The sequence below is a fragment of the Pauljensenia sp. OF14-1SRA genome, from assembly GCF_027694595.1.
Taxonomy (GTDB): domain Bacteria; phylum Actinomycetota; class Actinomycetes; order Actinomycetales; family Actinomycetaceae; genus Pauljensenia; species Pauljensenia turicensis_B.
In genome coordinates this window covers 1-230,686 of record NZ_JAQEVQ010000002.1, presented here as the reverse complement: position 1 = coordinate 230,686, position 230,686 = coordinate 1, and the positions used below count along the sequence as shown (strand labels likewise).

Annotated in this window: 188 protein-coding genes, 4 tRNA genes, 3 pseudogenes and 1 riboswitch (1 of these 196 cut by a window edge); of the genes and pseudogenes, 135 read left to right on the top strand and 60 right to left on the bottom strand. The window is 58.0% G+C overall.

All coding sequences use genetic code 11. From position 1 onward, the window contains the following. On the top strand, positions 1-1,015 hold the 3' portion of the coding sequence (locus tag PG731_RS02410) for a carbohydrate kinase family protein (RefSeq protein WP_270771896.1). 101 nt of this gene lie to the left of the window's left edge; the window shows 1,015 of its 1,116 coding nt (coding positions 102-1,116); its start codon lies beyond the left edge, outside the window; it ends in the stop codon at positions 1,013-1,015. 233 nt (positions 1,016-1,248) lie between these two features. Next, positions 1,249-3,432, top strand: a complete 2,184-nt coding sequence (gene betT / locus PG731_RS02405; RefSeq protein ID WP_270771895.1) for a choline BCCT transporter BetT — start codon at positions 1,249-1,251, stop codon at positions 3,430-3,432. Positions 3,433-3,527: 95 nt separating this feature from the next. Here the strand turns inward: betT and PG731_RS02400 are convergent, their stop codons facing one another. From PG731_RS02400 to PG731_RS02385, 4 genes are all read right to left on the bottom strand, one after another. After that, positions 3,528-5,069 carry an amino acid permease gene (locus PG731_RS02400; RefSeq protein ID WP_442952639.1) on the bottom strand — a complete coding sequence of 514 codons (1,542 nt, stop codon included), beginning with the start codon at positions 5,067-5,069 and terminating at the stop codon, positions 3,528-3,530. Then, entirely contained in the window at positions 5,066-5,896 is an 831-nt protein-coding gene (locus PG731_RS02395; protein ID WP_438271472.1) for a trimeric intracellular cation channel family protein, read from the bottom strand. The genes PG731_RS02400 and PG731_RS02395 overlap by 4 nt, the downstream gene beginning before the upstream one ends. A gap of 141 nt (positions 5,897-6,037) precedes the next feature. After that, positions 6,038-7,174 (bottom strand): VIT1/CCC1 transporter family protein, encoded by a 1,137-nt coding sequence (locus PG731_RS02390; RefSeq protein WP_270771893.1) that lies wholly within the window; start codon positions 7,172-7,174, stop codon positions 6,038-6,040. Positions 7,175-7,232: 58 nt separating this feature from the next. Then, the gene (locus PG731_RS02385; RefSeq protein ID WP_270771892.1) at positions 7,233-7,547 is read right to left on the bottom strand and encodes a YtxH domain-containing protein; all 315 of its coding nucleotides are present in this window, start codon (positions 7,545-7,547) and stop codon (positions 7,233-7,235) included. Positions 7,548-7,714: 167 nt separating this feature from the next. Here PG731_RS02385 and PG731_RS02380 point away from each other — a divergent pair, with 167 nt between their 5' ends. Continuing rightward, complete coding sequence (locus PG731_RS02380) at positions 7,715-8,488, top strand: alpha/beta hydrolase (RefSeq protein ID WP_270771891.1); 774 nt, start codon at positions 7,715-7,717, stop codon at positions 8,486-8,488. 213 nt (positions 8,489-8,701) lie between these two features. On the opposite strand, the gene PG731_RS02375 is transcribed toward PG731_RS02380, so the two are convergent. Further along, complete coding sequence (locus PG731_RS02375) at positions 8,702-9,724, bottom strand: PfkB family carbohydrate kinase (RefSeq protein ID WP_270771890.1); 1,023 nt, start codon at positions 9,722-9,724, stop codon at positions 8,702-8,704. A 39-nt stretch (positions 9,725-9,763) separates the two neighbouring features. Between PG731_RS02375 and PG731_RS02370 the strand changes: the two genes are divergently transcribed. The 6 genes from PG731_RS02370 to PG731_RS02345 all read left to right on the top strand — a co-directional run bounded on the left by PG731_RS02370 (position 9,764) and on the right by PG731_RS02345 (position 18,977). Further along, the gene (locus PG731_RS02370) at positions 9,764-10,144 is read left to right on the top strand and encodes a hypothetical protein (protein ID WP_270771889.1); all 381 of its coding nucleotides are present in this window, start codon (positions 9,764-9,766) and stop codon (positions 10,142-10,144) included. A 9-nt stretch (positions 10,145-10,153) separates the two neighbouring features. Beyond that, positions 10,154-15,403, top strand: coding sequence for a DUF3418 domain-containing protein (locus PG731_RS02365; RefSeq protein ID WP_442952638.1), 5,250 nt, complete (start codon positions 10,154-10,156; stop codon positions 15,401-15,403). A 1-nt stretch (position 15,404) separates the two neighbouring features. Beyond that, positions 15,405-15,911, top strand: a complete 507-nt coding sequence (locus tag PG731_RS02360) for a SprT-like domain-containing protein (RefSeq protein ID WP_270771888.1) — start codon at positions 15,405-15,407, stop codon at positions 15,909-15,911. 242 nt (positions 15,912-16,153) lie between these two features. After that, complete coding sequence (locus PG731_RS02355; protein WP_270771887.1) at positions 16,154-16,711, top strand: phosphoribosyltransferase; 558 nt, start codon at positions 16,154-16,156, stop codon at positions 16,709-16,711. Between the two features lie 83 nt (positions 16,712-16,794). Beyond that, positions 16,795-17,526: an AAA family ATPase gene (locus PG731_RS02350; RefSeq protein ID WP_270771886.1), complete on the top strand. Its 732-nt coding sequence runs from the start codon at positions 16,795-16,797 to the stop codon at positions 17,524-17,526. Positions 17,527-17,594: 68 nt separating this feature from the next. Continuing rightward, positions 17,595-18,977, top strand: a complete 1,383-nt coding sequence (locus tag PG731_RS02345; RefSeq protein WP_270771885.1) for an MFS transporter — start codon at positions 17,595-17,597, stop codon at positions 18,975-18,977. A gap of 8 nt (positions 18,978-18,985) precedes the next feature. Here PG731_RS02345 and PG731_RS02340 read toward each other — a convergent pair whose 3' ends face one another. Continuing rightward, a complete protein-coding gene (locus tag PG731_RS02340; protein ID WP_270771924.1) occupies positions 18,986-19,474 on the bottom strand; it encodes a low molecular weight protein-tyrosine-phosphatase in 489 nt (162 codons plus the stop codon). Positions 19,475-19,517: 43 nt separating this feature from the next. Further along, positions 19,518-20,270 carry a 5'-methylthioadenosine/S-adenosylhomocysteine nucleosidase gene (gene mtnN, locus PG731_RS02335; protein WP_270771884.1) on the bottom strand — a complete coding sequence of 251 codons (753 nt, stop codon included), beginning with the start codon at positions 20,268-20,270 and terminating at the stop codon, positions 19,518-19,520. Positions 20,271-20,323: 53 nt separating this feature from the next. Between mtnN and PG731_RS02330 the strand changes: the two genes are divergently transcribed. The 22 genes and pseudogenes from PG731_RS02330 to pknB all read left to right on the top strand — a co-directional run bounded on the left by PG731_RS02330 (position 20,324) and on the right by pknB (position 53,926). Further along, positions 20,324-22,102 carry an L-serine ammonia-lyase, iron-sulfur-dependent, subunit alpha gene (locus PG731_RS02330; protein WP_270771883.1) on the top strand — a complete coding sequence of 593 codons (1,779 nt, stop codon included), beginning with the start codon at positions 20,324-20,326 and terminating at the stop codon, positions 22,100-22,102. 556 nt (positions 22,103-22,658) lie between these two features. Continuing rightward, entirely contained in the window at positions 22,659-22,922 is a 264-nt protein-coding gene (gene nrdH, locus PG731_RS02325) for a glutaredoxin-like protein NrdH (RefSeq protein WP_270771882.1), read from the top strand. A gap of 189 nt (positions 22,923-23,111) precedes the next feature. Next, positions 23,112-23,528, top strand: a complete 417-nt coding sequence (gene nrdI / locus PG731_RS02320) for a class Ib ribonucleoside-diphosphate reductase assembly flavoprotein NrdI (protein ID WP_270771881.1) — start codon at positions 23,112-23,114, stop codon at positions 23,526-23,528. Then, positions 23,498-25,654 carry a class 1b ribonucleoside-diphosphate reductase subunit alpha gene (nrdE, locus tag PG731_RS02315; RefSeq protein WP_195224580.1) on the top strand — a complete coding sequence of 719 codons (2,157 nt, stop codon included), beginning with the start codon at positions 23,498-23,500 and terminating at the stop codon, positions 25,652-25,654. The genes nrdI and nrdE overlap by 31 nt, the downstream gene beginning before the upstream one ends. A 264-nt stretch (positions 25,655-25,918) precedes the next feature. After that, positions 25,919-26,758 carry a hypothetical protein gene (locus tag PG731_RS02310; protein WP_270771880.1) on the top strand — a complete coding sequence of 280 codons (840 nt, stop codon included), beginning with the start codon at positions 25,919-25,921 and terminating at the stop codon, positions 26,756-26,758. 266 nt (positions 26,759-27,024) lie between these two features. Beyond that, the gene (gene putP, locus PG731_RS02305) at positions 27,025-28,521 is read left to right on the top strand and encodes a sodium/proline symporter PutP (protein WP_270771879.1); all 1,497 of its coding nucleotides are present in this window, start codon (positions 27,025-27,027) and stop codon (positions 28,519-28,521) included. A 200-nt stretch (positions 28,522-28,721) separates the two neighbouring features. After that, positions 28,722-32,273, top strand: coding sequence for a bifunctional proline dehydrogenase/L-glutamate gamma-semialdehyde dehydrogenase (locus tag PG731_RS02300; RefSeq protein WP_270771878.1), 3,552 nt, complete (start codon positions 28,722-28,724; stop codon positions 32,271-32,273). A 155-nt stretch (positions 32,274-32,428) separates the two neighbouring features. Continuing rightward, positions 32,429-34,192 carry an ABC-ATPase domain-containing protein gene (locus PG731_RS02295; RefSeq protein WP_270771877.1) on the top strand — a complete coding sequence of 588 codons (1,764 nt, stop codon included), beginning with the start codon at positions 32,429-32,431 and terminating at the stop codon, positions 34,190-34,192. A 109-nt stretch (positions 34,193-34,301) separates the two neighbouring features. Beyond that, a complete protein-coding gene (locus PG731_RS02290; RefSeq protein WP_270771876.1) occupies positions 34,302-35,063 on the top strand; it encodes an ABC transporter ATP-binding protein in 762 nt (253 codons plus the stop codon). Further along, a complete protein-coding gene (locus PG731_RS02285; protein WP_270771875.1) occupies positions 35,060-37,615 on the top strand; it encodes an ABC transporter permease in 2,556 nt (851 codons plus the stop codon). The genes PG731_RS02290 and PG731_RS02285 overlap by 4 nt, the downstream gene beginning before the upstream one ends. Positions 37,616-37,718: 103 nt before the next feature. Next, positions 37,719-38,050: pseudogene (locus PG731_RS02280) on the top strand (transposase); the annotation flags it as partial. 567 nt (positions 38,051-38,617) lie between these two features. Further along, positions 38,618-40,996 carry a S9 family peptidase gene (locus tag PG731_RS02275; RefSeq protein ID WP_270771874.1) on the top strand — a complete coding sequence of 793 codons (2,379 nt, stop codon included), beginning with the start codon at positions 38,618-38,620 and terminating at the stop codon, positions 40,994-40,996. Next, positions 40,993-41,937 carry a ribonuclease H family protein gene (locus PG731_RS02270; RefSeq protein WP_270771873.1) on the top strand — a complete coding sequence of 315 codons (945 nt, stop codon included), beginning with the start codon at positions 40,993-40,995 and terminating at the stop codon, positions 41,935-41,937. The genes PG731_RS02275 and PG731_RS02270 overlap by 4 nt, the downstream gene beginning before the upstream one ends. A 182-nt stretch (positions 41,938-42,119) precedes the next feature. Then, positions 42,120-43,478 carry an alpha/beta fold hydrolase gene (locus tag PG731_RS02265; protein ID WP_270771872.1) on the top strand — a complete coding sequence of 453 codons (1,359 nt, stop codon included), beginning with the start codon at positions 42,120-42,122 and terminating at the stop codon, positions 43,476-43,478. A 220-nt stretch (positions 43,479-43,698) separates the two neighbouring features. Further along, complete coding sequence (nrdF, locus tag PG731_RS02260) at positions 43,699-44,661, top strand: class 1b ribonucleoside-diphosphate reductase subunit beta (RefSeq protein WP_270771871.1); 963 nt, start codon at positions 43,699-43,701, stop codon at positions 44,659-44,661. Positions 44,662-44,926: 265 nt separating this feature from the next. Next, the gene (locus PG731_RS02255; RefSeq protein ID WP_270771870.1) at positions 44,927-45,631 is read left to right on the top strand and encodes an FhaA domain-containing protein; all 705 of its coding nucleotides are present in this window, start codon (positions 44,927-44,929) and stop codon (positions 45,629-45,631) included. Beyond that, positions 45,628-46,122 (top strand): FHA domain-containing protein FhaB/FipA, encoded by a 495-nt coding sequence (locus PG731_RS02250; RefSeq protein ID WP_101628437.1) that lies wholly within the window; start codon positions 45,628-45,630, stop codon positions 46,120-46,122. The genes PG731_RS02255 and PG731_RS02250 overlap by 4 nt, the downstream gene beginning before the upstream one ends. Further along, positions 46,122-47,444 (top strand): PP2C family protein-serine/threonine phosphatase, encoded by a 1,323-nt coding sequence (locus PG731_RS02245; RefSeq protein WP_270771869.1) that lies wholly within the window; start codon positions 46,122-46,124, stop codon positions 47,442-47,444. Before PG731_RS02250 ends, PG731_RS02245 begins: the two co-directional genes overlap by 1 nt. Beyond that, positions 47,444-48,835 (top strand): FtsW/RodA/SpoVE family cell cycle protein, encoded by a 1,392-nt coding sequence (locus PG731_RS02240; RefSeq protein WP_270771868.1) that lies wholly within the window; start codon positions 47,444-47,446, stop codon positions 48,833-48,835. Before PG731_RS02245 ends, PG731_RS02240 begins: the two co-directional genes overlap by 1 nt. After that, complete coding sequence (locus PG731_RS02235) at positions 48,832-50,286, top strand: peptidoglycan D,D-transpeptidase FtsI family protein (RefSeq protein WP_270771867.1); 1,455 nt, start codon at positions 48,832-48,834, stop codon at positions 50,284-50,286. Before PG731_RS02240 ends, PG731_RS02235 begins: the two co-directional genes overlap by 4 nt. Then, positions 50,283-51,947: a serine/threonine-protein kinase gene (locus PG731_RS02230; RefSeq protein ID WP_270771866.1), complete on the top strand. Its 1,665-nt coding sequence runs from the start codon at positions 50,283-50,285 to the stop codon at positions 51,945-51,947. The genes PG731_RS02235 and PG731_RS02230 overlap by 4 nt, the downstream gene beginning before the upstream one ends. Then, positions 51,920-53,926, top strand: coding sequence for a Stk1 family PASTA domain-containing Ser/Thr kinase (pknB, locus tag PG731_RS02225; RefSeq protein WP_270771865.1), 2,007 nt, complete (start codon positions 51,920-51,922; stop codon positions 53,924-53,926). Before PG731_RS02230 ends, pknB begins: the two co-directional genes overlap by 28 nt. Positions 53,927-54,309: 383 nt before the next feature. On the opposite strand, the gene PG731_RS02220 is transcribed toward pknB, so the two are convergent. Genes PG731_RS02220 through PG731_RS02210 form a run of 3 tightly spaced genes read right to left on the bottom strand, consistent with a single transcriptional unit; the run spans position 54,310 to position 56,169 of the window. Beyond that, positions 54,310-54,462 (bottom strand): hypothetical protein, encoded by a 153-nt coding sequence (locus PG731_RS02220; protein WP_006680642.1) that lies wholly within the window; start codon positions 54,460-54,462, stop codon positions 54,310-54,312. A 48-nt stretch (positions 54,463-54,510) separates the two neighbouring features. Beyond that, entirely contained in the window at positions 54,511-55,260 is a 750-nt protein-coding gene (locus PG731_RS02215) for a class E sortase (protein WP_101628431.1), read from the bottom strand. Positions 55,261-55,278: 18 nt separating this feature from the next. Next, positions 55,279-56,169, bottom strand: coding sequence for a DUF881 domain-containing protein (locus PG731_RS02210; protein ID WP_270771864.1), 891 nt, complete (start codon positions 56,167-56,169; stop codon positions 55,279-55,281). Between the two features lie 129 nt (positions 56,170-56,298). On the opposite strand from PG731_RS02210, the gene PG731_RS02205 reads away from it, so the two are divergent. Beyond that, positions 56,299-56,562 carry a cell division protein CrgA gene (locus PG731_RS02205; protein ID WP_270771863.1) on the top strand — a complete coding sequence of 88 codons (264 nt, stop codon included), beginning with the start codon at positions 56,299-56,301 and terminating at the stop codon, positions 56,560-56,562. A 148-nt stretch (positions 56,563-56,710) separates the two neighbouring features. Here PG731_RS02205 and PG731_RS02200 read toward each other — a convergent pair whose 3' ends face one another. Both PG731_RS02200 and PG731_RS02195 read right to left on the bottom strand, forming a co-directional pair. Next, positions 56,711-57,565 (bottom strand): rhomboid family intramembrane serine protease, encoded by an 855-nt coding sequence (locus tag PG731_RS02200; protein WP_270771862.1) that lies wholly within the window; start codon positions 57,563-57,565, stop codon positions 56,711-56,713. Positions 57,566-57,818: 253 nt separating this feature from the next. Beyond that, entirely contained in the window at positions 57,819-58,340 is a 522-nt protein-coding gene (locus PG731_RS02195; RefSeq protein WP_270771860.1) for a peptidylprolyl isomerase, read from the bottom strand. A 142-nt stretch (positions 58,341-58,482) separates the two neighbouring features. On the opposite strand from PG731_RS02195, the gene PG731_RS02190 reads away from it, so the two are divergent. Then, a complete protein-coding gene (locus tag PG731_RS02190; protein ID WP_270771859.1) occupies positions 58,483-59,112 on the top strand; it encodes a hypothetical protein in 630 nt (209 codons plus the stop codon). Positions 59,113-59,636: 524 nt separating this feature from the next. On the opposite strand, the gene PG731_RS02185 is transcribed toward PG731_RS02190, so the two are convergent. After that, positions 59,637-60,503, bottom strand: coding sequence for a Cof-type HAD-IIB family hydrolase (locus PG731_RS02185; RefSeq protein ID WP_101628455.1), 867 nt, complete (start codon positions 60,501-60,503; stop codon positions 59,637-59,639). Between the two features lie 158 nt (positions 60,504-60,661). Here PG731_RS02185 and PG731_RS02180 point away from each other — a divergent pair, with 158 nt between their 5' ends. The 6 genes from PG731_RS02180 to PG731_RS02155 all read left to right on the top strand — a co-directional run bounded on the left by PG731_RS02180 (position 60,662) and on the right by PG731_RS02155 (position 66,939). After that, on the top strand, positions 60,662-62,398 hold the full coding sequence (locus PG731_RS02180) for an NAD(P)-dependent oxidoreductase (protein ID WP_270771857.1): 1,737 nt from the start codon (positions 60,662-60,664) through the stop codon (positions 62,396-62,398). Next, positions 62,391-63,692 (top strand): amidohydrolase family protein, encoded by a 1,302-nt coding sequence (locus tag PG731_RS02175; protein ID WP_270771856.1) that lies wholly within the window; start codon positions 62,391-62,393, stop codon positions 63,690-63,692. Before PG731_RS02180 ends, PG731_RS02175 begins: the two co-directional genes overlap by 8 nt. Continuing rightward, positions 63,689-64,222, top strand: a complete 534-nt coding sequence (locus tag PG731_RS02170; protein WP_270771855.1) for a cupin domain-containing protein — start codon at positions 63,689-63,691, stop codon at positions 64,220-64,222. The genes PG731_RS02175 and PG731_RS02170 overlap by 4 nt, the downstream gene beginning before the upstream one ends. A gap of 122 nt (positions 64,223-64,344) precedes the next feature. Continuing rightward, the gene (locus PG731_RS02165; RefSeq protein ID WP_270771854.1) at positions 64,345-65,214 is read left to right on the top strand and encodes an ABC transporter substrate-binding protein; all 870 of its coding nucleotides are present in this window, start codon (positions 64,345-64,347) and stop codon (positions 65,212-65,214) included. Positions 65,215-65,317: 103 nt separating this feature from the next. Then, complete coding sequence (locus PG731_RS02160) at positions 65,318-66,166, top strand: amino acid ABC transporter permease (RefSeq protein ID WP_040318460.1); 849 nt, start codon at positions 65,318-65,320, stop codon at positions 66,164-66,166. Beyond that, the gene (locus PG731_RS02155; protein WP_270771852.1) at positions 66,166-66,939 is read left to right on the top strand and encodes an amino acid ABC transporter ATP-binding protein; all 774 of its coding nucleotides are present in this window, start codon (positions 66,166-66,168) and stop codon (positions 66,937-66,939) included. The genes PG731_RS02160 and PG731_RS02155 overlap by 1 nt, the downstream gene beginning before the upstream one ends. 107 nt (positions 66,940-67,046) lie before the next feature. Here the strand turns inward: PG731_RS02155 and PG731_RS02150 are convergent, their stop codons facing one another. Together PG731_RS02150 and PG731_RS02145 are read right to left on the bottom strand one after the other, a co-directional pair. Beyond that, positions 67,047-67,703 carry a hypothetical protein gene (locus PG731_RS02150; RefSeq protein WP_270771851.1) on the bottom strand — a complete coding sequence of 219 codons (657 nt, stop codon included), beginning with the start codon at positions 67,701-67,703 and terminating at the stop codon, positions 67,047-67,049. A gap of 169 nt (positions 67,704-67,872) precedes the next feature. Continuing rightward, a complete protein-coding gene (locus PG731_RS02145) occupies positions 67,873-68,655 on the bottom strand; it encodes an NADPH-dependent oxidoreductase (RefSeq protein ID WP_270771849.1) in 783 nt (260 codons plus the stop codon). Between the two features lie 231 nt (positions 68,656-68,886). Between PG731_RS02145 and PG731_RS02140 the strand changes: the two genes are divergently transcribed. After that, positions 68,887-69,300, top strand: a complete 414-nt coding sequence (locus PG731_RS02140; RefSeq protein ID WP_270771848.1) for a hypothetical protein — start codon at positions 68,887-68,889, stop codon at positions 69,298-69,300. Positions 69,301-69,524: 224 nt separating this feature from the next. Here the strand turns inward: PG731_RS02140 and PG731_RS02135 are convergent, their stop codons facing one another. From PG731_RS02135 to PG731_RS02125, 3 genes are read right to left on the bottom strand one after another with little or no spacing between them, the layout of a single operon-like run. Then, entirely contained in the window at positions 69,525-69,995 is a 471-nt protein-coding gene (locus PG731_RS02135) for a response regulator (protein WP_270771846.1), read from the bottom strand. After that, positions 69,992-72,178: a sensor histidine kinase gene (locus tag PG731_RS02130; protein ID WP_270771845.1), complete on the bottom strand. Its 2,187-nt coding sequence runs from the start codon at positions 72,176-72,178 to the stop codon at positions 69,992-69,994. Before PG731_RS02130 ends, PG731_RS02135 begins: the two co-directional genes overlap by 4 nt. 1 nt (position 72,179) lies before the next feature. Further along, the gene (locus PG731_RS02125) at positions 72,180-73,586 is read right to left on the bottom strand and encodes an SLC13 family permease (protein ID WP_270771923.1); all 1,407 of its coding nucleotides are present in this window, start codon (positions 73,584-73,586) and stop codon (positions 72,180-72,182) included. Positions 73,587-73,835: 249 nt separating this feature from the next. Between PG731_RS02125 and PG731_RS02120 the strand changes: the two genes are divergently transcribed. From PG731_RS02120 to PG731_RS02105, 4 genes are all read left to right on the top strand, one after another. Continuing rightward, positions 73,836-75,932 carry an ABC transporter ATP-binding protein gene (locus PG731_RS02120; protein WP_270771844.1) on the top strand — a complete coding sequence of 699 codons (2,097 nt, stop codon included), beginning with the start codon at positions 73,836-73,838 and terminating at the stop codon, positions 75,930-75,932. After that, positions 75,929-76,705 carry an energy-coupling factor transporter transmembrane component T family protein gene (locus PG731_RS02115; protein ID WP_270771843.1) on the top strand — a complete coding sequence of 259 codons (777 nt, stop codon included), beginning with the start codon at positions 75,929-75,931 and terminating at the stop codon, positions 76,703-76,705. The genes PG731_RS02120 and PG731_RS02115 overlap by 4 nt, the downstream gene beginning before the upstream one ends. A gap of 96 nt (positions 76,706-76,801) precedes the next feature. Then, positions 76,802-76,888 (top strand) — tRNA-Leu (locus PG731_RS02110). 546 nt (positions 76,889-77,434) lie between these two features. Then, positions 77,435-77,662: a hypothetical protein gene (locus PG731_RS02105; protein ID WP_101628414.1), complete on the top strand. Its 228-nt coding sequence runs from the start codon at positions 77,435-77,437 to the stop codon at positions 77,660-77,662. Between the two features lie 304 nt (positions 77,663-77,966). Here PG731_RS02105 and dnaB read toward each other — a convergent pair whose 3' ends face one another. Continuing rightward, positions 77,967-79,301, bottom strand: a complete 1,335-nt coding sequence (gene dnaB / locus PG731_RS02100) for a replicative DNA helicase (protein ID WP_270771841.1) — start codon at positions 79,299-79,301, stop codon at positions 77,967-77,969. A gap of 282 nt (positions 79,302-79,583) precedes the next feature. Here dnaB and PG731_RS02095 point away from each other — a divergent pair, with 282 nt between their 5' ends. The 5 genes from PG731_RS02095 to rplI all read left to right on the top strand — a co-directional run bounded on the left by PG731_RS02095 (position 79,584) and on the right by rplI (position 82,953). Next, positions 79,584-81,056, top strand: coding sequence for an MATE family efflux transporter (locus PG731_RS02095; RefSeq protein ID WP_270771839.1), 1,473 nt, complete (start codon positions 79,584-79,586; stop codon positions 81,054-81,056). Between the two features lie 225 nt (positions 81,057-81,281). Next, a complete protein-coding gene (rpsF, locus tag PG731_RS02090) occupies positions 81,282-81,572 on the top strand; it encodes a 30S ribosomal protein S6 (protein WP_101628122.1) in 291 nt (96 codons plus the stop codon). 39 nt (positions 81,573-81,611) lie between these two features. Beyond that, complete coding sequence (locus PG731_RS02085) at positions 81,612-82,148, top strand: single-stranded DNA-binding protein (RefSeq protein WP_101628121.1); 537 nt, start codon at positions 81,612-81,614, stop codon at positions 82,146-82,148. Between the two features lie 83 nt (positions 82,149-82,231). After that, the gene (gene rpsR / locus PG731_RS02080; RefSeq protein WP_006680614.1) at positions 82,232-82,474 is read left to right on the top strand and encodes a 30S ribosomal protein S18; all 243 of its coding nucleotides are present in this window, start codon (positions 82,232-82,234) and stop codon (positions 82,472-82,474) included. 20 nt (positions 82,475-82,494) lie between these two features. Continuing rightward, positions 82,495-82,953, top strand: coding sequence for a 50S ribosomal protein L9 (gene rplI / locus PG731_RS02075; protein WP_270771836.1), 459 nt, complete (start codon positions 82,495-82,497; stop codon positions 82,951-82,953). A 159-nt stretch (positions 82,954-83,112) separates the two neighbouring features. Here the strand turns inward: rplI and PG731_RS02070 are convergent, their stop codons facing one another. Further along, positions 83,113-85,497 carry a transglycosylase domain-containing protein gene (locus tag PG731_RS02070; protein WP_270771835.1) on the bottom strand — a complete coding sequence of 795 codons (2,385 nt, stop codon included), beginning with the start codon at positions 85,495-85,497 and terminating at the stop codon, positions 83,113-83,115. Positions 85,498-85,742: 245 nt separating this feature from the next. Then, complete coding sequence (locus tag PG731_RS02065; protein ID WP_270771921.1) at positions 85,743-87,299, bottom strand: CCA tRNA nucleotidyltransferase; 1,557 nt, start codon at positions 87,297-87,299, stop codon at positions 85,743-85,745. Positions 87,300-87,522: 223 nt separating this feature from the next. Here PG731_RS02065 and PG731_RS02060 point away from each other — a divergent pair, with 223 nt between their 5' ends. The 8 genes from PG731_RS02060 to PG731_RS02025 all read left to right on the top strand — a co-directional run bounded on the left by PG731_RS02060 (position 87,523) and on the right by PG731_RS02025 (position 97,294). Beyond that, complete coding sequence (locus PG731_RS02060) at positions 87,523-88,047, top strand: NUDIX hydrolase (protein ID WP_207760311.1); 525 nt, start codon at positions 87,523-87,525, stop codon at positions 88,045-88,047. Continuing rightward, positions 88,048-90,300, top strand: coding sequence for a DUF6049 family protein (locus PG731_RS02055; RefSeq protein WP_270771833.1), 2,253 nt, complete (start codon positions 88,048-88,050; stop codon positions 90,298-90,300). It begins immediately after the preceding gene. Beyond that, positions 90,297-92,051, top strand: a complete 1,755-nt coding sequence (gene murJ, locus PG731_RS02050; protein ID WP_442952637.1) for a murein biosynthesis integral membrane protein MurJ — start codon at positions 90,297-90,299, stop codon at positions 92,049-92,051. Before PG731_RS02055 ends, murJ begins: the two co-directional genes overlap by 4 nt. Positions 92,052-92,081: 30 nt before the next feature. Beyond that, positions 92,082-93,629, top strand: coding sequence for a hypothetical protein (locus tag PG731_RS02045; RefSeq protein WP_270771832.1), 1,548 nt, complete (start codon positions 92,082-92,084; stop codon positions 93,627-93,629). Between the two features lie 86 nt (positions 93,630-93,715). Next, positions 93,716-94,756 (top strand): thioredoxin-disulfide reductase, encoded by a 1,041-nt coding sequence (gene trxB, locus PG731_RS02040; RefSeq protein ID WP_270771920.1) that lies wholly within the window; start codon positions 93,716-93,718, stop codon positions 94,754-94,756. Between the two features lie 101 nt (positions 94,757-94,857). Then, positions 94,858-95,943: a YeiH family protein gene (locus PG731_RS02035; RefSeq protein ID WP_270771831.1), complete on the top strand. Its 1,086-nt coding sequence runs from the start codon at positions 94,858-94,860 to the stop codon at positions 95,941-95,943. 158 nt (positions 95,944-96,101) lie between these two features. Continuing rightward, a complete protein-coding gene (locus PG731_RS02030; protein ID WP_270771830.1) occupies positions 96,102-96,533 on the top strand; it encodes a YchJ family protein in 432 nt (143 codons plus the stop codon). Further along, positions 96,530-97,294, top strand: a complete 765-nt coding sequence (locus tag PG731_RS02025) for a phosphatase PAP2 family protein (RefSeq protein WP_270771829.1) — start codon at positions 96,530-96,532, stop codon at positions 97,292-97,294. The genes PG731_RS02030 and PG731_RS02025 overlap by 4 nt, the downstream gene beginning before the upstream one ends. Before the next feature lie 181 nt (positions 97,295-97,475). On the opposite strand, the gene PG731_RS02020 is transcribed toward PG731_RS02025, so the two are convergent. The 10 genes from PG731_RS02020 to dnaA form a co-directional block, all read right to left on the bottom strand. Further along, positions 97,476-97,548: transfer RNA gene (locus PG731_RS02020), tRNA-Ala, on the bottom strand. Between the two features lie 7 nt (positions 97,549-97,555). Further along, the gene (locus tag PG731_RS02015) at positions 97,556-97,693 is read right to left on the bottom strand and encodes a DLW-39 family protein (protein ID WP_006680601.1); all 138 of its coding nucleotides are present in this window, start codon (positions 97,691-97,693) and stop codon (positions 97,556-97,558) included. A gap of 32 nt (positions 97,694-97,725) precedes the next feature. Continuing rightward, positions 97,726-97,799 (bottom strand) — tRNA-Ile (locus PG731_RS02010). 88 nt (positions 97,800-97,887) lie between these two features. Then, positions 97,888-98,283, bottom strand: a complete 396-nt coding sequence (locus tag PG731_RS02005; RefSeq protein ID WP_195224631.1) for a DUF3566 domain-containing protein — start codon at positions 98,281-98,283, stop codon at positions 97,888-97,890. Further along, a complete protein-coding gene (gyrA, locus tag PG731_RS02000; protein ID WP_270771827.1) occupies positions 98,280-100,913 on the bottom strand; it encodes a DNA gyrase subunit A in 2,634 nt (877 codons plus the stop codon). Before gyrA ends, PG731_RS02005 begins: the two co-directional genes overlap by 4 nt. A 57-nt stretch (positions 100,914-100,970) precedes the next feature. Beyond that, complete coding sequence (gene gyrB, locus PG731_RS01995) at positions 100,971-102,998, bottom strand: DNA topoisomerase (ATP-hydrolyzing) subunit B (RefSeq protein WP_270771826.1); 2,028 nt, start codon at positions 102,996-102,998, stop codon at positions 100,971-100,973. A 249-nt stretch (positions 102,999-103,247) separates the two neighbouring features. Further along, positions 103,248-103,922: a DUF721 domain-containing protein gene (locus tag PG731_RS01990; RefSeq protein ID WP_270771824.1), complete on the bottom strand. Its 675-nt coding sequence runs from the start codon at positions 103,920-103,922 to the stop codon at positions 103,248-103,250. Further along, positions 103,919-105,106, bottom strand: a complete 1,188-nt coding sequence (gene recF, locus PG731_RS01985; protein WP_270771823.1) for a DNA replication/repair protein RecF — start codon at positions 105,104-105,106, stop codon at positions 103,919-103,921. The genes PG731_RS01990 and recF overlap by 4 nt, the downstream gene beginning before the upstream one ends. Positions 105,107-105,111: 5 nt before the next feature. After that, entirely contained in the window at positions 105,112-106,248 is a 1,137-nt protein-coding gene (gene dnaN / locus PG731_RS01980; RefSeq protein WP_270771821.1) for a DNA polymerase III subunit beta, read from the bottom strand. A gap of 574 nt (positions 106,249-106,822) precedes the next feature. Beyond that, positions 106,823-108,388: a chromosomal replication initiator protein DnaA gene (gene dnaA, locus PG731_RS01975; RefSeq protein WP_442952640.1), complete on the bottom strand. Its 1,566-nt coding sequence runs from the start codon at positions 108,386-108,388 to the stop codon at positions 106,823-106,825. A 509-nt stretch (positions 108,389-108,897) separates the two neighbouring features. On the opposite strand from dnaA, the gene rpmH reads away from it, so the two are divergent. From rpmH to PG731_RS01930, 9 genes are all read left to right on the top strand, one after another. After that, positions 108,898-109,038: a 50S ribosomal protein L34 gene (rpmH, locus tag PG731_RS01970; RefSeq protein WP_101628105.1), complete on the top strand. Its 141-nt coding sequence runs from the start codon at positions 108,898-108,900 to the stop codon at positions 109,036-109,038. A gap of 31 nt (positions 109,039-109,069) precedes the next feature. Beyond that, on the top strand, positions 109,070-109,402 hold the full coding sequence (gene rnpA, locus PG731_RS01965) for a ribonuclease P protein component (protein WP_243381215.1): 333 nt from the start codon (positions 109,070-109,072) through the stop codon (positions 109,400-109,402). Beyond that, positions 109,399-109,812: a membrane protein insertion efficiency factor YidD gene (yidD, locus tag PG731_RS01960; protein ID WP_101628103.1), complete on the top strand. Its 414-nt coding sequence runs from the start codon at positions 109,399-109,401 to the stop codon at positions 109,810-109,812. Before rnpA ends, yidD begins: the two co-directional genes overlap by 4 nt. 10 nt (positions 109,813-109,822) lie before the next feature. Next, a complete protein-coding gene (gene yidC / locus PG731_RS01955; protein WP_270771816.1) occupies positions 109,823-111,160 on the top strand; it encodes a membrane protein insertase YidC in 1,338 nt (445 codons plus the stop codon). A 102-nt stretch (positions 111,161-111,262) separates the two neighbouring features. Further along, positions 111,263-111,787 carry a Jag family protein gene (locus PG731_RS01950; RefSeq protein WP_270771815.1) on the top strand — a complete coding sequence of 175 codons (525 nt, stop codon included), beginning with the start codon at positions 111,263-111,265 and terminating at the stop codon, positions 111,785-111,787. Then, the gene (gene rsmG / locus PG731_RS01945; RefSeq protein WP_270771813.1) at positions 111,784-112,482 is read left to right on the top strand and encodes a 16S rRNA (guanine(527)-N(7))-methyltransferase RsmG; all 699 of its coding nucleotides are present in this window, start codon (positions 111,784-111,786) and stop codon (positions 112,480-112,482) included. Before PG731_RS01950 ends, rsmG begins: the two co-directional genes overlap by 4 nt. Positions 112,483-112,662: 180 nt before the next feature. Further along, positions 112,663-113,550, top strand: a complete 888-nt coding sequence (locus tag PG731_RS01940; protein WP_270771812.1) for a ParA family protein — start codon at positions 112,663-112,665, stop codon at positions 113,548-113,550. A gap of 352 nt (positions 113,551-113,902) precedes the next feature. Beyond that, entirely contained in the window at positions 113,903-115,270 is a 1,368-nt protein-coding gene (locus PG731_RS01935) for a ParB/RepB/Spo0J family partition protein (RefSeq protein WP_270771811.1), read from the top strand. A gap of 248 nt (positions 115,271-115,518) precedes the next feature. Further along, the gene (locus PG731_RS01930; RefSeq protein ID WP_270771809.1) at positions 115,519-116,148 is read left to right on the top strand and encodes an HAD family hydrolase; all 630 of its coding nucleotides are present in this window, start codon (positions 115,519-115,521) and stop codon (positions 116,146-116,148) included. 179 nt (positions 116,149-116,327) lie between these two features. Here the strand turns inward: PG731_RS01930 and PG731_RS01925 are convergent, their stop codons facing one another. Together PG731_RS01925 and PG731_RS01920 are read right to left on the bottom strand one after the other, a co-directional pair. Then, the gene (locus tag PG731_RS01925; RefSeq protein WP_270771808.1) at positions 116,328-117,338 is read right to left on the bottom strand and encodes a D-alanine--D-alanine ligase family protein; all 1,011 of its coding nucleotides are present in this window, start codon (positions 117,336-117,338) and stop codon (positions 116,328-116,330) included. Between the two features lie 72 nt (positions 117,339-117,410). Then, positions 117,411-118,745, bottom strand: coding sequence for an aminotransferase-like domain-containing protein (locus PG731_RS01920; protein WP_270771807.1), 1,335 nt, complete (start codon positions 118,743-118,745; stop codon positions 117,411-117,413). 190 nt (positions 118,746-118,935) lie between these two features. Between PG731_RS01920 and PG731_RS01915 the strand changes: the two genes are divergently transcribed. From PG731_RS01915 to PG731_RS01885, 7 genes are all read left to right on the top strand, one after another. Further along, entirely contained in the window at positions 118,936-119,064 is a 129-nt protein-coding gene (locus PG731_RS01915; protein ID WP_270771805.1) for a hypothetical protein, read from the top strand. A gap of 139 nt (positions 119,065-119,203) precedes the next feature. Continuing rightward, the gene (rbsK, locus tag PG731_RS01910; RefSeq protein WP_270771803.1) at positions 119,204-120,157 is read left to right on the top strand and encodes a ribokinase; all 954 of its coding nucleotides are present in this window, start codon (positions 119,204-119,206) and stop codon (positions 120,155-120,157) included. 221 nt (positions 120,158-120,378) lie between these two features. Beyond that, positions 120,379-121,422, top strand: a complete 1,044-nt coding sequence (locus PG731_RS01905) for an autoinducer 2 ABC transporter substrate-binding protein (RefSeq protein ID WP_270771801.1) — start codon at positions 120,379-120,381, stop codon at positions 121,420-121,422. Positions 121,423-121,535: 113 nt separating this feature from the next. Continuing rightward, positions 121,536-123,044, top strand: a complete 1,509-nt coding sequence (locus tag PG731_RS01900) for a sugar ABC transporter ATP-binding protein (protein ID WP_270771799.1) — start codon at positions 121,536-121,538, stop codon at positions 123,042-123,044. Positions 123,045-123,049: 5 nt separating this feature from the next. Further along, positions 123,050-124,060 (top strand): ABC transporter permease, encoded by a 1,011-nt coding sequence (locus PG731_RS01895; RefSeq protein ID WP_101628129.1) that lies wholly within the window; start codon positions 123,050-123,052, stop codon positions 124,058-124,060. Between the two features lie 14 nt (positions 124,061-124,074). After that, on the top strand, positions 124,075-125,118 hold the full coding sequence (locus PG731_RS01890; RefSeq protein WP_270771797.1) for an ABC transporter permease: 1,044 nt from the start codon (positions 124,075-124,077) through the stop codon (positions 125,116-125,118). Further along, positions 125,118-125,681: an RpiB/LacA/LacB family sugar-phosphate isomerase gene (locus tag PG731_RS01885; protein ID WP_270771795.1), complete on the top strand. Its 564-nt coding sequence runs from the start codon at positions 125,118-125,120 to the stop codon at positions 125,679-125,681. Before PG731_RS01890 ends, PG731_RS01885 begins: the two co-directional genes overlap by 1 nt. A gap of 236 nt (positions 125,682-125,917) precedes the next feature. On the opposite strand, the gene PG731_RS01880 is transcribed toward PG731_RS01885, so the two are convergent. Both PG731_RS01880 and PG731_RS01875 read right to left on the bottom strand, forming a co-directional pair. Beyond that, positions 125,918-126,940 (bottom strand): LacI family DNA-binding transcriptional regulator, encoded by a 1,023-nt coding sequence (locus PG731_RS01880; RefSeq protein WP_270771793.1) that lies wholly within the window; start codon positions 126,938-126,940, stop codon positions 125,918-125,920. Between the two features lie 77 nt (positions 126,941-127,017). After that, complete coding sequence (locus tag PG731_RS01875) at positions 127,018-128,262, bottom strand: ROK family transcriptional regulator (protein WP_270771791.1); 1,245 nt, start codon at positions 128,260-128,262, stop codon at positions 127,018-127,020. 88 nt (positions 128,263-128,350) lie between these two features. Here PG731_RS01875 and xylA point away from each other — a divergent pair, with 88 nt between their 5' ends. The 3 genes from xylA to PG731_RS01860 all read left to right on the top strand — a co-directional run bounded on the left by xylA (position 128,351) and on the right by PG731_RS01860 (position 132,304). Next, positions 128,351-129,703 carry a xylose isomerase gene (gene xylA, locus PG731_RS01870; protein ID WP_270771788.1) on the top strand — a complete coding sequence of 451 codons (1,353 nt, stop codon included), beginning with the start codon at positions 128,351-128,353 and terminating at the stop codon, positions 129,701-129,703. 122 nt (positions 129,704-129,825) lie between these two features. Then, entirely contained in the window at positions 129,826-131,187 is a 1,362-nt protein-coding gene (locus tag PG731_RS01865; protein ID WP_270771786.1) for a xylulokinase, read from the top strand. A 16-nt stretch (positions 131,188-131,203) separates the two neighbouring features. Next, positions 131,204-132,304, top strand: coding sequence for an MFS transporter (locus tag PG731_RS01860; RefSeq protein WP_270771785.1), 1,101 nt, complete (start codon positions 131,204-131,206; stop codon positions 132,302-132,304). A gap of 7 nt (positions 132,305-132,311) precedes the next feature. Here PG731_RS01860 and PG731_RS01855 read toward each other — a convergent pair whose 3' ends face one another. Then, entirely contained in the window at positions 132,312-133,178 is an 867-nt protein-coding gene (locus PG731_RS01855) for a hypothetical protein (RefSeq protein WP_270771783.1), read from the bottom strand. Positions 133,179-133,182: 4 nt separating this feature from the next. Between PG731_RS01855 and PG731_RS01850 the strand changes: the two genes are divergently transcribed. The 3 genes from PG731_RS01850 to mmsB all read left to right on the top strand — a co-directional run bounded on the left by PG731_RS01850 (position 133,183) and on the right by mmsB (position 136,758). Continuing rightward, on the top strand, positions 133,183-134,160 hold the full coding sequence (locus PG731_RS01850; RefSeq protein WP_270771781.1) for a substrate-binding domain-containing protein: 978 nt from the start codon (positions 133,183-133,185) through the stop codon (positions 134,158-134,160). Between the two features lie 86 nt (positions 134,161-134,246). Then, positions 134,247-135,530 carry a sugar ABC transporter ATP-binding protein gene (locus PG731_RS01845; RefSeq protein ID WP_270771780.1) on the top strand — a complete coding sequence of 428 codons (1,284 nt, stop codon included), beginning with the start codon at positions 134,247-134,249 and terminating at the stop codon, positions 135,528-135,530. Positions 135,531-135,543: 13 nt separating this feature from the next. Further along, positions 135,544-136,758: a multiple monosaccharide ABC transporter permease gene (gene mmsB / locus PG731_RS01840; protein ID WP_270771779.1), complete on the top strand. Its 1,215-nt coding sequence runs from the start codon at positions 135,544-135,546 to the stop codon at positions 136,756-136,758. Here the strand turns inward: mmsB and PG731_RS01835 are convergent. Together PG731_RS01835 and PG731_RS01830 are read right to left on the bottom strand one after the other, a co-directional pair. Then, positions 136,755-137,751 (bottom strand): annotated as a pseudogene (locus PG731_RS01835) (IS481 family transposase). The gene mmsB and the pseudogene PG731_RS01835 sit on opposite strands and share 4 nt — an antisense overlap. A 449-nt stretch (positions 137,752-138,200) precedes the next feature. Then, positions 138,201-139,220 carry a sugar-binding transcriptional regulator gene (locus PG731_RS01830; RefSeq protein WP_270771778.1) on the bottom strand — a complete coding sequence of 340 codons (1,020 nt, stop codon included), beginning with the start codon at positions 139,218-139,220 and terminating at the stop codon, positions 138,201-138,203. A 104-nt stretch (positions 139,221-139,324) separates the two neighbouring features. On the opposite strand from PG731_RS01830, the gene PG731_RS01825 reads away from it, so the two are divergent. The 9 genes and pseudogenes from PG731_RS01825 to PG731_RS01785 all read left to right on the top strand — a co-directional run bounded on the left by PG731_RS01825 (position 139,325) and on the right by PG731_RS01785 (position 148,671). Beyond that, positions 139,325-140,974, top strand: coding sequence for a ribulokinase (locus tag PG731_RS01825; RefSeq protein ID WP_270771776.1), 1,650 nt, complete (start codon positions 139,325-139,327; stop codon positions 140,972-140,974). Between the two features lie 36 nt (positions 140,975-141,010). Beyond that, complete coding sequence (locus PG731_RS01820; RefSeq protein WP_006680568.1) at positions 141,011-142,060, top strand: substrate-binding domain-containing protein; 1,050 nt, start codon at positions 141,011-141,013, stop codon at positions 142,058-142,060. A 67-nt stretch (positions 142,061-142,127) separates the two neighbouring features. Then, positions 142,128-143,621: a sugar ABC transporter ATP-binding protein gene (locus PG731_RS01815; protein ID WP_006680567.1), complete on the top strand. Its 1,494-nt coding sequence runs from the start codon at positions 142,128-142,130 to the stop codon at positions 143,619-143,621. Then, on the top strand, positions 143,618-144,628 hold the full coding sequence (locus PG731_RS01810) for an ABC transporter permease (RefSeq protein WP_270771773.1): 1,011 nt from the start codon (positions 143,618-143,620) through the stop codon (positions 144,626-144,628). The genes PG731_RS01815 and PG731_RS01810 overlap by 4 nt, the downstream gene beginning before the upstream one ends. Further along, positions 144,628-145,671 (top strand): ABC transporter permease, encoded by a 1,044-nt coding sequence (locus tag PG731_RS01805; RefSeq protein WP_179370076.1) that lies wholly within the window; start codon positions 144,628-144,630, stop codon positions 145,669-145,671. The genes PG731_RS01810 and PG731_RS01805 overlap by 1 nt, the downstream gene beginning before the upstream one ends. A gap of 116 nt (positions 145,672-145,787) precedes the next feature. After that, positions 145,788-146,411, top strand: coding sequence for a KpsF/GutQ family sugar-phosphate isomerase (locus PG731_RS01800; RefSeq protein ID WP_179370075.1), 624 nt, complete (start codon positions 145,788-145,790; stop codon positions 146,409-146,411). Positions 146,412-146,633: 222 nt separating this feature from the next. Continuing rightward, entirely contained in the window at positions 146,634-147,005 is a 372-nt protein-coding gene (locus PG731_RS01795; RefSeq protein ID WP_350224311.1) for a transposase, read from the top strand. Positions 147,006-147,099: 94 nt separating this feature from the next. Next, positions 147,100-147,264 (top strand): annotated as a pseudogene (locus tag PG731_RS01790) (DDE-type integrase/transposase/recombinase); the annotation flags it as partial. Between the two features lie 147 nt (positions 147,265-147,411). Further along, positions 147,412-148,671: an ATP-binding protein gene (locus tag PG731_RS01785; protein WP_270771767.1), complete on the top strand. Its 1,260-nt coding sequence runs from the start codon at positions 147,412-147,414 to the stop codon at positions 148,669-148,671. Positions 148,672-148,727: 56 nt separating this feature from the next. Here PG731_RS01785 and PG731_RS01780 read toward each other — a convergent pair whose 3' ends face one another. Next, a complete protein-coding gene (locus PG731_RS01780; RefSeq protein WP_270771765.1) occupies positions 148,728-149,333 on the bottom strand; it encodes a hypothetical protein in 606 nt (201 codons plus the stop codon). Between the two features lie 144 nt (positions 149,334-149,477). Further along, positions 149,478-149,705: a hypothetical protein gene (locus PG731_RS01775; protein ID WP_270771763.1), complete on the bottom strand. Its 228-nt coding sequence runs from the start codon at positions 149,703-149,705 to the stop codon at positions 149,478-149,480. A 113-nt stretch (positions 149,706-149,818) separates the two neighbouring features. Here PG731_RS01775 and PG731_RS01770 point away from each other — a divergent pair, with 113 nt between their 5' ends. From PG731_RS01770 to PG731_RS01745, 6 genes are all read left to right on the top strand, one after another. Further along, on the top strand, positions 149,819-150,526 hold the full coding sequence (locus PG731_RS01770) for a glycerate kinase (protein WP_270771762.1): 708 nt from the start codon (positions 149,819-149,821) through the stop codon (positions 150,524-150,526). Between the two features lie 517 nt (positions 150,527-151,043). Further along, positions 151,044-153,383: an alpha-xylosidase gene (gene yicI / locus PG731_RS01765; RefSeq protein ID WP_270771760.1), complete on the top strand. Its 2,340-nt coding sequence runs from the start codon at positions 151,044-151,046 to the stop codon at positions 153,381-153,383. A gap of 51 nt (positions 153,384-153,434) precedes the next feature. Then, the gene (locus tag PG731_RS01760) at positions 153,435-154,694 is read left to right on the top strand and encodes an ABC transporter substrate-binding protein (protein ID WP_270771759.1); all 1,260 of its coding nucleotides are present in this window, start codon (positions 153,435-153,437) and stop codon (positions 154,692-154,694) included. 4 nt (positions 154,695-154,698) lie between these two features. After that, a complete protein-coding gene (locus PG731_RS01755; RefSeq protein WP_270771758.1) occupies positions 154,699-155,649 on the top strand; it encodes a carbohydrate ABC transporter permease in 951 nt (316 codons plus the stop codon). Next, a complete protein-coding gene (locus PG731_RS01750) occupies positions 155,646-156,491 on the top strand; it encodes a carbohydrate ABC transporter permease (protein ID WP_270771757.1) in 846 nt (281 codons plus the stop codon). The genes PG731_RS01755 and PG731_RS01750 overlap by 4 nt, the downstream gene beginning before the upstream one ends. Before the next feature lie 197 nt (positions 156,492-156,688). Further along, entirely contained in the window at positions 156,689-157,705 is a 1,017-nt protein-coding gene (locus PG731_RS01745; protein WP_270771756.1) for an acetylxylan esterase, read from the top strand. Positions 157,706-157,760: 55 nt separating this feature from the next. Here the strand turns inward: PG731_RS01745 and PG731_RS01740 are convergent, their stop codons facing one another. After that, on the bottom strand, positions 157,761-158,735 hold the full coding sequence (locus PG731_RS01740; RefSeq protein WP_270771755.1) for a hypothetical protein: 975 nt from the start codon (positions 158,733-158,735) through the stop codon (positions 157,761-157,763). Between the two features lie 161 nt (positions 158,736-158,896). Between PG731_RS01740 and PG731_RS01735 the strand changes: the two genes are divergently transcribed. The 3 genes from PG731_RS01735 (at position 158,897) to PG731_RS01725 (ending at position 161,014) form a co-directional block, all read left to right on the top strand. Then, positions 158,897-160,003, top strand: a complete 1,107-nt coding sequence (locus PG731_RS01735) for a glycerate kinase (RefSeq protein WP_270771753.1) — start codon at positions 158,897-158,899, stop codon at positions 160,001-160,003. A 358-nt stretch (positions 160,004-160,361) separates the two neighbouring features. Next, positions 160,362-160,679: a type II toxin-antitoxin system prevent-host-death family antitoxin gene (locus PG731_RS01730; protein ID WP_270771752.1), complete on the top strand. Its 318-nt coding sequence runs from the start codon at positions 160,362-160,364 to the stop codon at positions 160,677-160,679. Then, positions 160,676-161,014 carry a hypothetical protein gene (locus PG731_RS01725; RefSeq protein ID WP_270771751.1) on the top strand — a complete coding sequence of 113 codons (339 nt, stop codon included), beginning with the start codon at positions 160,676-160,678 and terminating at the stop codon, positions 161,012-161,014. Before PG731_RS01730 ends, PG731_RS01725 begins: the two co-directional genes overlap by 4 nt. Positions 161,015-161,124: 110 nt before the next feature. Here PG731_RS01725 and PG731_RS01720 read toward each other — a convergent pair whose 3' ends face one another. The 5 genes from PG731_RS01720 to PG731_RS01700 form a co-directional block, all read right to left on the bottom strand. After that, positions 161,125-162,735, bottom strand: a complete 1,611-nt coding sequence (locus PG731_RS01720) for an MFS transporter (RefSeq protein WP_270771749.1) — start codon at positions 162,733-162,735, stop codon at positions 161,125-161,127. A gap of 173 nt (positions 162,736-162,908) precedes the next feature. Then, positions 162,909-164,534, bottom strand: coding sequence for an NAD(P)-binding protein (locus PG731_RS01715; RefSeq protein WP_270771747.1), 1,626 nt, complete (start codon positions 164,532-164,534; stop codon positions 162,909-162,911). Positions 164,535-164,550: 16 nt separating this feature from the next. Continuing rightward, a complete protein-coding gene (locus PG731_RS01710; RefSeq protein WP_270771745.1) occupies positions 164,551-165,672 on the bottom strand; it encodes a thiamine pyrophosphate-dependent enzyme in 1,122 nt (373 codons plus the stop codon). Between the two features lie 12 nt (positions 165,673-165,684). Further along, positions 165,685-166,944: a pyruvate ferredoxin oxidoreductase gene (gene porA / locus PG731_RS01705; RefSeq protein ID WP_270771744.1), complete on the bottom strand. Its 1,260-nt coding sequence runs from the start codon at positions 166,942-166,944 to the stop codon at positions 165,685-165,687. Continuing rightward, complete coding sequence (locus PG731_RS01700) at positions 166,937-167,527, bottom strand: 2-oxoacid:acceptor oxidoreductase family protein (RefSeq protein ID WP_270771742.1); 591 nt, start codon at positions 167,525-167,527, stop codon at positions 166,937-166,939. Before PG731_RS01700 ends, porA begins: the two co-directional genes overlap by 8 nt. Positions 167,528-167,913: 386 nt before the next feature. Here PG731_RS01700 and PG731_RS01695 point away from each other — a divergent pair, with 386 nt between their 5' ends. From PG731_RS01695 to PG731_RS01660, 8 genes are all read left to right on the top strand, one after another. Then, positions 167,914-168,378: a RidA family protein gene (locus tag PG731_RS01695; RefSeq protein ID WP_103632898.1), complete on the top strand. Its 465-nt coding sequence runs from the start codon at positions 167,914-167,916 to the stop codon at positions 168,376-168,378. 70 nt (positions 168,379-168,448) lie between these two features. After that, entirely contained in the window at positions 168,449-169,021 is a 573-nt protein-coding gene (locus tag PG731_RS01690; protein ID WP_442952636.1) for a DUF2249 domain-containing protein, read from the top strand. Between the two features lie 100 nt (positions 169,022-169,121). After that, entirely contained in the window at positions 169,122-169,595 is a 474-nt protein-coding gene (locus tag PG731_RS01685) for a toxin (protein ID WP_270771740.1), read from the top strand. A gap of 344 nt (positions 169,596-169,939) precedes the next feature. Then, positions 169,940-171,388 (top strand): amino acid permease, encoded by a 1,449-nt coding sequence (locus tag PG731_RS01680; protein WP_270771916.1) that lies wholly within the window; start codon positions 169,940-169,942, stop codon positions 171,386-171,388. Between the two features lie 125 nt (positions 171,389-171,513). Next, positions 171,514-171,626, top strand: a riboswitch (TPP riboswitch). Positions 171,627-171,658: 32 nt separating this feature from the next. Beyond that, a complete protein-coding gene (locus tag PG731_RS01675) occupies positions 171,659-172,264 on the top strand; it encodes an ECF transporter S component (RefSeq protein WP_101628070.1) in 606 nt (201 codons plus the stop codon). Positions 172,265-172,359: 95 nt separating this feature from the next. After that, the gene (locus PG731_RS01670) at positions 172,360-174,795 is read left to right on the top strand and encodes an ATP-binding cassette domain-containing protein (RefSeq protein WP_270771737.1); all 2,436 of its coding nucleotides are present in this window, start codon (positions 172,360-172,362) and stop codon (positions 174,793-174,795) included. Next, positions 174,795-175,409 (top strand): AAA family ATPase, encoded by a 615-nt coding sequence (locus PG731_RS01665; RefSeq protein ID WP_270771735.1) that lies wholly within the window; start codon positions 174,795-174,797, stop codon positions 175,407-175,409. The genes PG731_RS01670 and PG731_RS01665 overlap by 1 nt, the downstream gene beginning before the upstream one ends. Positions 175,410-175,492: 83 nt before the next feature. After that, positions 175,493-176,281 (top strand): class I SAM-dependent methyltransferase, encoded by a 789-nt coding sequence (locus tag PG731_RS01660; protein ID WP_270771734.1) that lies wholly within the window; start codon positions 175,493-175,495, stop codon positions 176,279-176,281. Between the two features lie 81 nt (positions 176,282-176,362). Here PG731_RS01660 and PG731_RS01655 read toward each other — a convergent pair whose 3' ends face one another. Together PG731_RS01655 and PG731_RS01650 are read right to left on the bottom strand one after the other, a co-directional pair. Further along, positions 176,363-177,448: a Gfo/Idh/MocA family protein gene (locus PG731_RS01655; RefSeq protein WP_270771733.1), complete on the bottom strand. Its 1,086-nt coding sequence runs from the start codon at positions 177,446-177,448 to the stop codon at positions 176,363-176,365. A 67-nt stretch (positions 177,449-177,515) separates the two neighbouring features. Further along, entirely contained in the window at positions 177,516-180,209 is a 2,694-nt protein-coding gene (locus PG731_RS01650) for a lysylphosphatidylglycerol synthase domain-containing protein (protein ID WP_270771732.1), read from the bottom strand. A gap of 175 nt (positions 180,210-180,384) precedes the next feature. Here PG731_RS01650 and PG731_RS01645 point away from each other — a divergent pair, with 175 nt between their 5' ends. From PG731_RS01645 to pheA, 3 genes are read left to right on the top strand one after another with little or no spacing between them, the layout of a single operon-like run. Next, positions 180,385-181,068, top strand: coding sequence for a DedA family protein (locus PG731_RS01645; protein ID WP_270771915.1), 684 nt, complete (start codon positions 180,385-180,387; stop codon positions 181,066-181,068). A gap of 3 nt (positions 181,069-181,071) precedes the next feature. After that, complete coding sequence (locus tag PG731_RS01640) at positions 181,072-183,408, top strand: DUF6541 family protein (protein WP_270771730.1); 2,337 nt, start codon at positions 181,072-181,074, stop codon at positions 183,406-183,408. Positions 183,409-183,420: 12 nt separating this feature from the next. Continuing rightward, positions 183,421-184,398 carry a prephenate dehydratase gene (pheA, locus tag PG731_RS01635; RefSeq protein ID WP_270771728.1) on the top strand — a complete coding sequence of 326 codons (978 nt, stop codon included), beginning with the start codon at positions 183,421-183,423 and terminating at the stop codon, positions 184,396-184,398. Between the two features lie 17 nt (positions 184,399-184,415). Here pheA and PG731_RS01630 read toward each other — a convergent pair whose 3' ends face one another. Continuing rightward, positions 184,416-185,756: a diacylglycerol/lipid kinase family protein gene (locus PG731_RS01630; RefSeq protein WP_270771726.1), complete on the bottom strand. Its 1,341-nt coding sequence runs from the start codon at positions 185,754-185,756 to the stop codon at positions 184,416-184,418. 185 nt (positions 185,757-185,941) lie between these two features. On the opposite strand from PG731_RS01630, the gene serS reads away from it, so the two are divergent. The 4 genes from serS (at position 185,942) to PG731_RS01610 (ending at position 190,896) form a co-directional block, all read left to right on the top strand. Beyond that, positions 185,942-187,216, top strand: a complete 1,275-nt coding sequence (gene serS, locus PG731_RS01625; protein ID WP_270771725.1) for a serine--tRNA ligase — start codon at positions 185,942-185,944, stop codon at positions 187,214-187,216. A 6-nt stretch (positions 187,217-187,222) separates the two neighbouring features. Continuing rightward, entirely contained in the window at positions 187,223-188,170 is a 948-nt protein-coding gene (locus PG731_RS01620; RefSeq protein WP_270771723.1) for an HAD hydrolase family protein, read from the top strand. Positions 188,171-188,246: 76 nt separating this feature from the next. Further along, positions 188,247-189,839, top strand: coding sequence for a xylulokinase (locus PG731_RS01615; RefSeq protein WP_270771721.1), 1,593 nt, complete (start codon positions 188,247-188,249; stop codon positions 189,837-189,839). Positions 189,840-190,014: 175 nt separating this feature from the next. Continuing rightward, the gene (locus PG731_RS01610) at positions 190,015-190,896 is read left to right on the top strand and encodes a DUF5926 family protein (RefSeq protein ID WP_270771717.1); all 882 of its coding nucleotides are present in this window, start codon (positions 190,015-190,017) and stop codon (positions 190,894-190,896) included. Positions 190,897-190,989: 93 nt separating this feature from the next. On the opposite strand, the gene PG731_RS01605 is transcribed toward PG731_RS01610, so the two are convergent. The 4 genes from PG731_RS01605 to PG731_RS01590 form a co-directional block, all read right to left on the bottom strand. Continuing rightward, on the bottom strand, positions 190,990-191,823 hold the full coding sequence (locus PG731_RS01605) for a glycosyltransferase (protein WP_270771715.1): 834 nt from the start codon (positions 191,821-191,823) through the stop codon (positions 190,990-190,992). 58 nt (positions 191,824-191,881) lie between these two features. Beyond that, positions 191,882-194,434 carry a heavy metal translocating P-type ATPase gene (locus PG731_RS01600; protein WP_270771714.1) on the bottom strand — a complete coding sequence of 851 codons (2,553 nt, stop codon included), beginning with the start codon at positions 194,432-194,434 and terminating at the stop codon, positions 191,882-191,884. A 204-nt stretch (positions 194,435-194,638) separates the two neighbouring features. Beyond that, the gene (locus PG731_RS01595; protein WP_195224678.1) at positions 194,639-194,884 is read right to left on the bottom strand and encodes a heavy-metal-associated domain-containing protein; all 246 of its coding nucleotides are present in this window, start codon (positions 194,882-194,884) and stop codon (positions 194,639-194,641) included. Between the two features lie 45 nt (positions 194,885-194,929). Further along, positions 194,930-195,214 (bottom strand): metal-sensitive transcriptional regulator, encoded by a 285-nt coding sequence (locus tag PG731_RS01590; protein ID WP_006680528.1) that lies wholly within the window; start codon positions 195,212-195,214, stop codon positions 194,930-194,932. 189 nt (positions 195,215-195,403) lie between these two features. On the opposite strand from PG731_RS01590, the gene PG731_RS01585 reads away from it, so the two are divergent. The 4 genes from PG731_RS01585 to PG731_RS01570 all read left to right on the top strand — a co-directional run bounded on the left by PG731_RS01585 (position 195,404) and on the right by PG731_RS01570 (position 199,981). Further along, positions 195,404-196,900: an alpha/beta hydrolase gene (locus PG731_RS01585; protein WP_270771712.1), complete on the top strand. Its 1,497-nt coding sequence runs from the start codon at positions 195,404-195,406 to the stop codon at positions 196,898-196,900. A 43-nt stretch (positions 196,901-196,943) separates the two neighbouring features. Further along, entirely contained in the window at positions 196,944-197,582 is a 639-nt protein-coding gene (locus PG731_RS01580) for a hypothetical protein (RefSeq protein ID WP_040318343.1), read from the top strand. An 82-nt stretch (positions 197,583-197,664) separates the two neighbouring features. Continuing rightward, on the top strand, positions 197,665-199,386 hold the full coding sequence (locus PG731_RS01575) for a glycoside hydrolase family 13 protein (RefSeq protein ID WP_270771711.1): 1,722 nt from the start codon (positions 197,665-197,667) through the stop codon (positions 199,384-199,386). Further along, on the top strand, positions 199,379-199,981 hold the full coding sequence (locus tag PG731_RS01570) for a 3'-5' exonuclease (RefSeq protein ID WP_270771709.1): 603 nt from the start codon (positions 199,379-199,381) through the stop codon (positions 199,979-199,981). Before PG731_RS01575 ends, PG731_RS01570 begins: the two co-directional genes overlap by 8 nt. A 25-nt stretch (positions 199,982-200,006) precedes the next feature. On the opposite strand, the gene PG731_RS01565 is transcribed toward PG731_RS01570, so the two are convergent. Then, on the bottom strand, positions 200,007-200,585 hold the full coding sequence (locus PG731_RS01565; protein ID WP_270771707.1) for a hypothetical protein: 579 nt from the start codon (positions 200,583-200,585) through the stop codon (positions 200,007-200,009). Positions 200,586-200,861: 276 nt separating this feature from the next. Here PG731_RS01565 and PG731_RS01560 point away from each other — a divergent pair, with 276 nt between their 5' ends. Then, positions 200,862-201,746: a DMT family transporter gene (locus tag PG731_RS01560; protein ID WP_270771706.1), complete on the top strand. Its 885-nt coding sequence runs from the start codon at positions 200,862-200,864 to the stop codon at positions 201,744-201,746. A gap of 158 nt (positions 201,747-201,904) precedes the next feature. Then, entirely contained in the window at positions 201,905-202,123 is a 219-nt protein-coding gene (locus PG731_RS01555) for a hypothetical protein (protein ID WP_219585522.1), read from the top strand. 240 nt (positions 202,124-202,363) lie between these two features. On the opposite strand, the gene purB is transcribed toward PG731_RS01555, so the two are convergent. Then, positions 202,364-203,833, bottom strand: a complete 1,470-nt coding sequence (purB, locus tag PG731_RS01550) for an adenylosuccinate lyase (RefSeq protein WP_270771703.1) — start codon at positions 203,831-203,833, stop codon at positions 202,364-202,366. A gap of 213 nt (positions 203,834-204,046) precedes the next feature. Here purB and PG731_RS01545 point away from each other — a divergent pair, with 213 nt between their 5' ends. Further along, entirely contained in the window at positions 204,047-206,137 is a 2,091-nt protein-coding gene (locus PG731_RS01545; protein ID WP_270771702.1) for an acyltransferase family protein, read from the top strand. A 53-nt stretch (positions 206,138-206,190) separates the two neighbouring features. Here the strand turns inward: PG731_RS01545 and PG731_RS01540 are convergent, their stop codons facing one another. Next, positions 206,191-206,961 carry a fructosamine kinase family protein gene (locus PG731_RS01540; RefSeq protein ID WP_270771701.1) on the bottom strand — a complete coding sequence of 257 codons (771 nt, stop codon included), beginning with the start codon at positions 206,959-206,961 and terminating at the stop codon, positions 206,191-206,193. Positions 206,962-207,101: 140 nt separating this feature from the next. Between PG731_RS01540 and PG731_RS01535 the strand changes: the two genes are divergently transcribed. From PG731_RS01535 to PG731_RS01525, 3 genes are read left to right on the top strand one after another with little or no spacing between them, the layout of a single operon-like run. Then, positions 207,102-207,446, top strand: a complete 345-nt coding sequence (locus tag PG731_RS01535; protein ID WP_270771699.1) for a hypothetical protein — start codon at positions 207,102-207,104, stop codon at positions 207,444-207,446. Between the two features lies 1 nt (position 207,447). Further along, the gene (locus PG731_RS01530) at positions 207,448-209,112 is read left to right on the top strand and encodes a hypothetical protein (protein ID WP_270771698.1); all 1,665 of its coding nucleotides are present in this window, start codon (positions 207,448-207,450) and stop codon (positions 209,110-209,112) included. Then, on the top strand, positions 209,081-209,566 hold the full coding sequence (locus PG731_RS01525) for a hydroxyethylthiazole kinase (protein WP_270771697.1): 486 nt from the start codon (positions 209,081-209,083) through the stop codon (positions 209,564-209,566). Before PG731_RS01530 ends, PG731_RS01525 begins: the two co-directional genes overlap by 32 nt. A gap of 113 nt (positions 209,567-209,679) precedes the next feature. On the opposite strand, the gene PG731_RS01520 is transcribed toward PG731_RS01525, so the two are convergent. Then, positions 209,680-210,063 carry a phage holin family protein gene (locus PG731_RS01520; RefSeq protein ID WP_270771696.1) on the bottom strand — a complete coding sequence of 128 codons (384 nt, stop codon included), beginning with the start codon at positions 210,061-210,063 and terminating at the stop codon, positions 209,680-209,682. Between the two features lie 239 nt (positions 210,064-210,302). On the opposite strand from PG731_RS01520, the gene PG731_RS01515 reads away from it, so the two are divergent. The 5 genes from PG731_RS01515 (at position 210,303) to PG731_RS01495 (ending at position 216,068) form a co-directional block, all read left to right on the top strand. Then, positions 210,303-211,379, top strand: coding sequence for a histidinol-phosphate transaminase (locus PG731_RS01515; RefSeq protein WP_270771694.1), 1,077 nt, complete (start codon positions 210,303-210,305; stop codon positions 211,377-211,379). A gap of 131 nt (positions 211,380-211,510) precedes the next feature. Then, positions 211,511-211,720: a hypothetical protein gene (locus PG731_RS01510; protein ID WP_270771693.1), complete on the top strand. Its 210-nt coding sequence runs from the start codon at positions 211,511-211,513 to the stop codon at positions 211,718-211,720. 85 nt (positions 211,721-211,805) lie between these two features. Further along, positions 211,806-212,213: a hypothetical protein gene (locus PG731_RS01505; protein ID WP_270771692.1), complete on the top strand. Its 408-nt coding sequence runs from the start codon at positions 211,806-211,808 to the stop codon at positions 212,211-212,213. Positions 212,214-212,282: 69 nt separating this feature from the next. After that, on the top strand, positions 212,283-213,776 hold the full coding sequence (locus tag PG731_RS01500) for a glycoside hydrolase family 32 protein (protein ID WP_270771690.1): 1,494 nt from the start codon (positions 212,283-212,285) through the stop codon (positions 213,774-213,776). A gap of 285 nt (positions 213,777-214,061) precedes the next feature. After that, complete coding sequence (locus tag PG731_RS01495) at positions 214,062-216,068, top strand: sucrose-specific PTS transporter subunit IIBC (RefSeq protein ID WP_270771688.1); 2,007 nt, start codon at positions 214,062-214,064, stop codon at positions 216,066-216,068. Positions 216,069-216,203: 135 nt separating this feature from the next. Here the strand turns inward: PG731_RS01495 and PG731_RS01490 are convergent, their stop codons facing one another. Continuing rightward, entirely contained in the window at positions 216,204-217,241 is a 1,038-nt protein-coding gene (locus PG731_RS01490; protein ID WP_270771687.1) for a LacI family DNA-binding transcriptional regulator, read from the bottom strand. 415 nt (positions 217,242-217,656) lie between these two features. Between PG731_RS01490 and PG731_RS01485 the strand changes: the two genes are divergently transcribed. Next, the gene (locus tag PG731_RS01485) at positions 217,657-217,923 is read left to right on the top strand and encodes an HPr family phosphocarrier protein (RefSeq protein ID WP_101628038.1); all 267 of its coding nucleotides are present in this window, start codon (positions 217,657-217,659) and stop codon (positions 217,921-217,923) included. Positions 217,924-217,925: 2 nt separating this feature from the next. Further along, positions 217,926-219,611: a phosphoenolpyruvate--protein phosphotransferase gene (gene ptsP / locus PG731_RS01480; RefSeq protein ID WP_270771686.1), complete on the top strand. Its 1,686-nt coding sequence runs from the start codon at positions 217,926-217,928 to the stop codon at positions 219,609-219,611. 81 nt (positions 219,612-219,692) lie between these two features. Here the strand turns inward: ptsP and PG731_RS01475 are convergent, their stop codons facing one another. Beyond that, complete coding sequence (locus PG731_RS01475) at positions 219,693-220,316, bottom strand: superoxide dismutase (protein ID WP_101628036.1); 624 nt, start codon at positions 220,314-220,316, stop codon at positions 219,693-219,695. A 266-nt stretch (positions 220,317-220,582) separates the two neighbouring features. Further along, the gene (locus PG731_RS01470) at positions 220,583-221,527 is read right to left on the bottom strand and encodes a DUF808 domain-containing protein (protein WP_270771685.1); all 945 of its coding nucleotides are present in this window, start codon (positions 221,525-221,527) and stop codon (positions 220,583-220,585) included. Positions 221,528-221,774: 247 nt separating this feature from the next. On the opposite strand from PG731_RS01470, the gene PG731_RS01465 reads away from it, so the two are divergent. From PG731_RS01465 to PG731_RS01440, 6 genes are all read left to right on the top strand, one after another. Further along, positions 221,775-223,478, top strand: a complete 1,704-nt coding sequence (locus PG731_RS01465; RefSeq protein ID WP_270771683.1) for a DUF7059 domain-containing protein — start codon at positions 221,775-221,777, stop codon at positions 223,476-223,478. A gap of 114 nt (positions 223,479-223,592) precedes the next feature. After that, positions 223,593-226,322: a type I DNA topoisomerase gene (gene topA, locus PG731_RS01460; protein ID WP_270771682.1), complete on the top strand. Its 2,730-nt coding sequence runs from the start codon at positions 223,593-223,595 to the stop codon at positions 226,320-226,322. Positions 226,323-226,455: 133 nt separating this feature from the next. Next, positions 226,456-227,307 (top strand): dTMP kinase, encoded by an 852-nt coding sequence (tmk, locus tag PG731_RS01455; RefSeq protein WP_270771914.1) that lies wholly within the window; start codon positions 226,456-226,458, stop codon positions 227,305-227,307. Then, entirely contained in the window at positions 227,307-228,578 is a 1,272-nt protein-coding gene (locus PG731_RS01450) for a DNA polymerase III subunit delta' (RefSeq protein ID WP_270771681.1), read from the top strand. Before tmk ends, PG731_RS01450 begins: the two co-directional genes overlap by 1 nt. Positions 228,579-228,626: 48 nt before the next feature. Further along, entirely contained in the window at positions 228,627-230,273 is a 1,647-nt protein-coding gene (locus tag PG731_RS01445; RefSeq protein ID WP_270771679.1) for an alpha/beta hydrolase, read from the top strand. 180 nt (positions 230,274-230,453) lie between these two features. Beyond that, positions 230,454-230,526 (top strand) — tRNA-Thr (locus tag PG731_RS01440). The last annotated feature ends 160 nt before the right edge of the window (positions 230,527-230,686 follow it).

Genomic DNA, 230,686 nt, shown 5'->3' with positions numbered 1-230,686 from the left:
AGAACAGATCGCGCCGGCATCTTCCTTCTCCCCCGGTGGCTCAGCGAATCGCGCCGTTGCGCTTGCTCGCCTTGGTCTGAACACTCAATTCTTGTGCTCGATTGGTATCGACGAGGCCGGGGCCATTGTTCGTTCGATGCTCACAACAAGCCGAGTTGATTTGAGCCATGCGCTTCGAGTGCCTCATCAGGCGATCACGGTTTCTCTTGGTTTTGACGGGGATCGCGCGCTCACAACATCTGGAGATCTGACGGTTCCATCGCTTTCGACCCTTCGCCAAGCTCCTCACGCGCTTGTGGCAGAGCTCCATGTGCTTGGAGCTAACAGTGAGACCGTGGAAAAGTGGCGGTCGAATCCGGTTCCCCCAGTCACCATGCTTGAAGCTCCGCCCGCAGCGCCGATTCCGCCAACGTGGGTTCTCTCGGAGTGCCGTTGGGATTCAACTGGTCAGTGGAAGAGCTCCGACCTTGATGCTTTGGATAACGTTGATGTCTTCACGTTGAACGAGCGCGAAGCAATGAATTACACGCATAAAGAAAATGCGCGTCAGGCGGCTCGCCAATTGGCATGGCATGTTCCGGGTGTCATCGTGACGCAGGGAGCGCAGGGTGCAACAGCCATTATTGAAGGCGAAGAGTTCTCGCTTCCAGCGGCCCCGGCGAAGACGATTGATACGACGTCGGCGGGACACGCGTTCTCCGCGGCTCTTGTGTGGGCGCGAATGCAGGGACTTTCCCCCGAGGCGGCCGTGTCGATGGCTCTGCTTGCATCTGCTCGATCAACGGAAACAATGGGGTCCTTCACGGATGCACCGACGTTGGATGGTTTGAAGAAGTGGACCGAATCCTGCGATGTGCCAGACGGATACGATCTTGCATTCATGGATTTTGACGACGTCACGCTTGAAGAAGAAACCACTCAGCGACCTGACCCCGCAGAACCTGACACGGATCTTCGTGACGATTCTGGTTTCGAGTTGGCAAAGGGAATCGCGGATATTCTCGCTCAGGAATGATGAATGGCCAAGGTTTTCCCCGTATCACCCCATCGCAACTAAAAGTGTGGGTCATTTAACCTGAACAGGTTCTGATGCCCATGATCTAGCGGGAGAACTGCGCATATAAATGGGGGATTTCACCCAAAAAAAGTTGCAGGCATAGGGAATCGTTGGAACGCTGAAGAAAAGCGCGCGCCTTTTTACGTGCATTTCACGGGCGTGCGTGTCCCATCGTCGACCGAAAGCACCCTATGAGTTCGCCTGACATATCAGCGAAGACAGAATCATCCTCATGTGACCCAACGCCAATAGTGACGCTTGAAACCTCAGATCTGACCGGAGACGTTCAGGGAGTGAAGCCTTCGCTGAATGTCACAGTATTTGGCATTTCAGCCGTGGTTATTCTTGCTGTTTCTTTGGCGTCGGTTTTTGCCCCCGACACGGTGCAGTCGCTTTTTGACGCGACGGTGACGTGGACCAGTAAGTGGTTCGGCTGGTTCTACATTCTTTTGATCACGGCTGCGATCATTTTTGTCATCGTTCTTGCCCTCACCCGTTTCGGCAACATCAAGTTGGGTCCGAATAACTCGACGCCGGACTTTTCAACGTTCTCGTGGGCAGCGATGCTGTTCGCCGCGGGTATCGGCACGGGGATCATGTTCTACGCGATCGCCGAACCGGTTGGACAGTACATTGCTCCCCCAACAGGCGAAGGTGAAACGATTGAAGCTGCTCGCCAAGCTGTGACGTGGACCCTGTTCCACTACGGCATTTCCGGTTGGGCACTCTATGGTCTTGTTGGCATTGCGCTTGGCTACTTCGCGTACCGCAAGCACGATCGCCTGACCGTTCGATCCACTCTCCGCCCATTTCTGGGAGATAAGATCGACGGTATTTTCGGTGACATCATCGATATGTTCGCCCTTGTTGGTGGCGTATTCGGCATCGCAGCCAGCCTTGGTATTGGTGTTGTCCAGCTGAACGTTGGCCTGACGATCATCTTCGGGATCCCACAGGGCCTTGTTGCGCAGATCGGCCTCGTTTCCCTTTCTGTCATCATGGCGACAGTCTCCGCTGTCAGCGGAGTCGACAAGGGCGTTCGAATGCTCTCGTCGATCAATGTCTTCCTGGCGATGTTCCTTGCCCTCTGGGTGTTGATAACCGGAAACACGACGTTCCTTCTGGATGCGCTGGTCGCGAACGTGGGTGACTTTGTCACGCAGTTCCCCGTCCTCACTTTGGAGACATTCCCCTACCAGCGCCCCGATGAGTGGATGAACGCGTGGACCCTGTTCTTCTGGGCATGGTGGATCACGTGGGCCGCATTCGTTGGCATGTTCTTGGCCCGCATTTCGCGCGGTCGCACGATCCGTCAGTTCGTTATCGGCACGCTGATCCTGCCCTTCACCTACGTTCTGGTGTGGGTGTCTATCTTCGGCAACAGCGCCATCGACCTGATTCGTTCGGGTAACGTAGCGTTCACGAAGATCGCGTACGCCACCCCCGAAGGTGGTCTCTACGCCTTGTTGGACGCGCTCCCACTTGGCAAAATCCTGATTGCGATTGCTCTGTTCGTCGGCGTTCTTTTCTATGTGACCAGCTCCGACTCCGGCGCACTGGTCATGGCGAACCTGTCGATGCGAAACCTGCCTGACCGGCAGGATGGCGTCGCCTGGCTTCGAGTCTTCTGGGCAACGTTGACCGGCGCTCTGACGATCACCATGCTTTTGGCGGGTGGTATTTCAATCCTTCAGCAAGCAACGATCGTTATGGCTTTGCCGTTTTCCTTCGTTCTTATCCTGATCGCAGCCGCCCTCTGGAAGGCGTTGCGTTCGGAAGCCTCGAAGGCAACTGCGCGCACCCGCGCCATCACATCCGGCCTGATTTCGATGAGTGGCACGGCAGCCGGTCGCGTCCGACTGTCATGGCAGGACCGCTTGAGTCGCACGTTCGATGCCGTCAGCCCGACGCGCGCCAAGCGAGCACTCGACAACCGTGTTGTGCCTGCCCTTGAAGCGGTTGGCATGCGCCTGCAGGAAGAAGGGCTTGTTTCTGAAATCCTGATCGAAGGCTCCGAAGCTCACGATCCCGACGACGATCGTCGCTTCCTCGGTCGAGCTTCTCTTGTTGTGAGTGCGACGCCTGAGGTCATGGAACAGCTGATTGCGCGCCTGCTTGATGTCCCGATTTCGGGAGCAACGATCGACGCTGAGTCCTTTAGATACGTGGTGCGCATGATTGTCATGCCGGTTCCTACGTTTGGTGCCACGCTCTCGGATGAGGATGACACGACTGTCCGTCTTGAAGTTCGCCCGCACGGTGGCGGTCAGGGCTACGACATCATGAACTGGACGGCAGATCAGGTGGCTCACGACGTGCTCGACCATTTCGAGCGTTGGGTCGAATATCTGGGTGCCACGTCCACCGTCGAGTAAGCGGATTGTTGCGAGGTACGAGGCCCCCTCGACAGATTGAGGCTCCACCACTTTTCAGTGGAGGAGCCTCAATCTCTATGACCAGCGTGTATTGACTACTTCGCAGAACGCTGTGCCATAGCTTCACGGATGAAGTAGATCGCGATGATGATCAACGTCAGGACGCTCATTGCGATCAGCTGCTGGCGGGCCTCGGGGTTCCATGCCATCAGGCAGGCAACCAACACCAGCGACGCGATAACGAGGCGAGGTAGCCAGGGCCAGCCCGGTGAACGCAGGACAATTGATCCTTCAGCTTCGAGCTTGGGGTGCAGGCGAATTTGAGCGACCAAGATGAAAACCCAGATCACTAGCAGAACCATGCCGACAGAGTTCAGCAGAATTCCAAGGAGCGATTCGGGGAGCAACCAGTTCAACGCCACCGACACCAGGGCGAAGAAGATAGAGACCGAGACGGCTCGACGAGGAGTGCGTCCTTCAGCAATGTCACCGCTCGCCCCTTCGGTGGCTACGCGGTCCTGAAGCGACTCCGCTTCCTCATCGGCCACAAAGGTAGCCGAGGTGGTCGATGAAGCGTGGCCGGCCTCGTTCATCTTCGACGAAGACACACCGCGACCAAGCAGCCACTTCATGCCCATGCCACGCGCGGACAGCGAGTAGGCGATGCGGCTCGAGGCGTAGATATTCGCGGAGAACGCTGACACGAGGGCGACGAAAACGACCGCTTCCATAATCACACCGACCGCGGGAATACCCGCCATGTTCAGCACCGCGGCGAACGGGCTGGTTGACATTTCCTTCGAGTCCCAGCGCAACAGGCAGATCAACAGGATGACCGAACCGACGTAGAAGATCAGGATTCGGCTGATCACCGAACGAATTGCGGCGGAGATTGCGACCTTCGCGTTCTCAGCTTCGCCGGCAGCGATCGTCACGATCTCAATACCGCCGAATGACGTGATAATCGCAAGAAGCGCGACCGCGATACCCGCCAGACCCGTCGGCGCAAAACCGCCGTGGCCCAGAATCGTCTGACCGATTGACTCGGTGCGACCGGGGACGATTCCCGTCACCAAACCGATACCGATCAGCAGGAAGACAATGATTGCCAGGACTTTGATGCCGGCAAGCCACGCTTCAACTTCACCGAAGTCGCGCGCGGCCATCAGGTTCACGCCACCCAGCACAACAACGATTGCCAGAGCCACAACCCACTGCGGAACCGACGGGAACCAGCTGACGAAAATCGCTGCCGCACCCGTAATTTCGAGACCCAGCACCATCACCAGCATCGCCCAGTACAACCAACCGGACGTGAAACCTGCCCAGCGGCCGATACCGACCTCGGCATAGGTGGAGAAGGAACCGGTCGACGGCAGGGAGCTTGCCAACTCCGACAGCGCGAACATCACCGACACGGCAATCAGTGCCGCAAGAACGTAAGACACCAGGACGGCCGGGCCCGCTTCCGAGACCGCGACGCCGGTACCGAGGAAAAAGCCGGCGCCGATCGCGCTACCCAGCGCCATCATCGACAGGTGGCGTGTTTTGAATGTCTTACGAGGCCCCCATACGGGCATCGTTGCTTCGCCGCCCGCTTTAGGGGCGGTCGTTGCCGGTGAGCTCATGGTTTTCATGCGCCTTTCGTTGAATCAGAGCTGGGATTGTTCCCTGAAGAATCTGAAGATCCCGTCGACTGTTCGTGAGTTTCATTCGCCTTTTGAGCCTGTTCCTCAAGAACTGCCGTTGCTAGAGCTTTCTTTGCTGCCGGTGACATCAGGCGTCGCAACTGCGACGACGTGACCGTCAGCGTCCAGTCCCCCGCTTGGGGAAGCTGCCACTTACGCCAGTGGGATAAAACAGTGAAGCCCATGCCGACGATCGTTGCGGCGAGCATTCCGATGATCGGCAGATCGTACTTCCAGAAGATCACCGTAATCACAGCGGACGCGAACGCCGGCGTCGCGTACAGGTTGTTCCCGCCAAAAACTTGGGGGACGTTTCCGGCTGAAATATCACGGATTGCACCGCCACCAACTGCGGTGATGATGCCCAGCATGATCGCGGGAAGAACGTCAAACCCCGCGTCGAGAGTCTTCAACGCGCCGGTTGCTGCCCAACACCCAAGCACGGTGCCATCGGCGACCAGCAGGGCAGTACGCCACGGACGCGAGTCCAGCTTCCAGAGCATCGCGATACCTGCACCCAGTAGTGCCGTCCCCAAATAAAAGGGGTCAGTTAAAGCAACCGGAGGCCCCACCTGGAGCAGAACATCGCGGAGCATGCCACCCGCGAGCGCCGACATGATCGCGAGGACCGCAAAACCGACGGCATCAAAGCGCTTCATGCGTGCCAGTCGACCACCGATGATGCCATTCAGCAACACGCCAATCAGGTCGATGGCGCGAAACAGATCCGGTAACGCATGGTTGAGGGCTTCAAGCACACGGACATTGTGGACTATCTTGGCTTTCCGTGGTGTGTGTGTTCACCAGACGGCGCATACTGAGGCGCATTGTGAGACGCAGACGGATACGGATCTGCTGGTTGGTGGTCCGCTGTGGAAGGCGTCTGGTTTCCTGCGGGGCATCGTCTATTGCGCGTACTAGGCGACCGCGGTGCCGAATGCTAGGCCCAGCAGGTAGGTGATAATCGCAGCACCGTAGCCGATTGCCAGCTGGCGAATTGCGCGAGGGGCGGGCGATTGACCAGAGAGGATACCGACGACTCCGCCGGTGCAGAGCAGAGCGACACCGACGATCGCGGCGGCGATGGCGATTGCTGTCAGACCGGAGAGAGCGAAGAGGTAGGGAATCAGGGGGAAGAAAGCGCCGATCGCGAAGAAGAAGAAGGACGAGGCCGCCGCATGCCACGGCGTACCAACCTGTTCGGTGGCGCCAGCGTGAGCTGGTAGCTCGCCTTCGAGTGCGGCACGCACCGCGATGACACCGGACTCTGAGCCGGCGGGGCGGGCGACCTGGGTGAATACCTTTATGGCGTGAGCACGCGCTTCTTCGGGACTTTCGCCACGAGCACGGAACACGAGTTCCAGTTCGTTCGCGTCAACGTCGAGGTCCGGGACAGCTTGGTGTGCTTCGGGATCGGGGATCGATGCGTCGAGCAGTTCACGTTGGCTGGTGACGGACACCCATTCACCGGCTGCCATGGAGAGCGCGCCGGCCAGCAGACCAGCAACGCCGGTCGCGAGGACGAGGTGCGGTTCCATTCCGGTTGCGGCCACACCCAGCACCAGGGCAAGGTTCGAAACCAAGCCATCGTTTGCTCCGAAGACTGCGGCGCGGAAGGTTCCGGCCAGAGTTTCACGGGAGCGAGCAGTGAGCCCACGGATCACTTCGCCGTGAATGTGCTCGTCAGCGGCCATTTGAGCCGTCGCATCATCGTCGGCGTCATAGGTGGTGCGCTGTTCGGCGCGCTGGGCCATCGCCAGAATAAAAATGGTGCCGAACATGTGCGCAAGCCATGCGCCAAGGCGAGTACGAAGGCGCGGACGAGGCGCTGGAAGCGCTTTATCTCCTAGCAGGGACAGCCAGTATTCCTCGTGCCTGCGTTCAGCTTCGGCAAGCTTCAGAAGAACCTCGCGTTCAGAGCCGGTACGGCGTTCTGCGAGGGACCGATAGGTGCGCGCTTCCATGCGTTCGTCAGCAAGGTGGCGACGCCAGCGCTTGATCTGCGCTTTCGAAACGTTCTTCGGACGCTGCGGAGTGGGATACGTGTTAGTCATTCAACGACTCCGTGACGTTCTGTCACTATTCGTTCACGAAGGTAGAAACGAATAAGAATCAGCTATTTTCGCGACCAACGACTTGAATTTCGATGTCATCGTCGACGACGGGAGCCGGCTGACTTTGAGTTGCCGAAGCACCGAAGAGTCGCTCTTTTACGACGTCAGCAACCTTGTCGGTGACGCGCTCACCCTGCTCGCGGACAATGTCCGACACCTTTTCGCCCGCTGCATCGAGGGGCTTTGCGACGACCGGGAATCGGCGGAGTTTCGATGCGCCAATGCGGATCTTCTCGTACTGTTCACGACCAGCTTTCGTGCCCAGCACGTAGCCGGCTCCAAGACCAAGAAGCAATCCAAACCTGGTTCCCATGAAAACTCCTGTTTGTCGTGACGCTCGGCGAAAAACCGGCGCGATCTGATTACTTCAACCCTACAGGCAGAACAATCCAATCAACGATCAAGATTGAGAAGTTCACAAACGTACACCTAGCGGGATTGCGGTCGCTTGATTGTTCCATTCCCACTACGTTGGAGTTCGTGAGTGAGATCCGAATCCTGACCCCTCGTAGCGTTTCGCTGGCGGGGACGTTCATTAACCCCGTTGACACTGGTGACGCAGCGGTTCTCTTCTCGCATTCGTTCCTCGCTGATCGTCACTCGGCTGAACACTTTGATCGTCTTGCTCGTCTCTACCGCGCGGCAGGCTACGCCACGCTCGAGTTCGATTATTCGGGTCACGGTGAGTCCGGCGACGAAATTATTACCTTGGACGCTGAGGTTGAAGACCTGCGTGCAGCGTCCGGTTGGCTTGCCGACCAGGGGTTTGCTCGCCAACTCATTCATGCGCATTCATTCGGCGCGACGGTGGCGCTAGCAGCTCGGCCGGTCAATGTGCTCGCCTACGTTTTGTCCTCACCATCGCTTGGTCCTATGTCGGTCGATTGGACACAGATTTTCTCTGACGACCAGTTGCGCGACTTGGAAGAGATCGGCGCGACCACGATCGCTGACGACTCACCTTCGATCCGCCGACAGTTCACAATCTCGAAGCAGACGCTGATCGACTTGTCGCTGACCGATTCGGACAAGCTTCTGGCCGGCTTGGAACAGCCGACCTTGGTGATCCACGACAGCGTCGACGCCGAGTTCGGTCTGCTTGCCGCCACGCAGGACGTGTTCCACCTGCTACCCGACGGCTCGCGCGTCGAAATCGTCTCTGATGCATCATTTGGCATGGGTGAAAAGGTCGAGGCCCTGGATGCTCCATCGCTCGAATGGGCGACCCGGTGGGTGCCCGTAGTTCGTCGCTAGCGCGACTGCACGTAGCGAGGTCGGCGTGTCTGGACTCCGTTGAGTTAACACCGAAAAATCCGGCATCGACAGTTTATCGCCCACCCAAACAACACCGGCCACAAATGGCGAACTACTGCGGTTTCCATATGGAAATATGTATCAGAGCGCGAGGATTTAGCCATAGGTTACGCGAGGATTTAGCCACACCTAACGCGAGGATTTGACCATACCTTAGGCAAACGAGCCGAGGAACTCCTCGACCGCGGTCACCACTTCCGGCGCCTCGCACCACGAACGTGTACCAAACTTCGTCGTCGAGAACCCGGCGATACGCGACGCAAAACGAATCAAATCACTCGGGTCCTTGGGTATTGGCGCATCAGCTACGTGCAGTCTGCCCACCGCCCATGCGAACGCACCGTGGAAAACGTCGCCCGCACCCAGGGTTGAGATGGCATCCACCTGATCAACCTCGGTTTCACCTTCTCGCCCATCCCAATACCACTGCACCGATTCGCATCCTCGCGTGCGGATCGTCCGCGTAATTCCGAAACCGGCGAGGAAGCTGGCAACCTCGGGTCCGGTCGGCTCATTCAGCAACGGCGGACAGAAGTCAGCAGACACCACCGCAATATCAACGAACCCCAACAGCGGGGTGAGCCACGGCTTCCACGACCCACCATCAAGGATCCGCTGGTGCGACGGCTTGGCTTCTAGGTGCACGAAAGGATCCTCATCAGGACCGGGCTCCCCCAATGTCCCCACCCGCAACACGCAGTCGGCAATCGCAGGATTGTGGCCGTCAATAAGGACAACGTCCGGAGCTCCGCCCTGGACCAGTACAAAGTCGAGCAGATTGGCGGCCTCGTGCACGTCGATGTCGATCCGCGCATTGGTGGAAGCGACCATCCTGCCACCCGGGTGCTCAACTATGGAGGAAATCGCGGGCGTCTTCTGCACTGAATCCGCGCTGGTCGCATCCAGCAGATGCACGCCGGCGCTGGCGAGGTCCGCGCTGATCGCGCTGGCAATCATCCCCTCACCGATGGCGCTCAGCAGACTGATCGACGAGGCTGCCTCCCTAGCGCACCCCGCGGCTTTCTCAAGGGCGGAAAGGGTAACCGCAGCATTCGTTGCCGGGCCGCCCGCTGCCATCACATGATCCGTGGAGGTTGTTTTGGTGGCAATATTTGGCTCGTGGTCGAGGGCATGGATGACGTCAAGTGTCGTCAGACCAGCGAAAAGTGCGTGCATAACTCAATCTTGCCCACAACGCTTCACACTCGCATCTTTGTGGGAAGAAATGACAGGGTCTTCGATGCCGCATCGACAAAGAATGATGCGTTCACTGCCCCCTATATTTCCGACAGGCTGATGTACGGGCTCCAAAACGGTTGCTTCAACGTGTGTGGCATGCCGGGTCAGATCGCAGAACAGATCGAACAGAACACGGTTCGAACAAACCTGTGCCGCAAGGGAGCAAAACTCGCCGCCTGTTCAATGATCAGCACCATTGACGGATCTCCCATTTCGCTACGGATGGATCCGAACGGCATGACAGTCCTTGGCGTAGGGCGTGAATACGAGGCTACTTATCCACAAGTAGCTATTGGTCGTGGCACTTATCCACACGCGCACTGTTCTCGCTCCGCACGTGTGAACGTGCCTCGTTAGACTGGGCGGGTGCCAGAAAAACCAGTGCCTTCCAATGAATCGGGGTCGCCTCAGCGCGGTCGCCGTGGCGGTGGAACGCGCCCGCAGAATTCTGGCACGTCAAAAAAGGGCACTGCGCGCAAGGGGCAGAAGCGTAAAAGTCGCGGAGGGCAGAAGCCTCGTACTCCCATAGATTCCCCCGAGCGCAACGGACACTCTGCTACCCAGCCACACCACAATCCTCGTCGTAGGCGCAGTCCTCAACGCGAACACGCGCACACGTTTAAGCCATTCACTCCCGAACAGCTGGCCGCGCGCACAGCCGCAATCCCCGTCGTATCTTTCCCTGACCTGCCGGTCAGTGCTCGCCGCGACGAAATCGCTCAGGCGATACGTGACCACCAGGTTGTTATCGTTTCTGGTGAAACGGGTTCGGGTAAGACCACGCAACTCCCGAAGATCTGTATGCAGCTGGGTCGTGGCGTCTCCGGAATGATCGGACACACTCAACCCAGGCGTATCGCAGCACGTTCGGTCGCTGACCGCATCGCTGAAGAACTCGGGCAAAAAGTTGGACGCGAACCTGGCCAGGTTGTCGGCTATCAGGTGCGTTTCACGGACGAGGTCGGGCCCACCACCCTAGTCAAACTGATGACCGACGGCATTCTGCTGGCAGAAATCCAGTCCGATCCGTTGCTTCGTCGCTACGACACACTGATTATTGACGAGGCCCACGAACGCAGCCTGAACATTGACTTCATCTTGGGCTATCTGGCTCGCCTGCTTCCGGCGCGCCCGGACTTGAAAGTCATCATCACCTCGGCGACGATCGACTCGAAGCGTTTCGCTGAGCACTTCGGTGTGTGGGATGGTCTGCCCGGTCGTGGGACGTTGAAGCAGCCGGCACCTGTTATTGAAGTCTCGGGTCGCACCTTTCCCGTCGAAATCCGCTATCGCCCCCTCACCGCTGACGTGATGACGCACTACTCGTCGTCCACGCCGGGCACTGACCAGAAAGCGGGCGACGCCTCGTCGATGGAAGACGATAATCTGAACCTAGGCGCAGAACAGCTGGTCTTGGAAGACTCTGACGATGATCTGCCGTCGCTCGGGTACGGGCTCGGCGAGGACACTGATGTTGAGACAGCGATCTGTCACGCCGTTGACGAACTTGCGGGTGAGGGCGACGGGGACATCCTTGTTTTCCTGCCGGGCGAACGCGACATCCGCAATACCGAACAGGCACTACTCGACCATCTGGGTCCGCGCGGGGTAAAAGCGGGTGAGACCGCGAAGGCTCGCCCGACGGATATTGAAATCGTTCCGCTGTTCGCGCGCCTGAGTGCAGTCGAGCAGCATCGCGTATTCGAGAACCACCGACTACGCCGCGTTGTTCTGGCAACCAACGTTGCGGAAACTTCGCTGACTGTCCCGGGCATTCGCTATGTCATTGACCCTGGTTTTGCGCGTATTTCTCGCTATTCCAACCGGACGAAGGTGCAGCGACTGCCGATTGAAGCGGTGTCGCGGGCCAGCGCTAATCAGAGGGCTGGACGCTGTGGTCGCGTCGCTGATGGCATCGCAATCCGCCTCTTTTCGCAGCGTGACTACGAGAATCGTCCTCGCTTCACCGAACCGGAAATCCTGCGCACCTCGCTCGCGTCGGTCATCCTGCAGATGGCGGCGCTGGGCCTCGGTTCAATTGCCGACTTCCCCTTCCTCGACCCGCCCGAGCACCGCGCGGTTCGCGATGGCATCGCGACTCTGGTGGAAATTGGCGCTCTCGTAGAAGATGACAAGGCCACGCACATGTCTTCGCCATTGAGCACGAAGGGCGTGGATTCAAACAGTGCTGGTGGCGTAGGTTCAAGGCGTTCCTTTGGATACCGCTTGACTGCAATTGGTCGTGATTTGGCGCGGTTGCCGATTGATCCCCGGCTGGGGCGAATCCTTCTGGAAGCCGACGTCAACGGCTGTGCTTCCGAAGTCCTTGTCATCGTGGCTGCACTTTCAATTCAGGATGTCCGCGAGCGCCCCACTGAACATCAGGCGGCTGCCGATGCTGCTCATGCTCGCTTGGCGGATCCCAAGTCTGACTTCGTCACCTACTTGAATTTGTGGCGCTACTTGGCAGTCCAGCAGAGGGATCTATCGGGTGCGGCGTTCCGTCGCATGTGTCGGGCAGAGTTCCTGCACTACCTGCGTTTTAGCGAGTGGCGTGACGTTGTTGTTCAGTTGCAACAGATGGCGCGTCCGCTCGGGTTGGATGTGCATCCGATTGATATTCCGTCGTCTAGCGATGTTGTTCATGCGGCTAAAGTGGGCGGTTTGACTGATGCGGCAGCGCGTGCGGTTGTGGCCTTCACGGATGGTTCGCGCAGTGTGGATGCCGACCAGATTCACCGATCACTGCTTGTTGGTTTCCTGTCGAACTTGGGTTCGTGGGATCAGGCAAAGCGTGATTATCAGGGTGCTCGCGGTACTCACTTCACAATTTGGCCGGGTTCAGGTTTAGCGCGATCACATCCTGCGTGGGTGATGACCGCTGAATTGGTTGAAACCAGTCGCCTCTTTGCTCGCACTGTTGCGCGGATTGATCCGGTGTGGATTGAGCCGGTGGCTCGCCCACTGTTGAAGCGCGTTTATTCCGAGCCTTTCTGGTCGAGCGCCAAGGGTGCGGCAATGGTGAAGGAAAAGGTCCTTCTCTACGGGCTGACTTTGGTTGCCGACCGTCCTGTCTTGCTAGGGCGTTTGGGTGACCAGGTGATTGACGCGGGTTCAGATTCACGCTCGTCTCGGGTGGTCACGGCAGGTTCCTTGGCCGGAATCGCTCAGGGCCTGCTGGGCGTACCTGCGTCGGATCGTCGTTCTCGTACCGAGATCGGCTCTGTTGGCCGTGACTTCCTTGCGATGGCGTTGGCTGATGCCCTCAATCTGCCGTCGACCAGCTTCGATACATCCAGCGATGGCGACGACTTAGCGAAATTGGCTCCCAGCAATGAAACGCCCGAGCAGTCGAATAAGGCATCTTCGTCGAGCACCACCCCGCCGATCGATGAGGTGGAGATCCCGGCCTCGTCGACCACTGACACTGCACTGACGGCGCGGATACTCGCCCGTGAAATGTTCATCCGCCACGCGCTGGTGAACGGCGAATGGCGCGAACGCCACCGCTTCCAAAAGACGAACGATGAGCTACTGGAGCAGGCGCGCGAAGTCGAACGACGCTCGCGCACCCACGGTTTGGTTGCTGACGAGGACGCGCGTTTCGCGTTCTTCGACGACCTGCTTCCCGACGATATTGTGTCTGCCGGGCATTTCAATCGCTGGTGGAAACACACGCGCCAAAAGCATCCTGACCTTCTGACGTATACTTCTGCCCTGCTTCTTCCGCGAGGGATCGGCCAAGATGCTGACGGTTTCCCCGATACCTGGGAATCGAACGGTCTGAAGCTTGATCTGTCGTATGCGTTCACGCCCGGCAGTGCGCGCGACGGCGTCACGATGACAATCCCGATTGAGGTCCTGCAACGCGTCAATGATGGTGGCACGGACTGGTTGGTTCCCGGCATGCTGATCGAGCTCATTACTGAGTCGATTCGTGCTCTGCCGAAAGCTCAGCGTCGTCTACTTGCTCCCGCGCCCGAGGTCGGCGCTCAGGCCGGAGCATGGATGGAGCGCGCGCTCGCGGGAACCTTGACCGAAGCCGAGTCCGGCGTCGCTTCACAACATTCCGGCGCAGCCACGTCGTCCAAGAACGGTGACGAGGCTTCTACGGAGGTCGATCCGATGAGCCTGACGGCAGCGATGGATCGTCTTGCTCGCTGGGGTGCCACGACGGGGAATGCGAAGCAGAATGATCGTGGAAAGAAGCCTGCGCCGATGCCAGAACCTCAGGCTGAAAAGACACCCGCGACCCCACCACGGTCGGCGGTGATTGATTGGTCAAGAGAACGCCCTTCATTCAGCGAGGCTTTCCGCACCGCAGTTAGGATTCTGCGCGGAGTCGATCTGAGCGATTCTCACCTTGCGCACGCTCACGGCAACCTACCCGCGCATCTGCGGATGACATTCAGCGTTGTTGATTCGCACGGCGCTGAACTCGGTTCGGGCACCGACCTCACATACCTGCAGCGCACGTTGGCAGCGTCAGCAGACAATGCGATTCGTGACGCGGTGCGAGGCGCTGTCGCCGAGGCTCTTCTCGACGCCACACAGGATCGCTCCAATCGACGAGGCCACCCCAGTTCGCGCAATGATAGTTCGCGTGCGGGCTTCAGCGAAGCGAAGACCAACGCTGGTCATGCGCATTCAGATTCCGATGGTTCCCCCGAGGTTGCTACTCACCTGCACGTTGATGGGCTGACAGATTTCCCAGCTGACCCGCTTCCCCGGTCGATTGACTCTCCTGGTCAAACATCCAGCTCGCAAGGTACCCAGGTGATGACACTGCGTGGCTTCCCCGCGCTTGTCGCTCAAGGTAGCGCCACAGATCCGAGCGCTGGCGTAAGACTCATGGCGAATTCGAATGACGCTGACCGCCATCATCGCGAGGGCCTTGCACGCCTGTTGGTTCGCCGAGTTCGCTTGCAACAGACTCGAGTGACGACACGTTGGACGGGACGTCAAGCTCTGATGCTCGCCGCATCGCCCTACCCGGATACCGCTGCGCTGATTGCGGACGCCCAGTTGGCTTCCGCCCTCTCGCTAGTAGATGAATTGTCAGGCCAGGCCGGCCCCGGGGCGATTCGAGACGCAGCCTTATTCGAAGACCTTGCCAATCGCGCACGAAACCTGCACGAGGACAGGGTCTACGAGATTCTCGGCTACGTTGTACGAGCCATGGAAGCCCACGGCGATGTTGAGTCCGCGATCCGCTCTCACACGGAAGAATCCATGCGCGAAACAGTTGCTGACGTGCGAGATCACGTTGATTCTCTGATGTATCCGGGTTTTGTTTGTGATACGCCCCTATCGGCGATGCCTCACTTGGCGCGCTATTTGAGAGCTGGAGCGATGCGTATTGAACGCGCAGCCTCGTCCCTCAGAGCCCTTGATCGCGATCTGGAGGATATGGACCGGATTCACGAGATCCTCGACGCTTTGGGCGAAGCCGAAGAGAGCGTTCGCGCGCGCCCTTACAACGCGAAGTCGGCTACAACGATCTCGCACGTACGGTGGTTGATTGAAGAACTGCGCGTCTCCTTCTTCGCCCAACAGCTGGGCACGCCCAACAAGGTGTCGGCGAAACGCGTCCTCGGCCTGATTGAGACGATCTGAAATGGATCGACGAATCGCACGAAAAGAAGCGCGCATACTGATGGACGCCGCCGAACTGGGCGACTGGACATTCAAATTCGACACGGCAAAGCGCCGAGCAGGATCCTGCGTCTACCGGGCGAAGACGATCACTCTGTCCGGACCGCTCACCGATCTCTATGATCGGGACACCGTTCGTGGCGTCATCCTCCACGAAATCGCGCACGCCCTTGTCGGCCCAGACCATCACCACGATGCAACCTGGCGGAAGGTTGCTCGCGATCTGGGCGCACCCGATGACGCACGACTCCCCTCGCATCTGCCTTCCCCGGACGAACCCTGGGTCGGAACCTGCCCCAAATGCGGAGCACAACGCAAGCTCTACCGACCGCCGCGTCGCGTCACTGCCTGCGGACACTGCGCGCGACACTTCGACGTCGAACGCATTCTGACCTGGACATATAAAGGGCATCCACGTAACCCCGGCACCGCCTACCTCAAAGAACTTGGGCGCATCGAACGCGCCTGAGGCCACCCAAAACCGCGCCGGTAGCAGGCTGGCAGGCTGAGCAATCGAGCGCGGCCTCGTCCCCCACGCGCACGAAGTTGCGCAACTGAACACGAACAGTGACACGACCATCACTTCCGCACCCAATGTCGGTATCACCCACCGCGCGCGGAGTACTACTCTTGTCCCTAAGTTCTTTATTTGGTTTATTTGGACGGCCCACCCATAGCCGACCACCATAAAGCCACTACCCAGGGAGTGACATGACGGATCAGCCGAACACCACCACTGCTCAGTCCACGGACGTTCCCGACGTTGCAGATCGCGAGGTTCTCACGTGGGAAGGTTTCGGCATTGCAAGCCGTGAACTCACTCAGCAGATCGTTGACTCCGGCTGGATCCCCGAACTGATCGTCGCCATCGCGCGCGGTGGCCTGATCCCTGCGGGCGCCATCTCCTACGCAATGGACGTCAAGGCATGTGGCACCATGAACGTCGAGTTCTACACCGGCGTTGGCGAAACCCTCGAAGCGCCGGTCCTACTTCCTCCGCTCATGGATATTTCCGCGATGGAAGGCAAGCGAGTCCTGGTCGTTGACGACGTCGCAGACTCCGGCAAGACCCTCAAGATGGTCATGGACATGATCGCCGAAGACGGCCTGTCCCTCGACGGTGAAAACCAAGTGAAGGTTGACGCGCGCAGCATCTGCATCTACAAGAAATCACGCTCGATCATCACCCCCGACTACATCTGGGCAGAAACCGACAAGTGGATCAACTTCCCCTGGTCGACACTGCCGACGATCACGGCAAACGCCTGATTTCATCGAGCCGGTTGCGCGCGTCGCAGCCGGCTCTTTCATTTACCGTTTCCGCTCCGCCCTAGAACGATGAGGTTTCGAGCATGAGCACACACACTGACACCGCAGGCAATCAACCCGCTGGCTCCATCAGCGGATCGGCACCCTACGCCATCTACGGTGAACGCGCGTCCGCGTCACTGTCCGTCGCTCAACAGGTCGTTGACCTTGTCCTTCACCGGCTGGCAAACGGAGAAAACATTCGTGTCCTCGGTCTGACCGGCCCTCCCGGAACCGGGAAGACCACCGTTGCAGCCCTCGTCGCAGAAATCCTTGAAACTGCCGATGTTGCGGTGGCCGGCATCGCGCCGATGGATGGCTTCCACATGTCGAATGCCGTGCTGGACGACTTGGAGCGCCACGACCGCAAGGGCGCTCCCGACACGTTTGACATCTGGGGGTACGAGACCCTGCTGGCACGCATTCAAGCGAGCGAGCACCCCGTTTTTGCTCCCGACTACAACCGTGGCCTGCACGAACCTGTCGCAGCGTCCATCCTGATTCCAACTGAGGGCATCGTCATCACCGAAGGCAACTACCTAGCATTCGACGAACCGGGGTGGCGCGAGGCTCGCGGGCACATTGACTTCCTTGTCCACATTGATACGCCGACAGACGCTGTCATGCGGCGCCTCGTCACCCGCCACGAAGCATTCGGGAAATGTCGCGCAGATGCCGCCCACTGGGTGCGCACCGTGGACGCCCCCAACATTGAGTTGGTCGCCGAATGCGCATCGCGCGCCGATGCGATCGTCTCGCCCCAAACAGGAGAGTAACGGTGACATCGCGCGCTCGGCGCACACAATAACCCTTGATATTGCTAGGTATTGCTAGTGTTTCATACATGACTGACAGCCTCACCTCGCCTAACGCCGATGAGACCCGCCCTTTAGACCAGGAGAACGCGGATCCCGTGGAGGTGGCCTCGTCTATGAGCGAAACCCTCGACGCACCCGCGGAAAACGACCCGCATTGGAAGCGTCGCGTCACCCTATTCCTGATCGCGCAGGCGATTTCCCTGTTCGGCTCCTCGATCGTGCAGTTTGCGATCATGTGGTACCTGACGCTGACGCTCAAGACCGGGTGGGTCATCACCCTGTACGCCGTTGTCGCTTTCGTCCCCCAAGCGATCCTGTCTCTGTTTGGTGGCACGCTTGCCGACCGAATGAACCGTCGAACGGTGATCGCCGTTTCCGACTCGATCATTGCGCTGGTCACCCTAGGATTGGCAATAGCAATGATGGCGGGCGAAACCTCACTCTGGCTGATCTACGGCGCGGTCTTCATTCGCTCCGTAGGCGCCGGCTTCCAACAGCCCGCGGTTGGCGCGCTCTTACCACAGCTGACCCCAACCAGTCAGCTCATGCGCGTGAACGGCATTAATCAGACGATTAACTCGGCGATGGCGCTGCTGTCTCCGGTGGTCGCGGGCGCAGTCTACGGCTGGGGTGGCCTGGTTCCTACCTTCTGGATCGACGTTGTCACTGCCCTGATCGGTGTCGGTATTGTCCTGACGATCCCCGTTGCGACGCTGCGAGGTGGCGGCGAAGATGAAAAGTCGTTCGCTCACGATCTGATGGACGGCCTGCGCTACGTCGCGGGACACCGCACGATCCTCTGGCTGATAGTCCTCTACACGGTAATCTTCACGCTGATCGTCGCACCGAGCTTCATGGTGCCACTGATGATCGCGCGCGACTTCACCGACGCTGTCTGGCCGCTGACGGTCATGGAAACCTCATTCTCAGCGGGCATGGTGCTGGGCGGTCTGGCAATCGCGACCTTTGCCGTGAAGTGGAATCAGAGCCGGATGCTTCTCTACTCGTGCGGGAGCTTCGGCCTGTTGTCCGCCACCCTTGGCCTGACGCCATTCCTGGGGACGACCGTCGGCCTGTTCACCCTGTTCGTACTGACGTTCATCATCGCGCTACTAATCCCGTTCTTCTCCGCACCGGTCATGACACTGGTTCAGACCACGGTCGAACAGACGTACATGGGTCGCGTGTTTTCGCTGATCAACATCGTTGCAGTGCTCGGTATGCCAATTGGCATGATCGCATTCGGGCCGCTGGCTGATCGATTCTCGATTCAGTGGATCTTCATCATCAGTGGCATCGTCGCGTTCGGATTCACGGTTGTGTCATTCATGGCTGAGCCCGGCCGCGAGGTTCTGAAAATGAGCGGGCAACCCGCAACTCAGCGTGACAATGACACGGTCACTGCCTAGTCGCTTCGTTACTTCGACAGCTCTTCCACGATGAACGGCGTCGTGCGCTCAATCGTCTCGAGTGTCTCGACAAAGTCCTGATATCCGCCGTACCACGGGTCGGGGACATCACGGTCTGACGGAGTAGCCTGCGGATCAAAATCACGGAACAAACGGATATCAGGCCCAGCGGAACCTCGTGAATCAGAAGCCGCACCGGCACTCAGCCCGGCGCGATCGCGAAGGCGGTTCAATGCAGACAGGTGATGGCCGGTCATCGCAAGGATCAGATCCCAGTCCGCCAGTTCGCTCATGCGGATCTGGCGCGCACGATGGTTGGGGACCTCGTGGCCGTATTCACGCAAGACCCGAGCAGCGCGACGGTCGACCGGGTTGCCTTCTTCTTCGTCGGAAACTCCTGCGGAATCCACGACGATATCGACGCCAGCGTCGCGCGCGGCTTCAAGCAGAATCTGGTGGGCCATCGTCGACCGGCAGATGTTGCCGGTGCAGACCATCAGAACTCGTTTCACTGGGATCCTTCCGATTTAAAAATGCAGGTTAGAGCGTTAGGAACGTGCGGACCGCGAGCGCGCTAATGCCGGCTGCCTTTTCGGAGTCCATGTGGAAGTCCTGGTCGGCAGTGGGGCCACACAAGTCGGAGACGGCGCGCAGGCTAACCCAGTCAACACCGCTGGACCAGGCGACTTCCGCCATGGCGCAGGTTTCCATGTCAGCGCCAATAGCATCCGGGAATTTTTCGCGCATGGGCTGGGCAATGGGGGCGGTGATGAACGAGTCGGAGGACAGGACGCGACCGGTCATGACGGTGAGGGCGTCGGACTTGGCAAGCAGGGCGACGCGAGCAACGGTTTCGTCGGAGGATCGGTAGTCTTCGGGCATCTGCGGGACCTGGCCCATGGCGTAGCCGAAGGCGGTGGCGTCGGCTTGGGAGTAGATGGTCGAGGTGCCGGCAGCGATGTTGGAAACGTTGATGTCCGCGGCGAGTCCACCGGTGGTGCCCGCTGCGATGACGATGGGAGTATCAACCAGCGTGAGGGCGCGCGCGGTCGCGGACGCGGAGTTCGCCAGACCGATTCCGCTTTTCACAAGCAGAACGTCGTGACCGTCAAGAGCACCGAGCGCGAAGCGCTGTTGTGCGTGGCCCTCCATTCCGACGACGAGTTCGGTGACGGTGTCGCTACCGGCGCAGGGGTGCAACGCGGCGCGCAGGGGTGCCGCTTCCATTTCCATAGCGCATTGGATGATGGCGACGACGGTCGGACGAACGGGAAATTCGATGCTGATTGTCATAGCGCCCAGTCTACGGTTCGCTCTTACGGTGACGAAAGCGCACAATAGTTCGCATGACTTTTGACGCCGCCGATTCTCCGACCGCTCTTCCGCTTGCTCAGGTGACGCCAGATCGTTTCGCCGCTGGCGAGGCAACTCCCGCTGCCGTGCTTTCCGGTGAGGTTCCCGCTTCTCAGGCCGCGCACCCCCTGTCGGTTTTCGACATGTTCCGCATCGGTATCGGCCCGTCGTCGTCACACACAGTTGGTCCGATGCGCGCCGGTCTTGCGTTTACAGGCGAGTTGGCGTCGTTGCTCGCCAGAGATGAAGGGGACGAGGCCGCCTCCACGCCTCAACGTTCCCCCGAAGAAGGGGCGGAGTCTAAGGCGCCGTGCCGCATTATGATCGACCTGTTCGGTTCGCTTGGCGCGACGGGTCGCGGGCACAACACTGACCGCGCAGTCTTGCTGGGCCTTGCGGGCTACAGCCCGGAGAGCGTTGAGATCGATACGGTTGAGGGTATTTTCCCGACGATTGCCGCGACCGGTTTCTTGCCGACTCCGTGCGGTCAGGTTCCTTTTGATATTGCGCGCGATATTCGTTTCGTTCCGCGCACGGTGTTGAAGTATCACGTGAACGCTCTGACGATCACGGCGTGGCGCGAAGCTGATGGCCACGAGAAGATTCTGGAGCACACCTATTACTCGGTGGGCGGTGGTTTCGTGATGGTGCAGACGAATGATGACGTGAATAATCCTCAGGTCGCATCGCTGGCGACCGGCATGAGCGCCGCGACAATTGATGCTCCTGCGCCGTTCCTCTTTACGACCAGTGCACGCCTGCTCCACGAGTGTAAGCAGTCTGGTTTGCGCATCTCCGAGCTGGTTCGTCGTAATGAAGAAGCTGTGCGAACTGCTCAAGAAGTCGATGAGTATTTGGATGCGATCGCGGACACGATGTTTGAGTGCGTGGATGCCGGAACCAGTGCCAGTGGCATTCTTCCGGGTGGTTTGGATGTCCCTCGTCGCGCGAAAGCACTGAGCACAAAACTGTCCGAACGTGCTCGCACCGGCTGCGAATCGCTTCCCGGCGCACCCTGGGCCTCGAGCCCCGACGACCCGATGCGCGCGATGGACTGGGTGAACCTGTTCGCGCTGGCGGTCAACGAAGAGAACGCTGCCGGCCACCGCATCGTCACCGCGCCGACGAATGGCGCCGCGGGCGTGATTCCTGCGGTCCTCGGCTACCTGGTCTCCTACTGCCCTGAAGCTGGTGCAACGATTGGTGCCGCATCGGCTCCGGCGCTGTTCGACTCACCAGAGGCTCCTTTGGCTCGTGTGCGTTTCGGCTCAAAGGGGGTCGAGGTTCTTTCCGACGCTTCCGACATTCACGGGGAGGCGTGGGCGCGCAGGCGTAAGACAGTCCATGATTTCTTGCTTGCAGCAACGGCGGTTGGCTCGCTGATTAAGACGAACGCGTCGATTGCTGGTGCTGAAGTTGGCTGTCAGGGCGAGGTTGGTTCAGCGGCCGCGATGGCGGCCGCAGGCTTGGCCGAAGCATTGGGTGGAACCCCCGAACAAGTTGAGAATGCCGCGGAAATTGCGATGGAGCATTCACTGGGGCTGACCTGCGACCCTATTGCTGGCCTGGTTCAAATCCCCTGCATCGAACGTAATGCGATCGCCGCGGTGAAGGCGATTAACGCGGCGCGTATGGCCCTCTGGAGCGATGGTCGGCATACGGTGTCGCTGGATGCCGTCATTGAAACGATGCGCCAAACCGGCAACGACATGCTGTCGAAGTACAAGGAAACGTCGGCGGGCGGCCTGGCCGTGAACGTCGTCGAATGCTGAGCTCACATCATCTGCTCCCACTAGAGTAGGGACATTTACCTCTAGTAACGGTACCCAACAGGCGCGCCACTAGTAGTAGTGGTTCATCTACCACGACCCCTACATATAGGGACGGTGTACTCAATCCACCCCCTACATGTAGTGGTCTGGCATATGCGACACGCCGACGCCACACACGAGTTTTGAGGCAGTTTTTTCCATTCGCATTCGAGGTTATCCACAGGTATGCACATATGTGTTCGCCCTCCATGCACATGCGTGTGGACCCGGAACCGAAGAATGACAATCGTGTAATTTCCGCATAATCATGCCCTCTTTGAGGGGCTCTGTAAAACGGTTTACCTATGGTTCAACGGACAATTCTTATATGAACAGTAAGTCCATCCACACCGTATTCACAGATCCGCCTCCCTCTATCCACAGGCTGAGTCACACAACGTTACGACCACAACATGTTGTGTCTATTCCTTCAAGCACCCACAAGGTGTAGTGTTAAGACATCTTCGGGATAACCCTTGAAGATACGCGTTTCCATCCCTTTAATTTGGAGAATCCCATGACGATCACCGTCTACTCGAAGCCCCGTTGCCCCCAGTGCGACGCAACCTGCCGCGCTCTCGACAAGCAGGGTCTTGACTACACGAAGATCGACGTGACGGAAAACCTCGAAGCGCTCGATTACATCAAGGGCCTCGGCTACCAGCAGGCTCCCGTCGTCATGGCTGGCGATAACCACTGGAGTGGCTTCCGCCCGGACCGCATCAAAGCCGTCGCCGTTGCGGCAGCTGCCGCAACTCCCCTCGCAGTCGGCCAGGCCTGATCTTTTCTTCTGTCCCGGCTACCGATAGGTGGCCGGGGCGAACTGCGTTCAAGGACAGAGTTTCACGAACGCGATGACGATCCCCGGCGACATTCTCAAACAGTACTGAGGTGTCCGACTTCATCAATAGAATCAAATCGCACCTAGGCGCACGGCGCACCACACCACAGCACAAACGGCAGGTCCATCATGGTGAACATCGTTTACTTTTCCTCAGCAACCGGGAATACTCGCCGGTTCGTTGAGAAGCTTGGCTTGCCCGCACAGCGCATCCCGCTGCTGAAAAGCGACGAGTTCCTGCACGTCGACCAGCCCTACGTGCTGATTGTTCCCACATACGGCGGGGGCAACCTCAAGGGCGCGGTTCCCAAGCAGGTCATCGCCTTCCTCAACGACCCGGGTAACAGGTCTCACTGCGTGGGAGTCATCTCATCAGGAAATACGAATTTCGGCACCGCGTACTGCCTCGCAGGCGATATCGTTGCAGCGAAGCTGGGTATCCCCCATATGTATAAGTTCGAGCTACTCGGAACCCCCGAGGACGTCTCACGAGTTCGAGAAGGACTGAAAGAGTTTTGGCAGAAAATCTCACCGACACAGGCGTAGAAGAAATCAGTAACCCAGAGCTCGATTACCACGCTCTGAACGCCCAGCTGAACCTCTACGATGCCAATGGCAAGATCCAGTTCGACGCGGATCGTAAGGCAGCTCGCCAGTACTTCTTGCAGCACGTCAACCAGAACACCGTCTTCTTCCACGACCTGGAAGAAAAGATGGAATACCTGGTTGAAGAGGGCTACTACGAGCAGGCTGTTCTGGACCAGTACGAGTTCCAGGACATCAAGGACCTGTTCAAGCGCGCCTACGCGCACAAGTTCCGCTTCCCCACGTTCCTCGGCGCGTTCAAGTACTACACGTCCTACACGCTGAAGACGTTCGACGGTAAGCGCTACCTGGAGCGTTTCGAAGACCGTGTTGCGATGGTCTCCCTGTACTTGGCTCGCGGAGATGTGAAGCTTGCCCAGCAGTTCGTGGATGAGATCATGGCCGGCCGTTTCCAGCCTGCAACCCCGACGTTCCTGAACGCTGGCAAGGCTGCGCGTGGCGAACTCGTGTCCTGCTTCCTGCTACGTATCGAAGACAACATGGAGTCGATCGCCCGTGGCATTAACTCTGCTCTTCAGCTGTCGAAGCGCGGTGGTGGCGTCGCCCTGTCGCTGACGAACCTGCGTGAAGCCGGCGCTCCGATTAAGAAGATCCAGAACCAGTCCAGTGGCGTTGTCCCGGTCATGAAGCTTCTGGAGGACTCCTTCTCTTACGCGAACCAGCTGGGTGCGCGTCAGGGTGCGGGTGCCGTTTACCTCAGCGCACACCACCCGGACATCATGCAGTTCCTCGACACGAAGCGTGAAAACGCTGACGAAAAGATCCGCATCAAGACCCTGTCGTTGGGCGTTGTGATCCCCGATATTACGTTCGAACTCGCGCGTAACAACGAGGACATGTACCTGTTCAGCCCCTACGACGTCGAGCGCGTCTACGGCGTTCCCTTCTCTGAAATCTCCGTTTCTGAGAAGTACCGCGAGATGGTTGACGACGGCCGCATTCACAAGAAGAAAATTAACGCTCGTCGTTTCTTCCAGACCCTCGCTGAAATTCAGTTCGAGTCCGGCTACCCGTACATCGTCTTCGAAGACACCGTGAACCGCGCGAACCCGATCAAGGGCCGCATCACGATGTCGAACCTCTGCTCCGAAATTCTGCAGGTGTCCGAGGCCTCGACCTACAACGCTGATCTGACCTACAGCCACGTCGGCAAGGATATTTCCTGCAACCTGGGTTCGTTGAACATCGCGAAGACGATGGATTCTGAGGACTTCTCGACGACGATCGAGACAGCGATCCGCGGTCTGACCGCTGTCTCCGACCTGTCGGATATTCAGTCGGTTCCCTCGATTGCTCGAGGCAACGCGATGAGCCACGCGATCGGCCTGGGCCAGATGAATCTGCACGGTTACCTTGCTCGCGAACACGTCATGTACGGTTCTAAAGAAGCTCTGGACTTCACGAACATGTACTTCCTGGCTGTCGCCTACGAAGCAATCAAGGCGTCCTGCCTGATCGCGAAAGAACGCGGCGTCTCCTTCGAAGGCTTCGAGGATTCACAGTATGCGTCCGGCGAGTACTTCGAGAAGTACATCAATGGCACGTGGGAACCGACCACGGACAAGTGCCGTGAGTTGCTCGCAAAGTCGACGATCCACATTCCGACGGCTGACGATTGGAAGGCTCTAGCCGCCGATGTGAAGCAGTACGGCATGTACAACCAGAACCTGCAGGCGATCCCGCCGACCGGCTCAATTTCGTACATCAACAACTCGACCTCGTCGATCCACCCGATCGTTTCTCAGATTGAGATCCGTAAGGAAGGCAAGATCGGTCGCGTCTACTACCCGGCTCCGTACATGACGAACGAGAACCGCGAGTACTACGTGGACGCCTACGAGATCGGCCCGGAGAAGATCATCGACACCTACGCGGTTGCTACTCAGCACGTGGATCAGGGTCTGTCGCTCACGCTCTTCTACCCGGATACCGTAACGACGCGTGATATTAACAAGTCCTACATTTACGCGTGGAAGAAGGGCATCAAGACCCTGTACTACATGCGTCTTCGTCAGATGGCGCTGGAAGGCACCGAAGTTCAGGGTTGCGTGTCCTGCATGCTCTAAGCATTCAGTCCGCCACCTGTCTCCCGGCGCGGTGGTAGTTGGCCACTGAGAATCCCGGCCTCGTTGATGTGAATTCACGAGGCCGGGATTTCTTTTCCCACTTTCATATTGCGTTGCCCGCACAACTAGGGAATTGCTCGGTTGTTGCACTCTGACGAAAACGGGACGTTACGGGGTTGATCGGGGGTTAGTCAGGGGAGTCCCCACTATCGGGGTGCACCCGCCTTTCTTAGACTGGTATCAACATCAAGGTGAGGAGACATTATGACGGATCAGCAGCCGAGCCCCGAAGAAGCCGAAAAGCAGGAAGGCACCCCAGCTGAAGAGCAGGTCGTTGAAGCAAACGCTGAAGAAGCAGAGGGAGCACCTGCGAATACTGACTCAGCAGAGCCTGTTGCACAGGAGAACGCTCCAGAAGAAGAAGCAACAGAACTGCTCCCGACCAAGGAGACGACTGAGCTTCCCGTTGGCGATTTCACCGTGGGCGCTGTCGAGGAAACCACGGTGCTTCCCACTAAGGAAACCGCTGAGACGACGGAACTTGCCAGCGAACCCGCCCCTGAAGTGAAAGACGCTGAGGCACAAGTAGTCGAGGATTCAACTCCGACTCAGCCGACGTGGCAACAGAATCCGTGGGCATCGCCGGCGGGCGAGCAGTCGGCAAACGCAGGCCAGGGTGCCTACACCGCACCGCAGTTCGATCAGCAGAACCCTTACGGGCAACCGGGTGTCCAGCCTGGGCAACCATACGGCCAGTACGACGGCGGTCAGTATGGGGCAAACGGCTTTGGCCAGGCGCCGTATGGGATGACGTTCCAGATGACTCCTCTGGCGCAGGAATTGAAGTCGAATTCGAACATCGTCCTGATCCTCGGCATTCTCGGATTGGTGCTCATCGGTCTCTTTGGTTCGATTCCCGCGTGGCTGTGGGGTAATTCGATCCTGCGCCAGGCTCAGCAAAACGGGGTCAGCGCCAACATCGTGTCGAATGCGAAGGTCGGTCGCATTCTCGGCATTGTCGGTGTTGCCTTGTGGGGCGTTGCGACAGCGTTTGTCGTGTTGATATTCCTGATAGCCGCGCTCATCGCACTGCTTGCTGCGTGACGCTCTGTTGGTGAGCTCACCGCATTCACCGAACTGACTCTCCCGCCCACTGCAACATTTCGGAAGCATTCTCCAAAATGTCGCAGTGGGCGGTCGTTTTTTCGCGCAATATTTCGTCCCAAAAACATGTGCGACTAAAGTCCTAGAGGTGTTATGCTCAACACAACCCGATGCAACGGTGCTTCGGGGCATCCCCGCCAGCACGCTGGCTCCCAACCCGCACACCACCTCGGGCCCCGGTGATGCGACAACGCTAGGAGCTCCCCATGACTGAGACTACTTTCCAGGCCGTGGCGATGATCATTTACCTATTGGCGATGGTCATGATCGGTCTTTTCGCATACAACCGCACTAAGAGCCTTGACGACTACATGCTCGGTGGCCGAGATCTTGGCCCCGGCGTCGCAGCCCTTTCCGCAGGCGCAGCCGACATGTCCGGCTGGCTCCTCATGGGCCTGCCCGGTGCGCTCTACCTCAACGGCCTGATCGAAGGCTGGATCGCAGTTGGCCTGACCGTCGGCGCATGGCTGAACTGGAAGTTCACCGCCCCCAGACTTCGCGCATACTCGAAGATCGCATCGAACTCGATCACCGTTCCATCGTTCCTCGGCCAGCGCCTACGCGATACCTCCAATATTGTTCGTATCGTTGCCGGCCTTGTCATCACCGTGTTCTTCACGTTCTACGTTTCATCGGGCATGGTCGCCGGTGGCGCGTTCTTCGAATCATCATTCGGCATGGACTACCACCTGGGTATGGTCATCATCGCTGCGACGACAGTGCTGTACACACTGGTCGGTGGATTCCTTGCCGTGTCTTGGACCGACGTTGTTCAGGGCATCATGATGCTGATCGCGCTCATCCTGGTGCCGGTTGTGGGCGTCATCCACGTTGGTGGCTTCTCCAATCTGATGAGCGAAGTGAACCGCATCGATCCGACGATCTTCTCGCTCACTCACGGTGAAGGCGCCCTGTCCGGCGCAGCAACCCTCGGCATCGTGTCGGCGCTCGCATGGGGCCTCGGCTACTTCGGTCAGCCACACATCATCGTCCGCTTCATGGCACTGCGTTCTACCGCGGAGGCCAAGCAGGGTCGTCGCATCGGCATCAGTTGGATGCTCCTGTCCGTGATTGGCGCAGGCATGACAGCAATTGTCGGCATCGCCGTCTACCAGCATGACGAAGGAAAGCTCGCGAACCCGGAAGGCGTCTTCATCAGCCTCGGGCAATTGCTCTTCCACCCCTTCATCGCAGGCTTCATGCTTGCAGCGATCCTGGCCGCCATCATGTCGACCATTTCGTCTCAGCTTCTGGTGACCTCGTCCGCACTGGTCGAAGACATCTACCGCGCCTACACGAAGCGCGAACTGAACGGCGCTGACGGTGTTCTTGCTGGCCGTATCGCGGTTGGCGTGATCGCTCTGATCGCAGCGCTTCTGGCGTGGCCACGATCCGACTCGATTCTGGGTCTGGTGGCGTTCGCCTGGGCCGGCTTCGGCGCATCATTCGGTCCAATCGTGATCCTGTCGCTGTACTGGCGCACACTCACCTCGGCAGGCGCAATCGCCGGCATGGTGACCGGCGCGGTCGTTGTTGGCATCTGGGGCAACATTTCGGGGGGCGTCTTCGACCTGTACGAGATCGTCCCCGGTTTCCTTCTGAACCTCATCGTTGCGGCCGCCGTGTCACGTGCAACATGGAAGCCGAACCCGGAAATTGACGCCGAGTTCGACCAGACGATTGCAGAAACTCAAGGCATCTGACGCCTCAGCTTCGCGCTACTTCGCCACGAATGCAGGTGGCGCGAAGCAGTCAGATCCCTCTATTTCAGAATTGACGAGGCCACCTCGCCCACTGAACCGCCACGGCCTGAAACGGGGTGGGCGACCTCGTCGACTGAACATCACCGCACTGAATCTTTCCAACTCACTCACACACCACTGAACAAAGTAATCGAGGAAGAATGTCTGAATCAGAAAACCCCACCACGGATTTCGAAAAGATCGTTGACCGCGCGCTTGCTACCGCGAGGCGTTGGGCGACATCATCGACACAGTTCCCGACTGACCCGGCAGCACAGTTGCTGGCCGGCGTCTTGAAGGACGAAGAGGGCTTGGATTACACCGTTTCATTCGTTGACGGAGTGGTTCGCCCCGAAGACCAGAAGGTGGCTGCACGCCACCTTGCCGAGGTCGGCGCGAAGAACCCGAAGTTCTTGCCGTGGTATCTGCGCACCCCTGCACTGGTTGGTGGCAAGGCCGGCACGCTAGTTCCGTCAATCGCTGTTCCCGCTGCCCGCAAGGTGTTTGCACGCCTTGTTGGTGATCTTGTTGTTGATGTGTCCGACGAGAAGCTCGGTCCAGCAATCGAGCGACTTCGTAAAGATGGCGCGCGCCTGAACATGAACCTGCTCGGCGAAGCCGTTCTGGGCGAGAAGGAAGCTCGCAAGCGCCTCGACGACACTCGTCGTCTGCTGGAGCGCCCGGATGTTGACTACGTTTCGCTGAAGGTTTCGGCGGTGACCGGCCCGCACAACCCGTGGGGATACGACCAGATCGTTGACCACGCGGTACGCGAATTGCTTCCGCTCTACCAGTACGCGGTCAGCGCCGGTGGCAAGTTCATCAACTTGGACATGGAGGAATACCACGACCTTCAGCTGACGGTCGACGTGTTCAAGACGATCCTCGACCGTGAAGAATGCCTGGGGCTGCGTGCCGGCATCGTGCTTCAGGCCTATCTGCCCGACACCTTGAACGTCATGAAGGATCTGCAGGAATGGGCGGCAGCACGCAGGGCGCGTGGCGGAGCACCGATCAAGGTGCGTGTCGTGAAGGGCGCAAACCTGGCAATGGAGCGCGTCGATGCCGCGATGCACGGCTGGGATCTGACGACCTGGGATTCGAAGCAGTCGACGGATGCGAACTACGTGCGAGTCCTGGATTGGGCGATGCACCCCGACCGTATTCAGAACGTCAACATCGGCGTCGCGGGACACAACCTGTTCACAGTCGCTTGTGCATGGGAGCTGGCGAAGGAACGCAGTGTTACCGACCACGTTGAATTCGAAATGCTGTCCGGTATGGCGATGCAACAGGCGGCCGCTGTTCGTCAGGAAGTCGGCAACCTGTTGCTGTACGTGCCCGTCGTTCACCCCGACGAATACGACGTTGCCATCGCCTACCTGGTGCGCCGACTGGAAGAAAACTCCGCGGACGATAACTTCATGGCGTCGATCTTCGATATCGGCACCTCGCAGGCATCGTTCGATAAGGAAAAGACTCGCTTCCTTGCCGCAGTTGAGCAGATGAAACGCGAGGGAACCAGCCGTGTTGGCGCAAACCGTACCCAGGACCGCACGTCGGAAACTGCCGATGACCTGGCTGCACCATTGAAAGACTCGAACGGTAACTGGATCTTCGCGAACACTGCGGATTCAGATCCGGCTCTTCCGGTCAACCTGCAGTGGGCACGTGAAATCGCCGAGCGTATCCCGACCTCAACTCTGGGAACTGCGACCCTTGAAGCGGGGACGATCACTGATCGCGAAACCCTGGACAACCTCGTCGAGGCGACCGCGAACGCCGGCAAGGAATGGGCGGCTCGTAGCGCCGCAGAGCGTAGCGATATCCTGCACCGCGCAGGTGTTGAGCTGGCCCGTCGTCGCGCGGACCTGATCGAGGTTGCCGGCTCCGAACTGGGCAAGTCCCTGGAACAGGCTGACGTCGAGGTTTCCGAAGCTACCGACTTTGCCCACTACTACGCACAGCTTGCTCTGGACCTCGAAAAACTCGATGGTGCCCACTTCACTCCGGTAGATCTGACCTTGGTTACTCCGCCGTGGAACTTCCCGCTGGCAATTCCTGCCGGTGGCGTTCTGGCCGCTTTGGCCGCGGGATCGGCTGTCGTTTTGAAGCCTGCTGATCCGGCTGGACGCTGTGGCGCCGTTATTGCCGAGTGCCTGTGGGCTGCGGGCGTACCGAAGGATGTCCTGCAGTTTGTCTCCGTCTGCGAGGACACGCTGGGTAAGGACCTTGTCACGCACCCGCGCGTGGGTCGCGTTGTCCTGACGGGCGCAGCCGGGACGGCTGAACTGTTCCGCTCCTGGGATCCGACGATGAAGATCATGGCGGAGACTTCGGGGAAGAACTCGATCATCATCACTCCGTCGGCTGACCTTGATCTGGCCGTAAAGGATGTTGTGAACTCGGCGTTCGGTCACGCTGGTCAGAAGTGTTCTGCCTGCTCGTACGTAATTCTGGTCGGTTCGGTTGGCTTCTCGAAGCGCGTGCGCAACCAGTTGCTTGACGCGGTTCGTTCCCTGCACGTCGCCTGGTCGGATGACCTGAGCGCTCAGATGGGTCCGCTGGCGGCCGAGCCGACCGGAAAGCTACTGCGCGGTCTAACCACGTTGGAACCGGGTCAGAAGTGGGAAATCACCCCAAAGCCTCTCGATGACACGAACCGACTGTGGAGTCCTGGTGTCCGCTCGGGTGTCCAGGTCGGTAGCGAATACCACTTGACCGAATACTTCGGCCCGATCCTCGGCATTATCCGCGTCGATACGCTCAATGAGGCGATCGAAGCGCAGAACATGGTCGAGTACGGTCTGACCGCCGGCCTGCACTCGCTGGATCCGGACGAAATCAACTACTGGCTGAACAACGTCGAAGCTGGCAACGTGTACGTTAACCGCGGTATCACGGGCGCGATCGTGCGTCGCCAGCCGTTCGGTGGCTGGAAGCGTTCAGTTGTCGGCGAAGGCACGAAGGCCGGTGGCCCAAACTACCTGCTCGGCTTCGGTTCGCTGGCGTCCGCGCCACTCGATTCCGCTTTGTCGACGCACACGTTGAAGCCTCAGTTGCGCGATCTGCTCGATTCGGCGTCCGAGGTGCTTGACGGCGAAGAGATGGAGCGTTTGGCGAAGGCAATTTCGTCGGATAACGAGGCCGCGTTCACCGAATTCGACGTCTTACATGACCCGAGCGCGGTGCCCGCGGAGCGCAATATTCTGCGTTACATTCCGGCACGTGCAACGATTCGCGCCGGAGCGGGCGCTTCGCTGACCGATATTCTGCGCGTCATCTCGGCTGGCGTGGCAACGGGTTCCTTCGCTTCGAATCCACAGGGTGAGGGAATGATTCGCGAGACCACCGGCGGCGGTTGGGGCGATGTTGAGCTGACCGTTTCCACGACCACACCGCTACCCGCGTCGATCACGTCGCTACTGGCGCACATGGGTATCGGGGTTGTTGTCGAAGACTTCGGTCAGTTCACTACGCGTCTGACACAGGTGGAATTCAACTACGACGAGCGTATTCGTCTCATTGACGAGGCCGGCGACGACGTGCGTTGCGCCGTGGGCGGCTCGATTGACGTGGCCGTCTGGGATGGCCCCGTCACAAACTCTGGCCGTGTAGAGGTTCTGCCGTTCGTTCACGAGCAGGCAGTGTCGATCACGAACCATCGTTTCGGTAATCGCACTCCCCTGTCGACGCAGGTCTTGCAGGGCTGACTGAGGTGCCCCTGTGCGGGGTACTGCGCAGGCTTCCTCAACCGTGTGAGTGAGGAATAGCGCCGGCGGGCATCGGAAAGCGACCACATTATGTGCGTGGAATGCCCGCCGGCGCGACCTGTGCCCAGGGTGGAGCGACCCGATACGATAGGGGCATGGTCCCTCGCTTTCACACCGACAATAAGTTCCACAAGCGCTCTGGCTCTGACGCAGAGTTGATTCGTGACCTCGACCGTCTGGATGGTCGCTCCTACGGGTCGTATAAGTCGGTGATCGGCGACTGGGATTACGGCGATTTTTCGCTGAGCATTGATCGGATTCAGTCCGACCCTTACGCTCCTCCGTCGCCGATTCGCGCAACTGCGAAACCTGATCGAATGGGCTTGCCACCTGAAGCATTGGCCAATGGTCAGGCTCGTCTGGCGACGGCTGACTTCCTGGCGCGAGCCTTCGAGGCAGCAATCAGAAACCGTATTCGTGGTGGTGCCATTCGGATCGCTCACCCGGGTCAAGAGATCCTGCAACGTTCAAGCGCGAAAGTGATGCCCGATCATGTTGAGATCCGTTTCCAGGTTCAGATGCCTGCGCGAGGTCGAACGATCATGGGCCGCGAAGCTGCCCGTATTTTCGACGTGGATATTCCGAACATTGTGATGGACACGTTTGATTTTGTGTCTGACGATGACATCACCGTCGCCAAGACCTCCGCCCTGAAAACCCACATTGCGACGTACGAGGATCATTGCGCTCTGATCGATTCTCTGGCGGAAAACAACTGGGTGTCTTTTATTGCCGATGGCTCGTTGCTTGCCCGTAAGTCGGGGGTTTCGCAGGTTCCGATGGACGCCGATACCGCGGTAACTTTTGAGTCCCCGCAGACTCTGCGTCAGACGGTGAACCTGCCTCACGCGGGCGAAGTCAGTGGCATGGCAATTGCTCCCGGTGTCACCGTGATCGTCGGCGGTGGCTACCACGGCAAGTCGACGCTATTATCAGCAATCCAGCGAGGCGTGTACGCGCATGTTCCACGCGACGGTCGCGAACTCGTAGCAACTCTTCCGGACGCCATGAAGGTACGCGCAGCCGATGGTCGTGCCGTGACCGGAGTCGATGTTTCTCCCTTTATTTCGCATTTGCCGGCCGGCGCGGACACGACGAATTTCTCGACGTCGAACGCTTCAGGCTCAACCTCTCAGGCTGCGGCGATCATGGAGGCTGTGGAACTCGGCTCTCCTCTTCTGCTGATCGACGAAGACACTTCGGCAACGAACCTCTTGATCCGTGATGAGCGTATGCGCGCCCTCGTCGCGACCGAAAAAGAGCCGATCACTCCCCTCGTGGACCGTATCGGAGCTCTTGCTCAGCAGGATGTTTCAACGATTATGGTCATGGGCGGTTCTGGCGACTATCTGGACGTTGCCGACTGCGTCCTCATGCTTGACACTTACCGTTGCGTGGACGTCACCGCCCGCGCCAAGGATGTAGCTGAACAAATGCCGCGGCCTCGTAATGACAAGCAGGAATTCGCGATGCCCGCGCCTCGTATCCCCCATCGCCTGCGCCCCACGTCCGACCGCCCGAAGACGAAGTCCGCGGGCCTGGACGAAGTCACGATCGACCGCCAGACAATCACCCTGACGGACGTGGAGCAGATCGTCGATCCGGGTCAGACCGAAGCAATCGCCTGGGCGCTCCGAGGAGTTTTGGGAAACTATGCTGCCGGTAAGATGGCGCTAGTCGAACTGCTTGCTCGTCTTGAACGTCAGTTCGCATCCGAAGGCTTGGACGCGCTGACAAAGTTCGGGGCACGCTCATCCCCGGCATTCTTGGCTCGCCCGCGACGCGTCGACATTGGGGCCGCGATCAACCGTTTCCGCGGACTCAGTATTGTCGCCACCGACTCCTCGGAAGAGGACTGACCCCCCTTCTATTCGAGGTTAATCGGGGATATCCCCCACAAGAAAATGGGGGTGGAAATGGGCGCTTCCCTCATAGTGCGTAGTTCGCTGCTCGGCGCATAGTTGAAGCATGAGTATTCCACTTCCACAATCTCAGTCAGTCTCATCCGTTTCATCGTTCGCGCCCGTTGTCGCTCTTAATCACGTATCCAAGATTTACGGTCAAGACGATACGCGCGTCGCAGCGCTTGACGACGTCAGCGTCGACTTTTATGAGCACACGTTCACCGCCATTATGGGTCCGTCGGGCTCAGGCAAGTCGACCATGCTTCACATGCTTGCCGGTCTCGATTTGGCGACCAGTGGCGAGGTTCGGATCGAAGGTAAAACCCTGTCGCAACTGAATGATGACGCGTTGACCCGTCTTCGTCGCGACCGCATCGGTTTCGTATTCCAGAGCTTCAACCTTGTTCCCACCCTTGATGCGCGCGCGAACATTGAGCTTCCCCTTCACCTGGCCGGACAAAAGCCTGACCGCCGTTGGCTCTCCATGATCGTCGACGTGCTCGGTATCGGGAATCGCCTGAAGCATCGCCCGCAGGAAATGTCTGGTGGTCAGCAGCAACGCGTCGCCGTTGCCCGTGCGCTCGCATCGAAACCAGCAGTGATCGTCGCCGACGAACCGACCGGCAACCTGGACTCCGCTTCCTCGCGCGAGGTCCTGCACCTTCTTCGCGCCACCGTTGATCAGCTGGGACAGAGCGTCATCATGGTGACGCACGATCAAAACGCCGCTCTGATTGCCGACCGTGTCCTGGTGATGCGCGACGGAAAGATCCGTGCCGATCTGACCAAGCCGACCGAAGCTCAGCTGAGCGAGGCTGCACGATGAGCTCCATTAAACAGCCGGGCGATTTCGCCCCTACACCCGAGCCTCGTACTGACGCTTCCACGTCACGTGGAACCCTTGGCCACTTGCTTCGCGCCAACGTGAAGACGCACGGTCGTCGCTACGTGGCGACCGGCCTCGCCGTCGCGATTTCAACCGCGTTCATCATGGTGTTCCTGGCACTCGGCAACGGTATGACCGCATCGTTGACCGCGAGTGCGCGCGATTCCTACCAAGGCGCTGCCGCGGTGGTCGAGGCTACTGACGAGTTCTACAATGCCGGCCACTCGGATCTTTTAGAGGTCACCGATCAGTTGAAGGCAACCGACGGTGTCACGGCAATTGCACCGCAACAGATGGCATTCCTTAATCTGTCGAATGGCGCTAAGCGGACGGTTCGTATGGCAAGCGCTACCCAGCCGGAACCTTTCCACCGCAGTGAAGTAACAGAAGGTGCCCTTCCGAACAGCGACACTGAGATCTTCCTCGACACGACCGCCGCCAACAACCTTGGCGTGAAGGTAGGCGACACGATTCAGGCAAGCGCCGTGTACACGCAGGATGCTTCTGCTCCAAAGACCAACCTGACCGTTTCGGGTCTGGTGAAAACCGGGCCGACGAGCCAAGGTGTTGCGATAATGACACCGGACGGCTTGGTTGCCGCGTCCAATCACTCGCAGCACACGACCAGCATTCTGGTTGCCTCATCGAGCGCCTCCCCGTCGATTGCTGAGCAAGAAAAGTTGGCGAACACGCTGACAACGACACTCAATGACACCGGTCTGACAGTAACGACCGGCCACGCGGCATACGAAAAAGAAATTAAGCAACTGGCCGCCGGGTCAGCAGCACTCACAGCGATATTCCTGATTTTCCCCGTGATTTCGATGATTGTCGCGATTATCGTTGTTGCGACGACCTTCCAGGTGATAATGACTCAGCGGCGTCGCGAGCTCGCCCTGCTACGCGCCATTGGCGCAACGAAGAAGCAGACTCGGTCGTTGGTCATGCGCGAGGCCGCACTGATCGGCCTAATCTCATCGACGGTCGGTACCGTCGTGGGCGCATTGGGTGGGTTTGCGATCCTGAACGGGTTCGGGATTGTCTCGTTCTCTGACGCAGTTGCCTCGGCTGCCTCGCCGATCGCTCTCGCGGGAACGTGGGCAGCTGGCACGCTGATGACCATCGCCGCGAACCTGCGCCCCGCGCGCTCGATTGCTCGCATGTCTCCGATCGAGGCACTGGGTAATCAAGCGGAAACCGCATCCTCGCAGAAGTCGCATCGCGTGTTCTTCATTGTTTCGCTCATCATTGCGACGCTTGCCTTCGCAGGTATGGGTGTTGGCCTGTTTATGCGTGGGTCAACCAGCGGTTTCCTGCTCGCATTCCTTTCCGGAATGGTCGCGCTGGTCGCCATGATGTGCGCATCGATCGTTTTCATTCCGGCCTTGGCACGTCTGTGGGGCAGTCTTGGACGGGGAACCACGTCAAAGCTGGCACGCGAAAATACTCTTCGCAATCCTGGTCGCACCGCAGCAACAGGTGTTGCTATCGCCATTGGCGTCACCCTAATCACCATGATGAGCGTGGGCGCAGCATCAATGCGTCAGACACTCACTTCCGAGGTTGATTCTGCTCGTCCTTACGATCTGACCGTGCAGTCTGCCAGCGGTGAGCTACCCGCATCCGCTCTGTCAGAGGTCACTGGGACACAAGGTGTTGCTGCGGCGGTTGAGATTCACGGGACCAGCGGAACGATGACAGCAGGAACCGATTCGCTTGATGTCTTCATCGATGGCGTGCCCGACTTGAATTCGGTCGCACACTCCACGGTTGACGTATTGGATGATACGACCGCAAAGTTTTCGAGCAGCACAGTGAAGACCGGAGACACGGTTCAGGTGTGTACCTCGAACGGAAAGTGTGCGGACTTCACCGCTCTCATCGATGAACACTCCCAGGCTGACTACGTTTCAATTTCTGCGAACGCCCTCAGCAAACTGGATTCATCAGCCGGTGTGAGCGCGATTCAAGTGAAGCTGGACGACCAGGCGAGTGCTACCGAAGTACAGTCCGCTCTGCTGTCGCTCAACGACCAGTACTCGGTGAACGGTACCGCTCTTGAACGCGAAACCTACAACCGGGCGATCGATCAAGTCCTACTGGTCGTGATCGGAATGCTCGGTATTTCAGTTCTGATTGCACTGGTCGGTGTGACGAATACGCTCAGCCTGTCGGTTGCCGAGCGCACCCGCGAGAACGGTCTGTTGCGCGCTCTTGGTATGACCCGACGGAATATTAAGACGATGCTGAGTGTCGAAGCTGTCTGTATCGCGTTGGCTGGGTCAACCATCGGTGTGATTCTGGGGATAATCTTTGGAATCGCGGGAACATACGCCATGCCTTTGGAGGACGTGACCATTGCAATCGCCATGCCGTGGGGAACGCTGATTGCGGTTGTTGCTGTGTCCGTGTTGGCCGCTTTGATCGCCTCGTGGTTGCCCGGACGCAAGGCTGCAAAGGTCTCTCCCGTGGAGGCACTGGCGACTGAGTAACACGGCTCCGTGTCGGGGCTCGGGGTGCATCCGAATGGATGCACCCCGAGTTTCGTTCAAGCCCGAACCTCGTCGGTTTTTGGGTATTAACCCCGGTTTTTCGCGGGTTGCGTGGGAGCGGTTCGTGCCGTTTCTGCAGTTCCCGCCAGTAGCAAGAAGGGTGCTCTACACTACTCATTCAATCGAGTCACTCAACGCTGAGCTGCGTAAAGCCACGCGGAACCGCCATCAGTTCCCCAACGATACGACAGCACTGAAAACGCTTTGGCTGATAATTTGCACCATAGAAGATAAACGCGCTACCCAGCGCCCGAAGAAAGCCAAACGCGATATCGAGTGCAACGGACATATTGAAGGAGCCAAACCAACAGCTGGAAACAAGCCGTCAACCAACTAGCCGTAACATACCCAGACCGATTCACGGAGTATTTATAAACCAACCTCTCCACACACAAACAATCAGGCACTCTCGCAGTAAAGCTTCATCTGCGCGTTGCTTGGAACTACACGAACTGCACCTAGCGCGACAAATCTAGGCTCTTTGGTGCGAAAACGTCGCGTCAGATGCAGTCCGTGCGCACAAACCAGCCCAATCACCGCACCAACTACACCCCACGCGACGAGACCACACATTTCAGGGCAAAAGTGTCGCGTCAGGTGCAGCCCGGAGAACAAAACCCGCCTCCTTCGAAGACGAGGGCAACGGCGGTGATGTTATTCGTCAGCGTGGGAACGGTGGTTTCTTGCATTTCAGGCACGTTTGCAGACTATGCCCGCCCGGTTCGAAATGCTCGCCGAGGTCCAGCATGTGCGCTCGCGGTTGACGCTCACAAATTTGTCGTAGCTCTGCGGTTTTATTGACGAGGCCACGCTCGACGTTCTGGGCTCGGGGCGTGTATTTTGGCACCAGTTTCCGAGGTTTTCGTTTGTTGAGGCGCAGACTCATTTACCCGTGCGGGAGCATGTAAAACATTTGTGCATGGTGCGGGTTAAAGTCTGTGCATGAGCACATTCACCCTTCCACCTGTGGCCGAACGTCGATTTGGCTACCGCGTCCGCGATATTCACGGCGATCATTTTGATGATGGCTGGGATTGGTTGCGCGATGAGTCGAATGCTGATGTGGTCGCGCACCTGAATGCAGAGAATCGCTGGGCGGATCAAGTGTGTAAGCCAACTGAGTCGTTAGCTACAGCGATTGCTGGCGAAGTAAAGGGGCATACGGCTCTGGACGATGTCTCAGTTCCCGTTTTGGACGGTGACTATTGGTATTTCCGCAAGTGGCATAAGGGCGATTCGTATGCGACGCATCATCGTGTGCCGGCCGATCGCAAGGGCATTTTTGATGCGTCTGCTCTTCCGCCTCAGCCCAGTGTTGATGATGTTCTTCCTGGCGAGACGCTGATTCTGGACGAGAATGCTCTGGCAAAGGGACAGGAGTTCTTTAAGGTCGCCGATATTCAGCCAAGCCCCGATGGTCGCTTCATCGCGTGGGCGCGGGACACTGCTGGGGATGAGCGCTTCACGTGGGTTGTTCAGGTTGCCGATACTGGCGAAATCGTTGATGAAGCCGTGGTTGACGCTGGTTATGGGCTGGCGTGGGCGGCGGATTCCGCTTCGTTTATTTACATGGGTGTGGATGATGCGTGGCGCGCATGCGAAGTCTGGTGGCACCAGCTTGGCACCGGTCGCGATCAGGATCGTTTGCTTCTGGTTGATCCTGACGAGCGTTTTGAAATGGGGATTTCCGATGGTGGGGACCCGTTCCATGTCCTCATTCATTCAATGTCGTCGACCGCGGGTCAGGCATGGGTGTGGTTGCCGGATCATCCGTCAACACGCCCGCTTCCAGTAACTGGTCTGACAAAGTGTGTGATGGTGACGGTGGATTCTGCTGGCGATCACCTACTTCTGGTGCACACTGCTCTGTCGCAAGAGGGCACGCTTGCCGTTGCCACTTATCCGTCGGATCTTGTTTCGCTGGCAACTCCCGTTGATGCTGACTATTCACGTAGCTCTCTTGGCGATCGCGCAGCTGGATCAGCGATTAAGATTGATGAAACCGCGCCTTTTGCTCCCCCATCAGCGTGGGTCACTGTGCGCGAAGCGGGCACAGGCGAACGCCTGCTCGAAGTGGAAGCTAAGGCATCGTTCTGCGTGCTTTCTATGCGTTCGAATGCTCTGACACAAGTGGAGTACCGGGTTCGAAACACGGCTTTTGACGTCAGTGGGGATACGCGGCCTCGTCCTCTTTCGGGCGACGAACTGGGCGAACTTTGGGGTGGCGGACACTTCGTCGAAGCCGAGGCTCCGGTGCGCACGATCGATTCTGTCGATGGGCCGCGCTTTGGTGACCGTTTCTTCCGCGTGCGCGTTCAATCGCAGATTCAACCGGAAACAACGATCCAAGTTGACCCATTCAGCGGCGAAACGACGGTACTGAAGGTCACAGAGGCTCCCGGCTGGGATCCGTCCACGATGGTGGAAGAGCGTGTGTGGGTAACGGCTCGCGATGGGAAGACTCAGATTCCGGTTACGTTGATTCACGGGGTTGATGTGCGACCTGACGGCACACATCCCGGGTGGGAATTGGGATATGGGTCGTACGAGGTCTCCTATGACCCCGAGTTTGAGACGCTCCGCCTGCCAATCTTTGAGCGCGGTGTGGTGTTTGCGATCGCGCATATCCGCGGTGGTGGTGAACTGGGGCGCGCGTGGTACGACGATGGGAAGGAAGCCGTGAAGGTGAATACTTTCACCGACTTCATTGACGTTGGGCGTTGGATGGTCGAATCAGGCTGGGTTGCTCCCGGGCGCCTCATTGCTGAGGGACGAAGTGCCGGTGGTCTGTTGATGGGTGCCGTGTTGAATATGGCTCCCGACCTGTACCGAACGGTGATCGCTGGCGTTCCTTTCGTCGACGCTCTGACGACAATCTTGGATCCGAGTCTTCCTTTGACGGTCGGTGAATGGGAAGAGTGGGGTAACCCCATTGAAAGCCCGGAGATCTTCCGGATTATGAAGGGCTACACGCCGTACGAGAACGTGCCAGAAAACGTCACTCTGCCAGCGGTTATGGCAACAACATCGGTGAATGACACACGCGTTGAATTTGTTGAGCCGACCAAGTGGGTCCAACGCCTACGAGAAGCGTCAGGGCAGAACACGGATGCTGACCTTGCCGCCTCGCGTCCGATTGTTCTGCGTACTCAGATGGTTGCGGGTCATGCTGGGCCATCTGGCCGTGAAGGGCGCTGGAAGGCTCGCGCCGAAGAGTTCGCTTTCGCGCTCGGGCAGGTCGGAGTTCCTGTTCCCGCGGCATCGGAACTAGGTACGTCTGAAGCATCCGAAGCAATGAACAAGGCTGGTGATCAGCGATGACGCCTGCGGGTAACCGTATCGTTGCTGCCGTTGACGGTTCTTCACTTGGGAATCCTGGTCCCGCTGGCTGGGCATGGGTTGTTGACGCTGACTGCTGGGATGCCGGTGGCTGGGAATCGGGGACGAACAATCTGGGTGAGCTCACCGCTGTTCTTGAGCTGTTGAAGGCCACGGAAGCTGCTGGGTTTGCTGACTGTGAGCTCCATATCTTGGCCGATTCGCAGTACGCGATCAACGTGATCTCTTCGTGGATGCACGGGTGGAAGAAGCGCGGGTGGGCGAAGGCCGATAAGAAGCCGATCAAGAACCTTGAACTGATTCAAGAAATTGACCGTGTTATCGCTGGGCGCAACGTAACCTTCGAATGGGTGAAAGGGCACGCCGGGCACACCATGAACGAGCTCGCCGATAACTTCGCGCGCGGATGCGCCGAGGAATATCAGGCGGGTCGCATCCCCAAACCTGGCCCCGGATTTGCTGGTAGTGGGGGAGAAACTCCTGCTTCGCAGTCCAACAAGACCGGTGATTCCGGCGATGATTCCGCGAGCGCAGTCGCAGAGCCGGCGGTTTCTTCTTCTGACTCTTCTTTCATGGAGATGCGTGATGGTTCCGGATCGGATAACAGGTCGCGTCTGATTGAGAATGAAAAGGTGTTCCTCACTGCCTGGCTTGCAGGAGAATCATCGGTTTTAAAGCAGATCGTAGCCCCGGACTGCACGCGCGTTTGGCCGAACGGGAACGTGACCACGACGTTGGAGGGCCCTGTTCCCCTTGACGCGAAGATCAGTCGCATGACGGTGACTCCCGCAGGAAGCGCTTGGCTTGTTCGCTACGAGATGCGATGGAAGAACGGCGCCAGCGTTGAGCTGTCGGTCTGGGAGCCAAGTGAGAATTCGCGTGGGCTGAGCCTGGTTCATCATCAGACAACCCTGAAAGGTTAAGAGGCAGGCCACACTGGCGTCCACAGTGCGACCCTCGAACGAGCAGTAGCGACCCACGCGCAAAAATTGCTGAGTGATGTCCAGCCTGCAAGCGCACTCCCGTAAAGAGCCAGCTTGCTCTCGGTTCACTGACATCGTTGCGGGTATGCGAATTGGATTGCCCGCCGCGATACAGTGGGTTCATGCTCGTGAACTCGTATATTCAGCACTCTTGCACCGTCAATGAACACCGTTTCGTCGTCCCGTTGGATCACCGGAAGACGCTGAACGCACCCGCGTCGACTCCGCAGACGCTGGAAACGATCGAGATTTTCGCGCGCGAGGTGATCCGACCCGGTGGCGAAGACCTCCCCTACCTGGCGTATTTGCAGGGGGGTCCCGGTTTTGGCGCGCCTCGTTCGGGTGACTTCCGCGATGGCTGGCTTGGGCGTCTGCTCGACGACCACCGCTTGGTTCTGTTAGATCAACGAGGCACGGGCCAGTCGGGGCGCCTTGATGCGCGCAGTTTGGTGGAGTCCGGTCGCTTCGATAACCCGGATGGGTCCATCAACGATCAGGCGTTGGCTGATTACCTGATGCTTTTCCGCCAGGATCAGATTGTCTGGGATGCCGAGCATGTTCGCCGTGAGCTGGCTGGCGACGCACAGTGGTCGACTCTGGGCCAGAGCTTTGGCGGATTCATCACGACCGCTTATCTGTCGCTCGCCCCTGAGGGCCTCGAAAAGTCACTCATTACGGGTGGTTTGCCGGGCCTTACACACGTCGACGAAATCTATCGCCGGACATACGCCGCCACGGCGAAGCGTAACCAGACCTACTTCTCACGCTACGCATCCGACGAGCGCACGATCCGTGAAATCACCGCTCACCTGCGCGACACCGAAGAGCTGCTGCCAACAGGAGAACGTCTGAGCCCCGCACGATTCCGCATGATCGGCATGGGCCTGGGAACAACAACGCGCACAGACATGTTGCACTATCTGCTCGAAGGCCCGTGGACAACGGTACGTGGGCAGCGTCGCCTGTCGCACCAGTTCCTCGAAGGCATCGCGGCGGAAATTGCAGGCACCCCCATGTACGCGGTTCTGCACGAAACAATTTATGCGGGTGCGACCCCCGACCTGGCTGGCACGACAACGAACTGGTCCGCCGACCGTCTAGCCGAAGAAATTCCCGGTTTCGCTAAGGATGCCGATCCACTCGACGAATCTGAGCCCTACTACCTGACCGGCGAGCACATGATGCGCCGTTTCTTCGACGAGGATCCGTTCCTCCGCCCGTTCGCGAAAGCCTGCGACATTCTGGCGACACGCACGGATTGGCCAGCCGTCTACATTCCCGAGGTTCTGACTCAAAACACCGTCCCGGTCGCAGCATCCGTCTACTACGACGACATGTTTGTGCCTCGTGAACTGTCCCTCGACACCGCGGCGACAATCCGTGGCGCACGCACGTGGATCACGAACGAGTACCAGCACGACGGCCTGCGCGCGTCCGGAACGAACGTTATCGACCACCTTTTCAAGTTGGTACGCGACTGAGCACCGACGCCCTGGCTCCGCCTGCGATAAGAGCAGAGCCAAGATCGGCAGGCGGCCTCGTCGATTGGTGCACACTCGATTTGTGCGCAACTGGCCGATCTCACAAGATCGGTCGCCCACCCACATCACCTACCCACCCACATCGCGGGTAGGCTATGTCCATACCCCCCCAAGCGCCCGCGCTTGGATACGAAGCACACCCCGGATTGAAAGAAGACCAGTGAGCACTCAGCCCGTTTTTGAAGCGATCAACTGGAACCGCATTGAGGACGAGAAGGACCTCGAGGTCTGGGATCGCCTGACCGGCAACTTCTGGTTGCCTGAAAAAGTGCCGTTGTCGAACGACATTCAGTCCTGGAAAACCCTGCATCCGGACGAGCAGCTGATGACGAACCGCGTGTTTACCGGCCTGACTCTGCTGGACACCCTGCAGGGCACGATCGGCGCAGTCTCCCTTATCCCTGACGCGCGCACTCCGCACGAGGAAGCCGTCCTCACAAACATCGCGTTCATGGAGTCCGTGCACGCGAAGTCCTACTCGTCGATCTTCTCGACCCTGCTGTCGACCGAAGAAATCAACGAATCTTTCCGCTGGTCAGAAGAGAACGAGGCCCTGCAGCGCAAGGCTGAAATCGTGAAGTCCTACTACGAAGGCGACGACCCGGAGAAACGCAAGGTTGCCTCGACGATGCTCGAGTCCTTCCTCTTCTACTCCGGCTTCTACGCTCCGATGTACTGGTCGGCACACGCTAAGCTGACGAACACCGCTGACCTGATCCGCCTGATCATCCGCGACGAAGCTGTTCACGGCTACTACATCGGCTACAAGTATCAGCTCGCCGTCGCCGAGTCCTCTCCCGAGCGCCGCGACGAACTCAAGGATTACACCTACGCTCTCCTCTACGAGCTCTACGAGAATGAGGAGCAGTACACCGAGGACCTCTACGATCCGCTCGGCCTCACCGAGGACGTGAAAAAGTTCCTGCGCTACAACGCGAACAAGGCGCTGATGAACCTCGGCTACGAGGCCCTCTTCCCGGCCGATGAGACGAACGTGAACCCGGCAATTCTGGCGGCTCTGTCACCGAACGCTGACGAGAACCACGACTTCTTCTCGGGCTCCGGTTCTTCCTACGTGATTGGCGAGATCGTCGACACTGAAGATGAGGACTGGGACTTCTAAGGGCCCTCCTTCAAGACAACTGACAAGGGCCCTGGCAACCAGCACGGTTGCCAGGGCCCTTTCGTTTCACCCCCGGATTTACCCTAGAAATCGCGCAGAAGCGTCCGCAAAAAACCCTCACTTTCGCGTTGACGGTTAAACTGTCTGTGTTACGTGTGTGCATTTACGCTCACACGAAACGTTTTTCCGTTGGAAGAGAGTCGATATCTCGGCGATCAACCGCCAGAAAAGCGTCCAATACCGCCTGTCCCTAGGAGTACCGAGCATGAGCATCTTTGATCGCTTTGAGAACGCAGTTGAGCGTGGTGTCAACGATGCCTTTTCGAAGGTTTTTCGTTCCGGCATTAAAGCGGTTGATGTGAACTCGGCGATTCGTCGCGCGATGGACGATTCGGCGCAGGAGCTGTCAACGGAGCGCACGATCGCGGCGAATTATTTCACGGTGTTTGCTACGCCGGCTGATTTGGATTCGTTGGAAGCTGACTTAAATGTTCTTGCGGACGAATTTGCAACGCAGGCGACCGAGTATGCTGCGGACAATGGGTACGCCCTGCTTGGCCCGGTAAGCGTTGAGTTCCGCGAGGATGACGAGGAGCAGGCAGGCAAGTTGCGCGTCGAGGCTTCGAATAAGCGTGGGAGTGTCGCGCCAGCGACGGCCTCGTCTCCTTCGCCTGAGCACCCGATCATTGAGGTGAATGGTGAGCGTTGGCTACTGACGGAGCCCGTGACGGTGATTGGTCGCGGTACCGAAGCCGATATTATCGTCGCCGACACCGGCGTTTCGCGCCGTCACCTTGAACTGCGGATCACGCCGACCGGTGTGATTGCTACTGATCTTGGTTCCACGAATGGCACGTTTGTTGAGGGCCACAAGATTGATGCTGCGACCCTGCTGGATGGTAACCAGCTGACGATTGGTCGTACTGTCATCGACTTTTGGACTCACCCGGAAACGGGGGGTGATGAATGACCTCGGATCTCGCGTTTACGGTTTTTAGGATCGGGTACCTGGTTCTACTGTGGTTGCTCGTATTGGGTGCCGTGAATACGTTGCGTCGCGACGTGTTTGGCACCGTTGTTACCCCGCGCGGTAAGGGCAGAAAGGCCGCTGATCAGCGTCGTAAAGAGAATCGACGAGGCCGTCGCCAGGCTCGAAACTCTGAGCCCGATGTGCCACGGAACGTGTTGCTGACGGGTGGCCCGCTTGTGGGAACTGTTCTTCCGTTGGGAACGACACCGATTGTGATTGGGCGTTCGCCCGCATCGACGCTTGTGCTTGAGGATGAGTACGCGTCGGGGCGTCATGCTCGCCTTCAGCCTTCTGAGCAAGGCTGGTGGATCGAGGATTTGAGTAGCCGTAATGGCACCTTCGTTGATGATGAGCGTCTGAGCGAGCCTCGTCTGCTTCATTCGGGCGATGTTGTGCGTATTGGGCAGACCACGTTTGAATTGGTGAACTGATGGCAACTGCCCCGATTGAATTCCGTTGCGCGGCCCGTTCTGACGTTGGGTTGGTTCGAAGCAATAACCAGGATTCTGGTTATGCTGGTCCGAACCTGCTTGTTTTAGCCGATGGCATGGGTGGTCCTGCCGGTGGCGATATTGCGTCAAGCGTTGCGATTGCGCATCTTGTTCCTCTGGATTCGGATTCGTATCCTGCGGACAAGATGTTGCCGTTGCTTCGCGAAGCATTGATGGATGCGCACGATGAACTGTCGGATCGTTCTCGTCGAGACAAGGATCTTGAGGGTCTGGGGACGACGTGTATTGCTTTGATGCGTTCGGGCAATAAGTTGGCGATGGTTCATATCGGCGATTCGCGCGCCTATGTTCTGCGTGGCGAGGCTCTGACGCAGGTAACAACGGACCATTCGTTCGTTCAGTATCTGGTGGAGTCCGGTCAAATCACGCCTGAAGAGGCAGAACATCATCCGAATAAGAATGTTGTTTTGCGTGTTTTGGGTGATTCTCAGGCGGATGTGACTCCGGATGAGACGATCCGCGAAGCGGTTGTCGGCGATCGTTGGTTGCTTTGCTCCGATGGCCTGTCGGGTGTTGTGTCCCCCGAGACGTTGGGTGCTGTTCTTGCCGAAATTGATGATCCCGGTGAGTGCGCTGAAGAGTTGATTCGCCTTGCGCTTCGCGCGGGCGGCCCTGACAACATCACGTGCGTTGTTGCTGACATTGTCGAGCCCGGGTCGTATCCGGTTGGGCCTCCCCAGATTGTGGGCGCGGCGGCAATTGATCGTCATGCTGCTTCTCGCGGTGGCGAGGGTGCGGCTGGGCGCGCGGCGGCTTTGCGGAAGCAACGCCGTTTGGCGATTGACGAAGATGACGGCGAGGATCAGACAAAGCGTCGCGCTTGGTTCGCCCCGCTTTTGGGTCTTGTTGTCGCTGTTCTGCTCGGTGTTGGCGGATGGCTTGGTTGGTCGTGGACGCAGAGCCAGTATTACGTGATCGGCCAGGATGGCTACGTCGTTATCTACCAGGGCATTCCGCAGTCGTTGGGACCGTGGAAGTTTTCGCACGCCGCCGAAGTCACGGATCTTTCGTTGGCTGAGTTGACCGATGCGGACCGTCAACGCCTGCAGGATCCTGTTTTGCGTTCGTCGCGCGAGAAGATCGATCAGTACATTGATCAGTTGCGTCTAAACAAGAAGAGCTTTAAGTCTGCACTGAACGCTGATAACTCTCAGTCTGACGATAGCGCTCAATCCGCGTCCTCAGGGCAGTCGGGGGCTCAATCAGGTTCGACGAATAACAGTTTGGCGGGTGGTCACTGATGGCTCTTGTGACCGTTGCTCCCGCGAAGCCTCGTCGCGTTCTTGAAATTATTCTTTTGCTGGTTGCTTTGGCAGTCGGTATTGGCGGATATGTTCTGACCAACATTAATCGCACGGGTGAGTTGCCCGGCAATCTTGCGATGCACGCCGGTATTTTGCTGGCGATTGCGATTGTTGCCGAGGTGGGGATGCATTTCCTGGCACCCTTCGCTGACCCCGTAATTCTGCCGATTGCGGTAGCGCTCACCGGCTTGGGTTTGGCGATGATTTATCGCTTGGATATGTCCTACGATGCGCTTGCTCAGGCGACCGTCGGAATGCGTCAGCTGATGTTTGTGGGCATCGCAATTGCTGTCGCCGCGTTGATTCTGATCGTGTTGAAGGACCATCGTTCGTTGCGTCGTTACACGTACACGTTCGGTGTCCTGTCCTTGATCCTGCTACTGCTCCCGATGATTCCGGGGCTCGGTGTCGAAACGTTCGGGGCACGAGTCTGGATCCGCATTGGTTCGATGTCGTTCCAGCCCGGCGAACTGGTGAAGATCACGCTGGCACTGTTCTTTGCCGGCTACTTGGTGACGAATCGTGACAATCTTGCGATTGGTGGACGTCAGTTCCTTGGAATGCGATTGCCTCGCGCCCGCGACTTGGGTCCGATTCTGGTTGTCTGGTTGATCGGTATTGCGATTCTTGTTTTGCAGCGCGATCTTGGTACCTCGCTCCTGTTCTTCAGCCTGTTCGTGGCGATGCTGTACGTGGCAACGAATCGAGTGTCGTGGCTAGTCATCGGTTTCGTCATGTTCGTGCCCGCTGTTGCGCTGACAGTCAAGGCATTCCCGCACGTCGCGAATCGTTTCTCGGTGTGGTTGAACGCGTTGGATCCCGAGGTTTATGAGCAGACGGGCGGGTCGTTCCAGCTGGTGCAGTCGCTGTTCGGTCAGGCATCGGGCGGTTTGATGGGGACCGGTTGGGGTCGTGGCTACCCACAGTTGGTTCCTCTTGCCAATTCTGACTTCATTCTTTCGTCGTTTGCCGAAGAATTGGGTTTGACCGGTTTGGTCGCAATTCTGGTGCTGTATCTGGTGCTGATTGAACGCGGTTTACGTGCCGCCATTTCCGTTCGTGACGGTTTCGGGAAGCTACTGGCAACGGGTTTGAGTTTCTCGCTGGCAATTCAGCTGTTCGTGGTGTTGGGCGGTATTACTCGCCTGATCCCGCTCACGGGTCTAACGGCGCCGTTCTTGGCAGCCGGTGGCTCGTCAATGGTGTCGTCGTGGTTGACTGTCGCGCTGTTGATTCGCGTGTCCGATGCTGCTCGTCGTCCCGCCGCCACACCTGCTCCGTGGAACTCAGGTATCCAACCGTCTGTTGCACGTGAGGTGAACGCATGAACCATCAGATTCGTCGCTTGTCCATCGTCATCTTCGCAATGTTTGCTCTGCTCGGTTTGGCTGCAACGAACAATCAGTTCCTTCAGGCTCCGTCTTTAAACGCCGACGGGCGTAATGAACGCACTATTTTGCACGCGGCGGAAACGGATCGTGGTCCGATCATTGTTGCGGGTTCGGCGATTGCGTCGTCGACGAAGATTGAGGACTCTAATCGTTTCCAGCGTTCCTATTCTCAGGGTCCGCTTTATGCTTCGGTAACCGGGTATTTCTCGTCCGCATTTTCGCAGGCAACCGGGCTTGAGTCGGCCGCTGAATCGACATTGGACGGACAGTCTCAGGCTCTTCTTGGTCAGCGTCTTCACAACCTGTTTACGGGCGCTTCTCGCCAGGGCGGTGGCTTGGTGCTGACGTTGGATCCGACCCTTCAGCAGATTGCCGCTGATCAGTTGGGTAACCGCAAGGGCGCCGTCGTGGCGTTGAATGCAAAGACCGGCGCGATTTTGGCGATGTATTCATCTCCCAGCTATGACCCGAATTCTCTGGCCGCCTTCGATTCCGAAGCGGTGAATGACGCGTATAAGGCTCTGACGGAAGATCCGAACGAGCCCCTATCGAACCGTGCGATCGCGGGTAGTCGCTATGAGCCCGGTTCGACGTTCAAGATTTTGACGTCAATCGCTCTGATCGAAAATGGTGTCGCTTCACCATCCACGAATGTGGAATCCCCCGTTTCAACAGTGCTTCCCGGAACTCAGACGACGGTGTCGAACATTGAGTCTTCGACGTGTGGCGATGGGAATCCGACGTTGGCTGAAGCGTTTGCACGATCGTGTAACACGTCGTTCATTCTTGCCTCGCAGTCGCTTTCTCACGATCAGCTTGCCGATGTGGCCTCGCGTTTCGGTTTCGGCGCGTCCCAGTCGATTCCGCTTGCTGTGACTCCTTCGGTTTTCCCTGAAACGACGGACGCGGCCCAGCTGGCGATGAGCGCTATCGGTCAGTATTCAGTTCAGGTAACGCCACTTGAAATGGCTGAGATTGCTCAGACGATCGCTAACGGTGGTCAGATGATGGCGCCCTACTTGGTGTCGCAGGTTGTAGATGCTGATTTAGCTGTCCAATCCGAGACCAACCCGACTGTGTTGCACACCCCGATTAGTGCCGATATTGCGACGCAACTGACCGAGATGATGAAGGGTGTTGTCAATCAGCCGTATGGCACGGGCACGTCCATGGCGCTCGATGGCATTTCCGTGGCGGCGAAGACTGGCACGGCGGAAACGGGCACTAACGGACGCGCGAACGCGTGGGCGGTGGGTTTTGCTCCCGCTGACGATCCGCAGATTGCCTTCGCTGTCCTTGTCGAGGGTGACGATACGGATCCAGCTCCTCACGGTGGAACCGTTGCCGGCCCAATTGCTCGTGCGCTTTTAGAGGCGGGTATCCAATGAGTTCTTCCGCAAAGTATTCAGCAGGCAAGAAGCTGGGCGGTCGTTACACGCTGCTCACGCCGATTGCTCAAGGTGGCATGGGCGAGGTCTGGAAGGCTCGCGATCAGGTGACCGGTCGCATGGTGGCCGCAAAGGTATTGCGCCAGGAGTTCTCTGGCGAAGAGTTGTCCTTGTCGCGTCTGCGTATCGAAGCGAATAATGCGATGCGTATCCAGCACCCGAATATTGCGAACGTGCAGGATTCTGGCGAGCAGGATGGTCGCGGCTGGATCGTCATGGAGCTGGTTGAAGGCAAGCCCCTCAACCACTACTTGAAGGACGGTCATCGCATTGCCACGCAGGACCTCGTCCCCGTACTGATGCAGGTCGCGATGGCGCTCGGCGCAGCGTCGGAAGCCGGGGTTGTCCACCGTGATATTAAGCCCGCGAATATTCTGGTGCGCCCCGACGGCATCGTGAAGCTGACCGATTTTGGTATTTCGCGCTCGAATAATCAGGCGGCTCTGACCGCCGCGGGAATGGTGATGGGCACGGCTCAGTACCTTCCGCCCGAGCAGGCGATGGGGGAAATCGCGACGTCGTTGGGTGATTTGTACGCCTTGGGTGTGATTGCGTACGAGGCTGCTGCCGGGCGGCGACCTTTTACTGGCAAGACGCAGGTCGATATTGCGTTCTCGCACGTGAATGATCCTGTTCCTCCCCTGCCTTCTGACGTGCCGCGCCCGCTTGCTGACGTCATTTGTCACCTCTTGGAAAAGAAGCCGGAGAAGCGCCCCGACTCTGGTGTAGCGCTGGTCCGCGAGCTGTCGAACGCGGCAAAGCAGATGGGTATTTCTGTAGCAACTCATCCGCTTCCCGACCCATTCCCAGAGGCGAAGATGGAGCCGACGCAGGTTCATCCGTCTCCCGTGGCAGCGCCGGTTCGTCACACGAAGCGTCGCAGTCTTCCCGAGGAGTTGCTGGAACGCCCAGCGGGCCTTGATACTCCAACGGATCCGCAGACCCTTACGCAACAGTCGGATTCGCAGGATCCTCAAAACGTAAACTCCCAGACGGAACACTCACAGTCGCTCTCAGGAGATGCCATGCCATCGAACAAGGGGGATGCGGACTTAGATCCAACCGCGGTGCGTCGTCGTCAGCTCAGTGAACGACTGAAGGAACGTGCTCGCGTCCGCGAAGAGGCTGACACGGCTCACGCTTCGGCATCGCCGACGCTTCCACCACCACCGGCTCCCACCGACAAACGTTCGGCCACCGATTCAGCCAAGCGCTCAGGAACGCAGGCCATAGCCTCGTCCCCCCAGACGAAGACGCACCAGCAGAAACTGTCGTCGCCACCACCCAAGCGGGTCAGGCCGAAGCCATCGAGCCAGGCGAGCGGGCAGGTCTGGTACTCCGTGTCGAAGCGGAATACGCCACCGGTGAGCACCATGCCCCCGACTCCGACTCAGTACAACAGGTCGGTGGTTGCGCCACCTGTTTCAAAGGGTCGGCGCATCATCCAAGCAATCATCATTGCCCTGATAATCATCGCGATTCTCGCGGGCGCATATTTCATTCTTCAGCACATGTTCGGGTCACTCACGTCGCTTCTCAGTGACGGGCTCCCCACCACGAAGGAGGTTCAGACATGGCAGACTCCATGGGCCGCCGTCTAGCCGGCAGGTACGAGGTTCGCTCACTGATCGGGCGCGGCGGGATGGCGGAAGTCCACCTGGGCTTCGATACGCGCCTATCACGCGTTGTCGCAATCAAGATGCTGCGCTCTGACCTGGCACGAGACTCCGTGTTCCAGGCGCGTTTCAGGCGTGAAGCGCAGTCGGCTGCTTCTTTGAACCACGCGAATATTGTGGCCGTGTACGACACGGGCGAGGAAATGCTGACCGGCCCTGAAGGTCGCGCTATCTCCGTGCCGTACATCGTGATGGAGTACGTCGAGGGGCACACGGTCAAGGAACTGCTCGCTGACGGTACTCCGGTGCCGATCAACGAGGCCGTTGCCATCGTGTCCGGCGTGTTGGGCGCGCTTGAATACTCCCATTCGCAGCATTTGGTGCACCGGGATATCAAGCCGGGCAACATCATGTTGACGAATGACGGCAAGGTGAAGGTCATGGACTTCGGTATCGCGCGTGCGATCACCGATTCGCAGGCGACGATGACGCAGACGAACGCTGTCGTTGGCACTGCCCAGTACCTGTCGCCCGAGCAGGCTCGCGGTGAGCAGGTGGACGCGCGTTCCGACTTGTACTCCACCGGCGTTGTCCTGTTTGAGTTGCTGACCGGCCGTCCGCCGTTTACCGGCGATTCGGCTGTTGCCGTTGCCTACCAGCATGTTCAGCAGTTGCCTCCCACACCGTCGTCGATCACCCCGGATGTTCCCGAGGCACTTGATCGCGTCGTGATGAAGGCTCTGGCAAAGGATCGCACAGACCGCTACACGTCAGCTGCCTCTATGCTGGCTGATTTGATGCGCGCGTCGCGCGGTGGCCACGTGAATGCTCCGGCCGTTGCAGTGTGGGAGGACACGGTTCCGATGGCTGCGGCAAATGTAGCGAATTCGCAGCCGACTCAAACCTTGCCTCCGGCAGTTGCTTCCCCGTCAAATGCGACAACGACCTTTGCGCCCGTTGCGGCGCAGGAGCTTGAGGAAGAACCGGAAAAGAAGTCGAAGAAGGGCATTATTGTCGCGCTTGTCGTTGTGGCTCTGTTGCTGATAGGCGCTATTTGGTACGCACTGTCGCATGCTTCTTCGGATAAAGAGATGGTCGCCGTCCCCGACAATCTGATCGGAATGACGCAGGCGGAGGCAAAGTCCGCGGTGGAGTCTGTTGGCTTAGTATTCGCGATTTCGAATGAGACGGTTGCCTCTGACGAGATTGAAGAAGGCAAGGTCGCTGAGACTGATCCGCCGTCGGGCAATCAGGTTGAGGTTGGTTCGACCGTGACGGCGAAGTTGTCGAGTGGCGCTGAATCCGTTGTTATTCCTGACAATCTAGTGGGTATGAGCCCAGATGCCGCGAAACAGACAATTGAGGCTCTGGGGCTTGTGTATGAGCAGACCGCTGACCCTGTTGCTTCTGCGGATGTGGAAGAAGGCAAGGTTGCTCAGGTGAACCCGTCGGTTGGTTCGAAGGTCAAAAAGGGATCGACCGTGAAGGTCAGCCTGTCGTCGGGCCCGAAGAGCGTTGAGGTTCCAGATGTTACGGGTATGACGCAGGATCAGGCGCGTGAGGCTCTGGCTGCGAAGGGCTTGACGGTTGGTTCCGTTCAGGTGTCGGATGACCCGAGCCAAAAGGAAGGTCTGGTGATTTCCACTAACCCGGCTGCTGGCACGTCGGTTAATAAGGACACGGCGGTCACGTTGACTGTGTCTTCTGGCAAGATCACGATTCCTTCAGGTTTGGTTGGTTACGACCAGGCGTATGTTGTTCAGACTTTGCAGGAACTTGGCTTACGCACATCGGTGACGGAGCAGTACTCGAACGATCTGGAAACTGGCGGTGTTCTGGCGGTGAATCCGACTGAGGGTTCTGTTGTCACCCAAGGTTCGACCGTGAACCTTACGGTGTCAAAAGGTCCGCAGCCCGCTCCGCCTAATCCAAACAATTCCGGTCAAGCAAACTCGGGTAGCTAGTGGGTAGTTGTCCGATTCGCCGTGGGTGGATTTGATTGACAAGGCCTGGCGGGGATCACATGATCCCCGCCAGGTTACGCCGAAGGGTGTTGGATCTTTCACCGCAACATCAACAGATGCAAACCTTAACTATGCGTCTCACTCATAGTGGCGTATTTCCGCTCAGCTACAACAGGCTTCAAGCTCCGCGCCCGGACGGGCGCGGCCTCGTCCCCCTTAAGCCACCCTGGTAAAATTACGCCGATTCCACGCGCCAGAACACGTTGGCAACGCGTCACAACGACACGAAGATCAAACGAACCGGCACGAACCATCCGCGCGTATGCGGAAAAGTGTCAGCCGGACGCCACCTGAAACGGCGAAAGCGTCAACGGGTGAACAGGTCAGACGGACGCTTCGCCCAACTCTAAGTATTCCTGGGCCCACGGGTAACCCCACTCAAGAAGAGCGTAGGCAACAAGGCCAATCAGAACCAACGACTCAATAACCTTCAACCATGTCGGTCCGGGAAGATGACGGAAAATCCAAGCGTACATGTGGATCAAATGTCCTTTTCAAGCAATGTTCAAGCGGAGAAAATGGGATCAGGCTGCGGGTTCGTCCGCCAGCGCACTGGGCACGCCAGTGTCCTTAGGAGTCCATGACTTGAACTTCAGGTGAACAATGAAACGCTGCGAGTTCCCGTATTCGGGGTGGCAGGTAGTCATGGTCATCCAACGTTCAGTGGGCACCTGGCTCCACGTGACATCATCAATCACGGGGGCGACGACGCGGTAGTTGTCCGGGTCATCGGCCTCAACGATTTCGCTGGTTTCCATAGTGTACGTGATGTAGTGGTTGTCGAGTTCGACAACAACGGGGTCGCCGGGGGATAGGCGGTCGATCCAGCGGAAGTTATTGCCGTAGGTGCGACGGTGGCCGGCGACAGAGAAGTTGCCGATGTCGCCGGGCTGAGCGGTGTCTTCATAGTGGCCAGCGAAACCCTGGTCTAGGACGAATGTCGACGTGGTTTCCGCCAACGGAATCTTCATCCAGTTCCACTTTGGGACATGAATAAGACCGTAGATCTGATTTGGGTCAACGCTGGTCGCCATTGACGGCGGGTCATCCGTGCGTTCCTCACCAACGTTTGTGGTAGCGGGCGCGTGCGCTTGGGCGTATGTTTCGATCGCTTGCTGGCGAGGTCCTTCAACTTTGAAAGACGTCCAGTAGAGTTGCCAGAATGCGAAGCCAATCAAAAGGATGGCGACGGTAATGAAGAGTTCACCAATCACTCCAAGAGCGACGTTGAGCGGCGAGGCCTTCTTTTGGGGTGCAATATGTGCGCCTGCCATGGAACGCCTTGTCATGTTTTAGTCCACCACCTGTGCGTACGAGTTAAATGTCTTCACGCTTGCCGCGGGAAGATGAAGGGATTTGTTCGTCTTCAGATCCCAGCCAAGGCCATACAAAGCAACGTATGCCTTGTAATTAACAATACGGGGATTTGCGTTGACCTTCTCTGTGAGCGCGTTCGGATCACCAATGGCTTCCACCACGTATGGCGGAGAAAATGACTGTCCGTCAACAAGAATCACGTTGCCAATGCATCGGATCACTGTTTGTCCGGTCACGCGTACCCCTTGGACAGTCATGGCTTCCGCGCCACCATTCCAGAGCGCGTTCATAACGTCTTCAATGTCCTGCTGGTGAATGACCAGGTCGTTCGGTGTAGCTCCGTCGGGAATCGCCTGCTGAGGTGCGTCCGTGAGCGTAATAGTCACACCTGGGCCGGTCACGGGTTGCGCTGCCAGTGAGGTAATGGACGTATCCTCGGTCTGCGTTTGGCCGGACGAGTTGGCGTATTGAGACACGATGTCGCGCAGTGCGCTCACCTCAAAATCGAGCGTTTCGACTTCATCCTGCGAGGCTCGTACCAGCGAAATCAGGTTGGTATCTCGCCCGAGGTTGTCGGCGTCATTCTTCGCCTGCGCTGAAACGGTGAACAGCAAGCCGGAAGTAGCGGTGACAATAAAAACGGATGTGACCGCGCGTGGAGACAGTGGCGCGAACTTCCGTAGCTTGCGCAGGGCCATGTGCCAGGGGCCGTCGAAGTGCGAGATGTGGGGCTTGGGTTTCATCGACGAGGCCGCCTTCTTTTTCGAACGCGACCTCGGTTCAAAGGCGGGTGGGGTCGAGGAATCGGATTTGTGTGATGCCTCGGGTGGAGTCAAATGGGGCGAATCGTCCTGATTGCGTGCCATCAATGCCTCCTTCCCGCGTTGCACTTTGGTTTGTCGTTACTTGGAAGACTACGCTAAAGGGGTTACCGTTCTGCGATGCCTTTCCGAGAAGTAGTCGGCAAGGGCACCAAAGTTCAATTGAGGAGAAACGTGGCTGAGAACAAGAAGCGCAAGAATACGAAGCACCAGGTTCCTGAAGATCAGGATCTGAACGCCTGGACCGCAGGTATTCCGCTGAGCCCCAGCTGGTGGGCACCGACTTTCATTGCCCTTCTTCTAATCGGCCTTGTGTGGCTGATGGTCTACTACATTTCTTCGGGCGTTTACCCGATTCCCGGCATCAACTGGTGGAACATGGTGATCGGCCTGGGCATCATGATGGTGGGCTTCCTGATGACGCTCCGCTGGCGATGACCTGTTGATAAAGGTTTCCCGCTAGATTTCAACAATCACAAGAGTTATCCCCAGGTGTTTCCACACCTGGGGATAAATTACATCCGTGTAACTTAGACAATCACACAGATTGTGGATAACTCGCATAAACCTCGAGATTTCAACGATTTTATCCGAGAACCTCGAAAATCACTTCGTAGGTCAAGCCAATCAGGGCAATCGCAGCAACATACATACCCACAGTTATCCACAAGGCTTGACGTTCCTGCTTTTTCGCCGTAATTCCAGGTTTTGCACGCCCTTGACGCCAATAAATCCACGTTGCCAATGCGCCCGTGGCAAGGCCACCCACGTGCCCCTGCCACGACACATTCGGGACAATAAAACCGATCAGCAAGTTCACAAGTAAGAGGCCCACGACGGCCCTCGTATCCATACCCGACTGCTTCTGCAAAACGAACATCGCACCGAACAAACCGAACACAGCACCAGACGCGCCCACGGTCACCGTCCCAAGCGACGACGGTTGAATCAAGACCCACGCCAAAACAAACAGCGACGCACCAATCGCGCTCAAAAGATACACAGACAAATACCGGGTACGCCCCAACACCTGCTCAAGCTCAATACCCACCGAGTATAAAGCCAACATATTGAACGCAATATGCATGAACCCGCTGTGAAGGAACGCAGTCGTCAAGAATCGCCACACCTGGCGGTAACCCACCGCAGGGTTAAAGAACAGCCAATTCCCCACCGACGGCAACACGAAGGACACAATGAACAACGCAACGTTGATACCAATCAGCGTGTACGTCACAACCGGCTGACCACTGGGAACACGTGGCCTGCGAACGTTCGCGCACTCCACGCACACTGAACGAACCTCGGTCCGCACCGTGCAATCAACACACATCGGACGATTGCACTTCTTGCAATAATCCACCGAACGCACACCCGGGTGACGCGGGCACTCAGGAGCCGCATACGGGTTCGAACGTTGTCCATACAAAGGCGTCGACATGCTCTATATCCTCCACACACCGCCAGAAACCAGACACAACATCCCGCTCCCGACGCTCACGAGCAACCAAAATCGCTCTTACCGTCTGAATACGCGTAGGACGGACAGGCGCACGAACCCACACGGGATTCGCTCCCCCCATCCGCCCCATAATGAAGAAAACGTAACCGATCAAGTGGAGGCGGCCTCGTCAATCAGCAACAATCACCCAAGCGGGAAACCACGCCGAACGCGAGACGCGCCAACCTCACACTCAGTCGACGATCGAAACCGACTCGATAACAACGTCATTCACCGGACGGTCATTCGCGCCCGTTGCAGTCGTTGCAATCGCGTCGACAACCTTCTTCGACTCTTCGTCCTTAACCTCACCGAAAATGGTGTGGTTGCCCAACAACCACGGGGTCGGCGCAACCGTGATGAAGAACTGCGAGCCATTCGTACCCTTGCCCATACGCTTGCCAGCATTCGCCATGGCCAGCAGGTAGGGGTTGTTGAAGTTGAGTTCCGGGTGGATCTCATCGTTAAACTGATAGCCTGGGCCACCAGTACCGGTGCCCAGCGGATCACCACCCTGAATCATGAAGCCCGAAATAACGCGGTGGAAAATCGTGCCGTCGTAAAGCGGACGCGACGTCTTCTGGCCGGTCATTGGGTCAACCCACTCGCGCTCGCCACGAGCCAGCGTGACAAAGTTATTCACCGTGTTCGGTGCGTGGTTCGGGAACAGTTCAATGTTGATATCACCCATAGAGGTGTGCAGTGTTGCTTCCATGTCTTCATCGTCCCAGAAAAGGCGCCAAAAGGCATGATCTGGAGCTATCCGATTTTGTCGCTAGGGGTGCAGATCACAAAACTTCGGTGCACAATGGGAAGACGTGGTACAAACCGCAGCAACTATTGGAAGGATTCGGACCATGGCCAACACACCGAACTTCGACACGGAGAAGCTTCGCAACGAAGCACTCCAACTGCGCGACGCGGTCGCCGTGCACGCCGGACGGGTGGCAGTGAAAGCCACCGAACTCGCCGAACAGGGCATCGACTGGGCAGCACCTCGCGCCCAAGCAGCACTGAACGAAGCAATCGACCGCGCAACACCGCTCGTCGAAGACGTCACCGCTCGCGCCGTTGACGCAGCAGACCGCGCACGCCCCGCATTCGAAAAGGCACGCGAAGAGGTCGTCGAAGACTACATTCCGCGTATCCAGCGAGCCGTCCACGAAGGTGGCGCAGCGCTCACAGCAGACGGAGCGCCGTTGCTTGAACGCGCACGTCACGCCAGCGAAGCATCGCAGGCAGCTCTCACCACCCCGACAAAGAAGGTCATCGTGAAGAAACACCGCTTCCTCCGCGCCATCGGATGGACCGCCCTTGCAGGAACCGTCGCCGGCGCCGGCTACGTGCTCTGGAAGCGTAGCCAGCCGATCGAAGACCCGTGGGCCGAAGAATACTGGGCCGACCTGGAAACGACTGTCGACGTTCCCGCCAGCGAACCTGAAGAGGTCGAAGGCGTCGAGCAGATCGACACCGCAACCGAAGAGTGAGCTCGCGACGAAGTAAGTTCACTGAGAAGTGAGCCTCCGGCGCAACAAGATCACGGCGAAGTGAAATTCACGGGAAAGTGAACCCCTTGGAAGAGCGCAACTGAGCCTCACGATCCTCGCCATCACACGTTAAAGCTGGTGGTCATGCGATTGATGTCGCGTGACCACCAGTTTTTGTGTTTGAGAAGCATCAGTTGTGCGTTTGTGGGGCACCAGCTTTGCTCACGCGTTTCTACTGACACCTCGTCGCGCGTCACCACCTACACCCGATGCGACAAAACCACGCATTTCAGGCCAAAAGTGTCGCGTCATGTGCAGCCGGGAACAGAAAACCAGCCTTACCACAACACCACCTACACCCCACGCGACAGAAGCACGCATTTCAGGGCAAAAGTGTCGCGTCAGGTGCAGCCGGGAACAGAAAACCAGCCTTACCACAACACCAACTACACCCAACGCGACAAAACCGAGCATTTCAGGGCAAAAGTGTCGCACCAGGCGCAGTCAGGGTCACTTCGTGAAGGTCAGTCATCTCCTATCAGGGTGCGAACGACCTGGCCGACACCATCCTCATTGTTGGACGGCGCAATGTATCGGGCTTCCGCAACAACGTCAGCGTGAGCATTCGCCATGGCGAACGACCAGTCGGCGTACTTGAACATGGAGATGTCGTTGTGGAAGTCGCCGAATGCTGCAGTCTGCGCGGGCGTCACGCCAAGAGCGCTCTGCAGTGCGAGCACAGCGTCACCCTTGTCGACGCCACGAATCTGCAGGTCAGCCCAGTTAGTTCCAGACACCGCGTACTGGTGAGTGTCCGCGAAATTCGCAAGTGTTGCTTCAGCCAGCGGGCCCACCGAGTCAAGACACATGACGGCGAGCTTCACGATGTCGTCGTCGATTTCACCGGAATCGATCATGTCGATGATCTCGTGCTGGTCGGCGATTCGTTTGGTGCGGTGATAGTAGGGCAGGACGCCGTCAACAAATAGGTCGTCCGTACGTTCAACGTAGGCAAATTGCTTGCCACACATGACTAGGCCACCGTTGATTCCGGTTGCGACGGCGTCACGCACCATGTCGATGGCACGGTGGATGGTTTCGTGGTCGATGGGGCTGGATGAAACTTCCTTGCCGTCTTTCATGACGATCGCGCCGTTTTCAGCGATGACTGTCATTCCGGGGCGTCCGGGGAACATGTCGAGCAACGTCCATACTTGGCGTCCTGATGATGGGGCGAACACGATCCCACGCTCATCCATGGTGTCGAGGAGTTCAGAGAGTCTCTCAGGGAAGTTTTTGTCGTCGTCGAGCAGAGTGCCGTCCATGTCGACAGCGACAAGACGCAGGTCGCAGTCGGTAGCGAGGGATGATAGGTCGGTGGGTTCAAGCAGTGTCATGCTTCAATTGTCCCCGATTGTTGGGGACGTATCCGGCGCGAAAGCCGTTCCTGGTCTCAATTCACGCGTGAGATTGTCGACGTTTATGCGATTGTGTTCGAATTCTTGTGCTCTGACTGTGCGTGAGACTACGTCTTGCTAGCGTCGTTGGTATGAAATATGTTCGTCCTTTTGCTTCGACCTCTTCTGATTCGCGTGCCATCGCGCAGGTTGTGGTGCGTCGTTTTGCGGCGACGACGAATCTGCTGATTGCTAGCCGCTCGTTTGCGATTCTGACGTCCGCGAGCGCGTCCTCGCCATTGTGGTGCGAGGTGTACGAGGCACTGGGGTCGTTGCTCTCGGGGTTTGGCGCGCATGTCAGGTTTGTGAATTCGGTTGACGAGGCCACCGCTGACGCGGTGGTTGTACGTCCCGAAGAGGCTGACGAGCAGTCGTTAGGGCACATTAGTGTGGTGGTGGGCGTGAATGAGGCGCCCGTTGTGCGAGTGAATCCGTCGCAGGTTGGCATGTATGTGGGTGAGAAGCCTGTTGTTCGCCAGGTTCCTCCCCACGTTCAGGTTCTTGATTCGGACGGGAAGCTTCTTCGGGATCCCTATGATCCTAAGAATGATGCGAGTTATGCGCAGCGTCGTCTGGCGTGGGCGCGATCATTCATGCCGGTGACGCGTGCGACGGTCAGTGATCTTGTAGCAACGGGGGCTCTTCAGGGTCGTCATGTCGGGCTCGCGTTGGTATTGGAGCCGAAGACGGCGGTGCTCGCTCTCCTGCTGAAGGAAGCGGGCGCGACGGTCAGCGTGTTTGGGCACGCAGATGAAACTCGGGACGATGTGGCGGATCAGCTTCGCGCGGCTGGGCTTGCCGTCTTTGCGGAGTCGGGCGCGACAGCGGAGCGTGAAGAAGAGCTTGCTCGTCAGTTCCTGACCAGTGGGATCGAGTTCCTGCTCGATGATGGATCGCATCTGATCCGCATGGCGCATGACGAGACGCGCGCTCCTGACGTTCTGACTACCTTGAAGGGTGCCGCGGAAGAGACGACGTCGGGGATTCGTCCGCTTCGGGGCTTTCCGTTACGCATTCCGGTGATGGCATCGAATGATGCGCGCTCGAAGACTCTTTTCGATAACGCGTATGCGACGGGCCAGTCCTGTTTGCTGACTTCTCTGGACCTCGTTGATCCGCAGTTACAGGGGGTTCCGCTCTGGGATCAGCGTTTCGTGGTTGTGGGCTACGGCGATGTTGGCATGGGCGGTGCTCGCTTTGCCCGCGCGTGTGGCGCTCTGGTGACGGTGGTGGAGCTCGATCCGGTGCGCGAACTGCGTGCTCGCATGGATGGGTTCCAGACAGCCTCGCTTCTCGATGCCTGCGCGAACGCCGATTGGGTGATGAGCGCAACCGGCGAACGCGACACGATCACCCTCGAAGCCCTGGCTGCAATGCCCGACGCGTGCGTGGTGACGGTATCCGGTGGCGTAACCGACGAAATTGCCCTTTCAGAGGCTCTCAAAGCCGGTTGGACTTGGGCAGATAGCGATGAGCGCGCAGTCGGTCTGCTCTGCATTCCCGCGACGGCTACAGATCCTGCTCTCCCAGGTGGTGCGCAGGGGAACGAGGCCGCCCACCGCCACATCACGATCCTCGACAAGGGCGGGTGCATTAACTGCACGGCCGGCGAAGGCAACGCTATCGAAATCATGGATATGAGCTTCGCCGTCCAGGTGTCTTCACTGCGCGAACTGCTCAGGCACGAGAACCCCACACACGATCCGTTACCAGCAGGCTTGCACTCCCTGCCTGAGGATGCAGATAATCTGGTCGCACGGCGCACGCTCGACCTGCAGTGGACGACCAAACCCCAGCCAACGTCTTTCGCGAAGGAAACTCATGTCTAACGTTCAAGTCTGGTCTGCCGGACTGGTTATCCCGATTACCGCTCCGTCCGTCATGGATGGCGCTGTCGCAGTGAAAGATGGTCGCATCGAGCACGTTGGGGCGCGCGACTGGGTTCTGGAAACGCTGTCCGAGCGCGGACTGTCATATTCAGAGCGCCACTTTGATGGGGTTTTGCTTCCCGGCCTCGTGAATGCGCACACGCACCTGCAGTACACGGGAATGGCCGAAGTTGGTGCCAAGCAATACAGAGGGATGCCCGACTGGATCAGCGGGTTCAACGCCGTCTACGACACAGGCGGTTTGGATTGGAGCAAGGATGCGGCGACCGGCGCGCAGATGCTCCTCGAAGCGGGCACGACCAGCGCCGCCGACGTAGTGACCGATCCCGAAGCCGCGTCCGCACTTCACAACGCTGGCTTACACGGCGTCGCCTACTGGGAGGTCATGGACTGGACGAACGACGACTGGAAAGAGCGCGGGCCCGCAACCGTCGAGAAAGCTCTCGACGCAATGCCCACCCCTCCTGCCGTCGGCATTTCGCCACACGCCCCCTACTCGCTCGAAGCTGACCCGCTACTCGATCTGCCCGATTTGGCGCGCAGGCGCGGAGTTCGACTACACATTCACCTCGGTGAATCACACTCGGAAGCCGAATGGGCTGAAGGCCGCACGGGCGAACTCTCAGACCTCTGGCGCACCGGTGACTCGTCGTCGTTCACGGCGATGCGCGCTCGCGGTGGCGGTTTCTCGGCGACGCAGTTCGTTGACCAGCTGGGCGTTCTCGGCCCCGACTGCCACGTTGCGCACGGCGTGTACATGACGGCGGATGATCGTCGCCGTCTGCGTTCTCGTTCGACTGCCGTGGCGCTTTGCCCGCGTTCGAACCGCGTCATTGGTTTGGATGTGCCACCCGTGGCCGCCTACCTCAATGAGGGCAACATGATTGCTGTCGGCACCGACTCGCTGTCGTCATCGCCTTCGCTGGACGTCATGGAAGATGTTGCCGTCCTGTTCGATATCGCTCGCAACCAGGGGTATCGCGCGTCCGACCTGGCACGCAGGTTACTCAACGCCGCAACATTGGGGGGCGCGTGGGCCATTGGAACTGCGACGGGACCGGATCGCATCGGCCAGCTTCAAGCGGGCGCGGTGGCAGACATGTGCGTCATCGATGTCCCTGTTTCCGACATCACGGGCTCAATCGAAGACGTTGTTCGCCACGGCGCGGGTCGCCAAGTTGAAACAGTGATCGCAGGTCAGGTCAGGTTCTCGCGCGAAGGAAGCCTCCGATGACCGATCAGCTAGACGTTTCCACCGAGGCGATCGACCTCGTGAACTCTCTTTGCCTTGAGCCACACCCCGAGGGTGGCTGGTTCCGCAGAACATGGACAGCGCCCGCGGTCGTGGAAACGGAGGGTGGGCGGCGAGCGACCGCCTCCGCGATCCTGTTCCTGCTCGACCAGGGCATGGAAGCCCGCTGGCACGTCGTCCGCTCCGATGAGTTGTGGCTTTGGCATGGGCCGGGCACGCTCGAAATCCAGTTCGGCGGAACCGGGGACGCACCGTGCAGCCAACCCGAAACCATCATCTTGGGTGCACCCCAGGTTTCGACAGGGAACGAGGCTAGAACCCAGTCCGCATCGCCTTCACCTAATCAGGCCGGAACACCGCAGGTACCCACCGATGCGACGAACCCTGTTCAGGTCCTGGTGAAAGCAGGAACATGGCAGCGAACGTTCGCGCGCAACAGCGTTGCATTGGCAACGTGTGTTGTCTCACCCGAATTCACCTACGAAGACTGGAGACTCGCAGAAAACGTGTGATCTTCTTGTCACAAACGTCCGTGAAGCAAGATTGCAGACGAATCTGTACATGGTCGCCCGTAGGCTGAAGAGGTCGCGGAAAACTGCGACTGAGTTTCCATCAGGCTAACTGGAGGCATTTGATGCGCCGTTCTGTCCGTTCATTCTCCGCTCTCGCGCTGGCAACGTCTGTTGCACTGTTCCTAGGCGCATGCTCGGGTTCTGCTGACACCTCGTCGGAATCTGCCACATCGGTTACCACTCAGTCTGGTGCGCTTGAAACCGTCACCCCCGGCAAACTGACCATCGCCACCGGCGAACCGGCCTACTCCCCGTGGGTTATCGATAACGCTCCCGAATCCGGTGAAGGCTTCGAAGCAGCCGTCGCATACGCTGTCGCCGAAGAACTCGGCTACAGCAAGGAAAACGTCCAGTGGACCCGCGCAACCTTCGATTCGTCGATCGCTCCGGGCGCAAAGGACTGGGACATCAACCTTCAGCAGTTCTCCATCACGGACGAGCGCAAGGCGGCCGTTGATTTCTCCAGCCCGTACTACACGACCTCTCAGGCTATTGTTGCTATTGAAGGCTCCGCTGCCGCCTCCGCTAAGAGCATCGCAGAACTGAAAGATGTTCAGTTCGGCGTTCAAGCCGGCACCACCTCGCAGCAGTTCATCACGAACACGCTTGGTGATCAACTGTCCAAGCAGGCTTCGATCTACAACAACTCCGACGACACTCTTGCTGCCCTGCAGAATGGCCAGGTTGACGCGATCGTCGTCGACCTTCCGACCGCGTTCTACATGACCGGCGCTCAGATCGATAATGGCGTCATTGTCGGCCAGTTCGAGGCCACCTCCAATGGCGACGACTTTGGCATTGTTCTGCCAAAAGGTTCGAAGCTGACCGCAGCTGTCACCGCAGCCGTTGATTCCCTGCGTGACAAGGGCACCCTTTCTAAACTCCAGTCCAAGTGGCTCTCCGATACTGTCGCGGTCCCGCTGATCAAGTGACGTTTCGTCAACCGCAGTTTGACTGCCGGCTCGGACGATAGCCGGCACTGATAACGAAGGACAATACGTGTCCCCAGCAGTAAACACTGATGCTACCGACGTGATGGCCGGGCTCCCCGTTTCTGACGTGGAGCTCGGCCGTCGCGCGTATCGGCGTAAGCGTGCAACACGATCGATTCTGATCTCCATGGCCTCGACACTGGTCTTCGCACTGGTCATGTGGTTCGTTATCACCCGCTCTCCCGGGTGGGAACGCACGCAGGAAACCTTCTTCTCAGGCGAGCACTTCATCAAAGCGCTCCCGCAGGTTGCCGAAGGCTTGTGGCTAAACATCCGGATTCTGCTGGTGTCCGTCATCGGCGTTGCCTTCTTCGCAACGTTGCTGGCTGCGGCACGCACTTTGGGCGGCCCGATCTTCTTCCCCGTCCGATTCTTAGCGGCTGCGTACACGGATATTTTCCGCGGTGTCCCGTTCCTGGTGGTTCTCTACCTGATTGGCTTTGGTATTCCGGCACTCAACCCGACAACGCGCATCCCAGTCGCGTTCTTGGGCACGGTCGCGCTGATCCTCACCTACACGTCATATGTTGCCGAGGTCCTGCGCGCAGGTCTGGAATCGGTTCATCCGTCCCAGCGTTACGCTGCGCGTTCGCTTGGCTTGACGCATGGCCAGACTCTGCGCCACATCATCGTCCCGCAGGCAATCCGTAAGGTTACGCCGGCATTGATGAATGACTTCATTTCAATGCAGAAAGACGTCGGCCTGATCTCCGTCCTCGGCGCTGTCGACGCGATCCGCGGAGCGCAGATCTACCAAGCAATGACGTACAACTTCACCTCGTACGTCGTTGCTGGCCTGCTGTTTATCGTCATGTCATTCCCCTTCATCCGCTTGTCTGACTGGTACACGGCACGCCTGCGCCAGCGCGAACAAATGGAAGGCACCGTCTGATGAGCACCCCCACAGCCCACGTTTCTTTGAACACCGTAAGCACGCCCGTCCTTGAAGCCAAGCGCGTTGTCAAACGATTCGGCGACAACGTCGTGCTTCGCGGGCTGGACCTTGCAGTCAATTCGCACGAAGTCGTCGTCTTGCTCGGCGCATCTGGCTCCGGTAAGTCCACACTTCTGCGTTGCGCCAACCTGCTTGAACGCGTTGACGACGGCCAGATTTTCCTTGCTGGCGAAGACATCACTGATCCGTCAGTGAACGTCGACAAGGTCCGTTCACGCATTGGTGTTGTCTTCCAGCACTACAACTTGTTCCCCCACATGTCCGTTCTTGCCAACGTCACTCTGGCGGCACGCAAGGTCCACGGATGGGATCGCGAAAAGGCTGACCAGCGTGGCATGGAACTTCTCAGCCGAATTGGTTTGGAAAGCAAGGCGAAAGAATTCCCCGATCGTCTGTCCGGTGGCCAGCAACAGCGCGTCGCTATCGTCCGCGCGCTTGCCACCAACCCCGAACTACTTCTGCTGGACGAGATCACATCTGCACTTGACCCCGTTTTGGTCGGCGAAGTTCTGGACCTCGTCCGCGAAATTAAAGCGCAGGGGTCAACGATCCTCATGGCCACGCACGAAATTGGCTTCGCGCGCAACGCTGCGGACCGCGTTGTCTTCCTTGAGCACGGTCGCATCGTTGAGCAGGGAACACCCTCGCAGGTGATCGACAATCCGCAGGAAGAAGCGACTCGAGACTTCCTGTCGCGAATCCTGCACTGACGCTGTCAGGTACGTGCAGGAATAAAACACGGATAGGGCTCCGCGCCTTGGCGCGTAGCCCACAGTCATGTTCAGGACATGCGTTGGGCAAGAGCCCATAACCCCCGCTAGATAATGGACGAATCGGTGACGAACGCGGGTCCGTTATACCCGGACTTGCCAAGCACATTCAACATCGCGCTCATCAATTCGGTGTGGGACAGGAAGCCCTGTGAGTAGTCCGCGTGCACGATCTCAATTGCCGCCATGCCGTGAACGTCATGTACCGGCTGAGTGGAAAAACGAGACAGCAACAGCATTTCAGCTTCAGCCAAATCGGTCGGGGAACCGAAGAACCAGGTACGCGCTTCCTTCTTACCTTCGATCTCGCCGATATACATGTGCGTCATAATCACACGATTGCCGGCCTGGACAATGTTCTTCCCCATGCGGGTAAAGAGCGAGATCTTCGCGCCCGAATCGAAGGAGGATTCAATCAACGAGTACGCAAAGGCACCGAAACCACGAATAATCAGAGCGTCCGCCAAGTCACCTAGGACCTCGTCAGGGAAAGGCTGTTCGGTGAAGTAGATGCCCTCACCAGCGCGCTCGCGCCCAGTGTTGATATCTCCCTTGCCGAGAATCTCCATATCGTAGCCAGCATCATCCAAAGCATCTCGGACTGCTTCAATCTTGGTTTCCGGATAGGGGTGAAGTACTGCCGAGTTGGCTGAATTTCGCTCGATAAAAACGTAGGTCGGGAATCCGTAGGCGAAGCCTTCCATGTCGCACATCCTCAAGGTCGTTGTGTCACCCGCATTGTTGCGCGAGAAACTACCGTTGTTTATCTCATTCGATGTCATTGAATGAAGCGCCCCCGAAGTGCTTCAGGTGTTGCGTGGCGCTTACATCAAATCTGTTGAGATTGAATGTACTCGAAACAATGGTTTTTGTTTAGAGGTCAAACCCCTGCTTGTGGATAACTCCCAGAATGTCTGAAACATGTGCACCGCCGATACCAACTTTGGTACGAACGAGAGTAGAAAATGACTCGACGCGCTTGGACGTATCACGCAGGTCGTAGTACTCGGTGATCGTCTGGTCGTATTCAGCCAAAGCTTCTTCATACGAGTCCAAGCACGGATACGTGTTATCGGCGACCGTGACCGACAGGGGCAGACGAGGCTTGTACTGAGGCGACTGGTCGGGGTGGCCAATAAGCAAGCCGAGGACAGGGAAGGTTAGCTTCGGCAGGTTAAGGGCCTCGATAACCAGTTCCGGATTCGCGTGAATTGAGCCGAGGTAGCAAGTTCCCAAGCCCATCGATTCAGCAGCGACAACAACGTTTTGCGCGCTGAGCAGAGCGTCGTGAAGAGCGGTGAGAAGCAAGTTGACCGTGTGAAGTGGGGTGTCTTCGATCCCCGCTTCTTCGCGAATTCGCGCATTGCGGTACTGATCAGCGACAAAAACCAGAAGCTCGCCTTTCGTGCCACCAACATATGGCTGTCCGGAAGCCTGATGGAGCTTCTCACGAACCTCAGGATCCGTGATCCGCAGGATGGTGCACTGTTGAAGGAATGAAGAAGAGGCAGTCTGACGTGCAACCTCAAACAGTGTTGTCAGTTCTTCTTCGGTAAGCGCCTTGTCAGTGAAAGCTCGGATTGTCCGGTGCCCAAGCTGAATGGCGATCGTATCGTTTTCGATGGGTGCTGATGGGCGGGTATTCAGGTAAGCCATGTCCTTCTCCATGTTCTTCGAGGCTCTTACAAAGCATCTACGCTTTCGACGATGATCGGGTGATACACGCACGATGCAGGTCAAATCTATTCCGATACTTTCCGCCTGATTTTGCTGGTCTTTCCTTAATCTTTAGGTCTTGGCAATGATGAATGAAAGGTCACGTTTTAAATGGGACTCAAACGTGACCTCTGCGGATTCTCAAGAATAATGCACTCGTATGATTGAAAGATGATGAAGAAAACCTCTATTTCTCTGTGCACAATTGCTCTCGCAACCGCTCTTCTTGCAGGTTGCTCGTCAGCTTCAACCGAGACCACTGATTCTTCGGGTTCCGCTGCAACGACTCAGTCCGCTTCCGCGTCGACCCAGATGCTGACCATCGAAAAGGATCCCGCAACCATTTCCGACGCGCTGGTGACTCTTCCGATCAAGCGCGTCCTGATTATCAAGGTTGATCAGGCAGCTGCCTCAAACTGGACCGGCACCGTTGAAGATACGTCGATCGCAGAGTTTGTTGCCGGCACCGATTCCGATGCCCCGATGATCAAACCTCTGGCTGAAGGCGACACGACCGTAACACTGACCTCCCCCGAGGGTGAAACCATCACCTTCGATCTGTCGGTCACTCCAGGCGCTCGCTGAGTCGACCACCTGAACTCAATATGACTGTCCTTGGGGGCGGGTTGCCGTAGCAACCCGCCCCCAAGTTTCATATGGATACACCCACCACACCGAGCTCCACGGGGCTCATCAGCCAAAAGACACCGCACAACTCGTCGCAACGGCAACGAATACAGTCTTAGCTGAAACGACGCGGGGCCGGGGTGCGCGATGCGCCCCCGGCCCCGGCCCCGTGAATACAGAAACTAGCGGATAGCCTCCATGATTCGCACACCATCGAGAAGTGGCATGTACGGTAGCGGATCAACCTCAGCCGCAAGGACAAAACTTGTCAACTGATCACGCACAACGGCGCGCAGAGCATCCGCGTCCCACGGCTTGGAAATGTAGTGGTCCAAGCCTGCTTCGTTCAGTGCGCGGATCGTGTCATCTTGATCAGCCTGACCGGTAACCAAGACCGTGCGAGCCAGCTCGAAGCGATAGTCCTTCGTCAGCTCAATGAGGAAGTCAACGCCGGAACGACCGGGCAGCCGATGGTCTGACAAGACCAACGCCAACTGATCGTCGTCCGCCTCGATATCTTCCACCGCAGCCCACGCATCGTCCGCATCTTCGGCGACCTCAAGCCTGATCTTCGACCAGAATTCTTCAAGGTCGCGCTCAATCGCATCACGCACGTCTGCTTCGTCTTCGAGAACCAGAATTGCCAGTGTCATCGTTCTACCTCCATTGGTGTGGACGCTTCGTGGGTTGAATGGTCGGCGGGGGAATCTGCGCCGGTCTTAGAAGGATGGGCACCAGTGACACTCTCACTAGCAGAATCACCAATCAGCGGGAATCGCGCTGTCATCACCGTACGCCCTGGGCGAGATTCAACGGTGAGCTCGCCACCGTGGTCGGCAATGATCGACCGGACAATGGACATTCCCATGCCTAAGCCGAATCGAACCATGCCCGCCTTCGTGGTGAAGTGCGGTTCAAAAATCTTATCCACCAGTTCCGGCGAAATGCCAGGCCCGTTATCGCCGATGGCGACGCAGACGTGGCCATCCTCAACCCGGGTGGTGATGTCGATCTGCGCGGGGGCTTCACCGCGGGCAGGCGCACATTCTTCACCTTTCGCTCGCCGATCTTTGATAGCGTCGCGCTCATCGTCAATCGCTTCGGCAGCGTTGACCAGAATGTTGGTCCACACCTGCTGAAGCCTCGAGGGAATCCCCATGATCGGTGGAACATCTTCCTCGTCGCGGGTAACAACGATGTCACGCATCCTGTATCCGGTCAGCCGAATAACGTCATCGACTCCTTCACGCACATCGATGGGGTGCAGTTCTACCGCGTCAGGACGCGCGTACCCCTTGAGCGACTTCGTCAGATCGATGACGCGGTCAGAGGCTGCGCGAATAGAACGGAGCGATGAACCGATCCTTGAACCGGATTCGACGACATTAAGCGCCTCGTCTCCCCCGCGCGCCAAAGCTTTGGCCGTCGCAGCCTCCGTCACGCCGGCAAGCATGAGGCGACGCGCCAAGCGCCGATCTCCGCCCGCCGAAGACAAGAGCGACTTCACAATTTCGCGTTCCGTGGCCGTTGAGCGAGGAGGTGCTTCCAACGCAGAGCGCATGGACGTACGCGCTGGCTCAAGCGATGGCGACGTAGACAAAACACGGTCGACGTCTTCATTTAAGTGTTCTGCCGCGCGCGCCAGCGCAGTGATCGGATTATTCAGTTCGTGCGCTATGCCTGCCGACAGTTCGCCGAGCATCGCGAACCTCGCCTTATTGACCAATTCCGCCCTGGTGCTTCGAAGGTCTTCAAGCGTGCGCGCCAATTCTTGCTTCTGCCTCTCAAGGTCGGCGGCAAGCATCGCGTTTTCCAAGTGGAGGTCTTCGGCGCGCATCAGTCTGCGAGTCAGCGACTGAATCGCAAGCGCGGCCAGAGGGGTCGCGAGAGGCGGTTCTTCAAGCAACGCAATCGACAGCTGTTCGTGGGTCAGCCGGACAACTCGGGCCGTCGACGTTGCAGTCGCAGTGAAGAATGCGTTTTCTCGTCGAGCAAGGGAGACGAGACCAATGAGAGGGCCAGATGATGCAAGGTGCGCAAGGACTTCCCCGCCATTGGAATCGCGGTGCAGTGAAACATCGCCATCGAGCACAAGGTGGACAGCGCCAACCGGCTGGCCCTGAACGGCAAGTTCCGTTCCTGGTTCAATAACGAGGCGCGGTCTGGGACCCAGAACCTTCTCAACGCCAATAAGAAGCTCGCGAACAACATCATGCTCGCTGTGATCGAGGCCTGTCAGCAACGGACCACGTACGGCGTTCGCTGGTGGATCACCGAGAAGAAAATGGATCTCGTCATCAGTTCGACCATCTGCTTCAAGGTGGCCCACCATCGTCGAATATGACTGACCCAGAAGAAGCGGAACAGTCCAGGGAACCGAAATCACGGACGCTAAACGGTCGGACGCGGTCGCTCGTGCCAAGTCGGTGTGCTCGTCCTGATCCGTCACCACCAGCCAGCGGGTGGGCTCCAGAATTGGACGACCGTCCATTTGATCCAGCAGATCATCGATCTGAGTGACCTCGGACGTCACCAGACCTAAGACCACGTGGTCAGCCGGGCCCAGGGAGGCATCGTAAATATTCAGGTCAGCGCCAGAATCAATGCGATCCAGACAAAGATTCGGGAATGCGATCCCCATGTCCGTTGTCAGTTGGCGAGCAAGACCCTTCGAGTCATCACCGATGACGAGGATGTGGACGTGCGCACCCTGCTTGTGCCCTCCTTCGCGGACATTCGAGCGCTCCCACGGATCTTGCTTGTTCGGCACACAATTATGCTGACCCCGCGGAGCCTCGCCCCCGGGCGGAAGTGAATCAGAACCCAAGGTGACCATCTCAGATCACTCCGAGCGGACCCCACGTTAGCGGTGCAACGAAGGAGAGCAGGACGACGCCCAAGACACCAACAACGATGCCAACGATCGCCATTTCGCGAGTCGGCGTTGTCCCCGTCGAGTAGGCGATCGCGTTCGGCGGAGTCGAAATCGGAAGGCACATGCCCAGCGAGCAACCGAGTGCCAAGACGATGGCGATTTCAGCAGCCGGCGTTGAAATCGTCGCAGCCAAGCCCATACCCATCGGGATCAAGAGGTTTGCCGACGCAGAGTGTGAAATAACGTTCGAGGTCACCCAACCAACCAGGGCAAGCACGAGGAGGAGCATGATCGTCGGAATCGATCCCCACTGGATAGAGCCAAGCATCCACTTATCCAAGCCCGTGTTACCAACGCCGGAACCAAGAGCGATACCACCTGCGACCAACCACAACACAGGCCAGTCGAGGGCTCGAAGATCGTCACCGCTCATGACCTTAAAGAGCATCAGTGCAACGACAGGGAAGAAACCAACGATATTCGCCGACACACCGTGTAGCGATTCAGTCATCCAGAGCAGGATCGTCAGAAGCGAAACGACGTAGAAGATCTTCGCGTTTCGCGACGTATCAAACTTGGCCGTCATATCAATGTCGAACTGCGCATCCTTGGGAATGTAGCGCCACGAAATAAACAACCACGAGACTGCCAAAACGATCAGCATCAACGGAACAGCGGCAATCATCCAGTCAAGGAACGTCACGGAAATACCCGCAGTCTGCAGTGCGCCTAGGGCGATTGCATTCGGGGGCGTGCCGACCGGCGTTCCCATACCGCCCACGTTGGCGGCGACGGGGATCGACAGTGCAATGCCTGTTCTTGCCTTACCTTCGGGCAACGCCATGATGACCGGCATCATGACCGCGAACATCGTGGCGGTCGTTGCCGTATTCGACATGAACATACTCATCAGAGCGGTAATGAGCATGACGCCCATGACCGTCAAGCGTGGTTTGCCCAGGAATGGCCTTAACAGGACAGCTGAAAGCGCTCGGTCCACTTTATATTTCGCCGCGCCATCGGCCACCATGAAACCACCCAAGAACAGGATGATCACAGGGTTGGCGAGCGCTCCGAAGAAGACGGTGTATTTGGGTGCTTCTTCGGCGACGGGAATAATCGCATGGTCGGACACGAAAAGAACTTCGAGGAAAATCACCAGCGTCGCAGTCGCTGCCAGCGGAATCGCTTCGGTCACCCAGAGGAGGATCGCGGCAAGAAAGATGCCGAACATACGCGAGCCTTCGACTTCCAGCCCGGGAAGACGCACAAATAGGAAGGTGATGATAGCGATCGCTGCGCCAATCTGTCCGAAGAGTTTCAGCGGGCTAATCCCCTTTTCTTTCTTCGGTTTTTGGCGCGTAGTCATGTTCTGGGCAGAACGCGGATTCACTTCCACATGCGAGTGGCGTGAATGATGAAGGCGATGAGAGCGACTCATGGGATGAAGACCTCGTTGTCTTTGAAAATGCCGACCGTCACGCCGATTTTATGTTGCACATCACAGAAAATCTGCTGGTTGAACAATAATGCCGAAATTGTTAACAAATAACCGATATCCGCGGGCGTGCTCTTAGCCCACTGCGCACAAACGCCCCGTTCAAGGCACACTTAAACCATGAGTAAACGGCGCACTCCCCTAGCCCCCGCAGAAGTCGCAACCGGCGGCATTCTGGCGGGACTGTCGATTGCACTCGGACTCGCAGGAACGGTCATACCCGTGCTCTCCATCTTCTTCACAATCGGGTCAACAATCCCGATTGCGATGATCACCGCCCATATGCGCCCGCGTGCCAGCCTTGGCACCGCTCTCATCACGATCCTGATGTCATTGGCAGTTGGCGGTATCCAAAGCGCGCAGACCGTCGCGCAGGCTGTTGCCGTCGGCCTTGTTGTCGGCTACCTCGCGCGCAAAGAAGCCCACCGCGCTTTCGTTTACGGCGCGGCACTGTTGCTTGGCATCGCAGGCGGGGCCCTGACATGGCTCCTGCTTCTTGTACTTTCTGAATCGCGGAACCTCGTCCTTGAATCACTGCGCACAACGACCAACGGGTACATTGCCCTGATCGGGAAGATTCCCGCGCTGGCACCACAAACGGACGCCGTTCAGGCAATCATCAATACCTGGATTGAGCACTGGTACTACTGGATTCCACCCCTTGGAGGTCTTGGCATTTTTGTGTTGACGCTAGTTGCTCACTGGCTGACGATGAAGGTTCTACGTCGTATCACGATTACTGCGCCGTGGGATCCGTTGGTGGACACAGCAAACCGCGAGTGCACTGACGCCCCGACTACTCCCGACCCGTTCCCCATTTCATTGCGCGATGTCACCTTCACCTACCCGGGGTCTGATACTCCGGCTTTGCGGGGGATCACCCTAGATATCAGTGATGGCTTCACGGTGATCGCGGGCCCGAACGGGTCCGGCAAGTCCACCCTCTCCCTTGTCCTCGCTGGCGCGCAACCGACAAGCGGGCACGTGATTCGACCTGGTGGCGTCGGTTTGGGGGACGAGGCCGGAACTGCTGTTGTCGCTCAACGTTCTGAGTTGCAGTTCCTCGGCGACACGGTGGCCGAGGATATTGCATGGGGAATGAATGACGATGAGCGTGCTTCACTGGACCTTCCCGAGCTTCTTCACACTGTCGGTTTGGAGGGCCTTGAAGATGCTTCTCCCCGACGTTTGTCCGGCGGTCAGTTACAGCGCCTATCTTTGGCTGGCGCTCTTGCGCGTAAGCCTCGCGTGCTCATTTCCGATGAATCCACGGCGATGATTGATTCGCGTGGCAGGCGCGAACTCCTTGATGTTCTGCATGCTCTGCCCGCTTTAGGAACGTCCGTCATTCATATTACGCACGATGCAACCGAAGCAAGTAGTGCTGACAGGCTGATTCGTCTGCGCGATGGGCACATTGATGCTTCTGATGCACCCGATCTTCTTGAAGATACGTACTCGCAGTTCACACCTGTTATTGAGCGGAGCATTGCAGCTCCTCAGCCCTATCAGGGCGGGTCAATTGACCACCTGTGGGTGAAGAATGTCGGGCACGCCTACGATGTCGGATCCCCGTGGGAGAACACGGTTCTCAGTGACGTCTCATTCATTGTTTCGCCCGGTCAAGCACTACTGATCACCGGCGAGAACGGGTCAGGAAAGTCCACCTTGGCACGGATTCTCACCGGGTTGATGCGACCAACGTGGGGCGAGTGCACGCTTGGTGGCGACCCTGTTTCCCTTCGAGTGGGTGACGTTGGGTTAGCGCGACAGTTCGCGCGCCTGCAACTACAACGTCCAACGGTCGCAAAGGATATTTTGGCAGCCGCGAAAGTGGGTGCAGCTGTCGGCTCGTCCGATTCGACTCGCCGCCACCGAGGCGCCTCGTCGACTCTAGTTGATTCTGACCAGCTTGTCGCTGAAGCGTTGGCCGAAGTGGGACTGCCCGGCGACCTTGCATCGCGCAACGTTGATGATCTTTCTGGCGGTCAGATGCGTCGCGTCGCCCTGGCGGGAGTGTTAGCGTCACACCCGAAAGTGCTGGTGCTAGATGAACCTTTCGCTGGGCTTGATGTCGAATCGCGACGCTTGCTCAGTGACGTGTTGAGAAAGCGGAGAGCGGACGGGCTTGGGCTGATCGTCATTTCGCACGATACGGATGAGCTGATCGATCTGGTCGATAATCACCTGCATCTTGCCCAGGGGGTGATCCGATGACGCGCGTGCGTTCACGTAAGGCATATCGCCCCAGCGGATTCACTCTGCCCCGCCCGCTTCCATGGACGTCGCCTCTGACGCGTACCAGCCCGGAAGTCATGATTGTCTGCTGGACGGTACTCACGTCTTTGTTGCTGGTATGGCCGAAGTGGCCGACGCTTGGACTGGTCGCTATCCCCCTGATCCTGGCAACCGTGATCTCACGCGTTCCACCAAAGGCCGTTCGCATTCCCCCGCTCTGGTTCTGGTCGGGCATCATCGGCGGATTCATTGGCGCATCGATCGGCGGAGGTTTCTGGGTTTTCCTGCGACTTAGCGTGCTTGCTCTGCTCGTGTTGTGGGGAACGTACCTGCTGGCGTGGACATTCTCTACCGCGCGCCTCGCAACTGCGTTGTCACACCTGATCTATCCACTGAAGTGGATTGGCGCTCCCGTTGATGAGTGGGCTGCGATGATGGCACTCGCCCTCAAGTCGCTTCCCACTTTGGGCGATCAAGCATCCGCCGTCGTGGACACTGCGCGTCTCAGAATGGGTAACGACCTGATGCGAGCGTCTTTCACGACGCTAGTGAAAGCCGGGATCGACATCATCACAGCGTGCCTGTCGGCGGCATCGCGAAGCGCCGTCGACACGGGACGCGCAATGAGTCTTCGCGGTGGCACCCTGTTCACCCGCGAAAAAGGCAGTCAACTGAACTGGCCAGACCTCGTCGTCATCCTCATCGTTGTGGCCGACATTGCGGGAATTGTTGCAATGCACCTGCTGGTGTAATGCGCGCGTGCACGCCCCGATATTCCAACACAATTGGACGGGAAGTATCTTCCATTTGACGTGCGCCCACTTTTGCCCGTAATCTTTTCAACGCACGCGCGAGTGGCGGAATAGGCAGACGCGCACGGTTCAGGTCCGTGTCCCAGAAATGGGGTGGGGGTTCAACTCCCCCCTCGCGCACCATGTGTTTCTTAGCTGAAAAGCTATCTTCGGTAGATTTGCCGACACCCCTTAAATTCACCCTTGGGTGAAGTACACCCTCTTTTCTTCCCTCCTTTTTCATTGCACCCGAGGTTTTCCTGCGAATACAGATGGAGTTCGCAGTCGTAGGTGGCCTCATCAATCATTCACGAAATCGCCCTCCACCGGCGTGCCCTTACCACTAAAAGTGGGCGCGAAACCAATGAGATGACATGCCCCGTGAAAGTGCCCGCTATAGCGCTTTATTGGGGTTAACACCCAGGTTAATGCCCGAAATGTGTATCTTTTTCCGGGCATTAGCCCAGCTTTACTGCTCGGGGACTGTTGTATGTACTTTTACCTCAAACATGCGTGGCAGAACGTAGCTTTGCGTCAAAGATGTGATGTCAGGCTCAACAATGGAAACGTTTCCGATACTTTGCTAGATTAAATGGTGCTGGACGAGGTAAGTTCTCGGCAGCGAAACTGACACATTGCCGTGCGGGGCATGTTCAGTGCTTCGCATAGCGCTGAACAAAGGAAACCAACATGGCTCACATCGTCAAGTCTGAAATCTCCCGCGCCTCTTGGCAGACCACCGCTGATGTCACCGCTCTGGTCATCGCAGTCGCCATCCTCGCAACCCTCGGTATTGCAGGCGCCCTCACCGCAGCTTCCCCCCTCTCCGTTGTAATCGCAGCGCTGGTCGGCCTGACTGCAATCCTGTTCGTTCCCGCAACCTACGCAATCTCGCAGCAGCAGAACGAAACTCTCTGATAGGTAATTCGGGGCGCGCAAAGAGGCGCGCCCCCGCATGGTCGCGCGACGCACTGGCGTCGCGCTTTTTGTTTGCCTTCTTCCGGCTGTCCGCGTACCCCTTCTCTAGAACCACTCTTCAACTTCCCTTACACATCCTGCTTCTCCGACGCCCCGCTTCCCGCTCACGTCGCGTCGCTCGCGTAAGCAGATGCACAAGGTGCGCGAGCAGATTGCCGGTATGCCTGACGCCGATTGACGAGGCCACGCTCGCCCACAAACCTCGATTCGCAATTGGCGGCGCGCGACAGTTGGCCGGTGCTGATTAGTCTTCTCCGCGACGCGTGTAGTTAGCGAAGCGCGCCAGGTGTCCTTGGAAGAGCGCAGTGATCGTCTTCGTTGCACCCGCACGGTGTTTGACGACGTGGATTTCTGCTTCGCCCGGACGATCGTCTTCCTTGTAGTAGTCGGGGCGGTGAAGCAGCATGATGATGTCTGCGTCCTGTTCCAGTGATCCAGATTCACGCAGGTCAGACATCATGGGGCGCTTGTCGGTTCGTTCTTCAGACTTACGGTTCAACTGGGCCACTGCGACGACGGGAACGTCGATTTCTTTCGCCAGAAGCTTGAGGCTTCGCGAGATTTGAGAAACTTCCTGCTGACGCGATTCGGCTTTGCCACCGGTTGTCATCAGCTGGAGGTAGTCAACGACGACCAGTCCAAGGTTCTGTTCCTGCTTGAGTTGACGGCACTTTGAACGAATTTCCGTCATCGTGATGTTGGCGGAGTCGTCAACGTAGAGAGGAGATTGTGCGACCTTGCCGATGGTGTTGGCGACCTTGCGCCAATCGTCATCGTTCATGGTGCCTTTCTGCATCTTCGTCAGTGGTACGCCGGATTCTGCGGAGACCATACGCATGGCGATTTCTTGCTGGCTCATTTCGAGCGAGAAGATCAGTGACGTGATGTCGTGCTTGATTGACGCCGAGCGACAGAAGTCCAGTGCGAATGTGGACTTACCCATTGCCGGTCGGGCTGCAACGATAATCATCTGACCACCCTTGAGGCCCTGCGTCAGGTCATCTAAGTCGGTAAAGCCGGTGGGCACACCGAATAGGTCGTCGTTCTTTTGAATGGCTTCAAGGTGTTCAACCAGCGAATTCACCATCGTGTTCATCGACACGTAGTCGGTGGATGCACGATCGGTAGCGACGGCGAAGATTTCCTGTTGAGCCTGGTCGACAAGCTCATCAATTTCCGCGCCTTCTTCGGAGTATCCCAATTGAACGACTCGCGTTCCGGCACTGACCAAGCGTCGCATAATGGATTTTTCGCGAACGATGCGCGCGTAGTAGCCGGCGTTGGCGGCGGTAGGAACCGATGCCATCAATGTGTGCAGGTAGGGCCTGCCACCAATTTTTGTCAGAGTGCCATCGTGCTGGAGCTTGTCAGACACCGTGATAGGATCGGCAACCTGGTTTTGTCCGAAGAGTTCAACGATCGCATTGAAGATGATCTCGTGTTGCATCGAGTAGAAGTCGGATCCACGAATTTCTTCGGTGACGTCAACGATCGCGTCAACGGTCAGGAGCATGGAGCCAAGGACAGCAACTTCAGCTTCGTTGTCATGCGGTTGGACACGATCAAACTCTTCGGTCACTGCTTCTCCTTATGCCAGCCTCGTGATACTTCGGTGCCTCGCGAGCATAACCCCGCACGGGCGTTCTGCCCACTCTCAAGGTGAACTTGAATGGGGATAACGTGTGGAAAAGGTGTGGACAATACGGCGTGTTATCCACAGCACGGTGTGGACAGTGTGTGGATAGTTTTACTTGTTGAGGAATGCTACACAAGTCTTTTCGGCGCGATTTACCGATAGCATTGGTATACGTTGTCCACAGATATGTGCACAGATTGTGGAAAACAAAGTGAAGGAAAAATAGTGGACGACACGCCCAAAGGTTCATCGAACTCTCAACCCCAACTTGAGGCTTCAACGGCACTATCTTCGCCCTCCACACCACCCGACCAAAAAGCCGAAATCCCCCTCGAAAACGACGGGATTCAACCCCATAAATACCGCAGCATTACGCGGAAAATCCTCGCTTTAGCAATCCCCGCTCTCGGTTCTCTCATCGCCGAACCCCTATTTACTTTCATCGACTCGGCAATGGTGGGAAACCTGGGAACACAGCAGCTCGCAGGGCTTTCCGTGGCCTCCCAGATCCTGCAAACAGTCGTTGTTTTGTTCGTTTTTCTAGCGTATTCCACAACTTCATTAACAGCCCGGGCGCTCGGTTCGGGGGATAGAGCGCGCGCTTTTGCACAAGGCATGAACGCCACGATTTTGGCGCTAGGGCTGGGCATACTATCCACCGTTGCTGTCATTGCCAGCGCGAAGCCCCTTGTGGGTCTGTTGACCCAGGATCCCGAGGTCTCCCATCAGGCGACCATGTACCTGATCGCGTCAGCTCCCAGCCTGATCGGCACCCTGGTCGGATTCGCCGTAGTCGGAATGTTGCGCGGCCTTCAGGACACGCGCACACCGCTAATCGTCACCGCTGTCGGCACACTCGTCAACATCGCCTTGAACGCGACGCTGATGTACGGCTTCAAGTTGGGTGTCGCAGGCTCCGGTATCGGCACCTCGGTTTCATTGATCGGCATGGCGAGCGTGTATGTTGCGATCCTCTATTCGCATGCTCGAGCCGAAAAGATCACCCTTCGTCCCGACGCCTCGGGGATCGCTCACGCAGCGATCGAAGGTGCTCCCCTGATCGTCCGCGGTGTTGCTCTGCGCATCGCTGGACTCGCGACGATCTGGCCAGTGTCCCATCTCGGTGCCAGCGAAGTCGCGTCCTACCAGGTGGTCCTGACAATCTGGACTCTCGCATCTTTCATCCTTGATTCGTTGGCAATCGCTTCGCAGTCCCTCGTTGGGTTCGCGGTCGGCAAGGGATCCGCGTCCGAACTCCGTGAGCTCCTTAAAGTGCTGACCATCTGGGGTCTTGGAGTGGGCTTCATCCTGACCGTGCTCATCGCGTTCTTGTCCCCTTGGCTTCCCCTGGCATTCGGTTCGGACCCGATGATGCATGAGCTCGCGAAGTGGGGACTGCTCGCGTCCGTGCTTGGTTTCCCGTTCTGCGGTGTGGTGTTCATGCTCGACGGTGTCCTGCTCGGCGCTGGTGACAACATGTTTTTCGCGATTGCGGGTCCCCTTCAGCTGGCCGTTCTTCTGCCCGCGCTTGGAGCCGTTGAATACCTCAGGCAGGCGGGCGTGGCCTCGTCGATCATCGTCGTGGGAGTCTGGTTGGCTTACGCCCTCGTCTACCTGGGTGCGCGATTCGCGTCGAACATCTGGCGCACCTGGTTTTCCAAAGGCGGGCTCTTGCGTTCAATGCCAGCTACCTCATAGGTGATTGACGAGGCCCGGCAAAGCACTCACATCGAAGGAAGTGAGTGACACAGCACTACCTGACTCCACTAGCGCGCGGGCTCATTTTGACGGTAATCTTGATTCTTGGATTGTCGTTGCACCAGTAGCGACTTTCCACGCGTTTGCACCCCGCAAATGCACACGCATTACCCTCCTGTCACGGACCGTCCGTGACCGCAAAGACCATAGGAGGTGGGATTAACAGTGCGTAACTACGAACTGATGGTGATCCTCGATCCTTCGATCGATGAGCGCACCGTCACCCCCACGATGGAAAAGTACCTCGCACCCGTCACCGCAAACGGTGGCTCGATCGAGAACATTGACGTCTGGGGCAAGCGTCGTCTTGCATACGACATCCTCAAGCGCTCCGAAGGGATCTACGTTGTCATTAACATGACCACGACTCCCGATGTCGCGCTCGAGCTCAACCGTCGCATGGGTCTCGACGAGACCATCCTGCGCACCAAGCTCCAGCGCCCCGACGCTCACTGAGTTCAGTTCGATTTTCCACCACCGTCATTAGGAGTTGACATGGCACGAGATACCCAGATCACCATCGTCGGTAACCTCACCGCTGACCCCGAACTTCGTTTCACCAACAGTGGCCAAGCCGTTGTCGACTTCACCGTTGCTTCAACGCCCTCCCAGTACGACTCAAAGTCTGGTCAGTGGCGCGATGGCAACACCCTGTTCATGCGTTGCTCCGCATGGAACGAGTTCGCAGAGAACATCTCCGAATCGCTCCGTAAGGGCATGCGCGTCATCGTCCAGGGCAACCTGGTTCAGCGCAACTTCGAAGACCGTACGGGTGCTCAGCGCACCGTCGTTGAACTCCGCGTCGAAGAAGTTGGCCCATCCTTGCGTTGGGCCCGCGCCGAGGTGACTCGTCAGGAACGTTCCGGCTCCGGCCAGGGACGTGGCGGATACCAGGGTGGAAACCGTAACGCCGGCCAGTCCGGTGGCGGATACGGATCGAACCAAGCCAGCTACAGCGCACCTCAGGGTGGCGCGAACGATGACCCGTGGGGCACTTCCCAGGGTGACTCGTTCGGCGAACCCCCGTTCTGATCGGTGGCCCACGGGCCCACATCAGACACATAGACATCACATGAATTGGGCGGAACATTCCGTCCGGATCCAAGGAGACCATCATGGCGAAGCCTCAACTTCGCAATAAGCCCATCAAGAAAAAGGCCAACCCGCTGAAGTCGGCCAAGATCGAATCGATCGACTACAAGGACACTGCGCTTCTGCGTAAGTTCATCTCTGACCGTGGCAAGATCCGTGCACGTCGCGTCACTGGCGTTTCCGTCCAGGAGCAGCGTCGCATTGCCCGCGCAGTGAAGAACGCCCGCGAAATGGCGCTTCTGCCCTACTCGTCGACCGGCCGCTGATTCGGGGAAGGATACTTATTATGGCTACCACTAAGCTCATCCTCACCCACGATGTTGCCAACCTTGGCAACGCAGGCGAGGTCGTCGAAGTCAAGGCTGGCTTCGCACGCAACTACCTTGTTCCCCGCGGTTACGCGACCAAGTGGACGAAGGGCGCACAGTCGCAGATCGATCAGATCGCAGCTGCACGTCGTCGCCACGAAATCGCAACTGTCGATGATGCTCGCGAACTCCGCGACGTCCTTCAGGCAGCAGAGCCCGTCACCGTTTCCGGCAAGGTCGGCCAGTCCGGTCGCCTGTTCGGTGCAGTCTCGGCAGCTTCGATTGTTGACGCCGTCAAGGAACAGCTCGGTAAGACCATCGATCGTCGTCGTGTCATCATCGCAACCCCGATCAAGTCCGTTGGTCAGTACACCGTCTCAGTGAACCTCCACCAGGAAGTTTCCGCGAACCTCAAGGTCCGCGTTATCGCTGAGTGATTGGCATCCGCCAGTTGTTTACTTAACCGCTGAGTAAGTGAAGTAAACAGCCAGCACATAGCGGTGGGGCTCTACCAGTTGGTAGGGCCCCACCGCTGTTTTATCGTCTAGATGCCTGGACTACGGACTATGCGCAGGCTGCTCAGAGTTCTGCCCATGTTAACCGTTCTGACTGCCACCCTGGCTCTGTCCGGAATTGTCAGTCCCATTCTGGTTCTGCTGATCGGTTCTCGGAGGTGCAGGGGCAGGAGTCTGCCCCGGGGTCTGCCCCTGGGTTTCATTCGACTCAGTGGGCGACTGCTCCGAAGTTTCAGTCTGAGGAGTTTGCGCACCACTCTGGCTCATGGTCTGCTGATTCGACTGGCGTTTCGGTGCAACGTACCAAGAGAAGGTCTGTTGGCTGAGCGTTGACGAAATCGCCGACATGTATGTGTTCCACACGGTCACAGGCCAGTCACCACCGTGGAACTGGTCTAAGCCACCGATATTCGCCAGCGACACAGCGTTGCCTTCTTCGTCCGACTGATACATCGAAACAGCGGTCACCAATTCTGGAACGAAACCAATGAACTGGGCTGAAAGCTGGTCATTGGACGTGCCCGTCTTACCTGCAGTCGTAAAACCTGGCAGAGTGGACGATACCGTTTCAGCCGTACCACCCGAAGCGGTCACGGCTTGAAGAGCCGGCATAATTGCCGACACATCGGTTGACGAGAACGCCTGGCGAGCTTCAACGGTCGTCGTAAATATCGTGTTATCCGCTGAGTCAGCCACGGAACGAACGATGTGCGGGGTCATGCGCTGTCCGCCGTTGGCGATCGTCGCGTACGCACTCGCTAGATCAATATTGTGGGGTGATGCGAAGCCAAGCACGTTCAGCAGGCTCGAGTCCAAGCCGAGCGTGGATTCGGGAATACCGGCATCAATGGCTGCCTGCATCGTGGCAGCCGGGCCAATATCCTTGTTCAAGGCGACGAACGAGGTGTTCACCGAATACTCGGTTGCAGTGATCAGATTGATCTTGCCGTAAGACACGTTCGCATTATTTTGAACGGGTTCGGTCAGCCCGGGAAACGACTGCGGAGAAGAACCGCTGTATGTGTCGTAGACAGATCCGCCGGCTCGCGCATTTGCGATGAGCGCAAACGGTTTGAAGCTGGAGCCGGCCATCGCGATATCCTGCGTCGCAGCGTTCTGCTGACGAGCCAAGTAGTCATCGCCACCAAATTCAGCAACAATTTCACCCGTTGCAGGGTCAATGGACGACAGGGCAACGTGCATTGTTGCCGGATCCCAACCGCTGACCGACGACATCGTCTGAGCGGCTGCAACCGCCTGATCCTGCTTCGTCTGATCGATGGTGGACGTAATCTTCAAGCCACCCTCGTCGAGGCTTTCCTCCGTGAAAGCGCCCGTGGCGAGCAGTTCTTCCTTCACCTGCTGAATCAGATAGCCGTTGGGACCACTCATTGATTCAGTCTCCAAAGTTGCGGGGTCGACGGTTTCAGGGAAGGTTGCCTCATCAGCTTCCGCCTGCGAAATCCAGCCATCTTCGACCATGAGGTTGAGCACGCGCTCCCAGCGAGTCTTCGCCTGGTCTGCATCAACTGCAGGATCCCACGCGGAAGGCGCTGGGATAATGCCCGCAATCATTGCTGCTTCACTCAACGTCATTTCAGCAGCCGAATGACCGTAGTAAGCCTTTGCCGCCGCTTCGATACCGTATGCGCCACGACCGAAGTAGATCGTATTCATGTAGTTTGCCAGGACTTCGTCCTTGGACTGTTCACGATTAATCTTGATCGCCAGGACCGCTTCTTTTACTTTACCCTTGTACGACGTGGTTTCACCCGTGTAGTAGCGCTCAACGTACTGCTGAGTCAGCGTTGAACCACCCTGACGTGAACCCGTTGTGATGTTGTTGAACAGGGCGCGAGCAATACCCTTCAAATCAACGCCCGAATTGGTGTAGAACGTCCGGTCTTCCGACGCGACAATTGCCTTGCCGACATAGTCAGGAAGCGTGGTCGTATCAATGATCTCGCGGTTCACTTCACCAAGATCACCGAGCTTGGTCGTGCCATCCGAATAGTAGATGCTCGTCTTTTGAGCGAGCGCCAAGTCGGATGCGGCAGGAATCGTCGCACGTGAATACATGTAAAGGAACAGGCCCGCGCCAGCAATCACCGACAGTAAGAACGCGAAAACAATGGTCAGGCCAATACGTCGACCCCACCCGGACTTCTTTTTCGCCACGGGTTTTGATTTGGCTGACCGGCCTCGTGACTGAGCGGAAGCCGAAGACGCAGAAGCCGGACGGGCGGTGGCAGAAGTGACCGGAGCAAAATACTCCTGGCTCGCCTGCGCGCCCACCGAACGACGCTGAGGCGGTTGTGGCGCCTGCTTGGGTGGCTGCGACTGACGCTTACGGGCCTTCGCTACCGCTTCACGGTCGGCCACTTCCTGCGCGGCGCGACGCTGACGCGCATAATCAGCGCGCTTCGGCAGAGGTGAGCCCGGGTTATGACCGGTGGATTGTGCCACGGTTGAGCCTTTCGTCGGACAGTTCTACCACCAGCCTAGGCAGAAAACCTGGGAATCTGCGTGAAGAGTGACGGGGACAACCGAATCATCTTGAGTCTCACGCGAGATAATTCGCGCCCAACAAGAAAGTTGAGTGCCCCCGTCACATGGAAGATGGAATCCCTGTGCTTTTAAGCCGAGGTTGCACAGTGAAGACGCGTGGCCTAGACCTCGTAGTTCGCACTCAAACAGCAACTAGAGCGAAACTAATCCGCTGATGTTGGCACTGTCTCATCTGCCAACTCAGATTGTCGCTTCGCTTTCGCAGCAGCTTTCTTTGCTCGCTTTTGCGCAACAAGCGACTCCCAGTGCGCCTGCTGAGCCTGATATTCCGCTGCAATCTCGCGGATTTCTTCCGAAGACCACCAGTCGAGCAAAGCTGCCTTTGCCGCCTCTTCACCCATCGGGCCGTTCTCCAGACGCAACTCCATCAGGTAGTCGCGCGCGAGCTTGACCGCACGTGAGGGACGCAATCCCAGGATTTCCATAATCTGGTCACCATCCAAATCCGGGCGGATCGCATCCAACTCTTCCTGCTCGCGCAGAGCAACGATACGGTTTTCCAGATCGTCATAGGCGCTTGACAGCATCATGGCCTTACGACGATTACGCGTTGTGCAGTCAGCGCGGGTCAGACGATGAAGACGTTCAAGCTGGTCACCCGCGTCAGCAACATAGCGACGAACTGCCGAATCACTCCAGGCTACTTCCCCGTACCCGTGGAAACGCAGGTGAAGAGACACGAGCTTTTCAACCGCCTGGGTTGTCGCCTTGTCGAATTTCAGAGCGCGCATACGCTTACGCGTCATCTTCGCACCCACGATTTCGTGATGGTGGAACGAGACGGTCCCGTTCTTCTCGAAAACGCGCGTATCGGGCTTGCCCACATCGTGCATCAACGCCGCGAATCGGAGAATGAAGTCGGGGCCGGGCACTGGGCCATCCGGGCCGGTCTCCAACGCGATCGCCTGGTCGAGGACGGTCAGAGTGTGCTCGTAGACGTCCTTATGGCGATTGTGCTCGTCCACGGTTTCCACCAGCGTGGCGAGTTCCGGCAGGACAATCTTGGCAACTCCCGTGTGAACCATCAATTCGAGGCCCCGCCTAGGCCAGTGAGAAATGATCAGACGTTGCAGTTCGGCGCAAATTCGTTCTGCTGACACGATTTCAAGACGGGACGCCATTATTTCCATCGCATCCATGACATCCATGTCAACGTCGATGCCCAGTTGAGCGCTGAAACGCGCAGCACGCATGATCCGGAGCGGGTCATCGTCAAAGGACTGCTCAGCTGTCACCGGCGTACGCAGGCGCGAGGCCGCGAGGTCTTCCAAACCGTTGTGCGGGTCAACAAGCGTCATGGACGGCAGACGCATCGCCATCGCATTCACGGTGAAGTCACGACGGGTCAGGTCGCCTTCCAGAGTGTCCCCAAAGGCAACTTCTGGTTTGCGCGAACCGACCTCGTACGAATCCGTACGATACGTGGTGACCTCGACGACCAGATTCTTACGGCGTCCGCCGATCGTTCCGAATTCCTTGCCGATATCCCATACGGCGTCGCCCCACATGGCCAGGAGCTCTTCGGTCTTATCTGGGCGCGCAGACGTTGTCAGGTCAAAATCATGCGGGTCCACACCCAGAAAGGCATCGCGAACCGGACCGCCGACTAGGGCGATCTCTTCTCCTGCATCTTCAAAAACGCGTCCAAGCTCAAGAATCTCCGATGGCAAATTGGCGAAGGCATTTCGAGCATTCACCATCAGCGATGGAATATCGCGAGCAGAGATGTCCGCATATACGCGCGCGTGAGGGTGCGAGTTAGGCTGATTCGAAAGTGTGGTCTTTTCACTCATCACCCCTAAGCGTGCCATGTTTTGGCGAGAAACTGCCATTAAGAAGCGCGTGAATCTGGTGACGAGTCTGCACACAAGGGCGGTCTGTCACAAAACGTTGCCGTCGGGCAACTAAAGTGGACGTATGCCTATGCGTCCGACGAATCACAGACAGGGGGTCCCACGACCCCCGATTCGTCATACGCGCCAGCTTCATTCGTCAACATCGCATCTTCCCGTTTCATCCGAAACGTCGGCCGGTGGCATCGTCATTGACGTTGTGGATGGAATTCCCTACGCCGCGTTGATTGCCAGAAGGAATCGTTCAGGTCGCATCGAATGGTGTCTTCCGAAGGGGCACATTGAACCCGGGGAAACGGCCGAGCAGGCAGCTCTTCGTGAAGTAGCGGAAGAGACCGGTATCCACGGCCAAATTCTGACTCACCTGACCAGCATTGACTACTGGTTCTCAGGCAATGAACGCCGGGTTCATAAGGTCGTTCACCACTACCTGATGCAGTACGTTTCGGGCGAAATCACGGTTGAAAATGACCCTGATCACGAAGCGGAAGCTGCCGCATGGGTTCGTTTGAAAGATCTTCCTCACCAGCTCGCTTACCCGAATGAGCGTCGCATCGTTTCTCTGGCTCTTGATCTCCTCTATCGGGGGCAATAGATGAGGCACGGACTTTTCGCCCGTCGGCTCTTCGCCACGAGTATCCAAAGCGTCGCCCTAGCAACCGCGACCCTTGCCGGCCTTGCCATGGTTGGAAGCAGCGTGGTCGCACCGGCCTCGTTCGGCGATGAAACGGCAGGTGGAACGCAGGCAACTGTCCCGGACCTGTTTGCCAAATCGCAATCATCGAACGGCTTAACCGTGTCGATCAACCAGCTCAGCCCGAAGATTCTGACGAACGAAAGCGAGCTGGTTGTTTCGGGCACAATCACGAACACCGGTGATGAAGCGCTTTCCGCCCCTTTGCTGATGGTTTCGATGGCATTTGGTCCGGCCGATAGTATTCGTGAACTCGCTGATTCTTTGGATGCGTCGACGCGTCCTGGGCGTCTGATCAGCTACGAAGAAACCAGCGAGGACATTCCTGGCGGGCAGACCATCCCCTTCGAGGTTCATATTCCAGTTGATCGCCTCGACCTGTATTCGTCCTATGACTGGGGTCCGCGAGCCCTCGGCGTCGACGTTCTGTCGGGGGATCACAGTGGCGCGGATCGTACGATTTTTATTTGGGATTCCGGCCAGGAGGTCCAGCCGACGCAGGTGAACGCTGTTGTTCCGTGGACCGCGTCAAATTCAAGCAATACCGTGAAAGAGCGTTCGGCGATAACTGAGATTGCTCAGATTCCGGGTACGACGCTGGCTCTTGATTCGACGGTGATTCCGCGTCCAACTCGTGACACGTCGACTTCGAAGGCGGATGCTGATGGATTGTTCGCATCGAAGCTATTGGTGGCTGAACGTGAAATCATCGCGCTTCCCACGGGAGATGCCGATCCCGGCGTGGTTGCGTTGGCGGCAAACGATCAGCTGTCTGCGCTGATGTCCGCGTCGATCAAATCCTTTCCGACGTCGGTGGAAGCAGCTGGGTGGAGTGCAACCGGCGTCGCGATTGAGGGCGCGTCTGCCGACTTAGCCGAATCCAACCCGCAGAGCGCGACATCGCAGAGCTCTGACCAGTCAGGGGCTACCCAAACCCAGGGATCGCAAAGTGAGGCAAACGGTTCACATTCTCAGTCCTCGAACGAGAGTGCTGCGCAGAAGGCGTCAAAAACCCACGCGAATGCGACGATTTTGAAGAATGTGGAGTGGCCGAAAGCTGAAACGTTCAGTACGACCGGGCTGGCCTTGGCTTCCGATAAGGTGACGATCGCTCCGGGCGGTGCGTTGGATCCTGACCCCGAGGTGTCGTTTACCTCCCTTGCTCCCGTTGAAGTGAATTATTCGACGGGTGAAACGTCCACGCAGGGGGCGACAGATTCGACGGCGACTGTTCTTTCAACGAATAAAACGTTGAACGATCTGCTGAGTTGGGAAGTGTCAACGAGCTCGGACGCTCTTGATGTTGACCAGGCACTTGCTGGCGTGTCTGCGATTATTACGCGTGAGCGTCCCAGTGTGTCTCGAACGGTTGAGGTGACGGCGTCACGCACGTTGACCCCGTCTGCTTCGCTTGTTCAGCGTCTGAAGTCTTTGCTCCAACAGCGGTGGGTTGAGCCCACGTCGTTTAGCCAAATCGCGTCGTCGCAGGTGACTGACGTTGAGCGTTTCGTTGTCGGACCCGGTCAGCTGTCGGCTGAAACAAGCGCAGCGTTGACAACGCTTGGCGATGCACTGGCACAACTGAAGTCTTTTGCGGATTCAACGTCTGACCCGAAGGCGGTCAACGCGACTCTCCACGACGATATTTTGCCGACGGTGAATGCGTCGATCAGCGCCGATGAGCAGGTGACGCGCGCGTCCCAATTCAGCGCGAAGGTGTCGAACCTCCGCTCTCTGGTGTCACTGGTGCCTTCAGACACGGTGAATCTGATTAACAAGTCCGCGGATTTTCCGATCCGTGTTCGTAATGATTTGGCGTGGGACGTGAATGTGACGGTCACGATCAACCCATCCGATCCCAGGCTGAAGGTTCGCCAGTCCGCGATCACAACCATTCCTGCGCGAACAGTCACCGCGGTCAACGTTCCCGTGAATGCCATCGGTTCGGGCGATATTGAAGTGACCTACCAAATCAATACTGCCGACGGCACGCTTCTTACCATCTCGGATGACATTCTTGTCCGTATGCGTGCCGGCTGGGAAGATGCTTTTACTATCACGGTTGCGATTGCTTTTGGTCTTCTGTTTGTGATCGGCCTGGTCAGGTCGGTACGCAAGCGCCGTGCTGGGCGCGAAGAAGAGGAGAACAAATGACCGAGTCGAACTCTTCGGTTGAAGCGCCTCAGGAGCCTCGGAGCCGATCCATCCTGAGAGCCAGCGCGATCATGGCGTCGGGCACGATGGTGTCGCGAATCCTTGGGTTTGTTCGTTCGGCAATGCTTCTTGCTGCAATTGGAGCAGCCGGCGGTGGCGTATCTGCAGCCTTCCAAACGGCGAATACTTTGCCGAACACAGTCTTTAATCTTTTGGCGTCCGGCGTTTTTGATGCGGTTCTTGTTCCACAGATCGTTGGAGCACTGAAGCGAAAGCATGATGGTCAAACCTATGTGAATCGTCTGCTCACTCTTGCTGGGACGCTTCTGTTTATCGTGACGATCGTGGCGATGATTGCCGCTCCGCTGTTGGTTGTGATCACGGCAGCCGGCTACGACGCTCAAACTCGCACGTTGGCGATTCTTTTCGCTTTGCTCTGTTTGCCACAGCTGTTCTTCTACGGCCTGTACAACCTGCTGGGTGAGCTACTGAATGCGCGTGGCGTGTTCGGCCCATACATGTGGGCGCCGGTGGTGAATAACGTTGTTGGTATCGCCGGTTTGGGTGCATTCCTCTTTTTGTGGGGTGGCACCGAAGGGCGCATCAATGTCGAGGATCTTTCCGCGACACAATTCTGGCTACTGGGTGGGTCGGCGACGCTCGGCGTGATTGCTCAGGCGCTTGTCTTGTTCATTCCGATGAAACGATCGGGCGTTCATTTCAAGCCTGACTTCCATTTCCGAGGCACGTCATTTGGCTCCACGTCGAAGGTGGCCGGATGGACGTTCGCGACGCTGGGAGTCAGCCAGATTGGTGTCCTATCGACGAATAACTTGGCTGCTTTGGCCGATGCGTACGCGAAGACGCATGACGGTGTGCTCGTCGGTATTAACGCCTACGCAACCGCTTTCATGATTTTCATGGTTCCGCAGTCGCTGATCACGGTGTCGCTAACAACAGCGATCTTCACTCAAATGGCGCGGGCGGTCGCCGATGATGATGATCGTTCCGTGGCAGCGAGTTACCACCTGGGCGTCCAAACGATTACGTCCCTGACTCTGCTGGCGGCCGCGATCCTGATGGCTGGTTCCGTGCCGATGATGCAGATGGTTCTGTACTCAAAGACGAACCAGGAAGTGATCCTCGCGTATGCCTGGGTCCTTGTTGCTTTAATGCCGGGTGTGGCCTCAACGGGCATGGTCTTGATGAGTCAACGCGTTTTCTTCGCTTATGAAGACGTTAAACCAGTGTTCTTGATGGGTATTGGTCCGACCATTCTTCAGGTCATCGTCGGGTGGGGAATGTATGCGATGACGGGTGCCAAGTGGTGGGTTGTTGCCGCTGCTCTTGGTGAAACCTCGTGTCGCATTGTCCAGGGCGTGATTGCGGTGGCATGGGTGTCGCGTCGTAATTCCTACGTGGATCGTGCCTTGCTTTTGCGTTCCTACAGCGCGTTTGTGGTTTCTGCCGTGCTGGCGGCGCTGTCTTCATTCGGCGCATTAAAGCTGGTGGGAGTGCAGACCCAGACTTCATCGACCCTGCTTCGTTTTGGTGGCGCTTCGTTGAAGCTGATCATGGTTTCACTGGTCGCGTCGATTGTGTACATGGTTGTTCTGAGGCTGATTTCGCCGTCAACAAGCGCGCGCACGATCACTCCGCTACTTCAAAGGTTGCGAGTTCCACTGGTTTTGCGGCGCATCCTTGCCGCGCCAATACAGCCGAAATCAACTTCTTCAACGATAATGGACTGAGTTCTCGCACTTTTTCAACGGAGGATCCCCATGAGCACGGACGGCAAGCCCGATCACGATGAATTGTCGGATGGTACGTCCTCTGAAAACTCACCTACTCCTGCTTCGCTCAACCCTGAGTTGAGCGAAGCCGATCGCGAGACTGCTGTTGCGCTGGCCGCTGCTCTCCCCTCGTTCGACGAGATTCTGGCAGACCCTGAGTCTGATGATTCTGAAGCCGAAGATGGGGACGAGGCCGTGGTCGACTCTTTAGACGTCCAGCTTGATGAAAGCCACGATGACGATGCGGATTCACCCGAGGATGATGATGTGGTCGTTATCGATGAGCCTGAAGAGCCTGTCCTAGGCGAGCAGCCTGAAAGCATTGATCAGGATGAGGAGCGCGTCGAAGAAATCGATGATGCCTCTGATGGCGCCGACGATGCAGAGTCCGAACGGGATGAGGACGCTGAAGACGACACTGACGTAGAAGACCGTGAGTCGGGCGACGATAGTTCTGACGAATCGGAAGATGAAGAATCCGATACTGAAAGCGGCGTGGCGCTCACGGGTTTTGCTGGCCTGATCGCCACGATCAAAGCAAAGTTGTCCGCTTTGAAGACACCAGAAGCGACAGATGGCGTTGTTGAGTCTGGCGAAGACGGCGACCTCGACCAAGGCGCTCAGGACGAATCCGATGAAGATAATTCGTCCATACCTTCCGCCCCTGAAGAAGATCGGGGTAGCGACGACGAAGGCGGCCTCGTCGATAAGGAAAACGACGAGGGCGAAAAGGCTGACAAGACTGTCGCATCGAAGCACTTCACGGGCATTCCCCCGCTGGTGGCACCCGTTGACATGCCACCGGCACACGAGGCCGACGTGACGACTGACTTCCCCGGCCCGATTGTTGAGCGTCCCAAAGACCATCAGGCTCTTGTGGCCTCCGCGGGTGAAGAGGACCAGCCTCAGCGTGAACGAGGGCTGATTGATCCGACAAAGCCGACTCTTGTTTTTGCGGCTGTTTTGACTATTCTCGCTGCGATCTTCGGCACGATAGGTCTACTGAAACCCATTGGCTCGCCTGACTTGGCGCAGTCGCTCGCAGACGCACAATCGGCAAACCAAGCCCAATCCAACGAACAATCGGGAATGCAGGGAACGACTGCTCCGCTTGTTTCTTCCGTATCCGTTCTGTCTTGGTCAAACGATGACGGCGACCACCCGGACACTGCGGTCAACATGATTGACGGCGACCCATCGACCACGTGGCACTCGCGCTACTACGACACGAATTCTTTCACTGACGACAACACTGTCACCATCGTTATCAAGTTCTCTGCAGAAGCAACGGTTTCTCAGATCACGCTGAACATGGATCCGTCCACGTCCGGTGGTGAACTGGTCGTGCGCAACGTCACGGATGCCGATGCTCCTCGAAGTGGAACAGAATTGGCGCGTGGGACGTTGAGTCCTACAACGGAGATCACCCTTCCTGAACCCGTCACCACGTCGCAGATTGCTCTGTCCTTTGCAACCATGCCGACTTCGGTCGACGGTAACAACTGGGCATGGGTGAGCGAACTCAGCGTTCAGTAGCGATTCCCGCAAAGCACACTATTGGCTGATGAGATCAATAGGTGCCTGAAGCCTGGCACTCTTGGCGATCTTTTCGAAAGGTAATGATGGAATTTACAGTGATGTCTGACCTGCTGGCCGTGAACACGGTTGATACCGAGGTCGAGACCGTTTCGACCGAGCCGGCAACCCGCCCGTCTGGCGAGGTTCCCGCAGATGCAACCATTCACGATGTCATCATCGTTGGTTCTGGTCCTGCCGGTTACACGGCCGCGATTTACACGGCTCGCGCCGGCCTGAAGCCAATCGTGATCGCTGGAGCTCTCGCTGCCGGTGGCGCTCTGATGACGACGACTGAGGTTGAGAACTTCCCCGGTTTCCCCGAAGGTATTCAGGGGCCCGAGCTCATGGATAACATGCGTGAGCAGGCAGAAAAGTTCGGCGCGGACGTTCGCTACGAGGATGTCACCGCGGTGAACCTGTCAGGTGATGTGAAGGTTGTCGCCGTCGACGACGAATTGCTGTACGCGAAGGCTGTCATTCTGGCGACCGGGTCTGAGTACCGTCACATGAATGTTCCGGGCGAGGATTCGCTGTCAGGTCGCGGTGTTTCCTACTGTGCGACCTGCGACGGCTTCTTCTTCAAGGATCGTGTGCTGGCCGTTATCGGCGGTGGCGACTCTGCAATGGAAGAAGCAACGTTCCTAACGAACTTCGCCTCCAAGGTGTACGTCGTGCACCGTCGCGATGAGCTCCGCGCTTCGAAGGCGATGGCTGACCGTGCGAAGTCAAACCCGAAGATTGAGTTCGTGTGGAATTCGACCGTCGACGAGGTTCTGGGTAGCGACGAGGTCACGGGTCTGCGTTTGAAGAGCACCGTTGATGGCACGCTGTCCGACCTTGATGTCAATGGTGTGTTCGTGGCGATTGGTCACCTGCCACGCACGTCGTTCCTCGCTGCGGACGTCGCACTGGACGACGCCGGCTACATCGTGGTCGACGAACCGTCAACGCGCACCTCTGCAACAGGTGTCTTCGCCTGTGGTGACGCCGTTGATCACACCTACCGTCAGGCGATTACGGCTGCCGGCTCCGGTTGCCGCGCGGCCCTTGACGCCGAGCGTTGGCTGGCCTCGCTGGACGACTGATCATTTATCCATGATGAGTGAGCGCGTGCAACAGCGCACATCAAGGTAAAAACGAGCATTCGTCCCCTAAACTGCTCGGCTGGGCTCATACAGTTATCTGTATGAGCCCAGCTTCAGTTTCATCATCATCTGCTCCGACCCCTACGCCAGCCACGACGACTCAGTCTGGCTGGTCCGCCTCGTTGATGCGTATGTTGCCCGGCATCGCACTGTCTTTCGTTGCGGTCGGACTGGCATTGCTCATCAACCATTTTGTGCCGGCGCTGTCGGTAATGCTGGTGGCGATCATTCTGGGTGTTTTTCTGCGGAATATCGCACAGCTACCCGCGGTCCTGGATCCCGGTCTGGTTTTCACTTCCAAGCGTCTGTTGCGTGCTGGCGTTGTGCTATTGGGCCTACAGCTGGTGGTAGCCGATATCGTGGCACTGGGCGCTGGGATGATCGGTGTTGTCGTTGCGGTTGTCGTCTTGGGTATTGTGTCGACGCTTCTTGTGGGGCGAGCTCTACACCTATCGATCACGCAGACACTGCTGATCGCGGGCGGTTTCTCGATCTGCGGTGCGGCCGCTGTTGCCGCGGTTGATGGCGTTATTGAAGCTCAGGATCGCGAAGAGGTTGTCACCGCTATTGCGCAGGTCGTCATTTTTGGCACGCTGCTGATTCCGTTGATCCCGATTCTCGGCACGCTGTTCGGTTTGGATCCGCTGACCACTGGCTTGTGGGGTGGCGCGGCCACACACGAGGTCGCCCAGGTTGTCGCGATTGGCGGTGCTTTGGGAGATCCCGAGGCACTGTCTGGTGCGGTTGTTGTGAAGCTTGCTCGCGTGCTGATGCTCGCTCCCGTTATGGCGACGATCAGCATCTGGAGGCGTCAGAAGATGGCGTCGGGAGCTCAGATCCCCGGCATGGGTTCCGAGGGTGGCAAGCTTCCGCCTCTGATGCCACTGTTTGTCTTCGGATTCATCGTCATGGTCTTCGTGCGGTGGACCGGGATTGTGCCCGCGTCGTGGCTTGCGGTTCTGAAGATTATTCAGACGGCGCTACTCGCCTCGGCGATGTTCGCACTGGGCACGTCCGTGAAGCTGCGTGATTTTGCGTCCGTTGGCCCGAAGCCGTTTATTCTTGCTACCTCGACGACTGTCATTGTTGCTCTGAGTGGCTTCATCGGCGTGATGCTGGCGCACTGATTCTTCGCTTACCGTCAGCAGAGGGTCTCCACTACCGGCCCTCTTGCTGGCGTGGGGTGAGACCAATGTGGTCGCCCTCGTATATTGGTGAAAACAGCAACGGGCACACCACTGTCCTGTTCGCGCCTCGTAAAATCTGCCCGGGTAGGCTAATGCGTATGACGCTTTCTGACTTGCCACGTAAAGGCGTAGCATCCGCGCAGGGCCTCACACCCACTGACCCGTGCACCTGCGGTTCTTCCATCGCATTCGGCGCGTGTTGCTCCCCGATCCTTGACGGCGAGCCCGCACCCACCGCCGAAGCCCTCATGCGCTCGCGCTACTCCGCCTTCGTGCTGCGCAACGAAAACCATCTTTTCCGCTCGTGGCATCCGCGCACGCGCCCCGCTCCCCCCTACATCGACCCGCAGATAACATGGAACGGGCTCACCATCGTCGAAACCGTCACGGGCACCGAAAACGACCAGGACGGCATTGTCGAGTTCATCGTCGACTTCACTCACGCACGAGGCCACGACCGCCTGCATGAACGCTCCACCTTCACCAAGCGCGGTGGCCGGTGGGTCTATGTCGACGGGACGATGATGTGAACTCTCACGACACCCACACTGACCATATCGACACCGACTACATCCACCCCAAGCTCCGCGACCTTGTCCACTCAGTTGGGTTGGTCGGCTGGACGCGGATTATTGTCGGCAACTGGGCGATTCTCGGCGCAATCATCCTGGGCCTGTTCATTCACCTGAAGTCTATTGCGAACTTTGATCAGGCGGTTCTGAACTGGGTGCTCACGATCCGCATCGATGCGTTGACCGCGTTCATGAAAGCGGTGACCCACCTTTTCTCCCCGACTGTTTCCGTGATCGAAGCGGTCGTCCTCGGACTACTGATCTGGGCAGTCTCAAAGTCGTGGCGCTTCGGGCTGTTTATTCCCCTAGTGATGGCGGTGTCAGCGGTTGCAACGTCGCTGGTCAAGCTCGGTATCGAACGAGTCCGCCCACCGATTCCACAGCGCCTCGTCGTCGAACTTTCCCATTCTTTCCCCTCCGGTCACACCACCGCCGCCTCCGCTCTCGCTGTCAGTGCTGCTCTGCTTGCGTTGCACGCATGGGGAGTTTCGTCGATTGATGTCGGCATCGCAGACTCCCGCCTTTCACGGAATCGACGAGGCCGTGCCTGCCTGATCTGGATGCTCGCGATCTCATTAGTGGCGCTTGTGGCCACAACACGCATTTACCTGGCCGCGCACTGGACAACAGACATCATTGGTGGAGCGCTGATGGGATCAGGTATCGCACTGATCTTGGGAGGTCTTTTATTGACCCGCCACAGCGTTCACACACGCTAGACAGTGAACCATGTGACGACCATATGCGTAGCAGAAAAGTCATACGAGGCGACAAAAACGGCTCCCAAGAGCAAAACGTCGCCTGACACGACACAACCCGCATTCCACGTGTACGCCGTCCGGCGCCCAGTCCGCCGGCAACAAATGAAAAACCCGGCACCGAAATGTACCGGGGTATGTGTGGAGCTAACGGGACTCGAACCCGTAACCCCCTGCTTGCAAAGCAGGTGCGCTACCAATTGCGCCATAGCCCCAATGACATCAATCCTGGAAAGGATTGTCCGTCACGGACTTCCACAACTCTACATTGTCGGAGAGATCTTCGAGAATCTGTCGCACAACAATACCCGCTGCAACAGCCGTAGCCACCGCACTGAGTGCTGTGATCCATTTCTTCATTGGATCTCCGCCTTTCTTGCGATTGCGGAACGTGGGCCTAGATGGGCTCGAACCATCGACCTCAGTCTTATCAGGACTGCGCTCTAACCTACTGAGCTATAGGCCCAATCTGTGCCCTGAAGAGCACTCGATTATGTTACGCACACCCACCGTCCAACTTCAAATTGAATGGCGTGATGTAGCGCACCACACGATTATTCGTCCATCAAGGAAATCTTCACGCCACCCACCAGGGACGCGATGACGTTGTACAGCATGGCGCCAAGGGTCGAAATGGCGGTCAATAGAACAACATTCGCGACACCGGCAATGGTGGCGTAGGACAGAACCTTGGGAAGACGCAGGTAGTCAAGGAACGGGATGAACTTTTCGCCACCGATGGTCTTCATGAAGTCTTCGATGGTGGAAAAGACGTGCATACCGTCAACCATGAACCACAAGACAGCGGTTGCAATCACCATGGCAATGCCGAATGCGACGGAAAGAAGGAAGCTCACCTTCATTACCGTCCACGCATCGACTCGCGCGATAGCGATATCAACTCGACGAGGCGTGTCATTGATGGAATACATGCCGTGCGCGTCGCTCATTCGTCATTACCTTCCTGGGTGGACTCTTGCTCTGACGCTACAGCGTTATCAGCGCTTTCGTCAGCATTCGAAGAGTTTGTCGGCGTTTCATCACCTAAGCTGTCGGAGTCCTGAGATTCAGATTCGCCATCTTCATCATCAATATCGCGCTCCGGGTTCGGAGTGATCGCGATGATACGATCGTCCTCGTCCGGGCGAGCGAAGATGACGCCCATCGTGTTGCGTGCCGTTGGGCGAACGTCCGAGGCATTGACCTGAACCAGCTTGCCGGATTCGGTGATGACCATGACGTCTTCATCCGGATTGACCACAAGTGCACCAACAAGGCCACCGCGTTCATCAACGAGCTTGCCAACGCGGACACCCATCGTGCCACGGGACTTCGTTGGGTATTCCTCAACCGGAGTGCGCTTCGCGTAACCGGAGTCAGTGACGATCAACAGGTCCGTGCCCTCGCGCGGAACCTCCATGGACAGCAGTTCGTCGTCACCGCGGAATCTCATTCCACGAACGCCCGCCGTGGAGCGACCCATCGGGCGAAGCTGCTCGTCGGTGGCGACGAAGCGGACTGCCTGGCCATCACGCGAGACCAGGATCAGGTCCTGATCAGCGTTAATGACCTGTGCGGACACGAGCTCATCCGGGTTACCGGCCTCATCTTCACGCAAGTTGATGCCGATGATGCCACCGGTACGTGAGGACTCGTAGAGTTTCAGCGGAGTCTTCTTCACCAGACCGGACTTGGTTGCCAAGACAAGGTAGTCGGCGACCTCGTAGTCGCGGATAGCGAGAACCTGCGCGATGTGTTCCTCCGGCTGGAATGCCAGGAGGTTTGCAACGTGCTGGCCCTTGGCATCGCGACCGCCTTCGGGGATCTCATATGCCTTCGCACGGTACACGCGACCGAGGTTCGTGAAGAACAATAGCCAGTGGTGCGTGGTCGTGACGAAGAAGTGCTCGACAACGTCATCTCCGCGCAATTGCGTGCCACGAACACCCTTGCCACCGCGCTTTTGCGAACGGTAGTTGTCGGTGCGCGTACGCTTCGCGAAACCTTCGCGGGTGATGGTGACGACTACGTCTTCTTCGGGAATGAGGTCTTCCATCGACATTTCGCCGTCGAAGGGGACGATGCGCGTGCGACGGTCATCGCCGTACTTATCGACGATTGTCTGCAGTTCGCCCGAGATGATGGAACGCTGACGCGCCGGCGTATCGAGGATGTCCTGAAGATCGGTGACGCGCGCGGTCAGTTCGGCGTGCTCGTCCATAATCTTCTGGCGTTCCAGAGCAGCCAGACGACGCAGCTGCAGGGCGAGGATCGCGTCTGCCTGGACCTCGTCCACACCGAGCAAGTCCGTGAGGCCCTTACGTGCCTCATCGACAGTCGGCGAACGACGGATCAGCGCGATGACATCGTCGAGAGCGTCGAGTGCCTTGAGGTAGCCCTCCAAGATATGGAGGCGTTCTTGAGCCTTGCGCAGGCGGAACTGAGTGCGACGCACGATGACGGAAATCTGGTGCGTGATCCAGTGGCGAACGAAGCCGTCCAAGCTGAGCGTACGCGGAACACCGTCAACGATCGCCAGCATGTTGGCACTGAAGTTTTCCTGCAACGGAGTGCGCTTGTACAGGTTGTTGAGAACGACCTTGGCGACCGCGTCACGCTTTAAGACTATGACGAGGCGCTGGCCGGTACGACCCGAGGTTTCGTCACGGATATCCGCAATACCCTGGATCTGGCCGTCGCGAACCAGCTGAGCGATCTTGTCGGCAAGGTTGTCGGGGTTCACCTGGTAGGGAAGCTCGGTGACAACAAGGCACTGGCGTCCCTGAATTTCCTCAACGTTGACGACTGCACGCTGGGTGATGGAACCGCGACCAGTGCGGTAAGCGTCTTCGATGCCCTTGCGTCCGAGGATCGTGGCGCCGGTCGGGAAGTCCGGGCCGGGGATGCGCTTAATCAGAGCCTCAAGCAGTTCCTCGCGGGATGCTTCGGTGTTCTCGAGCGCCCACTGGATACCGTCGGCGACTTCTCGCAGGTTGTGCGGCGGGATCCTGGTCGCCATACCGACCGCGATACCTTCGGAGCCGTTAACCAACAGATTCGGGAAGCGAGACGGCAGAATGGTCGGCTCTTGGTTCTTGCCATCGTAGTTGTCCTGAAAATCGACGGATTCTTCGTCGATATCGCAGACCATTTCCATCGCCAAAGGCGCCATCTTACATTCGGTGTAACGGGGCGCTGCGGGACCGAGGTTACCCGGCGTACCGAAGTTACCCTGGCCGGCAACCAGCGGGTAGCGCAACGACCACCACTGCACCAGACGTGCAAGCGCATCGTAGATCGCGGCATCGCCGTGCGGGTGGTAGTTACCCATGACGTCGCCGACGACGCGGGACGACTTGGAGAAGGACGAAGTGGGTCGGTATCCGCCGTCGTACATCGCGTAGAGCACGCGACGGTGAACAGGCTTGAGACCGTCACGCACGTCGGGGAGGGCTCGACCGACGATGACGCTCATCGCGTAGTCGAGGTAGGAGCGCTGCATTTCTACCTGCAGGTCAACAGGCAGGATACGGTCGTAGTCGACAGCCGCGTCGGTTGTGTTGTTTAGCTCGTCGCTCACGTTTTTCCTTAAGTTTTATTGACGAGGCCGGCCTGCGGCCGGTGCGTGACTGTTAGATCAGATATCGAGGAAGCGCACGTCAGAGGCGTTGCGCTGGATGAAGGAACGACGAAGATCGACGTCGTCGCCCATGAGGATCGTGAAGATCTCATCGGCGTCGGCGGCCTCATCGAGGGTGACCTTCTTGAGGATACGGTGAGCCGGATCCATGGTGGTTTCCCAGAGCTCGTGGTCGTTCATTTCGCCCAGACCCTTGTAACGCTGAATACCACCTTCCTTGGGCAGGCGGTGATTGGCTGCCTGACCCGCTGCGAGGAGCTTGTCGCGTTCCTTATCTGAGTAAGCGAATTCGTGCTCGGCGTTCGTCCACTTGATGCGGTAGAGCGGAGGCATTGCGATGTAGGTGTGGCCCTGTTCGATCAGCGGTCGCATGTAGCGGAACAGCAGAGTAAGAAGCAGGGTTGCGATGTGCTGACCGTCGACGTCAGCGTCGGCCATGATGACGATCTTGCCGTAGCGGAGCTTTTCAAGATCGAAATCTTCACCGATACCGGTACCGAATGCCGTGATGAGCGAGCGGATCGTGTCAGAGGACAGCGCGCGATCGAGACGAGCCTTTTCAACGTTCAGGATCTTGCCTCGGATCGGCAGAATCGCCTGGTGTTCGGGGTCACGACCACCAACGGCGGAGCCACCTGCGGAGTCGCCCTCGACGATGAAGATTTCGCACTCTTCAGCCTTGCGCGAAGAGCAGTCACGAAGCTTGCCCGGCATGGACGCCGATTCAAGGACACCCTTACGGCGGGTGGCCTCGCGAGCCTTGCGGGCTGCGACGCGTGCCTGCTGCGCCTGCTGACCCTTGTTGATAATCGCCTTCGCGTCTGCGGGGTGAGCATCGAACCAGTCGGTGAGCTGGGAATATACCTGCTGCTGAACGAAGGTACGTGCCTCGGTGTTGCCGAGCTTCGTCTTCGTCTGACCTTCGAACTGCGGTTCGGTCAGCTTGATCGAAATGACGGCTGTCAGACCTTCGCGGACGTCATCGCCGGTCAGGTTGTCATCCTTCTCTTTGATGATTCCCTTGTCGCGACCGTAGCGGTTCACAATGGTTGTCAGCGCCGTGCGGAAGCCTTCTTCGTGCATACCGCCTTCGGTCGTGTTAATCGTATTCGCGAAAGTGTGGACGCTGGACGAGTAGGCCGTGGTCCACTGCATCGCGATCTCGACGCTCATCGTGCCTTCATCGTTTTCCGATTCGAAGTCGATGATGTCATTGTTAATCGTTTCGATCTTCTTCGCCGAATCCAGGTATTCGACGTAGTCACGTAGGCCGTGTTCGTACATGTAGGTAACCTGACGGTGACCGGGAACCGGATCGTCTGCGGGACCCATTTCGTCGCCGGTGATCTCGTCGCCCTCATCAACAGCGGTAGGGCGCTCATCGGTCAGCGAAATACGCAGACCCTTGTTCAAGAAGGCCATCTGCTGGAAGCGCTGACGCAGGGTCTCGAAGGAGAATTCGGTGGTTTCAAAGATATTCGGATCCGGGTAGAACGTCTGCGTTGTGCCCGTCTTAGTGGTTTCTTCGCCACGTTCAAGCTTCGTAATCGGCGTACCGCCGTTGGCAAAGGACATCCGCCACGCATAGCCCTGACGACGAACGATCGTGTCAACGCGGGTCGACAGCGCGTTCACAACCGAAATACCGACGCCGTGAAGACCACCGGACACCGCGTATCCGCCACCGCCGAATTTACCGCCGGCATGCAGGATGGTCATGACGACCTCAACCGTGGGTTTACCTTCGGTCGGGTGAATATCAACGGGAATACCTCGACCGTTGTCTTCGACGCGAAGGCCACCATCGGCAAGAATTGTTACTTCGATGTGGTCCGCATATCCAGCTAGAGCTTCGTCAACAGAGTTGTCGACGACCTCGTAGACCAGGTGGTGCAGACCGCGCTCACCGGTTGAACCAATATACATACCTGGACGCTTACGGACCGCCTCAAGCCCTTCCAGAACGGTGATGTCTGAAGCGCCGTAGCCTTCAGCCCCGTCTGTCGTCTTTTCGTTGTCAGCCACGCGGCTCCCCTCATACAAGCTGGGCATGAAAAACCCAACGATTTACCGCATCAATTCTATCAAAAATGACCATAAAACCGGGGAAGCTCACGCCGTAATAAAGGCAATGAAATATCTTTTGACCTGCGAATATAGGTATGTGACCAGTCACACCCTGACCGCGATAAGAAACAGGCAATCACCGACGCGTAAACCCGGAAAAAACACGTGTTTTTCCGGTCGCATCATCGTCACCTGATCCGGCCCCAATCAGCCGTATGTATCGCGCGGACCCCGGCCTCGTACCGACAGCGGACCCTTCTTCCACGAAGGCGCCACCGGCCCCAAAACCATAACCTGTTCCACCACGCCACTACCGACAACCTCGCTGATGCGACGCAGAATTCTGGGGAGCAGTAACTGCAGCTGTTTCGCCCACGCCGTTGACGTACAGCGCACAACAATCTTCTTGCCTTCGAAGCTTTCAATGTGCGTGTGCTCGGCAATATTCGGACCAACAATCTCGGGCCAGCGATTCGACACCGACGCAATCTGAGTCTGATTCGACCAGCCGTTATCCTTCACAAACGAACTCAGGATCGAATCAATACGCCCATACCGGTGATACGAGCGATGCATGGCCGCCATGCCCGGTGTCTTTACCCACACCTCTGGGCGATGGCGTTGAGCCTGAACAACGCCACTCAAGTCACCGGCTTCAGCCATCTTGTTGCTGAAATCAGCTTCGGCTGACGAATCTACCTGACCACGAGACATATCCACCGCGCAGTCTTCATTCGCGCCAACAAGTGCCCCCGGAGTCGGACCTTTCACTCCTTGCATGACGAACGTGGGCACGGGTGAACGCGTGAAACCTCGTGCGCGCGCATCCATCTGAGCACGTGCCAAAGCCACTGCCAGGAAGTCTTCTTCGGGCTCGTTCATTCTTGGACTTCCGAACCGTTGTCGACCGACCACGCCACTTTCACAACGTGTGCATCCAATTCGGGAGGAATATCGCCTTCAACAGCAGCGGTGATCAGCACCTGATCCGCTTTATCCATACGCGTGGTGAGTCCAGCTCGCCGTTTCGTATCAAGTTCAGCGAACACATCGTCGAGGATCAGAATCGGGGTTTCACCGTCATCAGCCAGAAGATCAAAGGCTCCAAGACGCAGAGCCAACCCCACCGACCAGGATTCACCGTGGGATGCAAAGCCCTTCACAGGCATATGTCCAAGACACAATGACAGATCATCACGGTGAGCACCCACAAGGTTCACTCCCCGCTCCATCTCTTGATCCTGAAGACGTTCTAAGGCGGCCAACAGACGCTGAGTCTGCGCCTCAACATTCTCCAAGTCGGCGCTTGTCGAATCGTCCGGGTTCGTCCCAATTTTTCGGTCGATTGACGCATTCATCGACAAAGCCAAGTGGCGAGGAGAATCGGCAACATCGTCATATGCCGTTGCCACGGGGTCAGACAATCGACGAACAAGAGATGCTCGCATTGCCGTGACCTGGCTGGACAATTCAGCGAACCGCTCATCCCACACAGACAGTGTTGAAATATCTGGGACGCGACCACGTCGCAATGCCACCTGCGCTTGCTTTATCAACGCAGCCCGCTGACGCGCCACTCTGTCAAAATCAGACTTCGTTTGCGAATACAAGGGGTGAATCTGAACCGCAATATCATCAAGAAATGCCCTGCGTACGCTGGGATCTCCGCGAATAATCTGCAAGTCCTCGGGTGCAAAGACAACCGTACGAACGAGACCCAGAATGTCTTTCGGCTTCACGTTCGTGCGATTAATTCGCGCCCGATTTGCCTTGCCACGCACGATCTCAAGCTCAAGAACCTGGGAGCGATCGTCTTCCAAGGCTGTCTTCACGCGGACAAACGCCCCAGCCGGCGGGCGCTCCTCGGCATCTAACGGAATACGAACCAGCGAGGACTCCGCAGACACCCTGTGCGAAGAAAACGTCGACAGGTACGCGATGGCCTCAATGAGGTTCGTTTTCCCCTGACCGTTAGCGCCAAGAAAGACCGTGGGACCAGCCGGTAATTCAATGACGACGTGGCCCCATGATCGAAAATCATCAAGCGCGACGTGCGAGACGCGCATGAAGATCAGGCACCGAAGCGAATCGGCATCAACAGGTAGCGGAACTGCGTCACTTCGCCTTCATCCACCTTCGACTGGCCGGTCATCACGGCAGGCTTGGTCGGGTGAGTGAAACCGAAACGAACAAAATCCGTGTCGAGAACGCCCAGTCCATCAAGCAGGAACTGCGGGTTGAACGCGGTCGCAATATCTTCACCATTCAGGTGGGCTTCAATTGCTTCGGATGCCTGAGCGTTATCGCCCTGACCGGCTTCGAGAACCAGCTGACCATCCGAGAAAGACAGGCGAACCGAAGTCTTGCGCTCTGCAACCAGCGACATACGCTTCACAGCTTCAAGCAGTTCGTGGCAGTCGCACACTGCGGTGATCGGCGTAGATTCAGGGAACAGTCCACGAACCGGCGGGTAATCGCCATCCATCATGGTCGACGTGGTCCGACGATTCGACGATGTGAAGCCAATCAACGAAGCCCCGCCCGCAACTATTTCATTGGACAGACCAATTTCGACCTTGGCACCCGACGTCATTGACTTCGAAACATCCTGAAGAATGCGAGCCTTCACTAGGGCAACCTGTTCGATCGAAGTATCAGCAGGCTCCCAATCAAGTTCACGCATTGCCAGACGGTAACGGTCAGTGGCAAGCAAGGTCATGTGTTCGCCGTCGATTTCCATTCGAACACCGGTCAGAATCGGCAGAGTGTCATCGCGCGATGCGGCAATAGAAACCTGAGAAACAGCCTGCGAAAGAACCTCGGAGTCAACGGTGCCCGCAAGCGGTGGCTGAGCCGGAAGCAACGGATATTCATCCAAAGGCATAACAGCAAGCGTGAAGTGCGAAGAACCGCATCGCATATTCACCTTCTGACCATCAAGTTCAATGGTGACTGGCTTATTCGGCAACGATTTGGAAATGTCTGCCAGCAGGCGACCTGAAACCAGAACTTCACCTTCTTCTTCCACATTGGCCGGAATACGCGAATTAGCGGAGACCTCGTAATCGAATGATGAAAGGGTCAGTTCCTCATTGGCTGCATGAATACGAACACCGGCAAGGATGGGGCTAGCAGGGCGAACAGGCAGGGCACGAGCAGTCCACGACACTGCCTCAGAAAGAACGTCCCTCGCGACGGTGAACTTCATGCCGGCCTCCAATTAAAACTCGGTCAACGTACGTACGACATATGCCTCGCCATTCTACCTGTATGCACCACAACTATTCACGTGGGAAATAATTTGTTGTCAATAACTATCGTCTGACACTTTTATCGTTGTTCGGTTGCCCGTCATTCACCGCGTCCAACGCGATAGATTCCAATTGACTCATTCAGCGTGAATCCACAAGGTGGAGCGCTCACATCTGGTTGGTTGATTTTTTTGCTACGCGTTTTTTAAAAGGAACTTTCATCATCAGTGTTGTGTACACAGTGGAAAACCGTGTTTTTCGTTGGAATATCGCCACACTGATCGTGGATAGAGTTGAGTACGATCGTGTGAATGACACAGGAGCAGTTGTGGATGAAAAATGACTGGATTTTGTCATTCACAAGTAAGCCCACTCCATCACCAACAAATGACACGTTTTCCACTGCGTCATTCACACCGAGGAAAGCTCTGATATTCGATGTGCAGTGACGGCAGGCAGGTATGGTTCCGCCCTTCGATATCTTTGAAGGGGTACAGACTTCGAATAGGGTGACCGCAACAGGTCGAGTCGTCAGTTTTCGCCTCGCGATGCCTTCTTAATCCGATTCGTCAGTTCAGTGACGTCGTTATAGACCTCGCGACGCTGTTTCATTTGTTCCAAGATCTTCTTATTCGCATGCATGACCGTCGAATGGTCACGGTCAAATGATTGACCGATCTTTGGCAAAGATAATTCGGTGAGCTCGCGACAGAGATACATGGCGATCTGACGTGCTTCGACAATCGCGCGACTGCGATCAGTTGAACAAAGCTGGTCGATAGTGACGTTGAAATACTTTGCACACTGACCCATGATCAGCGGAATAGTGATTTCAGTGTCGTCTGGGTCAGAGATATAGTCCTTCAAGGTCATCTCTGCCAACGCTAGGTCAATCTTCTCGTGGTAGAGGTTCGCATACGCGACTACGCGAAGGATTGCGCCTTCGAGCTCACGAATATTCGACGAAATACGTTCAGCAATGTACGTGAAGATTTCAGGGTCAATATCCAGATTTTCATCCGAGGTCTTCTTCTGCAAGATCGCAATACGCGTTTCCAGATCTGGTGGCTGAATGTCAACCAGCAGACCTGATCCGAAGCGCGACCTCAAACGTTCCTCAATGCCTTCGAGGTGTTTGGGCTGAACGTCCGAGGTAATGACGATCTGCTTATTGGCCTGATAGAGGGCATTAAACGTATGGAAGAAACCTTCCATCGTCTGTTCCTTCTTAGAAAGGAATTGAATGTCGTCGATCAACAGTAGGTCGAGTTCACGGTATCGACGGTGGAATTCTTCAACGGCAGAGTTATCGGGGTTGTTGACGCGAATTGCGTTGATGAATTCGTTGGTGAATTCCTCGGATGATACGTAGCGGACCTTCTGGTTTGGGTAGAGCGACAGAGTGTAGTGGCCGATTGCTTGCAGAAGGTGTGTTTTTCCCAGTCCGGATTCGCCGTAGATAAACAGCGGGTTGAAGTCAGTTCCCGGAGATTCCGAAACGGCAACTGCTGCCGCGTGAGCGAAGCGGTTCGACGGACCAATAACGAAGGTATCGAATGTGTGTTTCGGGTTCAGCCTGGCTGACGAGGTATCGAGTTCGCGACCGGTTGATTGAGGTGCAACGTATGAGAATCGCTTGGGATCGGGCTCTTCAAACGAAGAATCTGGGAAGTCATTGATGGCTTCAACACCTTCGAGCTGCCGAAGTCGTTCTTCTGCCGACGGGTACGAAAAGCTCTGTGCATAGGTGGGTGTATCGCCGGCGTGGTGGTGCCCCGCGCTGAGTATCTCATTGGTAGTTGGTTGATTATCTTCGGTTGACGAGGCCGCCCCCACATTCTTCGCCTGGTGCTCTGTTTCGTTGGTGGTTTCTGGCAGTTCCATGTCCGGATCAACGGTGATGGCGATCCTGATGCGTTTTCCAAAGGTCTGAGATAGAGCGTCCGTGACGCTCGACGATGAGCGTTCAATCCAGTTCTTCGTGAAGTCATTGGGAACGGACAGAAGGATTGTGCCTTCGATATTGCCCAAAGGACGTGTGGATTGAAGAAATCCCATGCCTGCTGGACCAAGATCTGTCTTGGCAAGTAACTCCAATGCTTGTGTCCAAGCAGCATTCAACGATGGAGTTTCCACAATCGATCCTTTAAATAGTGCGAAGTTGCGTGAGGTCTATCACCGAATTATGCCCCTCATTGAGCAGTGGCGACGTCGCTACTCTACTTGTCTTGTGGATGATTCACAGCCTGTGGATGAAGTTGTGGATAAAAACCTTTAAATCACATATATGTAGTTACAAAAGTGTCAGCGCGTAGTTCTGCCAAAGAATCGACGTTCACGCTAACGAAAAGAAATTCGTGTGATTTTCATTTGTGGAAAAGTTATCCCCAAGGTATTCCACAGTTGTGGATACGGGGACTTCGTCACAGACAGCGCCCTCACATTGACTGATACAACCCGAACTTCTAATCTGAATATCTGTCTGTGCCCACGCAAATGGGCGCGCAAGAGGTTCCTGCGCACAACGGGTGCGGTGGAATCTGAATCAATACAACCGATAAGGTGAGTGCCAGCGGTGCTGGTGCTCGCCGCCAAGGAGAACAGCTGTGACCACCAAGCGGACTTTCCAGCCCAATAACCGCCGTCGTGCCAAGACGCACGGTTTCCGTCTGCGCATGAGCACCCGCGCCGGCCGCGCCATTCTGGCATCGCGTCGCCGCAAGGGTCGCGCAAAGCTGTCTGCCTGAGACTGCACTGGTGTTGCCTCGCGCACACCGGATGGTCGATCCAGACGATTTCCGCTTAACCTTTCGACAGGGTAAACGGGCCGGAGATCGAGTCCTGATTGTCCACGCTCGAACCGACGAGGGTCAGTTGAATTCCCTCGTCGGTTTCGTCGTACCCAAAAAGGAAATCAAACTGGCCACGGGACGCAACCGTGTGAAACGACAGCTCCGGCACCTCATGCGCGATCGGCTCGACACTCTGCCCGACGGTTCACGCATCGTCGTTCGAGCAAGCTCCCAGGCCCTCGGCTGTACATCAGACGAGCTCGCTACACACCTAGACTCGGCTCTTCACCGCGCCTGGAAGAAGTGGGACGCTCGATGAGTGCGTGGCCTCGTGAGCTAGTAAGGCGAATCTTCACTTACCCGATTCGTTTCTACCAGCGGTACATTTCACTCAGAATCGCACCACGATGTCGATATGCACCCACCTGCTCGGCGTATGCGCTCCAAGCCATCGAAATCCACGGAGTTGTCAAAGGCATCATCCTTGGCACCTGGCGACTCCTTCGATGCAACCCTTGGAGCCACGGCGGAGTCGACCACGTCCCCGAAGTTGGACACTGGAAACCAGAGCCATGGGTACCACCAGACGATTGGGCCGGTAACGCAACCGACATCGTGCGACCCGCCCCCATGGGCATGAGCGACGAATATGCTTCGTTCACCACCCCCCAGAATTTCCCGGCATCCGCCGGACGACCGAAGGACGCTTCCAGCGTCCGCACTTCTTGAAGGAGCGCGCATGTTTGACAAGATCCTTCACCCCTTCGCCGTAGCGGTGGCGTGGGTATGGGTGAAGATCCACGATTTCCTCGAGCTGATCGGATTCTCATCCGGTTCGGGCGTAGCCTGGGTGATTTCAATCGTCCTGCTGACCCTGATCGTTCGTATCATGATCGTGCCGCTGTTCCTCAAGCAGATTAAGAGCTCGCGCGCCATGCAGGCTGTCCAGCCTGAAATGCAGCGCATCCAAGCCAAGTACAAGGGCAAGACCGACCAGCTGTCACGTCAGAAGCAGGCCGAAGAAACTCAGGCTCTCTACAAGAAGTACAAGGTCAGCCCCTTTGCTTCCTGTCTGCCACTGCTGGTCCAGATGCCGATCCTGTTCGCCATGTACCGCGCCATCTACGCGGTTAAGGACCTAGCAGCAGGCACCTACAAGTACGCCGGCATCGAAACCGATCATCTCGGTCCGATCACCCAGGCAGTCGCATCCGACATCAACGGCTCGACTGTTTTCGGTGTCCCGCTGTCGCACACCATTACTTCCGGTGATGGCACTGTTGCCGTCGCCGTCTTCGTCATCGCGATTATCGTGATGGTTGGCCTGCAGTTCTACTCCATGCGCATGTCTATGGTTCGCAACATGCCACCGGCAATGGATCCGAACAACCCGATGGTTCAGTCTCAGAAGTCCATGCTCTACGTCATGCCACTGATGTTCGTGTTCTCCGGCGCCTTCTTCCAGATGGGCGTTCTGGTCTACATGCTGACCGGTTCTTTCTGGGCACTCGGTCAGTCCTTCTGGACGATCAAGGTCATGCCGACCCCCGGCTCGCCGGCCTATAAGGAGCTCGTCGCACACCGCGAAGCTCGCTACGCCGAATGGGCAAAGCCCTTCTTCGCTTCCTACGACGAAGCCCGCTCTGCCCTGCCCGCAACTGCTGACAACGCCGAGGTTATCGCTCTGAACGAGAAGACCTTCGCTGAAGCAGCCTCGAAGGCCAAGGCTCAGAAGGTCGCCACCGACTTCCCTGAAACCATGAGCGCCGGCGAAAAGGTCTCTGTCCTGCGCAACCTGTCCATGCAGGAATGGACCACGCTTCCCGACGAAATGTGGATGCGTGGCGTCAAGGATGCAACCGCGAAGGCTGATGAACGTCGCGCCCAGCAGAAAAAACGCGAGCAGGCTAAGAAGATGTCCCGCGAACAGCGCAAGGCACAGTCCGAACGCGATCGTGCTCGCGAAGATCGCAAAGCCGCTGTCTTAGACACTTCCGGCCTGTCAGCCGATGAGCTCGAGCGCCGTCGTCAAGAGCGTCGCAAGGCCCGCCGCCAGTCCAATAAGAAGAAGCGCTAAGGGATACGAAGCTCGGCCCGTTTGCAGATACCCAGTTCTGTCCGGGTGGCCGACCTCGTGAATAGCGCATCGCACCCAAGCTGAAAATAAAGGGAGAACCACATGAGTGAGAAGACCAAGTCCACGATTGAGCGCCTCGAAGAAGAGGGCGAACTCGCAGCCGACTACCTGGAAGAGCTGCTGGATATCGCTGACTTCGATGGCGACATTGAGATCGACGTTGAGAATGATCGCGCAAGCGTCGAGATTATCTCCGAAGAGTCCGGTACACTCGAACGCCTGGTCGGTGAAGACGGCGAGGTCCTCGACGCACTTCAGGAACTGACCCGTCTGGCAGTTCAGACCGAAACCGGTGAACGTTCGCGCCTGATGCTCGACATTGCTGGCTTCCGCGCCAACCGCAAGGCTGAACTGCAGGATGTCACGATGGAAGCAATCGCACGCCTGCGCGCCACCGGCAAGGCTCAGAAGCTCGACCCGATGAACCCCTTCGAGCGCAAGGTCTGCCACGACGTTGTCGCCACCGAGGGCCTGCATTCCGAGTCCGAGGGTTCCGAACCCCACCGTTGCGTTGTCATCCTTCCCGCCGATGAATCCGACGAGGGTGAAGAGAGCGACGCCGAGTGAGCAAACTTGATATTTCAGCTGGTCAGGGCGAGTTTCTTGACCCGCTGAAGCGCAAGGTTGGCGATCCGTTTATCCCGGAACAGCCCACCGATGAGGTACGCGAATTCTTCGGACCGGCTTTTTCGGACGTCGAAGAATACGTCCACATGCTCGAAGAAGAAGGCGAAATTCGAGGACTTGTTGGTCCGCGTGAAATGCCTCGACTGTGGTCGCGTCACGCTGTCAATGCAGCAGCCGTTCTCGATTTCCTTCCCCGCACGGGGCAGATTCTTGACATCGGTTCGGGCGCGGGACTTCCCGGTATCATCATCGCGATCTGCCGTCCTGAATTGGATGTCCACCTTGCTGAACCCATGCAGCGTCGTTGCGAGTGGTTGAGCGATGTCATTGACCACCTAGCATTGGACAATGTCACTCTGCATCAGGTGCGCGCCGAAGAACTGCGTGGCAAAGGACAGGCTGACGCGATTACCGCACGCGCGGTCGCCAATATGTCGAAACTGATCCGCATGACAACGAAGCTCATTGCTCCGGGCGGATCACTGGTCGCTTTGAAGGGGCGCCGTGCACCCATCGAAGTTGATGAGGCAGCCAAGGAATTGAAGAGCCATCATTTGCGCGCTCAAATCCACGAGGTTCCTTCCATCATGGAAGAAGAATCTACGTACGTGGTTGTCTGTAAGCGCCAGAAGTAGGCTCTGGGTGTGCCACCGTCGTTAACGCTGTGAAGCTTCGGTTCTCGACACGTGGGCTATGACGCCTAGCGTCTGTCGTTCAATTTACCTATGGTCGCCCGTAGACTTTCATAGGGTGTTCGCCTAGAACTCGTTCTAGGGCGCGCATTCGTCGATAGCAGTTTCAAGAGAGGATCTCAGATGAGTTCAGGTAAGCGGAGTGATACTCCCCTGCTTTCTCAGATCGAACAGAATATGCGCGATCGTCAGATCCTGGATGCTGCTACCTTCGGTCGCCCCTCGAAGACTCGCGTCATCGCTGTCGCTAATCAAAAGGGTGGCGTTGGAAAGACAACATCTGCCGTTAACATTGCTGCCGGTCTTGCATTGGGTGGCCTGTCGGTTGTCCTCATCGATGCCGATGCTCAGGGCAATGCATCAAGTGCGCTCGGCATTGAACACCCCGCAGGAACACCGTCTACGTACGATGTTCTGATTGGTGGCACTCCCTTGGCCGAGGTCCTTCAGCCATGCCCCGATATTGAAGGGCTTTTAGTGTGCCCGGCGACGATTGATTTGTCAGGCGCAGAGATCGAACTGGTTGATTTACCGTCCCGCGAATTTCGCCTGGCCGACGCGGTCAAGCATTTCCTTGCAACGGCGCGCGATGTTGATGTCGTCTTGATCGACTGTCCCCCATCGCTCGGTCTTGTCACCCTGAATGTCATGGTTGCCGCCCACGAGGTCATGATTCCGATTCAGACCGAGTACTACGCTCTTGAAGGACTCTCACAACTCTGGAGCACTATTGACCGCATTGCCTCTGACCTGAATCCGAAGCTCCACGTTTCCACGATGCTTCTGACAATGGTGGATAAGCGAACGCGACTCAGCGAAGAGGTTGAAGCCGAGGTTCGTACCCACTTCCCCGCTTTGACGTTGCAGACGGTCATTCCCCGCTCCGTTCGTATTTCCGAGGCTCCTTCATACGGTCAGACCGTCGTTACCTACGACCCGCGTAACACCGGTGCACTTGCGTATCGCAAGGCCGCTTTAGAGCTCAGTCTGCGTCTTGCTCAGCAGAGCTAACCAGGGATTTTTCGGGGTAGTTTTTGTTCGCCTGCTCCGCTTCGGCGTTATCAAATAGCCTTTGACCTGCGATAATAATAGTTATTCTATGTGTGGCGGGTGTTGGCCTTAGAAATTGTTTCACGTGAAACAATCACGTTGTAGCGTGTATCGTTGCGCACTTTTGGATGCCTCTGCTTCCAATGTTTCACGTGAAACATTGGCGATGATTACCTGTTCTCTGCTTGTATGAAGAACGCTATTCATATGTGCCAATTGCTCACTGCACCTTTCTGCAACCCTGTGTCACGAGATATGCACGTTGATGTTTCACGTGAAACAATGAAGTCTAAACTCGTCACGGAGGTTAATGATGGCAGAGAAGAAATCGACCGCAGGTGGCCGTCACTCAGCATTGGGTAAAGGGCTCGGTGCTCTGATTCCAAATCAGATTGATACTCAATCGACTGAGTCGTCATCCCCCAGTGTTCCATCAAATCCTCTCGATGTGTTCTTCCCCGCTCGTCCGGCTGGCCAAGCTCCTTCAGTGGCGCGTACACGCGGAGGTTCAGCAGCGTCTCTTCTGAATCCGAAGACAACAAAGTCCGCTCCAAAGACGACGAAAAAAGCATCTTCACGGGCTAAAAAGGGTGAGGTGTCCACGTCTGTTTCGCCAGCAGAAAGCCTTGAGGAAAACGTAAAAACGCGTTTGAGTGCCACGAAAGCGCGTTCAGCTCAGTCGAAATCGGAGCTACGTAGTCTGTCCCCCATTGCTGATGCTTTCGATAAACACGGTGCTCAGGAATCGAATCAGCAGCTGGCTCAGCATGACGTGTCGTCTGATGAAGCGAATGTTTCACGTGAAACATTGGACAACCTCGTTCCGGTTCCAGGTGCAACATTCGCTGAAATTCCGCACGATCTAATCGTTCCGAATACCAGGCAACCTCGTGAAGTTTTCGATGAAGATGATCTTGCCGAACTTCGCGACTCGATTCGTGAGGTCGGTGTTCTTCAACCGATCGTTGTGCGTCCGATTAACTTTGACGCTCCGATGAGTGAGCGAATGCAGGAGTTTCTTGCAGAGAAGCCGAATGCTCGTTTTGAACTCATCATGGGTGAAAGGCGTCTTCGTGCGTCCGAACTAGCTGGTCTTGAGACAGTTCCGGCAATTATTCGCCAAACGGAAGACTCTGATCTTTTGCGCGATGCGCTCTTGGAAAACCTTCATCGTGCGCAATTGAATCCGCTGGAAGAAGCATCTGCATACCAGCAGCTGATGGCCGACTTCGGCACAACTCAGGAAGAGCTTTCGAAGAGAATCGCACGCTCTCGTCCGCAAATTGCGAACACAATGCGACTGTTGAAACTACCACCATCGGTTCAAAGCAAGGTTGCCGCGCAGACTATTTCTGCTGGTCATGCGCGTGCATTGCTCGCATTGAATAGCCCTGAAGAGATGGAATCTCTTGCGCAACGTATTATTGCTGAGGGCCTTTCGGTACGCACAACTGAAGAACTGATTCGCTTGGGACGGGTGAAAGCTCAGACGGGTTCCACGCGCAGGCGCGAAAAGATTGTGTCTGCTCTTGGGCAGTCGGTGATTAGCTCTTTGTCAGATCTCTATGAAACTCGTGTGACGATCACGGAAGGTGCCCGCAAAGGCAAGATCGTGATTGAGTTTGCTGGCGAAGAAGATCTCCAACGTATTGCGAACCTGATCGCAGAACAGAAGCGGTAACGTTTCCGGCGTTGTCCTGCTTGGAATACGTTGGCCTCGGGTCGTCGTTGCCTGGATCGGTAGTGCGCACCAAGTCCGTAAAGAATGCATAATCGGCTCCTTTGAAAACCCTATAAAGCCGTGTTTTCGCTTGAATTGCGCGGTTTCTGACGGGTGTTCACTATGTGGCGTGTCTTTCGACACGAAAGTGGTTAAACGGAAGTCAATCGGAAACAATAGAGACACCATCACAAGCATTAGGGGGCCACATGTCGCAACAGCAGACACCACATGTCGCCCTATTTGACGTTGGTGGAGTACTGGTCGAATCTCATCCTGAGCCTCGGCGTGTAGCTGAGATCCTCGGACAGACCGACGATGCTTTTGTTTCCCTTGTTGACCAAGCAATGTGGGCACACCGTGCCAGCTACGACGAGGGGTGCTCGGATCGCGAATTCTGGGATCGCGTAGCAGGCGACTGCGGTGCACCACGGATCACCGATGATCAGATTGCTCAGTTGGTTGCGTATGATTCGATTCGAATGCACGACGCCGTCGAACAGGCCGTTCAGATTATTCGTGAACTGGAAGAAAACGGCATCGTCTTAGGCATTCTTTCAAACGCGCCTTTCGCTATTGCTGAAGAAATCCGCGTCACCGCCTGGGCACAGCACTTTGATGACTTCGTATTCTCTTGCGAGGTTGGTTCCGCGAAGCCTCATCGCTCGATCTACCGTGAAGCTATCGAACGTTTTGATGTGGACGCTGAAGATGCTGTTTTTATCGACGACCGCAAGAAGAATGTTCGTGCCGCAGAGCTTCTGGGAATGAAGGGCCTGCTCTGGGAAAATGCATCCCAGGCGCGTGCGGATCTTCATGCTCTGGGGATGCTGAAGTAATCTTCAATGTGTTGCGGGATTCCAACGCTTAGCGCCGGGGTCATTCGATCTCTTCCCAATTCTTCACGAGCATTTCTGTTGATAAGCTCGTCATTGTTTCACGTGAAACATCGTCAAATACTCCAGTGGCCGGACCGCGCATTGGGATGCGCAATCCGGCCACTGATTGAAGTGAAACCCTATTCGGTCTGGCCGGCCTCGTCGTCATAGGAAGCGGAAGGGTCGACCTTGTCTTCGATGCCCCGAACGTGACGGTCAGCGGCAACGAACTCAACGATGCGCGTGCACAGTTCAGCGAAGGAACCGTCAGCGTCGGCGGCCTGGGGGAGTAGCGACGTATCCGTCATACCCGGCGTGACATTAGCATCGATGAACCAGCAGGTGCCTTCGTCATCGACAACGAAGTCGATACGCGACAGGTCGCGCAGACCGAGGATCGTGTGTGCCTCGACGGCTGCTTGGCGTAGAACATCGAGCTGTTCCTCGGTGAAGCGGGCGGGCACAAAGTACTCGGTTTCGTCCGTTGTGTAACGCGCCGCGTAGTCGTAGCGACCACCGTCGGTTGAAATCTCAACCGGAGGGAGAGCCACAGGACCGTCTTCTAGATCGACAACGGAAACTGCGATGTCACGGCCTTGGATGAGTTCCTCGACCATGATGTGCTCACCGTAGGCGAAGGCATCGACCATCGCGCTACGGAGTTCGCCAGGGTCATGAACTGCGGAGAGGCCAAGAGCAGAACCGCCGTCGGTCGGCTTGATGATGACGGGGAACTGAGTCTGTGACTCGATAGCATCGAGAACCTGGGAGGCACCGATTTGGCGGAAGAGGATCTGGGGGAGTGAAACCCAGCCGGGTGTTACCAAGCCAGCCGAGCCGAGCAAGGACTTAGCTGTCGGCTTGTTCGACGCGAGCATCGCCTGCACGGATGAGGAGCCGACGAAGGGGATGCCGATTGCCTCGAGCAAAGTCTGCAAAGAACCGTCTTCGCCGATGGAGCCGTGGACGACGGGCCAGATGACGTCGGGTGCGAACTCGTCAATGACGCTGGTCAGCTGGTGATCAACGTCGGCAACGCGCACGGTATAGCCGGCCTGGGTGAGGATGTTTGCGACTCGGCGTCCGGAGCGGACCGAGACGTCGCGCTCGTGTGTGAGGCCGCCAGCAATGATGAGGACCTTTAATGCCACGGGATTACTCCTTAGTAATAGTGGTATGCCGATGTGTGGGTGCGCGATGATGCGCCGAAGTATTTATACGGGTCAGAGTGCGTTTGGTGCGGGTGCTACGCCCGGGCCAACTTCATCGATGTTCTGACGGTGGAAGCCGGCACCGAACATGTCGACCAGTTCCTTCTCTGCGTTCACGACGGTGGCAAGTCGCCTGACGCCCTCGCGAATACGCTCGGGAGTCGGGTAGCAGAAGGAGAGGCGCATGTGGTCTGCGCCTTCGCCGTTGTAGTAGAACGCGGTGCCTGACACGTAGGCAACCTGGGCGCGAACTGCGCGAGGGAGCATGGACTTAGCGTCGAGGCCCTCGGGGAGTGTGACCCATGTGTAGAAGCCGCCGTCGGGATGGGTCCACTCGCAGTCGGGCATGAATTCCTCGAGGGCGTCCATCATGGCCTGGCAACGTTCGGCGTACATGGCGCGGAACGTCTTGACCTGCGAATACCAGTCATAGCTGGACAGGTAGTCGGCGATTGCCATCTGACCGATCATCGAGGGGGAGAGGATTGCGGATTCGGATGCGAGAACCAGCTTGTCGCGGATGGCGTGTGGCGCGTAGGCCCAGCCGATGCGGAAGCCCGGGGCGAACATCTTCGAGAAGGAGCCGAGGTAGACGACGCCTTCGGGGGAGAAGCTCTTCAGTGCCGGCATGGGGTCGGAGTGGAAGCCGAGCAGACCGTAGGGGTTGTCTTCCATGATGAGGACGCCTTCGCGCATGCAGATCTCGGTGATTTGCGGGCGACGTTCCAGCGACAGGGTGACACCCATCGGGTTGTGGAAGTTCGGGATGGTGTAGAGCATCTTGATGGTGCGACCCGATGCGCGGACCTCGCGGATGACGCGTTCCAGTTCGGCAGGGATGATGCCCTTGTCGTCCATGGGGACGTGCGCGATATCGGCCTGACGGGCACGGAACACGCCAAGTGCACCAACGTACGATGGTGCTTCACACAGAATGACGTCGCCCGGATCGATGAAGAGTTCGGTCATCAGGTCGAGAGCCTGCTGCGACCCGGTGGTGATGACAACGTCGTCGGGATCAGCGCCGACGATTCCGTCGTAGCTCATGACTTCGGTGATGCGCTCGCGCAGAACTTCCCAGCCTTGGCCTGAGCCGTACTGCATGGCCTGGGCACCGTGCGCTGAGATCAGGCGCTTCGCTGATTCAGCGAGCTGGTCGAGGGGGAGGTCCTTCAGGTTCGGCATTCCACCGGCAAGGGAGACAACTTCAGGTCGTGAGACGACGGAGAACAGTGCACGAATCTCGGAAGCTCGCAGGTTGTGAGCTCGCTCTGCGTAGGCGTTAAACCACGGGTCGAGTCGGTTTCCCTGCTGATTGCTGTCCGGATTCTGCGTTTGCGTGCTCACTGGACCTTCCTTCTCTTGGTTTGGTGGCTCACCGCGTGGATGCGGTGTGCCAGCGTTGTATGGTCGTGACCGAGGCAACACTTGTTCTTAGTCTGCCACTATTTAGTGCCACATAGTGAATAGGGTGGGCGGTTATGGACAAACGGAGAGTGGAGCGTCGCTGAGAAGCTAAGCGCCACGAGTACCAAGGATGATCATCAAGGATGAGGGGTACGAGGCCGCGCCCACCAATGAGGCGCACAGCTTCAGCAGGCGCGGCAGCCTCGTTCTTCTTTCTGCTGAAGGTGAGCACGCCGAAGCGGATTTCATAACGAAATGATTCCGACGGAGAAAAACATGATAAGTGGATGACAGAACGCAAACGTTTGCGCTAGCATCATCTCATCCGGCGTTAAACGTGAGCATCGTCGCCCATAAATACGCTCTTAACCCCTCAACCTCTTTACCAAGGTGATTCCATGAGCATCGCAGTCATCGGTTCGAACAACACTGATCTGATCACGTACATCACCCGCATGCCCGTCGAAGGCGAAACCATCGAAGCGCTGGACTTCGAGATCGGATTCGGCGGAAAAGGATCAAACCAAGCAATCGCAGCCGCAAAACTCGGCACCAAAGTCACGATGGTGACCTGCGTTGGTGACGATGCATTCGGTGAGACCTACCTGCAGAACTACCGAAACAACGGCATCGACACCTCGTTCGTGAAGCAGGTTCACGGAACATCCGGCGTCGCCCCGATCTTCGTTGACCAGGATTCACATAACTCCATCATCATCGTCAAGGGTGCGAACAAAAGCCTGACCCCAAAGGACCTTGAAGAGGCCACCGACGCGATCAGCGAATGCTCACTGATTGTTCTTCAGCTGGAAATCGCGTTCGAAACTGTGAAGGCCGCAATCGCTTTGGGTAACCGTCTTGGTATTCCGGTTCTTCTTAACCCCGCGCCCGCAACGAAGGAACTCGACTTGGCGCTCGCGGCGAAGTGCCAGTACGTCATGCCCAACGAGACGGAGCTCGAGCTACTGACCGGACTGCCGACGTCCACCGACGATGAGGTTCGTGTTGCAGCGCAGGTCCTTTTGGATGCCGGATGCACAAACGTTATCGTCACGCTCGGGTCTCGAGGAGTCCGGTGGCTCTCCGCTGACGGGGGAGACGTTCGTTTGGAGCAATTCCCGGCGAAGGCGATTGACACAACCGGAGCGGGCGATGCCTTCATTGGGTGTTTCTCGCACTGCCTGTCTGAGGGGCTCAACGAAACCGAAGCCCTGGAACTGGCAAACGCATACGCGGCACTGTCGGTGACGGGTCGCGGTGCTCAGAAGTCCTACCGTGACGCGCAAGAATTCTCTGCCTGGCTTTCTGAGGCCGGGTCGGACCTGGCAACATCGCGGGTATTTAGGCTTTGATAACGATTGCACAACATCACGTGAAGAAGCTTGCTCCGCGTGTGCTGTGCAACATACCATCTAGCATGTTCGTACGAACGATCAGATGGATAGCTGTCTATTTGGTCGATCATTCGCGCATGTCATACCGCTAATGGTGGCGGTGTGATGCAACGAAACGATCCACGCACCTCGTGTGCAACGATCCTCATCAATGTGGATGTGAATCTCAAGGAGTCAACATGAAGTCTCGTATTGTAGCCGCTAGTGCAATCGTTCTCACTTCAGCACTTGCACTTGCAGCGTGCTCTGGTGGTGCGGGTGACACTGCAGCCTCCGGCGCAGCAAGCGGATCGGGTGACGGCGACTACACGATCGCCATCGTTCCTAAGGACGCCACTAACCCGTGGTTCGTCCGTATGGAGGCCGGCGTTCAGAAGTACGCAGCCGACACAGGCATGAATGTGTTCCAGAAGGGCCCATCGGAAACTGACGCCACCATGCAGGCGCAGGTTATCCAGGACCTCATTGCGCAGGGCGTTGACGCAATCGGCGTCGTTCCGGTTGATCCGGGCGCAATTGAGCCCGCCCTCAAGGAAGCAAGGGATGCAGGCATCGTTGTTGTGACACACGAAGGTGCGTCGCAGGAAAACACGATGTACGACATTGAAGCCTTCAACAATGCCAAGTACGGCGCATTCATCATGGACAACCTCGCACAAGCCATGGGTGAAGAAGGCATCTACACCACGATGGTCGGCCACGTGACGAACGCTTCCCACAACGAATGGGCTGACGGTGCAGTTGCACGTCAGAAGGAGGCCTACCCGAACATGACCCTGCTCGAGGCAGAACCTCGTGTTGAGTCTCAAGACAACGGCGAAACCGCCTACCAGGTCGCCAAGGAAGTTCTCAAGAAGTACCCCGAGGTTAAGGGCATCCTGGGCACCTCCTCGTTTGACGCTCCCGGCGTTGCACGCGCAATTGACGAACTTGGCCTGAAGGACAAGGTCTTCACCGCAGGTACCGGTATGCCGGCAGCCAATAAGGAAATCCTCGATAAGGGCCTCGTTGCAGCGCTGACCCTGTGGGATCCGGCAGATGCTGGCTACGCAATGGCGGCACTCGCCACCAAGATCCTGAACGGTGAAGAGATCACTGACGGTGTCAACCTGGGCGTCAAGGGCTACGAAGAGATGCACTTCTCTGAGGGCTCCGACAAGGTCCTGGAAGGCAACGGCTGGATCCAGATCACCAAGGACAACGTCGATAGCTTCGGCTTCTGATAGCTCCTCGGCATCGGTGCTGGGCATCTTTGCCCAGCACCGATGCTGTTGAAGCACTGAAATCGCGATCGCGTATCTCTATGCGCTCAATGCGGGCTGGAAGGAATCGATTTATGACAACGCCGCTTATTTCAGTGAAGAACATCAACAAGTCTTTTGCTGGTGTGCATGCTCTTCACGACATCAATCTTGACATCGCTCCCGGTGAAATCCACTGTCTTGCCGGCGAGAATGGCTGCGGAAAATCAACGCTTATTAAAGTTATTTCTGGTGTCCACGAGCCAGACTCGGGAACCATCGAAATTAACGGAAAATCTTGGACCAAGATGACGCCGCTCGAAGCGATCGACGCGGGTGTCCAGGTCATCTATCAGGACTTCTCCGTCTTCCCGAACCTGTCGGTTATGGAAAACCTTGCTATGACGACGGAGGTCGCGGCCGGACGAAAGCTCGTCAATTGGAAGCGATTGAGAAAGATCGCTGAAGAAGCAGTTGCCAAGATCGGTTTCAATGTCGACCTTGATGCGCGCGTTGGTGATCTTTCGGTTGCCGACAAGCAGCTGGTCGCCATCTGCCGTGCACTCATGTCAGACGCCAAGCTCATTATCATGGACGAGCCCACAACGGCACTGACGAAGAACGAGGTCAACGCCCTCTTCAAGATCATCTCCGATCTGAAAGCACGCGGTATTGCGATCCTCTTCGTTTCGCACAAGCTCGAAGAAGTTTTCGAAATCTCCGAACGCTTCACGATCCTGCGCTCCGGCGAAAAGGTCATCACCTGCGATTCATCCGAACTCGACCGTCACAAGTTCGCTAAGTACATGACGGGCAAGGAATTCGACGAAACTCGCTTCGAAGCGTCAACCTTGACTGAAAACCCCGTCCTTGAGGTCAAGGATCTAGGCTCAGAAGGGGCTTTCGAAGGCGTGAATTTTTCGCTCCACGGTGGCGAAATTCTGGGTATTACGGGTCTGCTCGGGTCTGGCCGTACCGAACTCGCTCTTGCACTGTTCGGCGCCCTGCCCACGAACGCCGGATCGATCACCATCAACGGCAAGACCGTCACCCTGAAGTCCATCCAAGACGCGATCGATGCCGGTATCGCACTGGTCCCCGAAGACCGACTGACAGAAGGTCTCTTCCTGTCACGCTCCATCGGCGAAAACATCGTCATCTCAGAAATGGACGAATTCGCTGGTGCACTCGGTGTTCTCGATAAGAAGCGCATTGCCGAAGAAGAGAAGCGTTGGGTCAAGGACCTCGAGGTCGCAACCCCCGATCCTGACAACGCGGTCTCCACTCTCTCCGGCGGTAATCAGCAGAAGGTCGTTCTTGCCAAGTGGCTTGCAACAAAACCGGATGTCCTGATCCTCAACGGTCCGACGGTCGGCGTTGATATCGGTTCCAAGTACACGATTCACTCCATCCTTCAACGTCTCGCACGCGAAGGCATGGCCATCGTCATCATCTCTGACGACATCGCGGAAGTTCTGACGAACTGCTCGAAGGTCCTCATCATGCGTGCTGGCCGAATCCGTGAATCCATCGACCCCGCCCAGACATCCGAAGCCGAACTCGGCGAACTGATGTCGCGTGACGTTGCTACCCAAGGAGCGTGATGAACATGACGTCTCTTAAAACAAAGATCCTGCGAGCCAACGAATTCTGGGTTTTCCTGGTTATCGTTGCCCTCGCACTCGTCATCCAGGCACGAAGCGGCCAGTTCTTCACGGCAAACAACCTTGTTGACCTGGCAAACGCAATGGTCGTCCCCGGACTCTTCGCCGTCGCCGCCCACCTTGTTCTGGTTTCCGGTGGCATCGACGTGTCCTTCCCGGCCCTCGCATCGCTTGCCGTTTACGCAACCACGCGCTTCCTTGTCGATCAGGGATTCAACGGACCGGTCATCGTCCCCTTCCTGATGGCAATGCTCCTTGGTGCACTGCTTGGTGCCTTCAACGGTATCTTCACCTCATGGCTGACCGTTCCCACACTGATCATCACGCTCGGTACCTCGAACGTCTTCTCCGGTGTCATGCAGGGCGCACTGAACTCTGTGCAGATCCCGAACATCCCCGAATCCATGAAGAACTTCGGCGCTAGCTCACTGTTTACGGTGACGAACACGCAATCCGGACTTCAGTCCGCGATGCCGACCAGCTTCCTCATCTTCGTGGTTGTCCTGGCCATCGCCTACTTCATCACCCGATACACGATGTTCGGTCGTGGTATCTTCGCCATCGGTGGCGATGAATCCGCAGCAGAACGAGCAGGCTTCAAGGTCCGTCGCACCAAGTTCTGGCTCTACGTCATGGTTGGTGTCATCGCCGCACTCGCGGGCATGGTTCGTACGACCTCCATGGGTCAGATGCACCCGACCAACCTGCTTGGTATGGAAATGATGGTCATTGCGGCCGTCGTCCTTGGTGGAACCGCCATTACCGGTGGTACCGGCTCCCTGACCGGCGTCGTGCTTGGCACCCTGCTGATCGTCATTGTTCAGAACTCCATGATTCTGACCGGTATTCCCACCTTCTGGCAGGGCTTCGCGCTCGGCCTGCTGATCATCGTTGGTACCGGCGTTTCAGCAATCCAGGTTGCTCGTAGCCGCAAGCAACGAGCCTCGATTCTGTGAAAGGAGAGCGTGAAATGACTACTGAATCCGTAAAGAAGCGTTCTTTCGCACTCCCGTCCTTCATGACGAAGGATGCCTACATGACGAGGCTCGTCATCGTCTTCGCTCTGCTACTTATCTTCTTCGCCGTGATTCGCCCGGGCCCCTTCTTCGCCCTGCGTACCTGGCAGTCGATGGCAATCCAGTTCCCTGAATTCGGTCTGATGGCCCTGGGCGTCATGCTGACCATGTTCACCGCAGGCATCGACCTTTCGGTCGTGGCAATCGCAAACGTGACATCAATTAGCGCAGCCCTTGTCCTGCGAGCAATGCTCACCGGCGACGGTGGCGGCCAAGCAGGTCTCGCTGTCGTGATCGCACTGGTCATCGCACTGCTTGTTGGCACAATTTGCGGTGCCATCAACGGCATTCTCGTCTCCATGCTGAAGATTCCGCCAATCCTCGCAACATTGGGCACACTCGAACTCTTCGGTGGCGTCGCCATCATCTTGACTGAAGGCAAGCCCGTTTCAGGCGTGCCCGACGCATTCGGTTCGGTATTCGCAGCCCGTCTGGGCGGCCTTATCCCCATGCCGCTTGTCATCTTCATCATCTGCTGCGTCATCGTCGGCCTGATCCTCACCCTGACCGGCTTTGGCACCAAGATCCTGATGATCGGCACGAACGAAACCGCGGCACGTTTTGCCGGTCTGAAGATCACCAGCCTGCTGATGCGCACCTACATCCTGTCGGGCATCATGGCAGCCGTCGCAGGCATCGTCATGCTGGCGAATTACAATTCCGCGAAGGCTGACTACGGAGCAAGCTACACACTGCTGACCGTTCTGATCGTCGTCCTCGGTGGCGTGAACCCCAACGGTGGCCGTGGTCGAATTGCCGGCGTCGTCATGGCGATCCTCGTGCTGCAGGTCCTGTCTTCGGGTCTCAACATGTTCCCGAATATCTCCAATTTCTACCGACCCCTCATCTGGGGTGGCGTCCTGCTGTTCGTTATCAGCATGAATGAACTCAACGGCAAGAACCCCTTTAAGGGCCTCCTTGCGGGAAGGAAGAAGTAATGAAGACCGTACGAAGCAAGCACGTTGTCGTCGGCGCCGACTTCGCTGGTTTCCCTCTGAAGGAGGCCGTGAAGAAGCACCTTCAGGATCGTGGGTGGACCGTCACCGACATTACGCCGGACCTTGATAAGACTCCCATGTATCACCGAGTCGGTTTTGCTCTGGGTGCGAAGATCGCCGAAGGTGAATTCGAGCGAGCACTGGCATTCTGTGGCACCGGCATGGGTATCCACATCGCAGCCTCAAAGGTTCCGCACGTTCATGCAGCCGTCTGTGAATCCGTTGCGTCAGCTCGCCGCGCAGCTGCCGCGAACAGCGCAAACCTGCTGGCCATGGGCGCTTTCTACGTCGCTGAACGTAAGGGCATGGCCATGGCGGATGCATTCCTCGAGTCGGAGCTGGGCACCGGCTACGAAGATTGGGAAGGCTTCTACGCCTACCACCGCATCGGCTTTGACGAGTGCGAGAACTTCGACTACGAGGCCTACAAGGCAAACGGTTTCGAGGTTGTTAACCCGCAGTCGGCAGTGCTGGCAGACGAACCGAAGGGTCTTGCGTACTGAAGATACGCAGATCCTGACGGTTTGAACAACATCTGAACTGAAATCGGCGGGTCCATCATGACAGTGGTGGGCCCGCCGATTGCTGTATAGGTCACGGTGCTACGGTGTTGCGAGGCCGGTAAGAGTATGCCGATAAGGTCGCGGACGAGAGTGCTCAGAAAGTGGTGGTCTAAAACTCTGGGCTTTTTAACCCTTGGGCCTTTTCAGCCTCGGGATTGTGTACAGCTGCGGACCGTTTAAAATTCTGGGATCGTCGACTGCCGGATGACCAGCTCACCTTTAACCAAGGTGCGCTTGGGCACCTCAGAGTCCGACTCGTCAAGGAGAAGCTCTACACCTTGGCGTGCAATTTCCGCAAGAGGTTGGCGTAGCGTGGTCACTGATGGGCGCATCAGTTCGGCGAACTGAATATCGTCAAAGCCGGTGACCATGATGTCCTCGGGAATACCAAAGCCACGATGACGGAGCTCTGTAATTGCGCCGATGGCAAGAAGATCATTCAGGCATACGATCGCGTCCCAGCGATTTCCCCCGTTGATTAACGTTGAAACTGCGCTACGTGCCGATTCGACGGAATGGTTGCATTCAAGGACATCGCTGTCTGCAAGTTCCATCCCGAACTCGGGAGCAACGCGTCGTGCTTCGGTCACGCGCTTAACAGACGATAGATCAGAGCCCGTATTCGACAGCATTGCGATGCGATGCGCTCCGCGTTCCTTCAGGTGTCCTAAGACTTCGCGAACGCCGTGCGCATCGTCAACGCCAACGAATGGGATGTGAGGCAAAGAGACTGCCCTGTCGAGCTGGACGGTTGGCACCAAGGCTGCCGTGCGCTCAAGGGAGGGCGTTGAGAAAGATTCGTGACAGGGCACGATGATCAGACCGTCTACCGAACCCCCTTCGAATGAGCGAAGCTTCAAGTCTTCCGTAGTGACAGACATTTCCGCATCGGAAATGAGCAATGAGAGCCCGCGCTGGGATAAGTGGTGCTCGACTTGAACAACGAGGTCCGTGTAGAACGGGTTGGAGATCGAAGGGACGAGCATGCCGATCTGCTTCGTTTTGGCAAGGCGAAGAGACCTGGCGACCGGGTTCACTCGGTAGCCAAGTTTGCGTGCGACCTCTCGAACGTGGTCGCGCGTTTGCGCACCGATGAGCTCGGAACCGCGTCCTAGAGCACGTGAAGCTGTGGAAACTGAAACGCCTGCCACTTGAGCGACGTCAACAAGGCGTGGGCGGGGTTTCTCATCTCCGATCATGGATACAGATTAACCCGCACATTGGGTGAAATTGCGCCGGCACCCTGAATGAAAACCGTGATGTTCCGCGGAGTTTGTCATGCTGTCCATGCCATGGGGTCATCGACCAAGCGCTGCAGAATTCGATATGCCGCTCCGCGCGAGTCAAGACCTTGGGAATCTCGGATTACTTCGAGTTTTGGCTGGGACCAGGCGTATTGAAGAACGCGGGTTTCGATTTCCTTTTCAGCTGCGGGCACAAGCCATTCGCTCAGTTCAGCGACAATTCCGCCGAGCAGAACCAGTGGGATGTCCGCAGAGTTGATGACGGCTGAAAGCGCTCGACCAAGGGCTGCGCCGCCTTCTTCGAGGGCTTCACGTGCTTGCTTCGAACCGTTTTCGGCTGCTGTGCGAATGTCTTCAACGGTTGCGTGGCGATCAAGTCCGGAGCGCTCAGCGAGGGCGCGCAGACCGAGGTATGCCTCGAGGCAACCGGTAGCCCCGCACGAGCAGAGGGGACCGGAGGGGTCTGCGCAGATGTGGCCGATTTCGCCGGACCACCCGCGTGCTCCGCTGAGCGGACGATGGTCGACAATAATGCCGGCGCCGATGCCAACTTCGCCCGATATGTAGACGAATGACGCGGGCCCCGAGGGAACGCCGGGAAGCGGGTGTGCGACAGCGAAGGCGGCCAGGTCGGCTTCGTTGGCAACGATTGCGGGGTAGAGGTCCGATAGGGGAGTGAGTAGCTTCTCTAGGGGGATATCGCGCCATCCCAAGTTGGGTGCGAGTGCCAGTCGGTCGGGGGATACGAGGCCTGGAAGAGCCAACCCACTGCCGAGGTAAAATGCTCCATCGGGAAGATGTTCCTCGACGAGAGCGTGTGCCATGTCGGCCAGTGAGGTCATCACTTCGACGTGATCGGAGTTCGCAAAGTCGCCTTCGATGCGATTTCGCGCAATTTCGTCGCCACCTAGATCAATGATGACAGCATCAAGGGCGGAAATATTGACTTCGAGACCCAGTGCGACCGCCCTTCCTGGGGCTGGTGTGAGTCGATTGGCTGGGCGGCCTCGTCCGCCGATGGATGGTTCAAGTTCGAGAACGAGACCCGCGTTGATGAGTTCATCGACGAGGCGCGAGATGGTGGCACGCGTAATGCCTGTTGCTTGAGAAATGCCTGATCGGGAGATCTCTCCGGGTGCGGCAAGGATGTGTCGCAGGGCGAGGGAGAGGTTCATTGCACGCAGGCTTTCAGCCTTCACGCCCGCCATTGCGCGCTCTGATGGGCGCCGGGGTGCTCGCTGGGAAACCGACGTGTGTCGACGAATTGCTGCTGCCATGCTCTTGACTCTAGTACATAGCACAAACTATGTTTTGTTATGTAACAAAAGCGATCGTAATCGATCTCTGAATCTCTGAGAGGCAACCATGTCTGAGAATCTCTGGAACATCGACAAGATCCCTTTCGTCGGAACATCGTCGCTCCGTCAGGGTCTTGGCTTCCGCTACTACGACGCCGAACGAGTGGTCGCCGGCAAGACCATGCGCGAATGGCTGCGCTTCGGTGTTGCCTACTGGCACTCTTTCCAGGCCGAACTCGTCGACCCCTTCGGTGAGGGCACAGCGCAGCGCCCCTTCGATGGCAAGTACTCCAAGCCGCTCGATCTGGCACTCGCCAAGGTCGACTACGCCTTCGACTTCTACAAGGCACTGGGCGTTGACTACTTCTGCTTCCATGACCGCGACATCGCTCCCGAAGGCGACACCCTGCGCGAAACCAACGCAAACCTCGACAAGGTTGTCGACGCGATCGAAGCAAAGCAGAAGGAAACCGGCGTCAAGCTACTGTGGAACACCTCTTCACTGTTCACCAACCGCCGCTTCGTTTCCGGCGCAGCAACCTCGCCGTTCTCGGAGATCTACTCCTACGCCGGCGCACAGCTGAAGCATTCCCTGGAAATCGCGAAGCGCCTGGGCGCAGAGAACTACGTGTTCTGGGGCGGTCGCGAAGGTTACGAGAACCTGTGGAACACCGACCTCAAGCGCGAGCAGGACCACATCGCAACAATGTTCCAGATGTGCGTTGACTACGCCAAGGAAATCGGTCTCGAAGCTCAGTTCATGCTCGAGCCGAAGCCGAAGGAGCCGACGAGCCACCAGTACGATTTCGACGCAGCAACCACCATCGCCTTCCTCCAGACCTACGGCCTGCAGGATCACTTCAAGCTGAACCTTGAAGGCAACCACGCCAACCTCGCTGGCCACACCTACCAGCACGAAATCCGCGTGGCACGCGAAGCTGGCATGCTCGGTTCTCTCGATGCCAACCAGGGCGACAAGCTCATCGGTTGGGACATCGACGAATTCCCGTCAGACCTCTACGAGACCACCGCAGTCATGTGGGAGGTTCTCGCAGAAGGCCAGATCGGCCCGCACGGTGGTCTGAACTTCGACGCCAAGCCGCGCCGTACCTCGTTCACCGCTGAGGACCTGTTCCGCGCCCACGTTGTTGGCATGGACTCCTACGCAGCCGGCCTGTTGGTCGCAGCCCGCATGCACGAAGAAGGACTTATCGAAGACCTCGTCTCCGAGCGCTACTCGTCCTTCGATTCGGGCATCGGTGCGACGGTCGAAGATGGCACAGCCTCCCTCGCCTCGCTGGAAGCACACTCACTCGACATTCCGCAGGCTGACCTAGTTGCAGCCACAAAGTCGGACCACCTCGAGTCTGTGAAGGCTACGATTAACAACTACATTGTCGATACTTTGGGCCGCGCCTGATCGACACTATCCTTACGGGCGGTCGCCAGCTTTTGGTGACCGCCCGTTTGGGTACTTTCGCTTCCTTCGCTTGGAAAAGTGGCATCGGTGCCACTTCGAAAAGCCCTTACTTTTGGAGCAATATGAGCACTCTTCGCCCCTACGTTGCCGGTGTTGATACGTCGACCCAGTCCTGCAAGGTTGTCATCTACGACCCCGCTACGTCCGCCATCGTTCGCCAAGGCAAGGCCTCACACCCGGATGGCACCGAAGTTGATCCCGAAAAATGGTGGGATGCCTTCGAGGAGGCCCTTGAACGTGCAGGCGGTCTGGACGATGTGGCTGCCCTGTCCGTCGGTGGTCAGCAGCACGGCATGGTCTGCCTGGATAAGGAAGGCAACGTCATCCGTCCTGCCCTGCTGTGGAACGACACGCGTTCGGCTGGTGCTGCGCGCGACCTCATTCGCGAACGCGGCACCGATGACCGCGACGATGCCAGCTCCGAGGGCGCCGCATGGTGGGCCGAGGCCACGGGTTCCGTTCCCGTCGCATCGTTGACCGTCACCAAGTTGCGTTGGCTCGCCGATAACGAGCCCGAGAACGTCGCCAAGATCGCCGCAATCTGCCTTCCGCACGATTATCTGACCTGGCGCATCATGGGCAAGCCCGCGTTGGACCAGCTGGCAACCGACCGTTCCGACGCGTCGGGCACCGGCTACATGGCTCGCGAGACCCCGACGTACCGTCGCGATATTCTCGCCTCTGCGCTTCGTATCGACGAGGCCACGGCTGCCTCTATCATTCTTCCGACCATTGCTGGTCCGTGGGACGTGGTCGGTTACGGTGACCCTGAGCGCGGTTGGGGAGACATTGTCCTTGGCCCTGGCGCTGGTGATAACGCTGCCTCTGCGCTGGGCGTTGACTTGGAGCCGGGCAGTGCCCTGCTGTCTCTCGGCACCTCTGGTGTGGTCGCAGCAGTGTCGGCAACATCCGTTGCTGATCCGTCCGGTCTGGTGACGGGATTCTCCGATGCATCGGGCAACTGGCTACCGTTGGCGTGCACCCTCAATGCGTCGCGCATCATCGACGCGATGATGAAGGTGACCGGCCTGGACTATAAGGAGTTCGACGAGTACGCCCTCTCTGTCCCGGATGCCGGAGGCCTCGAGCTGATCCCCTACTTCGAAGGCGAACGCACCCCGAACCTGCCCGATGCGACGGCGGAGCTCCGTGGCATGACGTTGGCTAACTCCGACCGCGCGCACGTTGCTCGCGCCACGGTCGAAGGTCTGCTCAACCTCATGCGCTACGCGCTCGATGCCATGCGTGCGCTTGGCGTGCCGTTGAACAAGGTGCTCATTGTCGGTGGTGGCGTGAAGTCGACGGCCGTTCAGGCGTTGGCCTCGCAGTTCCTCGACGCTGAAGTCGAATTGCCCGCACCGGGAGAGTACGTCGCCCTCGGTATGGCGAAGCAGGCTGTCCGGGTGCTCGCCGAGACCGAGTGAATCGTCAAGGAGTCGAATGACCTCGAGTGAAGGAGGGGGGCTGCACGCATACGCGGCCCTCCTCCGCCGTCCGCATGTCGCCCGCTTCCTCCTCGGCGGGGTCATCATCCAGTTCCCCTACGCGATGGTGAACATGGCCCTCCTCATCGGAGCGCGCGACGTCTACGGCTCCTACTCGAGCGCCGGCGTCGCCACGGCGGTGATGTCGATCGCCGGCGCCGTCATCGGGCCCACTATCGGCCGCCTCATCGACCGGCACGGACAGTCGCGCATCGCCTCGCTCGTCGGCGCCTTCTGGATCGCCTCGATCCTCGGCCTCGGTCTTGTCCTCGTCCTCGGCCTGCCCTACTGGGCGCTCCTCCTCGTCGTCGTTATGCTCGGCGCGAGCGTGCCCGGAGGCTCCCTCATCCGTGCGAGGTGGCGGGTCGCCCTGCGCTCCGAGCCCGGCTCGATGCCCCTTGCCCTCTCACTCACCTCGGTCGCAGAAGAATCGATGTGGGTCCTCTCAACACCGATCGCGACCTCGCTCGCCACCCTCGTCCACCCCCTCGCGGCGCTCGCCTTCGGGATCGGGACGATCCTCATCGGCCTGCGCATGCTCGCCGATCGGACCTTCCAGCCCGAGCCCCTCCGCGCCGCCTCGCGTTCGCGCCCGCTTCCCCTCGACGAGGCCGCGCCACCCTCGGCCGAGGAGGCGGACAGCGCCCCCCACGGTGACCCCGGCGCCGTCGGTGCCCGGGAGGTGGCGCGGCGGGCGAAGGCGCCTGAGGAGACCCTGTGGACGGGAACCTTCGTCGTCCTCCTCGCCGTCCTCGTCTTCTACGGGGCCTTCCAGTCGACGACCGAGATCGCGATCGTCGCCTTCGCGCAGGAGCGCGGCATGCAGGCCTGGGCGGGCTCGGTGAGCGCCTGCTTCTCCGCGGGCTCGATGATCGGCGCGCTCGTCTACGGGATGCGCCGCTGGCCGGGTGCGCTGTGGGCGCGCGGCGAGGCCGGGGTCCCCTACTCCCTCGCCGACGCCTGTCAGGATCACCTCCTCGGTCTCGCGATCGAGGAATCCGCGCGCACCGGCCGCGAGGTCGTCACCGAGATCGAGGCCTGGGCGACGGGGGTCTGAGCTCCCGTCAGATGGCGCCGACCCGCCTCGCATGGCCATCGAGGAGGGCGGTCTGCGCGGCCCAGTCGAAGCCCTTTTCGAGAGCGGCGAGCTGTGCGCGGTAGAGAGCGCGATCCTCGCTCTCATCGGCGTCGCCGAAAAGAGCATCCTCGATGTGGGCGCGGGCCCTTTCGTCGGACCATTCGGATTCTGCGGCGAGCCGGGCGGTGCCGACGGCCGCTGCCAATGAGAGGTAGGAGTGAGGGGATCCCTGCTCGGCCGCGAGGCGATAGGCGCCGAGGATGCGATCCTCGGGGGCGAGCTTGCGGATCGGGTCTCGGCCGACGCGCTCGACGGTATCGCCGAGCGCCCGATTGCCGAAGCGGGCGATGAGGTCATCGATGTGGCGGGCGAGCGCGGACTGCGTCATCGCCGCGCGGACGAGGGCGCGGATCTCCGGGTCGCCGATCGCGTGCCAGATGTACTCGTAGCCGCGGCGCTCTCCGAGGTAGGCGCACATGCAGTGCCCCATGTTGTGGAGGAACAGCTTGTGGTCGGAGTAGAAGGCGAAGGGGACGTCCCGCACAGGGAAGAGTCCCTCGACTTGGGGCTCGGGGCCTTTGAGGGCGTTCGCGTCATAGGGGAGAACCCGATAGGGCTCGACGCGAATGAGGGTTGCGGGCTGTCCGGGTTCGGGGGGCGCGGCGGGGATCATGCGGCCGATCGAGGTCTCCGCGAGCCCAAGACGCTCGTCGAGCCTGGCGGCGTCGACCGTCGTCCTCGCCGTCGCCAGCCTCACCGCCTGCTCCTCGCAGCGCGCCAGTTCCAGCTCCTCCGCGACCGAGTCGGGCGCCTCTGGCACGTCCGCCAGCGCCTCGGATACTCTCGTCGGCATCGTGATGCCGACGAAGTCTCTCGAGCGCTGGAACCGTGACGGAGCGCACCTCGAGGAGGTGCTGAAGAAGGCGGGATACCAGACGACCCTCCAGTACGCCGACAACAAGGTCGACCAGCAGATCACCCAGCTGGAGAACATGATCACGCAGGGCGCGAAGGTCCTCGTCGTCGGCTCGATTGACGGCACCGCCCTCGGCCCGGTTCTCGACAAGGCGCATGCGGCCGGCATCAAGGTCATCGCCTACGACCGTCTCCTCAACGACACCGACTCCGTCGACTACTACGTCACCTTCAACAACTACAAGGTCGGCCAGCTCCAGGGCCAGTTCATCAAGGACCAGATCGCGAACATGAAGACGCCGGTCACCCTTGAGCCCTTCGCTGGATCGCCCGACGACAACAACGCGAAGTACTTCTTCTCGGGAGCCTGGGACATCCTCCTCCCGATGATCCAGGACGGCACCATCACGGTCCCGTCCGGCAAGGATCCGAAGAGCGATGACGAGTGGCAGTCGATCGGCATCCTCGGCTGGGGCTCCGATAAGGCCCAGGCTGAGATGGAAAACCGCCTCAACTCCTTCTACTCCGACGGTTCGAAGGTCGGCATCGTCCTCTCCCCGAACGACTCGCTCGCCCTCGGCATCGCCCAGGCCCTCGAGGGCGCGGGCTACACGCCCGGCGATGAGTACCCGCTTCTCACCGGCCAGGACTGCGACGCCGCCAACGTGAAGAACCTCGTCGCCGGCAAGCAGTCGATGGACATCTTCAAGAACACCGAGAAGCTCGGCGATGAGACCGCGAAGATGGTCGACGAGATCCTCTCCGGCAAGGAGGTCGAGGTCAACGACACCAAGACCTATGACAACGGCAAGAAGGTCGTTCCCACCTACCTCCTCACCCCGGAGATCGTGACGAAGGACAACGCCAAGGAGATCCTCGTCGACTCGGGCTACTACAAGGCTTCGGACATCGGTCTCTGATCGATCCGGCCTGACATGGGGGTTTCGGGGCGCCCGTCTGCGGGTGCCCCGAAACCCCTCAACCTGAAATCGGAAAGGGGTGCCGGATGGCACAAACACCCGAACGCAGGGTGATCCTCGAGATGGACAACATCACGAAGACCTTCCCCGGCGTCAAGGCCCTCTCGGACGTCACCTTCGACGTCAGGGAGCACGAGATCCACGCCATCTGCGGTGAGAACGGTGCGGGCAAGTCGACCCTCATGAAGGTCCTTTCGGGAGTGCATCCGCACGGCTCATACAGCGGGCGGATCGTCGTCGAGGGGAAGGAGGCGTCGTACAAGAACGTCAAGGTGCTGATCCTCGACGAGCCGACCGCCGCACTCAACGACGACGACTCCCAGAAGCTCCTCGATCTCATCGTCGGGCTCAAGGAGTCCGGCATCTCGTGCGTGATCATCAGCCACAAGCTCTCCGAGATCCGGCAGGTCGCCGACCGCGTGACGGTCATCCGCGACGGCCAGACGATCACGACCCACGACATGCACGGCGACGTGGAGGTCACCGAGGGCCTCCTCATCCGCGACATGGTCGGCCGGTCGATGGACAACCGCTTCCCCGACCACGTCTCGAAGATCGGCGAGGAGGTCATGCGCGTCGAGAACTGGGCAGTGACCAGCCCGATCACCGGCCGTCGAGCCCTCCACGACGTGAGCTTCAACGTCCGCGCCGGGGAGATCGTCGGCATCGCCGGCCGCATGGGTGCCGGTCGCACCGAGCTTGCCATGAGCCTCTTCGGCAAGTCATGGGGCATCTACGAGCACGGCGACCTCTACCTTCACGACAAGAAGGTGGCGCTCAACTCCGTGCGCCAGGCCATCGACGCCGGTATCGCCTACGCCTCCGAGGACCGCAAGCGCTACGGCCTCAACCTCATCGGCGCGATCAAGCACAACATGACCGTGGCCTCGATGAACAGGATCACGAAGGCGGGCGTCATCTCGGACCTCACCGAGTATGAGCTCGCCGAGGACCAGCGCAAGAAGATGCGGACCAAGGCCGAGTCGGTCGACGTCAAGGTCGGCACCCTGTCCGGTGGCAACCAGCAGAAGGTCGTCCTTTCGAAGTGGCTCCTCACTGAGCCCGACGTGCTGATCCTCGACGAGCCCACCCGCGGCATCGACGTCGGCGCGAAGTACGAGATCTACACCCTCATCAACGAGCTCGCCGACGCCGGTAAGGCAGTCGTCGTCATCTCGTCCGAGCTCGTTGAGCTCATCGGTCTGTGCGACCGGATCTACACACTGAGTTTTGGGCGCATCACGGGCGAGGTCGCGAAGGCCGACGCCACGCAGGAAGTCCTGATGTCCCACATGATGCAAGAGAGCTGAAGGAGCGATCCCAGTGTCTACTCAAGAAATCACCGCCGAAACGAAGGAGAAGGCGGCAAAGTCCTCGTGGCTCAAGCGGATCGACTTCGGTCAGTACGGCATCATGCTCGCACTGGTCGTCGTCATGATCTTCTTCGAGGCCATGACCGGAGGGCGCCTCCTGCGATCCGATAACGTCGCATCGCTCATCCAGCAGAACGCCTACGTCATCATCATGGCGATCGGCATGCTGATGATCATCGTCGCGGGCCACATCGACCTCTCGGTCGGCTCCCTCATCGCGTTCATCGGTGGCTTCCTCGGAATCGCCATGGCGAAGTGGGACATTCCGTGGGTCGTCGCGGTGCTCCTCGCCCTAGTTATCGGTCTCGTCGTCGGCGCGTGGCAGGGCTTCTGGGTAGCCTTCGTCGGCATCCCAGGCTTCATCGTCACCCTCGCAGGTATGCTCCTCTTCCGCGGTCTAGCGATCGTCATGGTCCCGCAGACGATCGCCCCGCTCCCCAGCGGATTCGTGAAGATCGCGAACGGAGGGATCCTCGGCTGGTTCGGCTTCGCGGGAGTCCTCGACGTCTTCACCCTCGTCGTTGGCGTCCTGCTGGCGGCCATGTTCGTCTTCTCGCAGCTCCGTCGCCGCGCTTCGCTCATCAAGCACGGCCTCGAACCTGAGCCGATGTGGCTCGCCATCACGAAGATGGTCGTCATCGTAGCGTTCATCCTCGTGTTCACGTACATCCTCGCGGGTGCGGCGATCGGCTTCCCCTTCGTCCTCGTGATTTGTGGCGTCCTCGTCGTCGTTTACACCTTCGTCCTCAACAAGACGACCTTTGGTCGCTACATCTATGCGGTCGGCGGCAACCGCGAGGCTGCCCGCCTCTCGGGTATCTCCGTCGAGTCCGTCAACTTCTGGATGTTCGTCAACATGGGATTCCTCGCCGCGGTTGGCGCGATTGTCACGACGTCCCGCGCGGGCGCCGCAGTTTCCGCGGCTGGCCAGAACTACGAGATGGACGTCATCGCCGCCTGCTTCATCGGCGGCGCGGCGGTCTGGGGCGGCATCGGCCGCATCTCCGGAACGATCATCGGCGCGCTCTTCATGGGAGTCCTCAACATGGGCCTCTCGATCATGTCGGTCGACTCGGCCTGGCAGCAGGCGATCAAGGGCCTCGTCCTCCTCGGCGCGGTCGCCTTCGATCAGCTCAATAAGTCGCGCGCGGCTCGAACGGTCTAGTTGTACTTCCCCGTGAGGTTGTGAACGCGTTGTGCGGGGGTTTGGCCTTTGATGCCGGTGTGGGGTCGGTGGTGATTGTAGGTGTGGAGCCAGTGCGTGTAGGCGGCTTCGCGTTCGGTTTCGCTGGTGTAGGGGCGCGCGTAGGCCCATTCGGCGAGCAGGGTCCGGTTGAAGCGTTCGACCTTCCCGTTCGTTTGGGGGCGGTAGGGCCTGGTGTACCGGTGTTTCACCGCGTCTGTGAGCGCCCTGTTGAACACGTGCGACCGGTAGCAGGACCCGTTGTCGGTGAGCACTTCGCGCACACTGATCCCCGCTTCGGAGAAGAAAGCAGCCGCCCGCTTCCAAAAGCCCGCGGCCGTCGCCTTGGTCTCATCGTCGAGGATCTCGGAGTAGACCAGACGCGAGTAATCGTCGACCGCGTGGTGCAGGTACCGGTAGCCGCGCGCCCCTGAGGCTCCTGTCCTCGCGGCCCTGTCGCGGGCCGCACCCGCGGCGCGGTCCTGGGCCGATCCGCGACCGTGAACACGCCAGCCCCCGCCGTCGGGGATGCGGCCGAGCTTCTTGATGTCCACATGGACCAGATCACCCGGACGGGGCCTCTCGTAGCGCACCGGCCGGGGTTTGCGCACCGCGAGCCCTGTGGCCCGGTCGACGTGCGCGAGGAGCGGCATGTGGTAGCGGTTCAGGACCCGCCCGACCGTGGAGCGGGCCAAATGCAGGTGGTAGGCGATGCAGGCCCCAGTGGCGAGTGAAACGCAAGGCGATGATGCGCCGCTCGACGCGCTTGGGCAGGCGGGTGGGGCAGTGATTGGGGCGGGAGGACCGGTCGGAAAGGGGCGCGCCCGCCCGATACCGGTCCACCCACCGCTTGACCGTTGCCGGCGAGCATCCGAACCGTTCGGCGGCCCGGCGCATCGGCCACCCCTCATCAACCACCAAGGACGCCAGGCGGCGCCTTCCCTCCGGCGTCAACGGTGCATTAGCGTGTGTCACGAAGGCCTCCTTGTACAGGTTGCGAGTGTGGTAACCCACATCCTGCCAAGGAGGCCTTCACCTATCCACGCCGTTCACAACCTCCCGAGGAAGTACAGCTAGCCGGACCTGATCTTTACCGGCTCGTACTCTCGGCGTGGCTCGGCGGGCACGAGGGGTGTCGAGTGTGCGTTCCGGAGCGTGGGCGCGCGCGGATCGGCGGGGAGCTCCCACGGCCGCTCAGATTCTTGACGCGGGCTCAGGCGAATTCCGCTCCAAGATATCGAGGGCGACTTCATCTGTCGTGATGAGCGCGGAGATCACCCCGGATCGAGCGATCGACTCGATGGCTCGCGCCTTCCCGGGCAGGGGAAGAGCTCACCTGCTTTCTATTTCCGTTTCGAGTTGGGAAAAGGTTGAAGCGCAGCCGACACGGGACGCGTCGTTTCGGCCCAGTGCTGATACATTGCTCAGTTTCGTTGGTACGCGGTCTTCGTGATGGGATCCATGTCCAGGAGTGCTTCAGCGACCTCCGTTGTCGTCACAAGGTGGGTCGCCAAGCCCGATGAACACACGGAATGGATCGCGTGGACCTTCTCGATCTGTCCGGCGACAGCGACCACCATCGGAGTGGCGAGAAGCTGTTCGACGCTGACGGAGAGTCTGCATTCGTTGATCGGGGTATCCACATAGCGGCCCTTCGTGTCGAAGAAGAGACCGCCGAAGTCTGCGCAGGCGCCTTTGGAATCAAGGTCGAGCTGATCGGCAGTGCTGATGTGCTGAGCCAGTTGAGTCACGCGCGGACGCCATGACCCCACCGACAGGAAGGCCATATCGAGCTTCTCGTAGAGTGCGAGAACCTCGGTGACGGCCGGTTCTTGACGCAGGGCATGAACCACTGTTGCCGATGCGGAGAACAGGGGAGCAATTAGCGCTTTCGCGGTGGATCCGGAGCGACGGCTGATCGCTCCGATGATTTCGATCGGGGACTTCGATGGATCGTTGCCGACGACGCCGGTGAGTTGCACGAACTCCGTCGAGGGGAGCTCTCCCAGGTAGTCGGCGATCGGTAGCAGTGTTCGTCCCCAGGAGAATCCCACCCGTTGACCCATGCGCAAATGGGTCGTGAGGATCTCTGCGGCTGTCGCGCCGAGTGCCTGACGTTCTTTGACGATGTCGGACGAGGGGGGGACGAGTCGAACATGGGAGATGCCGAGATGCCCTTCGAGAGCGCTCGTGAGATCGGTCCTTTGTTCGTTGGGCGTGCGAATCGTGATGCGGACGATTCCTCGTTCGCAGGCCTCTTGAAGATGGCGAGCCACCTTGAAGCGCGAGATTCCGTAGTGGGCGGCGATCTCCACCTTGCTCATGTTGTCGAGGTAGAAGCTGCGTGCGATTCGAGCGAGGAGACCTTCGCGGTCGGGCTCTGTCGAGGGGGATACGTCGTCATAGGTCTCCATTGTCGCCGGCCCCTCTCCATAGATGCTCATATGAGCATATAAGAGAAGTGTTGCATTCACAAGTGAGTGGAGCTATCTTTAGTTCATCTGAGCGTAATGTAGCGCTCAAATGAGCAACTCTCGGAGGTGTGGCGATGTCGCGCATTGGCTGCGGAGTCGATTTCGGAACGGAGTCTGCCCGGGCTCTCCTGCTCGATCTCGAGACCGGAGACGAGATCGGAAGCGCCGTGTCCATGTACACCCACGGCGTCATGGATCGCGAACTGTGGGTCACAGGTGAGCCTCTCCCCCCTCAATGGGCGCTTCAGGACCCGGATGACTGGATGGATGCCCTCGCTGATTCGATTCAGGGCGCGGTTCGCGAGGCAGGCGTCGACGGCTCGGACATCGTTTCTTTGGGCATCGACACCACCGCGTGCACCGTCGTGCCCGCAAGGCGTGATCTGACCCCGCTTTCTCGTCTCGATGACCTACGAAAGAACCCCTGGGCCTGGGCGAGGCTGTGGAAGGATCATGCCTCCCAGGATTGCGCAGAGGACCTCAATAGGCGCTTCGCCGATACCCCGGATTTCCTTGAAGACTACGGAGGAGCGCTATCCCCCGAATGGATGCTGCCGAAGGCTCTGCTCATCCTGCGGTGTGCACCTGAAGTCTGGGATCGCGCGGAGCTTCTCATCGAACAGGAGGACTGGATCGTTTCACAGCTCGTCGGGCATGAAGTCCGAGGTCGGCACGTTGCTGGATACAAAGGGTCTTATCGCGTCGAAAGCGGGGGATACCCGGAAGCGACGGTCCTCGACGATGTCGAAGCAGGATTCTCAGGAGTCCTGGGGAGGCTCGGGCGTGACTTCCTCGATCCCGGCGACTTCGCGGGCGGACTCACGGGTGAATGGGCGGAGCGCCTCGGTCTGCGAACCGGCCTCCCCATCGCCATCGGCAATATGGATGCCCATGTCGCGCTGCTCGGCGTCGGTTGCACGAAACCCGGAACGCTCGTCGCAGTCATGGGAACCAGCGTGTGCGACCTCGTCATGCACGAGCGTCACGAAAGAGTCGCAGGAATCCAAGGTGTTGTTCGTGACGGCATCATTCCGGGTCACTGGGCGTATGAGGCGGGGCAGGCGGGCGTGGGCGACGCTTTCAGCTGGTTCGTCGACGTGCTGCGTTTGGCGCAGGTCGGCGGCGAGCCCGTTTCCCGTTCATCCCTATTCGCCCACCTGGAAGCCGAAGCGGAGAAGCTGGCGCCGGCCTCGACAGGCGTCGTCGCCCTTGACTGGTTGAACGGCAATCGGTCCGTCCTCATCAATGCGGATCTGTCCGGTGTCTTCGCGGGAATCACATTGACGACAAGCGTCGTCGATCTGTATCGCGCCCTCCTCGAGGGAGTGGCTTTCGGTCAACAGGTGATACTCGAAGCCTTCGAGGAATGCGGCATTGCGATCGAGCGGATCATCGCGTGCGGAGGACTGTCGAAGAAGAGCCCCCTCCTCATGCAGATCCTCGCAGATGTCACAGGGCGCGAGATCGAAGTCAGCGCATCCGCCAATACGCCGGCGCTCGGAGCGGCCCTCCACGGGGCCCTCGCCGCAGGTCTGATCGAGGACTGGGATCGAGCTGCGGCACTCGTCAGCGCTCCGTCTCGGATCTACACGCCCGATACCGAAGCGGTCGCGGCGTATGAACGGCTGCGCCAGAGCTGGCGCAGCGTGCATGACTGGTTCGGGGTCGAACACCCCGAACTCATGAAGGAGTGGAGGACTCTCCATCGTCAAGGGCGCGAGTGACAGTCGCTTCCACACAACACAGGTGAAAGGATAACCATGACTACGAAGAGGAAAGGCGCCGTCGCCTTCGTCTCCTTGGCGGCACTCGTCGCCTTGTCAGCATGCTCGACCACGGGCGCCCGTACCGCCGATTCAGGTGCGGAGTCCGGGGCGCCCGCCGCTTCGAGCGGGGACCGGAACATCGTCAACGTCGTGAAGCTGTCCGGCGGAGACTGGTTCAACCGAATGCAGGTCGGTAACGAAGAATACGCGGAAGAGCACGGCATCAGCGTCACTCAGACCGCCGGTGATGACGCCTCCGAGGAGAAGCAGATCGCGATCATCAACGATCTCATCGCCCAGAAGCCGTCCGCGATGACGATCGTCCCGAACTCCCCCGAATCCCTCGAGAACGTTATTCAGCGCGCGAAGCAGGCGGGGATCGTCATCGTCACGGGCGAAGCCGCCGGCATGAACGGCGTCGACGCCGACGTCGAGGCATTCGTCAACCAGGACTACGGCGCCCATCAGCTTGATCAGCTCGCCACCTGCATGGGCGATGCCGGTGGGCAATACGCACACTTCGTCGGCTCGCTCACCGTCAAGTCGCACAACGAATGGGCCGATGGAGCCACCGAGCACCTCAAGGACTACCCGAACATCACGAGCATCGGGGAGAGGGTCTCTTCGGATGAATCCCAGGAGACCGCCTATCAGCGGACCAAGGAGATTCTGGCGCGCTATCCCGACATCAAGGGCTTCATCGGTTCGGCGTCCACCGATGTCGCTGGTATCGGTCGTGCCATTCAGGAAGCTGGGAAGCAGGATCAGACTTGCGTCGTCGGCACCTCGACTCCGGCGATCGTCGGCTCCCTCATTGATGACGGTTCGGTCGATGTGATCACCGGATGGGATCCCGCCCTCCAGGGCAAGGCGATGCTCGCAGCCGCCGAGATCATTCTCGATGGAGGATCAATCGTGGACGGCGCCGATCTGGGGGTTCCGGGCTACGAGAAGGTCACGCAGGACAAGGAGTCACCGACGACCTTCTACGGCAACGCCTGGATCGACATCACCAAGGAAACGACCAAGGACTACCCGTTCTGACGGGCGTCCTTGAGCGGGGTCGGGGCGGTGCCAGCACTGCCCCGACCCTCGATGAAGGGGGGTAGGCATGTCTCAAGCCGTTCTCGAGGCCAAGGGCATCACGAAGAGATACGGGGGTGTCACTGCACTCGACGACGTATCGATCGCGATTCGCAGGGGGGAGGTCCTCTGCCTCGCCGGAACCAACGGATGCGGGAAGTCGACGCTCATCAAGATACTGTCAGGAGTTGAGCATCCGAGCGAAGGGCGCGTTCTCCTGGACGGCGCGGATGTTACCGGCCTTGGCGCGCTCGACGCGATACGCCTCGGAATCCAAGTGATTTTCCAAGACATGTCGGTCTTTCCCAACCTCACCGTCGCCGAGAACATTTGCTTCGGCGAACGGGTTGCGGAGGGGAGACGCACTCGCCAGCCTCGGATCGATCACGAGACGGCGAAGAGGGTTCTGAACGAACTCGGTGTCGAAATGGATCTGGATGCTGAGCTCAAGGACCTCACTGTTGCCGACCGGCAGATCGTCGCGATCGCTCGCGCTCTCGCCCGCGACGTCAAGGTCCTCTTCATGGATGAGCCGACGACTGCCCTGACCTGGAAAGAGGTTCAGGTCCTCTTCGGCATCGTCGCCAAACTGCGTGACCAGGGAGTCGCCATCGTCTTCGTCTCTCATAAGACTGATGAGGTGCTTTCCGTTTCGGATCGGATCGTCGTGATGCGCAACGGAAAAGTCGTGGCGGACAGTCCGAGTGATCGATTCACGCCCGACCTGCTCGCAGAGTCGCTTCTCGGTTATGTCGCGACTGAGGAACGCCGCGTCAGCGCGTTGGCTCCCGACGAACCGGAAGTCTTGAGTGTCGATTCGTTGAGTGCCCATCGTCTCTTTGAAGACGTCTCCTTCCACGTCAAGAAGGGGGAGATCGTCGGTATCACCGGTCTGCTCGGCTCAGGTCGTTCCGAAATCGCTGAAGCTGTCGTCGGCAAGATTCGTACGGATCGAGGAAGCGTGAGCGTAGGAGGGGAGGTAGTCCGATTCCGAGGCTCAGCCGCAGCTCTCGATGCAGGGATCGCCTACGTTCCGCCGGATCGTTTGACCCAAGGAGTCTTCCTGAAGCAGTCGATCCTCAATAATGTCATCGCCTCGACTCTTGCGTCGCTCTCCTCCGCACTGGGTTGGATCCGCTGGAACCGTGCGCGCGAGCTCGTGGACCAACAGATCGAGGAGCTCGGTATCAAAGTCGGATCGCCGAAGGACCCCGTCTCGTCCCTCTCCGGAGGGAATCAGCAGAAGGTCGTTCTCGCGAAGTGCTTCGCGACGAACCCGAGGGTCCTCATTCTCAACGGTCCGACAGTCGGAGTCGACATCGGCGCCAAAGCCACAATCATGGACATTCTCCGGGAACGCGCGGCTTCGGGAATGGGCGTCCTACTCATATCGGATGACATCCCCGAGCTCGTTTCGGTCTGTCACCGTGTTCTCGTCATGCGACGCGGACGGCTCGTCGATGAACTCGCCGGAGATGAGGTCACGACGGACCGCGTCGAGGAGGTGTTTCAAGCAGAATGAAGTCAGGCTTCAGCATTCGTTCCCTGCGGGGCAGGAACAACGAGGGGATTCTTCTTCTCGTCATTATCGTGATCCTCGTCGGCATGGCGGTGATCTCACCCGGACAGATGAGTCTCTCTTTCGCAGGGGACATCATCAGGTCGGGAATCGTCACGATGGCCCTCGCCCTGGGGCTCCTCCCCGTCATCATCTCGGGTGGAATGGACGTCTCCTTCACGGCGATCGCCGTCTTCTCCGGTTACACGGTGGTCACCGTGATGAATTCCAGCGGAGTGGACGGCCGAGTCTGGCCGTTCCTCGCCGCTGCAGGTCTGGGCGGAGTGCTCGGTCTCCTCAATGCGCTTCTCGTCGCTCGTTATCGCATTGAGACGCTCGTCGCGACTCTCGGCACTCAGGTCATTATCCGAGGAGCGCTCCTCGCCTTCATCGGATCCACTTACCTGGCGACATTACCGACACTGTTCGATTCCGTCGGAGCCACGAGTGTGCTGAGCCTAGGGGGATCCCCTATCAACGTCACCGTTCTCGTCGTGCTCGGCGTCGCGGCGCTCGTCGCCCTCCTCTTGAGTCGAACGACATTCGGGCGCTCGATCTACGCCATCGGCGGGGATCGGGAAGCGGCACGCAGGATCGGCATCCAAGTCGCACGCGTACAAGTGGGGATCTACGTTCTTGCGGGCGTGCTGGCGGGCCTCGGCGGCATGGTCCACATGGTCGTGTCGCGCCACGCATCGCCGTTCGAACTTGTTGGAACGGAGATGAACGTCATCGCCGCCGTCGTGATCGGTGGTGCTCTTGATTCCGGGGGCCGCGGGTCCGTATGGGGAACCTTCCTGGGTGTTCTCCTCATCTCCTTGACGCAGAACTCGCTCGTACGTCTCGGGGTATCGAGCTACTGGCAGAGCTTCGTCATTGGCTTCGTCATTCTCCTGGGCGTAGCGGTTCAGGCGCGGTCTGCGCTTCTTGCCGTTCGTCGCCCGCAGATCCTCGAGGAGGCAGGTGCGTAATGCTCACCTCTCAAGTTCTTCACCGCATGCCGCGTTTCGGCTACTCCGCCGGGCTCCTGGGAGTGGCCGGGGTTCTCGCGATCGCATTTTCATTGGCGGCTCCGGCGGCCTTCTTTTCGTCGCTGAATCTCGCTTCCATCGCCTACGCGGTGCCGGAGATCGCATTGATGGCTCTCGCGATCTCAGTGGCGATGACTACTGCAGGGATCGACCTGTCGACGGTGACCGTCGCGAATCTATCGGCTCTGCTCGTCCTCTTCCTGTCTGATGCGCTGGTCGATGCGGAATTCCCATCGATTGTTGCGACTCTGATCGCCGTCGGTGCGGCGCTCGTCGTCGGGGTAGTCGCAGGAGCGATCAATGGTCTCTTGGTTGCGAAAGTGAGAATCGCTCCGATTCTCGCCACATTGGCAACCCAGCAGATCTTCCTCGGTCTCGCCATCGCTTTGACGAAGGGAAAGCCCCTTTACGGGGGCACCCCTGAACTCGATGTTCTCGGAATAGGAACTCTGGCGGGCATTCCCTTCCTGTTCTGGGCATTCCTCGTCGTCGTCGTCTTCGTCGCCCTGCTCATGGGGCGCACCTCCTTCGGCGTACGGGCAGTGATGCTCGGCGAGAATCCCGTAGCCACTGACTATTCGGGAATCTCCAGGGTAGGTGTGACCGTGCAGACCTATGTCCTGTGCGGGGTCCTTTCGTCGCTCGCAGGAGTGTTCATGGCCGCTAGAACAGCTTCAGCCTCTGCGGGCTACGGCGGCTCCTATCTCATGCTTGCGATCACTATCGCCGTTCTCGGCGGCGTTAATCCCTTCGGCGGACGAGTGGCGATTCCCGGTGCCGCTATCGCCGCCGTCATCCTCCAGATGATCTCCTCCGGGCTCAATGCACTCGGCTATTCGGCGTACATCTATCAGATCGTCCAAGGCCTGATTCTCGTGTCCGTCTTCGTCGTCCAGTGGGAGGTGAAGCACCGAGCTGAACGTGTTTCGCGGGACAAGGGACGACACGGGGTCCCGCGCAATCGAGTCGCCGCTTTTGCATGAAGGAGTGAACGACAGCTGAGAGTCGGGCCGTATCAATCGCACGGCCTCTACTCAGGTCGGGCATGAGCCCGACCAATCGTGTTCTGGCCGTGATGGGTCGGGGAAAGGAGTCGGACATGAGTGCCGATAAGGAACTACTTGAAGCGTGCCGATCGTTGATCATGCGAGAAGCCGAAGATGTTGCGCACACGGCGGCGAGCCTCGATGAGGACTTCGTCGCGGTGGCAGAGGCGATTCTTTCAACGGAGGGGAAAGTGGTGTGCACGGGATCGGGCACTTCAGGCACGATCGCTCGGCGCATGGCTCATCTCTTCAATGTCACCGGCACGCCTGCGCTGTACCAGAATCCCGCAGACGGTCTCCACGGCAGTCTGGGGGTCGTAACAGGGAGAGACCTCGTCATCGCGATCTCCAAGGGCGGAGAATCCGACGAGCTATCGGAATTCGTCGATCGCTCGAAGCATCGGGGCGCGAAGATCGTTGTTCTCACGTGCTACCCGGAGTCGACCCTGGAGCGAATGGCTGATCTCGTGTGCGTTACCCCGTTCATGTCGGGGGATCCGGAAGGCGTGCTCGCCATGGGGTCGACTCTGTCCAACTGTGCATGGGGGGATGCGATGGCGATGTACGTTCGCGGGCGTCGCGGCTTCGGTTGGGAGGAAGTGCTCTACCTGCACCCCAGCGGCAAGGTCGGCAAGGATACCGAGGAGACGCTTGCGCGCCTGTCTCAACAGGAGTGAGTGCTGACCGGAAAATACTCAGCGATGGGGGCGGTCCGCGTCGGCGGACCGCCCCCATCAATATTCGAATTGCCCTCAATGAATCGATGAGAATCCTGATGTTGAACCTGACTCGTGCAACTTAAGTGACCCATATCTATGGTGTGGAGTCGATGTGGAGGCTGGTGAGAATTCTTTGGGCGGTGTTGTTGTGGTGCAGGCTGTGGGGCATGCGTTTGGTTCATGGTGAAGCGCCCCGGGTTTTGTTCCTCGGTTGTTGTGAGAGGATTTCGCATGCCAAGGAACTATCCGAGAGAGTTTCAGGATCGGGCTGTACGCCTTGTTGAGGATCGGCTTCGGGATGATCCTGGAGTGTCTGAGACAAGCGTGATTGCTGATACGGCGATGAAGTTGGGAACGTCGAGGGAGTCACTTCGACGGTGGGTAATGCGGGCGCGCGTGGATGCGGGAGTTCGTCCTGGGGTTTCCACTGAGGAAAGCGTCGAACTCAAGCGCTTGCGTCGGGAGAACGCAGAGCTACGGCGGACGAACGAGATTTTGAAGTTGGCGTCGGCTTTTTTCGCGTCCGAACTCGACCCCCAACGTCGGAAATGATTGCCTTCATTGACGCATATCGTGATCGTTTCAGTGTTGAGTTCATCTGTCAGACGTTGAACCGTGAGCGCGCGGGCGGTTTTCTGTCCTCGCGGATCTGGTCAACCGCCAGTTCACAGCTGATCGGCCGAATCGTCTGTGGGTCGCGGACATGACGTACGTGCGAACGAAGGTCGGGTTTGTGTACACCGCGTTCGTGACCGATGTGTTTTCCCGCAAGATCGTGGGCTGGTCCACGCGCTCGTCCATGAAGACCGAAGCTTTGCCGCTCGAAGCCCCAGAGTCAACTCACTCAATAGAATTCGTCCAACTCACGCAACGAAAGCCGTCCAACTCACGCAACGAAAGCCGTCCAACTCACGCAATCACTTACACTGTTCCTCAAGATTCAGGGAAAGGTAAGTAGATGGCGGACTACATTCCTCGCTTCGTCGATCAACAGCTTCGTCGATCGCTAGAAACCAGCGGAGCCGTCCTCATCGCCGGACCCAAGTGGTGTGGTAAGACCTCGACCGCTCGGGAAGCCGCCGCATCGGTCGTCTACTTGCAGGATCCCGACACCTCGAGCTCTTACCGGCAGCTGGCGGAGGTGAAGCCATCCGCGCTCCTCGAGGGGCCTATTCCTCGGCTGATCGACGAATGGCAGATGGCCCCTCAACTCTGGGACGCGGTGCGCTTTTGCGTCGACCGTCGCGGTGAAGCGGGCCAGTTCATCCTCACGGGGTCTTCGACGCCCTCGATCATGGGAGCCCACTCGGGAGTCGGCAGAATCGAGCGGTTCGTCATGCGTACGATGAGTCTGGCGGAGGCTGGCGACTCGAGTGGGGAGATCTCCCTGAGGGCTCTATTCGATGGCGAGGGCGACGTCGTGGCCATCGCCCCGCTCGACGTCGAAAGGATTGTCGAACTTCTGTGTAGGGGAGGGTGGCCTCAGGCAGTCACTGCGGCGACTGCTGATGTCGGGCGGCGTGCACGCACCTATGTCGAGGGGCTCATCGGTTCGGATGCTGCGCGCATGGATGGCGTGAACCGCAATGCGACTCGAATGCGCGCCCTTATGAGGGCGTATGCTCGGCGTGTCTCGACCGAGGCGGCGCAGACGACGATCGCGGCCGACCTCGCGGTCAATGATGAGGCGATGTCGCCGAACACCGTGAGTGACTATCTCGATGCTCTCACTCGCGCGTATGTGATCGAGGACCTCGCCGCATGGAATCCAGCGCTACGCTCGAAAACCGCCGTGCGTACGAGTCCGACCCGTCACTTCTCGGATCCGTCGATCGGAGTGGCGCTCATGCGCGCGACTCCCGCGGCGCTGCTGAAGGACATGGAGACCTTCGGCCTCCAGTTCGAATCCCTGTGCGTTCACGACCTTCGGGTGTACGCGGAATACAACGACGGCGAAGTATTCCACTATCGCGATAAAACGGGACTTGAAGCCGATGCGGTGATCGTCCTTGCCGATGGGCGTTGGGCCCCGATCGAAGTGAAGCTCGGCGGTTCGCAAATCGATGAGGCGGCGAAGCATCTGTCCGCCCTACGCGATCGCGTTGACACGCAGCGGATGGGCGAGCCGTCATTCCTCGCCGTGCTTACCGCAGGTCGAACCGCATATCGAAGGGACGACGGTGTCCTCGTCGTCCCTCTCGCGTGCCTGACTGCATGACTGTTGCCTCCTTCCGTTGCGTGTTCGATGCCGGAAGACCCGGGGTATGAAGCGTCTCAGCCGATCCGCTCGGCCGCGATCCGGTGCCGGACCTCGTAGGTCCGCCCGGCCTCGAAGTCGACGGCGGTCGAGTATCCGGCCTTCGCCAGTGGGTTGTCGCCGGCAGAGACGCCCTGTCCAAAGTCGAAGGCCGAGGTGATTGGCTCGACCCCGAGGCAGAGGTTCGTCCCGCCCCAGGGCAGCCCCTTGCGCCCGCGGTTGGACATCCACAGCATCGCGCTCTTGAGATACGTCGGATCCCATTCGACGCCGACGCGGTACCCCTCCGCCTCGTTGACGAGGACGACCCGAGGCTCCTTCGGCCCGGCGATGAGGACGATCTCGTCGACCTCGACGCCGAGCGGGACCCGAGTGAGGTCGATGGTCGATCCGTCGGAGCGGGGAGCGGCGGCGAGATCCTCGAAGACAGCGCCGACCTCGAGGACGGAGGTGCCCGAATCGATGGGGAGCGCCCAGTAGGCGTCGCACTCCGGGGCCTCGATGCGCGCCGCGCCCTCGTCCTCGGGAAGTCGGAGGATCGGGTGGAGGCCGAGCGGCAGTCGGCAGTCCTTGCGCACCGTGATCGAGTCGACGAACTCGACGGCGCCTTCGGCGCAGGTCACGCGCCGTTCAATGCGCGTGATCGGGGAGTTCCCGGGGTAGTCGAGGGCGAGGAGCGCGGTGTCATCGCCGACCTCGACGGGCGTCCATTCGAGGTTCGAGGATGGGCCGTGGATCCACTCGGAGGGGCCCGTGTAGCCGTCGCGCTACTCTTCGGGGAGGTCGACTGCGGCTTCGGGGGCGGCGCCGAAGGGGAGGCAGGCGAAATCGCCGCGGAGTCGGTCGAGGATCGGTGCTTCCGGGAACCCCTCCCATGTCGCCGTGTACGAGGGCGAGAACTCCGCGTCGGTCCCGGCCTCGAACATCGCGGTCGTCATCGCGCCCTGCAGCTGGATGGTCGCGCGAACCTTCCCGGTGCCGATCTTCACGTCCATGTGCGACTCCTTCGTCACGAATTGAAAACTGTTGACAAATTGTCGGGCAAGCGCACCCGCGATGCCCCCGGCCGACTAGCGTGAAAGTGAACGCGCGAGAGCAAGGAGGCCCCGTGAGATTCATCCTCGCATCCGATTCCTTCAAAGAGAATATGACGGCGCTCGAGGCCACGGAGGCGATGCGGCTCGGCGTCCGCGACGTCCATCCCGACGCGGACTGCGTCCTCGTCCCGATGTCTGACGGGGGAGAGGGATTCATCGACGCGGTCGCTACCGCCTGGGGCGCCGACCGCGTCGAGATCGAGTCGGTCGACGCCCTCGGACGGCCGATTCGCTCCGCCTACGCGCTCGCGGGCATCGAGCTCGTGGCGCCCGAGGACCGGAACGTCGCCGCCTCGAACACCTTCGGTCTGGGCGTCCTCATCCGCGACGCCCTCGGGCGGGGCGCGAAGGAGATCCTCATCGGCATCGGGGGTTCGGCGACGAACGACGCGGGCGCGGGAATCCTCGGACTCGACATCCCCAAGGAGTCCCAGACCCTCACCGTCTTTGGTGCGGCCGACGCCCTCGACCCGGCTTCGCAGACCTGGGAGTTCATGCCCGAAACCCGGATCTCGGACGAGGCCTCCTTCCAGGCGCGCTGGAACGACAAGAGGGTCGTCGTGCGCGTGCGCGCCGAGGATGCCGACGTGCAGGCCACGGACGCCGTGAAGCTCACGACCGCTGACGGATCCTTCCGGATCCCGCGCTCCGGCGGTGAAGTCGACGGCCGTTCAGGCCCTGGCAGCAGACATGCTGGATGCCGTTGTGGAACTGCCTGAGCCCGGCGAATACGTTGCTCTCGGTGCAGCGAAGCAGGCGGCGAAGGTTCTGGCGTCCCACTCGCTGGACTCAATGCATTGAGGTTTTTCTATGGGAGGTTTTGCAGGTCTTGATTCTGCGTACTTTCTGCGCGTCTATGTCGCGTTTCTGTTTCCCGTTTGGGCAACGCAGGCACGACATGTTGCTGTGATGCTAATGAGGACAGCGTCAGCTCTCAGTATTGATTGCTTACAAACTGTCAAGTTCTTGAAGAGTGGGACATTAGACCTAATTTTACGCAAGTAAAGGATTGGTCAAAAACTTGTTTTTCCTGATGGCGCAGTTTTTGTTATCAAGTTGTAGCTTGAAAATGTTTGCAGGGTGTTGTGTTTGTCTCTTTATCCAAGTATGTTTTCTTTTGTAACAAAACAAGTGCTTTGTGATCCTTGATCACGAAATGCGCTAGCCCAAGGTCGCAAAGTAGCGACGATTCGCGATCTGACGTGAAGCAACGTGGAATTGAGAACGGGGGAGACAGTGAAGTTCACCAACGGATACTGGCTGAAGAAGGATGGATGGAACGTTCAGCATCCTCGTGAGATCCAAAGCATCGTCCCTGTCGGTAATGGAGTTCGTGTCTTCGCGCCGACGCGTCATATTGCATTTAAAGGTGCGGAACTAGACGGAAGTCAGCTGACAATTACTCTTGAGCCAGCGGGTGAGGGAATTCTTCGTGTCCGTTTAGAGCACTTCCGTGGTTATTGCGAGTTGGCTCCGAATTTTGCCCTTGCTCCTCTCGAAGGTGATGGAACCGTCGCCATTGATTCAGCGAAGAAGAGTGCTGTTGTTACGTCTGGCTTACTGCGTGCAGAAATTGGCGGTGAAGACCATTTCGAGCTCCGGTTCTATGATGGAGATCGTGAGATTACATCATCGATCCTGAAGTCGATGGGAATTGCTATATCCCCCGAGGGTGAGAAGTTCATTCATGAACAGTTAGTCATCCAACCAGGCGAATCAATTTTTGGTCTTGGTGAACATTTTGGACCTGTCGTAAAAAATGGGCAGGTTGTTGATATGTGGAATGCGGACGGTGGAACCGCTTCCGAACAGGCCTATAAGAATGTACCTTTCTATTTTTCTGATCGTGGCTATGGTGTTTTTGTTAACCACCCCGAAAAGGTCTCTTACGAAATTGGATCCGAAGTTAACACGCGTGTTCAGTTCTCTGTCCCAGGTAACGTGCTTGAGTACTTTGTTATTGCTGGACCGACGCCGAAGGATGTTCTTCGTCGATACACATCGATGACGGGACGTGCTCCACAGGTCCCTGCATGGAGCTACGGACTTTGGCTTTCGACGTCCTTCAAGACAGACTATTCGGAAGAAACAGTTAACGGCTTGCTGGATCAGATGGAAGAACGTGGCATCCCGATGAGCGTTCTTCACTTTGACTGCTATTGGATGCGTCCCAGTCATTGGTGTGATTTCGTCTGGGATCCCGAACTTTTCACTCATCCTGAAGAGATGCTTACGCGTTACCACAACCGTGGTATCAAAATTTGCGTTTGGATTAACCCATACATCGCACAGCAGTCTCACCTCTTTGAAGAGGGGAAAGAACATGGTTATCTTCTTCATGCGCTTGACGGTTCTGTAAGGCAGTGGGACCACTGGCAATCTGGAATGGGATGGGTTGACTTTACAAACCCTGAAGCGACCATCTGGTACAAGAATGAGCTGAAGAAGCTACTGCGTCAGGGCGTTGATTGCTTTAAGACGGATTTCGGTGAACGGGTACCTACTGACGTCATCTGGTTTGACGGCTCGGATCCGCAACGGATGCACAATTACTACACGTACCTTTACAACCAGGCGGTGTATGAAGCAATTGCTGAAGAACGTGGCGAAGAAGAGGCAATCGTTTTTGCCCGGAGTGGAACCGCAGGATCGCAGTCATTCCCAGTTCATTGGGGTGGCGATTCTGAGCCGACATTTGTGTCGATGGGTGAAACTCTGAGAGGTGGCTTGTCTCTCGGAATGTCTGGTTTCGGATACTGGAGTCACGATATGGGTGGTTTCGAAGGCAAGCCGGATCCGAAAGTATTCATCCGATGGTTCCCGTTTGGAATGTTGTCTTCGCATTCACGATTGCACGGTTCAGATTCGTACCGGACACCGTGGATCTATGGCAATGAAGCAGTTAGAACGGCGCAACGTTTCGTCGCTCTAAAGAATCGCTTGATGCCCTATGTGCTTCAGGTTGCTCGTGAAGTTACCTCTGACGGAATTCCTGTCATGAGGCACATGATTCTTGAACATCCGAAGGACCGTACGTCAGCCCATGTGGATACCCAATATTATTTCGGATCCAAGATGATTGTTGCACCCGTTTTTTCTCAATCAGACGAGGTTGAATACTATCTGCCGACGGATGGTTGGACGAACCTTCTCGACGGTTCACGTCGTGAGCGTGCCGGATGGTACTCAGAAACACACGCATTGGATTCGCTTCCGATCATGATTCCTGACGGAACGGTACTTCCGCTGGGTGAGCACTCAGAACAGACCGTCTACAACTGGGCAGATAACGTATGTCTGTATTTGTTCGGGCTGGTTCCAGGCGAACAAACGGTAACTGTTCCATCGTTAGAGAGCGATGTTACGTTCAACGTCACTGTTACAGAATCGAAGGTCACTATTACTTCTGATTCCGGTTTTCCTTGGTCTGTTCAGGTAGTTGCGCCACTCAAGAGTATTGAGATCGCAACTGGCTCTCAGGAACCTATGAATTTCACTGACCTTGCGTCGGGAGAACGCATCATCGCCGATGCGAACGCTGTTGAGTTCACCTATTCGTTGATCGTGGCGAAGTGAATTGATCAGAAACCACAACACACAGAGATGAGATTTCAAAGGAGAGACGACATGTCGATGTCACGTAACATGCGAAAGAATGTGGCCGTTGTCAGCGCGCTGACTTTGGCGGGAGCACTCGCAGCATGTTCAACAGGTTCGGGAGATTCCGCCACAAGTGGTTCGAGCGATGCCAGCGGTGATCGGGTTACGATCGAAGTCTGGGACTACGAGGGTCAGGGCGTATCCAATGACGCAATGAACGCTGCGGTTGCAGCATTCGAAGCAGCAAATCCGGGCATTAAGGTCAATCGCACCTCGTTCGCATTTGGCGACCTGTCAAAGTCAATTGTCCAAGGTGGCGTTGGTGGCGAGGTCCCAGATGTCGCGATTATCGATACCGTTGACAATCAGAATTTTGCTTCCCTTGGTCTGCTTGCGGACATCACTGATGCCACTGCAGATATGAAGGACGAATTCTATGAGGGTCCTTGGAGTTCCACCCAGCTTGATGGCAAGACTTATGGTCTGCCAATGAATTCGAATAACCTTGCTCTCTTCTACAACAAGACGATGTTTGAAGCTGCAGGAATCACTGCTGCTCCGACCACATGGGATGAACTGGCGACTACAGCTAAGGCTCTGGCTACCGACGGCAAGGCTGGCCTTGCGATTTCTGGTGTGAAGAACGAACAGGGAACCTTCCAAGTTCTTCCGTTCGTTTGGCAGACCGGTGGTGACGTTGAGAACTATGACGTTGCTGGCGCCGAGGCGTTGACCTATCTGAAGGGTCTGATTGACTCTGGTGCAGTGAGCTCGGCAGTTGCTAACTACACGCAGGAAGATGCACGTACCCAATTCACTACCAGCCAAACTGCAATGATGGTGAATGGTCCGTGGGAAATATCCAACCTTGCTGACGTTGACTTCGAGTGGGATGTTGCTCCTCTGCCGGTTGGTAAGGAAGCAGCAACTGGTATGGGTGGTGAAAACATCGTCCTATTCCAAGAAGCAAAGAACGCTGAAGCTGGTCTGAAGTTCGTTGAGTTCATGGCTTCTCATGATGGTGTTCAGACCTTCTGTGACGTTTCGGGTCAGCTTTCTCCGCGCCCCGACCTTGATGGAAAGCTCAAGCTTTCATCCGATCCGAAGATGCAGGTCTTCGAGAAGCAGATGGAGATCACCCACGCGCGTGCCTACGGTGCTCAGTACGCAAAAATCTCTGAGGCGATCCAGCTGTCCATTCAGGAAGCTTTGACGGGTGCTAAGACTCCGGATGCTGCGGCAAAGGATGCATTCGCTACGATCCAGCCACTGTTGCCGACTGAGTGAAATCATGACAGCAACGCTCAGCTCTGATGTTGAGCAGCATGAGAAGCCGAGGCGACGCAAGCGTTCTCAGAACGAGATTCGCACTCGCCGTCTCGGCCTTCTCTTGGCTGCTCCAGCAATCGTTTATGTACTGGTTTTCCTCGCGTTTCCGCTGCTCTATAACTTGTTCTTGAGTGTTACGGACGCCAACGGGGCGAACCTGATTTCTCAGACGTTCTCTTTTAACAATTTTGAGAATTACTCTGTCGTTATCAATGACCCGGCTTTTTGGAATGCGCTGAAACTGTCCGTCATCTTCACGGTGTCGTGTCTCTTCTTCCAGTACACGATCGGTTTCGCTTTGGCGTTGTTCTTCCGCCGTCCGTTCCCGGGCAATGGAATTATCCGTGCTCTTCTGCTTGTGGGATGGATTTTGCCCCCTGTTGTTACAGGCACCATTTTCAAGTGGATTTTTGACTCGGATTACGGTGTCCTCAACTACTTCTTGTTATCCATGGGGATCATCGATGAACCAGTGAAATGGTTGACTGTCGGGTCAACTGCGATGTTCGCTGTTGTTGTTGCCAACCTATGGATCGGCATCCCGTTCAATCTGCTTCTGCTTCTTTCGGGATTGCATACCATCGACGATGGTCTGTACGAAGCTGCTGCGGTGGATGGTGCAAGCAAGTGGCGTCAGTTTGTTTCAATTACCTTCCCCTTGATGCAACCAGTTTCAATCTCTGTTTTGTTGCTTGGTGTGATTAACACATACAAGGTCTTTGACCTTATCTACACCATGACAAAGGGTGGTCCTGTTGATTCGACGACGACGTTGCCGATTTACTCTTACCTCGAGACATTCAAGGTCTTTGAATTCGGAAACGGTGCGGCTGCTTCTGCGTTGACGTTGCTTCTTCCACTGGCTTTGTCCTGGTTCTATGTGAAGAGCTTGAACGAGGAGGATCTCAAGTGAGTTTAGTGAATAAGAAGTTTCGGCGCACCCAAGTCTTGAAGTCAGTATGCGGTTGGCTGATTGCGATTGTCTATCTTTTCCCGGTGTATTGGATGATCAATACAGCATTGAAGACTGGGCAAGAGATGTTCCAGAATCCGCCGACGATGTATCCCCACAATCTGTATCTTGGTTCGTTTCAGTCCGTGTTTTCTGGTCAGTACGGCATCGGAACAGCATTTGTTAACTCACTGATAATTTCAGTGTCTGTGTTGGCTCTGACGTTGCTGATTGCAGTTCCTGTTTCTTACGCAGTGGCTCGAATGCGCGGTGTGATTACAACCTCGATGATGGTCATGCTGACGGTGGTTCAGTTGCTTCCTGCCATTGCAATCTCGATTCCGATGTTCGTGATGTTCCGTCAGGTTGGACTGAATAACACGTTCTACTCGATTGTGCTTGCTGACATTTCTGTGACGCTACCGTTTGCAGTGATCTTGTTGCGCCCTTACTTTAAGCAGTTCCCGTATGAGGTTGAAGAGGCAGCCAAGCTTGATGGTCTGAGCACTATCCAGACGATCGTCCGGATTATCATTCCTACGATTCGACCGGGCATCATCATGATTTCGTCTTTCGCTTTTCTTATGGCGTGGGGTGAATTCACATTTGCCTTGACACTCTCGACGAAGCAGGAGATCCAGCCGTTGACGGTTGCATTGAATCGAATCATTGGTCAATATGGTACGAACTGGAATGATCTGATGGCAGTAGCCACAATCATTGCTTTACCTGTTCTGATCCTGTTCATTCTGTTGCAACGCTACATTGTTGCGGGTCTTGCAGGTGGTGCAACCAAGGGCTGACAGAGCGCGAGGTGTAACTCTCGATTGTCCATACGGCGCGAGGCTTCAAGTGAGAGCTTGAAGCCTCGCCCTTTTGCTTGTGTTGAGTCAAATGCAGGTCGGATATCTGCTAAACAGGTGTGAGGAATCGTTTCCCCCCATTGTCGATGTTTGCCAAAGACGGTGCACCACGGGGGATTGCACACGCAGGAGTACACATGTCGACCTTCTTCGACCTTGACCGGGACCAGTTGGAAACCTATCGCCCCGATAGTTTCGAGCCCGAAGACTTCGATGAATTTTGGGCGGTGACTCTTGAAGAGAATCCTTTCGACCCGCGTTCCGTTCAGCTCGAAGAGGTCACCGATCTGGTGGTGAAGACTCACCGCGTCTTCGACGTGACCTTCGGCGGGTACGCGGGCGATCCGATCAAGGCGTGGCTAACAGTTCCCGCAACGGCTCAGCCCGGCGAAGAATTGCCCACCATTGTCGAGTTCCGCGGATACGGCGGTGGACGAGGCCTCCCGTACGAGCACCTCGGCTGGGCGGGCGCGGGCTTTGCGCACCTAGTTATGGACAATCGTGGCCAAGGTGGAAACTGGGGGACAGGGGCGGACACCGTCGATCCGCATCCTCTGGGCGTTGGCCAGTTCGGACTCATGACACGCGGAATCGAAGACCCTCACGACTACTACTTCCGTCGGATCTATATCGACGCGCACCACGCGGTTGAGGCTGCTGCGCACCTTCCGCACTGCGACGAGAAGCGGATCATTGTCACCGGGCAAAGTCAGGGTGGCACGCTGTCCGTTGTGGCCGGCGTTCTGAACCCGCGTGTTTTGGCTACGATGCCCGACGTTGCGTGGATGGCCGACTTCCGCCGTGCGGTCGGATTAAGCGAACACACGCCCTATCAGGAAGTCGTCCGCTACCTGTCCGTGTTCCGTGGCCGTGACGAGATGGTGTTTGAGACCCTCGCCTACTTCGACATTGTGTCGCTGGGGAAGCGTGCGACGATTCCCGCGTTGTTCTCGACTGGGCTCATGGATATCTGTTGCCCGCCGTCGACGGTGTATGCCGCGAAGAACTGGTGGGGTGAAAAGCTGGTTGAGGCTGGCAGACAGCGACCGAGTGCCCAGATTGATGCACACGCATTCAACGAGCATGAGGGTGGTGGCCTGTATCAGTGGCACCGTCAGGTGTTGTGGGTGAAAGACTTCTTGGGGGAATTCTGAGTGACGCTAAGGGGCAACCGCGCTGAGAAAACAACGGTGCCCCTACTACGAGGCCTCAGATGCGTTCGGCACTGATGCGGTGAGTAATCGTGTAGGTCTGACCTGCCTTCAAATCGATCGCGGTAGCATATCCGGCTTCCGTGAGAGGGCTGGTCGATGCCGAAACCCCTTCACCGAAGTCGAATGCCGAGGTAATCGGTTCGACGCCCAGACAGAGGTTGGTTCCTCCCCACGGAGCACCCTTACGACCGTGGTTGGAGATCCAGAACATGACGTTATTCAACAGGGTGCGATCCCATTCAAGGGTGGCCTTGTATCCTTCAGCATCGTTGATCAGGGTGACCCGCCCGTCCTTGGGGCCCGCGGTTAGAACGATTTCGTCAACCTCTTCGGTTAGGGGAAGGTGAGTCAGATCGATCGTGCCACCGTCGGCTCGAGGTGCCTTGGCAAGGTCGCTGAAACGCGCACCACGTTCAAGAACCGTCGTTCCCGAGTCGGCTGGGAAAGCCCAGAATCCATCGGCTTCGCCGAGCTCGATGTGAGCATCTCCCGGGTTCTCAGGAAGATGGAAGATGGGATGCAGACCAAGTGGCAGGCGAGCATCGGCGCGCATGATGATCGAGTCTTCGAATTCAACAGCACCTTCAACGCAGGTCACGCGACGCTCCACGCGCTTCACCGGGTCGTCGTCGGCGTAGTCCAGGCTGAGTACGGCAGAATCGGATTCCAGCGCCTCGACGTTCCAACGCAGGTTTGCGGAGGGGCCGTGGATCCAGGGGCTGGCACCGTTGTGACCATTACGCCATCCCTCGGGCAGTTCTTCAGCAGTTTCGGGTGCGGCGCCGAAGGGGACGCAGAGGAAGTCGCCACGAAGCTTGTCCAAAATCGGGGCCTCGGGGAAACCTTCCCACGTGGCAACGTATGAGGGAGTGAACTCTTTATCCGTTCCTGCCTCAAAAAGTGCGGTCGTCATCGCGCCCTGAATTTGGATAGTTGCGCGAACTTTACCGGTGCCGATCGAAACGCTCATCTGGACTCCTTCGTCAGTTTTCTTTAGGACAGTTCCTGTTCTCAGCCTAGTCAATTCCGCTCTCACAACAGGCAATACACGTTATTGTTAGTTGTTAACAGTAATGATGCTGTTTGTCCGTACTACCCCAGTGCTGGCACCTGCTCACCCAAGGAAACGCCGTGAAATTCGTCCTCGCACCCGACTCTTTCAAAGAGAACATGACTGCATTGGAAGCAGTAACGGCAATGGAAAAGGGAATCCATGACGTGTACCCCGATGCCGACTGTGTGCGCGTCCCCATGTCCGACGGTGGTGAAGGCTTCATTGAAGCCGTTGCAACCGCGTGGGGAGCTCGCCGAATCACGATCGACAGCGTGGATGCCCTGGGCAGACCGATTCAATCCGAATACGCGCTCGCGGACGGGCGAGCCGTCCTTGATGTTGCGTCGTGTGCGGGAATTGAACTGGTCGCTCCCCACGAACGTAATGTCGCCGAATCCAATACTGCTGGCCTCGGCATGATCATTCGCGACGCCCTGTCGCGTGGCGCACGCGAACTGCTGATCGGCATCGGTGGGTCCGCCACAAATGACGCTGGCATTGGAATGCTTGTTGAGCTCGGTGCGCGTCTTCTCGATGTGGATGGTGCAGAGCTTGCTCCGAAGCTAGAAAATCTCGCCCAAGTAGCGAGCGTTGACACGTCTGCCTTGGGCGCGTTGCTGGATGGAGTGAGCATCAAGGTCGCTTGCGACGTGACCAACCCGCTGAACGGGCCTGAAGGCGCCACCGCAGTCTTTGGCCCGCAAAAGGGAGTCCAGTCTGAACAGGTCGAATTCTTCGATTCCCTCCATCTGCATTTCGTCACCGCCAGTGGTCATGGAGACGACGCGCTTCTGCCGGGCTCGGGCGCCGCGGGTGGCCTTGGTTTTGCGCTACGTGCCTTCCTCCATGCGGAGTTGACGCCTGGAATTAACCTCGTCGCCGACGCGGTCGGATTAGCCGATGTGGTGCAGGGAGCCGACTGGGTGTTCACAGGCGAAGGCTCGGTCGACTCTCAGACGATCAACGGCAAGACCCCCGCTGGCGTCACAGCGGTCGCGCGCGCCGCCGGTGTCCCCGTCATGATCTTCGCCGGCCGAATTAAAGAAGGTGCTGAAATCCTGCTTGAGCACGGCGTTTCCAAGATTGTGAAGGTCGGCGATCCGGCTGAGCCGCTCGAAGAAGCGCTGAAGAACGGTCAAAAGAACCTGCGCGCCGCGGTTGTGAGTGCGCTGAACGCTGAGTGATTCGGGTTTCGTAAGGAGTACGACTCAGTAGAGATCCCGGCCTCATGAATTGGGTACGAGGCCGGGATCTTCTGCCATCTTTCACCTCGGATCTGGCCTGAGTGTCGGGGTGTTTGGCCGGTGGTGGCTTTTAATTGTGTGAGACGACGTTTTTCCAGTTGAAAGCCTGTTTGTATCGCCTATATGACCGCGTGCTCGGCGTGAAGCTCGAGGTTCGGCGAGTACCTCGTTGCCGGGTGCGTACTTCAATTCCTGTTGATGTTCCGTCATTAAATCCGTAAAATATTACGTACTTACTTCAAGGGGGGCAGGTATGTCGACGGTGATAATGGCACGACCGACGTTCAGTGTGGATCAAATGATTAGCGCAACGGATGCTTCTAAGAAATTCGCAGAGGTTCGCCGGCGTGCAAAAAATGGAGCTCAATTCGTGACCGACCATAATGCTGTCGATTCCGTCATTCTGTCGTACGAAGACTACGAATCAATGTACGCGGAGCTGGAAAAGCTACGTGAAATAGTCTTCTTGCAACGCGTCGCCACACGGTTGGGGCTAGGGGATATTGATCTGAATCGTCGTCGACTCAGCATGCGCGAGGGAATGGGTGAGGACCTCTATCGCGAATTCCAGTCCTATGACGCTGACATGATCCCAGATGAAGAACTCTTCGAATGAGTGAGCGTTTCACCTTAGCTTTCTACAACAAGGAAAGCGCTAAAGAATACGCGAATCTCGACGGGTCGCAACGGGTCCTTGTAGGTGTGGCGTTGAAGAAGCTTGCTCAGCGTGCTGACCAGTTGGGGACTCCGCTTGAAAAAGAATTGGCGGGATGTCGCAAGCTGAAGTGGGGCAAAGCCGGTCTCCGAATGGTTTACCGCATCGTTGATGAAACAACCGTTGAGATTGTTGAAATCATCGCCATTGGCCGGCGCGACAAAGAACGTGTCTATCGACAGGCTGGCCGTAGATTGGCGCTTCCGCCTGAGCACATCGGACTACGCGGAAGATAGGGGCTCAGTAGAGATCCCGGCCTCGTGAATTGGGTACGAGGCCGGGATCTTCTGCCATCTTTCACCTCGGATCTGGCCCGAGCGTTGGGGCTGAAAGTGCTGGTGGGAGCTCAGTGCCCGTGTTCGAGCGAGAATTCTTCCTCGAACTCTTCCAATGAAACCCCCTTCGTTTCGGGCACGATGTAAATGTAGAAGAGCAGGGAAATCACGTTGATGGCACCGAAGACCGCGTAGGTTTTCGCAGCTCCCAAATGGGCGATCATCACCGGGAACACCCAGGTAACAACCGCGTTCATCAGCCAGCCACACCCGACCGCGAAGCCTTGGGCGACGCCACGGATGCGGGCGGGGAAGATCTCGGATACGAGAACCCAGTTGACCGTGCCCGACTGCTTCGCAAACACGAACAGGGACACCAGAATGACGACCAGCCAGGGCAGGAAGACAGGGATCGTCGAATCGATGGTGCCATCGAGGCGCGTATACGGGGTGATGCCGACGGCGAACACGATAGCCAGAGAGAACAGGAAGAACGTTACGCCGCTCTCCTGGTAAATACCGACGGTACGACGCTTCAGGCGTGCGACCAGCCAGAGGCCAAAAGCGGCGCCGATCGTGGCGACCGCGCCCGTAATGACGTTGATCGTGATGGCATCGGCGGACGAGAAACCGGCGGCATGCAGGATCTTCGGCAGGTAGTACATTGCCGTGTTGATGCCGGTCAGCTGGTCGAAACACGCCAGCCCGATACCGATGAACACCAAGCGACGTGTCCACTTCACCTTGAAGGTGCGACGCAATGACCAGCGACCTTCTTCATCGATCTTTTGGTGAAGATCGATCATCTGGCGAACTTCAGAGGCGACGTCATCGTGTTCGGGGTTACGGATGCGCTTCAGTGAGCCGATGGCTTCGGCGTAGTGGAGGTTCGCGGCGTACCAGCGTCCAGATTCAGGCATCATGCGCATACCGATCCAGAGGGCGATTGCCGGGATCGTAGCCAGGACAAGCATCCAGCGCCAGGCCGAACCGTTGCCGTCCGAAACGGCGAGGTTCGCGACCTGAGATGCCTGATCCCACGAGTACCAGGAGCCGGCATTGAGCGTGCCTGTTGCATCCGACGCGACCTGCACTTGCGGGCCACCGTGAGCGCGCGAGAGCATTGCGTTCATCGAGTAGGCGAGCAGTTGACCAAAAACGATCATGAACTGGTCAAGCGCAACCAGCTGACCTCGTACGCGCGTGGGCGCAGATTCGGACAGGTAAATCGGGACGGTTGCCGAGGCCCCGCCGACTGCCCAGCCGAGGATGAAGCGGAAGAAATACAGGATCCAAACGTTCGGTGACAGAGTGCAACCGAGTGTGCCGATCACGAAGATGGCGGCGAGGATCAGAATGTTGTGGCGGCGTCCGTAGCGGTCAGAGAGACGACCGCCGATGATTGCGCCGAAGGCCGCACCGATTGCGAGGAATGCGCCGACTAGGCCTTCTTCGAACTCGTTGATTGCAAGACCACCCGCGTCGGTGGGCATGTACATGTAGGGCAGGGCGCCGGCGATGACGCCGGTGTCGTAGCCGAAGAGTAGGGATCCAAAAGTGGCGATTGTCGCCAGTAGCGCGATTTTGCGCGGTTTACCGGATGCTGGCGTGTTCTCAACCAGCGTGCGGAGTTCAGCTTCGGAAAGACGAGCGTTCTTTCCGTGAGGAGCGCTTGAAGTCATACCCCTATCTTGCACGAATGAACACGTTAAATCACCTGACCTGCGCATACTTCCGGGAAAGTATGGGGTAGCCACGCGTTGTTGTCTGAGAAGTGGCGACTAGTGGAAGGGGGGTGGAAAACAATGACTGTTAGCCGATGACACGCGGTGACGTGGCGGTATGGATCGCAGTGTTATACCTGCTCAGGCACCATTGAGATCGCGCCACATGGGCACTCTTCAGCACACACACCGCACCCCTTGCAGTAGTCGTACTTGAACTCGTACGTGCCGGGCTTGATCTTTGTGATCGCATTGTCCGGGCAGACACCGAAGCAGTTGTCACATCCGAAGCAGTTGCCACACGACATGCAACGACGTGCCTCAAAGACGGCTGATTCTTCATCCAGGCCCTGAACGACCTCGTCGAACGTGGAGGCGCGACGAGGCCCTTCAAGCTTTTCGCGCACCTGGTGCGGCGCGTCCGAGTAGTACCACGTGGTCATACGGCTCAACGATGCATCGCCGGGCTTTTCGGCTGGCGTGTATGTGGCGCCTCGTAAATAGGCGTCAATGTAGCGCGATGCCTTCTTGCCATGGCCGATCGCAACCGTGACCGTGCGCTCGGAAGGAACCATGTCGCCACCAGCGAAAACGCCCTGGATACCGGTCATCATCTGATCGTTAACGGTGACGACACCATCCTTGATTTCGATGTCGGCCGCATTTTCAATCAGCGACAGATCTGCCTCCTGGCCCAGAGCCATGATCAGCGAATCGGCGCCGAGTTCCTCGAACTCGCCGGTCGGCTGCGGGAAGCCACTTTCGTCCAGCTCCATCTTTTCGATCGTCAGCTTCTCGCCGTCAACATGCTTCACGGTCGAGAGCCAGCGCATCATGATGCCCTCTTCCTCGGCCTCGGCAACTTCCAAGTCGTGAGCGGGCATGCGGTCGCGGGTACGGCGGTAGACGATGATTGCCTCGCTGGCACCCAGGCGCTTCGCCGTGCGGGCAACGTCGACAGCTGTGTTGCCGCCACCGTAGACGACGACTCGACGGCCGAGCATCGGCTTCTCACCGGTTTCAACGTCTTCAAGAACCGAAACGGCGTCCATGATCTTCGCCGATTCACCAGCGGGAATGTAGGCGCGCTTACCGATGTGAGCGCCGACAGCCAAGAAGATCGCGTCCCAGTTGCCGACCTCATCGTCGATGTTTTCCACCTTCGCATTGAACTCGAAAGTGACGCCCATGTCTTTGATGCGCTTGATTTCCGCTTCGAGGATATGACGAGGCAACCGGTAGGACGGGATACCAAAACGCATCATGCCACCGGCCATCGGGCCCGCTTCCTTGATATGCACGCGGTGGCCAGCCATGCGCAGATGGTAGGCAGCCGACAAACCGGAGGGGCCGGCGCCAACGATCAGCACGGACTTCCCCGAATCGGGAGCGGTCACTGGAACCGTCCACCCTTCAGCGATTGCCTTGTCGCCAAGGAAGCGCTCGATCGCGTTAATACCAACGGCCTCGTCAACCTGCACGCGGTTACATGCGGTCTGACACGGGTGGTAGCAGACGCGACCCATCGTTGCGGGTAGTGGGTTGTTGACCATGATTTCGCGCCATGCGCCCTCGTAGTCGCCTTCTTCAGCGTGGTAGAGCCACTGCTGAATGTTCTCGCCAGCGGGGCATGCGACGTTACACGGAGGAAGAAGGTGAACGTACATGGGGCGTTCAGTACGCCATGAACCGGTTTCGTTTGCCAGCGACGACCCTACGTTCAGTGTGATCGCGAAGGGCTGAGTTTCAATCGTCATTGTCTGGTCCTCTTCCTTACTTGCCGGTCTCGTCGTCTGTGAAGCGACCCTCGGGATCTTCGGGTGCGCGCAGGACGCGGTCGAGAACGTCTTCGTCTAGCTGATCTGCGTCGATCAAGCCGTAGCGACGGATATTTCGGTCAGCAATCGCCTGCAGGCGTGTAAGAGTTTCAGGATCGCCCCCGCCCTTGAACAGGTGGGCAAAGCGACGTTGCGGGCGCAGGTACTCTTCGACGGGAGTGGGACGGCGGATCTTTGTCACTGACGTGATTTCGCCACCCTCTGCTTCGAAGACGGGGAAGAGTCCCGTTTGCGTTGCCAGTCGTGCGAGTTTCACGGTGATATTCGAGGCCGCGCCCCAGCCGAGTGGGCAGGGGACGAGGACATGAATGTAGCGGGCACCGTGGTAGCTCATCGCCTTGTTGACCTTGTATTCCAGGTCGCGAAGGTCAGCGACCGTGGCCGTGGCAACGTAGGGAATCTCGTGTGCCATGGCGATGCGAGCCATGTCTTTGCCCTGACCGAAACGGTTGCCGGGGTTTTCGCCAACAGGCTGAGTCGTCGCGGTGCGAGCGGTTGGAGGCGTTGCGCCGGAACGCTGAACGCCCGTGTTCATGTACGCCTCGTTGTCGTAGCAGATGTAGAGGACGTCGTCGTTACGTTCGAACATGCCCGACAGGCAACCCATGCCGATATCGACCGTGCCACCGTCACCGCCCTGAGCGATGACTCGAGTCTGCTTGCCCTTGGCTCGCAAGCCAGCGGCAGCGCCTGCCGCAACGGCAGGAGCATTACCGAACAGGGAGTGCAGCCACGGCAGGGTCCAGGCCGACTCGGGGTAGGGGGTTGAGAAAACCTCGAGGCACCCGGTTGCGTTCACCGTGACAAGGTCACCGTGAGCTGCAGCCGCCGCCGTATCAAGCGCGTAGCGAGCACCCAGTGCCTCGCCACACCCCTGACAGGCGCGATGGCCAGACGTCAGCGTATTGAGACGATTCGGATCGGACTGAACCGAACGGTAGTCCTCATCAGCAAGTCGGTTGCCCACCGCGTAGGACCCAACCTGATAAAACTTCACGTGCTCGCGAGCAGGGATCTGCGTCGCGCCAACACCGGGAATGCCAAGTTCAACAGCCATCAGTTATCCCTTTCAATTCCCTAGAGCCGCATCGGTGCGGGCCTTCGAATCACGCATGATGTTCTCTGCGGTCGGGCCACTTCGGCGCGTGGCGTTTTCGCGTGCGAGCTCGGCGTCCACCAGCTCGTGATCCAGATCCAAGAACGTCTGCGCGGGTAGCGTGCCCGCTTCCAGATCGTCCAGCATCGAGTGGAGTGATGTCTTCGTGATCGGGCGACCACCCAGGCCAGCGATGACCTCGTAGTTGTCGATGCCCATCCCGCGCACGGCTGAACGGCAGTGCGACGACACTATGCCACCGATACCAACGGAGAAGGCTTTCTCGACGTTCACGAAACGCTTGGCGTTCTTCAGGGCCTCGCGCACCGCGTCGATCGGGAACGGGCGGAAACTCGTGATGCCCAGAACGCCGATCTTTTCGCCGCGCTCGCGGCGTTCGTCGACGACGTCCTTGATGGTGCCCAGCACGGAGCCCATTGACACGATGATCGTCTCGGCGTCATCCAAACGGTAGGGGCGAACCAGGCCGCCCGAATCGCGTCCGAAGATTTCGGCGAATTCCTTTTGGACCTGCGGGATGAGTTCCAGCGCCTGCATCTGGCGATGGTGAGCGAGGTAGCGGACCTCGGTGTAGGCCTCGGGACCGACCATTGCACCGATCGATACCGGATATGCCGGATCGAGAACCTGACGCGGTTCATAGTCGGGCAGGAACTTCTTGACTTGCTCCGCTTCGGGAACGTCCACGATCTCCATCGCGTGGGTCAGGATAAAGCCATCCATGCAGACCATGACCGGGATGGAGAGCTCTTCGGCGATACGGAACGCCTGAACGTGCAGGTCAGCGGCCTCTTGGTTCGTCTCGGCATAGAGCTGTAGCCAACCGGAATCGCGCTGGCTCATCGCGTCCGTGTGGTCGTTCCAAATGTTGATCGGAGCGCCGATTGCGCGGTTTGCGACGGTCATGACGATTGGCAGGCCAAGGCCGGCAGCGTTGTACACCGCTTCGACCATGAACAGCAGGCCCTGCGATGCGGTTGCCGTGTAGGTGCGCGCGCCAACGGCGGAAGCGCCGATGCAGGCGCTCATTGCACCGAACTCGGATTCAACGTTCAGGTACTCGCATCCCGTCAGGTCGCCCTTCTTCACCAGCGCGGAGAGGGCCTCGACGATGTGCGTTTGTGGACTGATCGGGTAGGCAGCGATCACTTCGGGCGAGCAAGCTGCGACAGCCTTTGCGATCGCCTGCGATCCTTCGATTTGTTCACGCATCAGCGCCCTCCTTCGTGTTTGCGCGCTCAGCGTTCACCTGGTCGTATGCGGCGGTCGCGGCGTTAACGTTTGCTTCGCCAACCTTGCCAGGGAACCGCTTGCGGATTGCGTCGGTGACGGAATCCAGGGCGATCAAGCCGGTCAGTGCCGCGACTCCGCCGAGCATGACCGCGTTCGGAAGCGGCCTGCCCACGTGCTCGCGGGCGATGTCGAATGCGGGGATCGTGATCGCATGCCCCTGGGGTAAAGAATTCACGAGGTCCATCAGACCGAGCTCTTCGAATGATTTTGTCGAGTTTAAAAGCACGTAGCCTTCAGGTTTTAAGCCGGCGAACACGTCCATCACCGACAACAGCGTTGGATCCTGAACGACGATGACGTCAGGCTCGAGTACAGGCTCGCGCGTACGAATCTCCTTGTCGGTGATCCTGCAGAAGGACACAACGGGTGCGCCGGTACGTTCTGAACCGAAGGACGGGAAAGCTTGCGTGTGGTGTCCGTCTGTAAAAGCAGTCATTGCTAACAGGTCGGATGCCGTGACGACTCCCTGTCCTCCTCGGCCGTGGATTCTCACTTCAACCATGTCTTCGACCGTAGGTTGATTGTCAACAATTTGTGTGAGCCACAAAAAAGTCGCGTAATAGCGCGGTTTATACGTGTCGAAAGGTGAGATTGTTAGTGACGGGCGACATAAAAACGTGCAACCGAAGTGCCGTAAAACGATGAGTGGTGCCACATCACATCAATTGGCCCTAATGCCTATGTGAACCCTATGTCCTCCACGGCGTGCCGACCTTGTCGTTTCATTCCTTGGAGTGAACATTGGTGTCTTCGCAGTGATGATCGTCCTCGCGCGGTCGCGGACGATGGCAAAGACGCCTAACGTAGAAGGTAATCGGCGCTGCTCGACACTAAGGAGCGGGCAGGCGCCTGCGACGAATATGATCAGCGAAAACTGAAAGGACAGTCATGAGCCTGCCATCTGAAAAACTTGCCGAACTTGGCCTGGAACTTCCGCCCGTCGCAACTCCTGTTGCCGCATACGTGCCAGCCGTCCTCGACCGCGGTGTTATCCGCACCTCGGGTCAGCTCCCTGTTGTTGACGGTGAACCCGTTTGCATCGGTGCAGTCGGTGAGGATGCAACTGACCCCGAAGATGCCAAGGATGCCGCACGCGTCTGCGCGCTCAATGCGATCGCGGCAGCCGCGACGTTGGCGGGTGGCGTCGACAACCTCGCAGGTGTCGTCAAGGTTGTTGGCTTCGTGTCGTCGCGTCCTGACTTCTACGGCCAGGCCGGCGTCATCAATGGTGCGTCTGAACTATTCGCTGAAATCTTCGGCACCGCACACGCGCGTTCTGCATTCGGTGTTGCGGCCCTGCCGTTGAACGTATCCGTCGAGGTCGAAGCAGAATTCGCGCTCCGCGAAGACTGATCTGCTCGCGCTGAGATGGCGCGGAAGTCCTATAGTGAACGGGTACCCCCATAGGGTATATTTCGAGTTGATGACTCAGGCTTTTGGAGGAAAAATGGTCGACGCCCTGCCCGAGGCAGCGCCTTCGCAGAACCATCAGACATTCAAGCTCGTTGACGCGCGAACCGGCACCGAAGACGTGAAGTCTGAAGGTGGCTGTGGCTGTGGCGGCCACGGAAACGGTGGAGGATGCGGTGGCAAGGGTCGCGGCCACGAGGTCCCCGTTGAAGAAACCACGTCCGGTTGTGGCTGCGGTGGACACGGTCATAAGGCTGAAGAGGCAAAGCCGGAAGGCGGTTGCGGCTGCGGTGGTAAGGGGCATGGCCGCGGAGGTCATGGACACGGCCATCACGGTCACGGACACTGCGGCCATGGTGCGGGCGTTGAAGAACTCGTTTTTCACTCGATCCCGAAGGTCGTTCGTCGCGCAGCCTTGTTCGCGGCAATGGATTCTCTGCCGGTAGGCGAAAACATCCAGATCCGCGCTCCGCATCAGCCTGACCCGCTGTTTGCTCACCTGCAGGGCTCCGAGTCCCACTACCGTGTCGAGACCATCGAAGCGGGCCCGGAAAACTGGCGTTACCGCGTTACGCGTATTTCCTGATCATTCACTCACTTTGGGGTGCGTCGCGATCCGCGACGCACCCCAAAGTCATATTCGCGTTCATCTAGTGACGTGGGAAGATTCCGGTTACCGTTGAGGTATGAATTTCTTCGATGATGATGAGAACACCCCGGAAGAGGACTTCGACCGCGTCGAAGTTGACTGTGGAATTGCCACCTCTGTTGAAGACGTGTGGGCAGTTGTCAGCGAACCCGGCTGGTGGGTTAATGACGGTCCGGTCGACGACCACGAGGTCGCCCTTGATGATGAGGGCATCTACCACGTGACTGACCCTGAAGCGGGCGAGTGGCTGGTTGAAAAAGCAGACGAGGATCCGATGGATGTCGTCGCCTTCCGCTGGTATCCGATCGCATCCGATGAGCTCCCCGACGAATACGCGACTCGCGTCGAAATCTCCCTCTCTGAAGAGGGCGACTCGGTGAACGTTCACATCGAAGAGTCCGGCCTCTCGTCAGTCAGCGACGATGAAGACGAGGCCCGCCAAATGTGGGATGACGAAGCGGGGATGTGGGCTGAAGCGCTTGATGCGATCAAAGCTCACCTCGAAGCCTGAACCTTTCTTCAGACCGCCCACACTGCAAGCCCTGGTGCTTTGTGGTGTGGGCGGCCTCGTGATTGAGGAAGAGAAAACGCGAAGGTGCAAGATCGTGTAAATCGACACATCTGCGCCGGTGGGGCACGGTTGAGTGAATGCGACGTGACTCGTTTGCCATGTGTCGCGCATGAAAAGGTAACGCGAAGGTGAAGTATCGTAAACAGTTATTGGGGCACTGTTAGCGAATTACGGACCTTGCAGGCAGCAGTGCTCGGCTTACCCGTAGTGTCGGCATCATCACCGCCGACACACACGCTCGGCGATATCGCCGACGCGGAAGGAGTCTGATGAGTAGTCACGGCATGAGCGCGACCGGAACACCTGCGCCTAGCGCAGGAGCCGACACCGGCGAAAGTGGCCACCTGCAACGCAATCTGCAAAACCGTCACGTCCAGCTCATCGCAATCGGTGGCGCAATTGGCACCGGCCTGTTCATGGGTTCCGGCAAGACGATCGCCACAGCAGGCCCTTCGATCCTGCTGGTCTACATCATTATCGGCGCGATCCTGTTCATGTTCATGCGCGCGATGGGTGAGTTACTTCTGTCGGACTCGCGCTATCACACGTTCGCTGACATCGCCCGCGACCTCATCGGGCCCTGGGCCGGGTTCGTCACCGGCTGGACGTACTGGATGTGCTGGGTCGTCACCGGCGTCGCCGACGTGATCGCCATCACCGGATACGTCAGATTCTGGTGGCCACAAACGCCCGCGTGGATCCCGATTGTCATTACGACAGTCCTGCTGTTCTCCCTGAACGCGATGACCGTGAAGGCGTTTGGTGAAACAGAATTCTGGTTCGCGCTGGTCAAGATCATTGCGATTCTTGCGCTGGTCGTCGTTGGTTTCATCATGGTCGCCATGCACACCACCTCCGAAGCTGGCACGACCGCTGCGGTATCAAACCTCTGGTCGCACGGCGGTGTTTTCCCGAAGGGTTTCATCGGATTCTTGGGTGGCTTCCAGATTGCTCTCTTCGCATTCGTCGGCATCGAACTGGTCGGCACGACGACCGCGGAAACCGCCGACCCGGAAAAGACCCTGCCCAAGGCGATCAACTCCATCCCCGTGCGCATCATGCTGTTCTACGTCGCGGCTCTCGCCGCGATCATGATGGTGACCCCGTGGGACCAGGTTGACCCCGAGCGTTCGCCGTTCGTCACCATGTTCTCCATGACCGGCCTAGCGGCGGCCGCGACGATCGTGAACATTGTCGTTCTGACCTCTGCTGCATCGTCGGCGAACTCCGGCATCTACTCAACGTCGCGTATGTTGTTCGGCCTGGCGTCGCGCGGAGATGCCCCCAAGATCTTTGCCCGTCTGTCTCGCCATCACGTCCCGAAGAACGCCCTGTTCCTGTCGTGCGTCTGCCTGCTGTCCGGCATTATCGTCATGGCGTCCGGCGGGTCGATCTCCGCGGCGTTCACGCTGGTCACATCCATGTCGGCAACCCTGTTCATGGGCGTATGGGTCGTCATCATCGTCTCGTACCTGATTTACCTGCGTCGCTACCCTGAGCGCCACGAAGCCTCCGTCTTCAAGGCCCCGCGGGGCGCAGCATCCGCGTGGATCGTCTTCATCTTCATGCTGGCAATGGTCGCCGTCCTCACCCTGTTTGAGGACACCCGTCAGGGCTTGTTCACGTCCCTCGTGTGGATCGTCTTCATCGTCGGTGCTGCGCTGATCAACCGACACCGCATGCTGAAGCGCGCAGAGGAAGGCACCCTCGATCACGAGGCCGCCGGTGTCTGACGCACAGGCGCGACTTTTCGGCCCTGTCGCCCGCACATCCACCATCAGCGTCCCGCACGTCCTTTCACTTTCTGAAATATCGACCGCCCGGATTCGCAATCTTTGTATCCGCTGATTAGGCTTTATTTCAGTGCCACGGGAACCCGCACGCGTGCTGGGTTGAGAGGAAGGCAAAGTGCCTTCGACCGTCGAACCTGAACCGGGTAATGCCGGCGTAGGGAGGCTTCCTACTCGTGAGCACCATGCTGTACACGAGAGGAGTTCTTCAGCATGAGTGACAACGTTGCATCTGCACCCCGCCTGAATTGGCGCGTCGTTGACATGGTGACCACCGCGATTCTTGGTGTTGCATGTGGTTTGCTGTTCCTGATCTGGAACCAGGTTGGTGGCTTGGGCTACGACGTTCTGGATGCAGTGACCCCCGGTTTCGGTGGTCTGATTACCGGTATTTGGCTGATCGGTGGCCCGATTGGTGGATTGATCGTCCGCAAGCCGGGTGCTGCAATCCTGGTTGAAGTCATTGCTGCTTCGGTTTCCGCTGCGCTGGGTTCACAGTGGGGTATTTCGACGCTGTACTCGGGTCTTGCTCAGGGTCTGGGCGCCGATATCATCTTCGCTCTCTTCGTTTACCGTCGCTTCAGCCTGACGGTTGCCGCCCTTTCGGGTGCCGGTGCCGGTGTGGGCGCGTGGATCCTTGAGTTCCTGGCGTTCGGCAACATGGCGAAGTCCTTCGGCTTCAACATCACGTACTTCATCACACTGATCATTTCGGGTGCGATTGCGGGCCTGCTGGCATGGCTGCTGGTTCGCGGTCTTGCGCAGACTGGCGCGCTGGATCGTTTCGCGGCCGGTCGCGAGGTTCGGACTCGCGTCTGATGAATTGACGAGGCCTGGACCCGCTGGCGACGGCACAAGCCACCGCCAGCGGGTCCAGGCTTTATCGGTCTCTACTCTTTCTGGGGCGTTGCACTATGAGCACTAATCTGCCTGATCCCGGTATTCCTGCTTCTCACTCTGACTCGTTACGTGGGGAGGATGCCAAGGCACCTCGTACCCCCGCGTCGGTAGTGATCGAAGACTGGGGTTGGCGTCATGGCGGTCGTCTGAAGTGGACGCTCGATGGGGTGAATCTGCAGATTAACCCGGGTGAGCGCGTTCTGGTTTTAGGCCCAAGTGGCTCAGGTAAGTCGACGTTGATGGCAGGTTTGGCTGGCCTGCTCGGTGGGGAAGATGAGGGTGAAGCGCGAGGCTCCCTATTGGTCGAGGGCGAAAAGCCGGAGAATCTTCGCGGTCGCATCGGCTTGATGATGCAAGATCCTGAGGCTCAGGTTGTGCTTGCGCGTGTCGGTGATGACGTGGCGTTCGGCATGGAGAACCTCGGGGTTGTGCGCGAAGAGATGTGGCCGCGCGTTGATGCCGCTTTGGAAGCGGTTGGCCTGAATGTCAGCCGTGATCGCAATACGTCGATGCTGTCGGGCGGTCAGAAACAGCGCCTCGCACTCGCGTCGATTTTGGCGATGCAGCCCGGTCTTCTGCTTCTTGATGAGCCGACCGCAAACCTTGATCCGGAAGGCGTTGCGGGGGTTCGCGACGCGGTTGAGCGTGTCCTTGCTGTGAGTGGCGCAACGATGGTCGTTATTGAGCATCGCGTGGATGTGTGGGCGTCGCTCGTTGATCGTGTGATCGTGATCCTCGATGGCGCCGTTGCAGCTGATGGTCCGATTGAGCAAGTGCTTGCCGAGCAGGGTGAGACGCTGAAACAGCGTGGCATCTGGCTTCCCGTCGACGATGTTGTTGCCGCGCTCGGAGCAAGCGAAGTAGAGAATCAGGCTCTCGATAACGGAGGGCAGACAGACTCCACTCCCATCCTGTCAGTTCGTGACCTGACGATCGGCTACTCACCGGAGCATCCTGTCCGCACCGGTATCAGCCTCGATATTCCGCGAGGCCAATCGACCTGCCTCGTTGGCGCGAACGGTGCGGGCAAGACGACTCTCGCCCTGACGCTCGCCGGCCTGTTACCGCAGATTGAAGGCACAATCAGTGCCAGCCCGAAGGATGGTCTTCCCAGCGAATCCGCTGACCCGCACGAGTGGCGTTCGAAAGACCTCCTAGGCCGAATCTCTATGGTCTTCCAGGAACCCGAGTATCAGTTCGTCTCTACAACTGTGCGCGGTGAGCTTGAGATCGGCCCTCGTCAAGCGGGAATCGATGAAGACGAGTTGGCCGACCTCGTTGATGAGCACCTGGCCGCACTGGGCCTAACCGCACTTGCTGGCGCGAACCCAATGACCCTGTCGGGTGGCGAAAAGCGCCGACTTTCTGTTGCGAGCGCGCTGATCAGCGCACCCGAACTGCTGATTCTCGACGAACCGACGTTCGGCCAGGATCGCACAACGTGGCTTGAATTGGTCAGATTGCTTCGCCGTGCGCAGGCTCTCGGAACGACGCTCGTCTCGATTACGCACGACCCCGCCTTCGTCGAAGCGATGGGACAGAACGTCATCGACCTCGGTAACGTCGGCGTTGCGCCAGCGGGTGCGAATTCGTCGCTTGCGCCCACGATCCCAACGGACGAGGCCGGCCACGCTTCATCGGACGCCACCTTGGAAGAGAAGGCCGAGCACTCCGCCACAGAGCCGACGCGCCCCAAGCGTTTTATCGAATTGGTGAACCCGGTGACGCAGGTGCTGTCCCTGATTCTGATGACGACGCCGTTAATCCTGTCGATCGACGTCATATCCGCCGGCATTGCGCTGGTACTGGAACTTTTGCTTCTGCCGGTGACGCATATTCGCGCCCGGACGATCGCGTTCCGCATGATCCCACTGTTCCTCGCAGCGCCTTTGGCTGCCCTGTCGATGTTGCTGTACGCGAATCCCGCGGGCGAAATCTTCTGGTCATTCGGTCCCGCAATCATCTCGGAGCGCTCCGTGTGGATGGCAGCCGGAATCTTTCTGCGCGTCCTGGCAATCGGCATGCCGGCAATCGTGTTGCTGTCGCGGATTGATCCGACCGACATGGCGGACGGTCTGGCGCAGATCCTGCACGTTCCCGCCCGTCCCGTGCTGGCAACCTTAGCGGCGGCCCGCATGACCGGGCTGATGACCGCTGACTGGAAGGGTTTGGAGCAGGCGCGTCGGATCCGAGGAATCGGGGACGCTCACAAGGTCGTGTCACTGGCCCGGGGTTCGTTCTCACTGCTCGTGTTCGCTTTGCGCCGTAGCGCGAAACTGTCACTGACGATGGAAGCACGAGGCTTCGGCGCAACCGGACCTCGCACGTGGGCGCGCCAGTCCTCCATGGGTGTTCGAGACATTATCATGCTGATCGTCTCGATTCTGGTGCCGATCATCGCGTTGAGTGCTGCCGTCTATTTCGGTTACTTTGCCTTGATTGGGCGCTGATGTTGACGAACAAACAGGCTGAACAACGGCGGTTTTTCTGGTCTCCGAGTCAGCCGTTACCCGCCGAGATTGTCAAAGCGACACTGACCCACGCGCACGCCTCAGCCAGTAAAACCCCGATCATTCTGGTTGACGGATTGTCGGGCGCAGGCAAGTCCACGTTCGCACTCGCTCTTCGTGATGCTCTGAATGGCATGACTGGCGGATACACGTGGCGAATCATTGGCCCCGACGAGTGGTATCGCGGTTGGCAGGGTCTCGCCGGCGCACAATCCGTCACCGAAACGGTGATGGCCGACCTTCGTGCGGGTCGCATCGCCACCTATCGCCCCTGGGATTGGGAAGCATCCACTGAACGTGACCCAAAGCAGGTTCTTCCCGGTGTTCCCACGATCGTTGAAGGGTGCGGGGCGCTGACTGAGCGTAGTTGTGCGCTCGCGGACTACGTCATCTGGGTCGAAGCTGAGGGCGGCGAACCCGTCCGCTACGACCGCGCGATTGCCCGCGATGGAGACACCTATCGGCCACATTGGCGCACCTGGGCCGAGCAAGATGATGCTCGCCTTCTGGTCGATCAACCACAAGAGCTCGCTGACGCGATCGTTCTGACCTGACATTGCGCGAGCCTATTGCCTACCCAACGCATTCGTCTGTCCCATCCTCGCCTGAGCGTTCGCAGTGACTAGACTTCTCGCTGATGAATCCTTTCGACATTGCCTCCCCCGAGTACGCCTCGGTGCGTCCGGCATACCCAGCTTCGGTCGTTGACCAGCTTGTCGAAGTGACGAGGCGGGGCTTGGCAGATCATTCCGCTAGCAAGAGTGATCCCGCTGGTGAGCAGGGCCCGCGCATTGCCGATATTGGTGCTGGAACAGGAAAAATGAGCGCGCTTATTGCCGAGCGTGGCATATGCGTGGAGGCTGTTGAACCATCAGAAGCAATGCGCCAGCAGATGAGTGAAGCACTCGAAGATCGCTCACCGCGCTGGCGTCACCTCATCGCGATTCACAATGGAACCGCAGAAGATACCGGTTTGCCGACCGGCAGTGTCGACCTCGTTGTCTATGCGCAATCGTGGCACTGGGTCGACGAAGAGCTCGCGAGCTACGAAGCAAGCCGAATCTTGAAGGATCGCGGTGGGATTGGAGTGGTGTGGAACCAAATGGATGTTTCCATCCCCTGGGTTCATCGCCTGACCAGAATTATGAGGTCCGGTGACGTGCACCGACCCGACAAGCCACCGAGCTTTTCCAACCAATTCACTGAGCCGGTGCTTGGCCTCGTGAACTTCGAAGAGCGCATCACCCCTGAGGACATTCTTCGCTTGGGCACAACGCGATCGTCCTACCTGCGCCAAAACGAAGGTGGACGGGCGCGGATGCAGGACAATCTGCGCTGGTACCTCTACGAACACCTCGCCTACGAGCCTGGAAAACCGGTGACCATTCCGTATACGACGCTCGTGTGGACGGCGCATAAGCGCTGAAACACACTGAAAGAAGCGACCCCGCTTTCCCAAAGAGGAAAACGGGGCCATTCAAACGTGTGAAGTCAGGAAAGCTGACGCTCACTTCTCCCACGGGTAAACGATGTTCGTCTGAGCGCGCATCTCGTCCAGAAGTTCCATCACGCGCAGGGTCGCTGACCTGGGCATCGTGTCGGATTCTTTCTTGCCGGCGGTCAAGCAACGAGCGACCTCGGCCGCCTGGTACTGGAAGCCACCGGGGACGATGCCCGACCATTCAACGGTCTCACCATTTTCGCGCTTGCCTTCACCGAAAGTGCGCAGGCGCAGAGTCGAGGGACGGTAGAACTGCTCTTCCATCTCAACAGCGCCGCGTTCGAAAACAACTTCGCCGTAGGTTGCGGATCGGCCATTGAAGTTCGAGGCCGCCATTGCCACCGCGGTGTCGGTCTTCAATAGGGCGGCGGACTGGACGTCGACCCCCAGATCGGTGAGGTTTGCGGTTGCTCCCACAAGCTTCACGTCCGGAAGAATCTGGTGGACGAAAGACATCGAGTAGACGCCAAGATCCATCAGAGCGCCACCACCGAGCTCGGGATCCCACATGCGACGAATATGCTCCAGCTTTTGGCCGTGATCAGCGTGAACGGTCGAAACCGCACCGAGACCACCATTGGCGACAATCTGGCTGAGTACCTTCTGGTGTGGCAGGTGACGCGTCCACATGGCTTCCATGCAGAACAGGTTCTTTTCCTTCGCCAGATCCAGGACACGCTTCGCGGAAACGGCATCCATGGTGAAACACTTTTCCACCAAGACCGGCTTGCCGGCGTTGAGCGCGAGGGTCGCTAGTTTCTCGTGGTGCGGGTGGACGGTGGCGACGTAGACGGCGTCAATATCATCGGCTGCAACGAGGTCCTCGTACGAGTCGTAGGCCTTTTCGACGTTGTAGGTTGCGGCGAACTCTTGAGCGCGCTTCGGATCGCGAGCTGCGATACCTGCCATCACGCCGGACGAGTAGGCGGCGACGTCATGAGCAAAAACTGCTGCAATTCCGCCAGCACCGAGGATGCCCCAGCGAATTGCGGGCGCTTCCATCGGATCAAGGAGTTCCACGCCTGCGGCCAGTTCGGCCAGGGGAGCGGGTAGAGGGGCAAGGGCTGTATGAGGATTCGACTGCGTTGTCATACCCCTATTGTTTCATAGCGAATGAAAATCGTCGCGTGGTCGAACAAGAGTACTCACGCACTGAGAATCAGAGCAGGTCCTTGCGCTCCATGTACTTCATCGCCAGCCAACCGAAGGGGATACGACCGTAGAACGTTACCAGACGGTAGAGGACCGCGGTGGGCAGGCCGATTGATAGGGGAACGCCGGCAACCTGAAGACCGGCGGTGAGGGTAGCTTCGACAGGACCAATACCGCCGGGCGAGGGGATGACAGAACCCAGAGAGTTCGAAGCCAAGTAGGTCAAAGCCAGTGACAGGAGGTCCATGGAACCACCCATCGCGGCAAGGGCCGCCCAGAAAGCTCCGATGAAACCGACGTTCATCAGAACATTTCCGCCAAGAATGGCAAGCAGACGTTGAGGCTGTCCAACAATCCAGATCAGACGGGGGTGCACCTGAGTCCATGTCGGCTCGATCTTCGACCACACCCACTTTCTGAACTGCGGAATCGACAAGAGAGCTGCAATCACTGCAATGACAACGACAACGACCGCAAGGATCGTGCCATACGGCAACTGGACGGAGAAAGAACTGCCGTTGAGTACCATCGCGATCAGCAGGAACAACAGGATGAACGCCAACTGGATCAACTGTTGCAAAGTGACCGTGGTGGCAGCGACAACCGTGCCAACCTTCTTCTTTTTCAATAGTCGCAGGTTGACGACCGCGGGACCGACGCCGGCGGGGGCAACGATCGTCGCGATCGATGCGCCGATCTGGGCGGTGACAGCCTCCCAGAAGCGTAGTTTCACGGGGCTGAGTGCCATCAGTGGGATCGCGCCACCAACCCATGTCAAGCATGCGAGTCCAAACGAGAGCGCCATCCACCACGGGTTCGCCTGCGTCACCGCTGTCGTAATGTCTTCGAAGTTCATCGAGCCCAAAACAACGACGAGCGCCGTGAAAAGAACTGCCACCATGATTACGGTGCGCGGGCGGAAACGCTGAAGATCCGTCAACTCCACTTCATCGTCAGATTCAACGCCCATCAACTGCGCTCGCAGGTTTTCCACCAGGTCAGTTCGGCGCACGTTTTGTCGGACGCTCATCGGTAACACCGGTCCCTGTAACACGGCTGCGCACGAGGTCAAGACTTCGGGCGCCACCGTTCTGCGGGCCGATTCCAAAGCTCGTTCACTGCCGACGGCAAGCGAGAGCAAGACAAGCATCTGGGCAATGTCGATACGGCGGTTGAGCTCAGTGGTTGCGACCTCGCCCTTTTGCCAATCGACAATCCACAGTTCCCCCCTATCGTCTAATAGCACGGCATCCTGGGAAAGATCCCGGTGGCTAATACCGCTTCGATGGGCGGCACGAAGCTGCGTCCACGCCTCATCGAGCATCGCGTCACTGATCTGGTCAGCCTCGAATGACGTGAGCGGAGCCGTCGCTGGAAGCGCCTGCGATACGGAAATAAACGACTCGCCAGCCTGAGCAATTCCAGCAACGTCGGGGGTGTGAACACCAGCTTTACGGGCTGCAAGGGAAGTCAGCGTAGCGCGTTCCGTTGTTGCCTTCAGAGACGGGGAAATCCATCGCGAAATTCCGCGCAAGCGCACGTTGTTCCACACGTCAACAAGCGTTCCGACAATCTCGCGACCGGGATCCAACGCCACCACTTCATACAGCTGATCATCAACGGTCCACACCTGATAATGACGATTTTCGTCAACGTCAGGCCGACGATTCACCGTGTATTCGACCGTCTGCACGTCACGACTTTGAATGTGGAGCCGGCCTCGTGAATCTTCGATAATCGACCAAGCCGAAAGTGGTTCGCTTGATGTATCCAAATCGGTACGCACCACGCGAACTGGCACCAGACCCAAGTCCAAAAGAGCGGAAACGATATCCGTACCCGAGGCGCGACGATCCTCGAAGCCGAAAAACCACCGCGCAATTGAACCAACGATCCGGCCGATGAACACGGAAATGAACGCGCTCGGCAGAGTCATCGACGAACGCATCACACCAAGGAAAACAATCACCCACAGGCCGATCCACGCCCACCGGACGGTTCGCATATTCTGCATCTCGCCCGCGACAGTGAACATTGCGCAGAGCGTGATTACGATCAGGTTGATCCCCAGCGCCGTTGACGTCGTATCACCCAACAGTGCGACAGCCTTCGCCACGCGAAGAGGAGCCGTGATGTCATCAGGTAGCAGTGAAGTCGCCCAGAGGAGCGCCCACCCCACCAGTACCGCGACGATCGCCGTGCCCACAGAATGAGCGATCGCGGAAATACGCCGACGTAAGGCCAGCGCAACCACAATCGCAATCGGAGCGATCAGGACAACGCTGCCCTCGATCAACGTGATCGGAAGAAGCAGAATTTCACGAATGAAACGAAAACGAAGGACATCCTCTGTCACACCCTGCGTAGTCGCGTTCGCAAAAACGCCGATTGCCCACGTGGCAGCGATTCCGAAAACACAGAAAAGTGCTTGAAACAAGTCCTCGCGACGTCGCCTGCGCGGAGTCTGCCTATCCGCATAGTGAACGGGGACGGACAGACGGCCAGGTGTGTGGGGTTTCGCTTCATCATCCACGCCGTCGTCAACCACGTCAGATTCGGTATCCGCGGTGTCAGCCAGCGCTTCAGATTCCGCATAATTCTGCGGGTCTTCAGTGGTCTCGTGGTCTGCGAGGGCAGAAACAGTCTGAGAGGAAACGTCACCGGAACCTGCGGGTGTGACGTCATCCTCTGTGTACTCCATGCTCTCAATCCTAACTGCGAGCGCTTGACGGGTAGGGTGTGAAGCGCGGGAATATGCCGAGCGCTACGTCCCGCCAACGCGCGAGAAAAGCTCGCACGAGTATCAAGGAGACTGAGTGAACTTATCGACCCTCGCCACCGACCTTCTGCCGGCGCTTTCGCCTACCCTGTCGCCGATGGCCGATTCAAGCTGGCTGAGCACGTTCATCGGCTGGTTCCATGATCCGGAGGGCTTGCTTCTAGCAATGGGCCCGTGGGTTTTGTGGGGCACACTTGCGATCGTGCTGATCGAGTCGGGCGTCTTGTTCCCGGTTCTTCCCGGTGACTCCTTGCTGTTCACAGCGGGTCTTCTGCACGACCGTCTGGGTTTGCACCTGCCAACTCTGGTCATCCTGACCTTCATCGCCGCATTTATCGGTGCGCAGATCGGCTATTGGCTGGGTGCGCGCTACGGTCGTCGCCTGTTTTCTGACGATGCGCGCTTCTTGAAGACCGAGCATCTGCACAAAGCGGAGAGCTACTTCCTGAACTACGGCGGTCGCGCGCTGGTGATTGGTCGATTCATCCCCTTCGTGCGCACTTTCATTCCGCTTGCTGCAGGCATTGCACGCTACCCCTACCCGAAGTTCTTAGCGTTTAACTCGCTTGGCTCGTTGCTCTGGGGCGCAGGCATCACCTACCTGGGTTCGGTCTTGGGTGGCGTCGACTTCGTGCACGATCACCTGTCGATCATTATTTTGACGATCGTGTTCGTCTCCCTGATCCCGATGATCGTTGAGTTCATCCTTCACCGTTCGCACAAGGACCAGGCCGAACCCGCTGTAGACGCTTTAGACGCGGGCACGCTTCCGCAGGAGTAAAACGTGCTTGGACAGTGGTGGGCTGCCGGACCGATCTTGGTGGAGATGGCGATTGCGCTGATTCTGCCGGGAGTCTTCTGGGTGCGATCCTGGGTGCGCTCTTCCGTTATTGCGGTTGGCATTGCTCCCGCGATCACGCTTGGCTTCCTGACAATCCTGTCCGTTGTTTTTGATCGTGGCGATGTCACGTGGTCTCGTGAAAAAGTATTTCCCCTGCTCGGGATCGCTTTCGTTTTGGGATGCGTGAACTGGTTGTTTGCTACCGCTCGCCGTGCTGGTGGAGGGCGCCTCCAGCCGGGAAGCTTGCTGTCACACATTGGACCACGTCAGCCTCTGGGTGCTGAGCAGGTTCGAGTGCGAGCCTCAATGTGGGTGATGATCGCCGTCGGTACGTTCGTAGCAGCCCTTCCGATGCTGTTGCACGCAAGCCCAAGAAATCCCGTCCAGCAGTGGGATTCAACATTCCATTTGAATGGCGTGTGGACGATCGTGCAAACCAGGAACGCTTCACCCTTCGGTGGTCTTTCTGACCTCTACGGTGGTCGAGACGTTTTCTATCCGACCACGTGGCATGCTTTCACTGCCCTGTTCGCAACCCCGAAGACAGTTGTTCTGACCGCGAATGTGACATCGCTGGTTCTGATGCTGGTCTGGGTTATTGGTGCGACCGCGATGACCAGCGTCATTACGCGTAAACGCGGAGCGATTCTTGCAGCCCCCGTTCTGGCAGGCGCTCTGTTGGATATGCCTGCGGACAACCTGACGATGTACAACCAGTGGCCATTGGCGACCGGTCTTGCTCTGATCCCAGGCGTTGTTGCGCTCGCGGTGATCGTCGGTCGGCGCTTGCTGGATGCGCGTCGGGTGGGTGTGGGTGCGCTTGCTCATCAGATCCCGTTGACGATCCTGCTACTGGCAGGAATGTTTGGCGCGTCCGTTGCTCACCCGAGTTCTGCGTTCACGATCTACGTCATGCTGATTGCCGCGTTCCTTTCGGGTGTCGGTGGGGGCGCGATTCGCGCCTACCGTCGTGGCGCTCGATCCCTTGCTTTCGTCGGGGGACTTGTCTGCGTGGCGAGCCTCGTCACCCCCTTCTTGCTTTTGACGACGGGCAAAATTCGCGCGATGGGCAACTATCCGCGAGCTGGAATCTCGTGGGAGTACGCGTTTAGCCACACGTTCACGCCCGCGCCACCGTTCTCGCAAACGACCGCGATGACAATGCTGATCGCCGTCCAAGTTGTCCTACTGCTGGTCGGCATTGCGGTGAGCGTTGACGCCTTCAGCGTTTTCCGCATCGACGAGGCCGGGCCTGCCCAACATGCCGACACCCCCGATTGGGAGCCGGGTGCGATTTGGCCGATCGTCTCTTACCTGCTGTTCTGCTTGCTGACTTTCTTGGCGTATGCGCCGATTGGGGAGTTCCGCACATTCCTTTTGGCCCCCTGGTACTTGGATCCGCGACGGATCATGGGACCGCATGGACTGACAATGGTGCCGTTGATGGCGATAGGTTTCGAGCGGATTTCCTTCCTTGTTTTTGAGTGGGTAGCCCGCGTTTCGCAGGGTGTAACCGCGCAGCTCACCCATGAAGACGACGGCGGAACCGAAGAGGTAGCGCACGTCTTGAGAACCGAAGAAGTGGCGCAACCCGGCGGAGCTCAAGAGGGGGTGCAAGCCGGTGAAGCCGAAGAACCAGAATTCTTCGGAGCCAGCGAAACCGACGAACTGGTGGGCGCCAACATGGGCGAAGAGAGCCTGCCTGCACTATTCCCACGCTGGTTGATCGACGTTGTTATCGGCGTCCTGCTTCTGCTACTCACCGGCGGAGGTGCCTTGGATGCGCGCCTTCGCGCCACCGACTACGTCTACGACCCAGAAAACCTGGGGAAGCCGGGCATGGCTGACACCGCTGAGCTCGCAATGATTCGTCGAATGCAACTGCTGATTCCCGGAGATTCGCTTGTCCTGGGTGATCCGATTGCGGGCGCGGCGTACACGGAAGTTCTTGGACAGCATGATGCGGTTTTCCCTCAGCTGTCGACCACCAATAACGAGGAACGCTGGCAGCAGGTTCTGGTGAAGCACTTCAACGAGATCCACGACAATCCTGAAGTGTGCGAGGTCGTGAACCAGATGGGGATTACGCATTACTACGCCGATGAAGATGGAAAGTATTACAACTTCCTGCGTTCGTCTCGATTCCCGGGCCTGTACAACGTTGATACCTCGTATGGCTTTGAATTAGTGGATCAAGGCGGAACCGCGAAGCTCTACAGGATCACGGCATGTGACGCCGTATCTGAGAACGCCGACTCTGCTTCTGCGGAAAACAAATAACGAAGGACATCAATGTCATTGCGAATCGCATTTCTTGGACCGTTCGGAACGTTCACCGAACAGGCCGTGCGCCAAGTCGCGCCAGTCGACGCGACACTGATGCCGATGACCAGTGCACCACAGGCTCTGGCCGCCGTTCGCCAGGGCAAAGCCGACCGCGCGGTTGTGCCGATCGAGAATTCAATTGAGGGTGGCGTGAACGCGACTCTTGATTCACTCTCCCGAGGTGAGCCACTGGTGATCGTTGCTGAAATGGTTGTCCACGTGGTGTTCCAGCTGGCTGTTCGTCCGGGAACCCGGCCCGAAGATGTTCGTCGCATTGGTACGCACCCGCACGCGTGGGCTCAGTGTCGTGGATGGGTTGAAGCCACTTTCCCGGGCGCTGTTCATGTGCCTGCCACTTCCACGGCAGCCGGGGCAGAAATCCTTTCCGGTGGTGACGCCCCGTTTGATGCGGCTCTCTGCAACGAGGTTTCGGTTCAGACCTATGGTCTTGAAGCGATGTACACGGACGTCGCTGATAATCCGGGTGCTGTGACGCGTTTTGTCCTGGTGTCGAAGCCGGGCCAGATCCCCGCGCCAACGGGTGCGGATAAGACGACGATCCAGGTTGCTCTTCCGGTGAATGAGTCCGGTGCATTGCTGACCCTGTTGGAGCAGTTCGCTGTCCGCGGTGTCGACCTTTCGCGTATTGAGTCTCGCCCAAGCGGTGACGGTTTGGGTGACTACACGTTCAGCATCGACATTGTTGGACACATTTCTGAAGAACGTGTTCAAGCCTCTCTTGTTGGTCTGCATCGCTATTCGCCCGAGGTTCGTTTTATGGGTTCGTACCCGCGCGTTGACGGAGTGGAAGCACATGTTCTGCGTGGAACCAGCGACGAGGATTTCCACGCGGGTCGCGCCTGGGTTGCGTCAATTCTTCAGGGTGGAAATGGCGTTGACGTTCCGGATTACCCGGTTGCACCGTCGTGGCCGTTGAACGGCTGACTGCTTATTTCCCGGTTTCAGTTTTCGAGGCCGGGAACTGCAATATCTAGAGCCTGTGGATCAAGCCGGACGTGAACGGTTCGCGCAGTTCCGATCGCGTCACCATCAACCTGAATCACCTGGGGTGATTGAGCGGCGACGGATGCGCCCTCTGCCTGCCTGAACTGAATCTTGCCGGCGGAAACCGGAAGATTCATGGTCTTCACACCCAGTCCCTGTCCCATGATCTTCAAGGACAGGTCCGCCCAGCCCAGTACGCCAGCTTCCGTGTTGACGGCAATGACATCAATCAGCCCGTCATCGACGCGAGCACCCGGTGCCAAGGTGATGAATGGAAGTTCCCCGCAGTTCGCAAACATGACAGTGCGCGAATGAACCCACGTGAGAACTGATTCGGGCTGATCGGGGACGCTGACCCCGCTGATCGTTGCGGATTCGTCGACGACGCGAGAGTGCTCATCATCTCCGGGAGCGTCCCCGACAGGATCAGTGATCGGTTTCGGGTTGCGGAGCATCAAGCGAAGTTTTGTTCCTTCCTTCGCGATTGCTCCGAGGGCTGCTACCACATAGGCAACCCATCCAACCTTCTTCTTCAGTTCTGAATCGGTCGCAGCCATCGTTTCGCCGTCGAAGCCAAGACCGGCGATGACGACAAACGAATACTCGTCCGTTCCGGGCAGATTCTGAGCGCGGTGAGCCAGTGAGGACTCCGCATGATCGAGTGATGACGGAGTATCTGTGTCGACTCTGTTCTTCGTCAGAGCCGCCCGCACCAGCATTCCCTCCGCGGGAATCTCGGAAGGCGTGTCGACGTTGTCGACGCGCAACCACCCGCAGTCAAGCGCCTGGTGGTTTTCTCCCAGAGCAATGCGCATCGCTTGGGCTGGATCGTTGATCGGAATTCCTAGGTTACGGGCCAGAATATTGCCGGTGCCGGCGGGAATAATGCCCATACGTACACCCGACCCAGCAACGCCCGCGGCCACAGCGCGCACCGTGCCGTCACCACCGGAAGCAATGATGATGGATGCGCCCTGCGCCAAAGCATCAATTGCTTGACCGGTGCCGGGGTCTTCCGCGGTTGTTTCATGCCAATGCACGTGGTCAATGCCCATCTGATGTGCAGCCTGATTGACTTCGGCTTTGAAAGCATCCACATCATCATGTTTGACCGGATTCACGATCACCCACGGACGTGGGCGACCGCGCTTGGGATCGAAAACGGAACTGGGGGCGAGCATCGCATCTTTGCGCAGTTGCAGGCGTGCTTGACGCGTCTGATACCAGCGCCAGAGCCACACGACGCCAAAGAGAACGAACGCAAGAGCAAGAATGCCCATCACAATCCAGATCGTCATGCATCAAGACTATCGATCGAACGCTTTTCACGCCCCGCCAGAAAACAAAATTGTGGATAAGTCGAATCCACAATCCATCGCTGTGGAAACGCCTTTTCCACATCCGAAGCCTGTTCACTCGCGTTATCCACACAAGCGTTGGTCGTGAATAACGCTAGGCCGAGCCCTGCCCTAAGATTGGAAACATGATTGATATTCGCGCACTTCGTGAAAACCCTGAGCCCGCCCGCGCGTCCCAGCGCGCACGCGGTGGCGATGTTGAACTTGTCGACCGCATCCTTGAAGCTGATGCACTGCGTCGCACCAGCCTGCAGGATTTCGAATCCCTTCGATCTACCCAGAAGGAAGTTTCCAAGTCGGTCGGTAAGGCATCCAAGGAAGAACGCCCTGCGATTCTCGCTCAGGCGAAGGAACTTGCCGAACAGGTGAAGGCTCTCGAAGCCAAGGCGAACGAAGCGGACGCAGAGGCTGACCGTCTTGCACGCCTGTTGCCGAACCTCGTCCTCGATGGTGTTCCGGTTGGTGGTGAAGAAGACTTCGTCGTCCTGCGCCACGAAGGCCCCAAGCCACGTGACTTCGCAGCCGAAGGCTTCGAACCCGCAGACCACCTGGCCATTGGTGAAGGCCTCGACGCGATTGACACCAAGCGTGGCGCAAAGGTCTCCGGCGCGCGCTTCTACTACCTCAAGGGCATCGGCGCTCGCCTTGAACTCGCCCTGATGACAATGGCACTCGATCAGGCCGTGAAGGCTGGTTTTGTCCCGATGATGACCCCGACTCTCGTGACCCCCGCAGTCATGGGCGGTACCGGCTTCCTCAACGAGCACTCGGACGAGATCTACTACCTGCCCGCTGACGACCTGTACCTGACCGGTACGTCCGAAGTGGCCCTTGCGGGCTACCACGCCGACGAGATCCTCGATCTGTCCGACGGTCCGAAGCGTTACCTGGGGTGGTCCACCTGCTACCGTCGCGAAGCCGGTTCTGCAGGCAAGGACACACGTGGCATCATCCGCGTCCACCAGTTCAACAAGGCTGAAATGTTCTCCTACTGCCGTCCCGAGCAGGCCGAAGAAGAGCACCAGCGCTTCCTGGCATGGGAAGAAGAAATGCTCCGCAAGGTTGAGCTTCCCTACCGCGTCATTGACACGGCTGCCGGCGACCTCGGCACCTCGGCTGCACGCAAGTTCGACTGCGAAGCATGGCTGCCGACCCAGGAACGCTACATGGAGGTCACGTCGACCTCGAACTGCACCACTTTCCAGGCACGTCGCCTGGGCATTCGTGAGCGCCGCGAAGATGGCATGGCCGCAGTGGCGACGCTGAACGGCACTCTTGCCACCACTCGCTGGCTGGTTTCGATCCTCGAAAATCACCAGCAGGCAGACGGCTCGGTCTACGTTCCCGAAGCACTGCGCCCGTACCTAGGTGGTCTGGAAGTGCTCAAGCCCGTCAAGTGACATCACATGGCTGAAACTTCCAACGCACCCATCGTTAACCTTGTGTCCCCGCCCCCATCGGGTGAGGCACCGATCCAGTTTGAGTCACTGGTCGAATCGGCATTTCAGGCGTTGCCCGAATCGATACCGACGGATCCGAAGAAGATCCTGATCGGTCTTGACCTTGATGGAACGGTGCTCTTACCGACGGGGGCGTCGGCGCGTGTGCGCGCAGCAATCGGCGCTGCTGAAGGTGCGGGGATGAACGTCGTTATTGCGACGGGGCGTTCGTTGGAAGCAACGCAGCCGGTGCTTGAGCAACTGGGGGATCCTCGTACGTGGGCGCTCTGCTCGAACGGTGCTATCCGCGTTCACTTTTCTGACGCGTATGCTTCTGGCGCATTGTCTGCTGACATTTCCACTTTTGATCCGTCGACTTTGGTTGACCAGGTTGGTCAGGAGATGCCGAATGCTCTGATCGGTGTGGAAATTCCTGGAATGTTCCTCATCTCCGACGTTTTTCCACCCGGGGAACTGATCGAAAAATTCGCCGTGAAACCGATCGAAGACCTCAAGGTAGCTGACGCGATCAAGGTTGTCATTCGTGAACCGGCGATGAACCGTGAAGAGTTTGAAATTGCTTTGACCAATGCGGGAGTTATTGGGAACTGGGAATGCTCGATCGGTTGGACCAGTTGGGCTGACGTTCTTCCCCTAGGAGTAACGAAAGCCAGCGGGCTTGAAACGCTGAGCGCCGACTTGGGTGTTCCCTTTGAAGGCACTGTCGCGATCGGTGATGGCACGAATGATGTTCCCATGATTGAGTGGGCAAACTTCGGCGTTGTCATGGGTGGCGCCGATGATGGTGTGAAGAAATCCGGTGATTTTGTCACAGGGGCCGTCGAAAATGATGGTGCTGCGGCCATCATCTGTGCACTTCTTCGTCATTGTGGGCAAACCCTTACGGACATTTGAGTCAGTGATAGCGTGGTGTCGATAACGCGTGAAACAATTTCGGCACGTCAACGATGACAAGTGGAGGACTAAACGCATGAGCGCTACAGTTCAAGAGCTGATTGAAAACGGCCAGACCGCGCTGGGCATCGAGCTCGGCTCAACCCGAATTAAGGCTGTTCTTATTGGCCCCGACCACGAGGTTCTGGCGACGGGTGCTCATTCGTGGGAGAACCAGATTGTCGACGGCCTCTGGTCATACAGCCTTTCCGCCGTCAAAGAAGGCTTGTGTGATGCCTATGCGACGCTGGTTGCGCAGGTGAAGGAACGCTACGGTGTTGTTCCTACGACCTACGGTTCGCTGGGTATTTCGGCGATGATGCATGGCTACCTTGCGTTTGATGCCGATGGCAAGCAGCTTGCTCCGTTTAGGACGTGGCGTAACACGAACACGGGTCGCGCCGCGGCCGAGCTGATCGATACGTTCCACTTCAATATTCCGCTTCGCTGGTCGATTGCTCATCTTCATCAGGCGGTCATTGATGAAGAGACGCACGTTCCTCAGATTGCGTCGATCAATACTCTGTCTGGTTGGGTGCATGAGCAACTGACTGGTCGCCATGTTCTGGGTATTGGTGACGCGTCGGGTATGTTCCCGATTGATTCGGTTGCCGGCGATTTTGATGCGTCGATGGTTACTTCCTACGACGAGTTGGTTGCTCCGCGGCATCTGCCGTGGCGGTTGTCCGACCTGCTTCCGACGGTTTTGAGTGCTGGCGAAGATGCGGGTGTCCTGACCGAAGAAGGCGCGCTGTTGCTTGACCCGACGGGCACACTCCGCCCGGGTATTGCGATGTGTCCGCCTGAAGGTGACGCCGGTACGGGCATGGTGGCGACGAATTCGGTGGCTCAGCGTACGGGTAACATTTCGTGTGGCACCTCCGTGTTCCTCATGATTGTGCTGGAGAAAGCGTTGAAGCGCCTGCACACTGAGGTCGATATGGTGACGACTCCCGACGGTTCGCCGGTGGCGATGGTTCACTCGAATAACGGTTCGTCCGAGTTGGATGAGTGGGTCGGCATGTTCGTCGAGTTTGCGAAGCTTGCGGGCATGGATATGAAGGTTTCTGACGTGTATGACCTTTTGTACTTCAACGCGCTGAAGGGTGATGCCGACGGTGCGGGATTGCTGGCATACAACACGCTGTCCGCAGAGCCGATCATGGGCTTGGAAGGCGGTCGCCCGCTGTTCACTCACACCCCGGATGCCACGTTCACCTTGGCGAATGCGTTCCGCGTTCAGCTGATGAGCGTCTTCGCAGCCGTCCGTATTGGACTCGACATTCTTGCCGATGAAGGGGTCGGGCTGGACAAGGTTTTCGCTCACGGTGGTCTGTTCAAGACGCCGGGTGTGGCGCAGAAAATCCTCGCGGATTCGCTGGGGATTGCGGCGTCCGTTGGTGAAACCGCTGGCGAGGGTGGCGCGTGGGGTATCGCGGTGCTCGCTCAGTTCATGAAGTCGCGCGGTGAAGATGAGACTCTTCCCGAATATCTTGATTCCAAAGTGTTCGCGAACGTCCAGGCTAGCGTCATCGACGCGGATCCCGATGATGCTAAGGCGTACGAGAAGTTCCTGGAACGCTTCAAGGCAGCTCTTCCGGCCGTTCAGGCTGCCGCGGATAATAGTTGAATTTTCCGGGCACTTCCAGGTGCCAGTTTCGCTTGCGGCCCCGGCCTCGTGAATAATAATGACGAGGCCGGGATCATCTGCATTGTCGCACCGCGCTTGATTGTGCCCGATTGGACTAGCGCCGAACCGGACGCGGAATAACGCCGGTGGGCGCGCTACCGCTACGATTTGGACTATGGGTAAAGCAAGCCGCCGCAAGAAGGTAACAAATCCTGCCGCTCGTCCGGCATTCCGCGCTCCGATTCCGTTCGTTTCCCGCCCTTACGAGGGTCTCAAGGGTGAGGTTGAACTGGTCGCCATGCGCGAGATCCTCCCGTGCGCCATCATGAGCGCACGCACTAACGCTGAGCATGGCGCGGTCGAATTCGATTTCGTCACTCTGCTCCCGGACGGTCATCCCGCGATGGTGCGTGGCGATGGTCGAATTCTGGTTGCAGCTCAGACTCGTTTCAACTCGGCCGACCTGTCACACGACGCTGGCGCTGCAATTCTCGCAGCGATTGCAGCCAAGGCCGACGGCGTCGAGGGCGTTATTGACATTGATGTGCGCGAACCTTCCGATCGTCTCCAGGACATCCTGGATCCGGAAGGCTTCGGCGAAATGAGCCTGGAAGAAAACTTCCACTTCTGGTTGAACCCGGAAGAGGAAATGGACGAGCAGACCGCTCGTGCGCTTGAAGAAAACCGCGACGAGGTCATCCCGACCGTCGCAGTTCCCGGTGTTACCGGCATGTTCTGGTGCGAGATGAACCGTAACTTCGTGCGCTACGTGACCGACGTGGAAGAGTCCGCGCTGTTCACCGGCTTGGCTCGCCTGCAGGCAGCTGGCAAGGCTCGCATGGGTGAGGGCTCGCGCTTCGTAGGGGCGTTCCGTGCATGTGGCATCGCAATCCCGGTCTTCGAACTTGCCGAGGGTGCGACTGCTGATGACATCGCCGAAGACGCAGCAACCCTGGCAACCGAGCTTGAAAAGGCTCTTGCCGTGAAGGAGCCACTGACCGCTGATGAGCGTCGTGCTCGCCAGGGCATGGTCTCGCGTCAGGTGACGATCCGCTGATTGATGGTGTGAGTCGCTGACAAGCGTATGGTGCCCTGCTTGGGATCCTCCCAAGCAGGGCACCCAAGTTTTACGGTTGAAATCCTTGAACGGCTAGACGTCAGTGACTTCCCGATCACGTGCAACGCATGGGTAGGGGATTCCAACGCCCTGGCGAGCATTCGCATACAGGTGCGGGTGATGGTGGCGCGCTTTTGCGCGACCGAATACCGTGCGAATTGAAGCGATCGTCGTATCGGTGAAGCGCGTACGCGGGTTCAAATCGCCGAATGATTTATCTGCACCGGTGCGTTCGAAACTGCAGGGAATTTCAATGATCGACAAGCCCGCGTTGAGCACATCAATCGTCATCGCAATTTCCAAGCCGTACCCGTTCATAAAGGGCATAGCTGCCGTGATTCCCTCGCGTGTCACGCAACGCACGGACGCAAGCGGGTAAGCGGGTTCCCAGCCGGTTGCGCGTCGAATAACGCGACGCGCCAACTGCGCAGCCCGTCCCAATTTCGACGTGAGGCTCATTCCTATGGGAATAGAACAAGCGCAGTCGGCTTCACCGTTCATCACGGACTCAACAAGCGCAGTAGCCTCAACCGCCGAATCGCCCAAGTCAGCGTTCAGAACAAGAAGAAGACGCGCAGGCCAATCCGCCCGATCACGCATCGCGGCCACTTTGACGCCAGTCTCGATGGCGGATGCGCGGCCTCGTTCCACAGAATGGCGGACGACGACTGCACCGGCGGCGCGGGCGGCAGCTCCCGTGTTGTCATCGGACCCATCGTCGACGACGATCAGCAGATCGACGCCGGGGATGGCTCGGCATGCGCGCACAGTACCGGCAACATCGTGGCCAACATTGTGGGCTGGGATGATGGCTGCCACTCGTTGAGGAGCGACGTTTGACCGCGCTGGCAGACTGGGAGGATTCACTCTTACAGTGTAAAACACTGGCAAAGTCTGTTAGGGCAGTTGTTCACGTGGTGACCCGCTATTGTGCTGAACGCAAACGCAACGAATTCAACACAACGAACACGGATGAGAACGCCATCGCAGCCGACGCAAGCATGGGGTTCAGCAGGCCGGCGATTGCCAGCGGAATCATCGCAACGTTGTAGGCAAATGCCCAGAACAGATTGCCCTTAATGATGCGCAGGGTACGGCGCGAAATGCGGATGGCAGTGGCTGCGCTGGTCAAGTCGGAATTGACCAACGTAATGTCGGCGACCTCGATCGCAACATCGGTCCCTGATCCCATAGCGATCCCCAGGCCATGGGCGCCCGCCTGAGCAAGTGCCGCAGCGTCGTTTACGCCGTCGCCAACCATGGCGACAACGTGTCCCTCATCCTGCAAGCCCTTGATGACGTCGAACTTCTTTTCCGGCATGACCTGCGAAATAACGCGCGAAATACCAACTTGCTGAGCAACATGTTGAGCGGCTGCCTCGTTGTCTCCGGTCAGCAGGATCGGCTCAATCCCCAATCCCTTGAGCTGCTCGATTGCGGTCTTAGACGTGTCCTTCACGGTGTCGCGAACAACCAGAACACCGTACGCATAGCCTTCAATATGCTCCGGCAGGATCCTCTGAGCGGAGGTCGCCTTCTCTTCGGTGTTCGCTGACATCGCCGTCTCTGACGCAGATACGTCGGTTCGCGCAAGTACGGTTCCTTGATATCCCGCGTTGTTGACGATGGTTTCGAGTTCTTCATCCGTGTGCGGTTCGGTCAGCGTGATCGTCGCGGACTCGGTCGCAAGGTTCACCGAGGCACTGACACCGTCGAGTGTGCCGAGCTTCCTCTCGACCCTGCGCACACACGACGCGCACGTCATGCCCTGGACGTTCATCGTGATTGTGGCCAGGGGAGCGGGCGCGGTCAAGCCGGGGACGCCAATCGAAGTTTCTGCCGACTCGGAGGTGGAAGAGTTGGCCACCGATTCTACTGTGGTGGCTGGGTGAGCGTGGCCGGCCTCGTTGGAATCACTCCACTGGCCCGTCCGGGCGATCACGATTGCGGTCGCGCCACTTGCTTCGGCGGTGGCAATTGCAGACTCGACCTCATACGGAATAGTGACGCCCAGAGAATCCAGCCATGACGCGCGTCCAACCAACACCAGCGAATCGCCACCGGAAGGGGTGTCTATCAGCGCAGATACACCACGTCCTGCGTGGTTCGAGAATCCGCGAATCGACGAGGCCGCGACTCCCCGCGCGCCCGCACCGGCGACAATGGCGCGAGCAATAGGGTGCTCGGACGCGGACTCAACCGCGGCAGCAAGGCCGAGGATTGTGTCTTCCGATAGTCGGTCGCTGTTCGACTCCGGTAGAGTAACGATGCTTTCCAGCGACATCTTGCCGGTGGTGACGGTGCCGGTCTTATCCAGAACGATCGTGTCGATCGTTCGCGTCTGCTCCAGCGTTTCAGCGGATTTGATGACGATACCCAGCTGGGATGCGCGACCGGATCCCACCAGAAGGGCGGTCGGAGTCGCCAAGCCGAGTGCGCATGGGCAGGCGACAACCAGCACGGCGACGCCGGCGGTAAAGGCTGTCTGTAGAGATGCTCCAGCGATCAGCCAGCCGATCAAGGTCAGCAGTGCGATGCCGATGACGATTGGAACGAAGACTCCGGAAAGACGGTCGGCAAGTCGCTGAACAGGGGCTTTACTGGCCTGCGCTTGGCTCACCATCGCGCCGATGCGAGCAAAAGTAGTGTCGGCTCCGACTCGGGTTGCCTTGACCGTGAGGGTGCCCCACGTGTTGATTGTCGCGCCGGTGACCTCGTCGCCCACGCTGACGTCTTCGGGCACCGATTCGCCGGTCAGTAGGGAAGTGTCGAGTGTGGACTGGCCTTCAACAACGATGCCGTCTGTGGCTACCTTCTCGCCGGGGCGAACGATGAACATGTCGCCGACCTGTAAAGATGCTGCCGGAACAACCATTTCGTGACGCTCGCCGGTGGCGGGATCGACTTCGATCTTCGTCGCTTCCTTTGCGCCGAGTTCAAGCAGTGCTCGCAGTGCGTTGCCGGCGCGGTATCGAGCGCGCGCTTCCATCCACCGTCCGCTCAGAAGGAACACGGTGATCGTGCAGGCTCCCTCGAAATAGAGTTCCGCGTGGTGTGTGGCCGTGGCTGCGCGTGGAAAGAGACTCATCGACATGCGTATGCCGAGTTCGCCTGCGCCACCGAAGAGGAGAGCCCACCAGCTCCACAGGGAGGACGCAATGACGCCCAGTGACACCAGGGTGTCCATCGTTGTTGATCCGTGGCGCCCAGCCGCAAAGGCTGCCTTGTGGAAGGTCCATGCACCCCAAGTGGTGACGGGGATCGACGCAATGGCGACAACCCACTGCCAGCCGACGAACTGCCAGGCGGGCACCATCGACACAAGCATTGCGATCAGCCAGAAGGGGATGCAGATGATCAGTCGGCGTTTGAGGTTCTGCGCATGAACTTTGACGCCTTCGCCGATGTGGGTTGTGCCCTCGGAATTATAGGAGTCGGAAACGGGGGCGACGGAGTGAAGAGTGGGGGATATGGACACGGTTGTCTTTCCTTGTCCGCTTGCCGGGACGTGTCACGAAGGCTGAGTGTGTGGGCATGCCGACTGGTGGTGTGCCCGCGGGCGGTCGTGGGTGTCCGGGCGCGGAAGGGAGGTGGTCGAGGACGTGGCGCGTTATGTTGGGCCAGGTGCCGGCCAGTTTTGAGGAACGAGGTCGGGCGCGGGCATCGCCCGCGCCCGAGGGTCTCAGAAGTCGCGGGTGATGCTGACCAGCTCGAAGCCTGCTTCGGACACGGCTTCACGCAGGGCATCATCGTCAAGGGCAACGTCGGATACGAGGGTGACCTTGGAGGTGGCACCGGAGTTGAGGATGACGTCAACGTTCTTCACGCCGGCAACTTCGGATAGTTCCTCGGTGACGGACTGGACGCAGTGTCCGCAGGTCAGGCCATTAACGGCGAGTTCAACGGTGCGATCAATTTCCATGGTCATGGCGTTCTCCTTGTTGTTGTGGCTGGATCGTGCACAGTAGGTGGTTCAGGACTTGATGAGCCGGGCGATTGCCTTGGTGGCCTCTTCAATCTTTTCGTGCGCGGCTTCGTCGGATTCTTTGGCGGCGTGGACGACGCAGTGGTTCATGTGGTCTTCCAGCAGGCCGATGGCAACGGAATTGAGCGCTGATTGGACGGCGGACATCTGCGTAATGATGTCGATGCAGTACTCGTTTTCGCTGACCATGCGCTGGAGTCCGCGAACCTGTCCTTCAATACGGCGGAGTCTGGCCAGATAACGGTCAGTGGAGGCTGAATATCCGTATGCCATGGGTCGCCTTTCCTGCTTGTCCTTCTCAAATGAAGATACCCCTAGGGGGTATGAGTGTCAATGGCTGAAGTCTGTCATGGTACGTGTGGACCTCAGGGAACAAGCAAATAAACAGGGGTTGTCCCCGATTGCGCCTTGTGCTGACCGCACTACGCTTGAAACATAAGGAACAGTGGGAAAGGAGAAGCCATGGCGCATCGTCGTACACCACGCATCTATGCGCCTCGCCGTGTTCCCCAGTCGTTTTCTCCCGCTTACACCGCCATGCGCCTGATTCCTTTGGTGCCAGCACTCCTTGCCTCCGGAGCATTAGGTCTTGTATCAGAACTACCCGTCCTCTCTGAAGAGATGCGACAAAAAGCTCGCCACGCCTCTCAATCGATGGGCGACGATTCATCTGAGCGCTCGCAACGCCTTTTCTTCGACGAACCCGGTCTTGATACGCTCTTCGTCCGCTTCCTCGCCGGTAGTGCGCAGGCCGTTTCCCACGTGGCAAAGACGGTGATGCGTGCTCGTATCGCCCTTGAACCCGATAGTCCAATGGGGAAACGAGCAGCTCAAGCACTTCCCCTTGTTCCCAAACGCGCATACGACACATTGATGACCGGAATGCTGTCGATCGGAACGGCCGTGGGCTACATTCATTCCGGCCCTGTTCACGCCCAAGTGATCGCAGATTCAGCCGAAGCCTCGTCCATTGATCCCCCAGCCGGACACGCCACAGCTGCACTTCGTCGCTGGGAAGCCCCCCAGAGTCTGGGCGATCTATGCGCCGATATTGACGACATGTACTGGTCGATGACCGACGGGAACACGGTGAAAATAACCCGCGTCGGAGAAGGGGAAGCCCGCAGATGGCTGGTATCCCTGCCCGGAACGGCGCATATGGACTTCGAATCGAACGCGAATCCCGCGGATATGGAATCAAACATCCGCGAAATGATCGGTATCGAATCGAATATGCGCAGTGGGCTTGTCATGGCGATCCACGATGCAATGAAACGCGATGGGCTTAACCCGGGAGAGTATGCAACGGAACCGGTGTTGATCTGCGGTCATTCGCAGGGGGGATTGATTGCGACCGTGTTGGCGTCGATGAATCCCAAGACGGCCGGCCTCGACGTGCAAGCAATTCTGGCGACGGGAGCACCGGCGCGCAGGTATCGGATTCGCCCGGACGTCACCATGGTGTCGCTGGCTCACGACCAGGACGTTATCCCGTCGATGGATGGGACTCCGGCGCGTCAGGCCGATCACCGAGTCACGATCGGTCGTAAGTTGGTGCGGCCGCGCCGCCAGCCTCTCTATTACGCCCATTCGTCGGCAACGTACACCGAAACAGCGCGTCAGTTGGAGCGCATGGTGAAGGTCAATCCGTGGGGTCGAACCGCGTCCGCTGTTGCCGCACTACAGGATTTTCTTCCTCAAGATGACGAGGTCACGCGCGTCATGTTTTACGAAATCTGGCAGGACGTCACAACGCCGACCTCTTTTGAGACATTCGACCCGGTGGTAACGCTTGCAAAAGACGATTCCGTCACTCCCGTGGAATTCGATGTCTCGTGGCCACCCTCCTCATCGCGCGCCACCGTCTCAGTTGCATCCAGTGACTCCGATGAAGGGGCGCTACTCACATCGACTGTGAATGACTTCCCCTCCCTGGAAAGGACACCCAATGACGAGTGAATCCACAGGCTCAGAATTGTCCAAAATCGGACGGAGAATGCGGATGGCTGCCATGTCGCGCCAGAGCATACCTTCAGCCGGCAACGGCAAGAAATCTCAGATTCCGCAGATCGGAAGCCCTCTGCTGATCGGGGTCTTGGGCGTTGGCGCGTTGGGTGCAGGTATCGCCTTTCGCGCAATGAAGCCGACACGTCGACGAGGCCGATCAGACCGTTTTGAAACTTTGATCGAAGCGGGGATCGATGATGCTCTTACTGAAAAATGCGGGAAAGACATTCACTTCGATGTGTCGGTGAACGTGGGGGAAGGCTTCGGGAAACCGGCGCTGGTGACCTTCGATGTCACGGTTGATACCGACGGAGCTGAGTGCCAAGAAGATGACTTGAGAGAGATCCTTGATGGGGCGACCCAAGCTGTCTGGGACAACGGTGAATTAGCTCCACTCGCTATCCGCGGTCGTATTATGGCGCAGGTTCTAGCCGATGCCGACTGTGACACAGCGGGGCAGACAGACCAGAACTCTATATCCGCAGATGCTCTGGACATGAGCGAAACGGGTGCGGCCTCGTCGATAGTGATGGCGGATATGACGCTACTGGGATTCGACGACGGAACCGCTCGACCCACCGACCTGTTCGAGCGATACGGTGCTCCCGCATCGGATCGGAACTGGCGCCCATAACAACGCAATTCGGTTTCTCCATGGTCTGATGGACAATAGTGGAGTGTGCGGAGCGCAACGGACTATCAGATTGGGGATTGGAATGACTGCTCACCAGGAACACAATGGGGCGTGGTGGCGCGGTGCGGTCGCATATCAGGTCTATGTACGCTCATTTCGTGACTCGAACGGCGATGGGATTGGTGACCTGCCGGGCGTGACGCAGTCGCTGGACGATCTGGCGAAGTTGGGCGTTAACGCGATTTGGCTGAACCCCTGCTATCCATCTCCGCAACACGACCACGGCTACGACATCGCGGATTATCGTCAGATCTTGCCCGACTACGGAACTCTGGCCGATTTCGATCAGCTGGTCGCGCACGCTCACGCGCGGGATATTCGCGTGCTGATGGATATCGTCCCCAACCACTGTTCCAGCGAACACCAGTGGTTCATCGACGCTATTTCCGCAGGTCCCGGCTCACCCGAACGCGATCGTTTTATCTTTGCCGACGGGGAAGGTGACGGGAGTCAGCCACCGAACGACTGGCCGTCGATTTTCGGTGCCTCAGCCTGGGATCGCTTAGACGATGGGACCGAAAACCCTCAGTGGTATCTGCATCTTTTTGACTCCACGCAACCTGATTTCAACTGGCGTAACCAGGATGTTCGCGCCGAATTCCTCGATATTCTGCGATTCTGGTTTGACCGTGGAGTCGACGGGTTCCGTATCGATGTTGCGCACGGAATGGTGAAGTCGCTTCCGATTCCGCGCGGTACGCACGCGGACCGGTCGGGCTTGTGGGCTCAGCCGGAGCTCTTCGAAATCTATAGGCAGTGGCGTCAGCTTGCCGAATCCTACGATCCGCCGAAGTATTTTGTCGGCGAAGCGTGGGTCAATGATCCCGAGGTTTTCACTCGTTTTACGGCCCCCGGGCATCTTCAGCAGTCATTCGCGTTTGACCTGCTGGTTCAGTCTTGGTTTGCGTATAGGTTGCGTCGCTCGATTGAGCAATCCTACGCGGTTGCCGGGCAAGAAGATGGGCCCGCGTGGGCGTTGGCGAACCATGATGTTCACCGCCTGGTTACCCGCTTGGGTCAGGAACGCATCGACAAAGATCCCGATCCTTTCGACATGCTGGCCGATGCCCGTCGAGATACTCCCGTGAATACTGTGCTGGGCAAGCGTCGTGCGCGGGCAGCAACCGCGTTGCTTTTTGCTCTGCCGGGAACGGCCTATGTGTATCAAGGTGAAGAACTCGGACTTCCAGAAGTACTCGATCTGCCCGATTGGGCTAGGCAAGACCCGATGTGGATTCGCACGAATGGTCAGCAACGAGGCCGCGATGGCTGTCGTGTCCCCCTGCCGTGGAAGAAGCGCGGATCGTCAATGGATTTTGGGCCCGATGGTGCTTCTGCTCCGTGGCTACCTCAACCTGAAGAATTCCGAGCGTTGGCACGTGACGAACAGGGTGAGGATCCAACATCGATGCTGTCTTTGTACATGCGATTGGGTGGACTCCGACGCCAACTTGTTGGGTCAGCGCACCGTGTGCACTGGGCTGATCGGGTTCCCGAAGAAGTTTTGGCGTTCAGCGCGGGAAGACTGTTCTGCGCGACGAATACAGGTGGAGAAGATGTTGAGGTCCAGGTGCCTCAAGGTGCCCAGATGCTCCTGAATACTGCGGTTGCCGACTGTGACGTGCACCTGTTGGATAACGGAATGTCACTGGCTGGTGGCACTGATTCTGATTCCCGCACGTGGTGTTTGCCCGCCGATTCAACATCCTGGTGGTCACTGAATGGTGGTGCTGACAATGAGTGAACAGAGAACAAGGTCGCGCTGGCCTTCTCATGCGAAATACATTCCCAACCTGCACTTCCTGAGGCAACCGTCTTTTGTTGCCGTCGATTTCGAAACCGCTAATCGCGGTGGCGGAGTCTCTGCCTGCCAGGTGGCATTGGTGAAAATGAAAGACGGGCAGGTGATTGACGAATTCTCAACCTTCATTCAGCCACCGCAGGGTTATAACCGGTTCGAATTCACATGGCTTCACGGAATCGGCCCGCGTCAAGTAGCGACGGCTCCAATGTGGGATCAAATCGCTGACCAGATTGCACGCTTCGTTGGCGATCTCCCCGTCTACGCTCATAACGCGATGTTCGACGCTCGAGTCTGGAAAGACTTGGACGACTACTTTGGGACGCTTTCTTTGCCCCAGTATTTTTTCTGCTCGTATTTGACGGCACGACGAATGCTTCCGGGCCTCGAAAACTATAAGTTGCCGACTGTTCTTCACGAATGTGACCCGACCTTTAGTCTGAATCACCACGAAGCGGGTTCCGATGCTCACGCTTGTGCGCGAATCGTCAGGCACCTTGCGTCCCGCGATGATCTGCACGGCGCTCTTGCCCCCTGAAAACAGCCTTTCAGCCAGCGCATTCTTAGATGGGGCACCTGCTCAAGGTGTCTTTTACCGTGCTCTTCGAACCGACCCACACGGCAATGCGATGATCGATCGACTCAAGCAACTTGAAGGCATCATGCATGCGCGCGTCAATGTCGTCGTCTAACAGGAACTCCATGTGCGCAACGCGGTTACGCAGATTGTGTAGGCGCGCCACCCTTCCGTAGGTGATTGACCCGTCGGGGTCCTTCTCATTCGGGAAAGCGTGAATCAGACACTGTTTCCACAACGCGCGACGATGCTTCTCTGCCTCCAAGCCGGCCAAATCTGACGGTGTGCTTGTCCCATGATGAGGAAGAAGATCCGCCCACATTCCAAACATGACGCAGGACAGGACGTCATCATGCGATGGCTGGTCTTTGCGAGAGTGAGTCTTCGGTTTTTGTTTAGATTCCTTATTCGCCCAGTTCAACGCTTGGCTTCGCTTTGAAGCAGAGAGCTTATCGAGCGGGGGAGCTGGATCCTCAAGAAGCCAACTGGTCGCTTCAGGGTCCTGTTTGTGGTTCCACTCCTGAAGTTGCCGATCCATCGCGTTGCGAACAAAAACTTCGGTCATCCCCAGAATGAAATGAACATCGGACGCCAGTTCGGCGTGCCAACAGTATAGTTCCAGGCTTTTGGGAATGTCCCCTCCCGTGCGCTTCAAATACGGCTTGAGCCTGGCCATGGAAATGTGGCTCACTAGGAGTTCTTGCTGCGACACTGTCATAAATTGATGGTGTCAATCAGCGCAACGCCTGGCAAGTGGTTTCGTCGCAGTGTTGTGTTTCGATACCGAACCTTCAAGTGGACGTGCGCGCGCGGGTGCAAGCGCCTGGTTTAGGCTGGCGTGATGAAAACCCGAGTTGATGGCATTGCAATGCTGGCCCTGATCTGTGTGACCGCGATCTGGGGCTCGACGTTCTTCATCATCAAGGGGATCCTGACGGCGATTCCGACGCTGGACTTCCTGGGCGTCCGCTTCTTCATTGCAGCGCTGGTGATTTTTGTTTTACGAGGCCGCACACTTCTGCGAGCTCCTGTCACCACGTGGAAGCGCGGATTGATGGCGGGCACGGTCTTCGCCGTGGCGCAAATCGTGCAGACGATTGGCCTGGAGACGGCAGATGCGTCGGTGTCCGGTTTTATTACGGGCATGTACGTGATCCTGACGCCACTGTTGCTTTTCATCGCGTTCCGGACGCCGATTTCAAAACCCGTCGTGTTTGCGCTGGTCTTGGCGTTTACTGGGTTGTCGATTTTGTCTCTGAACGGTTTTAGCGTCGGACTTGGTGAGGGACTGACCTTCATTTCGGCTGTGTTGTTTGCCGTTCATATTGTGCTTCTTGATCAGTGGGCTGGTCAGGAATCCGGTCTTGATTTGGCAGCCATTCAGCTGATTGCTCTTGGTGTGATCTGTGGTGTTTCAGCCTTGCCAGGTGGGATCGTCCTGCCGTCGGGAATCAACGGTTGGGCGGTCATGATCTACATGGCGGTCATTGCCGGCATCGTAACTGTGGGACTTCAAACATGGGCGCAGTCAAGAATTCCTGCGACTAGTGCCGCGGTCATTATGACGATGGAGCCCGTGTTCGCAGCGATCTTCGCGATCCTCTTTGGTGGCGAGCATTTGACGTGGCGACTGTTCGCAGGTGGCTCGCTGGTGGTGGGCGCGATGCTCTTGGCAGAGCTTGCTCCACGGAAGTCTTCGACCGCAGATGAGGGTCTCGTGTCATAATTATGACAACGGCAGATAGCAACGGTGGATACTGGGTTTCAAGCCCTCTACTAGAGAACTAAAATATAAATTAGTAGGCTTTTTGGAATGAATTATAAAATTAATCTAAAATGCGAAAGTAAAGTAATAGAAAGTAGAATTTTAGGAGGCAAAATCTTATGAAAAAATCCGGCAAATGCCCAAAGTGCGGAAGTGGCAATATTTTATTTATACCAGGTAAAGTTGGAGCTTATGGTACAGGGAATAATATTCCTATAGGTCTCACTACTCTATCTTCTGTTTTAGTAGAAAGATATGTATGTTGTAAATGTGGATTTTCTGAAGAATGGGTTGATATCTCTGATATTGAGAAGCTGGAGAAGAAATATGGTAAGTGATCTAAGTCTAAAATTATAGGATTAACAGTCCAGCCGAACGACTATAAAACTTAGCTTTTGTAAAAGTTGATATTGCTATAAGATTTTTCACCCGGGAGTGGTGGTCTCGGAAGATTCGGATTCCGTGTCCTGATTGTTTCGATCGCGCCCAGTCGCTAGCGCATCGATTCAAAGGTCAAGGTGTAAAAGTTTCGGGAGTGAGCAGATTGCTCACTCCCGAAACCTATGCGATCAGTTGGATCAGCGTTCGTCGTTCACCCAGTGTGCTATTTCGGTCGACAGGCCGATGTAGGTTGCGGGTGTGAGAGCGCAAAGGCGAGCTTCTTCTTCTGCGGGCAATCCAAGACCGGCGATGAACTCACGCATTTCGCTGGCTCCGACCTCGTGGCCACGGGTCAGCTCCTTCAGGCGCTCGTACGGGTTCGCCATTCCGGTCGCGCCGGCGATTGACGCGGTGCGCATGACCTGTTGAACCGCTTCGCCGAGAACTGCCCAGTTCGCATCTAGGTCGGCAGCCATACGGTTAACGTCAATGTCAACGCCGTCAAGGCCACGAACCAGGTTGAAGAACGCGAGGATCGAGTGCCCGAGGGCAACACCAATATTGCGCTGGGTCGTCGAGTCGGTCAGGTCACGCTGCATACGCGAGGTGACCAGCGTCGATGCCAAGGAATCGAGCAGTGCGCACGAGACTTCCAGGTTCGCTTCGGCATTCTCGAAGCGAATCGGGTTCACCTTGTGGGGCATAGTCGACGAACCGGTGGAGCCCTGCGCTGCGAGGTTCTGGTGGAAGTAGCCCATCGAAATGTAGGTCCAGCAGTCGGTTGCCAGGTTGTGTGCGATACGTCCTGCGCGCGCAACGTCGGAGTAAAGCTCTGCCTGCCAGTCGTGAGATTCGATCTGCGTGGTCAGCGGATTCCAGGTCAGGCCCAAGCCTTCGACGAAGTTGCGAGCGATGACCGGCCAATCAGCGTTCGGGACGGAAACGACGTGCGCTGCCCAAGTTCCCGTGGCGCCGTTGATCTTGCCCAAGTATTCGGTGTTTTCGATGCGTGCCAGCTGACGAGCGAAACGGTGTGCAAACACGGCCATTTCCTTGCCCATGGTGACGGGCGTTGCGGGCTGACCGTGCGTGTGTGCCAGCATCGGAGCATCTGCGCCGGCCTCAGCAAGGCGCAACAGTCGAGCCTGCAGTTCGCGGGCGGCAGGTAGCCACACCTGCTCGACGCCAGCCTTGATGGTGAGCGCGTAAGCGAGGTTGTTGATGTCTTCCGAGGTGCAGAAAATGTGGACAACCTCGCGGAGGTTCGGCAGACTGGAGTCTTCACCGAGCACACCGGACGCGGCTTCAAGGTATTCGCCGATGAGGTATTCAACAGCTTTCACGTCGTGGCGCGTAACAGCTTCGAATTCGCCGAGGCGCTTGATGTGGTCGGCGGAAAAATCGCGGGGCAGTGCGCGCAGGTAGTCGCGCTCAGCGTCGGTCAGGATCGGCGCGCCCGGAAGGACGCCGTTGTCGAGCAGGTGGATCAGCCACTCAATTTCGACGTGCACGCGCGCACGATTCAAGCCGGCTTCGGACAGGTGATTCGCAAGAGGTGCAACGGCTGCGCGGTAGCGACCGTCAAGCGGAGACAAAGGTTCACCAGATGCTGCGAGATCGGCGTAACCATGATCGGTAGAGAAAAGGGAAGTCCAGTTTGCGCTCATAGTGTCATCTTTTCACGTTGGCGCGCGACTAAGAACCGGTGTTCAGCAACTAAGGTGATGATGCCGGACACGTTCGGGTGCGCGTGAAAAGACAGCGGGCAGTGTATCCGCAGGTCAATAGGGGACGAGGCTGCTCAACGTCAGAGCGGCTGGCCTTTTGAGGTGCGTCACCCGATGGGGTGTCCCGATGGTGGATACTCTAAAATCTTGGGCGTGACGAAAACCCATACTCCGAGCCCGAGTGCTTTTGAATCCTCCGGTCAATCCGGTGTTGGTTCTCAGTCCGCGCACTCGGACAACGAAGGGGATTCGTCAGCAGGCGCGGCCTCGTCCACCCCATCGGAACCGACGCCAACCCTGACAACTCGACGACGCTTGCAGGGACTCGATGGTATTCGTGCCATCGCAGCGATCTTCGTTCTGGTCTACCACCTGCTCCCGCAGTATGCGAAAGCCGGGTTCGCGGGCGTCGACATTTTCTTCGTCCTGTCGGGCTTCCTCATCACCTTGCTGCTGATCGACCGATTGGATTCAACCGGTTCACTTGGGATCGATCATTTCTGGATTCGACGTTTCAGGCGTCTTGTCCCGGCGGCGGTCACGACGTGTATTGGTGCGGGAATCCTTGCTCTGCTCAGCGGGACAGATGCGCTCGTCGCGCTCCCTCGCCAAGTCGTCGGCGTGCTCACCGGCACGTACAACTGGATTGAAATCATCTCCGGCGCCTCCTACTTCGAACAACAGTCGCCACTACTCCTGACCAACGCATGGTCATTCGCCGTTGAACAACAGTTCTACGTCATCTGGCCACTGATCCTCCTTCTTCTGGTTCGGCTACCGAAACACCTCAGAATCTGGAGTGCTCTTGGAATCGGCGGAGCATCGACCGCATGGCACGCTGTCCTAGTCGGCCACGACCTTTCGCGTGCATACATGGGAACAGACACTCACCTGTGGGGCCTGATGATCGGCGCGGCCCTCGCATTCGCCGTTCCTAACGCCATGCGAATGGTCGACGAACGCGTCAAACATGCCGGATATATCGGCTTCTTCGGCGTCATCTCATTCTTTGCCACGATGTTCCTGATGACTGTGTTGCCTGAGTCATTCATGTACCCGTGGGGCATGGTCATCGTGTCTTTGACGACGGCGTTCACAATCCGTGGCTTGCTTCCCGACGTGTCCTACGCCGGGAGTGCCCGTCTGCTTCGCAAGTTGCTTGAACTGCGTCCCCTGGTGTGGCTGGGTGAACGATCCTACGGAATCTACCTGTGGCATTGGCCGTTGTGGGTGCTCGTTTTCTACTTGGCTCCCCAGATGAGTCTGCCAATGTCGGCAACGATCGTGTCAGTGGTATCGGTTCTTTTCGCCACGCTGTCGTACAGGTTTATTGAGACGCCAATTCGTCGCGTCGGCTTCCTCAAGTGGTGCCGTATCGTGTGGTCAGGTTTTCTGACATTCACTGGAAAAGTCCGCATCGTCCTCGCTGTGATTGTGCTGATGATTGCCTCCCTGTTTGCGGTTGCACTCACCTTCTCGCCGAATCAGTCGAGCGCTCAAACCGCCATTGAACAGGGAGCAATGTCGGCTCTTGCCAGCGATGCGGAGGCGTCCGGCTCGCAGTCCTCGGATACGGATACGGCGTCGTCGGGCGACCAGTCGCAGAGCGAGACCCAAAGCGACGCACAGTCTGGCGCACAAAGTGGCGAACCAGTGTTCATCCGCCGCTACGACTACACGCCGCCACAGGTCGCCGGCGAAGAAATCACGATTATTGGTGACTCGGTCACCCTGGGTTCTTCGGCTGCGCTCAGCGAAGCATTCCCGGGTGTCTACGTTGACGCCGAGGTCTCGCGTTCTGTTCTTGTTGCTGGTGCCATCATCGATTCTTTGAACGCGCAGGGCTTGCTTCGCGAATACGTCGTCATCTCACTGGCAACGAATAATGCCGTGACAGACGATCAGATTGACGCTCTTGTTGCCCAGATCGGGCCAGAGAGAAAGCTCATCCTGGTCACTGCATTCGGTCCTGCTCGTACAACGTGGATCCCACCGTCGAATGACACGATTTGGCGTGCAGCAACGCGCTACCGGAACGTGTTCGTGGCCGATTGGGCGAACCCCATTTCCCGTCACCCCGAGGATCTGGCCGGAGACTCCGTGCACCCGGCAACGGATCAGGGTCATCAGATTTACGTTGAAGCAATCCGGAGTGCTCTGAACGAGGCCCTTCAGATCTCCCTGCGTGACAGTGAAGGGAGTGCCGAAACGGATTCTCAATTCGGAGCACAATCGGCGTACTGATTCAGCACACGGCAAGTGGAGCGCTCGCCCCGGCGGGATTCCCGCCTGTTGTGCTAGCCGTATTTCTTCACTATCTGCATCACATCTGACCGGTAGGACGCGCCAAAAAGATAGGCGTGAATGATCAGAATATGAAGACTGTGAAGCCCGATGCGTTCGCGCCAGCCGTCCTGAAGAGGTGATGCTTCGGCGTAGGCATCGCGGATTGTTTCCAGATGAGGGCAACCAAAAACACCGAGCATCGCCAAGTCTTCTTCGCCGTGACCCCCTTGGGCTGCTGGATCGATAAGAGTGACACCATCGGGTGTCCACATGACGTTTCCGCTCCACAGATCTCCATGAAGTCGAGATACTTCCCCGGAACGGACAAGAGCGGGTTGGTCATGGTCAAACGCCCCAGAAGCGAGTTTTTCGGCGAATTGATGCAGGCGCTCGCGGTCTATCTGGCTAAAAGCTGGGCAGTCAATATAGGGCTCAACCCGGTATTCGGCGTAGTACTGTCCCCAAGATGCACTGCCCCCATCGGCTAAGAGAGGCAATGGAGCTTCACCCATCCACCCGTCGGTTGTATGCCCGGGCGGTGGAGCGCCCAAATGAGGTGCGCCCGCCGCGTGCGTATACGCTAGGGCTCGTCCGAATTCCTCAGCCATCCGCGGGGTTGCTTGGACGCGAGACAGGACTGGCTCTTCGAGCCAGGTCTTCCCATAATCGAGCACGGGAACAATCCGCGTTGCCTGATTGCCCGCATCCGCGAGCCATAAGAGCGATGTGACTTCATGGGAGATCTTTGAAGGCCGATGGTCACTTTTCCGGAACGTCTCCACGGTGTTACTCCTTAGGGGCTGCAATTGTTACGAGGATATCCACAGGTGCTCGTCCCTGTAATTGGTTATCCACAATTTCGCTTCCCTCGACTTTCCTCGTTTTCGCTGTCCTTCTAGCGTGAGGAGCGGAAGGAGGATCCGTGGATGAAGTAGGCAATATGCAGGTCGCTCGCGAATCAATGTGGAGCGTATGCACAGTGCTTGAAGACGTACACGGCGACATTGCACGTGAGCGCTTCGAAGACTGGCAGGGTGGAGCTGCTAACGCAGCTCGAGATGACCTCTTGGTGCTTTTAGGACAGCTCGGAGTGCTCATGGACTCGGCAGATGATGCGCTTTTAGCGCTCGACACGGCGATTGCTGAGTGTCAGCTAGCCAGCGTTGTTCTGATGCCCGGACAAACAACAAATCCGTTATCGCTGGGCGCGTATACGCCTGCCTCTTTTGCTTCACATACCTTCTCTGAGTCATCGGGTGCGTTCTGATATGAACAGAATTGTTGTGACAAGCGGGCCAACGCACGTTGATACGGATGCGTTAATCATGGCATGTACCCGGCTTCGCGAGAGTGAAGAGTCGCTATCCGCATTGATCGCTTCCACTCGGTCGGCTCAGGATCATGCACGCCTAGGCATCGGGCTCAGCCCCACCGCATACACGGCCGTTAGTGCGATAGAAGAAGTGGCCTCGTTGATGACGTATCTTCGCGCCAAACTGTCCGCATTCGCCGACTCGATCGCCTACTGTGCAGCCATCTATTCGGGCGCGGACTCGCGGGCGGTTGCGCTTTTGTCATCAACCCACAATGACAGTCCCATCTTCAACCTGAATCTGTCGCAGTCGAACCTCAAAGAGCCTGCGCCGGGCTTTCCGATGATTGCTCAGTGGCTAAGGGAAAACACATGGGATGTGCGCTCGCGGAATCTTGATGTCCTATCAGCGATCCTGGCGTTCGTGTTCGGGCGCTCAGATGGTTTAACGGCACTTCGTTTTGAACGCGACCTTGATGCGTTCTCCTTCGGCGTTCTGCATCCTTTCGGCGCTTGGCGCGGTGTGCCTGGAAGCTCAACGAAGCAGGTCGCCGGGTACGCTGCATCGTGGTCGTCCGGACTTGGTGCGCTGTTCTTCGGAAATGTCACGGGCGTGGAAATTCAGACAGGCTCCTCGTCGGGAACTGGCAGAGGACATCGGATTATCAAAGCAGTGAAAGAAGGATTCGCTCCCATATTGGCGGCGAGTCCGCATACGCCTTTCGCGCTCTCCGTTCTGTCGATCGTCGGTGGAGTGGGACAGGGGGTTGGTGCGATCCGTTTGCATCCGACTCAGCGCGTGGTCACCCCTTCTGCCTCCGATATTCGACCTGCAATGAGCGCCCCTACTCCTATTTCCACGGTTGATACTCCGCTCAAACCATCACAACTGTTGGAGTCACTTTCAGGACTGAAATCAGGAGGCGAAGAAGGGCAAATCAAGATCATCGAACACAGCACTCCGATCCCCTCCGATGCGTCATCGCCAGGTGGATCACGAACACGTTCGTCCTGGTCAGTCGTCATTCGAGGTACTCAGAAGTGGAGCGTTGGGGGAAGTAACCCGCAGGATATGCTCACCAATTTTGAGGGGGTAGCAGGGCACGAATCCGACCAATCTCGCGCGGTCCTAGAGGCGATGAAAATGGCTGGAATCAAAGCAGATGAACCCGTCGAGTTCGTTGGTCATTCGCAAGGAGGCATTATTGCCGCTCAACTGGCGACCAGTAGTGACGTGAATCAGAAGTACCACGTCGTATCAGCTCTGACAGCGGGGTCCCCGATTGGCGGATCGCAGACTCCTTCGCAAGTCCACGTCCTCGCATTAGAGAACACCAGAGACCTGGTGCCAGCACTCGACGGGGGAGCGACTTCCCAAGGAGTGACAACCGTTCACTTTGACGGGCAAACGTATATCCCGGCCGAAAAACAGGGGCAGAATCTGGTTGCGCACGACATTGAAACCTACCGCAACCTGTTAGGAGATATTGAGGATCGCCAAAATGAGCCGGGGCTTACCAAAGTTAAAGAATGGGAAGAACATCGGATCGAATCGCTCGGTTTGACCGAGCAGACAACCTCTCAGGCGTATGTCTTCGACACTAGGCGCATTCACGACTAGGGCTGAACAATCGGATAAACGCCGGTGGACAGATGTAGACGACCGCTCTGAAACCGCCTCCGACGAGGTTGAATCAGCGCTCGAAGCAGCCCAGCTCATCGCGCGCAACTATGGCAGTGTTGTTGCAATCTCCGGTGCAACCGACGCAATCGTCAGCGCAGATCAGATTATTCGTGTTGGTGGTGGCGCAGAAATGCTGACTCGCGTCACTGGTGGTGGCTGTGCGTTGGGTGCGTTCCTCGCAGCTCGCGCACTGGGTGTCCCAGTTGCGGGTGTGCACGTTGGTCAAGCGGATCTTCCCGCGAAGGTTCTTGCTGGTCTCGCCACTTTTGCGCACGATCCGGATGACCTGGTGTTCTGGGCCGAAGCATCGGCGAATTCGATCAAGGTTGAGCGAGAGCTCCACGCGTCGCACGTCGACGTGATGGCAGCGGCAACGCCTGCATCGGACTGAAATGTGAAGCGTCTAGCAATACGAAGGGGCGGGGGGGGGGGGGGTTGTTCTGCACCAAAACCCCCCCGCCCCCTAATCTCAGAGGTTCACATTGTCACCTGCCCGAAGGCGGACTACTTGTCCTTCTTTGCGCCAATCAAGCCGGCAACAATGGACGAGACGATTGCGGTGATGACAGCACCAAAGAAGCTTGCCCAGAAGCCACCTGTTTCAAAGGGAATGCCAACGGATGTTGAAAGTGCGCCGGTCAGCATGAACAGCAGGGCGTCGGTAACGATGGCGAACAAACCGAAGGTCAGGATGTACAGGGGGAAGGCCAGAACCTTCACCAGAGGTTTGATCAGGGAGTTCACCAGAGTGAACACCAATGCGATCACCGCAAGGGCGATCAGAGTGGAGGCTAGTGACGTTCCGTCGGTGAAATTGATTGACGGCACAATCAGGGTCGCTGCCCAGATACCAGCCATGGTTGCAATGAGTCGAAGTATAAATTCCATACTTCCAGTCTGCCTGCGTTCCAGCTTTTTCGCATCCGCAGGCGGTTTTTCTCGGGCGACATTCCGACTCTCCACGCCTGCCGACCCGCGCCACGAGTAAATCGAAAAGCTCTGAAGGTGAGCGCGGCCTCGTGAATTCCTAGGTACACCCTGGGCGAATGCCACGACGAAGACGCGATTCTGCTCGCCTGCTGGCATTGAACTGACCTACGCCACCCAAGTGGGGTAGGACTAGAAGCATGAACGCACCACGTGACAACGCTGCTTTGACCGTCCCGATTCGTTGCGCCGTTGAAGACCTACCGCGATACAAGCCGGGCAAGAGTGCGCCCGGTGCGGTGAAGATGTCATCGAACGAGATGCCGGATGGGCCGTCGACGAAGGTGGTTCAGGCGATGACAAAAGCGCTCGAAAGCGTGAATCGCTATCCGGATCTGACAGCGACACCGGTTCGCCAGGCGGTTGCCGAGCGTTTTGATGTGGCACCGGAGCAGGTGTGCGTAGGAACGGGCTCGTCAGCGTTACTTGTTGCTGCGCTCAATGTCGTGTGTGAGCCGGGCACGCGCGTCGTCTACCCGTGGCGTTCATTTGAGTCCTATCCGATCGCGATCCCCAGCGTTCACGGGGTGGGGGTGCCGATCCCGCTGTTAGCTGATGGGGCGCACGACCTTGAGGCGCTGGTGGCGTCTGCGAATGAAGACAATGTGGGTGCTCTGGTTCTTTGCTCGCCGAACAATCCGACGGGGCCGGCGCTCACGTTCGAACAGGTTCACGACGTTGTGGAGCGCGTGAATCCGCATGTGCTGATCCTGGTGGACGAGGCCTACATTGATTTCGTGACGGATCCGTGTGTGAGCACCGCAATTCCGCTGATCAGCGAGCATTCGAACGTGCTGGTGATGCGCACCTTCTCGAAAGTGCATGCGCTGGCGGGTATTCGCATTGGGTACGCGATCGGGCATGAGGACCTGATCGGTGCAATCCAAGCGGTGTTGATTCCTTTTGGTGTTTCGACTGTTGCGCAGGCTGGAGCGCTCGCGTCTCTGACTGAAGCTGAGGAAATCCATACGCAGGCGAAAAGAATCGCTGCGGAGCGCGATCGCATGATCGCCGAGCTACGTGACGCTGGTTTTGAGGTTCCTGATTCGCAGGCGAACTTCTTCTTCCTTCCCGGTGCGGGGAATGAAGTGGTCGATGCGTGTGCAGCAGCGGGGTTGATTGTCCGCCCCTTCGCAGACGGTGTGCGCGTGTCGGTAGCTACGCCCGATATGAATGATGAGTTTTTGAAGGTGACGAGGCCGCTCGCTGGGTGTTGACGTCCTTCTTGTGTGTGGCGGGGTTAGCTTTACTTTCCTTTCTTCACGCATACCTTTACCTATGGGGGATTCCGGGACCATAAGTAATGGTGTGCCTGTGGTGGGAGACAAGTAGAGACTGGAGGTGTCTTGTGGGAACGTACTACTACGACGGTCTGATCGAAAAGGTGACCGAGGTGGGGATTAACGTACTCAGCTGGAAAAACCTCGGTATTTCTTCTCGCAGAATCGCAAAGATAGGTCGCGGTGAGCCAATTGCTACGCACGTCTTACGTCGGGTAGTCGACTATCTCGAGTGCTCGCTAGACTCGCTCTACTCCGAGCATCCTTCGCATTGTTGAAGCGCGCAATCATTTCTGGGCCATCGACTATGTTCGACCATCGCCGGGCTTTGGAACGATTGAGGTCCGCTCGTTCGATTCGGCGATGAATATGACGGAATTACGGGCTTTGTCCGCGCTTGTTCACGCTTTGGTTGAGACGGTGTCGCGTGATCTTGATCGTGGGGTCGCGCCTGCGGTGCTACCTCGCGAATTGCTGGAGCTGAATAAGTGGCGTGCTTCCCGATTCGGTACGGACGCTGAGTTGGTGGTCAATAGTGCTGGGGGTGTGGCCCCGTTCATGCAGGTGTTAGGCGATGTGCTTGAGTGGGTGCGCCCGGCTGCCGTTGATCTGGGGTGCGTGGAGGATCTGTCGGTGTGCGCGCAGATGGTGGGCGTGGGCTCGCAGGTTTCCCGGCTTCGTGCAGCGTTCACCTCTGCTACAGATTTACGAGGCCCGGTCCGCCACGCAGTTGCGGAGCTTTGTGCGGGAAGACCGCTTTGGGTCGACTGATTCGGGGTGTTTGTAAGGTATGACCGAAAGTCTCTGTCAAACGAGTGACATACTTGCTACTCTCGAAGAATGACTGAGGATTTCCTGGCTCTTGCACTCAACGCTGAACGTCACTCTCACGCCCGCGAAGACGCGGACTACCCCCAATTTCACGTCGCCCCGCCAGTCGGGCGACTCAATGATCCGAACGGCCTGATCAAAGTCGGCGACACTTACCACGCCTTCTTCCAGTACACCCCGGAGCATCCGAAGAAGCTTGTTTATTGGGGTCATGCGACGTCGAAGAACCTTGTGAACTGGGAATATCTGGAACCCGCGATCTTGCCCGATAGTCACCAGGACGCAAACGGCGCCTACTCCGGTACTGCGATCGCGACCGAAGAAGGAGTGGAACTCTGGTACACGGGCAACTACAAGGATCCGCAGACCGGTGAGCGCGAAGCGACCCAGTGCGTCGTCGTTACGCCCGACATGAAGTCGTATACCAAGCTTGTTCCGCCGATTATCGGACATCAACCCGACGGCTACACCGCTCACTTCCGTGACCCGCAGGTCTGGGCCGATCCCGAAGTGCCGGGTAGCTACCGCATGCTCCTCGGCGTGCAGCGCGAAAACGAAACCGGCGCCACCCTTCTCTACCGTTCGAGCGACCTGCGCACCTGGGAATGTGAAGGAGAAATGACCTTCCCCGATGCGAACGGCGCATTCGACGCTTTCGGCTACATGTGGGAATGCCCGAACCTCGTTCGCCTGAGCGATGAGGTCACCGGCGAAGTCCGCGACGTCCTCATCTTCTGCCCCCAGGGCATCGCCCCCGACGTCGAAGGCTACGAAAACATCTTCCCCTGCATCTACATCGTCGGAAAACTGGTCGGCACCCAGTTTACCGAGTGTGACGGCTCATTTACCGAGCTCGACCGTGGTTTCGAGTTCTACGCTCCCCAGGTCTACGCGCGCACCGACACCGCGTGGGGTGCGTGGAGCGACGAGAAGCCCGCGCTCCTCGTCGGCTGGGCAGGCAACGCCAGTGAAGATGACCAGCCCTCGATCGAAACCGGTGGTTGGGTGCACTGCTTGACCTCTCCGCGACAGCTGGTGTTGGTTGATGGCGTGCTTGTTCAGCGTCCCTACTTGCCCGGCTTGCCGCTGTCGTTCGACTCCGAAGTGGAGACTCTCGCGGGTTCGCGTTCATGGAGGTTCTCCGCTGACGTCGAGTTCAACGCACCTTCCGCTTCTTCGTCCGACGAGGCCGCCTCCGTTACTTTCGCCATCGGCTCTACAGGGGCGGGAGTGAATGTGGTACTGAGCCGGTCAGCCCTGACCGTTGATCGCTCTGACTCGCGTTACCCGAACGGCGATACGCGAACCGTGACGCTCACGGAAGAAGAGTCGGAGCATATTGAGATTATCCACGACCGGTCTCTCACCGAAATCTTCCTCGGAGGTGGTCGCAAGGTCTTCACCTTCCGCTCCTTCCTCAACGGTGAAGCAGCTGGGCTCGAAGCGCGATGCGAATCGGGCTGCGCAACTCTGACAAACGTGTGCAGGGCTCGTTTGGATTAAAAGGTGTCCGCGCCATGTAAAGGGTGGTGTGTGAGATGTGTGCGCGGCCTCGTGAATCGACAATCTGGGTGGGTTGCCAGCTGGAATGTGTCCGCAGGTCAGCGCTACTTAGGTGGTAAGCGCACATTTTCGCGCGCCAGTTCGGCGAAAAGTCCACATAACAATGAGGCAAAAGTCCTTGCGTGGGCATGTATAGCGCACATAGTATGTCAAACGATTGCTATATAGCCCGGTAGTGAACGACGAGGTTGTACACGCGCCTGGCCCACCGAGAAAGGAACGTGGATGGCAATGGATTACGCCAAGGTGGCGTCCGAAGTTGTAGAAGCAGTCGGAGGCGCCGATAACATCAGCGCAGCCGCACACTGTGCAACCCGCCTGCGACTCGTTATTGTCGACGAGTCCAAGATTGACCAGGCTGCCCTCGATGCGAACGAAGACCTCAAGGGCACCTTCGCAGCAGGTGGCATGTTCCAGATCATCGTCGGTCCCGGCGATGTCGACAACGTCTACCGCAAGATGGTCGAAAACCACTCCGTCCGCGAGGTCTCTAAGGACGAAGCCAAGGAAGAAGCCGCGAAGTCCGGCAACCTCTTCTCGCGCTTCATCAAGATGATTGCTGACATCTTTGTCCCGGTCCTCCCCGCCCTGATCGCCGGCGGTCTGATGATGGCCATCAACAACGTTCTGACCGCTGAAGGCCTCTTCGGTGAACAGTCCGTCGTTGGAATGTTCCCGGCCATCGCTGATTACGCCTCCCTGATCAACATGATCTCGTCGGCAGCATTCGCTTCGCTGCCTGTCCTAGTCGGCTTCTCCGCTGCAAAACGCTTCGGTGGCAATGTCTACCTTGGTGCAGCAATCGGCGCGGCAATGATCTCCTCCGACCTGCTCAATGCATGGAGTACTGGCGCGGCACTTGCCGGCGACGCAGAGGTTGAATACTGGCACCTCTTTGGCATGGAAGTTGCCAAGATCGGCTATCAGGCACAGGTTATCCCGACCCTCGCCGTCACCTTCGTCATGTGCGTCATCGAAAAGTGGCTACACAAGCGCCTGTCCGGCACCGTTGACTTCCTGGTCACCCCGCTGGTCACCATGCTCCTCACCGGTTTCCTCGCATTCATCGCGATCGGCCCGGTCACCCGCGTTCTTGCAGAAGGCATCACCAACGGCATCAACTGGGGTTACTCCACGCTCGGCCCAATCGGTGGCCTGATCTTCGGCTTCTTCTACTCGCCGATCGTCGTCACCGGCCTGCACCAGTCCTTCCCGGCAGTTGAAATCCCGTTGCTCCCCGTTAACGGTGGTATCGGTGACTTCATCTTCCCGATCGCCTCCATGGCAAACATCGCTCAGGGTGCTGCAGCCCTCGCTGTCTTCCTGAAGACCCGCGATGCCAAGATGAAGGGCCTCGCCGGTGCCGGTGGTGCGTCCGCAGTCTTCGGTATTACCGAACCCGCAATCTTCGGTGTCAACCTGCGCCTGCGCTGGCCCTTCTACGTCGGCATGGTTGCTGCAGCAATTGGTTCCGCCGGCGTCGCACTCTTCGATGTTCGTGGCCAGGCACTCGGTGCAGCAGGTTTCGTCGGCTTCGTGTCGATCATCCCGAACGACATTCCGATGTACCTGCTCCTCGAAATGCTCGTCTTCGCCCTCTCTTTCGGTGGCACTTTCGCCTACGCCTCGACGCGAGGCAAGGCTGACATGGTCGAAGGTGGCGCAGTCGCAGTATCCGCCAATTCCGCAGTCGTCGCTACAGCTCCTGCAGTTGCTGGCGTCGCAGAAGCCAAGGTTGTTGAATACACCGAAGGCGCAGACACCGACTACACCATCACCGCACCTCTCGCCGGTGAAATCATCTCGCTCGAGCAGGTCAAGGACGAGTCCTTCGCCAAAGGAATGCTCGGCCCGGGTGCGGCAATCATCCCCGCCGGGGGCGCAGTCGTGGCACCCTTCGACGGCAAGGTTACGGTCGCATTCGAGACCGGCCACGCCTACGGCCTGAAGTCCGCATCCGGCATGCAGGTCCTGATCCACATTGGTATGGACACGGTCAAGCTTGAAGGCAAGTGCTTCACCCCCCGCGTCGCCAAGGGTGACATGGTCCGTCGCGGCGACGTCCTCGCCGAGGTTGACTGGGACGGTATCCGCGTAGCCGGTTATGACACCATCACCCCGGTTGTTGTCACCAACAAGAAGAAGTTCGACTCCGTCGAGCTTTCTGGAACGGGCATCGTTTCCGCGAACGATACCTTCCTTGAGGCGCACCCAAAGGAAGTAACCGCCTGATCGGGTTTCATTCCTGACACGTGACGGGGAGAAGGCCGTAGCCTTCTCCCCATCGCGTTTGTGATCTGAGTGCGAATAATGAAGGGGCACTGACGGTTGTCAGTGCCCCTGATTCAATTGAATTGAGATGTGCGCTTATGCGGTCCAGCCTTCAATGAAAGTCACTGGGAACTCGTAGCTTTCGCCAGTCGCGTGGTCGTGAGAAGCGTCGGATGCATCGGCTAAGCTGTGGGGTTCGGTGCCGGTTTCACCGTTGATCTGCGCAAGCAGGATCTCGACGGCCTTGCGGGCAATCAGATCGAGGGGCTGGCGTAGCGTGGTCAGTCCGGGAAGAGCGCGGTGAATAGCCTGGGTTCCGTCGAAGCCGATGATTCGCAGGTCGCCTGGAACGGTCAGGGTGTGCAGGCGCGCCCATTCGAGGACCTCGGCCGCGGCCAGGTCATCGGTGGCGAAAACGGCATCAATTTCTTCGGCGACAGAGTTGAGGCATTCGTTGACGGCCAGTTGGCGGATCGCAGGATCCGTGTGGAAGGGAACTTCAAGAATGACCGGTTCAATGCCGTCTTCGCCAAGGGCTCGACGATATCCATGCTCGCGCAGGTTCTTCGGGTGCGAGCGCGAGGTCAGCAGGGCCGGTCGGCGGCAGCCTGCGTCCAACAAGCGCCTGGTGGCGTCGTATCCGGCGGTTTCGTTGTTGCAACGGACGTTAGGGATCCGGGGTGAGAGCTCGCGGTCGATGGTGACCAGTGGCATGCGGATCGTTTGGTATTCCTCGAGCGCTTCGTTGTGTGCGCCAGAAATAATACCGTCGACTCGATTTCCGACCAGTAGGTTCAAGTAGTCGCGTTCGCGGTCCGCATGTCCCATCGAGTTGCAGATGAGGATGCGGTAACCGTGTTCGGCAAGGGCGTTTTCAATCTCGACGGCGAGTTCGCCGAAGAAGGGGAGTGCGACAGTCGGGACGATCAATCCGATGGTGTCGGACTTTTTGCCGTGGAGTGCGCGTGCGAGCTGGTTGGGACGGTATCCGAGTTTTGCGATCGCGTCGCCGACGCGGTCCTTTGTTGTCTGGGACAGGTATCCGCGGTTGTTGAGGACTCGCGACACGGTGGTCAATGAGACGCCGGCTTCTTTGGCGACGTCGGCCAGGGTGGGCTCGGAGTGTGACTTCACGGGTTAGGTCCTTGTTTTGCTCGCAATCGTTCGGTTCATTCTAGATGTTGATGTGTGCAGACCATATGGACTTCTGTCGAAGTGTGAGCCCATTTACTGACTACTCATTTTCGTCGTCTGTTGATCGTGTGCCTGATGCGTAGAAATAATTGGTGAAATGCGTGTTGAGCAGGCAAAAAGGGGGACGAGGCCGGGCGTCTTGGCGCGTGATACAGTCGGCCCTCGGGTTGGTTGTGGGTGATGAAAGTGTGGCCGGCCTCGTGAATGAGGAAGAAGGCGGAAGGTGGCGACGTGACAATGATCGCGGAACTGCGCCGTGAAACTGTGCTGACAGGCGCGATAATTCCTTTTACGATTTAAGGGCAAGGGTCGATATGTCCAACGATGGACATACCCGGGTTGGAAGGAAAACCTCATGATCTCTCGTTCTGTTGTCGTCGCCTCCTCCGTTGGTCTGCACGCGCGTCCCGCTGCCGTCCTCGCCGATGCCGTTGATGAATCCGGTGTCGACATCGTTATCTCGTTCGACGGTGAAGAAGCAGATGCAGCATCGCTCCTCGAAATCATGACCCTCGGTGTCAAGCACGGCGACGAAGTGACCCTGTCCACCGAAGATGACAACGCTGGCGCAGTCCTCGACTCGCTGGTCGAACTGCTTTCGCGCGATCTCGACCAGGAGTGAGCATGAGCACCGGACACTCAGTCCTCCACGGAATCGGCGTCTCAGCCGGAACAGCCGCTGCCCCGGCAGCAATCGTGCGCCCAGCACCCGGCGTTGATACGAACGAACCTGCTTGCACCGATCCCGAGGCGGACGGTGCCCGTGTGCGCGAGGCTCTCGCAACAGTCAGCAACAGCCTCAAAGAACGTATGGAAACGGCTCCCGAAGAGTCGAAGCCGATCTTGAAAGCCACCGCCAAACTTGCGTCAGACCGCGGTCTGGCAAAAGGTATCGACAAGAAGCTGAAGAAGGGCTTCGGTGTGACTGCCGCAGTCGAAGCAGCTGTCGAAGAATACGCCGAAATGCTCCGCGGACTGGGCGGATACATGGCGGAACGCGCCACCGACCTGTATGACGTGCGCGACCGTGCAATTTGCGAACTGCGCGGACTTCCGGCTCCCGGCGTTCCCTCGTTCGATGAGCCCGTCATCCTGCTTGCTCGCGATCTGGCGCCCGCTGAAACTGCAACCCTGGACCCTGAGAAGGTCAAGGGCATCATCACCGAAATCGGTGGCCCCACGTCGCACACCGCGATTCTGGCTGCTCAGCTTGGCATTCCGGCAATCGTGAAGGTGACCAGCATTCTCGATGTCACCGAAGGGTGCATGCTCGCCCTTGACGGTGGCGTCGGTGAAGTTATCGTTAATCCGACCGACGAAGAAGTTGAGCTTCTCGAAGAGCGTTCGCGTCATCGCGCCACCGCGCTTGCCGGCTCGTCCGGTGAAGGTGCGACCTACGACGGCTACAAGGTCAAGCTTCTTGCCAACATCGGCACAATCGATGACGCTGAACGTGCAGCCAAGTTCGACCTTGAAGGCTCCGGCTTGTTCCGTACCGAATTCCTGTTCCTTGATCGCGCGGATGCGCCTTCGCTAGAAGAACAGACGGAAACCTACACCAAGGTTCTCCAGGCGTTCGGTGACCGTCGTGTTGTCGTGCGCACGCTCGACGCCGGTGCCGACAAGCCACTGTCGTTCGCGGATCTTGGCAAGGAAGAAAACCCGGCGCTTGGCCGTCGCGGTTTGCGCCTCTGCCAGGCTCGCGAGGACCTGATTGATACGCAGCTGGCCGCTTTGGCTGCCGCCTACGAGGCCACGAAAGCCGACCTCTGGGTCATGGCCCCGATGGTGTCCACTCTTGAGGAAGCCCAGTGGTTCGCCGACAAGGCACGTGGCGTGGGTCTGCCGAAGGTCGGCATCATGATCGAAGTTCCCGCGGCCGCTATCCGCGCAGACCAGATGCTGTCCATCGTTGACTTTGCGTCGATCGGTACGAATGACCTGACGCAGTACACGATGGCCGCTGACCGCATGGACGGCGAGCTTGCTCCGCTGCTCAACGCGTGGCAGCCGGCGGTCCTGCAGATGATCAAGTTCGCCTGTGAAGGTGGTCGTTCGACAGGCAAGTCGATCGGTGTCTGCGGTGAAGCCGGCGGCGACCCACTGTTGGCGCTGGTTTTGACCGGTTTGGGTGTCGGTTCCCTGTCGATGGCGCCGACTAAGGTGAACGCTGTTCGCGCCGCTCTTCGCCTGCACGACCTGGCGACCTGCCAGCAGATGGCTGCCTATGCGCTGGATGCTCCGACGGCTGAAGAGGGACGCAACAATGTCTTGAAGCTCGTCTCGCCGACGATGCTGGCGTTGCTCTGAGCAACCTCTGATTGAAGCACGAAGCCCCGGACCTCTAAGAGGTCCGGGGCTCTGCTTTGTTAGTCAGAGACTAGGCAGGTGTCAGGCGACAACCAGGCCGGTGTACTGGGTGCGGGCGCGTTCGAAGCGTGCTGCGACGTCGTCCCAGTTGACGATGTTCCACCATGCCTTGACATAGTCTGCCTTGACGTTCTGGTAGTCGAGGTAGAAGGCGTGCTCCCACATATCCAGCATGAGTAGCGGGACGGTGGCGACCGGGATGTTACCCTGCTGGTCGGTCAGCTGGAAGGTGAGCAGACGGCCGGCGAGTGCATCCCATGCGAGGATGCCCCAGCCGGAGCCTTGCAGGCCGAGGGCAGCGGCTGCGAACTGGCCCTGGAACTTCTCGAAGGAGCCGAAGTATTCGTCGATTGCTGCGGCGAGTTCACCTTCGGGGCGACCTTGGCCGTCGGGGGTCATGTTCTGCCAGAAGATGGTGTGGTTGGTGTGACCACCGAGGTTGAACGCAAGGTTCTTCTCGTACAGGTTGATGGCGGCGAAGTCGCCGGATTCGCGTGCTGCTTCGAGCTTCTCAAGGGCGGTGTTTGCGCCACCGACGTAGTTTGCGTGGTGCTTGTCGTGGTGCAGTTCCATGATTGTGCCGGAGATGTGTGGCTCGAGTGCTGCGTAGTCGTAGGGGAGCTCGGGGAGCGTGTAGACGGTCATGGTGTCTCCTTCGTTAGGTATTTATGGCAGTGCTACGACTGCCGTTCACACTTTCGAGGGTACAGGGCTTTAGTCCCCTTTTGCTATGGGAACGGTGGAACATGGACGTGAGGTTTCAGCCACTGCCGACTGGGAATAAAACGCGCGTTGAGTGCAACGGGTGTGGTTTCACGAGGCCGCGCCCGCCTGTCGTAAGTCTTGGCGCAATGAGTGCGTGAGCTCGTCCCTGTTGATGGAGATGTTGCGTTGGGGCCTCGTCGATGCCCTCACTTGGTGTGACGCACCCGCTTGATGACGCTGGAAATCCCGAGCCAGATGTAGGCGAGGACGATGCCCCAGATCAGGCCGAAGATGCCGGATTGGACGGTTTCGGCGGTCCATGTGGCGGCGCCACCGAGGTGTTCGACGTAGGAGACGCCGTGCTCGACGATGTGGTGGAGCGCGGTGAAGCCGAGGTCGTTGAGGGAGGAGATGACGATGTGTCCGCCGACCCAGAGCATGGCGAGTGTGCCGACGACTCCGATGATGGTGAAGACCTTCGGCATGACGGAAACGAGGCCTCGTCCGAAGCTGGCAATGCCACCCTTCTTTTCTGCGAGGCGTAGACCAAGGTCATCCATTTTAACCAGGACGGCGACAATTCCGTAGACGAAGAAGGTCATGAAGAAGGCGACGCTGACCATGATGCCAACTTTGACGAGGTTGGAGGTGGTGGTGACGCCGGCCAGCGAAATGAGCATGATTTCCGCAGAAAGAATCAGGTCAGTGCGGCTGGCGGACGAGATGATGCCCTTCTCAATTTCTTCCGGGGTAACGGGGGTCGCTGCGTCCTCGAGGTCAACGCGTTCGGGGTAGAGGTGGAGCTTGGTGAGAGCTTTTTCTCCGCCTTCGAAGCAGAGATACGAGCCGCCGATGATGAGGATGACGGGCAGAAGCCAGGGGGCCAGCCAGGTGAGGATCAGTGCGACCGGCAGGATGATGGCGAGCTTGTTAATAAGGGATGCGCGCGCGATCTTCTTGATGATCGGGATTTCACGACTCGGGTCAAGGCCAGCCACATACTGCGGGGTGACGGCGGTGTCGTCGATGACGACGCCAACGGCTTTCGACGATGCTTTTGCGGCGCCCGCAGCAATGTCATCGAGGGATGATGCTGTTGCTTTCGCGAGCGTGGCAATGTCGTCGAGAAGTGCGATGAGTCCGCCGGCCATATTTGTCCTTGAAGTAGACGGTGTGTACGTCTCATCATGCCAGCGTTCAGGCGCCTGCGTGTAGTGAGGACGGGCGTGGGGAGTGAGTGCGCAAGGAGTTGGTGTGTGGTTGGGTTGGGCACGTTCGCTTTCCGCTGGTCGTTGGTGATTCAGTGACGAGGCCGCGCTTGTGGATAAAAGTTTGCTTGTCCATAGGGCGCGGTTCGTGCAATTCGATTTGTCCATGGTGGCAACTAGTGTTGGTGTCATGAACGAATCCGAAGTGGCTGTTACCGATACGCCGATCCTCGATCTGGCACTGATTGCGTGTCTGCGCTCTGACTTTGATGGTGCCGGCTGGTACGTCGATGCTCTCGAGCAGGTTGTGTCGCAACGTGCTCTTACAGCCTTGGGGCGTGAACAGCGTGTGCCTGCGTTGGTTGAACTGCGTGCTCAGAGCGCTCCAATCTCTGTTTTGACCCGGCTCTTCATGCTGGGCGATACGGTGGCGGGCCAGCAGTTGGATCAGGCACTCCCTGCATGTGGCGTTGCTGGTGCCGTGTCGCTGGGTCTTGTGCAACCCGTGGCTGACTTGGGCTCTCCGTCGCGCTACCGCGCGACGGTTGACCTGCGCCCCTACAGCGCCGTGATTCCCGACGTTGTGGTCGGCGGTGGGTCGGATTCCGATTCGACTCGACAGATGAATTGGTGGATTGCCTCAGATCTAACGTCAACGGTGACAGGCAGAGCTCTTCGCCCTGACCACGTGTTAGGTGTGGGTGGAGCATCCACCAGTCTGCTAGAGATGACGATCCGTAAGCCCTTTACGTCTGCCCTCGATATGGGGTGTGGGTGCGGAATCCAGGCGATGCACTTGGCAACTCATTGTGAACGTGTTGTGGCGACTGACCTGTCAGAGCGCGCGTGCCAGTTCACACGCTTTAATGCGGCGTTGAATGACGTGCAGATTGATGTGCGTGCGGGTTCGCTTTTTGAACCCGTCGCTGGACAGACCTTTGATCTGATCGTGACGAACCCTCCCTTCGTTATTACTCCCGATATTCTGCGCGGAGACGGCGACGATCTGCTGGAATATCGCGATGGCGGAATGAGTCGTGACGAACTAGTCCGCACCGTAATCCAGACGGGCCCAGATCATCTGGTGCCCGGCGGGTATATGCAGATGATTGGGAACTGGGAGATCCCCGCGGATGTGGATCCCGATTCTGGGTGGTCAGATCGTCTGAAGCCTTGGTTCTCCGACCGGCCCGTGGACGCGTGGATTGTCCAGCGCGATGTCTTGGACCCCGCGCAGTACGTGGAAATGTGGCTTCAAGATGCTGATCCCCACGACGCGGATCCTGAAGCGGATGGTGAACTGAAAATTGGCGAATCCGGAGCGCTGGTCGGTGTCGAGGACCCTTCCGGCCTCGTAGATTCGAAGCGGGAAATCGCATACGCGAAATGGCTCGCCGACTTTGACAGCGCGAACGTCGGCGCAGTTGGCATGGGGTTTGTTGCCATGCGACGACTGGACGCGGACGAAGCGGGTGGCGCTCGCGGAATCCAGCACTTCGATCTTGAACTCACTGGGCGCAGGCCGTTAGGGGCAGATGTTGAGCGCACGTTGGATGCGTTGCGCCTTCCGGACGATCTTGGTGCTCTGACTCTGGTTCGTGCCGATGACGTGACTGAAGAACGCCACTATGTTCCAGGTATCCCTGATCCGAACGTCATGATCCTGCATCAGGGCAGTGGACTTGGACGATCCATCATGGTTGGCACCGCCGTGTCAGCGATTGTTGGGGCGTGCGACGGCGAACTAGAGGTCGGGCAGATCAGTGCGGCCGTGGCGATGCTCACTGACCGTGAAATCTCAGACGTTCGCGCGGAAGTCGACGTTCCTCTTCGAGCCCTGATTCGGGCAGGAATGCTTGAAGTTGTAACGTGTAGCAAGCAGTCGACCGTCTAGTGGACTTTCGCTGCCACCGAGTGGACAGCGCGCGAAATTTGCCGGGTCCGTTGTAAGGTCAGGCAAGCGCGACGATTTTCGTTGAATTCAAATTAGGCACCGAAAGGGTGAGTCATGGGAGCGTCAAAGCTGGTCATCGTGGAGTCTCCCGCGAAGGCCGCGACCATCGAGGGATACCTGGGTCCCGACTACCATGTGACCGCATCAATTGGGCACATTCGTGACTTGCCTCAGCCGAAGGAACTGCCGACCGACATGAAGAAGGGCCCCTACGGTCGCTTCGCCGTCGATGTCGAGCACGGTTTTACTCCTTACTATGCGGTCAACCCGGACAAGAAGAAAAAGGTCACCGAACTCAGACGCGCGCTGAAAGAAGCCGACGAACTCTTCCTGGCAACTGATGAGGACCGCGAAGGTGAAGCAATCGCATGGCACCTTTTGCAGGTGTTGAAACCGAAGGTGCCGGTTAAGCGCATGGTCTTCCACGAAATCACAAAGGAAGCGATTATTCGCGCGCTTGAGAACACTCGTGAGCTCGATACGGCGCTCGTCGATGCGCAGGAAACCCGTCGAATCCTTGACCGCCTGTACGGCTACGAGGTCTCGCCTCTGCTCTGGCGCAAGATCCGTCCCTCCCTGTCGGCTGGCCGCGTGCAGTCAGTGGCAACCCGTCTGGTCGTGGATCGTGAACGTGACCGTATTGCCCACATTCCCGCTGAATACTGGTCAATCCAGACCCGCATCGAAGCAGGCGACGCATTCAACGCGAAGGTAACGCACGTTGATGGTCGATCCGTAGCAACAGGTTCCGACTTCAGCGAGAAGGGTGTTCTGAAGGACAAGTCGGAAAAAGCTGACGTCCTGCACCTGAACGAGGCACTCGCTCGAGACCTCGCCACCGCGTTGGAAGCATCCACGACGTCGGTTATTGATTCGGTCACGCAGAAGCCGTACCGTCGTCGTCCGGCAGCACCGTTCACGACGTCTACACTGCAGCAGGAAGCCTCGCGAAAGCTGCACTGGAATGCTTCGTCGACAATGCGTACCGCTCAGTCCCTGTACGAGTCCGGTTATATCACCTACATGCGAACCGATTCGACTGCACTGTCCGGCCAAGCCATTGCCGCGGCACGGGCGCAGGCCGCAGAACTTTACGGTGCTGCCTCTGTCCCCGAGAAGCCTCGCGTGTACGGCAAGGTTGCGAAAGGAGCGCAGGAAGCTCACGAAGCTATCCGCCCCGCCGGCGATCACTTCCGTACCCCCGCACAGGTTGCAGGTCAGCTGAGCCGTCAGCAGTTGGCTCTCTATGACTTGATCTGGAAGCGTACGGTTGCCTCGCAGATGACCGACGCTGTCGGTTTCACCGCGACAATTCGCGTTGCTACCGACGTTGCCACATCCGATGGCGCGCACTCTGTTGTTTCTTCCGCCTCCGGCACGGTCATCACCGAGCCCGGTTTCCGTCAGGCCTACGAAGAAGGCCGTGACAAGGGTCGTTACGACGCTGAAAAGGACAGTGAAGCAGAAGCAACTCTGCCGAACGTCTCCGAAGGCGATAGCGCAAACGTCGTGGAAGCAATCCCTGAAGGACACCAGACTCAGCCTCCGGGTCGCTACACCGAAGCAACTCTGGTCAAGACCATGGAAGAGCGTGGCATCGGTCGTCCTTCCACGTATGCGGCAACGATCCAGACGATCAGTGACCGCGGATACATCACGCACCGCGGTCAGTACCTTGTGCCGACATGGTTGGCATTCTCGGTCACCCGTCTGCTGGAAGAGAGCCTGCCTGGACTGGTTGACTACGACTTCACCGCGTCTATGGAAACGGATCTTGACCGCATCGCTACCGGTGAAGAAAAGGGTGCTGACTTCCTCACCGGTTTTTACCTGGGTGAAAATGGCAAGGGCGATGAAAACGGCTTGAAGTATCAGGTCGAATCACTCGGCGACGATATCGATGCTCGCGCCGTGAACTCGCAGCCTGTCGGTGATGACGTGGTTGTTCGCGTGGGTCGCTATGGCCCGTACCTTGAAAAGGCTGATGGCACGCGCGCCAACCTGCCCGAAGACGTTGCTCCCGACGAAGTCAACGCTGAAAAAATCTCCGAACTGTTCGCTCTTGCTGCAGATGATGGTCGCGAGCTGGGTGTTGATCCGCAAACCGGTCACACTCTGGTGGCAAAAAACGGTCGTTTCGGCCCCTACATCACCGAGATTCTTCCCGAACCGGAAGAAACAGAAGTCGCGACTACAAGGGGGCGCAAGAAGGCTGCACCGAAGCCTCGAACCGCATCGCTGTTTAAGAGCATGAACCTGTCGACGGTGACCCTTGAACAGGCCCTCCAACTACTTTCGCTTCCGCGCGAGGTCGGTGTTGATCCGGAAACGCAGGAAGTGATTACCGCTCAGAACGGTCGCTATGGTCCGTACCTGAAGAAGGGGAGCGACTCGCGCACGCTGGCGTCGGAAGAACACTTGTTCACGATCACGCTGGACGAGGCTCTTGCGATCTACGCTCAGCCGAAGGTTCGCGGTCGAGGCGTTGCAAAGCCGCCGCTTCGCGAGTTCGGTGAAGACCCGGTGTCCGGTAAGAAGGTCACGGTGAAGGATGGTCGTTTCGGTCCGTACGTGACAGACGGTGAAACGAACGTGACGGTGCCTCGTGCAGAAAGCGTCGAAGACCTGACCGAAGAACGTGCCTTCATGCTGCTTGCCGATAAGCGTGCAAAGGGGCCAGCTCCGAAGCGAGGTCGTGCAACCGCGAAGAAGTCGAGCGCAAAGAAGACCACGACACGTAAGACAACAACAAAGAAGACTGTTGCAAAGAAGACAACGAAATAGTGGCCGGTGCGCATCGGCAGGAACTGAACACCGAGGCCTGCACTGACGTGCACACGACGAACACATGTCTTCGTTCCAAAACAGGGAAGGTCATGCGACGATTGAAAGCATGACGGTAGACGGGAGTATGGGGATGGGCGCTGAGGGTGTGTTTATCACCTTCGAAGGTGGCGACGGAGCTGGAAAATCAACGCAGATCCAGCGCGTTCGTGACTGGTTTATCGAGCGTGGTCGTACCGTCAAGGTCACCCGTGAGCCCGGCGGTACCGAGCTTGGCGTTCAGATCCGTCAGATGGTTCAAAACGGTCCCGAAGACATCGATCCTCAGACCGAAGCCCTGCTGTATGCAGCGGATCGCGCCTACCACGTTGCTACCCTGATTCGTCCAGCTCTTGCAGCCGGAGAGGTCGTATTGGCTGATCGCTATATCGATTCGTCACTCGCATACCAAGGGGCCGCTCGATCGCTTGGTGTTGACGAAATTCGTTCCCTGTCCATGTGGGCAACCCAGAGCCTCGATCCGACCCTGACTTTCCTGCTCGACCTGCCTCCAGAGGTGGGAGCCCGTCGTCGCACGGACGCCCCCGACCGCATGGAACGCGAATCCATGGACTTCCATGAGCGCGTCCGCCACGAATACCTGCGTTTGGCCGATGCTGAACCTGAACGCATTATCGTGATCGACGGCGTTGGCACCCCCGACGAAGTCTTCTCCGAAATCCGTGGTGTTCTTGAAGAACGCTTCGGCTCTGGCGTTGTTCAACACGTGGACGATGAAACCGCCGTCGATCAACCTCCTCGACCGGTCGACAAATCTGCAGAACCGTTGACCACGGATAACGCGAAGGTGGCGTCGCACTCGGCGCCGAAAGCCAAGACAAAGTCCGGGGCTAAGGCTTCGAAGTCATCCAAGAAGAAGTCAATGCTTGGAATCCTCGCAGGACAGGCACCCCTGTGGCCATCCGCAGAAGAAGATAAAGCCTAATGGCGCTCCGTGGAGCACACGTCTGGGATGAACTCGTCGGCCAAGAAGCCGCCGTCGAGATTCTTCGAGGTGCTGCGCTAGGTGCGCGTGGCCTCGTCGATGGGGAACATGCGCACGCGTCTGTTGATCCCTCTCAGGCGGATCGCACTTCAGCCGACCCCTCCGATTACGATATCGATTCGGCCGGCGATGACATTTCTCGCGCGATGAGTCACGCGTGGCTGATTACCGGACCGCCCGGTTCGGGTCGTTCGGTTGCTGCCAGGGCATTCGCGGCAGCCCTCCAATGCACCGAAGCCGACATGGGTGCAGGACACTGCCCAGGCTGCATAACAACGATGAACGGATCGAATGCTGACGTGCACCTTGTGGCCACAGAAGCCAGCGTCATCTCTGTTGATACCGCGCGTTCTCTGGTCCTCCAAGCTCAGTCAGCACCTTCGCAGGGTCGTTGGCGCGTCATCATCGTTGAAGATGCGGATCGTCTGACTGAAGCCGGCGCGAACGCGCTACTGAAAGCCATTGAAGAACCGCCCGCTCGCACCGTCTGGCTCCTGTGTGCTCCCAGCCCAGAAGACATGATTACGACGATTCGTTCGCGTTGCCGTCACCTTGGGCTCCGTATTCCATCCGTGGAAGCGGTCGCTGACCTACTTGTCAGTGAAGGCGTGGCAGACCGGCAAACCGCGATCAGCGCTGCCCGCACCGCTCAGTCGCATATCGGGTTGGCGAGGGCGCTGGCGAAAGACCCTGAAATGCGTGAGCGCCGTCGTCAGATTATGACCGCACCGGTTCGCGTTCGCTCCGTGGGAGAAGCAGTTTTCGCTGCCGAGGGTCTTTTGAAGACAGCGCAGGCGCAAGCTGATGCGCAGACTCTTGAACGAAACGCGCGCGAGAAAGCAGCTTTGCTTCGCCAGCTCGGTATGGACGAATCTGAGCGACCTGACCGTCAGCAAAGAGTGATGCTCAAACAACTGGAAGACGATCAGAAGCGTCGTTCCAAGCGTGCTCTGACCGATGCCTTAGATCGTGCGCTCGTTGATTTGCTCGCGATCTATCGCGATGTGCTGATGGTGCAGTTGGGGACCGGTCAACAGCTGGTGAATGGTGATCTTGAAGATGTGGTTCACGAACTGGCGTCCGATTCGACGCCTCGTCAGACAATGGGTCGCGTTGCCGCAATTGAAGAAGCCCGCAAGCGCCTTATGTCGAACGGACAGGCGCTTCTTGTGCTCGAAGCGATGGCAGTATCGCTTCGTCCCCAGGCTTAACGACAGCCCAAACACGGACTTCGACGAGGACTCCCATATCCTTGTCCTATGATTGTGAAGTCGAAGCGTCGAATAGCGATGGTTGCAGTTGTTGCTGTCGTTGTCTTGCTGTTGCCGTTCATCGTGAACGCGGCAATGCTCCTGATTAACAGCTTCCGCTACTCCGAGAGCTCCATCCGCCCCTCCGAACCGAACGCCGTTTCGGGCACATCGATCGATGATTTCTATCGTCAGACAATCAATTGGGGCGATTGCTCGACACAACAGATTTCCGACGGTTCGTCGGTGCCTCCTTCCGATCCGCAGAACTATCAGTGTGCAACGCTGTACGCTCCACTGGACTGGGACGAGCCCTCGGGCGAGCAAATTACACTGTCAATCGCAGTGCATCGCAGTGGGGTCGAGTATGCTCCGGCGCTTTTCTACAATCTTGGCGGTCCGGGTGGCGCTGCCGTGTCGTCGCTGGTCGGCCAAGTAGAGAGTGGTTTGGGCGATGCGGTTGTGAAGATGTATGACATCGTTGCTCTGGATCCTCGTGGCGTTGGCGCCTCGTCCCCCGCGATCTGTATGACGGATGCCCAGCGTGATGCCTACGCGACGAATGGCACATTGGGTGAAGGTGGGACTGCTGGCGGAGGCGTCTCCGGTCGCGATATGGATCCCGCTGAGATCATCGCGCAAGCCGAAGAGCTGAGCGCCAAGATTGCCGAGGGGTGCCAGCAACTGTCCGGGAACGTCTACAAGCACATTGATACGGTGTCCGTGGCGAAGGATTTCGACATGGTTCGCGCGATTCTTGGTCAAGAGAAGCTGAACTACCTTGGGTATTCCTACGGCACGTTCGTTGGGGCGCTCTACGCCGATATGTTCGCTGACAAGGTGGGGCGTTTCGTTCTTGATGGTGCGATTGATCCAGCGATGGATATCAACCAGGTGTCGGATCTTCAAATGGAAGGTTTTGAAGCGTCCGCGCGCCACTGGCTTGAAGAATGTGTTGCGGGGAAGAATTGCCCGTTCAGTGGAAGCGTTGATGACGCGGTCGCTGATCTTGTGGCCTTCCTTGACGCTGTCGAGGATCAGCCACTTGAGACTTCGGATCCTCACCGTCCATTGACGCGGAATCTGGCGGTGACGGGAATTATTACGGGCTTGTATTCGTCCGATTCGTATTCTGTCCTCACCGAAGCGGTGCGCCAGGCGGTAGAGGACAGTGACGGTTCACAGTTGCTGTATATCGCGGACTTGTCCAGTGATCGCCAGGATGATGGCACGTTCGCCTCGAATTCGATGGATGCGTTGATCGCTGTGAATAACGCTGATTATGAGCCGGTTGGCACCCCGGAAGAGTGGGCGCAGGCCGCTGAGAAACTGGCTGATACGCTCCCGGTCTTCGGCACGGATGCGGGGTATGCGTCGGCCGGTCTGAGTGCCTGGCCGACTGATCATGCGGCTCGTCATCCGGTGAGTGCGAAGGGTGCCCAGCCAATTGTTGTGGTGGGGACGACGCATGATCCTGCGACTCCGTATGTGATGGCGCAGAACTTGGCGGCTCAGTTGGAGTCCGGTGTGCTGGTCTCGGTTGAAGGCTGGTCGCACACCGCCTATTCGAAGAAAGCCAGTAGGTGCGTGGTGGACGCAGTCGAGGGCTACTTGGTCGATGGGACAGTTCCGGCCAACGGTTTGAGTTGTTCGTGACCGCCTCCTGATTCACGAGGCCGATCGGCTCCGCCCCGGGTGAGATGGTCGTCGGATTGCGGGCGGCCTCGTGTGTGAGGAATATCCAAACGGTTAATCTGGGCAGTCATTTGCGGCAAACCCGTGGCGCACACTATGGTTATACCGTTGTCCGAACGCCCCTGTGGGGATTGCGGACAGGCCACCTTAGCTCAGTCGGCAGAGCGATTCACTCGTAATGAATAGGTCGTGGGTTCGATTCCCACAGGTGGCTCGACTGAAACGGTTTGGACTTGCGGGTTAGGCCGTTTTCTTTATATTCGGTGGTTTTGTCTGCTCGACGCTTCTATGATGAACGATTGATATATAACATTTGTCGTTTAAGTTCTGGGTTAAAGGACAAAAAGAGTTGGTGGAGGGTTAGTCCCAGTTGT

Coding starts and splice junctions, on each gene's coding strand:
- PG731_RS01855 (WP_270771783.1), bottom strand. CDS start 133,178: ATGCCGACGAGAGTATCCGAGGCGCTGGCGGACGTGCCAGAGGCGCCC.
- PG731_RS02340 (WP_270771924.1), bottom strand. CDS start 19,474: ATGGTCTGCACCGGCAACATCTGCCGGTCGACGATGGCCCACCAGATT.
- PG731_RS02255 (WP_270771870.1), top strand. CDS start 44,927: ATGAGCATCTTTGATCGCTTTGAGAACGCAGTTGAGCGTGGTGTCAAC.
- PG731_RS01660 (WP_270771734.1), top strand. CDS start 175,493: ATGAATCCTTTCGACATTGCCTCCCCCGAGTACGCCTCGGTGCGTCCG.
- PG731_RS01875 (WP_270771791.1), bottom strand. CDS start 128,262: ATGGCAGCAGCAATTCGTCGACACACGTCGGTTTCCCAGCGAGCACCC.
- PG731_RS01650 (WP_270771732.1), bottom strand. CDS start 180,209: ATGGAGTACACAGAGGATGACGTCACACCCGCAGGTTCCGGTGACGTT.
- PG731_RS02300 (WP_270771878.1), top strand. CDS start 28,722: ATGTCTGAATCAGAAAACCCCACCACGGATTTCGAAAAGATCGTTGAC.
- purB (WP_270771703.1), bottom strand. CDS start 203,833: ATGAGCGCAAACTGGACTTCCCTTTTCTCTACCGATCATGGTTACGCC.
- PG731_RS02390 (WP_270771893.1), bottom strand. CDS start 7,174: ATGACTAACACGTATCCCACTCCGCAGCGTCCGAAGAACGTTTCGAAA.
- PG731_RS01680 (WP_270771916.1), top strand. CDS start 169,940: ATGAGCGCGACCGGAACACCTGCGCCTAGCGCAGGAGCCGACACCGGC.
- PG731_RS02160 (WP_040318460.1), top strand. CDS start 65,318: ATGGCCGGGCTCCCCGTTTCTGACGTGGAGCTCGGCCGTCGCGCGTAT.
- PG731_RS02330 (WP_270771883.1), top strand. CDS start 20,324: ATGACTTTTGACGCCGCCGATTCTCCGACCGCTCTTCCGCTTGCTCAG.
- PG731_RS01950 (WP_270771815.1), top strand. CDS start 111,263: ATGAGTGAGAAGACCAAGTCCACGATTGAGCGCCTCGAAGAAGAGGGC.
- PG731_RS01575 (WP_270771711.1), top strand. CDS start 197,665: ATGACTGCTCACCAGGAACACAATGGGGCGTGGTGGCGCGGTGCGGTC.
- dnaN (WP_270771821.1), bottom strand. CDS start 106,248: ATGAAGTTCACCGTCGCGAGGGACGTTCTTTCTGAGGCAGTGTCGTGG.
- PG731_RS02295 (WP_270771877.1), top strand. CDS start 32,429: ATGGTCCCTCGCTTTCACACCGACAATAAGTTCCACAAGCGCTCTGGC.
- pheA (WP_270771728.1), top strand. CDS start 183,421: ATGTCATTGCGAATCGCATTTCTTGGACCGTTCGGAACGTTCACCGAA.
- PG731_RS02265 (WP_270771872.1), top strand. CDS start 42,120: ATGCTCGTGAACTCGTATATTCAGCACTCTTGCACCGTCAATGAACAC.
- mtnN (WP_270771884.1), bottom strand. CDS start 20,270: ATGACAATCAGCATCGAATTTCCCGTTCGTCCGACCGTCGTCGCCATC.
- tmk (WP_270771914.1), top strand. CDS start 226,456: ATGGGCGCTGAGGGTGTGTTTATCACCTTCGAAGGTGGCGACGGAGCT.
- PG731_RS01940 (WP_270771812.1), top strand. CDS start 112,663: ATGAGTTCAGGTAAGCGGAGTGATACTCCCCTGCTTTCTCAGATCGAA.
- PG731_RS01935 (WP_270771811.1), top strand. CDS start 113,903: ATGGCAGAGAAGAAATCGACCGCAGGTGGCCGTCACTCAGCATTGGGT.
- PG731_RS02355 (WP_270771887.1), top strand. CDS start 16,154: ATGACGGATCAGCCGAACACCACCACTGCTCAGTCCACGGACGTTCCC.
- ptsP (WP_270771686.1), top strand. CDS start 217,926: ATGAGCACCGGACACTCAGTCCTCCACGGAATCGGCGTCTCAGCCGGA.
- nrdH (WP_270771882.1), top strand. CDS start 22,659: ATGACGATCACCGTCTACTCGAAGCCCCGTTGCCCCCAGTGCGACGCA.
- xylA (WP_270771788.1), top strand. CDS start 128,351: ATGTCTGAGAATCTCTGGAACATCGACAAGATCCCTTTCGTCGGAACA.
- PG731_RS02170 (WP_270771855.1), top strand. CDS start 63,689: ATGACCGATCAGCTAGACGTTTCCACCGAGGCGATCGACCTCGTGAAC.
- PG731_RS02120 (WP_270771844.1), top strand. CDS start 73,836: ATGAGTAAACGGCGCACTCCCCTAGCCCCCGCAGAAGTCGCAACCGGC.
- PG731_RS01470 (WP_270771685.1), bottom strand. CDS start 221,527: ATGGCCGGCGGACTCATCGCACTTCTCGACGACATTGCCACGCTCGCG.
- PG731_RS01725 (WP_270771751.1), top strand. CDS start 160,676: ATGAGTGAGCGTTTCACCTTAGCTTTCTACAACAAGGAAAGCGCTAAA.
- PG731_RS01860 (WP_270771785.1), top strand. CDS start 131,204: ATGACCTCGAGTGAAGGAGGGGGGCTGCACGCATACGCGGCCCTCCTC.
- PG731_RS01675 (WP_101628070.1), top strand. CDS start 171,659: ATGAGTGACAACGTTGCATCTGCACCCCGCCTGAATTGGCGCGTCGTT.
- PG731_RS02175 (WP_270771856.1), top strand. CDS start 62,391: ATGTCTAACGTTCAAGTCTGGTCTGCCGGACTGGTTATCCCGATTACC.
- PG731_RS01500 (WP_270771690.1), top strand. CDS start 212,283: ATGACTGAGGATTTCCTGGCTCTTGCACTCAACGCTGAACGTCACTCT.
- PG731_RS02190 (WP_270771859.1), top strand. CDS start 58,483: ATGGCCAACACACCGAACTTCGACACGGAGAAGCTTCGCAACGAAGCA.
- topA (WP_270771682.1), top strand. CDS start 223,593: ATGGGAGCGTCAAAGCTGGTCATCGTGGAGTCTCCCGCGAAGGCCGCG.
- pknB (WP_270771865.1), top strand. CDS start 51,920: ATGGCAGACTCCATGGGCCGCCGTCTAGCCGGCAGGTACGAGGTTCGC.
- PG731_RS02385 (WP_270771892.1), bottom strand. CDS start 7,547: ATGGGAACCAGGTTTGGATTGCTTCTTGGTCTTGGAGCCGGCTACGTG.
- PG731_RS01520 (WP_270771696.1), bottom strand. CDS start 210,063: ATGGAATTTATACTTCGACTCATTGCAACCATGGCTGGTATCTGGGCA.
- PG731_RS02240 (WP_270771868.1), top strand. CDS start 47,444: ATGGCTCTTGTGACCGTTGCTCCCGCGAAGCCTCGTCGCGTTCTTGAA.
- PG731_RS01630 (WP_270771726.1), bottom strand. CDS start 185,756: ATGACGATCTGGATTGTGATGGGCATTCTTGCTCTTGCGTTCGTTCTC.
- PG731_RS01665 (WP_270771735.1), top strand. CDS start 174,795: ATGTTGACGAACAAACAGGCTGAACAACGGCGGTTTTTCTGGTCTCCG.
- PG731_RS01620 (WP_270771723.1), top strand. CDS start 187,223: ATGGCTGAAACTTCCAACGCACCCATCGTTAACCTTGTGTCCCCGCCC.
- PG731_RS01560 (WP_270771706.1), top strand. CDS start 200,862: ATGAAAACCCGAGTTGATGGCATTGCAATGCTGGCCCTGATCTGTGTG.
- rnpA (WP_243381215.1), top strand. CDS start 109,070: ATGGTCGATCCAGACGATTTCCGCTTAACCTTTCGACAGGGTAAACGG.
- PG731_RS02115 (WP_270771843.1), top strand. CDS start 75,929: ATGACGCGCGTGCGTTCACGTAAGGCATATCGCCCCAGCGGATTCACT.
- PG731_RS02215 (WP_101628431.1), bottom strand. CDS start 55,260: ATGGCAGGCGCACATATTGCACCCCAAAAGAAGGCCTCGCCGCTCAAC.
- PG731_RS01755 (WP_270771758.1), top strand. CDS start 154,699: ATGACAGCAACGCTCAGCTCTGATGTTGAGCAGCATGAGAAGCCGAGG.
- PG731_RS01525 (WP_270771697.1), top strand. CDS start 209,081: ATGTCTTCGACACTAGGCGCATTCACGACTAGGGCTGAACAATCGGAT.
- putP (WP_270771879.1), top strand. CDS start 27,025: ATGACTGAGACTACTTTCCAGGCCGTGGCGATGATCATTTACCTATTG.
- yidC (WP_270771816.1), top strand. CDS start 109,823: ATGTTTGACAAGATCCTTCACCCCTTCGCCGTAGCGGTGGCGTGGGTA.
- PG731_RS02155 (WP_270771852.1), top strand. CDS start 66,166: ATGAGCACCCCCACAGCCCACGTTTCTTTGAACACCGTAAGCACGCCC.
- PG731_RS01915 (WP_270771805.1), top strand. CDS start 118,936: ATGATCATCAAGGATGAGGGGTACGAGGCCGCGCCCACCAATGAGGCG.
- PG731_RS01900 (WP_270771799.1), top strand. CDS start 121,536: ATGACAACGCCGCTTATTTCAGTGAAGAACATCAACAAGTCTTTTGCT.
- PG731_RS01890 (WP_270771797.1), top strand. CDS start 124,075: ATGACTACTGAATCCGTAAAGAAGCGTTCTTTCGCACTCCCGTCCTTC.
- PG731_RS01685 (WP_270771740.1), top strand. CDS start 169,122: ATGAATTTCTTCGATGATGATGAGAACACCCCGGAAGAGGACTTCGAC.
- PG731_RS01990 (WP_270771824.1), bottom strand. CDS start 103,922: ATGAACGAGCCCGAAGAAGACTTCCTGGCAGTGGCTTTGGCACGTGCT.
- PG731_RS01700 (WP_270771742.1), bottom strand. CDS start 167,527: ATGGTTGAAGTGAGAATCCACGGCCGAGGAGGACAGGGAGTCGTCACG.
- PG731_RS01465 (WP_270771683.1), top strand. CDS start 221,775: ATGAACGAATCCGAAGTGGCTGTTACCGATACGCCGATCCTCGATCTG.
- PG731_RS02150 (WP_270771851.1), bottom strand. CDS start 67,703: ATGGAAGGCTTCGCCTACGGATTCCCGACCTACGTTTTTATCGAGCGA.
- PG731_RS01880 (WP_270771793.1), bottom strand. CDS start 126,940: ATGATCGGAGATGAGAAACCCCGCCCACGCCTTGTTGACGTCGCTCAA.
- PG731_RS02125 (WP_270771923.1), bottom strand. CDS start 73,586: ATGACTACGCGCCAAAAACCGAAGAAAGAAAAGGGGATTAGCCCGCTG.
- PG731_RS01800 (WP_179370075.1), top strand. CDS start 145,788: ATGAGTGCCGATAAGGAACTACTTGAAGCGTGCCGATCGTTGATCATG.
- PG731_RS01820 (WP_006680568.1), top strand. CDS start 141,011: ATGACTACGAAGAGGAAAGGCGCCGTCGCCTTCGTCTCCTTGGCGGCA.
- PG731_RS01730 (WP_270771752.1), top strand. CDS start 160,362: ATGATTAGCGCAACGGATGCTTCTAAGAAATTCGCAGAGGTTCGCCGG.
- PG731_RS02275 (WP_270771874.1), top strand. CDS start 38,618: ATGAGCACATTCACCCTTCCACCTGTGGCCGAACGTCGATTTGGCTAC.
- PG731_RS02200 (WP_270771862.1), bottom strand. CDS start 57,565: ATGTCGACGCCTTTGTATGGACAACGTTCGAACCCGTATGCGGCTCCT.
- PG731_RS01720 (WP_270771749.1), bottom strand. CDS start 162,735: ATGACTTCAAGCGCTCCTCACGGAAAGAACGCTCGTCTTTCCGAAGCT.
- rpsR (WP_006680614.1), top strand. CDS start 82,232: ATGGCGAAGCCTCAACTTCGCAATAAGCCCATCAAGAAAAAGGCCAAC.
- PG731_RS01805 (WP_179370076.1), top strand. CDS start 144,628: ATGCTCACCTCTCAAGTTCTTCACCGCATGCCGCGTTTCGGCTACTCC.
- recF (WP_270771823.1), bottom strand. CDS start 105,106: ATGCGCGTCTCGCACGTCGCGCTTGATGATTTTCGATCATGGGGCCAC.
- PG731_RS01690 (WP_442952636.1), top strand. CDS start 168,449: ATGACTCAGGCTTTTGGAGGAAAAATGGTCGACGCCCTGCCCGAGGCA.
- PG731_RS01505 (WP_270771692.1), top strand. CDS start 211,806: ATGAATATGACGGAATTACGGGCTTTGTCCGCGCTTGTTCACGCTTTG.
- PG731_RS01795 (WP_350224311.1), top strand. CDS start 146,634: ATGGTGAAGCGCCCCGGGTTTTGTTCCTCGGTTGTTGTGAGAGGATTT.
- PG731_RS01570 (WP_270771709.1), top strand. CDS start 199,379: ATGAGTGAACAGAGAACAAGGTCGCGCTGGCCTTCTCATGCGAAATAC.
- PG731_RS02060 (WP_207760311.1), top strand. CDS start 87,523: ATGCGTCCGACGAATCACAGACAGGGGGTCCCACGACCCCCGATTCGT.
- PG731_RS01565 (WP_270771707.1), bottom strand. CDS start 200,585: ATGACCGAAGTTTTTGTTCGCAACGCGATGGATCGGCAACTTCAGGAG.
- PG731_RS02350 (WP_270771886.1), top strand. CDS start 16,795: ATGAGCACACACACTGACACCGCAGGCAATCAACCCGCTGGCTCCATC.
- PG731_RS02360 (WP_270771888.1), top strand. CDS start 15,405: ATGGATCGACGAATCGCACGAAAAGAAGCGCGCATACTGATGGACGCC.
- PG731_RS02220 (WP_006680642.1), bottom strand. CDS start 54,462: ATGTACGCTTGGATTTTCCGTCATCTTCCCGGACCGACATGGTTGAAG.
- PG731_RS01445 (WP_270771679.1), top strand. CDS start 228,627: ATGATTGTGAAGTCGAAGCGTCGAATAGCGATGGTTGCAGTTGTTGCT.
- PG731_RS01740 (WP_270771755.1), bottom strand. CDS start 158,735: ATGAGCGTTTCGATCGGCACCGGTAAAGTTCGCGCAACTATCCAAATT.
- PG731_RS01815 (WP_006680567.1), top strand. CDS start 142,128: ATGTCTCAAGCCGTTCTCGAGGCCAAGGGCATCACGAAGAGATACGGG.
- PG731_RS02245 (WP_270771869.1), top strand. CDS start 46,122: ATGGCAACTGCCCCGATTGAATTCCGTTGCGCGGCCCGTTCTGACGTT.
- PG731_RS01475 (WP_101628036.1), bottom strand. CDS start 220,316: ATGACCGTCTACACGCTCCCCGAGCTCCCCTACGACTACGCAGCACTC.
- PG731_RS01760 (WP_270771759.1), top strand. CDS start 153,435: ATGTCGATGTCACGTAACATGCGAAAGAATGTGGCCGTTGTCAGCGCG.
- rbsK (WP_270771803.1), top strand. CDS start 119,204: ATGAGCATCGCAGTCATCGGTTCGAACAACACTGATCTGATCACGTAC.
- PG731_RS01775 (WP_270771763.1), bottom strand. CDS start 149,705: ATGGACGTGAAGATCGGCACCGGGAAGGTTCGCGCGACCATCCAGCTG.
- PG731_RS01595 (WP_195224678.1), bottom strand. CDS start 194,884: ATGACCATGGAAATTGATCGCACCGTTGAACTCGCCGTTAATGGCCTG.
- PG731_RS01495 (WP_270771688.1), top strand. CDS start 214,062: ATGGCAATGGATTACGCCAAGGTGGCGTCCGAAGTTGTAGAAGCAGTC.
- PG731_RS01670 (WP_270771737.1), top strand. CDS start 172,360: ATGAGCACTAATCTGCCTGATCCCGGTATTCCTGCTTCTCACTCTGAC.
- PG731_RS02045 (WP_270771832.1), top strand. CDS start 92,082: ATGAGCACGGACGGCAAGCCCGATCACGATGAATTGTCGGATGGTACG.
- murJ (WP_442952637.1), top strand. CDS start 90,297: ATGACCGAGTCGAACTCTTCGGTTGAAGCGCCTCAGGAGCCTCGGAGC.
- trxB (WP_270771920.1), top strand. CDS start 93,716: ATGGAATTTACAGTGATGTCTGACCTGCTGGCCGTGAACACGGTTGAT.
- PG731_RS01710 (WP_270771745.1), bottom strand. CDS start 165,672: ATGGCTGTTGAACTTGGCATTCCCGGTGTTGGCGCGACGCAGATCCCT.
- PG731_RS01905 (WP_270771801.1), top strand. CDS start 120,379: ATGAAGTCTCGTATTGTAGCCGCTAGTGCAATCGTTCTCACTTCAGCA.
- PG731_RS02250 (WP_101628437.1), top strand. CDS start 45,628: ATGACCTCGGATCTCGCGTTTACGGTTTTTAGGATCGGGTACCTGGTT.
- PG731_RS01590 (WP_006680528.1), bottom strand. CDS start 195,214: ATGGCATACGGATATTCAGCCTCCACTGACCGTTATCTGGCCAGACTC.
- PG731_RS02065 (WP_270771921.1), bottom strand. CDS start 87,299: ATGGTGAATGCTCGAAATGCCTTCGCCAATTTGCCATCGGAGATTCTT.
- PG731_RS01810 (WP_270771773.1), top strand. CDS start 143,618: ATGAAGTCAGGCTTCAGCATTCGTTCCCTGCGGGGCAGGAACAACGAG.
- PG731_RS02400 (WP_442952639.1), bottom strand. CDS start 5,069: ATGAAAACCATGAGCTCACCGGCAACGACCGCCCCTAAAGCGGGCGGC.
- PG731_RS01530 (WP_270771698.1), top strand. CDS start 207,448: ATGAACAGAATTGTTGTGACAAGCGGGCCAACGCACGTTGATACGGAT.
- serS (WP_270771725.1), top strand. CDS start 185,942: ATGATTGATATTCGCGCACTTCGTGAAAACCCTGAGCCCGCCCGCGCG.
- betT (WP_270771895.1), top strand. CDS start 1,249: ATGAGTTCGCCTGACATATCAGCGAAGACAGAATCATCCTCATGTGAC.
- PG731_RS01930 (WP_270771809.1), top strand. CDS start 115,519: ATGTCGCAACAGCAGACACCACATGTCGCCCTATTTGACGTTGGTGGA.
- PG731_RS02105 (WP_101628414.1), top strand. CDS start 77,435: ATGGCTCACATCGTCAAGTCTGAAATCTCCCGCGCCTCTTGGCAGACC.
- PG731_RS02230 (WP_270771866.1), top strand. CDS start 50,283: ATGAGTTCTTCCGCAAAGTATTCAGCAGGCAAGAAGCTGGGCGGTCGT.
- PG731_RS01745 (WP_270771756.1), top strand. CDS start 156,689: ATGTCGACCTTCTTCGACCTTGACCGGGACCAGTTGGAAACCTATCGC.
- PG731_RS01865 (WP_270771786.1), top strand. CDS start 129,826: ATGAGCACTCTTCGCCCCTACGTTGCCGGTGTTGATACGTCGACCCAG.
- PG731_RS01715 (WP_270771747.1), bottom strand. CDS start 164,534: ATGACGATTGAAACTCAGCCCTTCGCGATCACACTGAACGTAGGGTCG.
- PG731_RS01830 (WP_270771778.1), bottom strand. CDS start 139,220: ATGAGCATCTATGGAGAGGGGCCGGCGACAATGGAGACCTATGACGAC.
- PG731_RS02165 (WP_270771854.1), top strand. CDS start 64,345: ATGCGCCGTTCTGTCCGTTCATTCTCCGCTCTCGCGCTGGCAACGTCT.
- PG731_RS02140 (WP_270771848.1), top strand. CDS start 68,887: ATGATGAAGAAAACCTCTATTTCTCTGTGCACAATTGCTCTCGCAACC.
- PG731_RS02195 (WP_270771860.1), bottom strand. CDS start 58,340: ATGGAAGCAACACTGCACACCTCTATGGGTGATATCAACATTGAACTG.
- PG731_RS02130 (WP_270771845.1), bottom strand. CDS start 72,178: ATGGTCACCTTGGGTTCTGATTCACTTCCGCCCGGGGGCGAGGCTCCG.
- PG731_RS01885 (WP_270771795.1), top strand. CDS start 125,118: ATGAAGACCGTACGAAGCAAGCACGTTGTCGTCGGCGCCGACTTCGCT.
- PG731_RS02180 (WP_270771857.1), top strand. CDS start 60,662: ATGAAATATGTTCGTCCTTTTGCTTCGACCTCTTCTGATTCGCGTGCC.
- PG731_RS02085 (WP_101628121.1), top strand. CDS start 81,612: ATGGCACGAGATACCCAGATCACCATCGTCGGTAACCTCACCGCTGAC.
- PG731_RS01825 (WP_270771776.1), top strand. CDS start 139,325: ATGTCGCGCATTGGCTGCGGAGTCGATTTCGGAACGGAGTCTGCCCGG.
- PG731_RS02290 (WP_270771876.1), top strand. CDS start 34,302: ATGAGTATTCCACTTCCACAATCTCAGTCAGTCTCATCCGTTTCATCG.
- PG731_RS02235 (WP_270771867.1), top strand. CDS start 48,832: ATGAACCATCAGATTCGTCGCTTGTCCATCGTCATCTTCGCAATGTTT.
- PG731_RS02030 (WP_270771830.1), top strand. CDS start 96,102: ATGACGCTTTCTGACTTGCCACGTAAAGGCGTAGCATCCGCGCAGGGC.
- PG731_RS01695 (WP_103632898.1), top strand. CDS start 167,914: ATGAGCCTGCCATCTGAAAAACTTGCCGAACTTGGCCTGGAACTTCCG.
- PG731_RS02035 (WP_270771831.1), top strand. CDS start 94,858: ATGAGCCCAGCTTCAGTTTCATCATCATCTGCTCCGACCCCTACGCCA.
- PG731_RS01515 (WP_270771694.1), top strand. CDS start 210,303: ATGAACGCACCACGTGACAACGCTGCTTTGACCGTCCCGATTCGTTGC.
- nrdI (WP_270771881.1), top strand. CDS start 23,112: ATGGTGAACATCGTTTACTTTTCCTCAGCAACCGGGAATACTCGCCGG.
- PG731_RS02005 (WP_195224631.1), bottom strand. CDS start 98,283: ATGAGCGACGCGCACGGCATGTATTCCATCAATGACACGCCTCGTCGA.
- PG731_RS02015 (WP_006680601.1), bottom strand. CDS start 97,693: ATGAAGAAATGGATCACAGCACTCAGTGCGGTGGCTACGGCTGTTGCA.
- PG731_RS02270 (WP_270771873.1), top strand. CDS start 40,993: ATGACGCCTGCGGGTAACCGTATCGTTGCTGCCGTTGACGGTTCTTCA.
- PG731_RS01850 (WP_270771781.1), top strand. CDS start 133,183: ATGCCGACGAAGTCTCTCGAGCGCTGGAACCGTGACGGAGCGCACCTC.
- PG731_RS02145 (WP_270771849.1), bottom strand. CDS start 68,655: ATGGCTTACCTGAATACCCGCCCATCAGCACCCATCGAAAACGATACG.
- rplI (WP_270771836.1), top strand. CDS start 82,495: ATGGCTACCACTAAGCTCATCCTCACCCACGATGTTGCCAACCTTGGC.
- yidD (WP_101628103.1), top strand. CDS start 109,399: ATGAGTGCGTGGCCTCGTGAGCTAGTAAGGCGAATCTTCACTTACCCG.
- PG731_RS01895 (WP_101628129.1), top strand. CDS start 123,050: ATGACGTCTCTTAAAACAAAGATCCTGCGAGCCAACGAATTCTGGGTT.
- PG731_RS02055 (WP_270771833.1), top strand. CDS start 88,048: ATGAGGCACGGACTTTTCGCCCGTCGGCTCTTCGCCACGAGTATCCAA.
- PG731_RS01450 (WP_270771681.1), top strand. CDS start 227,307: ATGGCGCTCCGTGGAGCACACGTCTGGGATGAACTCGTCGGCCAAGAA.
- PG731_RS01585 (WP_270771712.1), top strand. CDS start 195,404: ATGGCGCATCGTCGTACACCACGCATCTATGCGCCTCGCCGTGTTCCC.
- PG731_RS02285 (WP_270771875.1), top strand. CDS start 35,060: ATGAGCTCCATTAAACAGCCGGGCGATTTCGCCCCTACACCCGAGCCT.
- porA (WP_270771744.1), bottom strand. CDS start 166,944: ATGCGTGAACAAATCGAAGGATCGCAGGCGATCGCAAAGGCTGTCGCA.
- PG731_RS02375 (WP_270771890.1), bottom strand. CDS start 9,724: ATGCACGCACTTTTCGCTGGTCTGACGACACTTGACGTCATCCATGCC.
- PG731_RS01610 (WP_270771717.1), top strand. CDS start 190,015: ATGGGTAAAGCAAGCCGCCGCAAGAAGGTAACAAATCCTGCCGCTCGT.
- PG731_RS01645 (WP_270771915.1), top strand. CDS start 180,385: ATGGCCGATTCAAGCTGGCTGAGCACGTTCATCGGCTGGTTCCATGAT.
- PG731_RS01785 (WP_270771767.1), top strand. CDS start 147,412: ATGGCGGACTACATTCCTCGCTTCGTCGATCAACAGCTTCGTCGATCG.
- PG731_RS01615 (WP_270771721.1), top strand. CDS start 188,247: ATGAGCGCTACAGTTCAAGAGCTGATTGAAAACGGCCAGACCGCGCTG.
- PG731_RS02345 (WP_270771885.1), top strand. CDS start 17,595: ATGACTGACAGCCTCACCTCGCCTAACGCCGATGAGACCCGCCCTTTA.
- PG731_RS02310 (WP_270771880.1), top strand. CDS start 25,919: ATGACGGATCAGCAGCCGAGCCCCGAAGAAGCCGAAAAGCAGGAAGGC.
- PG731_RS01655 (WP_270771733.1), bottom strand. CDS start 177,448: ATGACAACGCAGTCGAATCCTCATACAGCCCTTGCCCCTCTACCCGCT.
- PG731_RS01580 (WP_040318343.1), top strand. CDS start 196,944: ATGGCTGCCATGTCGCGCCAGAGCATACCTTCAGCCGGCAACGGCAAG.
- PG731_RS01845 (WP_270771780.1), top strand. CDS start 134,247: ATGGCACAAACACCCGAACGCAGGGTGATCCTCGAGATGGACAACATC.
- PG731_RS01485 (WP_101628038.1), top strand. CDS start 217,657: ATGATCTCTCGTTCTGTTGTCGTCGCCTCCTCCGTTGGTCTGCACGCG.
- PG731_RS02135 (WP_270771846.1), bottom strand. CDS start 69,995: ATGACACTGGCAATTCTGGTTCTCGAAGACGAAGCAGACGTGCGTGAT.
- PG731_RS02210 (WP_270771864.1), bottom strand. CDS start 56,169: ATGGCACGCAATCAGGACGATTCGCCCCATTTGACTCCACCCGAGGCA.
- PG731_RS01555 (WP_219585522.1), top strand. CDS start 201,905: ATGAAAAAATCCGGCAAATGCCCAAAGTGCGGAAGTGGCAATATTTTA.